Raw genomic sequence first — 220,373 nt, 5'->3', positions numbered from 1 at the left:
TGTGGGTCCAGGTATCCCCCGGCACCAGCGTCGCGCAATGCACCGCCGCGAAGGCCACCGCGATCACCGCAAAGACCACCCGGCCCACCGCGCGCTCACCGCCGCGGTGGATCATGAAGCGCACGCCCCAGGCCAGGAAGATCAGCGGGATCGTCCAGGACCCCTTGCCGATCAGGATGATCAGGGTCGAGGCCAGGGCCGCCCCGAACCGCCCGAACATGTTCTGCGCCGGTTCCTCGGTCGCCACCATCCAGCCCGGGTCCTCGGGCGAATAGCTCCACAGCATCAGCGTGAAGGCAAACGCCACCAAGACCAGAACCAGCCCCAGAAGCTCGCGCCCCCGGCGTTCCAGCATTGCCTGCGTGCCCTGGTCCAGAAGCGGATCGCGCTGCCGTGCCTGATAGGAAGCCATTCGTCCCTCACTTACCCGTAGATACAGTCGCGAAGCAAAGTCAGCCCGCGCTGCGTTTCTTCTTGCGGGGCCACAAGGGCCACGCGGATATATCCCTTGCCGGGGTTTTGCCCTCCGGCATCGCGCGAGAGGTAACCGCCGGGCAGAACCCGCACCCCCGTCTCGCGCCACAATTTGATGGCCGCTGCCTCGCCATCCTCGACCGGCAGCCACAGAAAGAACCCGCCCCCCGGCGCCTGATAGCCCTGCAGCCCGGCGAAGATCCGGTCCGCATCGCGGAACTTCTGCTGATAAAGCGCACGCGACGCCTCGACGTGCGCCTCGTCCTGCCAGCAGGCCTCGGCCACCCGCTGCAAGGGCAGGGGCAGCGGAGCACCCGCAAACGCGCGCAACTGCCGGATGCGCAGCATCGACTCCGGCCCCGCCGCGACGAAGCCCGACCGCAAGCCTGGCAGGTTCGACCGTTTTGACAGCGAATGGAACACCACCGCCCGCTCCGGGTCCGCGCCCTGCTGGGCCGCAACCTGCAACAGGCCGGGGGGAGGCGTCTCGCGCCAGATTTCCGAATAGCACTCGTCCGCCAGCACCCTGAAGTCGTGCTTCTCGGCCAAGGCCAGCAGGTCCGCCAGATATTCCTTCGACGCCACAGCCCCCTGAGGGTTCGCGGGCGAGCAGATATAGGCCAGCGCCACCCGGTTCAGCACCTCGGCGGGCAGGCTGCCATAGTCGGGCAGGAAGTCGGTGGCGGCGGTCGCTGGCACATAGACTGGCTCGGCCCCGACGGTCAGCGCCGCGACTGCATAGACCTGGTAGAACGGGTTCGGCATCAACACGACCGGCTTCTGGCCGTTCTTCGTCTCGGGACACAGCGCGATGCAGGCGTTGAACAACCCCTCCCGCGTGCCGTTCAGCACCATCAGCCGGTCTTCGGCCAGCGTCACGCCATAGCGCCGCCCAACCCAGCCCGAGATGGCCGCCAGCAGCTCCGGCGTCCCGTCGTTCGGCGGGTAGACGGCAAAGCCCGAAAGGTTGGCCGCAAGGATGGCCCCGACGAACTCCGGCATCGCGTGCCGAGGCTCGCCGATGGTCATGGCGATGGGGGTGCCGCCGGGCGCATATGCGTCCAGAAGCTTCCGCAGACGCGGAAACGCATAGTCTGGCAGGTTCGAAAACCGCTCAGGAAACGCCATGACTGCCTCGATCGCGGGGTCTAAGCGCCCCGGTTTCCCGAACGATAGCCAGTCACGCGCGAGAGGTCCACAAAAAACCCTTCGCAGTGAGAGGGTTGAGATCACCTGTGGCTTTTGCGCTTTGACCGGGAAGGTGGGCGAATCGCCCACCCTACCGGGCGGTGCACTTATGCCGACTTGACCAGTTGCACCGTGACAGCGGCATAGAACATTGCGCTCGCCGCCAGGACGCAGAGATGCCAGATCGTGTAGTGAAACGGCAGCCTTTCCCAGACGCAGAACCCGACGCCCACCGTGTAAAGCACCCCACCAAGCGTGATCAGCACCATCACGGGCGGTGACAGCACGGCGAACAGCGCTCCACCCCCGACCAGCCCGGCCCATCCCATCCCCAAGGCCAGCGCGATGGCCGCCAGCTTCAGTCGGTCGGGCGCAAAGGCCCGCATCGCGGCCCCGGTCAGGGCAGCGACCCACAGCCCTACCAGCAGCCCCTCGGCATCGGCCCCCGACAGCAGCACGAACGGAGTGTAGGTCGCCGCGATCAGGCACAGGATCGCGGTATGGTCGAGGCTGCGAAAGATGCGCCGGAGCCTTGGGTGCCTGGTCAGATGAAACAGCGCCGAGAAGACCAGCATGGTCAGCAGGGCCACTCCGTAAACCGCGGTCGCCGCAATCGCGGGGGCATCGCCATGCAAGCTAATCGCCAGGACGATCAGGATCGGCACGCCGATCAGCGCAGCCCCGATCCCCAAGGCATGGACGACCGCGTCGCTGCGGCGCTCGGCGGATGAGTATTCGTGGCGTTGGGTCAAAAGCAGCATCGGGCCAGTATAGCGGATATTCGGGTGCCTTGCCCCCGGGCCTAGCGCAGCGGCACGATTTCGCGCAAGGGATCACCGCCGTCGATGAAAAGCCGTGCGCCGGGCACAAGGGCGGACCGGATGCACTCCAGCGCCCGCCGCTCGATCTCGGGATGCCTCCCGTCCAGGGCACCGACCCGCATCGCGAAAGCAAGGTCGAACGGCGTCTCGCCGTCGTCCAGCGTGAAGTGCTCCACCGCGCAGTGCCTGACCATCATGCTGCCCGCCGCAATCTCGGCGACCGACGCGGCCTTGGCCTGCGCGACGGCGCGCGCCGATCGGTCGATCGCCAGGATCATGCCCGGCACAACCCGCGCAGCTACCAGCCGTGCGGCCACGCCCGGTCCGCAGCCGATCTCCAGCACGCGCAGACCGGGACGCAGCGGCAAGGCCGCGACGAAGTGACGGATCCGGTCCGACGCGCGCATCGTCAGGCACCCGATTTCGGGTCTTCCACATTGGCGCGAAAGGCCACCTCGAATGCGGCCTTCTTCGCCCCATCCGCCTCGGTCTGGTTCTGCGCCACCCAATCGGCATAGGGCATCCCGTAGACCACTTCGCGCGCTTCATCCTTGGTCATCGACAGCCCACGCTCCGCCGCCGCTTCCTGATACCAGCGCGACAGGCAGTTCCGGCAGAACCCGCCAAGGTTCATCAGGTCGATGTTCTGCACATCCGGGCGCTTGACCATCAGGTGATGCACCAGTGCACGGAAGGCGGCGGCTTCAAGCTCGGTTCGGGTCTGCGGGTCCATGGCGGTCTCCTTCACCCCGAATGGTGGGCGGGGCCGTGGGTCAGGTCAAGGGCTCCCGGAGGGGTCGCGGCGACCAGACGATCCTCGCTGCCAGGATCGGTCGGGTAGCGAAACGGACCGGATTGACGATCCAGGGCAGGATCGCCACGTCCCGCTCGCTGCTTTGACGCTGGCCCACCTTACGGCTTCACGCCTCAAGGTCGGCCAGGGCGGCAGTCAGGATCGGCGCCAGCCGTGCAGCCCAGTGGGCCTGCTCGCCGGGCGTTCCGATCAGGTCATTGCGCAGTTCGACCAGCGTGTTGTGCCGCCCCAGACGCAAGGCATGGCGGTCGATTGCATCCCCCGGAAGGTGGCCCGAATAGGGCTCGTTATCTCCGATGCACAGGTCGGTTTCGGCCTGCAATCGCGCGATCAGTGGTCTGGAAAATCTGTCGTCCAGATGGGAATAAAGCACTCCCACGTGCCAGGGACGGGCCGACCGCCCGCGCAGACAGGGCGTGAAGGAATGTACCGCCACGATCACCCGGTCCGGCCGAAGGGCCGCTAACCGGGCGTAAGCGGCGTGATAGGGCCGGTAAAGCCGGTCCAGCCGCTCCTCCACCCCCTCGGCCGTGATGTGCCGGTTCGTCGGGATGATCGTGCCGTCATAAAGCTTCATCACCAGCGTCGGATCGTCCTCGCCCCGGTTCGGGTCGATCACCAGGCGGCTGAAGTCCGACATCAGGACCGGACTGTCCAGCATCCGCCCCAGCTCCGACGCCACTCCCGCCGCCCCGACATCCCAGGCGATGTGGCGCGCCATGTCCTCGGCCGGGATGCCAAGATCGCCGCCGCCCACCCAAGTTGGCACCCGGTTCGACGCATGGTCGCAGGTCACCAGCCAGCGGCCCTTGCGGTCTTCACCCTCGATCCTGAACGCCACGTCGCACTCCTTCTCGCCTGCCGCGCTGTTTTACGGTCGCCGCCCGCCCGATGCCAGCGATGAGCGAGCGGCAGCGACAGGAAGAGTGTTCTGCCCAAAACCGGGCGTTGCGGGACGGCCAGAGTTGCGCCATAAGGCACGCGGCCCACATGAACCGGAATTTATCAGCAGGAGGATGGCGATGCGCCGTCACCGCAACGTGAAGATTGTGGCCACGCTAGGCCCCGCATCTTCGAGCTACGAGATGATCCGCGCCCTGTTCGAGGCCGGGGCCGACGTGTTTCGCCTGAACATGAGCCACGGCGTCCACGAGGACATTGCCAAGCGCCACGCGATCATCCGCCAGGTCGAAAAGGATCTTGGCCGCCCGATCGGCATCCTCGCCGATCTCCAGGGGCCGAAACTCCGCGTCGGCGTCTTTGCCAACGGGTCGGAGGAACTGGTCGAAGGCGCGGCCTTCCGCATGGACCTGTCCACCGCCCCCGGCGACGTCCACCGCGTGAACCTGCCGCACCCGGAAATCTTCGCCGCGCTGGAACCCGGAACGTCGCTGCTGGTCAACGACGGCAAGATCCGCCTGCGCGTCAACGCCTGCGGCAAGGACTTTGCCGATTGTACCGTCGAAGTCGGCGGCACGATCTCGAACCGCAAGGGCGTGAACGTCCCCGACGTCGTGCTGCCCGTGGCCGCGCTGTCGGAAAAGGACCGTGGCGACCTGGAATTCGCCTGCGAGCTTGGGATCGACTGGCTTGCCCTGTCGTTTGTGCAGCGCCCCGAGGACGTGATCGAAGCGCGCGGCCTTGCCAAGGGTCGCGCCGCCATCCTGTCCAAGATCGAAAAGCCCGCCGCGGTGAAGGCCTATGACGCCATCCTCCAGGTGTCGGACGGCATCATGGTGGCCCGTGGCGACCTTGGCGTCGAACTGCCCGTCACATCGGTCCCGCCGATCCAGAAGCGCCTGGTCCGTGGCGCGCGCGCTGCGGCCAAGCCGGTGATCGTCGCGACCCAGATGCTGGAATCGATGATCGAATCGCCGGTGCCCACCCGCGCCGAAGTATCGGACGTCGCCACCGCGATCTACGAAGGCGCGGATGCGATCATGCTGTCCGCGGAATCCGCGGCCGGCAAGTATCCGATCGAAGCCGTCCGGACGATGAACGACGTGGCGCTCAGCGTCGAGAAGGACCCGACCTTCCGCTCGGTCATCGAGGCCAGCCGCCAGGTCCGCCGCGAATCGGTGGCCGACGGCATCGTCGCCGCCGCCCGCGAAATCGCCGAGGCGACGAACATCAAGGCGATCTGCTGCTTCTCCCAGACCGGCACCACCGCCGCGCTGGTGGCCCGAGAACGTCCGCATGTCCCGATCATCGCGCTGACGCCGTTGATGTCCACCGCCCGCCGGATGGCCCTGACCTGGGGCGCGCATTGCGTCATCACCCCGCCGCAGGACCGCTTCAAGGGCGCTGTTCTGGCTGCGGTCAGTGCCGCACGCGCCGATGGTTTCGCGACCGAGGAAGACCAGATCGTCGTCACCGCCGGTGTGCCCTTCAACGTCAAAGGCACCACCAACATCCTGCGCGTGGCACCCTGCGACGAAAGGTTGATCTCGCGGGTCGACCCCGAGTAGCATTCGCCGGCATGGTCCAGACGGCGGGAACATCATGGATACTGATCTCGCGTTGACGGTTGGAATCCTTCTGGTGGTCCTGTCGGTGCCATCGCTGCTTTCTGCATGGGTGGAAAACCGGGCGCCGCGGCTGGGGGCTCTCATGGTCATCGGCGGCGGGGCCCTGACGATCTACGCCTTGATCACCCAGCCCGGCGGTTATGCCTTCCGCGATGTCCCCGGCGTCATGGTCAACGTCCTTGGCAGCTTCTTCAACTGACGTGCCCCCTTGCACCCTGACCGGCCTCCCCCTATAGGGGCGGCTTGATTACCCGCACGGCCGGCCCACGTGGCATGCCGAGTCGTGCCTGAAACCACGGAGATGGAAATGCCCAAGATGAAGACCAAGTCGGCGGCGAAGAAGCGTTTCAGCTTCACGGCCTCCGGTCGGGTGAAGGCCGGTCCCGCCGGCAAGCGCCACGGCATGATCAAACGCTCGGCGAAATTCGTCCGCAACACGTCCGGGACCATGATCCTGAGCGATAGCGACGCGACGATCGTCAAGAAATACATGCCGTACAACCGGTAAGGAGAGCACCCGATGTCCCGCGTCAAATCCGGTGTAGTAACGCACGCCCGCCACAAGAAAGTCATCAAGGCTGCCAAGGGCTACTACGCCGCCCGCAGCACGAACTTTCGCACCGCCACCCAGGCTGTCGACAAGGCCAACCAGTACGCCACCCGCGACCGCAAGGCCCGCAAGCGCCAGTTCCGCGCGCTGTGGATCCAGCGGATCAACGCTGCTGTCCGTCTGTTCGACGCCGAAATGACCTATTCGCGCTTCATCAACGGTCTGGCGAAAGCCGGGATCGAGGTTGACCGCAAGGTCCTCGCCGACCTCGCCGTGCACGAGCCCGAGGCGTTCAACGCCATCGCCGGCCAGGCAAAGGCCGCTCTGGTCTGATCGCCAGATCGATGACTTCCGAAAGGCCCTGCGGAAACGCGGGGCCTTTTGCATTTCAGGGGGTGAGTAGCGCCCACCTGCGGGCAGTAAAGCACATCCGTGGTTGGTGCCACGACCAGGCCCGTTGCACCTTGGCCCGGCCCCAGCGCCAGTGCGCCGACCGGCAGCCGTGACAATGACCAGACGCAGTCTGGGCATCGAAGCATTCCGCCGTTGCACGATCCCGGGGCAACGCCCCGCCGGGAACCGGGGGGCGTCCTGGTCGGTTCAAACCCTACCAATCATGAAGGCCAAGGGTATGGAAGACCACCGCGCATGGGACATCGAGGAAAGCCTGTGGACAGGCGATCCGGCCCAATATCCCAAACTGATCGACCACGAATGCCTGATGGTCGTCCCGGCCGATCCGGCAATCGTCTCCGCCGAGGCGGCGCTTCGCAGCATGTCGAAAGGCCCAAGGTGGAGTCGTGTCGCCTTTACCGACGGCCACATCGCGCGCCCCGAAAAAGGGCTTCTGGTGCTGGCTTACACCGTCCAGGCGGGCAGGGACGACGGGACGAACTACGTCGCCCGCTGCACCTCGACCTGGCGCAGGCACCGGCACGCGGATTGGCGGCTGGTCCAGCACCAGCAGTCACCGCAGGCCTAGCGGTTGAACACCCGCGAAGGGTGCAGCTCGCCGCCCCGGTAGTGACCGACGGCGACGGCCTGTCCGTTCACGCTGGCCCAGCCCTCGGTGCCCCAGTCGGCGTGGCCGATCACCTGTCCGGGGTTGCCGTTCTTCAGCCGAACCGCACCCTCCGGCGTGGCGATGAACTCCGGCAGGTCCTGCAAGCCCAGTTCCAGCGGCAGAAGGTGCGCATCCAGGGCGTCCGTCTTCGCCTCGGCGTCGATGGTGGCCAGCGTAACCCCATCCTCGACCTCGAAGGGCCCCGACCACGTCCGCCGCAGCCATTCCACGTGGCCCAGACACCCCAAAGCGGCACCAAGGTCCCGCGCGATCGACCGGACATAGCCGCCCTTGCCGCAGACCATCTCAAGATCGACGTGGTCCGCATCCGGGCGACCCAGGAAGTCCAGCCGCTCCACCCACAGGGACCGCGCGGCGAGGTCCATCGCCTCGCCCTCGCGCGCCAGATCATAGGCCCGCTCGCCATCGACCTTCACGGCAGAGTACTGCGGCGGGACCTGCATGACATCCCCCCGGAACGCCCCCAGCGCCGCTTCGACCTCGGCATCTGTGGGCCGCAGATCCGACCGCGCGATCACCTGACCCGAGGCATCGTCGGTGTCCGTGGCAGCGCCCAGCACCACCCGGAAGCGGTAGCACTTCAGCGCATCGGTGATGTAGGGGATCGTCTTCGTCGCCTCTCCCAGCGCCACGGCAAGCACGCCCGTCGCATCCGGGTCCAGCGTCCCCGCATGTCCGGCCTTCTGCGCGCCGAACGCCCATTTCACCTTGTTGACCACGGCGGTCGAGTTGACGCCTGCCGGTTTGTCCACGATCAGCCAGCCCGAAATGGCCCGGCCCTTCTTCACCCGTCCCACCGTCTATCCCTTCGGAACCACGGTGCCGACGATCGGCCCCATGGGAAAGCCGCCGTCATGCCGCCCCAGCGACGGTGCATAAAGCCGCGAGATATTGCCGTCGAAGTACAGAGCATCGGGTAAGCCAAGCGCGTCGCGGAAGAACCGCGCGAAGCTGTGGAAATTCACCGCGTCATTGGAAACCGCAAAGACCGCTCGCGCCCCGTCGCCGGAAACCCCCACGCCGTTGCGGACGTACAGGCTGTCACTGCCCGGCAGCAGTTTCGGATGCAGCTCGCCCCCGATCACCAGCATCGGCCCCGACTGCGTGGCAAAGCGGCACGCGGGACTTTCGGCTTTGAAGGTCCGGCTCTCGATCACACGAAACGTGTCGCCGATGCAGAAGACGCCATTCGGCAACAGCCCGAAGTTCCCCGGCCCGTCCCGCGTCACCAGCCGCGAGACCTCCACCCCGTCCTCGACATACAGCCCGACGGGGGCAAGATCGCGGTGATACATGCCGGCGTTCATCGCAAAGCCGAGTGTCTTGCCCTCGGCCTCCAGCGTCTCGTTCAGGCGGCGGAAGCTGCCATAGGCCCCGTCCGGGCCAGACTGGAACAGCCGCAGGTCCTCGCCCAGCGACACCTCGCACAGGGTATAAGACGCACCTTCAAAGCTGGTGTCCCGGCACTCCGACGCCTCTGCCGCCACCGGCGCCAGCAGGAAGGCCAGGGTCAGAAGCCTCATTCCTCGTCGCCCGCCTGGTCAAGATCGGCCGCGCCAAGGTCGCGCAGGACAGCGGGATCGGAAAACAGCCGCCGCGTCTCGTCCAGCCGGTCGAAGGTCTCGTCAGGGCGGAACCGCAGGTCGGGCGCGTATTTCAGCGTCAACCCGTCCACCACGCGGTGCCGAAGCTCGGCCTTGTTGCGCGCCAGTGCCGCAATCGCGCTTTCCACCGGGACGGACCCCATAAGCGGCATGACGTAGACGGTCGCGACCTTCAGGTCATTCGACATCGACACCTCGCCCACCGTGATCGACATGGCGTTCAACTCGGGGTCATGGATCTCGGCCCGGTTCAGCACATCGGCCAGCGTGCGGCGGATCAGTTCCCCCACGCGAAGCTGGCGTTGCGACGGGCCGGACCCGGTATGGCTGCGCTTGTTCGACATTCCGCCCCTTTATGCCGTTTCGCCCCGGCCCGCAACGCCGGGCTTCTCACGCCTGCGGGAACCGGCTAGGGAAGTGCCAAAGGCAGGGGGTGTGGTATGGGCAATGGTCCGGGACTGGTGGTCACAGGCGCCTCGGGGCGGATGGGCCAGACGTTGATCCGTCTGGCGCAGGCCACGGACAAGCTGCATCTCGTCGGATGCGTCGAACGCTCGGGCCACCCCTGGATCGGCCGCGACGTGGGTGACGCGATGGGCGGCGCCCCCATCGGCGTCAAGGTCACCGACGACGCGTTGGAGGCCTTCGCCAAGGCCCAGGCCGTCGTCGACTTCACCTCGCCCGCCGCCTCGGTCGAATTCGCCGCCCTCGCCGCCCAGGCCCGCGCCGTCCACGTCATCGGCACCACCGGCCTCGAACCCGACCACATCGCCCGGATCGACGCCGCCTCGCGCCACGCCACCATCATCCGCACCGGGAACATGTCGCTCGGCCTCAACCTTCTGGTCCGCATGACCCAGAAGGTCGCCGCCGCCCTGGACGCAGACTGGGACGTCGAGATCGTCGAGGCCCACCACCGCATGAAGGTGGACGCCCCCTCCGGCACCGCCCTCATGCTGGGTCAGGCCGCCGCCGACGGTCGGGGCGTCAGCCTCGACGACACCAAGGTCTCCGGCCGCGACGGGATCACCGGCGCGCGGCACAAGGGCGCCATCGGCTTCTCCGCCATCCGCGGCGGCGACATCGTCGGCGAGCACGACGTGATCTTCGCCGGCGAAGGCGAGCGCGTCATCCTCCGCCACGTCGCCACCGACCGAAGCATCTTCGCCCGTGGCGCCCTGCGCGCCGCGCTTTGGGGCCAGGGCCAGAAGCCGGGCCACTACGACATGATGGACGTCCTCGGCATCTGACTGTTGATCCGACTCGGCACTCGTGGCGTATACTCTTCCAGTTGGATCTGGGGAGATGCCATGCTTCGCCTTTTCATAGCGCTTTTGCTCGCGCTGCCGTCTGTTGCCGCTGCGGAAGTGTTCACGCCGGTCAAGGACAAAGGCCGCTTCCTCGACCTCGTCCAGAACCGTGAACTCAGGATCGGCCTCTACAACCTCTCGCTCAATGTCCTGCCCGACGGTCGTATTGCCGGATCGGCGCTTGGCTGGGACATCACGGGCAAGTGGGCGTGGGAGGACGGCTACTTCTGCCGCGAGATGGACTGGAGCGGCATGGAAATCGACTACAACTGCCAGCTGGTCGAGGCCGACGGGGGCGAGAAACTCCGCTTCACCGTGGACCAGGGCAAGGGCGACAGCGCCACGTTCCGCCTGCGCTAGGCACTTGCGCATCGGGGTGTCGCCCCGCATCGCCTGGATGCCGCCACACGGTCTCCTGCGACGAGAAGCGCAGTCGCACGAGGAGCAATTCCGAAACCGTAACCAAAGGTGGTCCCGGCCCGGATTCTTGCTAAGCTTCCCGGAAAGATACCGCAGTCCGGGAGACGCGCATGAAAATCTACCCCGCAGGCCACAGCCCCTCCCGCGCCGGGTCCCCCGACTGGTTTACCGGCCGCGTCCGGACTGACGCGCTTTTCAATCCCGAAGCGCCAGACCGGGTGCAGGGCGTCCTGGTCACCTTTGACCCCGGCGCCCGGACCGCCTGGCACACCCATCCCCTGGGCCAGACCCTCATCGTCACCGCCGGATTGGGTCGCTGCCAGTCCGACGGCGGCCCCGTCCGGCTGATCCGCCCCGGAGACGCGGTGACCTTCGCCCCTGGCGAGCGCCACTGGCACGGCGCCGCCCCCGCTGTCGGCATGTCGCACATCGCCATTCACGAAGTGCAGGACGGCCGCAGCGTCGACTGGCTGGAGCAGGTCAGCGAAGCGGAGTATGGCGCTGATCCGCTGGATGCGACCGGCTGACGCCCCCCGGTCCGCAACCGCCTGATCAAACGGATTCCCACCCATGACCCGTGACGTCCCATGCGAAGGGGACTGTCGGCCTAATGGTTTTCGCTCCCGGACCGAGGGAAGTGCTCCGAAGTTCACACGTACAAGCTTTGCCGATCCAAGACGCTGACCCGCAACCGCTTGAGCGCAATAAATAACGCGAAACTGTCCAGCCTGACAAAGCGACGAGAAGACGCAGTCGCACGAGGAGCCGACCTCCTCAGAAGTCGACCGCCAGCCCCTTCTTCTCCCAGTCGCCGTACCGCACCGGCTCCGGCCCGTCCCGGCCCCCCAGTTCCTTCGGCATCGGTTTCTTCGCCTCGGCCGCCTTCCGGCGCGCCTCGGCCTCGGCCAGCGCCCGCTTGGCGGCGGGTGGCAGATCGTCGTTCATATCCGACCCCTTCCTTGTATGGCCCCCCAACCTGATATAACCCGCACCCCGTGGCATCAAGGGCCCGGACCAGAAAGGGAATCTCAATGGCCGAAGGGGTCGTGGCACGGGCCACCGCAGTGGCAATCCTGGACGGAGTCCTTGGCGAAGGCCGGATGCTGTCGGACTTCTCCGGCGGCGATCTCGCCCCTGCCGACCGCGCCCGCGCGCTGCGTCTGGCCGAGACCGTGCTCCGCCACCTGGAACCCGCCGACAAGCTGCTCGAAAAGCATCTCCGCAAGGCTCCGCCGCTGACCGTCCGCAACACCCTCCGTCTCGCCGTGGTCGAGCGGGCTGAAGGCGCTCCCGCCCACGGCACCGTCAACGCGGCGGTCGAGATCATCCGGCAGGGCGGCAAACGCACCGCCCACCTTGCCGGCCTGGTGAATGCCGTCCTCCGCGCCCTGCCCGAAACCTTCACCCTGACGCCGCAGAAGCTTCCCCGCTGGCTCCGCCAACCCCTCGTCCATACCTGGGGCCGTGACGCCGTGACCGCGATCGAGGCCGTCCAGGCCCAGGAGCCTCCGCTCGATCTCACCCTCCGCCCCGGCTTCCCCGCCCCGGAGGGCGAGCTTCTACCCACCGGCAGCCTGCGCCTCCGCAGCCCCGGCCAGCTCTCCACCCTGCCGGGCTACGCCGAGGGCGGCTGGTGGGTCCAGGACGCCGCCGCCGCTCTGCCCGCCAGACTTCTGCAACCGCAACCCGGCGAACGCGTGCTTGACCTCTGCGCCGCACCTGGCGGCAAGACCCTGCAACTGGCCGCCGCCGGGGCCGAGGTCACCGCCCTCGACATCTCCGGCCCGCGCATGGCGCGGCTGGAAGCCAATCTCGCCCGCACCGGGCTGACCGCCACCCTCGTCATTGCGGACGCGCTCCACTGGCAGCCCGACGCACTTTTCGACGCGATCCTCCTCGACGCCCCCTGTTCCGCGACGGGAACCATTCGTCGCCACCCGGACCTGCCCTTCGTCAAGGACGGCTCGGAACTTCCCGCCCTCACCGCGCTGCAGACGGCCCTCCTCGACCGGGCTCTCGGCTGGCTGAAGCCGGGAGGCCGCCTCGTCTTCTCCACCTGCTCCCTTCTCCCCGAGGAAGGCGAAGCCCAGGTCGCCGCCGCCCTGCACCGTCACCCCGGTCTGACCGTCGACCGTGCGGACCTCCCCGGCATCGACCCGGACTGGCGGACGCCTGACAATGCTCTCCGCCTCCGTCCCGACTACTGGGCGGAGAAGGGCGGACTGGACGGCTTCTTCCTCGCCCGCCTGCGCAAACCGGTCTAGGCGGCAATCCAGCCACTTTCACATTTGCCCAAATATCCTCGGGGGTTTGGGGGTGGAAAACCCCCAACGACCGAGCCGGTTGCGCGTTCTTCACGCGCAATAGGCGAGACCAGGGAAACGCGCGTCAGCGCTCCATCTGAAAGCCGCCAGAGCCGGGAAGCCGCGCGCCGTTGACCAAGCCAGGGCAGCAACGGACAGGGTGAAACCGGAACGGCCACAGATTAGGAAATTCCTAACGCCCAAAGCCAACCCATTGAAAGAATTTGACATAAAAACCTGCCCGCGCGCGGGCAGCTAGCGCAGCGCCTCCAGAACCTCCAGCGACGGATACCCGTCCGGTACCATCCCCCGCGCCTTCTGGAACGCCTTCACCGCCGCCACCGTCTTCGGCCCCATCCGCCCGTCGACCCCGCCCGGATCGAATCCCGCCCGACCCAACCCCTCCTGCAACGCCCGCCGCTCCTCCAGCGTCAGCGCCCGAAATTCTCTCGGCCAGCCCGACTGGATCCCCGCCCGCCCGGCAAGCCGGTCCGACAGCGACCCGATCGCCACCACATAGGCATCGGCCGTGTTGTATTTCTCGATCACCTGGAAGTTCGGCCAGATCAGGAACGCCGCCCCCCGATGTCCCCCCGGGAGAAGGATCGACCCCGGCCCGTGGTCCGGCAGGTCTTCACCCCCGACGGTCCGCACCCCCATCGCCTGCCAGTCGCCGACCGGCTTCACCACCCGCTCGGTCGTCTGTTCATGGTCGAACTCCGCCGGCAGCTTCACCTCCAAGCCCCAGGGCTGACCCTTTGTCCAGCCCCAGTGCCGCAGGTAATTCGCAGTCGAAGCCAGCGCATCCGCCGGATCGTCGCCCCAGAGGTTCCGCTTCCCGTCACCGTCGAAATCGACTGCGAACTTCTCCCAGCTTGACGGCATGAACTGCGTGTGCCCGCTCGCTCCGGCCCAGGATCCGGAGAACCGCTCCACATGCCCGCCCTCGACGATCCGCAGCGCCGAGATCAGCTCCGCTTCGAAAAACGCTCCCCGCCGCCCCTCGTAGGCAAGCGTCGCCAGCGACCCAAGCACCGGCAGGTCACCCCGGTAGGTCCCATAGGCGCTCTCCAGCCCCCAGACGGCCGCCACGACTTCCTTTTCGACGCCGAACTCCGCCTCGATCCGCTCCAAAAGCGCCTGGTTCCTGTCGATCGCCTTCAGCCCCAGCGCGACGCGGTCATCTGACACGGCGGTGTCCAGGTAATCCCAGATGGTCTTCGAAAACTCGTTCTGGTTCCGGTCGCGCTCCACGACCTTGGGGTTGAACTCCACCCCGCGCAGCGCCGCGTCGAAGGTCGCTGCGGACACACCCGCCGCCAGCGCCCTGGTCCGGAATGCCGTAACCCACGCCTCCAACCCGGCCTGAGAGCCCATCTCAACCTCCACCCCCGCCACCGGATCGGGCAGGATCGTCTGCGCCTGCGCCGGAAGCGCCGGCACCACGCCCATCCCAAGTGCGAGCAAAATCCGTTGAAGGGTTCTGCAAGACCTGTCGAAAAGTCCTGCGCCCCTCATCGCCGCTTGCGCACCAGCCGCCGCTTTGCCGCCGCCTGCACCGGCTTGCGGGGATGGTACTTTCCGCTCGTCCGCCGCGGTGGCCGCACCGTCGCGCCCTCCACGGCAATCAGGTCCAGGATCAGCCCGCCGGTCACCGGCACCGCCTCGGCAAGGCGCACGGTGACCTTCTGCCCGATTCCTAGAACCAGCCCGGTCTCGGACCCCATCAGCGTCTGGCTGCCCTCGTCGTAGTTGAAGTACTCCCGCCCAAGCGCCCGCACCGGGATCAACCCGTCCGCGCCCGTCTCGTCCAGCCGAACGAAGAGCCCGAACCGCTGCACACCGGAGATCCGCCCCGCAAGCTCTGCCCCGACCCGATCCGCCAGATAAGCCGCGAGATAGCGGTCGTTGGTGTCCCGTTCCGCCGCCATGCTGCGCCGTTCGGCTTCGGAGATGAGCTTGCCCGTCTCTTCAAGGTTCTCCTGGTCCCACTGCGACAGCCCGTCCTTGCCCCAGCCGTGCGCAGAAATCAGCGCGCGGTGGACGATCAGGTCGGAATAGCGCCGGATCGGGCTGGTGAAGTGGGCGTAGTTCTGCAGGGCCAGTCCGAAATGCCCGAAGTTCTCCGGATGGTAATAGGCCTGGGTCATCGACCGCAGGGTGGACAGGTTGATGAGTTCGTCGAACTCTGTTCCCTGCGCCTGCGAGAGAAGCCGGTTCAGGTGCCGTGTCTGCAGCACCTGCCCCTTGGCCAGCGTCATGCCGGCCCCCTCGGCCACTTCCCGCAAGCCTTCCAGCTTCAGCGGCGAGGGCTCCTCATGCACGCGGAACAACAACGGACGCTTCAGTCGGATCAGCTCCTCCGCCGCGGCCACGTTGGCAAGGATCATGCACTCTTCGATCAGCTTGTGCGCGTCCAGCCGTTCCTTGAAGGCGACAGAGGCGACGCGGCCCTGATCGTCCAACTCGATCTTCCGTTCGGGGAGTTCCAGGTCCAAGGGCTGCCGCACCTCGCGGGCCTGCTTCAGCGCGGCATAGGCGGCGTAAAGCGGCCTCAGCACCGGCTCCAGCAGGGGCGCCGTCTTCTCGTCGGGCTGGCCGTCAACCGCCGCCTGCACCTGCGCATAGTGCAGGGACGCGACCGACCGCATCATTCCGCGCAGGAAGCGGTGGCTGCGCTTGTGGCCGCCTGCATCGATCACCATCCGCACAGCCAGACAGGCCCGGTCCACGCCTTCGTGCAGGGAGCACAGATCACCCGACAGGATGTCCGGCAACATCGGCACCACGCGGTCGGGGAAGTAGGTCGAGTTCCCCCGGCGCCGCGCTTCGCGGTCCAGCGCCGACCCCGGCGTCACGAAATGCGCCACGTCGGCGATGGCAACCCAGATGACATAGCCACCGGGGTTGGCGGGGTCGCTGTCCACCTCGGCCAGAACTGCATCGTCGCGGTCGCGGGCGTCCACCGGGTCGATCGTCAGCAGAGGCAGGTCGCGCAGGTCCTCGCGGCCCTTCATCCCCACCGCTTCGGCCCGATCCGCCTCGGCAATCACCGCGTCGGGGAAGACATCCGGGATGCCGTGCTGGTGAATGGCGATCAGGCTTGCAGCCCGTGGCCCGGCCGGATCGCCCAGCCGCGCCACCACCCGCGCCGCGGGCAGGCCCAGCCGCCGTGCACCGACCGCTTCTGCCTCGACCAGCTCGCCATCCTTGGCACCGCCCGTCATGTCGGCGGCCACCCGCCATTCCTTGTCGCTGCCCTTCTCGATGGGCGTGATGCGGCCGCCCTCGGCATTGGACCGGAATACTCCAAGCACCTTCGTCGGGTTCGAGCCGAGCTTGCGGATCAGCCGCGCTTCGTAGGTGTAATCGTCCAGATCCACCTTTGCCAACCGCGCCAGGATGCGGTCCCCGGCACCCAGGGCCGGATCACCTTTCTTCGCGATGACCAGGATGCGCGGACCTTCCTCCACCCCTTCTTCCAGCGGCTTGGCGTAGAGATCGCCCTGCGCATCGGGGGCCAAGACCTGCAACACGGCAACCGGCGGCAGCACACCCTTTTCCAGGAACCGGCGCGACGATTTCTCCACGACCCCTTCGCCCTCAAGCTCACGCAGGAGGCGCTTCAGCTCGATCCGCGCATCCCCCTTGATCCCGAAGGCCTTGGCAATGTCGCGCTTGGCCGAGAGGCCGGGGTTCTGGGAAATCCACTGACGGATTTCATCTTTCGAAGGCAAAGGTTTCATGCCCCAGACCTAGCACGCTGCCCGCTGCAAGACTACCCGGCAAGCCAATTCACCTTGGCCAAATATCCCCGCCGGAGGCAACCCGAGCCCTTTACGCGTTCTTCACGCGTGAAGGGCGAGACAAAGGACTTGCGCGTCAGCGCTCCGTCAGAAAGCCACCGGTCAGAGGGTGCGGCGCATGTGGCGGTGGGGAATGCCGGCGTCGTCGAACTCCTCGCCCTCTACCGCAAAGCCCAGCTTTTCATAGAAGCCCGTCGCATGCGATTGCGACCCCAGATAGGCCTCGGTCAGCCCCGGTTGGGCCCGGAGCACATCCAGCGCCTTCTTGATCAACGCGGCGCCAAGGCCGGTTCCCCGCGCCTGCGGCAGGACGCAGACCCGGCCGATCTTGCCGGTGCTGCCCTTCACCAAAAGCCGCGCCGTGCCGACCGGGACATCACCGTCCACCGCCAGAAGGTGAATGGCGCTCGTGTCCCGCCCGTCCACCTCGTCAGCCTCGCTGACACCCTGTTCCTCGATGAACACCACCCGGCGCAGGCGCTGGCAGGTGGCAATGTCCTGAGTGACATCGATTTTCAGGGTTGCGGGTGTCATGCGAAATAGTCCCGCAGGATGCGGCCATAGACGGCCTTCAGCTGATCGATCTGGTCTACTGCCACGCGTTCATCGACCTGGTGCATGGTCTTGCCGACCAGCCCGAATTCCACCACCGGGCAGTGCTCCTTGACGAAGCGCGCATCCGAGGTTCCGCCCGAGGTCGAAGCGACGGGCTTGCGCCCCGTTTCGGCCTCGACTGCGCGCGCCACAAGTGCCGACAACTCGCCGGGGGGCGTCAGGAAGGCCTCGCCCGAGACGGAGATCCGCAAGCCGATCTCGGTCTTCGTCGCCTCGGCCAGCGCTTCCGCTTCATGCCGCAGCCAGGACGACAGGGTATCGCCGGAGTGGGTATCGTTGAAACGGATGTTGATCCGCGCCGTGGCCCGTGCCGGGATCACGTTGCCCGCCGGGTTCCCGCAGTCGATGGTGGTGATCGCCAGCGTGGAGGGGTCGAAATGCGGCGTGCCGCGGTCCAGCGGCTCTGCCTCCAGCCGCGTCAGCAGCTTCACCAGCGCCGAAAGCGGGTTCTTCGCCCGGTGGGGATAGGCCGAGTGGCCCTGCACGCCCTCCACGGTGATGTCGCAGGTCAGCGATCCGCGACGGCCGATCTTCATCATCTCGCCCATTTCGTTCGGGCAGGTGGGCTCTCCCACCAGGCAATGCGTCATCCGCTCGCCGTTGAAGGCCATCCAGTCCAGGATGGCAATCGTCCCGTCCTTGCCCTGGCCTTCCTCGTCGCCGGTGATGGTGATGATCACCGCCCCGTCCGGGGGCGTGTCGCGCACGAAGTCCATCGCCGCCGCAACGAAGGCCGCAACCCCCGACTTCATGTCGCAGGCACCGCGGCCATACATGAACCCATCCCGGATCTCGGCGCCGAAGGGATTGAACCGCCAGGCTTCGGCGTCGCCCACAGGCACCACATCGGTATGCCCGTTGAAGCCAAAGGCCCGGTTCGCGCCCTGCTTTCCCCAGCGGGCGTAAAGGTTGGCGATCCCGTTGCGGTCCACGCGCGTGCAGGTGAAACCCGCCTGCGCCAGGAGACCTTCCAAAAGGGTGATCGCTCCACCCTCGGCAGGAGTGACAGAAGGGCAGCGGATCAGCTTTGCAGTCAGTTCCACCGGGTCTACGGGCTCGAAGGGCATCATCAGTTCCAGATTGGGGCGTGCATGATCCGTAGCCGCTTGGGTCGGGGCCTGCAACCGCAAGGCGTTTGGCGCGCAGAGGTGACGGGTGTCAGTCGAAGAACGCGTATCAGTCGAAGATGGGGCGTCAGTCGAAAAACGGCGTGATCTCGGCGACGATGACCGAATTCTCGCGAAGCGCCCGCTCCATCAGGAACTGTTCCTCCTGGTCGATCTCTTCGCCGGACTTCATCCGGTCCTCCAGCGTGCCGAGGCCCTGCACCTCCAGCGGAGCCATCTCGGCTTCTTTCAGAATCGCCACAGTCTCGCGCACCGCCTCCGCCTCGTCCACGCCCGAGGCATAGCACAAAAGTGCCGCGCCGGTGGCTTTGGGGGGGAGGCCGTCGCCCGCTTTGCGGCCCACTTCTACGATCAGCGAATAGACCTGCTGCGGGCGTTTGGGCTTGGCTTCGTCCGACATGGCTTCCTCCGAAAGACCAGCAAGGCATAGCGGAAGCCATCTTGCTTCGCCACCCTTCACTGGGGGCGGCTGAAGTCGATCGTCCGTCAGCATGGCGGGCTTTTGAGGGGCATTGCGCCGCCGAAGCTGTCCTGCATTTCCCTGATCGGCGGGGGGCATCTGATCCAGACAATTTTAGAAATCTTGAAGGGACCCGTTAACCGTTCCTGAGATGTTCCCCGCCAACTTGCATGAAACTTTGCAGAAACGCGAGGAACGCATGCCCGAGGCAAGCGAACTGCCGATCCAGACGAACGTCAGCGCACTGCAGCTGGCCGAGGCGATGTTCGGCACCGGTATCAAGGTCGTCAACGCCACCTACATGGGCGACCCCACATCGGCCGGGATCTACAGCCAGGGTGACACCGTTGCGCCGGACGTCACGCCTGCTGACAGCGGCGTCATCCTGTCGACCGGCCGGGCAACCGATTTCACCAACGCCTCGGGCGACGTCAACCTGTCGTCCGGGACGACAACGGACACCGCCGGGATCGACGGCGATAGCCGCCTGAACGAAATTGCCGGAGCGCCAACTTACGACGGCGCGATTTTCCAGTCCGACTTCATCCCGGTCGGCTCGACGTTGACCATGCAGATCACCTTCTCGTCGGAGGAGTATCTGGAATACGTCGGATCCGGCTTCAACGATGCGGTCGGCATCTGGGTCAACGGGCAAAAGGCCCAGTTGACGGTCGGAGACGGTGACATCTCGATCAACAACATCAACCCGACGACGAACGGAAACCTCTACGTCGACAACACGAATGACATCTACAACACCGAGATGGACGGGTTCACCGTCACCCTGACGTTGAAGGCGCCGGTCATACCCGGTCAGGTGAACTCGATCCGGATCGGAATCGCGGACGGGGGCGACACGGCATATGACAGCAACCTGTTGATCGCAGGGGATTCCATCCAGACCGGGGTGATCGCACAGGCGGATGCCTTCACGGTGGGGCTGAACGACCAGACCACGGTCGACCTGGTCGGAAATGACACCAACACCGCCGGCGGTACGCTCCGTATCACCAAGATCAACGGCATCCCGGTCAAGGCCGGCGACCATGTGATCCTGCCCTCGGGCCTGGAAATCGTGGTCAACGCCGATGGCACTATCACTGCCGTCTCGGAGTGGGACGATCCCCTTGGCGAAACCAGTTTTTCCTATGAGGTGACGAACCAGAACGGCATCACCGATGTTGGTTTCGTCACCGGCGAGGTCGTTCCCTGCTTCGTCGAAGGCACGCGGATCCAGACGATCCGCGGACCTCTGCCGGTTCAGGAGATTGCTGTCGGCGACCTGGTCCTGACGCTGGACCACGGCTTCCAGCCCGTCGCCTGGCACGGCGTGCGGCAGGTGCCGTCGGCCGGTGCGATGGCCGCGGTCCGCATCCCGGCGGGCGCTTTCGGCGACCACGGGGCGGTGGCCGTGTCGCCGCAGCACCGGCTGCATTTTACCGGCTGGCGCGCCCAGCTTTATGCGGGCGAGGAGGAGGTGCTGGTGAAGGCGATCCACCTCGTGCGCGCGGGGCGTCTGGCCCAGGACCACTCCGGGGCTCCGGTGACCTACCACCACCTGCTATTCGCGCGGCACGAGATCATCTCTGCCGAAGGGTTGTGGAGCGAAAGCTACTACCCCGGACCCACCACGCTCTCCGGCCACGACCCGGAGGTGCAGCAGGAACTGCTGACGCTGTTCCCCGAACTGGCGGCGGACCCCGAAAGCTATGGCCCCGCGGCCCGCCCCGAAGTCCGCGCCCATGTCGCGGCGCTTCTGGTGGCGTAGGATTCAGTCGCGCAGAAGCTCGTTGATGCTGGTCTTTGACCGGGTCTGCGCATCTACTTTCTTCACGATGACCGCGCAGTACAGGTTGATCCCGCCCTTCGACGGCATTGACCCGGCGACGACGACCGATCCGCTCGGCACCTCGCCATACATCACTTCGCCGGTTTCGCGGTCGACGATCTTGGTCGACTTGCCGATGAAGACCCCCATCCCCAGGACCGAGCCTTCACGGATGATGCAGCCCTCCACGACCTCGGACCGCGCGCCGATGAAGCAGTTGTCCTCGATGATCGTCGGGCCGGCCTGCATCGGCTCCAGCACACCGCCGATCCCGACGCCGCCCGACAGGTGGACGTTCTTGCCGATCTGCGCGCAGGACCCCACCGTGGCCCAGCCGTCGACCATCGAGCCTTCATCGACGTAAGCCCCGATGTTCACGAAGGACGGCATCAGCACCACGCCCTTGGCGATATAGGCCGACCGCCGGACGATGGACCCCGGCACCGCGCGAAATGCGGCCTTGCGCCAGTCATCCGCGGTCCAGCCCTGCCACTTGGACGGAACCTTGTCCCACCAGTTCGACCCGCCGTTGCTGCCCGAAATCTCGTACATGTCCGTCAGGCGGAACGACAGCAGGACGGCCTTCTTCGCCCACTGGTTCACGTGCCAGTCGTTGCCGCGCTTTTCGGCCACCCGCAACGACCCCGCGTCCAGCGCCGTCAGCGTCGCCTCGATGGCATCGCGCACCTCGCCTTTGGTGGCGGGGCTGATCCCGTCACGAGCGTCCCAGGCGGCTTCGATGGCGGCTTCCAGTGCGGCGTTGGACATGGCTCTCTCCCCTTTTCGTCCCGGCCCTCATATCCAGCGGGGCGGTTGCATGCAATCATTCTGGCCGGTCTGCGAGGCAGCGGTGCAGGGTGCTCAGCATCACCCTGCGCAGCGCTGGGTTGGTGTCGCGGTAGTAGGGGGCGGCCATGACGGCCTTCGAGAAGGCATAGGCCCAGCCCCGCGCCCAGGTGGCGTCATCCACGGCCAGAAGCTGGCGGAACTCTGCCCGACCCGCAGGTTCCAATATCGTCCAGCCGCAGATCAGGTCCAAAGCAGGGTCCCCCGCCCCGAACGCGCCCCAGTCGATCACTGCCGCAAGGGTGCCACCGCGGGTGATCAGGTTCAGCGGATGCAGGTCCGCATGAACAAGGACGGGAGAGTCCGTCCACTCGGGCAAGGCCAGCGCGGACTCCCAGACCCGCGTCACCAGATGCGGGTCCGCTTCATCCCGAAAGTGCCCGATCATCTGCCGCAGGAAGGCGTCCCGTGAGGCGAGGTTCTCCCGCTTGATCGGCACCCCGTCCGGCAACGGTGTTCCCCGCAGTGCCGCCACGAATCCTGCCAGCGCCCGCCCGGCCGCCATGTCATCCACTGGTGCTGCCAGCGCATCCTTTCCGGAAATCCAGCGCATTACCGCCCAGGGGCGGGCATAGCCGCATCCCGGCCTTCCCACTGCCACCACCTCGGGCACCGCAAACGGCACCTTACCCGCCACCCAGGCCAGCCATCGCGTCTCGACTGTCAGAGCCGCTGCGGCCCCGGCCAGTCGCGGGAACCGCAGCACCAGCTCGTCACCCAACCGGATCATCACGTTGTCGCTGCCCGCCACGCCGACGGGACGCAAGCGAAGCCCGGCCCACTGCGGGAAGTGCTCTGCAACCAGCCGGGTGGCGAGGCCCGGCGAAACCGCCGTTTCCCCTTCGTGCATTCATGCAGTCCTCAAACTTCGGGTGGCCCTTATGGTCATGTGCCGGTAAGGCTAAGGTCAACCCAATTGCCAGGCGCGACCCATGAAAGACGAACCCCGCAGCCATCCGTTCCGCGACAGTGTCGAAGACATCGCCGCGACGAAGCGGATTCCCGACACGCCGCAGACCCGTGCCCCGGCCTATCGCCTGGCCTTCGCAGACCGCGATTTCATGACGCGTGATGAACTGCGACCCGTCCGCCTGCAGCTGGAATTGCTGAAACCGCAACTGATCATGGACGAGCGAGGGATCGAATCCACCATCGTGATGTTCGGTGGCGCCCGCATCCCGGCCCCTGAACACCGCGACACCGCGCGCACGAAAACCCTGGCCGACTTGTCGCATTACTACGACGAGGCCCGCCGGTTTGCCCGGATCATGACCGAGCGCAGCCTGGAAACCTACGGGCGCGAAGGCGTGATCTGCACCGGCGGCGGCCCGGGCGTGATGGAGGCGGGCAATCGCGGCGCGGACGAGGCTGGCGGGCAGTCGATCGGCCTGAACATCGTGCTACCCCACGAACAGGCGCCGAACGCCTACGTCACGCCCGACCTCAGCTTCAACTTCCACTACTTTGCCATCCGGAAGATGCACTTCCTGATGCGGGCGAAGGCCGTTTGCGTCTTCCCCGGCGGGTTCGGCACCTTGGACGAAATGTTCGAAAGCCTGACCCTGATCCAGACGGGTCGGATGAAACCGATTCCGTTTCTTCTGTTCGGTCGCGACTGGTGGGAAAGGGTGGTGAACTGGAGCCTTCTTGCCGAGGCAGGAGTGATCAGTCCCGAGGATCTGTCGCTGTTCGCAATGGTCGAGACTGCGGAAGAGGCGGTCAGCGTGATCGATGGGTGGGTTGTCCCCGACAAGTGAAAGGGGGCCGCCTGGCCCCCTTTCCTTTCGTCAGCGCTGAAGATCGTCGTCGCGGTCGTCTTCGATCTCGACCTCGGTCCGGCGCACGGTGTCGGTGATCGTCTCGCGGTGTTCGTCCACCGCTTTCGAGACGTCGATCTCTTCCACCACCCGGGCGGTCTTGGCCACAACCGGTTCTTCGGCTGTTTCCTCGACCTCGATCGTCTGGTCGCGGAACGCGTCGTCGGCGTCGGTGATCGGCCGATCAACGGCGCGGCGGTCGATCTGGACCCGCTCCGAGCGCAGCGAGACGTCGGCGCTTACCGGCTCTTCGATGACATAGGAGCGTACCCGCACCCGACCCAGCGAGACATCGCGCTTGCCAACGGCAAGGCGCTCTTCCGCGCGGCGAATCGTTTCGTGATCCTGTGCGCCACCGAGCCCGACCGTGTCCGCGGCCGCATCACCCATCGTCGCGGTGGTGCCGAAGCCCATCCGGGTCTCCTCAAAGGACCCGGTGCCCGGCGCGGTCCAGCCTTCGCCCTGCCACTGCTGGATCCGGTCCTCCATGTCGACCGCGCCCTCGTCGTCCAGGACGTCCAGGGTCGCGTCGGTCAGATGCGCGGGGACCGTGACGGTCAGCAGGTGGCTGCCACGGGTCAGGCCCTCGGCATAGGTGGTGCGATCGTCATCGGGCATGAACAGATCGGCGAGTGCCTCGAAGAAGCCCATGCTTTCGCGCCGGTCCTCGACCGCCACGCCGGACTGTTCGCCCCGCACCAACCGGATATCCGTGCTGGGAATGCCAAGGCTGAGGAGTGCGCTTCTGGCGCGCTCGGCCGCGTCGATGTCGTCGTAAAGTGCTGCAAGCTCGCGGCGGCTCAGTTCGGTGGTTTGCATCAGTTCTCTCCTGGTTGCGATGAAATTGGGCCCCGCTGCGCCTGATCGGGGGCCGAAGTGCGCGTCACTTCGACCGTCTGGCGCCGAAGCGTGACGGGTGTCGCCACATCTTCGGACAGGGTTGTGGTGGTGATGAGCAGTTCAGCCTTCAGGAAGGACCGGGTTTCGACGACCAGCCGTTCCTCAAGGACCGGGACGATGGTCACCCCATCCACGGTGCGGATCCGGGGCAGTTCCTCGCCCGGGGCAAGCATCCGGTCGACTTCCCGCCGTTCCACCGCCACGTCGGTCCGTGTCAGGCTCGCCGTGACGTTATCCTCGACCGTTTCGGTGCGCAGATCGACGCGGACGACGCCGGTCACGCGTGGAGCGGCGGTGACCGATACCTGCTCGGCCGCCACGGGAAGGGTCACGCCCTGCTTCTCGGGTAGGGGAGGCTTGGAATTGGACACGGGCTGCAAGGACCTATCGACGGGGCTGAGATGAAGCAGACCGTGGCCCACTTACCCACCAACCGGCGATGTCCCCGCTTGTTCCAGCGGCCCGCCTGTTCCTAGTCTCGGCGTAGCGGTTCCCGCGCCCAGCCGTCCAGGAACTCTACCCGCTCGCAGCCGGAGAAGACCGCGAGGCGCGCCAGCTCTGCCTCCAGCTTCGCTTGCCGGGCCTTGGTAAGCTTCACCCCGGGTTCGGGCCAGAACGCCTTGACCCGCAAGCTTCCCGCTTCCCGGAAGGCCTTGACGTCGATCCGCCCGACCAGACTGTCACCTTCCAGCACGGGGAAGACATAATAGCCGTAGATTCGCTTTGGTTCGGGGACGAAGACCTCGATCCGGTAGTGAAAGCCGAACAGGAATTCGGCCCGGTCGCGGTCGCGCAGGGCCGGGTCGAAGGGCGACAGGATGCGCAGGCGGGGCGTCGGTTCGGGCGGCTCTTCCGCCAAGGTGTCGGGGAAGACAAAGACCTTGCGACGTTGGCCAAGGGTCCCCTCAATCTCGGCCTCGATGATCTGGCCCCGTGCCAGCGCGTCGCGGCACCATGCTCTTGCGACCTCGGGACTGATGGCCTTCCAGTAGGCCGCGATCTCGCCGGATGTACCGAACCCCAGGTGCCGCAGTGCGGACCGGCAGGCCCAGTCGCAAACCTGCTCTGCCGGGATCGGAGCGCGATGGATTTCCGGGATCACCCGTTCGGTCAGGTCGTAAATCTTCGCGAACCCCTCGCGCCGGGTGATCGCCAGGCGACCGGTCCGCCAGAGCCATTCCAGCGCGGTCTTCGACGGATGCCAGTCCCACCAGCCCCCTTTGCCGCGGACCTCGCCCTCGCCGACGTCGGCGGTACCCACCGGCCCGTCCCTGGCGATCCGGTTCAGGATGCTGTCGAACTGCGCTTCGTAGCCGTCGCGGAACCAGCTTTTCCAGTTGGCATGCAGCCGCTGTTCGTCGCGCTGGAACCGATGCTGCCAGACCCCATGCAGCCGCGTGGGCAGGATCGAGGCATCATGCGTCCAATGCTCCCACAGGCTGCGGTCCTTCTCGAGGAGCCGCTTGAGTGCCGGGGGGCGGAAGGACTGCCGCCGGGACCAGAGGATCATGTCATGCGCCCGGGCCACGGTGTTGATGCTGTCGACCTGGACGAAGCCGATCCTCTCGATCAGATCGTGCAGGGCCTGACCCGAGGCCGGTCCCGCAGGCGCTTCCGACAGGGCATGGCGCTGAAGAAACAGGCGGCGGGCGCGGGTGTTGGGGATCAGTTCAGGCATCGCCAAGGCCTAACATTTCAAACTGTTTCGGCAAATGGTGCAATTGTTATCGCACCGGCCCGCCCTGCCGGTTGCAATGCCCGAATCAGCCCTTACTATCCCATTGTCTCCTGACACAATTCCCAGAAACGCATTTGGTCGCGCCCGGCTTTGCCGAGTGCACCGGAAAGGTCCATGAAGCATTGCCCCACGAAACGCCCCTGATCACCACCCTCGTTGCCGGCTTCGGCCTCGCGTTCCTGTTCGGCCTTCTGGCGCAACGCCTGAAGCTGCCGCTGATCGCTGGGTATCTGCTGGCGGGTGTGGTCATCGGACCGTTTACGCCGGGCTATGTCGCGGACATGAAGCTTGCCACCGAACTGGCCGAGTTGGGGGTGATCCTGCTGATGTTCGGGGTCGGGCTGCACTTCTCGCCACGGGACCTTATGGCAGTCAGGGCCATCGCCGTACCGGGCGCCTTGGGACAGATTGCCGTAGCCACCGCCTTCGGGACCGCAATGGGATGGGCCATGGGGTGGAGCCTGGGGGCGGGACTGATCTTTGGTCTTGCACTTTCGGTCGCGTCGACCGTGGTGCTGCTGCGCGCGCTGCAGGACCGTGACCTGGTCACCACGGACAAGGGCCGCGTCGCCGTGGGCTGGCTGATCGTCGAGGACCTGGTCATGGTGATCTCCCTGGTGCTGATCCCGCCGCTCGCGGGGCTTCTGGGTGGCACCGCGGTGCCGGTCGCCGAGGAGGCCGAGGCGGTGGCCGAGGTGACCAGCAACATCGGCATCGGGCCGATCGCCGCAACGGTGATGATCACTCTGGCGAAGGCTGCGGCGTTTGTGGCGCTGATGCTGATCGTGGGCCAACGCGTCGTGCCGTGGGTGCTGCACTTCGTGTCGCAAACCCGCTCGCGGGAGCTTTTCCGCCTGTCGGTCCTGGCGATCGCATTGGGGGTTGCCTATGGCGCCACGCACTTCTTCGGCGTTTCTTTCGCGCTTGGTGCCTTCTTTGCCGGTATGGTGATGTCGTCGTCGACGCTGTCACAGCAGGCCATGCGCGAGACCTTGCCCCTGCGCGACGCATTCGCGGTCCTGTTTTTCGTTTCGGTCGGGATGCTGTTCAATCCCGCTATCATCCTTGAAGCACCCCTGGCCCTGGTCGGTACGGTCCTGATCATCATCTTCGTCAAGTCGCTCGCGGCTTATTACATCGTGCGCGCCTTCGGACATGAGCACGACAAGGGCCTGACCATTGCGGCAAGCCTGGCTCAGATCGGGGAGTTTTCGTTCATTCTGATCACGATGGCCGTCACGCTTGACATCGTGCGGCCCGAGGCGAGGGACCTTGTGGTTGCCGGAGCGATGATCTCGATCCTAGCCAACCCGCTTCTCTTCCACATTCTGGACCGCCGCGAGGCGCGGAAGGCGGAGGCTCTTCGTTCGACTTCGTCTCCTCATCGCGAGGACGGCGCGTCTGGTGAGGCCGTCAGCGACGAGCAATCGGCTAGATCTGGCGCCCCGTCAGAAGCTTCGGCAGCTCTCCCGTCAGGCCTGCCGCCTGCCGCATGAAGCCGCGGCGGAGGCCCGGCACGGCGTTCACGATCCCCATGCCAAGGTCGCGCCCCAGGCGCAGGATCGGGTTGTCAGTGGAGAACACCCGATTCACCGTGTCCATCCCAAGGGCCAGAGCCGTCGCATCAAAGCGCCGCCAGCGCTGATACTCCTCCAGCGCAGCGGGGCTGCCCGGCTCTTCGCCGCGGCGGCGGGCAAGGATAAGGACCTCGGCCAAGGCGGCGACGTCGCGAAGCCCAAGGTTCAACCCCTGGCCCGCAATCGGATGCACCCCATGCGCGGCATCCCCGACCAGCGCCACGCGCGGGGCGGTGAAATGCTCGGCCAGCGACAGGGACAGGGGATAGGTGAAGCGCGCACCGGCAAAACTGATCTCGCCCAGGAAATCGCCGAAACGGGGGCGCAAAGCCTCCAGATACTCGGCATCCGGAAGAGCCTGGATCGCGGCGGCATTGGCATCGGTCTCGCTCCAGACGATGCTGGAATGATGGCCGCCCTTCAGCGGCAGGATCGCCAGCGGGCCAGAGGGCATGAAGAACTGCTGTGCGATGCCCTGATGGTCGTGTTCGTGCCGGATCGCGGTAACCAGCGCGGTCTGCCCGTAGCCCCAGCCGACCCGGCGGATGCCAGCACGCTGGGCCGTGCCCGACCCGCGACCGTCGCAACCGATCAGAAGCGCCGCCGCAAGCTTGCGGCCCGACGCGAGTGTCACGGTGACCCCCTCGGTCGTCACGTCCTGCGCCACCACGGTTTCGCCGGACAGGAGGGTGATCCCCGGAGTCTGCTGCATCGCCTGCAGGAAGGCCGCATAAAGGTAGCGGTCCTCCAGCATGTGGCCCACCGGGCCTTCCTCGATCTCGGAAGCGTCGAAGTGCAGGAAGAAGGGGGCGGCCCCTTCGCCCGCGCGGCCGTCCGAGGCCTTGATCTCCAGCATCGGCTGCGCCTTGTCGGCGACGCTGTCCCAGACTTTGATCGCCTGCAAAAGCCGCACGGATGCAATCGCCAAAGCATAGGCGCGCCCGTCGAAGCCGGCCTCGGCCCGGTCCGGCGCGGCACGGGAATCGACTACGGTGACCCTGAAGCCGCCTTGCGCCAGCGCCAGGGCCAGGGCCGGACCGTTCAGTCCGCCACCGGCGATCAGGATATCGGTGTTCCAGGTCATGCCTCTTTCTTGGCCCCCTTGGAACGGATTGTCCATGCGTCGCCAAGCCGCTACCCTTGGTGCAAAACGGGGGGCAGGATGAGCGGAACCTGGGCACATATGACTGCGGCCGAGCTTGGTCGCGAGATCGGGACGGGCCGGATCAATCCGGTCGAGCTGACCGAGTTCTTCCTGGACCGGATCGACAGCCACCCGCTGGCCGGACGCATCTATGCCCGTGCCACGGCGGCTCGGGCACGGGGCGAGGCGATGGCGGCGGCGGCTCGGGCCAAGGCGGGTCTCCGCAAGGGGCTGCTGGACGGGGTGCCGGTCAGCTGGAAGGACCTGTTCGACACGGCGGGCGTGGCAACCGAGGCGGGGTCTGCACTGTTGAAGGGCCGGACGCCGGAGCGCGATGCCGCAGTCCTTGAAACCGCGACGTTGCAGGGCTTGGTCTGTCTGGGCAAGACGCACATGTCGGAACTGGCGTTCTCGGGTCTCGGCTTGAACCCGGTGACGGCCACGCCGCCTTGCCTGAACGACGAGCGGGCGGTGCCCGGCGGATCGTCCTCGGGTGCGGCGGCCTCGGTGGCTTTCGGGCTGGCTCCTGCGGCCATCGGCTCGGATTCCGGGGGTTCGGTGCGGATACCCGCCGCCTGGAATGATCTGGTCGGACTGAAGACGACGGCGGGAAGCTTGTCGCTGCAGGGTGTGGTGCCGCTGTTCGAAACCCTTGATACCGTGGGCCCGCTTGCCCATTCGGTCGAAGACTGCAACCTGCTGCTGGCAGCCCTAAGCGGCAATGCCGCGGCCGATCTTGGCGGGGCAAGCCTGACCGGGGTCCGCCTTGCAGTCCTGGAAACCCTGGCCCTGGACGATGTGCGCGAACGACCCGCCCAGGGGTTTGAAGATGCCATCCGGCGCTTTGCCAAGGCCGGAGCGCAGATCCATCGCATTGCGGCTCCTGAGGCCGCCGAGGCCGTGGCCCTGGCGGGAGTGCTTTGTCCGGCAGAAGCGTACGGGACCTGGAATGAGACAATCGAGGCCGCGCCGGAGAAGATGTTCCCGCGCATCCTCGACCGCTTCCGCACGGGGGGCCAGATCAGTGCGGTGGACTATGTCGCGGCCGCGCGGCGGCTGCAGAAGCTCCGTGCCATCTGGGCCGAGCGCGCGGCCGGCTATGACGCCGTGATTCTGCCGACCTCTCCGATCCTGCCACCCGACGCGAGCCGTCTGATGACGGACGACGCCTACTATGTGGCCGAGAACCTGCTTGCGCTTCGCAACACCCGTATCGGCAACATGCTTGGGCTCTGCGTCCTGACGTTGCCGACGTCGCAGCCCTCTTGCGGTATCAGCCTGATGGCGGCGGCAGGGGAAGACGCGCGATTGCTGCGGCTGGGTGCGGCTGCGGAACGGGCGCTGCTTTAGCGGGATGCTTCTGGTTGGACTGCGGCCTGGTCCCTAGTGGAGCGAAGGACATCACAGGGGGGATGTCTCACACCCGGTGATAGGGCGACCCGGCCAGAATCGTCGCCGCGCGGTAAAGCTGCTCGGCCAGCATCACGCGGACCAGCATGTGCGGCCAGACCATGCGTCCAAGACTGATCGCAAGGTCAGCGCGGCCGCGCAAGGTGGGGTCCACGCCGTCCGCTCCGCCGATGACGAAAGCCGCGTCTTGCCGTCCGCCGTCGCGCCATCCGGCCAGCGCCTGCGCGAATTCGGGGCTGGAGAGCGTCTTGCCCCGTTCGTCCAGCACGACCAGTGCGGCGCCATCGGGGATCACACGCGACAGCAACGCGCCCTCGGCCGCCATGCCGCCGCCCTTCCTGTCCTCGACCTCATGCTCGGTCGCAGGACCCAGGCCCAACGGTCGGCCCGTCCGGTCCAGCCGCTGGAGGTAACCGTCCACCAGTTCCCGCTCCGGTCCCGCCCGCAGGCGGCCCACGGCGCAGAGATGCAGGCGCATCAGGCCTTTGCAGCGAGAGTCGAGCCCGCCGGAAGCCACATCTTTTCAAGCTGGTAGAAGTCGCGCACTTCCGGACGGAAGACGTGGACGATGACATCGCCTGCGTCGATCAGCACCCAGTCGCCGGTCTCCTTGCCTTCCATGCGGACGTTGATCCGCAATTCCTGCTTCAGCCGGTCGGCCAGCTTTTCGGAAATCGAGCCGACCTGCCGGGACGAACGCCCCGAGCAGATGACCATGTAATCGGCCACGTCCGACCGACCGCGAAGGTCGATCTGCACGATCTCCTCGGCCTTGTCGTCATCGACGGACTTCAGAACCAGGGCCAGAACGTCCTCGGAGCTGTAGTCCTGCGAGGCGGCATCAGCGGTTTTCGGGCGCGGACCGACGGGAAGGCCGGTAGCGGGATCAGAATGCGACAGGACCAGGTCCTCCAGGGGAAAGCGCGGACGAAAGGCCCCCGCGCCGGGCCGATTGGTCAAGCCTAGCACCGGGGCGGGCCAATCTCAACCAAAGGCGGGCGGCTACGCCTTATTCCGCCCCTTGGCAAGGCTAGATCATATCGCAACGCGACAGTTCCCCGGGAGTCGGCAAGCGATCGGCAGACAATCTGCAGTCAGTCACGTCTGGGCACAGGTCCGGCGCAGTGCCAAGTGTGGTGGCCGAATGTCACGACAGCAGGCCCGTCGTCATATGCCGCTTGCGTCCGAATCCCGCCTTGCGCGTGACCGAGAACCCCGCCTCGGCCAGCGCCCGGCGGACATGACCGGCGGCGGTATAGGTGGCGAAGGTTCCCCCAGCCGCGGTATGGCGGGCGACCTCCTGCATCAGCTCGGGTGACCAGAGTTCGGGGTTCTTCGCGGGGGAGAAACCGTCCAGAAACCACGCGTCGGCGGCTCCGTCCCAGGTGGCCAGCGTCTCGCGCGCGTCGCCGATATGGATGGTGGCGGTCAGGCCGGGAAATTCCAGCACCGTTGCCCCGGTGGCCCATTGGCGCAGGAAGAGCTTGGCCACCTCGGCGACATCGGGAAAGGCGGTCAGGGCGCGTGCGATGTCCGCCGTTTCCATCGGAAAGGCCTCGAAACTGGCGTAGTGAAGGTGCCCCGGCCCCTGGTGCGACAGCAGCACCGCCATAAGGTTCAGTCCGGTGCCGAAACCCAGTTCCGCGATCCGGAACCCGTCGCGGAACCGTTCCGGCAGGCCGTTCCCGGACAGGAAGACATGCCGCGTCTCGTCCAGCCCGCCCGCCAGCGAGAAGTAAGGGTCGTCGAACCGGCGCGAGACAGGGATGGTCTCGTCGCGCCAGTCAAGCATCGGGGTCTGGTCGGGGCTGGCCATCGGGGATAGTCCTTTGCGCCGAGTGATGGTCTTGGGGCAGCAGAATGGCAAGCGTCGACGTGACGATCCGGGGCGGAGGGATCTTCGGTTTGTCCATCGCCTGGGCCTGCCTTGGGCGCGGTGCGAAGGTCCGGGTGATCGAGACGCGGTCCTGGGGCGCGGGCTCGTCGGGCGGGCTGGTCGGGGCGCTGTCGCCGCATGTGCCGGAAGCCTGGAATGCGAAGAAAGCCTTTCAGCTGGAGAGCCTTCTGATGGCCCAGGACTGGTGGGCAGGGGTAGAGGCAGCCTCGGGGCAGCCCTCGGGCTATGCGCGCCTTGGCAGGCTGCAGCCATTGGCCGATGACAAAGCAGTTCAGGCGGCTCGACGCCGTGAAGGCGATGCCGCGCTTGTCTGGGGCGACAGGGCCGAGTGGCAAGTAATCCCGGCCAGCGGCGCGCCCTGGGAGCCGGCGACGCCCACCGGCTGGCTGGTCCGCGACACGCTCTCCGCCCGGCTTTCGCCCCGGCTGGGCTTGGCGGCGCTGACGGGTGCCCTGAAGGAACTGGGGGCCGAGCTGATCCTTGGCGAGGCAGAGGAGACCGGCGCCGTGGTCCACGCCACGGGCGTTGCGGGACTTCAGGACCTGTCGCGCAGCTTTGGATTGACCGTCGGTTCGGGCGTGAAGGGCCAGGCGCTGTCGCTGCGGTTCGACGCGGGCGATCAGCCGCAGCTCTTCACTGACGGCCTGCACATCGTGCCTCATGTCGACGGGACTGTTGCCATCGGATCGACCTCGGAAACCAGGTGGACCGACGATGGCCCGGACGCCCAATTGGACGCCCTGCATGCGAAGGCCGTCGCTGCGGTGCCCGCCTTGGCCGGTGCTGCGGTTTCCGACCGGTGGGCCGGGATTCGTCCCAAGGTCGCAAGCCGCGCGCCGGTGCTGGGCCACTGGCCGGGCAGGTCGGGGCATTTCGTGGCGAACGGCGGCTTCAAGATCGGCTTCGGAATGGCGCCTAAGGTGGCGGAAGTCATGGCCGATCTGGTGCTGGAGGGCCGTGACGCGATCCCGCCCGAGTTCACGCTGGAAACCCTGCTTCAGAAGGAAACGGCGCGCCGGTAGGTGATCGAGGTGGGCCGGTCAAATCCCGGATCGGCCGTCCGACCAACCTCGACAAAGCCCATCGCCGTGAAGACGCGCTGGTTCTCCACCAGCTCCACCCTAGTCTGCAACTCCAGCGTCGGCAGCCGCAACGCCCGCGCCCGCGCTTCCGCCTGATCGACAAGCCGCCGTGCCAGACCCTTGCCCCGATGATTGGCAGCCACGGCAAGCTTGCCCACATAAAGCGCCTCGGGTCTGGGAGTGAGGAAGACGCATGCGACGGGCTTACCGATAATCCAGATCTCGCCCATCGCGGTTTGCCGGGCCAAGGCCTCGGGCGTCAGGTCGCGCAATGAGGAGGGCGGGTCGATCCGACCTTCCATGGAGGCGAAGGCGTCGGACAGCAGCCTCAGGATTGCTGGCCAGAGAGTGGCCTCGGTGACAAGTTGCGGTGTCATCGTCGCAGAGTGCGGCTGGTCTCGGCAGATCGCAAGAGGCGGCCCGGCGGCTCGCCTTTCCGGATGGGTTCCGCTAAGCCTGCCGCAAAGCGAACCCAGGACCGCCGCATGACCCCCGCCTATCCCCAGATCCGCGACCTTGTGCTGATCGGCGGCGGGCATGCCCATGCTCTGGTCCTGCGGATGTGGGGGATGGACCCCTTGCCTGGGACGCGGCTGACGGTGATCGACCCCAATCCGGTGGCGCCCTACACGGGCATGTTGCCTGGGCTGATCGCGGGACACTACCGGCGTGACGAACTGATGATCGACCTTGTCCGCCTGGCCCGTTTCGCCGGGGCGCGGGTGATTCTGGACCGGGCCACGGGCATCGACCCGGCGACGAAGATGATCCATCTGGCGGGACGCGGGCCCGTGCCTTACGACCTTGCGGCCATCGACGTGGGGATCACCTCGGACCTGCCCTTGCTGCGGGGCGCGCCAGAGAATTCCGTCGCCGCCAAGCCGCTGGCGCGGTATGCCGAGGCATGGGAGACCTTTGTCGCTCTGGCGCCCGCAAAGCCCAAAGTGGTCATCCTGGGCGCGGGTTTGGGCGGCGTTGAACTGGCGTTAGCTTCCGCCCATCGACTGGGCGGGGCCGCGACGGTCACGCTTCTGGACCGGGCGCAGGCGTTCCTGCCCACCCTTGCCCCCGCAGCGCGCCGGGTTCTGGAACAACCGCTGACGGCAGCGGGGGTAGTTCTGCGGCTTGGAACGCAGGTCGCGGAGGTCCGCGCGGCGTCCGTTCTGCTGGAAAACGGGGAAGAGATCGGATCGGACTTCACGCTGACCGCCACGGGCGCGCGGCCCCATGGATGGTTGGCCCAAACGGGATTGCGCGTGCAGGACGGGTTCCTGGTGACGGACGCCACTCTGCGGACCTCCGATCCCTTCGTCTTTGCCAGCGGTGACTGTGCCGGGATAGAGGGCGACCCCAGGCCCAAGGCCGGGGTCTTCGCGGTGCGGGCCGCCAAGGTGCTGCACGCCAACCTGCGGGCGGCATTGACCGGAAAATCCCTGCAGGAGTTCAGGCCGCAGGGGGATTACCTGAAGCTGATCTCGCTGGGCAAGAAAGCGGCGGTCGCCGAGAAATGGGGGGTGGCCCTGTCTGGCGCCCGGTTCTGGGACCTCAAGAACCGGATCGACAGGGACTTCATGGCCAAGTTCGAGGATTACCCGGTGATGGCGCGGCCGACGGCCCCCAAGGTGGCGACCGAGGGGCTGGCGGCGCATCTTGCCGGAAAGCCGCTCTGCGGCGGCTGCGGGGCGAAGCTGGGGCCAGGGGTCTTGTCCTCCTCGCTCGGGTCACTGCCGGCGCCAGTGCGGGGTGATGTGCTGTCGGGTCCGGGCGACGACGCAGCGGTGCTGAAGACGTCGGATGGTTTGCAGGTGCTGACCACCGACCACCTGCGTGCCTTCTGCAACGATCCGCGGCTCATGGCTCGGCTGACCGCGATCCATGCGCTGGGGGATGTCTGGGCGATGGGGGCGTCACCGCAGGTGGCACTGGCGCAAGTGACGCTCCCGCCGCTGGGGCCGGAGTTGCAGGCGCGGATGCTGCGCGAGGTGATGGAGGAAGCCGGCCTGGTCTTCCGCGCCGCGGGCGCGGATGTGGTGGGCGGGCACTCGACCGAGGGCGCGGAGCTGACCATCGGTTACACGGTGACCGGGTTGGCGGACCGGCACATCGGCAAGGGCGGTGCCCAGCCGGGCGACGCGCTGGTGCTGACGAAGCCCCTTGGCTCTGGCACGATCCTTGCCGCCGAGATGGCTCTGGCACGGGTGCCGGGGGTCATGTTGGGCGAAGTCTGGGCCGACTGCATCGCGCAGATGTCGGTCGCACAAGGAACGGCGGCGGCGATCCTGCGCCCGGTGGCGCGGGCAATGACGGATGTGACGGGTTTCGGACTGGCCGGGCACCTTCTGGAGATGCTCGAGGCATCTTCTGTGGCAGCGAAGTTGCGGCTGGACGACGTGCCTGTGCTGGCCGGGGCGGTGGATCTGGCGGCGGCCGGACTGGGGTCCTCGCTGCAACCGGCGAACCTTGCAGCGGTCAGCTGGCGTATGGTTGCGCCACCCGGCCCGAAATCCGCGCTACTGACCGACCCGCAGACCTGTGGCGGGCTGTTGGCCTCGGTCCCGGCAGGGCAGGCGGCGGTGCTGGTTGCCCGTTTGCGGAACGCGGGGCATCAGGCGGCCGTGATCGGTGAGGTGGTCGCAGGGGCGCCTCACCTGACTGTCACCTAGATCAGCCCTTCCTTGCGGAAAAGCGCCTTGAGGTCCGTTTCCGGCCGCGCCCCGAAGTGCGAAATGACCTCGGCCGCAGCGAGGCAACCCATCCGGCCCGAGGTGGCAAGCGACTGGCCGGTGGCAAGGCCGTAAAGGAACCCGGCGGCAAACTGGTCGCCTGCGCCGGTCGCATCGACCGGGACGACGCGGCGGACTGGCACGATGGCCTCTTCCTCGCCGCGCACGACAATCACGTCGTGGCCTGACCGGGTGCAGACCACCAGTCCCGAGTCGCGGGCGGCCTGCTCCAGCGCCGCCGAAAGGTCGGTCTGGTACAGCGAGGCCCACTCGTGTTCGTTGCCGATCACATAATCGAGCGACTTGACCAGCGTGCGGAAGCTGTCGCGGTGGCGGTCGACGCAGAACGGGTCGGAAAGGGCGATCCCGGCCTTGCCGCCCGCCTTGTGGCAAAGGTCCACCGCACGTTCAAAGGCCTGTTTGCCCTTCGGCTTGTCGTAAAGGTAGCCCTCAAGGAACAGGATCTCGGCGCTGCCCGCGACGCTGTCAGATACATCGTCGGGGCCAAGCTCGGAAGAAATCCCGAGGTAGGTGTTCATCGACCGCTCACCATCGGGCGAAACGAAGATCATCGAGCGCGAGGTTGGCAGTTCGCCGCCGGGGACCGGAGGGTTGACGAAGTCGGTGCCCTCCTGCGCCATCGTCTGGGCGTAGAAGCGGCCCAGTGCATCATCGTGGACACGGCCGATGAACGCGGTCGAAAGCCCGAGGTTGCCAAGTCCGGCCAAGGTGTTCGCCACCGACCCGCCCGGTGCCTGCTGCCGGTTGGTCATCGCGCCGTAAAGCAGCTCGCCCCGCTCGCGTTCAACCAGCTGCATGATGCCCTTCTGGATGCCCATCAGGTCCAGAAAGCTGTCGTCAGCCGAGGAGAACACATCGACGATGGCATTGCCGATACCGACGACCTGGTAGGACTTCATGCGGTCTTCTCCGGGTAAAGGCACCAGTCCCGGATCGGGCAGATGCCGCATTTTGGTGTGCGTGCGACGCAGATATACCGGCCATGCAGGATAAGCCAGTGATGCGCGTGGTGCTGATATTCCACCGGCACGTTATCTTCTATGGCGCGCTCCACGGCGGTTTCGTCCTTGCCGGGACAGATGCCGGTGCGGTTGCCGACGCGGAAGATATGGGTGTCCACGGCCTGTGCGGGGTGGTGGAACCACATCGACAGGACCACGTTCGCCGTCTTGCGCCCGACACCCGGCAGGGTGACCAGTGCGGCGCGGGAACTGGGCACCTCACCGCCGAAATTGTCGATCAGCAGGCGCGACAGCTTGATGACGTTCTTCGCCTTGTTGCGGAACAGCCCGATCGTCTTGATGTGCTCGATTAGGGCCACTTCCCCAAGATCCAGCATCTTCTGCGGCGTGTCGGCGATCTGGAACAGCTTGCGGGTCGCCTTGTTCACGCCGACATCCGTCGCCTGCGCCGACAGCGCCACCGCGACCAGAAGCGTGAAGGCGTTCACATGCTCCAGTTCACCCTTCGGTTCGGCTTCGATCTCGGCAAAGCGCGCGAAGACCTGTTTCAGGGCGGAGTAGGGGAGTTGTGGCGTCATGCTTCCTTGCACCACGAAACCGGGCTTGCGACAAGCGCAGGAAACGGGTCGCGAAGACGGGCCGGGGCAGCTAGACCAGTGGAAAGCTCGTCGACCCCTTCGTCACTTCTGGGAAAATCCTCCGGCAGGATGGCGACGTGGCACGAAGAGACATCCCGAGGGCGCGACAATGACCGACCAATCCCCCGCCTACCATTATCAGGTGATCGCCCGCGCGCTGGAGGTGATCGACGCGACTGGTCCGGCGCTGACCCTGGAAGACCTCGCGGCACGCATGACGATGAGCCCGGCGCATTTCCAGCGCGTCTTCAGTCAGTGGGTCGGGGTCAGCCCGAAGCGCTATCAGCAATACCTCACGCTTGGCCATGCGCGGCGGCTTCTGGCGGAACGGCACACTCTGCTTGGCACCGCGCTGGAGGCCGGACTGTCCGGCACCGGTCGGCTGCACGACCTGTTCCTGACCTGGGAGGCAATGTCCCCGGGAGAGTATGCCCGGGGTGGAGACGGGTTGGAAATCCGCTGGGGCTGGTTCGACAGCCCCTTCGGCCCTGCTCTGGTCATGGCCACCCAGAAGGGCATCTGCGGTATCGGTTTCGCCGACGAAGTGGGCGCCGAGGCCGCATTGGAAGACCTTGTCCGCCGCTGGCCCCGTGCCACCTACACCGAGGACCCGCTGGCGATACGGTCAATGGTCGATGCGGCCTTTGGCGGCGGGGCCGCCAGCCTGCACCTGATCGGCGCACCGTTCCAGATCAAGGTCTGGGAGGCGCTGCTGGCGATCCCGACCGGCCATGTGACCACCTATGCCGACATCGCCGGGGCCATCGGCCACCCCCAGGCGCATCGGGCGGTGGGCACGGCGGTCGGGCGCAATCCGATCAGCTTCCTGATCCCCTGCCACCGTGCGCTCCGACGGGACGGCGGCCTGGGCGGCTATCACTGGGGACTGCCCCGCAAGCGCGCGATGCTGGCCTGGGAGGCGGCTCGCACAGATTTGTGATGCGCGGAACCCTGCCGAAGCCAGCGGGAACCGCCTGCCTCTCGACGCCGTTGGTGTATTGTGGCACGGGTCTGTGCAAAGGCCCACCAATGGGCGAACACTTGAGGCGAGAGCAAAAATGATGATGAAGACCCCCCTGATCCTGGCTGTGGCCGGCACTCTGTCCCTGACTGCCTGCGTCGACCCGAATGCCTTCCCGGACGATCCGAATGCGCGTCAGCGCCAGGGCGCGATCATCGGTGGCCTGACCGGCGCCGTGGCTGGTGTCGCCGTTGCCGGCGACGGCGACGAGCTGAAGGGTGCGATCATCGGCGGCGCTTTGGGCGCGGGAACCGGTGCCATCATCGGCGCCGACCTTGACCGTCAGGCGGCCGAACTGCGCGGCTCGCTGAACTCGAACATCTCGGTCACGAACACCGGCGAATACCTGATCGTGAACATGCCGCAGGACCTGCTGTTCGCCACCGACAGCGCCTCGGTCCGTCCGGACCTGCGCGCCGACCTGAATACCGTGGCGGCCAGCCTCCTGCGCTACCCGAACAGCCGGATCGAGGTGATCGGCCACACCGACAACACCGGCAGCGCCGCCTATAACCAGGACCTGTCGCAGCGCCGCGCCGTGTCGGTCGCCAGCGTGCTGCGTGAGGGCGGCGTGCCCGGCAGCCGTGTCGCGGCCTTTGGTCGGGGCGAGGATCAGCCCGTCGCGTCGAACCTGACGCCGGACGGCCGCGCCAAGAACCGCCGGGTCGAGATCATCATCCGTCCGACCCGCTGATCGCGGCGTATCTAAGACAAAAGGGGTCAGCTTGGGCTGGCCCCTTTTCCATTGTGATTCCGGCTGAATCGGTCATATTTCCGGACCAAAACCAGGGTCCGCCATGCCATTCCTGAAAGTTACGCCCGAGAAGCTGTCGAGCACGGTCGTCCGCCAGATCGAGCAACTGATCCTGCGCGGCATCCTGCGCCCGGGCGAACGCCTGCCATCGGAACGCGATCTCGCCGACAAGATGGGTGTCTCGCGCCCGTCGCTGCGCGATGCCATCGCCGACCTCGCCGAGCGCGGGCTTCTGGTCAGCCGGGCGGGGTCAGGCATCTTCGTGGCCGAGGTCCTGGGGTCGGCCTTCTCTCCGGCGCTGACCCAGCTTTTCTCGACCCATGAGGAAGCGGTCTTCGATTACATCAGCTTTCGCCGCGACATGGAGGGACTTGCCGCGGAACGGGCGGCGACGTTCGGCTCCGAAACCGACCTGAAGCTGATCGACACCATCTATCGCAAGATGGAGGTCGCTCACCAGAAGCGAGATCCTTCGGACGAGGCGCAACTGGATGCCGAGTTCCACATGGCCATCATCGAGGCCAGCCACAACGTCATCATGCTGCACATGTTGCGGTCGATGTTCGATCTCTTGCGGCAAGGCGTCTTCTACAATCGCCAGGTGATGTTCAAGAACCGCATGACCCGGGACCAGCTGCTGGATCAGCACCGGGCGATCAACGCCGCGATCCAGGCCCGGGACCCTGCGGCGGCGCGAACGGCGATTGCCGCCCATATGGCCTATGTCGAGCAGGCGTTCCACGACCAGATGCGCGCCGAGAAGCACGAATCCATCGCCCGCCAGCGTCTGGAACATGAAGCCAGCCGGTGACTGCATAGTGGGGCCAGGCGACGACGAAGCAACCCCGGATCAGGCGTGCGCCCGGTGTGCGCAGCCACGACGATCGCGCGGCGTCTAAAGCTTGATGACGACGAGTACGTGGCGCTGTCTGGACTTACACTGATCTACAGCGGCGCGAGCGTCTTGGCGGGCAGCCCGGTTCTTACCTTGCATATGGGTCAGCCAGCGCCGGGAGTACCTTCCCCACGCAGTCGCCGAACCCGATCATGTACCCGTCCCCCCGACACCCTCCGCGCAAGGAAAGGGTGTCATTGTCTTCGATAAAAGTCCGCGTTCCACCAGCGATGGCGATGGGCTCCTTGCCGCCCCAGGATAGTTCCAGAAGGCTGCCGCGGCTGTCCTTCGTGGGCCCGGAAATCGTCCCCGATCCCAGCAGATCCCCCGTATTCATCGGGCAGCCGCTGGTGGTGTGATGCGCCAGCTGCTGCGCGGCGGAATAGTACATCTCGGCATAATTCGTCCGCGCGATCACGGCCTCGACCCCACATTCCGGCTGCAGGGCCACCTCTAGCGCGATGTCATACAGCATCGGCCCCGGCTCCTGCAGATGTGGCAGCAGCGGCACTTCGCGGGGCGGGGTGGAACAGCGGAACGGCTCCAGCGCTGCCTTCATGACGATCCAGGGGCTGATCGTGGTGGCTGTCGCCTTGGCCTGGAACGGACCCAGCGGTTGATACTCCCAAGCCTGGATGTCGCGCGCCGACCAATCGTTCAAAAGCACATAGCCAAAGATCATCGCATCCGCCTCGGCCACGGTCACTGGCCCGTCCGAGGGAGTGCCCACGACTGCCCCCAGCTCAAGCTCGATGTCAAACCGACGCGAGGGCTGGAAGGCCGGGGCCGCATGGTCCGGCCCTTTGACCTGCCCCCAGGGTCTGCGGACAGGCGTGCCCGACACGACAACAGACGACGCCCGCCCGTTATACCCGATCGGAATATGCAACCAGTTCGGCGGCAGTGCATTCTCCGCCCCCCGGAACATCGTGCCCACATTGGTCGCATGGTGCCGCCCGGCATAGAAATCGGTGTATTCGCTGACCAGAAAGGGCATGTGCAGCACGACCTCAGCCCGCGGCACCAGATGCGGTTCCACCACCGCCCTGTCGTCAGCGCCCTCGGCCAGCACTTCGGTTAACCGGTTCCGCAAGGCCGCCCAGGCCTGCGGACCCGCCTCCATCAGCTCGTTCCAGAACGGCACATCAAGCAGCGGGCCGCCCGGAAGGGACAGCCCACCCGTCTCCTCCAGACTGCTTACGTCCAGCACATAGTCGCCGATCGCCACGCCACAGCGCGGCTCCTCCCCGGTTGTCGAGAAAACCCCGCAGGGCAGGTTGTTGAGCGGAAACGGATGGTCCGGCGCATTCGCGCTCTCGATCCATGAGCGAAGCAGCATCCCGCATCCTTCCTTCTGCAAAAACCTTGAGGGGTGAAGCCCTCGGTCCGCCACTGTCACTTGACGCCCGGCGTCCCGTCGAACTTCTTCTCCAGGCTTGCCCAGCAGTCGATGTAATCGTCCTGCAACGGAGCCGCCTTCGCCGCCCATTCCGTCAGATGCTGCGGGAAGCGCGTCTCGAACATGAAGCTCATCGTCTCGTCCAGCTTCTCCGGCTTCAGCGCAGCATTCGACGCGCCCTCAAAGGCATTCCGGTCCGGTCCGTGCGGCAACATGCAGTTGTGCAGGGACATGCCACCCGGCACGAACCCCTTCGGTTTCGCGTCGTAGATGCCGTAGATGTTGCCCATCAGCTCGGACATGACGTTCTTGTGGTACCAGGGCGGCCGGAAGCTGTTTTCCGCCACCAGCCAACGTTCGCGGAACAGCACGAAGTCGATGTTCGCCGTCCCCTCCCACCCGCTGGGCGCGGTCAATACGGTGAAGATCGACGGGTCTGGATGGTCGAACAGGATCGCCCCGACCGGCGAATAGGTCCGCAGATCATATTTCCACGGCGCGTAATTCCCGTGCCAGGCCACCACGTCCAGCGGGCTGTGATCGATGCGCGTCCGGTGGAACCGGCCGCACCACTTCATCACCACGACGGACGTGGCGTCGCGGTCCTCGAAGGCTGCGACGGGCGTCTTGAAATCCCGCGGGTTGGCGAGGCAGTTCGCCCCGATGGGTCCCCGATTGGGCAGCGTGAAGGGCACGCCGTAGTTCTCGCAGACAAAGCCCCGCGCTGGGCCGTCCAGCACCTCCACCCGGTAGACCAGCCCCCGTGGCAGCAGGACGATCTCCTTGGGCTCCACGTCGATGATCCCCAATTCGGTGCAGAACCGAAGCCGACCTTCCTGCGGGACGACCAGCAACTCGCCATCGGCCGAATGGAAATACTCATCCTCCATCGACTTGGTCACAAGGTAGACGTGCGAGGCCATCCCCGTCTGAGTGTTCACATCCCCCGCGGTGGTTACCGTTCGCATCCCGGTGATCCAGGTCAGGTCTTCAGAAGCGTGCGGGACCGGATCCCAGCGATACTGGCCCAGCGAAATCACATCGGGCAGGATATGCGGTGCGGATTTCCACAGCGGCAAGTCGATCTTCTCGAACCGCGTGGTGTGTTTCACGCTTGGCCGGATGCGATAGCACCATGTCCGCTCGGGGTGCGGCTTGGTGAACGCCGAGCCGGAAAGCTGTTCGGCATAAAGCCCGTAAGCGCATTTCTGCGGGCTGTTCTGTCCCTGCGGCAGTGCTCCCGGCAGCGCCTCGGTTTCGAAATCATTTCCGAAGCCTGGCATATACCCCGCATGGGGACCAATAGACGACACGGCGCGGATCATTCCCGCGGGCAAGTTGTGGCTGGTCATGGGGTCCTCCTGCCTCTGGGCGCGGCCACCCGAAGGGCCTTCGCTTACCTCACGATAATAGTTGCACATGCAACCAAGTCAAGATAATCCTGACCTTCAGCTCTCCCTTGCCGAAGGCCGATCCCATGCAGGACAGCATCCTTCTTCACGATTACTGGCGTTCCTCCTCGGCCTACCGCGTGCGCATTGCCCTGAATTTGCTAGGACTTGAGTACGCTACGCGAGCCATCGACCTCGGAACGGGCGACCAGCGCAGCACTGACCATCTTGCAGTCAACCCCCAAGGCCTGGTTCCGGTGCTGGAAATCGACGGCCTCCGTCTCACCCAGTCCCTTGCCATCCTGGAATACCTCGACGAGACACGTGCCGCCGGCTTCCTGCCCAAGCAGCCTGCCGCCCGAGCCAGGGCTCGCGCACTGGCCCATGCCATCGCGATGGAGACGCAGCCGGTCTGCAACCTCCGCGTGGCACGCCATGCCGTCTCCCTCGGCGGTTCCGCCACGATGGAGGGCTGGATGCTCCATTTCATCGCCCTCGGCCTTGAAGGGTTCGAAGGTCTCCTCTCCCAGGGTCCTGCCCTGTCCTTCTGCCACGGCGAGGCGCCAGGCCTGGCCGACATCTGTCTCATTCCGCAACTTTACAACGCCCGGCGCTGGGGTGTGGACCTGTCCCCGTATCCCCGACTGGCTGCTGTCGCGGAACGGGCAGTGGCGCTGACGGCCTTCGCCGCCGCCCATCCCGACCGTGTGAAACCGCAAACGTGACTTGCCCACACCTGTGCCACGGTCCGACGACGCCAAGGATGACGCCATGCCAGACCCCGCGGATTTCGACCTTGAACGCTTCCTCCCCTACCTCCTCAATCAGGCGGCCGAGGCCACGTCACGGTCCTTCCAGGCCAGCTACAAGGCAGCTTACGGCCTGACGCGCACGCAGTGGCGGGTGCTGGCCAATCTGGGCAAGTTCGGTGCCATGACCGCTCGCGACATCTGCACTGTCACCCATACTGAAAAGACCAAGGTCAGTCGTGCCGTGGCCGCACTTGAGGCTGAAGGCCTGCTTCTCCGTAGCGTCAGCCCGACAGATCGGCGCGCTGAAATCCTGTCACTCACGGGTCGTGGTGCGGAGGTCTTCAGCGACCTGGGCAAGCGCGCCCTGGCCTACGATAGCGCCCTGCGGTCCGAACTTGGGATGGACCTCGCCCGACAACTGGACGGCCTGCTGCGTCGCCTGATCGGTCAGCCTGACACGTCCTACAGCAACGACGAATGATCCCACGACGGCACCGGTCTCCGCCCTCGTGCCCTTGACCGCGCACTCAAATCTTGCCGAGTTGCATCAGCCCATTGCCGCGGGCATATAGAGGCGGTCCCGAAAAGGAAGCGCCATGCAGTATCTCGACTTTGAAAAGCCTCTCGCCGACATCGAAGGCAAGGCCGAAGAGCTTCGCGCGATGGCGAAGACCAGTCCGGGAATGGATGTGTCCAAAGAGGCCGAAGCGCTGGACCGCAAGGCGGACACTGCGCTGCGCGATCTCTACAAGAACCTGACTGCGTGGCAGAAGTGCCAGGTGGCGCGTCACCCGGACCGGCCGCATTGCCAGGACTACATCGAGCAGCTTTTCACCGAGTTCACCAGTCTGGCCGGCGATCGGGCCTTTGCCGACGATCATGCGGTCATCGGGGGCCTTGCGCGGTTCAACGACCAGCCCGTGATGATCATCGGGCATGAAAAGGGCAATGACACCAAATCCCGCATCCAGCGCAATTTCGGCATGGCTCGGCCCGAGGGCTATCGCAAGGCGATCCGCCTGATGGACCTGGCCGACCGGTTCCGCATCCCGGTGATCACGCTGATCGACACCGCCGGCGCCTATCCCGGCAAAGGGGCCGAGGAACGTGGACAGGCCGAGGCCATCGCACGCTCGACCGAAAAGTGCCTTGCCATCGGCGTGCCGCTTATCTCGGTGGTGATCGGCGAGGGTGGCTCGGGCGGCGCGGTGGCCTTTGCCACGGCGAACCGGGTCGCGATGCTGGAGCATTCGGTCTATTCGGTGATCTCGCCCGAGGGCTGCGCCTCGATCCTCTGGAAGGATGCCGAGAAGATGCGCGAAGCAGCCGAGGCCTTGCGGCTGACGGCGCAGGATCTGCAGAAGCTGGGGATCATCGACCGCATCGTGAAGGAGCCCCTGGGCGGGGCTCAGCGTGCGCCGAAAGACACGGTGGACGCGGTTGGCAAGGCGATCGAGGCGATGCTGGGCGAGCTGACCGGCAAGAAGCGCGAGGCTTTGGTCAAGGACCGGCGGCAGAAGTTCGTCGAGATGGGCTCGAAAGGGCTCGCGGCTTGAATCCCTGGATTATCGTCGTCATCGCCGGGCTGATGGAGACGTGCTGGGCGCTGGGTTTGAAGTACTCGGACGGGTTCACGAAGCTGGTTCCGTCGGTGGTCACGATCGTGCTGGCGCTCGGGTCGTTTTACCTGTTGTCCGTGGCGATGAAGACACTGCCGGTGGGGACGGCCTATGCGGTCTGGGTCGGAATCGGGGCCGTGGGCACGGCCATCGCGGCGGTGTTCCTGTTCAATGAACCGGTCAACCTGATGCGGGTGACGGGGGTGATGCTGATCCTTGCCGGGATCGCCGCGCTGAAGTTCGCATGATCCGGTGGCTGCTGCTGGCGGCCCTGCTGGCAGCTCCGGCTGCGGGCGGCGCGCTGGACGGGCGGCTGGTCACCTTCAACGTGGAAACCTGGGACCTGCGGGAGACGCCTCTGCTGGTCGCGCGGGGGCGGACGGTGACGGTCGGGCAGGGGACCGAGTTCGGGCTGGGACCGGAGGGATTCACCGGGGGGCTGGATGTCGTGCCGGTGGCGGTGGAGATCGGGCCGACGCGGATCGAGCTGAGCTATCCGAAGGGGATCGGGCGGTTCTACGGGGCTCGGTTCAATGGGTACGTGCTGCGGTTCGAGACGGACTGCGCCCTGTTCGAGAAGGTGGCGGTCGATCCGGCGGGGACGACGATGAAGGTCACCGAAGTCTGGGCCGAAACGGGGGCCTTGTATATCAACGTCTCTGGGTTGGGATACGGGCCGGAGGCGACGCTGGCGCTGGATGTCGAGGTGGCGGACTGCCCGCTGAGTTGATCTGCGCCACGCGTGGGCGCTTATCCCGACTTAATGATTTCAATAGTTTGTCCGTAGGCGTTCAGGATCTGTTAACCGCTGCGGTGCTGCTCGTCGTGCGTCTTCGACTTCTCCTCGCAGGTGGGTGACGTGCCTGTGAGACTTCGTCTTCTCGTCGCGGGCCGGTCAGCGATGAGGGACGAAGTCCCCGAAGAGCGGTTTCACCACATCGTCAGGGCGGCCCGGCCCGGCCAGTCGGCGTCGTAGGCCTTGCCATCGATCCCCCCTTCGCTGATCTCGCGCAGCATGTCTCCGACCGTGGGCAGTCCTTGGCTCTGGTCGCCGGAGGTCCAGAGGGCCGAGCGGATCAGCGCGCGGGCGCATTGGGAGTAGACCTCGGCAATGCGGATCACGATGACGGTGCGGGGCTGCTTGCCGTCGCGCTGGAACCGGCTGCGAAGATCAGCGCCTGCGGTCAGGCGGGCGGTGCCGTCCACCCGGAGCGCGTTGTTCGCGCCGGGAATCAGGAACATCAGGCTGACGCGACCGTCGCGGAGGATGTTGCGCAGGCTGTCGATGCGGTTGTTGCCGTGCCAGTCGGGCAGCGCCAGCGTCTGCGGGTCGAGAACCGTCACGACGGGGCCGTCGTCGCCCCGCGGTGAGCCGTCGGTGCCTTCGGGTCCCACGGTCGTCAGGACGCAGAAGCGGGAGCGGTCGAGCCAGGCGCGGTAGGCCGGGGTGAGATGCGGCGTGACCTTGAGTGTCGCGGCCTCGGCCGGGTGGCCGTAGTGGCTGTGGAGGTCGTCGAGGGTGCTGATCCAATTCATATCGTGTCGCCTTTGGCTGGCCCCGGAGGGTTTCACACCCTCCGGACCTCCCGTGGGATATTTGGGCAAATGTGAAAGGGCTGGTGCGTCAAGGCTTGGGTCGCTTCGGCTTTGGATCGGGCAGGTCGGTTGCGATGGCCCTGAGTGCGAGGACGACCCGCTCGGGATCATCCAGCGCGTCGGTGACAAGAAGATGAAGCTTTGCGCCGGGATAGGGGTGGCCCGCAGGGCAATCCGGCAGTGCGGTCTGCGCGCTCGGGGTGGGCTTCAGGAAGAGCTGGTCATCGCAGACCAGGGCGACAACCTTGCCGTCGAGGTAAAGCGCGTATTCGCCGAACATCTTGCGGGTCGACAGGGGCAGCGGAGCAAGGGCGTCGAGGAGGTGGGCGATGGTCTGGGCCTTGCTGCCCATCAGGCGCGGAACCCGGCTTCCGCCATCAGGCGATTGGAGTGGGTTTCGATCTCGGTTTCCAGGCGGGCCATGAACTCCTGCACTTTCACGCCCGGCGCGATGGGGTCGAGGAATTCGACCACGGCGAGGCCGGGTTTGCGCAGGATGCCGCGCTTGGGCCAGAAGAGGCCGACATTGGCGGCGACCGGGACGCAAGGCTGGCCAAGCTGTTCGTAGAGAAGGCCGGTGCCGACCTTGTACGGGAGGGTCGCGCCGGGTGCGACGCGGGTGCCTTGCGGGTAGATGATGAGCTGGCCGGGTTCGGCCGCCCCGGCGGCGACGTCGGCCTTCATCTTGGTGATCGCAGCGCCGCGCTTGCCGCGGTTGACCGGGACGCAGCCGATCTTCAACGCGTACTGGCCAAGGAAGGGGGTGTAGATCAGTTCCCGCTTCATGATGAACTTGCCGGCAGGGACGGCGTTGAAGATCAGGATGATGTCGAGAAAGCTTTGGTGCTTGGCGGCGATGACGGCCTCGCCGGTCGGGGGTGTGCCCCGGACCTCGCAGCGGGTGCCGCAGAGGAGGCGGAGCGTGAAGATCACCCAGCGGCAGTAGGTCTTGCAGGCGGCGCGCGCGCCGGTGCGGGAGAAGAGCGCCCAAGGCGCGAAGACGACGGCGATCACGGCCATCGCGAGATACATCTGCACGACGAAGACCGGCGAGAGGAGCCAGCGGATCGGGGTCATGTCAGCTCTCTCAGCTTCTGGAAGGCGGCGCGGCGGGTGGCGAGGAAAGCCAGGATAGCGGCCAGCGGCGGGAGCGCCAAGGGCCAGAGCCAGCCCCAGCCGATGAAGCCAAGGCCGGTCAGGAAGCCACCGGCGGCGTCGGCGGCGGGCAGGGCGGCGACACCCAGAAGGCCAAGCGCGGCACCGATCGCGGCCCCGCCCAGGGTGCGGAGGGTGAAGCGGCGGACGAAGGCGCGGGCGATGTAGCTGTCCTTGGCGCCGACAAGGCGCAGGACGCGGATCTCTTGCGCGTTGGTGGCCAGTGCGGCGCGGGCCGCAAGGGTGATCATCGCCGCCATCGTCACCCCGATCAGCACGATGGAGAGGACACCGAGGAGGCGGATCCGGCTGGCAGCCTCGGCCAGCGGACGGCGCCAGCGGGTGTGGTCGTCAAGGACTGCGCCGGGGGCCTCGGCCGTCAGGCGCTGGCGCAGGCCCTCGGAATCATAGGGCGGATCGGCTTCCACGACCTCGATCAGGCGGGGGATCGGCAGGGCCTCGACGGGCAGGCCGGGGCCGAACCAGGGTTCAAGGAGTTGGCGCGTCTCGTCGTCGTCGATCAGGCGGTAGCTGGCGATGCCGGGGGTGGTGGCCAGGGTGGCGAGGATCGCATCGGTCTGGATCTGGACCTGTTCCTCGGGCGCGGAGAGGCGGATGGTGGCGGTCTTGGCCAGCGCCTCGGACCAGCGGGTCGCGAGGCGGCCGGAGGCGAGCGAGAGGGCGAGGGCGAAGACGCAGAGGAAGGTCATCGCGCCGGCGGTGAAGGTCGTGAGCCAGGCGGTGGGGCCGGAGGGCGGGACGACTTCAAGGGCGCGGGTGGCGGGGGAGGCGGGTTTGGCGGTCGGGAACCTCACAGATCGGCCCCCGCAAGCTGGACGCGGTGCTTGGCGATGCGCAGGACGCGGGCCTGGATCTGGGCCTTGGCCTGGCGGATCAGGTTCAGGTCGTGGGTGGCGACAAGGATGGTCTTGCCCATCTTGTTCAGTTCCACAAGGAGCGTGAGGATGCGGAGCGACATCTCCCAGTCGACGTTGCCGGTGGGTTCGTCGGCCAGGATCACGTCGGGGTCGACGATGACGGCGCGGGCGAGGGCGGCGCGCTGGCGTTCGCCTCCGGACAGCTGCGGGGGCAGGGCGTCGGCGAGATGCTTGAGGCCGACCCAGCCGAGAAGGTCCTCCATGTCCTGCGGGTCGCTTTCCCGGTCGGAGACGGTGAAGGGCAGGGCCATGTTGGCGGCCAGCGTCATGTGGTCGAGGAACTTGCAGTCCTGGTGCACGATGCCGATGCGGCGGCGGGTGCGGGCCACGTCGTCGCGCGAAAGTCTGGTCACGTCGTTGTCGAACAGGGTGACGCGGCCCGTGGTGGGCCTGAGTTCGGCATAGGCGAGTTTGAGGAAGGTGGACTTGCCCGCGCCCGAGGGGCCGGTCAGGAAATGGAACGACCCGGGGGCCAGTTTCAGCGAGACGTCCGACAGAAGTTCGCCCCCGCCATAGCTGTAGGCCACGTTCTCGAAGCTGATCACGGTTGTCCCCTGCTGCCCGCTGCGTCCGCAAAAAGCGGCATCCGTGCCGCTGCCTGTGCGCTTTCCATCGCACAGGGGGAAACGATTGCACAAGGGCAAGCGACAAACCCTTGGAATGACAGGAATTAGCGATTACAACGTTTACGGCAGCCGGGAAAAACAGGCTTGAGGGACGATGATGCGGTTGGTTTGTCCGAACTGTGAGGCCAAGTACGAGGTCCCGGAAGATGCGATCCCGGAAACGGGGCGCGATGTGCAATGCGCGAACTGCGGGCATTCCTGGTACCAGATGCGAGCCCGCGCGGCAGCGGTCGAGGCGGCACCTGCGGTGGTTCCAGCGGTAGCGGCGGCTCCCGCTGTGGCGGAGCCGGTCGCGGTGGAGGAGGTCGAGGCTGCGGTAGAGACTGCGGTCGGGCCAGATCCGGTGCCGGAGGCTGCAGAGCCTGAGCTTGAGGCGCCCGATCCGGTGGCCGGGGGCGAGCCGGAGACGGTTCCCGACACGGTGAGCGCGCCGGTTTCGGTTGCTGATCCCGAGCCGGAGATCGCGGTGGAGCCGGTGGTGGACTTTGCGCCTACCCCTGATCCGGTGTCGGAGGACGTGGCGGAGGTTTCGCCGGTCGCCGCGCCGGCGGAGGCTGTCGAGGACACGGTGGCCGAGGAGGTCGAGGCCGCGCAAGAGGTGCCGGTTGGGGCTGCGGCTGCGGCCTATGCGGTCGACGACTCGGTTCTGGCGATCCTGCGCGAGGAGGCGGACCGGGAAGCCCGGGCCCGCCATGCCGAGGCGGCCCGCGCGATCGAAACCCAGACCGAACTTGGCATCGAGCAGGTCATGCCGGTGGCAAGCAAGGCCCCCGAAGTGGTGGCCGAGGATCCGGCCCTGGTGGCCCGCCGTGCGCGGTTGCCGGATGTCGAGGAAATCAATTCGACCCTGCGACCTTCGGAGGTCGTATCGGACGACGGTGCGCAGAACATGGAGACGATGGAGGAGGGCCGCAGCAGCTTCCGCAGCGGGTTCCTCATGGTCATGACTTTGGCGATCCTGGGTGCCGCCGTCTATGGCAGCGCGGATGCCATTGCCGACGCGGTTCCGTCGCTTGCCGGTGTGCTGAAAGGTTATGTCGGCTTCGTCGACAGTATGCGGTTGCAGCTGGATGGCCTGATGCAAAGCGCGACCGTCGCGATCAACGGGACCTGACGCCGCCAATTCGGCTTGCTCCGGATCGGGTGGGCCTTTATCCCTTGCGCCAAGCCATTTCCCGCAAGGAGACGTCATGTCCACCAACACCCGTTTCGACAAGTCGAAGCTTCCCAGCCGCCACGTGACCGAAGGTCCGGCGCGCGCCCCGCACCGCAGCTATTTCTATGCGATGGGGATCACGGAAGAAGAGATTCACCAGCCCTGGGTGGGCGTGGCGACCTGCTGGAACGAAGCGGCCCCCTGCAACATCGCGCTGAACCGTCAGGCGCAGATCGTGAAGCATGGCGTCAAGAAGGGTGGCGGCACCCCGCGTGAGTTCACGACGATCACCGTGACCGACGGGATAGCGATGGGACACGAGGGGATGCGGTCCTCGCTCGCGTCACGCGATGCCATCGCCGACACCGTGGAACTGACGATGCGCGGGCACTGCTACGACGCGATCGTGGGGCTTGCGGGCTGCGACAAATCGCTGCCGGGGATGATGATGGCGATGATCCGGCTGAACGTGCCGTCGGTCTTCATCTACGGCGGATCGATCCTGCCTGGCCGCTACAAGGGCCAGGACATCACCGTGCAGGACATGTTCGAGGCCGTGGGCAAGCACCAGGCCGGGAACCTGTCGGATGCGGAACTGGAGATCATGGAGCGGGTGGCCTGCCCGTCCAGCGGTGCCTGTGGCGCGCAGTATACTGCGAACACGATGGCCTGCGTCTCGGAGGCCATCGGCCTGGCTTTGCTGAACTCGTCCTCGGCCCCCGCGCCCTATGAGAGCCGCGACCAGTATGGCGAGGCGTCGGGCGTGGCGGTCATGAACCTGATCGAGAAGAACATCCGCGCCCGTGATATCGTGACACGGAAAGCCTTGGAGAACGCGGCGCGGGTGGTGGGCTGCACGGGCGGTTCCACCAATGCGGCGCTGCACCTGCCGGCGATGGCGCACGAGGCGGGGATCGATTTCGACCTTTTCGACGTGGCGTCCTACATGAAGGACACGCCCTATTTCGTCGACCTGCGGCCGGGCGGCAAATACGTCGCCAAGGACCTGCACGAGGTTGGCGGCGTGGCCGTGGTGATGAAGGAGCTGGCCAAGGAGGGCCTCCTTCACCTGGATTGCATGACGGCTTCGGGCAAGACCCTGGGCGAAAGCCTGGATGAAATCCGTGGCGAGGCGGATGGCCGGGTGATCTATCACATCGGCTCGCCCATCACCAAGACGGGCGGCGTCGTGGCGCTGAAGGGCAATCTTGCGCCCGATGGTGCCATCGTCAAGGTCGCGGGGATGACCGAGGCCGAGCAGGTCTTTACCGGCCCGGCACGCGTCTTCGAGTGCGAGGAAGAGGCCTTCGAAGCGGTCAAGCAGCGTGGGTACGAAGAAGGCGAAGTCATCGTCATCCGCAACGAAGGTCCCGCGGGCGGGCCGGGAATGCGCGAGATGCTGTCGACGACGGCAGCCCTGTCCGGTCAGGGCATGGGCAAGAAGGTGGCACTGATCACCGATGGCCGCTTCAGCGGTGCGACGCGGGGCTTCTGCGTCGGCCATGTCGGCCCGGAAGCAGCGCATGGTGGCCCGATTGCGCTGTTGAAGAACGGCGATATCATCACCCTCAACGCGGTCACGGGCGAGATTTCGGTTGCGGTGTCGGATGCCGAGATGGCGCAGCGCAAGACCGAATGGAAAGGCCCGCGCAAGACGGCCTATACCAGCGGCGCGATCTACAAGTTCACCAGACTTGTCGGTGGCGCGCGGTGGGGTGCCGTGACTCATCCGGGGGCGAAGGGCGAAAGCCACGTCTACATGGACCAGTAAGGGCCGATGGCCGGTCGCATCACGCAGTTTCTGGAGGGCTGGCACCAGCGCCGGACCGAAGAGCGGTGGACGCGGCTGGCCGAGGCGGCGCCGGATCTGGCAGGCTACGAGCTGCGGTCGCTGCGCGCCGAAGCGCGCGGCATGCGGCGGCAGCTGGACCGGATGCTGCAGGCGGCCGATGCTCGGCTTGCCGTGCCGGGACTTCACACCGGACTGCCACAGATGCCGCTGGGGACCGACTGGTGCCAGCGGCCCGGTCTGTGGTGTGGCGCCCTGGCCGATCCCGGAGCGGTCTGTACCGCGGACCGCACGCCGCTGGGCGATGGCGTGGCGCTTTACCACGATTGCCCGCTGGGCGAGATCGTGGTGCGGCAGGTCCGGAACGACAAGCCCGAGGACCGCGCGCCTTACGGGCTTGCCGTGGATGTCTTCGGTTTCAAGGGCAGCTTCCTGTCGCTGGCGCTGAACCTGCCCGCCGCGGCGGTCGAGGGTCTGAAGTCACGGCATCTGGTCCGGGCCGAGATGGTGGTCGACAGCGACGGCCCGGTAAAGGCCTATGCCCGGCTGAACATCAAGCATGGCCCGAACCTTGCTCAGCCGGTGAGTGCCTTGCCTGAGCAGGGTCGCGACAAGGTGGCGGAGTTCGACCTGGCCTATTCCGACCTGAACGACAAGCGGATCGAGCGGGCCTGGGTCGACCTTATCCTGAACGGGGCGGCGATGTCCCGGATCGTGATCCGCGATCTGGTGGTCAGCCGCCGGCCCAGGGCCGAGTTGTAAGGGGTGTGGGATGAAGCTGGAACCGGGCAGGATTTCGGGCGGGGTCTGGGAGGCTGAAGTCTCGGCGGCCGAGGCCCCGGTCATCGCGGCGATGCAGGGCGGTCGGGCGGTCGAGGGGGTAACGGTCGTGCCGGTGCCGGGCGCGGTGGGGCGCTTTGCGGTGCGGGTGCCGATCCCGGCCTGGGCGCTGAACGAGGGTGTGCAGACGATCCTGGTGCAGTCGGGCGGTGCCACGGTGGCGACGGTGACTCTGGTGGCCGGTGAGCCGCTGGAGGGGGACATCCGGGCGGAACTTGATCTGGTGCGCGCAGAACTGGACCTGTTGAAGCGGGCCTTCCAGCGGCACGTGCGGGAAGGGTAAACCTTGTCGTTCGACTTCGTCTTCTCCTCGGGGGCGGACCCGCGAGGAGCGACGAAGTCGACGACGAGCAGTGGCTCAGAGTTGCGCCAGCAGGTATTCGCCCGCCGAGATCTCGCATCCGGCGCCGACTTCCGGGAAGAATTTGGTGACGACGCCATCCTCGGCCAGCAGAGAATAGCGCTTGGAGCGGGCGAAGAAGCCCAGATGCGGGACGTCGAAGGTCTGGCCGATGGCCTTGGAGAAGCTGGCGTCGGCGTCGCCCAGCATGGTGATCCCGGCAGACGTGGCCCCGGTCGCCTCGCCCCAGGCTTTCATGACGAAGGGGTCGTTGACGGAGACACAGATGATCTCGTCGATGCCCTTGTCGGCGAATTTCGTCGCGGTGCGGATGAAGCTGGGGACGTGGGCCGTGGAACAGGTGCCGGTGTAGGCGCCGGGCAGGCCGAAGATCACGACCTTGCGGCCCTTGAGCTTGTCGGAAAGCTTCACCGCCTCGGCCCCGGCGTCGCCCATGTGCAGAAGCGTGGCGTCGGGGAGGCTCATACCTTCGGCAATCGTCATTTTCAGTTCCTCATGGTCGCGGCGCGTTGCACCTGTTGCGCCTTGGGTTATAGGGTCCGGCGCGGAACATGCCAGAGGGGGATGCGCGATGCGGGTGGTGATCGTCGGGGCCGGACAGGCGGGTGCAGCTTTGGCTGCGAAGCTGCGGTCCTTGGGCCACCAGGGCGAGATCGTCATGCTGGGCGACGAGCCCGCGCCGCCCTACCAGCGCCCGCCTTTGTCGAAGGCTTACCTGCTGGGCGAGATGGAGGAAGACCGGCTTTGGCTGCGGTCGCCCGAGTTCTGGGCCGAGAACGGGGTGGAGTTGCGGCTGGGGCAGGCGGTCACCGACCTGGACCCTGTGGCGAAGACGGTGACCGTGGGCGGCGAGGTGCTGGAGTATGACCATCTGGCGCTGACCACGGGGTCGACTCCCCGGCGGCTTCCGGCGGCGATCGGCGGGTCGCTTGAGGGGGTTTATACCGTCCGGACGCTGGCCGATGTCGATGCGATGCGGGGCGAGTTCCGGCCAAGCCGCAAGGTCATCATCGTCGGCGGCGGCTATATCGGGCTGGAGGCCGCGGCGGTGGCATCGAAGCTGGGGTTGGACGTGACCGTGCTGGAAATGGCGCCGCGCATCCTGCAACGCGTCGCCTCGCCCGAGACGTCGGATTATGTCCGTGCGCTGCACCAGTCGCATGGAGTGAAGGTGCTGGAGTCCACCGGGTTGAACCGGCTGATCGGCGACGATCGGGTCGAAGGCGCGCTCTTGACCGACGGGCGTCAGCTGCCGGCGGATTTCGTGATCGTGGGCGTCGGGATCACGCCGAACACCCATCTGGCCGAGAATGCCGGGTTGGCCATCGACAACGGCATTGCCACGGACGAGCTGGGTCGGACTTCGGACATGTCGGTCTGGTCGGCAGGAGATTGCGCCTCCTTCCCGTGGAAGGGCGGCCGCATCCGGCTGGAATCGGTGGGCAATGCCATCGATCAGGCCGAGGCGGTGGCGGCGAATATTCTAGGGGCCGGTGCGCCCTATGAGGCGAAGCCGTGGTTCTGGTCGGACCAGTATGACCTGAAGCTGCAGATCGCGGGGCTGAACACCGGCTATGACCACATCGTCACCCGCAAGGGCGACGGCGACGTGGCAAGCTTCTGGTACTATCGCGGTGCGGACCTTCTGGCGGTGGATGCGATGAACGACAGCCGGGCCTACATGGTGGGCAAGCGGCTGATCGAGATGGGCAAGTCTCCTGCACCCGAGGTCATCGTCTCGACCCCTGACCTGAAGGCTTTGCTCAAGGCCTGACCCTTTCCCCGGATTACAGGGGAGTTTCCGGAGACCAGATGCGGATCATTGGCGGCAACCGACGTGGCCTGAAGCTTGCCGAGGTGGGCGAGGGCGACGCGGCAGCGCATCTGCGCCCGACCTCGGACCGGGTGCGGGAGGCGATCTTCAACCTTCTGATCAACGCCCACGGCAACCCGGTCACGGGCGCGCGAGTGCTGGACCTCTTTGCAGGGACCGGCGCGCTTGGGCTTGAGGCGCTAAGCCGGGGGGCCTTGCAGGCGACCTTCGTGGACGATGGCGCAAAGGCGCTGGCGCTGATCCGCGCGAACATCGCCAAGATGCGGGCGGAGGCGGAGACCCGGGTGATCCGGCAGGATGCCCGGCGGCTGGGGCCGAACGCCGGGTCGGGGTATGGGCTGGTGTTCCTGGACCCCCCCTATGGAAAGGGGCTGGGGGAAGCGGTTTTGGCGGCGGTGCTGGCCGAGGGCTGGCTTGCGCCGGGGGCGATGGTTGTGTGGGAGGAAGGGTCGCCGCCGGTGGTGCCGGAGGGGTTCGAACAGGTCGATCAGCGGAAGTACGGGGATACAGTGGTGACGTTGCTGCGGGTGGCGGAATGACGCGCCCCGAGGCCGTGCTGTTCGACTGTGACGGGGTGGTCGTGGACAGCGAGGGGCCAACGCTGGCGCTGTTCGTCGAGGAGTTGGCAGCGCATGGGTTGCCGCTGACGCTGGAGGCCTTCGAGGCAGATTATCTGGGCCAGACGGTCGAGATGGTGGCCCGGCAGGCGACCGAGGCTGGGGCACGGTTGCCGGAAGGCTGGGTGGCGCATTTCTATGGGCGGATGAATGAGCTGCTGATCGCGGGGGTGCCTCTGGTGCCTGGTGTCGTGGCGGTGCTAGACCGGCTGGACGCGGCGGGGGTTCCCTTCGCGATGGGGTCGAACGGATCGCTGGCGAAGATGAAGATCACGCTGGGACAGCACGGACTTGAAGGACGGTTCCGGGCGGTGCTGTCGGGACAGGCGCTGGGCGCGCCGAAGCCTGCGCCGGATGTGTATCTGGCGGCGGCGGCGGCCTGCGGGGTGCGGCCCGAGGCTTGCGTGGTGATCGAGGACAGCGCGATGGGAGCGCGGGCGGCGCTGGCGGCGGGAATGCGCTGCTTTGGCTATGCGGCGCACGGGCCGGGAACGGCGACGGCACGGTCGGTGGCGGCGCTTGGGGTGCCGCTCTTTCACCGGATGGAGGAGTTGCCGGGGTTGTTGGGGCTATAGCGGACGCCTCCTCGCGCGACTTCGTCTTCTCGTCGGGACGCTTACCGCGCAGCGAGGAGTGACGAAGTCATCGACGAGCGGGGGTCAGAGCTTGCGCCTTGCCCGCAGTGCCGCGCCGATGGTGCCGTCGTCGAGGTAGTCCAACTCGCCGCCGATGGGCACCCCTTGCGCAAGGGTGGTGATCTGCGCATCGGTGCCGGAGAGGGCGTCGGCGATGTAATGCGCGGTGGTCTGGCCGTCGACGGTGGCGTTGAGCGCGAGGATCACTTCGCTGGCGCCCTCATCGGCCACGCGCGCGACGAGGCGGGGGATGCCAAGTTCATCCGGGCCGATGGCGTCGAGGGCGGAGAGGGTGCCGCCAAGGACATGGTAGCGGCCCTTGAACACCTGGCCGCGTTCCATTGCCCAGAGGTCGGCCACGTCTTCCACCACGCAGATTTCACCCGTGGCGCGGGCGGGGTTGGCGCAGATGCCGCAGACCTCGGTGGTGGAGATGTTGCCGCAGGTCCGGCATTCCTTGGCGGCGAGGGCCACCTCGGCCAGGGATTGGGCGAGGGGGGCCATGAGTTGCGCGCGCTTCTTCAGCAGGACCAGGACGGCGCGGCGGGCGGACCTTGGCCCAAGGCCGGGAAGGCGGGCCATCAGTTCGATCAGCGCCTCGATGCCGGTCTCGTCCCTGCTCATCAGAACGGCAGCTTCATTCCGGGTGGGACGCCCATCGCCTCGGCCAGGCGGGACATCTCCTGTTCGCTGCGCGCCTTGGCTTTCAGTTGCGCATCATGGATGGCGGCAAGGATCAGGTCCTCGACGACCTCTTTCTCGGACGCGACCAGAATCGAGGGGTCGATGTCGAGGCCCGTCACCTCGCCCTTTGCCGTGGCGCGGGCTTTCACGAGGCCGGCCCCGGCTTCGCCCACCACGACGATGCGGGCGAGGTCTTCCTGCATCTCGGCCAGCTTGCCCTGCATTTCCGTCGCGGCTTTCATCATCTTGGCCATGTCGCCAAGCCCGCCCAGACCTTTCAGCATGTCGTTCTCCGTCTGTTTCCTATGAGATACGGGCTGCGGGGGCGGGGTGCAAGGTCAGGGCGTCGCGTGAAAGAGCATTCGGCGCGGGGTAAAGCCGTTGGCGCGGAAGAAGGCTTGGGCGTCGGTGTTGGCGTCCCAGGTGTCCAGCATGATTTCGTCGGCCTGCAGGTCGCGGGCGAGGTGCCGGGCGGCCTGCAGGAGCGCGCGGCCCTGGCCCTGGCGGCGGGCGTCGGGGGCGACGGCGATGTGGTCGATCATCAGGCGGCGGTAGCCGGGGGAGAAGATCGACGGCTCGCGGGTGTGAAGCTGGCAGAGGGCGTAAGCCGTGGCGGGGTCGCCGGTCAGGAAGGCGGTGCAGGCGGGGTCTGACAGGCGTTCGGCGAAGTACGCGGTCAGGGCCTGGGGGTCGGGGTCGGGGAAGAACGCCTCGGGGTAGTGGGCGGCGTGCCAGGATTGGACGTGGGTATTCAGGCGGGCCAGTGTTGCGGCGTCGTCGTGGGTGGCACGGCGGGGGGTCATTGCCGGAGCACCGATTTCCCTTCGGAAAGCGGTCTGGAAATCAGAGGATTTCCGGGGGCGTGCGTCATTCCTCGAACGGGTCCCAGTCTTCGTCAAGCTCGGGGTCGGCCTGGGGCAGGGCGGCTTCGGCGGCCTGGGCGGTGATCGCCTCGGGCGAGCGAACCTCGGTGATCTTCGCGCCGGGGAAGGCAGTGAGGATGGCCTGGACGAGAGGGTTCTGGGCGGCTTCGGCGCGGACTTGCTGAAGCTCGGCGTTGCGGGATTCGGCGATGGTGGAGGCACCGCCGGAGGAGACGACCGAGACGCCCCAGCGCGCGCCGGTCCAGCCTTGCAGGCGCTGGCCAAGGCGCGAGGCGAGGTCGGGTTTCGCACCGGGGGCGGGTTCGAATTCGATCCGGCCGGGGGCGTAGCGGGCGAGGCGGAGGCCGGTCTCGACCTCGTTCAGGAGAAGCATGTCGCGCTTCTGGCGGATCAGTTCGACCACCTGGTCGAAAGTGGCGTAAACCTGAAGCTGCTCTTCGGCGAAGGCCGGGGCGGTGGCGGTCATCGTCGGGCCCCGGGTCGGGGCGGAGTGGACGGGGGCCATGCGGGGGGAGTGGACGGTGGAGCCGCCAGCAGGGGCTCCGCCCTGTAGGCCGCCACCTCCGCCGCCGGTGGGCGGGCGGGGCTGGTCGGAGAGCTTTCTTACCAGCGTTTCGGGGTCGGGCAGGTCGGCGACATGGGTCAGGCGGATCACGGCCATCTCGGCGGCCATCATGGCGTTGGGGGCCAACGCCACCTCTTCGATGGCTTTGAGCAGCATCTGCCACATCCGGGTCAGCGCCCGCATCGGTAGGCGGGCGGCCATGTCCTGACCGCGCGACTGTTCGTCGGGCGGCGTGGTCGGGTCATCGGCCGCGGCCGGGTTGATCTTGATGACCGAGATCCAGTGCGTGATCTCGGCCAGGTCGCGCAGGACGGCCATCGGGTCGGCGCCGTCGGCGTATTGGCCGCTGAGTTCCGAGAGCGCGGTGGCGGCGTCGCCCTTCATGATCAGGTCAAAAAGATCCAGCGTGCGGCCCCGGTCGGCGAGACCCAGCATGGCGCGGACCTGTTCGCCCGACGTCTCGCCTGCGCCGTGGGCAATGGCCTGGTCCATCAGGCTCATCGCGTCGCGGACGGAACCTTCCGCGGCGCGGGTGATGAGGGCAAAGGCGTCCTGCGCCAGTTTAGCGCCTTCGAGATCGGCCACCTTGGACAGGTGCACCATCATGACTTCGGGTTCGATCCGCTTCAGGTCGAAGCGCTGGCAGCGCGACAGCACCGTCACCGGGACCTTGCGGATTTCGGTGGTGGCGAAGATGAATTTGACGTGGGCCGGGGGTTCCTCGAGCGTCTTCAGAAGCGCGTTGAAGGCAGCGGTCGACAGCATGTGCACTTCGTCGATGATGTAGACCTTGAAGCGCGCGGAGGCGGCCCGGTAGTGGACCGAGTCGATGATCTCGCGGATGTCGCCGACCCCGGTGCGGGAGGCCGCGTCCATCTCCATCACGTCGACGTGGCGGCCTTCGGCGATGGCGATGCAGGGTTCACAGGCGCCGCAGGGTTCCGTGGTCGGGCCGCCTTTTCCGTCGGGGCCGATGCAGTTCAGGCCCTTGGCGATGATCCGCGCCGTGGTGGTCTTGCCGACCCCGCGAACGCCGGTCATCACGAAGGCATGGGCGATCCGGTCCGCCGCGAAGGCGTTCTTCAGGGTGCGCACCATCGCCTCTTGCCCGATGAGGTCGGCAAAGGTCTGCGGGCGGTACTTGCGGGCAAGGACCTGATAGGCTTTCTCGTCGGACATGGGACCCTCGTGACTCACGGGGGAGATTAGGGCGCGGGGGGCGGAAGGTCCACCGGGAAGGGAGCGCGCGTGGCATTGGTGATCGCAGAGCTGAAGGTGGGCGGCGGCGTGCTGGGGATCGGGCCGATGCCCGGGCGCGGCGGGGCCTACGATGCCGACCTGGCGGACCTGCTAGCTTGGGGGCCGGGACTGGCCCTGACGATGACGACGGCCGAGGAACTGGCTTCCAAGGGGGCGGACCGGATGCCGCGCGACCTTGGGGCGGCGGGGGTGGATTGGCTGCATCTGCCGATCAGCGACTACGGCGCCCCAACCGGCGAGACGCTTGCCGCCTGGCCGGACGCTTCGGCCCGCGCGCGCGATGTCCTGGCGGGGGGTGGCCGGGTCTGGGTGCATTGCAAGGGCGGCTGCGGGCGGTCGGGCACGGCGGCGCTGCGGCTGATGGTCGAGGCGGGAGAGGAGCCATCGGCTGCGCTGGAGCGGTTGCGGGCCGGGCGGCCCTGTGCGGTCGAGACGCCGGAGCAGTTTCAGTGGGCCGCCGCGGGTGCTGGTGCGCTGTAGCGCACCCTATGATTTGGCGCCGTAAAGCCGGTTCGGGAGGTTGCGCAACACGTCCGACTTGCGGCGGGTGCGGGCGAGGGTCCAGCTGCCCTGGAAGCCGATGATGAAGGTCTCGGCGGCGTCGTGGGCGGCTTCGGCGGTCATACCAAGTGCCTGACCATGGCGGGCTGCGGCGGCGATGATGCGGTCGAAGGATTGCTCGGCCTGGGTGCGGAAGCGGTCGTGGTCTGGGCCTTCGAACAAGAGGCCGAAGATCGGGCAGGCGTCGGCGCTTTCCAGGATGTCGAAAAGCTTGGCCATCTTGTAGCAGAAGGTCGTGATGCCGTGCCGCCAGTCGGGCGCGGCGCGGAAGCTGTCGTCGATCACGCGGATGATCTCGGAGGCGGTCCAGTCGGCGGCGGCGCAGGCCAGGTCGGCCTTGCCTTCCGGGAAGTGGTGGTAAAGCGAACCTTTGGGAACCCCGGCCTCGGTCAGGATCTCGGTCAGGCCGGTGCCGTCATAGCCGCGCTGGCGGAAAAGGCGCGTGGCGGCCTGAACGAGGCGGTCGCGGGTGGAGGGTTCTTCGGTCATCGGGTCAACATAGTGGGTCGGGCGGGAAAACACTAGACCGATCGGTCCAGTCGTGCTACTAGACCAATCGGTCTAATGGCGAGGCTTGCGATGCTGGATGCGACAATCCCGGTGGGAAGTGGTGAGGACCTGGATATCCGCAGCGACGGCGCTGTGCTGCGTGGACGGATTGTGCGGCCCAAGGGCGCGCCGCGCGCGGCGCTGGTGGTGCATGGGGCGACGGGGGCACCGGCGGGGTTCTACCGGGGCTTTGCGGAATGGGCGGCGCGGGAGCGGGATCTGGCGGTGCTGACCTATGACTACCGGGATTTCGGGGCGTCCTTGCGGCGGCCGATGCGGGGGTCGAAGGCGACTCTGGCGGACTGGGGGCGGTTGGATCAGGGGGCCGCACTGGCGACGCTGGTGCGGATGTTTCCCGAGACACCCTTGTGGGTGCTGGGGCATTCTGTGGGCGGCCTCTGGATGGGCTGGCATGAGGCGATGGGGCGGGTCAGCCGGGCGATCACCATTGGTTCCGGGCTGACGCATGTGTCTGACCACCCGTGGCGCTATCAGTGGAAGGCGCGGGTGTTCTGGTCGCCGCCGGTCCGGGCGCTGGCGGCGACGGCGGGGTATCTGCCGGGCAAGCTGGTGGGGTTGGGCGCGGACTTGCCGCGCGGGGTTTACGAGGATTGGCGGCGCTGGTGCATGACCCGGGGCTGGCATCTGTCGGATGTGGGGCGGACCTTGCCGCTGCCCGATCCGGCACGGGTGACGGCGCGGCTGCGGATGATCGCGGTTTCGGACGACGATCTTGTGCCACCCGCTGCCGTGTGGCGGGCGCGGGCGTTGTATCCTGAAGCGGTGAAGGAGCAGAAGGTGCTGAGGCCTGCGGACTTCGGACTACAAGGCATCGGTCACATCCCGCCCTTCACCCGGCGCAACGCGGTCTTGTGGCCTGCGATTCTGGACTAGCGCATCAGGCCTGCTTCGGACCAGCCAAGCAGGGCCATGTCTTCGGCGCGGGCGGCGTGATCGTCGCCCACGATGAACTCGTCCAGCTGAGGTGGCTTGGTCGGGGTGGCCGAGAGCATCCCGTGGACCTGGCCGCGGTGGTGGGTCTGGTGCTGGAAGAGGTGGGACAGCACGTCGTCGCGCCGGTCGTGCTGGACCCTTGCGCCACGGTCGATGGTGATGACCTGGGCCAGCGTCCCGGGCGACTGGTCTTCGACATGGGCCAGGAGGGCAAGGTCGCACTCGGCCTGCCAGGCCGCAAGGGTGGCAAGGTCGGGGCAGAAGGTGGCCTCGTCCAGCGCGGCGCGGTCCAGGGGCCGGCCCATGAGCGCCCCAAGGTAGAAGCGATCGACCATCAGGACATGGTTCAGGGTCTTCTGGATCGAGCCGAAGAAGGCCGGGCGCGGTGCGGTCACCTCGGTTAGGTCCAGCGTTGCGCAGGCCCGGTGGAGGCGGGCATTGGCCAGACGGTTGGCCTGGGCAAGCTTGCGGAAGGTGCGGAGGAGGTCTGACATTGCGGCCCTTTGAACGGACGGGGAGGCCCGGCTTTTGAAGCAGAGTGATCCAGACCCACGGGATGCACAAGACGCTGAACCGGAGCTTCGGCCAGCCAACGGGCATCCCGTGTGTCGCCGTCCCGGTCGCGGCTGTTCGGATTGAACCCCCGTGCCCCGCGGTTGGGGACACGGGGGTCCTGCATCAGCCCACCGGCACGTCGGCGGCTGCCGCGCCGCTGCGCACGAGGACCAGAGAGGCCAGAGCGGCCAGCGCGGCGACCACGGCGGCACCGAGGAAGGCCGTCTGGTAACCTGCCAGCATCGCCTCGGGTTCGCCTTGCATCGAAGCGGCGAGCGAAACCATCACCGCAAGGCCAAGGGCCGAGCCGACCTGGTAGGTCGTGTTGATGAGGCCCGAGGCGAGACCGGTGTCCTGCGGCGCGGCTCCGCCCATGCCGGTCATGGTGACCGGGATATAGGCCAGCGACATGCCGATGGCCGCCAGGATCGACGCCGGAAGCACGTTGGCAGCAAAGGTCCCGTCCGCGGGCAGGCCGGCGAAGAACGCCAGCGACACGGCCAAGGCCAGAAGGCCGGTGACCATCACGGGCTTGATGCCGAAGCGGCCGATCAGCGGGCCGGTCACGCGCACCATCATCAGCATGATGACCAGCGTCATCGGCAAGAGCGCGAGGCCAGAGCCGAAGGCCGAGAGGTCGAGGATCGTCTGCAGGTAGAGATTCAGGAAGAACCACAGCGGAATCCAGGCCGCACCAAGAAGTGCCATCACCAGATTGCCTGCGGCAAGGCCGGGCGCACGGAAGATGCGCAGCGGCAGAAGCGGGCTTCTGGACGCGCCTTGCAGGATCAGGAACAGCACCAGCATTCCGATTGCCAGCCCCAGCAGTCCCAGGGTCTGGGGCACCAGCCAGCCGACATGTTCACCCGTCACGATGGCATAGACGGCAGCAACGATTGCCCCGGTGACGAGGGCCGAGTCGATCACGCCGATCTTGCCCTGCGTACCGGGGATGGCGCGCAGGATCGACGGAACGGCGGCCAGGACCGCAAGACCGAGCGGCAGGTTGATCAGGAAGGTCCAGGACCAGCTCATCCATTCGGTGATGACACCGCCGAGGAAGACGCCCGCGGTGCCGCCGGCGGCTGCCGAAGCGCCCCAGAAGCCGAAGGCCTTGCCCAGTTCGGCGGGTTGCCCGCCGAAGAGACGCATCAGGATGGTCAGTGCCGCCGGGGCGATCAAGGCCGCGCCGACGCCCTGCAGGGCGCGTCCGGTCAGCAGGACCGCCTGGTTGTCGGCCAGTCCGGCAAGTGCCGAGGCGGCGGTCAGGATCGCGAAGCCCCACAGGAAGATGCGGCGTGCGCCGAAGACGTCGGCCAGTTTGCCACCAAGGAGCAGCAGGCCGCCGAAGGCGATGACATAGGCGTTGAAGATCCAGCTCAGGCCTTCGTCGGTGAAGCCGAGGTCGGCCTGGATCGCGGGCAGGGCCACGCCGATGATCGAAGTGTCGAGGATGACGATGAACTGCGCGGCGCACAGCAGCGCCAGCGCTTTCCACCTCTTGGGGTCTGGAAGTGACATGGGAGGACGTCCTTTTTCTAGGGTTCCCGCAGTGATTCGTGCGGATACCCTGCTTCCTCCGGCCTCCCATGATGTCAGGGTCAACGCACCTCCCAGCGTGGCAGGGTGCGATTTCGGCGGTCTGTTCTGTGGACGATCAATCCCGGTTGACCCTCCCACTTTGGGAGGCTGCAAAAGGCGATTCGTTGCCATGTCAGCCGTTAAGGAGGCCTCAGATGACACAGACATTGGACAGACCTGCGCAGGGGTCCCTTCTGGGACATTTCCTGCAAATGCTTAGAAGCGCCACGCTGGAACGGATGGTGCTGCCGGACTTGGATGGCGAGGAAATCGACGAGTGCATCTTGCTTGAGTCGCACCTTGTCCGGATACCTCCGGCCCTTTTCGCTGCGCAGAAACCGCCGTTCTTGTGATGAATGAGGACGGGAACCAAAGCCCTGCATTCGGTCTTGACCCTCCCATGACGGGAGGGTGCAGAAGGGAAGCATAGCCCCCCGCGCCTTAGATGAAGGGAACCAGATCATGAATATCGGTGACGCCTCGAAAGCGACCGGCATCTCGGTAAAGATGCTGCGCTATTATGAAGAAATCGGCCTTGTCCGTCCGGCCCTGCGCGCCAATTCGGGGTACCGGGTCTATTCCGACAAGAACATCTCCACGTTGCGCTTCGTGCGCCGGGCCCGCGACCTTGGCTTCCAGGTCAAGCAGATCGCCTCGCTTCTGGACCTTTGGCAGAACGGCAGCCGTGCCAGCGCCGACGTCAAGTCGCTGGCGACTGCGCATGTGCAGGAGCTGGAACAGCGCCGGCGCGAACTGGACGAGATGATCGCCACGCTGGAACATCTTGCACATCATTGCCACGGCGATCATCGCCCGGACTGCCCAATCCTGCAAAACCTTGGCGAAGAGGATGCGCCGCCCCGGAAGCCGGTCCGCAAGAGCGGAGCGCGCCCGACCTTTGCCGTCGTCTGATTGACACTCGACTTTCCATTGCGCGCCGGAGGTCAGGAGACCCCCGGCGCCTGCTTGCTTTCGCAAGTGGGTCTCAGGTCAGGTTCTGGCCAGATCTTCGGCCTGACTGCGCCCAAGTGTCCGGGCTTCCCCGAGCCACGCCACCTTCGCGTCGGTGACTGGCACCGCGCGGCAGGCGAGTATCAGTCCGGCCTCGCGTTCCTCGGCGGTGAGGGCGAAGCGCGTGTGGTCCAGGTGATCGACTTGGCCGCCCAAGAGGCGTGACTTGCATCTCCCGCAGCGACCGGACTTGCAGCCGTGCGGGTAGTCGATCCCGGCGTCCAGCGCCGCCGACAGGATGGTCTGTCCATCCGGGACGGCGATGGTCCGGCCAATGTCGAGAAGGGTAACGTCAGGCATTTTGAGTACTCCGATGTTGAGGCGGAAGGCTTCAGAGCGGCCCAAACCCGGTGACTTTCAGCCGGGCTTCGATCCTGGGTTTCTGGTCCTCGAAGGAGCCGTAGGTGAACCAGTCGCCGATCTGGGTGATGGGCGCGACGCGGACGCCGAAGCGGCGCTTGGCCTCGTCCATGACGGCCTCGTCGGTGAGGTCGCGCTCGGTGAATGGGACGCCAATCCGGCTGAGCCAAGCCTTGAGGCTGCGGCAATCGGGGCAGGTGGGGGTGGAATAGACGGTAACGGACATGGGAAATCTCCTTGGCTGTGGTGCGCGTCCCCGGTTTGGATCGGGGACGCGGGTGTGTCAGGCGGTTGTGCGGACGCCTTCGGCCATCGGCGCACGGAAACGGCGGAGCCGCAGCGCGTTGCCAAGGACGAAGACCGAGGACAGCGCCATCGCTCCGGCCGCGAAGACCGGGGAGAGAAGGACACCGGAGACCGGCCAAAGCGCACCAGCAGCCACCGGGATCAGGGCTGCGTTGTAGGCGAAGGCCCAGAACAGGTTCTGCCGGATGTTCCGCATCGTCGCCCGCGACAGGGCGATGGCATTCGGCACACCCTTCAGGCTACCCGACATCAGCACGACGTCTGCCGCCTCGATGGCCACGTCGGTGCCGGTGCCGATGGCAAGACCCACGTCGGCCTCGGCCAGCGCCGGAGCGTCGTTGATGCCGTCGCCGACGAAAGCCACCGGCCCCAACGCCTTCAGCCGCTTGATCGCAGCGACTTTGCCGTCGGGCAGCACCTCGGCCACGACCTCGTCGATGTTCAGCCGCCGGGCAATCGCCTCGGCCGTGCGCCGGTTGTCGCCGGTGATCATCGCGACCTTGAGCCCAAGCGCATGCAGTGCCCGGATCGCCTCGGGCGTCGTCTCCTTGATCGGGTCCGCAACCGCGATGATGGCCGCCAGACGCCCGCCAATCGCGGCGTAAAGCGGTGACTTGCCTTCATCGGCCAGGCGTTCGGCGGTTGCGGCAAACGTGCTGACGTCGTGGCCGAGCCTGGTCATGAAACGGTCGGCCCCAATCTCGACGCGCTGGCCGCCAACCTGGGCAGTTACACCAAACCCGGTGACGCTTTCGAAGGCGGCAAGCGGGGGCAGGTCCAGGCCTTCCGCCAACGCCGCCTCCACGATGGCGCGGGCGATCGGATGCTCGGACTTCGCCTCCACCGCGGCGACGCGGGCAAGGACATCGGCGCGGTCGAAGCCGGGGGCAAGGTCAAGGTCGGTCAGCGTCGGCCTGCCCTCGGTGAGCGTGCCGGTCTTGTCCAGCGCCACGACCTTGGCGTCCTGCAGGCCCTGCAGCGCGTCGCCCTTGCGGAAGAGAACGCCCAGTTCCGCCCCGCGCCCGGTGCCGACCATGATCGAGGTCGGGGTGGCAAGGCCCATCGCGCAGGGGCAGGCGATGATCAGGACGGCAACCGCGTTCACGAGGCCGAAAGTCAGCGCCGGGTCGGGGCCGAAGAAGAACCAGACGCCGAAGGTCAGGGCGGCGAGGGCCATGACGGCCGGGACGAACCACATCGTGATCTTGTCCACCAGACCCTGGATCGGCAGTTTGGACCCCTGAGCCTCTTCCACCATGCGGATGATCTGGGCCAGCATCGTGTCACCGCCCACCGCGGTCGCGCGGAAAGCGAAGGCGCCGGTCTGGTTGACGGTGCCACCGGTCACGGTGCGGCCGGCGGACTTGGAAACCGGAAGGGGTTCGCCGGTGATCATCGACTCGTCGATCCAGCTTTCGCCCTCGACGACCTCGCCATCGACGGGGACCCGTTCGCCGGGGCGCACCTCGACGATGTCGCCGGGGGCGACGACCGACGCATCGATCTCCACCACCTCGGTGCCGCGGCGGACGCGGGCGGTCTTGGCCTGCAGCCCGACGAGTCGCTTGATCGCCTCGGACGTCCGGCCCTTGGCGCGCGCCTCAAGCACGCGGCCCAGCAGGATCAGCGCGACGATGACCGCCGCCGCCTCGTAATAGACGTTCACCGTTCCGGCGGGCAAAAGCGCGGGGGCGAAGGTGGCGACCAGCGAATAGAGGTAAGCTGCCAGCGTGCCGACGGCGACGAGGCTGTTCATGTCCGGCGCAGCGCGCAAAAGCGCGGGGATGCCCTTGCGGTAGAAGCGGAGGCCGGGGAAGGCGAGGACAAGCGTGGTCAACGCGAACTGGATCAGCCAGCTTGTCGTCATGCCGATGGTCGAGGCGATCAGGTGGTGCATGCCGGGAATGACATGGCTGCCCATTTCCAGGACAAAGACCGGCAAGGTCAGGCCCGTGGCGATAATCAGATCGCGCGACAGGACGCGGAGCTCTTGTGCCTTGGCGGCCTCGGCTTCGGCATTTGCGGCGCGGCTGCGTTCGACGGGGCGGGCGGCGTAACCGACATCCTGAACCGCCCGGATCAGGGTGGCTGCATCGGCGCTGCCTTTCACGGTGGCACGTTCGGTCGCGAGGTTGACCGAGGCGTCCGAGACACCCGGAACGGCGCGCAACGCACGCTCGACCCGCCCGACGCAAGAGGCGCAGGTCATGCCGTCGATGGACAGCTCTACCGTCGCGGCGGTCACCGCATAGCCCACGTTCTCGACGGCGCGGATCAGGTCCGACCGCGTGACCGGCGAGGACAAGCGCAGCTCGGCGCGTTCGGTGGCGAGATTGACGCTGGCTTCGGCAACGCCTGCGATACCCTTCAGCGCCCGCTCGACGCGCCCGACGCAGGAGGCGCAGGTCATCCCCTCGATGGGAAGAAAGATGGTCTCGGGATTGAAACTGGTTCGCGCATTCATGGCTGATTCCCTTCGGATAAGGCGTGATGCACAAGGACATGGGGTCTCCCATCTTGGGAGGGTCAAGAGGTTCCGGGGATTTTCGAAGGGCATCTGGACGGGGAAGAAAAAGCCGCTGCCATCCTCTTGACCCTCCAACACTGGGAGCGCCCATCTGTCCTTTCGCCAAACAAACTCAGGAGGCGAACATGCAATTCCACATCCAGAACATGACCTGCTTCGGCTGCGCCCGCAGCGTGACTGCGGCGATCCAGTCGGTCGACCGGGACGCGGTGGTGAAGGCCGATCCGGACAGCCGCAAGGTCGAGGTCGAGACCTCGGCCACGCGCGCAAAGATCGAGGCTGTCCTTGCCGAAGCGGGTTACCCCGCCGCGGTCCAAGCCGCGTAGAGGCCGACGATGTCGCGTCTGTCCTTCGGCTTTCTCGCCACCGCGGTGGTGATCGCGCTGTCCCTGGCTTCGGTCCAGGTGCAGCTGGTTCAGGCCGGCTCGGTCCCCTCCGCGCCGACCGAAACCAAACCCGTGGTCGCAGCGGGCGGTGATGCCCACGCGGGCCACTAAGACATGGCAAGGTGGGCCGCTCCTGTCGGGGTGGCCCACCTACATCTACAATTTGCAGCCCGAGGGCAGGCTTGGAGTTCAGCTTCCTGCCACGGGCCGAGACGCCCGCTGGCCGACCCAGATCGAGGCCAGAACCGCGACTGCGCCCAGCACCTGAACGGGGCCGAGGGCTTGCCCGAGAAACTGCCAGCCAAGGGCTACGGCAACGACAGGACTCAGCATTCCCAGCAGGGAAACGGTCTGCGGTTCCAGCCGCGCGATGCCGCGCAACCAGAGCCCGTAGGTCAGCGCGGCCCCGATCAGCCCGAGCCACAGAAAGCCCGCGATATGGGGAAGCGTGAGGTCAGGAAGCGGCGGTTCGAACAGAAGGGCGAGGACCGTCAGCACCAGTCCGCCCGCGGTCAACTGCCAGGCGGTGAAGGCCAGGATCGGAACGTCGGGTTGCCATTTCCGGCTGAGGACGGTGCCTGCGGACATGGAGACCGTGGCCGCCGCCGCCGCCGCAACGCCAAGGGGATCATAGGCGGTATCGGGGCCGACCAGCATCAGCGCCACGCCCGCCGCCCCGGCAAGCGCCGCCGCCACGGCCATCGGCCGCAGGGATTGGCCCAGCAGACCCCACGCGAAGGCCATGACGATCAGCGGTTGCAGCGCGCCGATGGTGGCAGCCGCGCCACCGGGCAGCCGGTAGGCCGCCACGAAGAGAAGTCCCCAGAAGATGGTGAAGTTGAGCGTTCCCAGCACGAAGACGCGGCCGATCCAGTCCTTCGCCGGAAACTTGCGGATGACCAGCAGAAGGAGCAGCCCCGCGGGCAAGGCCCGAAGGGCAGCGACGGTCAGCGGATACCCTTCGGGCAGCCATTCCGTCGTCACCAGATAGGTGGTGCCCCAGACCGCCGGGGCCATGGCAGTCAGCGCCAGGTCTGCCGCGCGTCTCATCTTCTGCCCCCTAGATGATCGGGTTCAGGCAGATGCGAACGGCCCGCCCGGCGGGATAGTCCAGCCCGATGTCACGCGCGATATGCGGGCCTACCTTGAGGGCAAGTGCGTCTGCTGCGGCCACGGCCCGGCGGGTCCGCATGGCACGAAGATACCTGCGAAGCATGGTGGGTTCCTTTCTGGTTGGAAACTCAGGCGGCGGCGCGCAGGGCGGCACCGGCGGAAAGCTTTGCGGCGATCTCGGCGACATGCGCCCCAAGGAAGCGCGCGCCCTGAAGCTCGACCTCGTTGGGAACGAGCGAGCCGTCGCCGCCGGCGATGGTGCCTGCGCCATAGGGTGCGCCGCCGATGATGCGCTCGGACGTGGTCTGGCCGGCAAAGCTGTAGGGCAGCCCGGCGATCAGCATCCCGAAGTGCTGGAGCGGGATCTGCGTCGACAGAAGCGTCGCCTCGTGCCCGCCGTGCTGCGATCCGGTCGAGGCGAAGACCGCGCCGACCTTGCCGACCAGGGCGTTTCGGGCCCAGAGGCCGCCTGCTTGGTCGAGGAACTGCTTCATCTGCCCCGCCATCAGGCCGAACCGCGTCGGGGTGCCGAAGACGATGCCGTCGTACTCGGCAAGGTCCGACGGCAGTGCTTCGATGGTGTCGTCGTCGATGAAGCCCGAGGCTTTGCGCACGGCTTCCGGGACGGTTTCCGGCACGCGTTTCACGTCGACGATGGCGCCGGGGACAGTGGCTGCGCCATCGGCCACGGCCTGCGCCATCGCGCGGACATGGCCGTAGCTGGAATAGTAGAGAACTAGAATGCGGGGCATGATTTCCTCTGGGGCAGGTGTTTCGCTGTCCCAGAGATCGGTCATCGACGGCCGCGGAAAAATCCGCCCTGCGGCAAATCAGTCTTTACGCAGGATCAGGAATGGCAAGCGCCAGCGCCTGCAGGAAGGCGGCAATCCGGGCGTCCTGCCGCGAGCCGCCGGGAAGCACCGCCCAGACAAAGCGGACCGGAAGCTCGTGATCGGGCAGCACGCGGACCAGCTGGCCCGCTTTCTCGGCTGGGTGGGAGATGAAGTCAGGAAGGGTGCCGAGGCCCATCCCGGCGGCCAGAAGATCCAGCAAGGCAAAGCTGTTGCCGACCCTGACCTTCGGGTCGACCGCCACCGAGACTGCCCCTGTTGGTCCGGTCAGGTCCCAGGTCTCCAGATGCTCGGACAAGAGATAGCCGCAGGTCTGGTGGTGGCGAATGTCATCGGGCGCAGCGGGGGTTCCGTTGCGTGCCAGATAGTCGGGTGAGGCGAAGATGCCCACGCGCACCTCGCCCAGCTTGCGGGCACGAAGGGTTGAATCCTTGAGGCTGGACCGGATTCTGAGCGTCAGGTCGAAGCCGCCCTCGACCATGTCGAGCACCCTGTCATCCAGGGTCAGGCTGACGCGGAGATCGGGATACTGTCGGCAGAACCCCGGCAACATCGGCGCGACGACGACCTGTCCGAACGAGGATGGCGCGTTCACTTTCAGGTGGCCGGTGACCACCCCGGACGTCTGGCGGATCCGGTCTTCGAAGCTGCCGACGGCCTGCAGGATAGCCTGCGCTTCATCGTAGTAGCTGCGGCCGGCCTCGGTCAGGGTCATCCGCCGCGTGGAGCGGCTGAGAAGGGCGATGCCAAGGCTGGCCTCCAACCGGCTGATCTCGCGGCTGAGAAGCGCGGCAGAGACACCCAGATCCTCGGCGGCGCGGGTGAAGCTTCCACGCTCGACGATCCGGCAGTAGGCCTGCATGGCGGAAAGCTTGTCCATATCCCCGACCTGGCTTGGATGGACCGGATCATGGCGCGTCTTGGGGCCGCCTTGCAACTGTCGGCTACCCGGGTGGGCGCGCCCACCAGAACGCCGCCGCGGGCACGAATATCCACTGCAGGACGGGCGTCAGACCGGTGCCAAGCCAAGGCAGGCGAGGCATCAGGTCGCGGTATGCCCAGGCGGCGCGCACTTCGACGTTCAGCCATTCCGAGAAGACGGTGTAACTGACGGCGAAGAGGATCATTGTGAGCGCGACGGCACCGTAGGCGCGGGCAGGCCAGCCCGTCCGACCGAACAGGGCCAAAGCAAGCCCAAGCGAGGTGGCCGCGATCAGCACGTCCCCTGCCGTGCAGTGCACCACCGCATAGGCGATTTCGGCGCCGCTTCCGCTGAGCCAGATGGTGTAAAGTGGGACATGCGCGATCTCCCACAGCAGGTTTCCCACCGCCACGACCAGAAGGAAGCGCCAGAATGTGCGCCATTTCAGGGCAGGGGCGGTGGGTATGGTCATTCAGGTGCCTTTCAGGCTGCGACCACGAACTCGGTCATCATGCCGGTCGACAGGTGCGGCATGTGGTGGCAGTGCAGCATCCAGCGGGCGGCTTCCCCCGCGTCGAGCGCAACCGTCACCATGCTCATGGGCGGTATGTGCACGGTGTCCCGCATCGCTCCGCGGAGGGGGGAGCCGTTCAGGGCGACGACCTGGAAGTGGTGCCCGTGCAGGTGCATCGGATGCGCCATCATGGACATGTTGTGGAAGGTCAGCCCCACGCGTTCGCCGGACCGCGCCTCGATTGCCCGATGGGTTCCCCAGCTTTGCCCGTCGATGGTCCAGAGGTAGGGCATCATCGATCCGCCCAGCATCAGGGCGTCGCTGCGATCAAAGGGACGATCCGCAAGTGGTATCAGCGCCTGAAAGCCCGATTCCTGCTCCAGGTCGGCTGAAAACGCTGGATGCGCTTCGTCCGATACGCCTGAAATCTTCCCCACGGCCGCGCCAGAGGTCGCAAGGATGATCCCGGTCCTTTCCAACGCACCCTCGCGCAACGCGAGGATCGGGAAAGCACCACCTTCCGCGGGAACTTCCAGTTCGATGTCGAGCCGCTGGCCCATCGCAAGGCCGAACCGCGCGCCGGGCACCGGCTGGATCGGGTTGCCGTCGGTCGCGACTGCCCGGCCCAGGAGGCTGTCGGTGTCGATCCAGAACACCGTCGCCGCCGAGCCGTTGATGACGCGCAGAAGGATCCGGCCGCCCTTCTCCACCCGCACCACCTCGGGGTCGTCCAGCGTGCGGTCGTTGGCAAGATAGGCGTCGAAATCGAAGTCGTTGAGGTCCATTCCCCCCATTGCGCCCATCGCGCCGTGGTCCATGCCGGACATCCCGCCCATCATGCCCCCCATACCGCCGCCCTGGCCCTGCGCCCCGTGGCCTGCGCCGTGGTCCATTCCGGCCATCGCGCCGCCGGTGATTTCGGCCAGAACCTCCTCTGCCGGGCGGAAGCTGAGGTCGTGCAAGAGGATCGTCACCTCTTGCCGGTCGGCTGCCAGATCCTCGGTCCGGCGGACGATCAGCGGTGCGGCGAGAAGCTCCATTTCCTGCACCGGAATATGCGAGTGCATCCAGTGCGTGCCGGGATAGGCCGCGAAATCGAAGCTGCGCATTTCGCCCGGCTGCAATGCTGGCTGCGGCGCGCCGGGAACGCCATCCTGGGCGTTCGGGGGCACCTGGCCGTGCCAGTGGATGCTGGTCTCGGTGGCAAGGTCGTTGACGAGATCGACGCGGAAAGGCTGGGCAGGGTCGAGGACCAGCCCGCTGAGCCCCTGCGGGTCGAGAAGACCTTTCACGGTTACGGCCCGCCCCGCGATGTCGAGCGTCCTCGTCGTGGCGCGAAGGGTGAGGGCGGGCGGTGAGGCAAAAGCCCGGGCTGGCAGGAAAAGCGGGGCGGCTGCGGCCGCTGTGGCAGCAAGAAAGCCGCGACGGGAAAGATGGGTCATGGGATCGCTCCGAATTGGGCGCATCTGGCGCCGATGATCTGAAAGGGGGTAGCGGTTCAGATCAGGGGTCGGGGCGGGCGTTCAAAGGGGTTGGGCCCGATGGATCGGATTGGACTGCCGTCCGGCACCGGCACCCGGACTTCGGGTCGCAGGACCTGCACGGTGGATGTACCCGACAGCAACACGGCAATCGTTCCGCAAACCATCTTGCACACGCCGGCCATTGCAGCGTGATCCCCGTCCGTCGCCGTCGGATTGGCGTGAAGCGGGCCGTGCTGGACCTGCGCGGCATGCATCGAGCCCTGGCACCTTCCGAAATCCTCGGCACCGGCCCTGACGGCGAAACTCACCGTCAGGAGGAGCATAAGGATGCCGAGGAGCCGCGCCATTGTCCGAACCGTCCTTGCTGTCTGTCCAACACTCTATCGGTCGTGCCTGGTTGGGAATGACCTGGATCAATGGGTGCCGCTGCGGGTCGGCAGCCTTTGCCGACCCGATCTGTCAGGCCGGCGCAAAGCCTGCCTCTGCCAGTGCCTCCCGCAGCTGCGCTTCGGGCGCCACGGATTTGACCGCCACGGTGCGACCCTGCAGATCAGGTTCGACCTGGGCCGAGGCATCGACCTGGAGGATTGCAGCCGCCACACCACGCGCGCAGCCGCCGCAGTTCATGTTGGGGATTTGAAGCATGATCATGGTGAACTCCTTTGGCCGGGCGGATTGGCCCGGCAAGGGAGAGATGGGGCTTCCCACCATGGGAAGGTCAAGACCGGCCGCCGAGATTTTTTTGCCGACCCGACATTGCGAAGTTCCGTTGACAGGCGTCGACCAGTTAGACGCAGCGGAGAGGCAAGTTGTGGGGCATACCCTTCGTCAGGGCGATCAGCACAGAAAACCAGGCCCGATCTCTGAGAGCGTCGGGGAAACCAAGATTTGCGGGAAAACTACCACCTCTGGAACTTTCCTGGTCTTCAAGCGCTCTATCTTCAGTGGCTTGGAAGGATTATTTGGAGCGGCTGGCAGTTTGATGTCGTGTCGAGCATCGTGGCTCTCACAAACTTGTCCACCTGGGAACTTGCATGTGCATGGGCGCGGCTCGCGTCTCGGATTGACCGAAGCCCTGGAACTGGTTGCAGGGAACGCCGTCCCCGACGAAGCGCGTCAACTCAGGTTGTGAGGCGCGATCGGTCCGAGCATGGAAGGCCACGATGGTTCACATGTGTGACCCCGAAGCGGATCACTTCTCACCGTGTTCGATAACCGCGCGCAAGCCTTCGAGCGTCGTATTGTAGTGATCCGCAAGAAGCCGACACGCGCGATCGGCGTCCCGGTCGATGACTGCGTTCAAAAGTGCCTGATGTTCGGCCGCGGCACCCTCGCGACGCAGGAGACTGGGATGCACGTTCATTGATAGGCTGCGATAGCGGACCGCCTGGTCCATCATGGTCGAGCAGAAGCCGAGAAGCCAGCTGGACCCGCAGCGGTCTAGCAGCAGCATGTGAAATTCCTTGTGACGCTGTTCCCATTCTTCTGAAATCTCGCGGCCTGCCTCGGCGGGCATGCGGCGGTTGGTGCGCGCCAGACGGTGATAGGCGAGCACCAGCTGCTCTTCCCAGGCTTCGGTCGCGTTCTGGATCGCTTCGCGCAGGGCGAGTGTTTCCAGCCAGATCCGGGTCTTGACCAATTCTTCGAGCGAAGTCATCGAAATTTCAGCGACGAAGAAGCCGCGCTGGCTTTTGCGTTCGACCAGCCCTTCCGAGGACAGGCGGTTCAGCGCTTCGCGCACGGGCGCGATGCCGATCCCGTAGCGGTCGGAAATCGCCTCGATCTGCAGCTTTTCGCCGGGAAACAGCTCGCCATTCAAAATGTCGCGCCGGATACGCTCGTGCGCCTGTTCCGACAGGTTGCGCGTATCGTTCAATGCCTTGTCAGGGGCATTCATTAGCCAACTCCACCCGGCCGGTCGGCCTTGTTCCAGAACACCAGCCGTCTTTGCACCCAAGCGACAAGGAAGAAAAGCGCTAGACCCAGCAGACTAAGATAAAGGATCAATGAGAAAACCCGAGGCGTGTCAAGCATGCTGGCAGATTCGCGGATGAGGGCGCCGAACCCCTTGCCGCCACCGAGGAACTCGCCCGTGATGGCGCCGGCCATGACGCCGACGGAGGCGATCTTCAAGCCCGTGAAGATATAGGGCAGGCCAGTGGGCAGTTTCAGGCGGATCAGGGTCTGCCAGCGGCTGGCCCCCATCGCCTTGAAGAGCATCCGCTCGTTCTCGGACGCTGCATAGAAGCCGGCGGCGGTCGAGACGATGATCGGGAAAGTGGCGATGAAGGCAGCAAGCGCGACCTTCGAGGCGATGTCGAAGCCCAGCCAAGCGATGAAGAGGGGCGCAAAGGCCACCTTGGGCATGGTGTCGATCGCGACGAGATAAGGCATCACGGCCCGTTCGCCGAACTTCGTCTCGCCGACCAGGACGCCCAGCGAGAAGCCGACGCTGGCGGCTATCAGGAATGCCCAGAAGACAGTGCGGGTCGTGGTCCAGAGCGCGTCCAGCATGTAGCCGCCGGTGACAAGGTTCTTGCCGACGAAGATCAGGTCATCCAGCGTCTCGCCGGGGCTCGGCAGGATGATGGGCGAGACCCAGTTCATCCGGGCGGTCGCAAGGTCCCAGATGCCGATGACGATGACGGCCAGCGCCAGCATCGCCAGCCAGCGCGGGATGCGGTCGATCAGAGCGACATGTTCGACCCATACGGTGTCCTTGTTCGGATCGCCCATCAATTCTGGTTTGGCGGTCATTGGAAGGCCTCCTTGCCCAGAAGGTCGCGGATATGGGCGACGATCTGGCCGAAGCGGGGGGTGTTGATCATTTCCAGCGTGCGGGGGCGGGGCAGGTCGATCACGATTTCCTCGACGATACGACCGGGGCGCGGCTTCATCACCAGGATGCGGTCCGAAAGGATCACAGCCTCGGCCAAGGAGTGCGTAACGAGGAAGGCGGTGGACTGCTGTTCGGCGCAGATGCGCTGCAGCTCCATGTTCATGAAGTCGCGGGTCAACTCGTCCAGCGCCGAAAAGGGTTCGTCCAGCAGGAGAACGGCGGGGTTGGCGATCAACATCCGGCAGATCGAGGCGCGCTGTGCCATCCCGCCGGACAGCTCACCCGGATAGACATTGGCAAAGTCGCCAAGGCCAACGAGTTTCAAAAGTTCAAGTGCGCGGGGATGTGCGGCTTTCGCGGCAGCACGTCCCTCGCGGATCTCGATCGGCAGGACGATGTTTTCCACTGTGGTCTTCCACGGCAGAAGTGTCGCCTGCTGGAACATCATCCCGATATCGGCCCGTGGGCCGGTAACGGGCTTGCCTTCCAGCACGACACGTCCTGTGGTGGGCGGCATGAGCCCCGCCATGATCTTGAGAAGTGTCGATTTCCCGCAGCCGGAGGAGCCCACGACCGACACGAATTCGCCCTTGTGGAGGGTCAGGTTCACATCGGTCAGCGCAGTCAGCATATTCCGGGCGTAGGTCTTCGACAGCCTCGCGATCTCGTAGACCGGTCGCGTTGGCGCGGCCGGACTGGCGGTCAGGGGACGGGGCTCAGCCATGGTCATCAGGCTTTCCAGCCTGCCACGAACTCGTTCGTGTAGACAGCCGCCAGGTCGGGCAGCGGAGCCTCCAGCGCGCCTGAGGCGACGGCGCTGTCGTGGATCGCCTGCCAGTGTTCCGGCGGCTGGTAGCCGTAGCCCTGGCCGATGAAGGCGTCGGTCGGGGTCATCCGGTTGACGACGCCATCATAGAGCGACGGCGCATAATCCTGCTCGCCTTCCTGTGGGTTGCCGGCCGCGCAATGCGCAAGTGCCTTTTCCTTGTTCGCGGGGTCCGAGGCGAAACGCGTGCCCCTGACCAACGCCCGACCGAACTTCGGGGCAAGGTCAGGCGTTGCCGCCATCTGGCTTTCCAACATCGCGATGCCGTTGCCAAAGAAGCCGAGGTAGGCTTCCGGCGTGATCTCGCGCAGGGTCAGACCGCGCGAAGCCAGGATCGCGGCATCCGAGACGGCGCCGGCATAGGAACCGACCTCGTCGCGCAGGAAGGCGACCGCTGCCGTGCCGCCGTCACCGACCGGCAGGAAGGTGTAATCGGTGCCTTCTGTCATTCCGAGGTCGGTCATGATCGCCTTGCTGAACGACACTTCCGCCCCGTCCGCCGTGCCGACGCCGATGATTGTGCCCTTGAGGTCGGCGGGTGTCTGGTAGGGGCTTTCATCCTTGACCAGAATGCCGAAGACCGACTTGGGATACAGGTTGTAAAGGAACTTCACGTCGACCCCGCGCGACCGCGCGCCCAAGGTCGGCCCCGGTCCCGGCGCGCCGATCTGCGCCTGACCTGCCGACATTGCTTGCAGGACCGCCGACGATCCGTCGATCGCCTCCAGCCGCAGGTCAAGGCCCTCTTCCGCGAAGTAGCCCTCGCCAACCGCCACCCAATAGGGAAGCCAGGTCAGCGCCGAGGGGTTGGGCACGGCAAAGGTCACCGCCGTCTGCGCCCGGACAATGGCCGGGGCCCCAAGGACAAGGCTTGCCGCCCCGCCCGCCGTCAGAAGTCCGAAGCTCCGACGACTCAGTCTGGTCATGTTCTTCATCTGGTTTCCTCCCGATAACCGCAGGCCGCCCGCCCGTTTCCCGTCGCGTGGCCGGTCCCTCTCAGCAGGCTATATGATTCGTCACAGAATGCAAAAAAATATATGAAACTTGTAAAATCAGCATTTCGTATCTTGATCTGCGGGCCGAAGCGGGAAATCCTGCCGCCACCGTGACTCGGCAATCCCGCGGCGCTTGCCCGGCTGAACAGGAGTTTTTCATCGTGGCCTTTGCACTGACCCCGCCCGCGCAGGCGCATCTCGACATCACCGGCACGGACGAGAAGTATCCGGTCCGGCGGATCTACTGCATCGGCAAGAACTATGTCGCCCACATCATCGAGATGAACGCTGACGAACGCGATCCGCCGGTGATCTTCATGAAGCCGACGGATGCCATCGTGAAGAACGGGGGAGAGATCCCCTATCCGGTCTTTACCACCAACTTCCACTACGAGTGCGAACTGGTGGTGGCGCTGAAATCCGGTGGTTACAACATCCCGGTGTCCGAGGCTTCCAGCCACATCTACGGCTATGCCATCGGCCTGGACATGACGCGTCGCGACCATCAGGCGGCAGCCCTGGCAAAGGGCCTGCCCTGGGAAGTGACCAAGGGTTTCGACCACTCCGCCCCCATTGGCCCGATCACACGTGCCAGCGACTGCGGTATCCTGACCTCGGGACATGTGCGCTTGAAGGTGAACGGCGCGGTCAAGCAGGACGCCGACATTTCGCTGATGATCTGGAAGGTGGACGAGATCATCTCGAAGCTGTCCGAGCAGCACCGGCTGATGCCCGGCGACATCATCATGACCGGCACGCCTGCGGGCGTGGGCGCGGTGGTCACGGGAGATGAGCTGGATTGCAGCATGGATGGCGTCCAGCCGATGCAGGTGCGCATCGGCCCCAAGGCCGCGTGAGCCCGCCGGACCTTCTGGCACTTGGCACGGCCACGGTCGGCGAGGCATGGCCGGCCGCTCGGCTGGTCTTGGCACCGATCCGGCCGCTGGCACTGGGAATGACCCTGGCGGGGACGGCGCTTCCCGTCCGGTGTCGACCCGGTGACAACCTCGCGCTGCATCTTGCGATAGCCGTGGCCCGGCCGGGCGACGTGCTGGTGGTCGACTATGGCGGCAGTCTGGACAGCGGCCCCTTCGGTGAGATCATGGCGCTAGCTTGCCAGATGCGTGGGATCGCCGGCCTGGTCATCGACGGCGCCGTGCGGGACAGCGCGCAGATTGCGGACCTGGGATTCCCGGTCTTTGCGCGCGGCGTGAACATCCGCGGCACGGTAAAGCAGGATGCCGGTCGGATCGGGATGCCGGTCATACTGGGCGGGGTCGAGATTGCGGCGGGCGACCTTGTCCTTGCCGACGCCGACGCCATCCTTGTCCTTTCGGCCGGGGACCTTGCCCCGGCGCTGGACGCAGCCCGAACTCGCGCCGAGCGCGAAGCCCGGATCATGGGGCGATTGCGTAAGGGCGAGACGACGCTTTCGATCCTTGGACTGTCAGGAAAGGCAACATCATGACCGTTGCAATCGGGATTGCGGGGACCGGCCGGATGGGCACCGCCTTCACCCGCCGACTGATCGAGACGGGCAACAAGGTCCAGGTCTGGAACCGCAACGCAGCGCGGACAGCCGCGGCCGTGTCGGCGGGGGCCGAGGCGGTGGATCTGGCGCACCTGGCAGAGTGCGACGTGATCCTCCTGTCGCTGACCGATGCCGCCGCATCGCAATCGGTCCTGCGCAGCCTGACCATTGCCGGTCTGCAGGGGCGGATGGTCATAGAGATGTCCACGCTTCTGCCCGACGAGGCCGAGGGTCTGGCGGCAATGGCGCAGGTGGCCGGGGCCGACTTCGTGCATTGTCCGGTGGGCGGCACGGTCGCGCCGGCACTGAAGGGCCAGCTTTTGGGTATGGCCGGCGGGACTGCGACGTCCTTTGACCGGGCAAAGCCTGTGCTGGGCCAGTTGTGCCGCCGCGTCGAGCATCTAGGGACGGTCGGGGCGGCGGCGCGGATGAAGCTGGCGGTGAACCTGCCGCTGGCGATCTACTGGCAAGTGCTAGGCGAAAGCCTTGCGCTTCTTCGCGGTGCAGGAGTGCCGGACGATCTGGCGATCAGCCTGATCGCCGACAGTTCCGCCGGTCCCACAGTGCTGAAGAACCGCGCACAGATCGTGGTCGACTCCCTGGCCGGGACCGACCAGCCCGGAACCTTCGATATCGCCGGGCTGGCCAAGGACCTGGGACTTGCCCTGCGACTCGGCGAGTCCGAGGGCGCAGAGATGCCCCTGTCCCGATCAGTCCAGTCCCGCTATGCGGCGGCGCTTTCCGCCGGACTTGGCGGCTTCGATGGCGCCAGCCTGACGCGGCGGGCGGCGGGGAAGTGACCGATATTCTGGACCCCGCGACACTTCTTCCCTTGATTGCCGCGCTCGCGGTGGCCGGGGCGCTGATCGGTTTTCTGGCCGGTCTTTTCGGCATCGGAGGCGGGGCGATCTCGGTCCCCGTATTCTACGAGGTCTTCCAGTCGCTTGGCCACGCGCCGGAAGTGGCGATGCCTATGGCTGTCGGCACTTCGCTGGCGGTGATCATTCCGACGTCCATCCAGTCCTCGCGCGGGCATTTCCTGCGCGGGACGGTGGACATGGACTTGTTGCGGGCTTGGGTGCTGCCAGTGCTGCTGGGCGTGGCCGTCGGCTCGGTCATCGCCCGCTATGCCGAGCCGCAGGTCTTCCAACTGGTCTTTGCCGCCGTGGCTGCCGTGAATGCGGCGAAACTTCTCTCGGGTGGATCGGGTTGGCGGCTGAGCGACAGCCTGCCCGCAAAACCAGTCCTGCGGACCTATGGCGTTGGTGTGGGTTTGGTCTCGGCGCTCATGGGCATCGGTGGCGGTGCAGTGTCGAACCTTATCCTCACCTTGCACAACGTGCCAATCCATCGGGCCGTCTCGACATCCGCCGGAGTGGGCGTGCTGATCGCCATCCCGGGCACATTGGGATACATGGCCGCAGGTTGGGGCCGTGCGGACCTTCCATCGGATGCGATAGGCTTTGTTTCACTGGCGACGTTTGCTCTGACTATCCCGACATCGCTCCTGACCACGCGTTTTGGCGTGGCGCTTGCGCACCGGCTGAGCCGCCGAAATCTGGAACTGATGTTTGGCCTTTTTCTGGCAGCGGTGTGCCTCCGCTTCCTGGTGGCGATTTTCGAGGTCTAGTTTCTCATGGCGCGCCACAGTCGGATGGTCCCGGAGCGTGACTCTTCTTCGGTCAAGTTCGGACGCAGTCTGCCTTAACGATCCGCCATGTTGGACCACAGCCCAGTGAAGATCAGTCACTCGTTCGCGGTTGGTCGGGGTAGAGCGTGATCACGAAGCTGCTGCGACGACCAGTCAGGAGATGATCCTCACCGCGAAAAGCCCTCGGGTCTGCTCCGGCTCACTTTCCGAAGAGAAAGCCAATAGCTGACGCCAAATCGGCTTCCATGTAAGGTTTCTGGATTACGCCCAGGTTTTCGCTGGCCTCAACCCTATGCCCGGAGGCAACAATTATCCTTAGCTTGGGTTGCTGCTCGCGCAGCTGATGCGCGAAGTCCAGTCCGTTGCCGTCCGGCAGACCTACGTCGACGAGAACTAGATCGATCGACTTGGATGCAACAACAACCCGAGCCTGTGCGAGGTTCATCGCCTGTTCGACCTCGTGGCCCAAGTCCATCAGCATGTCGACCGTCGACATCAGGATCAAGGCATCGTCCTCTACCACGAGGATCCGCAGCTTGACTGGCGTGTTCGGCACGGGAGATGCCGCTTCCCCAAGCATCGACCGGACCTTCCAGGCGAGGGCGTCGCTGGAATAGGGCTTGCTCAACAGTTCGACGTCACGGTCCAGTTTCCCGCCGTGGACGATCGCGTTCTGGGTGTAGCCGGATGTGAAGAGCACCTTGATCCCGGGAAGCCGTACCCTTGCCAGCCGCGCAAGTTCGGGACTGCGCAACTTTCCGGGCATGACGACGTCTGTGAAGAGCAGGTCAATGTGTATCCCGCTTTCCAGGACAGTCAGGGCCGCATCCGCACTCCGCGCCTTGACGACGCTGTAGCCAAGATCCGTCAGCATCGCGACAGCCGTGGCGGCAACCTCGTCATCATCGTCCACGACCAGGATGGTTTCGGTCCCGCCAACCGGGGGCTTGTCAGACCTGGTGGGGAGTGCGGCCTCCTGCTCGCCCGAGCGGGGCAGGTAGATGCGTATGGTCGTGCCTTCGCCTTGCTCGGTGTAAATCTTGATGTGCCCGCCCGATTGCTTGACGAAGCCATACACCATGCTCAGGCCCAGGCCTGTGCCTTGCCCCTCGGGCTTGGTGGTGAAGAAGGGCTCAAACGCCTTCTCCTGCACTTCGAGGGTCATGCCGGGACCGGTATCGGTGACAGCGATCACCACATACTGTCCTGGCAGGACATCCACATGTTCTCGGCAATAAGAGTCATCGAGATGTGCGTTGCCGGCCTCGATGGTGAGCTTGCCCTGGCCGTCCATCGCGTCGCGGGCATTGATCGCGAGGTTCAGCAAGGCGCTCTCAAGTTGCGTCGCGTCGATGGCGGTCGCCCACAAACCGCCCGCGATCACGCACTCAAGCTCCACGGCCTCACCAAGAGTGCTGCGAAGCATTTCGTTCATGCCACGGATCAACCTGCCGGCGTTCAGGACCAGGGGCTGGAGCGGCTGCCGCCTTGCGAAGGACAGAAGCTGCGAGGCGAGCCGCCCGCCGCGCACCACGCCGGCGCGTGCCGCCTCGACCCGGGCCGTCGCGCGCTCATCTCCACGGACCATCCGCGCGAGGAGGTCAAGGTTCCCGGAAACGACCTGCAGAAGGTTGTTGAAGTCATGCGCGATCCCGCCGGTCAGGTTGCCGATAGCTTCCATCTTCTGCGACTGGATGAGCTGCCGGGTCAGCGCCTCCCGCTCCGCCACGGCAAGGCTGACCTGTTCGGCCAGCTCTTCGTTGAAGGCCTTCGCCCTGGCCTCGGCCCGGAGCTCCTCGGCGATGTCGCGCGCCTCGATGACGGTGCCCACCGGGCGGCCGCTGGCATCAAGGATCGGACTTGCGGTGAAGCCCACATTGTAGAAATGCCCGTCCTTGTGGACGAAGACCTCACGGCCCTGCATCTGCATCCGCTCTGGCAAGGCACGGTCGATGGCGCAGTCCTCGATGGGAAACGCCGTGCCATCGGGGTGGGTGTGGTGCACGACGTCGTGCAACGGGCGTCCCACCGTCTCCGCCAGCGTGTATCCGGTCAGCTGTTCGGCTGCCCGGTTCATGAAAACGCAATGCTGCCGTTCATCCATCAGGAAGACGGCCATCGTGGTGTTTGCCAGAATCGCATTCAGGCGCTGGGAGGTTTCCCGCAGCTCGTTCTCGGCAACCATGCGGTCGGAAATGTCGAGCACCGAGGCATAGAACAGCGGCTCATCCCCGGCGATCAACTGCAGCCGGATGGCGCAGCCGTAGGTCGTCCCGTCCTTGCGCCGATGCAAGGTCTCGAAGTCAATGTGGCCCACGGCCCCAGTGACAACGGGCTCAACCAGAGCGCGAAACGTCTCCTCGGTGAACAGCGGCTTGATGTCGAGGGGGCTCATTTCGAGGAGCTCTTTGGCAGAGTACCCGAGGTTTTCCTGCGCCCCGCGGTTCATGAAGACAAAGCGGAAGTCATCATGCCGGAAGATGAAAATCTCGCCTGTCGAATCCTCGATGATCTTGACCAGACGGTCATGATGCATGCCGTAGTGGCCGATATCTTCCATTTTGCCACTCTCCAGACCTGATCACGGCTACGATAGTCGAAACTTCTGGTCGGAGCCACGGCTGCTTGGAGATGCCTCACGCTACGTCATCGATTTGACTGATGGGCAACCTTCCGAAGGGCGATCAGTTCCGTGGTTTCGATGATCTAATAGGGCTATTCGGTCGGTCGCATGACTTACTTACTGGAGTGCGTCAGAGCGTTTGGGCGACGCGTATGAGTGAGGTGTCAGGACCAAGTCCGGAAGCGAAGTCCTGGGAAATCCGGCTGACCACGATGGGGTGCGTCCTGCCCCAGCCGGTTGCGGAAGCCTGAACCTTCCACTCCCGGTTCAGTCAGGGGCCGTTAGCAGCCCTTGGCTGACATTGTGAGTTGCTCAACGCCAAATACGAACAGCAGTTGGGGCGTTGCCCTGCTTTGCGGCAGGGATCATGGAGCAGAGGAGTCCATCATCCGCAGCTTGCATCGGCTGTGCAGCCGATTTGGATCAGGACCATTCCAATTCCTGTCGGCTTTCCGTCATCGCTAGGCCGTGAGTCTGGGTGTGTAGGGTATATTGTCGAGACTTACCAATTGGCTAGACCTTGCACTTTCCTGGGCCGCCTGTCCCATTGCGACGGCCCACCAACCATCGTTCAGCGAAACCTCGGGTTCCTGCATCCCTATAGCTGCCCGTTGAAAGCCCTGATGCTGGAAGAAGGTAGATCCGTTGTGGTCACCGGCTGCCAACAAAGCGGGATCAACGGGGATATCCAGCTCCACGGGTCCGGCGGGGCTGCGCGGACTAACGATGACCTTGGGCACCGGGGGGGCGCCCAGATGGGCGGGCCAGAACCGTCCCGGGCCCGGCACGAGGCACTCGATCTTGCCCTTGGGTCCCACAGCCGAGATTTCCTCCTGATAGCGGCTACCTTCGGCGAACATGCACAGTTCCAGCATCGCCCGCATGCCGTTTTCGAAGTCGACGATCACATAGGCATGGTCCCAGATGTCGGATCGCTGTCCGGCGTAGACCTCGTCCACGTGGTTTACTGCCTGCCCACCGCTGGCCATGACGCTGACCGGGTTGCAACCTGCAACAAGGCGCATGAGGTCGAAGAAGTGGCAGCATTTTTCGACCAGAGTGCCACCGGTATTCCGGTTGAACCGGTTCCAGTCACCGACCTTTTGCAGGAAGGGAAAGCGGTGTTCGCGGATGGTCAGCATCTTCACCCCGCCCGTCGCGGCCCGCGCCTCGCGCAGAAGATGGGCGACGGGGGGCATGTAGCGGTACTCCATCGCTACCCAGATCGGCGCGGGGTAGGCGGCGCGCAGGGCGGCAAGGCGCGGGGCATCGGCGGGATTGGTGAAGAGCGGCTTTTCGCACAGGACCGGCAGCGGGCGGATGCGCGCGATCTCCTCCACCTGGCCAAGATGGAGGTGGTTGGGGCTGGCGATCAGCAGGCAGTTGACCTCCGGCACAGCCAGAACTTCGGCCACCGAACCCACCATCCGCGCGCCAGGCATCAAGGCGGCGGCGGCGGCGCGCATGCCGGCGTCGGGTTCAAAGATCGCGGCGACCGAGGCGTCTTCCAGAAGGGCAATGTTGCGCAGGTGTTCCTGCCCCATCATCCCGCAACCGATGATCCCGTAGTGCAGCATTTGGTTCGTCCTATTTCAGGCGCGCGACATAGCGCACGGTTGCGGGGTCATACCAGGTCAGCGAGGCCTCGACCGAACGGCCGTCCTGCGCCCAGCTGACGCGGGTGATCAGCGGCAGGGCCGTGCCCGGCGGGTGGGGAAATTCGGATGGGGCCCAAGAGGGCAGGGGGCCCTGGCCGATGCTGTCTTCGGCGCGCGAGATCCAGATCCCGAGGCGCTGGCGGTAGTAAAGGTAGAGCGACTCGGACAGGTCTCCGGGGGCGATCCGGTCCACCTCGGCCCCGTCGAGCCAGATCTCCTCGACCGCGGCGACCCGGCCGGACAGGAAGCGCAGGCGTCTGATGCGGTGGCCTTCGGTGCTGGTGCCGAACGCAGGCAGGGCGGGGTTCTTGGTGCAGCGGTCCACCGACAGCACGCGCGCGGTGGGCAAGCCGCCGCCTTCCACCCGCTCCAGCCGGAACAGCGCATAGACCGAAGCTGCGTCCGCCTTGGCCCGGATATAGTTGCCCGACCCCTGTACCCGGTCCAGAAGACCCTTTTCCGTCAATGACTTCAGCGCCTGCCGCAGCGTTCCGACCGCGATCCCAAGGTTTGCCGCCATGTCCCGTTCTGGCGCCAATCGCTCGCCATCGATCAAACGACCGGCCGCGATGTCGCGGATCAGAAGTTCGGCGATCTGCTGATACAGCGGCAGCGATCCAGGGTGAGCCATTCCGTCGCATCCATAATTGATACATGATTGATCTACATCAATGCCAGTGCTACGCAAGAGGAAAGCCGCAGCCGGAGACAGAGAATCATGTCGGTCGTCCCGATCACCTCGCCTGACCTGGACGCCTGCGAGGTCAGCTGGTTTGCTGCTTTGTGTTCGGACGACTACCAGTTCCTCGGCGTGCCGGACGGTGACCTGCGCTCAAGCTGGGCGCATTGCTCGTCGATCGTGAAGCGGGCTGAAGGCCACGGGTTCCGCAACATCCTTTGCCCGTCCTCGTATCAGGTGGGGCAGGATACGCTGTCCTTCGTCGCGGGCTGCGCGCCGATCACCGACCGCATCAACTTTCTCGCCGCCATCCGCTGCGGCGAGATGCAGCCCGTGATGCTGGCCCGCACGGTCGCCACGCTGGACCACATGCTGCAGGGGCGCCTAACGTTGAACGTGATTTCATCAGATTTCCCGGGAGAGGTCGCCGACAGCGCCTATCGTTACAAGCGCAGCCACGAGGTTGTGGAGATCCTGCGTCAGGCTTGGACGCGCGACCACATCGAGTATGCGGGCGACGTCTACCAGATTTCCAAGATCACCACAGACCCCGCTCGGCCCTACCAGCAGAACGGCGGGCCGCTTCTGTATTTCGGCGGCTATTCCCCTGACGCGCTGGAGCTTTGCGGTGCGCAATGCGACGTCTATCTGATGTGGCCGGAGCCCAAGGAGATGCTCGCCAAGCGGATGCAGGACGTTCACGCCCGCGCCGCCGCGCATGGCCGGACGCTGGATTACGGGCTGCGCGTCCACATGATCGTGCGCGACACCGAAGCCGAGGCACGGGACTATGCCGACTACATCGTGTCCAAGCTGGACGACGAATATGGGCGCATGATCCGCGACCGGGCGCATGACTCGATCAGCCTTGGCGTCGCGCATCAGTCCCAGGCGCGGGAACTGGCGGACCAGTTCGGCTACGTCGAGCCCCACCTCTGGACCGGGATCGGGCGGGCGCGGTCGGGCTGCGGGGCGGCGCTTGTCGGATCGGTCGATCAGGTTATGTCCAAACTGGAAGAGTATAGGGCAATGGGTATCCGGGCCTTCATCTTCTCGGGCTATCCGCATCTGGACGAGTGCGACCATTTCGGCACCAAAGTGATGCCCGGCCTCAAGACCTGCTCCTTGCCTCATGCCTATGGCCGGGTCCCGTCGTCGCCCCCCGCCACCCCCCTTGGAACCGGAGTGCGCCGTTGATGACGATGGAACGTGTCACCCTGGGGCAGATCACGATGTCCCGCCTAGTATACGGCATGTGGCGCCTGGGCGATGATCCCGATACGTCGCCGGGCCATGTGCAGGCCAAGGTCGAGGCTTGCCTGGCGCAGGGCATCACCACGATGGACCAGGCTGATATCTACGGGGGCTACACCGCCGAGACGCTGCTGGGCGCGGCGCTGCGGGCCGCTCCGGGTCTGCGCGACCGGATCGAGATCGTCACCAAATGCGACATCGTCGCGCCGGTGGGTCGCCACTCGGCCGCGCGGGTGAAGTACTACGACACTACGGCTGCGCATATCACGGCGTCGGTTGAAGCGTCGTTGCGCGAGATGGCGACGGACCGGATCGACCTGCTGCTGATCCACCGCCCCGACCCCTTGATGGACCACCACGAGACGGGCCGCACGCTGGATGCCCTTGTCGCCAGCGGGAAGGTGCGGGCCGTCGGCGTGTCGAACTTCCGACCGTGGGATGTCTCGCTGTTGCAATCGGCCATGTCGCAGCCCTTGGTGACCAACCAGATCGAACTGTCGCTGAACTGCCGTGACCCCTTTACCAACGGCGATCTCGCTTTCCTGCAGGAACGCGGGATTGCCCCGATGGCCTGGAGCCCGCTGGCCGGTGGCCACCTACGCGCCGAGGCGAATGACGGTCTCAGCGCCCGGCTGGACGCAATCGGCAAGGCGGCAGGCACCGATTGGACCGCCGTCGCCGTGGCCTGGCTTCTGCATCATCCGGCAAGGATCATTCCCGTCCTCGGCACCAACACCTTGTCGCGCATAGCCACGATCTCGGACGCGCAGCGCGTGCCGATGGACCGCCAGACCTGGTTCGAGCTTCTGACGCTCGCCCAGGGGCATGAGGTGGCCTGATGGCGGATGGCGGCATCTACACGACAGAGATCGTGCCCGACGCCGCCAACGCGCGGGTCTTCCGCGATGCGCTGGGGCGCTTTGCCACCGGAGTGACGGTGGTCACGATTATGGGGCCGGACGGTCCGATGGGCTTCACGGCCAACAGTTTCGCCAGCCTGTCACTGGACCCCGCCCTGGTGTTGTGGTCGCCGGCCAAGGCCTCGCAGCGCTATCCGTTCTTTGTGGCAGCACGGCATTACGCCATCCACGTTCTGGGGCAGCACCAGGCCGAGTTGCCTGCCCGGTTGTCCCGGGGCGGCCTGGGCTTCGAAGGGCTTGATTGGCAGGTGAACGCCGAGGGGGTGCCGACCTTGGCCGGTGCCCTTGCCCGCTTCGACTGCGCCCAGCACGCGACGCATGACGGCGGCGACCATCTGATCATCGTGGGACAGGTCCTGCGGCTGGCCCTGGAGGAGGGCGAGCCGCTGGTTTTCGCGAAAGGCAGGTTCGGAGGCTTTGCCGGCTGAAACACCCCCAGGGAGAGGGGGCGAAGGGAGGAGACGTGACCGCACTTCTGGCCATCTGCAACGGCCTGGGCCTGATCAACGGCGCGTTTCTGGCGCTTGGCCGCTGGGTCGGCGCTGTCTGCCTTGGCCTGATGGTCGTGGTGATCCTGGCGCAAGTCTTCTTCCGTTACGTCCTGAACAACGCCCTGCCCTGGCCCGAAGAAGCCTCGCGGTTCCTGATGATGTGGTCCACCGCCCTGATGGCCCCGACCGCCTTCCGGCGCGGCGGTTTCGTTGCCATCGACATGGTGATCCGCCTTCTGCCGCGCCTTGTCGCAACCGGGCTGTCGGTCTTCCTGATGGCCGTGACGATCCTGGTCCTTTGGATCGCTCTTGGCATCGGCTGGTCCGAGGTCACGGGCCTTGGCGGTCGGTTCGAGACGGACTCGCTTCGCGTGCCGGTCAGCCTGGACCTTGGCGTCTGGATGAAGGTTCCGAAGTCCTGGATGATGGCCTCGCTTCTGGTCGGCGTGGCGCTTCTGCTGCTGGTCGCGGTCGAGCTGACCTTGCGCAACCTTTACGCCCTGGTCTGGGGGCCGGAGCCACTGCGCGCGATTGCCGGGACGATCACTCTGGGATCGGGGGCGGAATAGATGCTCAGCTTCTTCCTTCCCCTGTTCCTGGTTTTCCTGATGCTGGGCCTGCCGGTGGTCTTTGGCCTTCTGGCGGCCCCCGCGATCCTTCTGTGGCTGAACGGGCAGGAACGCGACATCACGCTTCTCTACCGCAACGTCTATGAAGGGATGAACTCGTTCCCGCTGATGGCGATCCCGTTCTTCATGCTGGCCGGAGAGTTGATGAACCGCGGCGGCATCTCGGCCAGGATCGTCGGGTTTGCCCAGGCGATGGTCGGCCACTTCCGGGGCGGGCTGGCGCAGGTGAACGTGGTCGACTCGATGCTCTTTGCGGGGATCTCGGGCTCGGCGGTGGCCGATGTCTCGGCGCTGGGGTCGATCATCATCCCGCAGATGGAAAAGAAGGGCTATCCCAAGCCCTTCGCCGCCGCGATTACCGCCGCAAGCGCGATCATCGGCCCGATCATCCCGCCGTCGGGCATCATGATCATCTACGCCTACGTGATGGGCGAAAGCGTCGCGGCGCTTTTTCTGGCCGGGATCGTGCCGGGTGTGCTGATCGGCATCGCGCTGATGATCACGATCAAGCTTATGGCCGACCGCTACAAGCTGCCCGCCGCCCAGCCTCGTGCAACCTGGGTCGATGCGGCCCGCGCCGGTGCCGCCGCCTTCTGGCCCCTGATGACCCCGATCCTCCTGATGGGGGGCATCCTGTCGGGCGTCTTCACCCCGACCGAGGCGGCTGCGGTCGCAGTGGGTTACAGCTTCATCATCTCGATCTTCGTCCTGAAGACCCTGACCTGGCGTGACATCCCGGGTGTGCTGACCCGCGCGGGCATCACCAGTTCGGTCGTCATGCTGCTGGTCGGCGCGGCGATGGCCTTCAAGACCGTGGCAGCGCTGGCACACACGCCGGAACTCTTGGCCTCGACGCTGCTCAGCATCACCGAGAATCCGCTTTTGCTGCTGCTGCTGGTGAACCTCCTCTTGTTCGTCGTCGGCATGTTCCTGGACGCCGGGCCTGCGATCATCATCCTCGGTCCGATCCTGGGTCCGATCTTTGCGTCGATGGGTGTCGACCCGGTGCACTTCGCCATCGTGATGGTGGTGAACCTGACCGTCGGCCTTTTGACCCCCCCGATGGGACTGGTTCTGTTTGCCACCTCGGCCGTCTCGGGCCTGAGGGTGGAAACCATCGCCCGCGCCGTCATGCCGTTTCTGGCTGTGGAGTTCCTGGTGATCCTTCTCATCACCTACATCCCGGCCATTTCCCTGACCCTGCCCCGACTTCTGGGGTTCGTGGACTGACCTTTCAACGCCGACAAGAAACCAAAAGGAGGAACCATGTTTAAATCATCCCTGAAATCCCTTGCGCTGGCGGCGCTTCTGGCGGGCACCGCCGGGGCGGCCCTGGCGCAGGACATCATGCTGCGCGCCACCGCAAATTCGAACGAACAGGACGAGGATTACGACGGTCTCGTCGTGTTCAAGAACTATGTCGAGAACGCCTCGAACGGTGCCATCGGTGTGGAAATCTTCATGGGCACCCAGATCTGCGCCAAGGGCGACGAGTGCTTGGCGGGCGTGGCCGATGGCACGATCGACATCTACATCTCCACCTCGGGCGGCGCGGCTGGTCTGTTCCCCTATATCCAGGTCCTTGATCTGCCCTACCTGATGTCGGATGACCGCGTGGCCGAAGAGGTGCTGACCGGTACCGACTTCACCGCCAAGCTGCGCGCAATGGCGCTGGCAGACTCGGGCGACAAGATCCGGCTGATGACCATCGGCAACACCGGCGGCTGGCGGAACTACGCCAACACCAAGAAGCGGATTGCAGCCCCAGGTGATCTGGCCGGGCTGAAGATGCGCACGGTCCCCGCTGACCTGCCGCAGACGCTGGCCACGACGCTGGGCGCATCGCCCACGCCGATCCCGTGGCCGGAACTGTTCACTTCGCTGCAGACCGGGGTCGTGGAAGGCACCGCAAACGGGATAACCGACATCATGTCGATGAAGTTCACCGACGCCGGCATCAAGTATCTGACGCTCGACGGCCACAGCTACATGGGCGCCTTCTGGTGGATGGGCAACGATCGCTTCAAGGCGCTGACACCGGAACAGCAGCAGATCGTCGTCGATGGCTTTGCTGCTCTGCAACAGGCGACCTTCGCCAGCCCCAAGCGCAAGGAAATCCAGGCCTATGCCGATTTCCGCGCAGCTGGCGGTGAGATCTACGTGCCGACCGCCGAGGAGAAGGCCGCCTTTAAGTCCGCGGTGGAGCCGGTCTTCGAATGGTTCAAGGCGAACGTAAAAGGAGGATCAGAAGTGCTGGACGCATTCACAGCGGCCGTAGCATCTGCAGAAACAGCTGTCGCTGCTGACCGCGCAGCCGAGGTGAACTAAGAAGTTCGCTGCAGGCAAGCATTGCTTGCCTGCAGCCTTGGCGCTGGCACAAAATGCGCACCGTGACGAACCCGCCGGTCGAACGAAGAGCCGGGTATCGACGCGCGCCGACCTCAATCTACGCAGCTCTATGCCGGGCAGAATACTGAGGATCATCAGTCCGCTGCTTCGGGCGGGCGCCACCGACAATGAGCGTGCGTGGCTCGCGATCATCCGGGATGCGTCGTCAGAGCGCGACCCGGCGCCCTGCGTATGTGGCATAACCCCCTGTCTGCAGAAGTTTCTGAAAATTGAACGACGTGAAGGGGGAAAGGTGAGAGGCTGGACAACGACCCAAGCGGGGCTCGTTACGGCTGCTTCCTTCCGGACCTGACCGGGTTGGCGAGGTGCCTGCCCGCGCCAACCTCTCGAGGCTCATATAGGCCGGGGTTGCGGGATTCGCAAGAAGGTCTGGCGTAGCTGCCGGTTGCCTCGTCGTTCACTTCGTGTCCTCCTCCGGATACGCGCGAGGAGTGCACGGAGTGCTCGACGAGCAGGGCCGGGGGATGCGATCCTGCGAGCCTGAACCCGGGGGGAATTCAAGATGACGCGACTGCAACGCCTGGACTGGCCGGACCACGGAACGCCGGACCTGCCGCCGCCTTTCACGCTTGCGGAGGCCGAGGCGCGGCTTCTTGCGGTCAGGGCGGCGATGTCGGCGGCGGGCTATGCGGCGCTGGTGGTCTATGGTGACCGGGAGCATGCGGCGAACCTGCATTGGCTGACCGGGTTTGACCCGCGCTTCGAAGAGGCGGTGCTGGTCGTGACCGAGGGTGATGCCCTGCTGATCGCGGGGAACGAGTGCCTGGCCTACACGGTGGTCTCGCCATTGGTCGCAGCCGGGCAGGTGCGGACCGGGCTTTGCGCCTCGTTGTCGTTGCCCAGCCAGCCGCGAGGGTCGCGTCGGCTTTGGGAATGGCTGGACGAGCTGGTTCCAGCGGGAGCGAAGGTCGGGGCAGTGGGATGGAAATGGTATGGCTCGGACGAGCTTGCCCCCGGCCAGGACCCGGCGCTGGCGCTGGACATCCCGGCTTTCCTGGCCGATCCGCTGCGCCAGCGTGCCGGGCGGGTCGAGAATGCCACTGCAATTTTCATGCATCCCGCCCATGGGCTGCGGGCCCGGGTGACCGCGAACGAGATCGCGCGGCTGGAGTTTTCGAACCACATGGCCGCGGCGGCCTTGCGCCGGATGGTCTTCGCCTTCCGGGAAGGAATGACCGACTTCGCGGCCGTCGAGGCGGCGCGGGTGGGAGGCCTGCCGTTGGGCTGTCATTCGACCTTCGCGATGGGCGACACGCCGGGCCTGTCCGGGCCGGTTGGCGACCGGATCAGGCGGGGCGTTCCTGCCAGCTTCAATATCGCGCATTGGGGATCGAACATCTGCCGCGCGGGCTGGATGGCGCGGGGGGCAGAAGACCTGCCGGCATCGGCGGCGGGATACCTGGAGGAATTCGTCTATCCTTACACGCAAGCGATGTCGGACTGGTGCGGGATGATGCGGCCGGGCGTGGCCGGGGGCGCGGTCTGGGCGATGATCCATGACCGTTTGCCGGCCGATTTCGGCATCACGCTGAACCCCGGCCACCTGATCGGCCTCGACGAATGGATGTCCTCGCCCATCATGCCGGAGTCGGGCATCCCCCTTGCCTCGGGCATGGCGATGCAGATGGACGTGATCCCGGCGCATCCACGCTGGGGCTCGACCCGGATGGAGGACGGCTATGTCATCGCGGACGAGGGCCTGCGGGAGGAATTGGCCCAAAAGCACCCGAACGCGGCGCGGCGCTGTGCCTTGCGGGCCGAGTTCATGCGTCGGGTGATCGGAATGGATGTGCCGAATAGCCTGCTGCCCCTGGCCGACACTTGCGGCATCATCGCGCCCTGGCTTCTGGACCCCGCGCAGGTGGTGGTCCTGTGACGCGGCGTTCGTGGTGACGTCTCTCGCGGGTTTCGCCATTCTCCGCCCGCAAGGGAGACCCATATGACCGACTATCCGCACCTTCTGTCGCCGATCACCCTTGGCGGAGTGACACTGAGGAACCGCAGCCTGATGGGCTCGATGCACACGGGGCTGGAAGAGACCGGGGATTGGGGTCGGGTCGCCGCCTTCTACGCGGCGCGGGCGAAGGGTGGCGCGGGGCTGATCGTGACGGGCGGCATGGCTCCGAACCGGGAAGGCGGGGTGTTTCCGGGAGCGGCGGGGCTGTTCACCGATCAGGACATCGTCAATCACCGGCGGGTGACGGACGCCGTCCATGCCGAGGGCGGGCTGATCGCGATGCAGATCCTGCACGCGGGGCGCTACGCCTATGGCAAGGAATGTGTGGCACCTTCGGCAGTGAAGTCGCCGATCTCGCCCTTCCCGCCGCGCGAGCTGGACGAGGATGGGATCGAGAAGCAGATCGCCGACATCGCAACGGCAGCAGCGCGAGCCATCGAGGCCGGGTATGACGGGGTCGAGGTGATGGGGTCGGAAGGGTACTTTCTGAACCAGTTCCTGGTCACCCACACCAACCGCCGCACGGACGCATGGGGCGGGGCTTACGAGAACCGGATGCGGCTACCGGTCGAGGTTGTCCGGCGGGTGCGCGCGGCGATGGGTCCGGGGGCCGTTCTGGTCTATCGCATTTCGTTGATCGACCTAGTGCCGGAGGGGTCCACCTGGGACGAGGTGGTCCAGTTGGCAAAGGCGGTCGAGGCGGCCGGGGCTTCGGTGCTGAACACCGGCATCGGCTGGCACGAGGCACGGGTGCCCACGATTGCGACATCGGTTCCCCGGGCGGGGTTCGCGCATCTGACGGCGCGGCTGCGGCCGGAGGTTTCGATTCCCGTGATTACCTCAAACCGGATCAATACGCCGGAGGTGGCCGAGGGGCTCCTGGCCTCTGGTGCGGCGGACATGGTGTCGATGGCCCGGCCCTGGCTGGCGGATCAGGATTTCATCGCCAAGGCCGCGTCGGGCCGCGCCGCCGAAATAGCGCCCTGCATCGCCTGCAACCAGGCCTGCCTCGACCATACCTTCAGCGGCAAGCTGACATCTTGTCTGGTGAACCCGCGGGCCTGCCATGAGACGGAGCTTGCCTATACGCCCGCCGAGGTGGCGAAACGGGTGGCTGTCGTGGGGGCCGGTCCGGCCGGTATGATGACGGCCATCGTCGCGAGCCAGCGCGGACACCAGGTCACGCTGTTCGACAAGGCCGAACAGGTTGGCGGCCAGTTGAACCTGGCGCGTCAGGTGCCGGGCAAGGAAGAGTTCCACGGGCTGGTCGACTGGTTCGCCACCATGCTGCGCGGGCCGGGGATCGAATTGCGGCTGGGCCGTGAGGCTGGGGCAGAGGATCTGGAAGGCTTCGACGAGGTGGTGATCGCCACCGGCGTGACCCCGCGTGATCCGGGCATCGTGGTGGAGGCCGGGGCGAAGGTCCTGTCCTACATCGACGTGCTGAAGGGTGCCCCCGTGGGGCGCCGGGTGGCCGTGGTGGGTGCGGGCGGGATCGGTTTCGATGTGGCCGAGACGCTGGTGCAGGATGGGGTGAGCCCGACGCTGGACCCAGGCCTTTGGCGCGCCGAATGGGGCGTCTCGGCACCGTGGGAGGATCGTGGCGGGCTGGAGCCGGCGGGACCGCAACCGCATCCTCCGGCGCGCGAGGTGTATCTGCTGCAACGCAAGGCGGAAAAGCCGGGTCGGCACCTGGGCAAGACGACGGGATGGATCCACCGCGCCAGCCTGGCGATGAAGCGGGTGAAGATGCAGGGCGGCGTGAACTATGAACGGATCACGGCTGACGGGCTGGTGATCAGCCACGGGCCGAACCGCGAAGGGGAAGAACTGCTTGCGGTCGACGCGGTGGTTCTCTGTGCAGGACAGGAACCCGAGCGAGGGCTGTCGGCCGAGCTGGAGCGGCGCGGCATCCGCCATCACCGGATCGGCGGGGCGGATGTCGCGTCTGAACTGGATGCCAAGCGCGCCATTGATCAGGCGGCGCGCCTGGCGGCAAGGCTTTAACGAAAGCCTCCTCGTTCGACGTCATCTCCCTCGTCGGACATCAGTGAGGAGAGACGACGTCCTCGACGGGCGGTTGCGTCAGCCGCCCGAGGCTTCGCCCGGCGCCGGGATGACGCCACCGTCGAGCGCGGCCTGAAGCTCGGTTGCATCGACTGCACCATCGGCGCTGGTGTCGATGGTCTTGAAGGTCTCTTCCGTCAGATCCGTCCAGACCGCCTGAAGCTCGACCAGCGACCAGTTGCCGTTGGAGTCGGTGTCGGGCACGTCCGGCAGGGTCTGCGCGAAAGCGGCCGAAGCGAGGGCAAGCGGTGCAAGTGCGATTGCAAAGCGTTTCATGGAAGTCTCTTTTTTCTATCCACGATTGCGCGGCGCGAAGGTTCCCGCCGCCGGGCCGAGCTATCTGCCTGCGGAAGGACATTCCATAGCCTGAGGACAATTCAGCAAATCCGCTGCGAATCGCCGCCATTTCGTGAACAGTCTTGGAACGATTTCCCCCGACCGACAGACTCCCTTCCTGCGCCGCCTAGTTTCTTGCCGCTTTCCGGCAAGGTGCTGCCGAGGGTGGAGAGGCCTGCAGCGTTTCGCTGCCATCAACGATCCCTCACAATACCCCGGATCGGACGCCTGATCGCCGCCTTCCTGCCCGATTTGGCGGCGAAACCTGTTCTTAACAAAATGTGCGTGTCTGCTCCCGAAGAGGACAATATGGATCGACTGACAGAGATGGAGGCCTTTGCCACGGTAGTGGACCAGGGCGGCTTCACCGATGCAGCCAAGAAGATGGGGATTTCCAAATCCGCTGTCTCCAAACACGTATCCGCGCTGGAGGCCCGACTCGGCGCCCGGTTGCTGAACAGAACCACCCGCCGCGTGTCGCCCACCGAGATCGGCCTGGCCTACTACGACCGCGCCCGCCGCGTGCTGAACGACGCTGGCGAGGCGGATGCCCTCGTGACGTCGATGCAATCAGCGCCCTCGGGCCTGCTGCGTGTGTCGGTCGCAACGGATTTCGGCGTGAACCTTCTGTCGCCGATCCTGGGGGACTTCCTGCTGGAATACCCGGACATCACCGTGAACATGGTGCTGAACAACCGTTACGTCGAACTGATCAGCGAAGGCTTCGACATGGCGATCCGCGTCGGAGAGCTGGAAGACAGTTCGCTGCGGGCCCGCAAGCTGACCGAAACGACCAAGCGCATGATCGGGGCGCCGAGCTATTTCCAAAAGTTCGGCCGGCCGCAGAAGATCGATGATCTGAACGACCACAAGCTTCTGCATTATTCCAACCAGGCCAACGGCAACGTCTGGAAGATCACCGCGCCCTCGGGCGAGAAGCGGCAGGTTCGCTCGGTGGGCTGGCTGACGGTGAACGACGGACAAAGCCTTCTGAACGCGGCTGTCTCGGGCCTTGGCATCGCCTACCTGCCCTCGTTCCTTTACGCCGACGCGATGCGGCAGCGGCTGGTGGAAGAGGCGATCCCCGGCCTGCCGGTCGAAACGCTGGGCATCTATGCGGTCTATCCGCCGGGGCGGTTCACCCAGCCCAAGGTGCGGGCCTTCATCGACTTCCTCGCACGGCGCTATGCCGACAAGGGTCCTGACAACTGGTGACGTCCCTCCCCCCTCAAGGAGCGTCCACTAGCGGGTCGAAGTGACAATCACTTCGACCCGTCGGTTTTTCTGGCGGCCTTCCTCGGTCTGGTTGGTGGCGCGCGGGGAGAGGAACCCGACGCCCTCGGCCGTGATACGGGCGGAATCGGCCCCATAGGTCTGGATCAGCGCCTCGGCCACCGCTTCGGCCCTGCGTTCGGACAAGGCGAGGTTCGCAGCAAGGCTTCCCGAAGCATCGGTATGGCCGACAAGGGCAACCGTGCCTTCGGGATTGGCCGCCAGCCAGGCCGCGACGGCGGCGAGCGAAGGGTAGTTCCCGTCGGTCAGCGCAGCGGCGCCACTGGCGAAGACCAGATCTTCCAGGACCGCCAACCCGACCGCATCAAGTGCGGCGCCGATGGCATCGGTCGATGCGGGTTGTTCGACGGTGCTGGGAATTTCCGGATATTCAAGGTCCACCACTGTCCGGTTGGCCGGATCGGTCACCGGCGCCGCACTGACCCGGGTGATCTGGACATAGGCAGCCCCCGAGCTGCGGCTGACCAGGATGGAAACCGCCTCGGCCCCCTTCCGCGCCGACAGGAACCGGAAATCCCCAAGGTCGACGTGCATGTCGGGTTCCGGCATCACATCGGTGTTGAACCGGAAATCGAAGCCGCCGCAGGACTTTCCGTCGCATTCGAAGACGATGTCGTAGCCTGCGCTGCGCACCTGGTCGCGCAACGGGTCAAGGATCGCGAGCGTGGTCATGCCGTCGGCTTCCAGCCGGTAGGCGCGCTGGTCCAACGCGCCCTCGACTGGCTGAGCGGGAACGATTGATCCGTCGAAGGGTGCGGTTGGAAGGTCGTAACTGCCGGGAATCTGACTGCGGGTTTCCTCGCCCAGCACGCGGGCGGGCAGGTTCAGGGTCAGAGCGTTGGCGGAATTGGCCAGAACGGCACAAAGCAGGAGGGGAAGGTAAGCCTTGGGCACTGCCGGGGGTCGCTTTCCGCGATCATTTCATTCGGTAATGGTACTCTCCCACAACTTCCATGCCAAGGCGAGCATAGAGCGCGCGCGCGGCGGCGTTCTGCCGGGTCACGACCAGCGACAGCCGCCTGGCCTGCTGCGCGGCCGCCCAGTTGGCCGCGGCATGAAGCAAGTTTTTCCCCAGGCCCAGTCGACGATGGCTCTGCCGCACCTCAAGGGCGTGCAGCATCGCCTCGTCCCCGTGGCAGGCGACGAAGGCCACGCCAGCGGATCGATCGTCGATCCGACCAAGGAGGGCCGCCTTTGGTGCCTGAACCCGCTCCATCACCGCGATGCGGGCTGGCCCGATACCGCCCTCGGCCCAGACCGAGCGGGCAATTTCAAGTGGGGGCCAGTGTGGGAAGGCAGTGAGCCGCGGAAGATCGGCGGCCAGTCGGTCGACCGGCGCGGCATAGGCCACGACCGGGTCGACGATCTGCCAGCCACGGGCGTCAAGTGCTGCGTCAAGCGCGGTCTCTCCGGCGCGGACCAGCATCAGGGGCGCAGGCATCGCGGCTTCCAGCGCATCGAGATCGGCCTTGGTGAACGATCCATCCAGACTGGCAGCAGAGACGCGCTTGCCGCCACCCGCCCCGTCCCGAAGGGTAAAGGGGCCGAACTGCCAGCTGCTGGCGGGGGGCCAGGTCGCCTCCATCACCTCGGCCAGCAGTGCCGGCGTCATCCGAACAGCCTAGTCAGCTTGACCATTGCTGCGTCGAGCTGCCCTGGATCGGTGCCCCGCACCACCAGGTTGGTGCCATGCGCCCCGTTCTGGATGAAGGGATACGACCCCATCGACAGTTCCGGGAACTCGGATGCCAGCGCACCGAAGGGACCCGCGATCTCGCCCTCGCCCCGGTTTACGCGAAGGGACTGAGAAAGAAGCGGCGGGCCGCCGGTCAGGTTCGGCAGGACCGACGCGACCATCGCCTGAAAGATGTTCGGCACCCCGGCCATCACGTGCACATTCCCGATGGTAAAGCCGGGCGCGGTGGAGACTGGGTTGTCGATCAGCGTCGCCCCGTCCGGGATGCGTGCCATCCGCTGCCGGGCTTCGTTGAACGGCAGGCCCGAGCGGTCGTAATGCGCCTGCAAGAGCGCCATCGCGTCGGCGCGGTGGCTGATCGGCGCGCCCATCGCCTCGGCCACGGCGTCGGCAGTGATGTCGTCATGGGTCGGACCGATCCCGCCCGAGGTGAAGACATGCGTGTATTTCGACGACAAGGTGCGCACGGCATCGACGATTTCAGAATGGATGTCGGCCACCATCCGCGCCTCGCGCAGGGTGATGCCGATACGGGTCAGCTCTTCGGCCAGAAAATGCATGTTCGAATCGCGGGTGCGGCCCGAAAGGATTTCGTCGCCGATCACCAGAATTGCGGCTGTCGGGTTGGTCATGGCCTGTCTCCTCGCGGTCTTTCGGTCGGGTATAGCCTTCGCGGGCGGGCTTTCAAACCCCGACCTCTGGCCAATTCCGCGCGAGGCAACTATGTAGGGGCCAAGGAGACTGCCTGTGGACGACCTGCGAGCCCGCATCACCAAGGACGGCATCCGCATCTACGAGGATGCGGACTTTGCCGGTATGCGCGCAGCCGGTCGCGTGGCGGCGGAAATCCTGGACGCGGTGGCCCCTCTGGTCGTGCCGGGAACGACCACGGCGGTCATCGACGACTTCATCACCGACGAAATCAGGCGGCGCGGGGTCACCTCGGCCACCATCGGCTACAAGGGCTACAAGCACGCGTCTTGCATCAGCGTGAACCATGTGGTCTGCCACGGGATTCCCGGCCAGAAACTTCTGATGGATGGCGACATTTTGAATGTCGACGTCACGGTGATCGTCGATGGCTGGTATGGCGACACCAGCCGGATGTATGTGGCGGGCCAGTTGGCTCGGAAGGCCGAGCGATTGATCGAGGTCACGCATGAGGGCCTGATGCGCGGGATCGCCGCGGTTAAGCCGGGCAATACCTTCGGGGATATCGGTTACGCGATCCAGGCTTACGTCGAGGCGCAGCGGATGAGTGTCGTGCGCGACTTCTGCGGTCACGGGCTTGGCCGGGTGTTCCACGCGCCGCCGAACGTTCTGCACTACGGTCGTGCGGGGGCCGGCCCGGTCCTGGAGGAAGGCATGTTCTTCACCATCGAACCGATGGTGAACCTTGGCCGTCCCGAGACGAAGGTTCTGGCCGATGACTGGACCGCGGTGACCCGCGACAAGTCGCTTTCGGCGCAGTTCGAACATTCGGTCGGCGTCACGGCCACGGGCTGCGAGATCTTCACCCAGTCCCCGGCCGGCAAGTTCCACCCGACCTGGGGGTGAGCCTGCGGAAAACCTCCTCGTGCGACTTTTTCTTCTCGTCGGAGGGCAGGCCGACAAGCGAGGAATGACGAAGTCATCAACGAGCGCCCCGTCAGATCCCCGCGTACCATTCATAGCCCCGGTCGGCCCAGTAGCTGCCCTTCCCGGAGCCCAGGTCCACCAGACTGTCCGTCAGTTCGATGGTGTGGACGTACTTCGCCATCTTGTATCCAAGCTGCCGTTCCACCCGAAGGCGCAAGGGCGCACCGTTGGCGACCGGCAAGGCGGCGCCGTTCATCGCATAGGCCAGGATCGTCTGGGGATGGTAAGCGTCGATGAGGTCGATGGATTCGTAATAGAACACCTCGCCCGACAAGCTTCGCTCGATCGCGTCGAAGCAGTGAAAGACAGCATAGCGCGCCATGAGTTTGGGCCGCGCCTGGTCCAGCACCGTGCCCAGCGGCACACCCTGCCATTTGGCAATGCAGCTCCAGCCCTCGACGCAGTCGTGCCGCGTGATCTGGGTCCGCGAGGGCAGCAAGGTCAGGTCGGCCAGCGACAGGCTTTGCGGGTGGTCGACCAGGCCCGCGACGGTCAGGCGATAGTCCTGAAATCCTGAGCCGGCCATCCGGCGATAGTCGGCACTGTCGGGGTCGGTCGATCCGTTCGGCCGCTGCCCCTGGCGGATGTCGGCCTCGGAAAACTCGGGCGCAAGCCGGTCGCCCATCACCGCGCGCTGGGCGCTGCGGGTCAGGCTTTCGTGGCCGGCAAAGAGCGCGCGCAGGCGGCTGTCCGGCTCGGTCGCGCTGTCGAACACCTTGCATCCGGACAGCGCCAGCGCCGCCCCGCCAAGCAGAAGCCTGCGTCGATCAAGCATGGTCGTCTCCATCGGTGCGATACCAGCCGGTCAGGATCGACCGCATTTCGTTCAAGGGACCCGCCAGGAGGATCATCGCCATGTGGACAACAAAGAAGCCCAGTAGACCCAGCATGGTCAGGAAGTGGATCGTCCGCGCTGTCTGGCGACCCTGGAACAGGTCCAGAAGCCAGGGTGCTGCCGCATTGAAGCCGGGGGACATCGAAAGGCCCGTCAGGATCATCAGCGGCAGGGCCAGAAACAGGACCGAGGCGTAGGCCAGCTTCTGCAGCACGTTGTAGCCGGCGGTGTGGTGAATGCGCAGCCTTGCATGATCTGCGAGGTCCCGTGGCAGAGCCTTGAGGTCGGCGAATGTCGGAACAAGCTGGCTGAGGTGCCCGTTCACGGCCGAAGCCAGCAACCAGACGCCCAGGGTCCCCACCAGAACCCAGGCGAAGAAGAAATGGATCAGCCGTCCGGTGGCAAGGCTGGTCCGGGATGGAATGGTAAGGGCTGCGGGAAAGGCCCGGATTTCGCCGCCCGAGACACCAAGAACGCCGGTCGTATCGAACTCGGTGCCAAGGATGCGGGTCACGCCCTGCAGGCCTGACCCTGTCTCGCGCGCGCCGATGGCCAGAATGGCATTGTCATAGTCAAAGCCGGACTCCTGCCCGATGTGCAGGCTGGGAAACGCGTTGAAGATCTGCAGGCCAGTCAGCATCAGGAAGAAGAGGCTGACCGCCCAAAGCCAATGCGCCAAGCGGGTAGCCAGCTTCTGGCGGTAGACAACGGGACCCTGGGGCATGGCGAACCTCTGGCTGCAACACCGAAGGAACGAGAGCAGGACGCGCAAAGTTTCACAGGGCGTGGCGGATCACCGCTGATTGCATTTCGCCGCCCCGCGGCTTATTTCGGAGGCTGACCGAAGGGGCAGCAGGCACCGCATGAACTGGATCACCAACTACGTCCGTCCGAAGATCAACTCGCTTTTCTCGCGCCGCGAGGTGCCCGAAAATCTTTGGACGAAGTGCCCGGAGTGCGGGACGATGTTGTTCCACCGGGAACTCGCGGCCAACATCAACGTCTGCACCAATTGTGAACACCACGTGGCGATCAGCCCGCGCGAACGCTTTGGCGCGCTGTTCGACGGCGGAATCTTCACCGAGGTGAAGGTGCCCGAGCCCGTGGTCGACCCGCTGCATTTCCGCGACCAGAAGAAATACACCGACCGGATCAAGGCCGCCCAGAAGGCGAGCGGAGAGAAGGACGCGATGCTGGTCGCCGAGGGCGAGATCAACCGCACCCCCATCGTCGCCGCCGCGCAGGACTTCAGCTTCATGGCCGGGTCGATGGGCATGTATGTCGGCAACGCGATCATCGCGGCGGCCGAGCGCGCGGTCAAACTCAAGCGGCCGCTGATCCTGTTCAGCGCCTCGGGCGGGGCGCGGATGCAGGAGGGAATGCTGTCCTTGATGCAGATGCCGCGGACCACGGTCGCCGTGCAGCTGCTGAAAGAGGCGGGGCTGCCCTATATCGTCGTCCTGACCCACCCCACGACGGGCGGCGTTACCGCCAGCTATGCCATGCTGGGTGACGTGCAGATCGCCGAGCCGAATGCACAGATCGGCTTCGCCGGAGCCCGGGTCATCGAACAGACCATCCGCGAAAAGCTGCCCGAAGGCTTCCAGCGCGCCGAATACCTTCTGGACCACGGGATGCTGGACCGCGTCATCCACCGGAAGGCAATGAAGGACGAACTGGTCACGCTGGTCCGGATGCTGACGGGCCAGCCCCCGGCGATCAAGGGCGACCTGCCTGCTCCCACCGAAGCGCCGGCTGTGGGCAAAGTCGAAGCGAGCGCCTGATCCATGACACAAGGCTCTGACGTCATCCTGGAGCGGATGATGACGCTGCACCCCAAGGTCATCGACCTGACGCTGGCGCGCGTCGACCGGCTGCTTCTGGCCCTGGGGAACCCCGAAAAGTCGATCCCGCCGGTGATCCACATCGCAGGGACGAATGGCAAGGGCTCGACCCAGGCGATGATCCGGGCGGGGCTGGAGGCGGGGGACGAGACGGTCCACGCGTATACCTCGCCGCACCTTGCGCGGTTCCATGAACGCATCCGGCTGGCGGGTGAGTTGATCTCGGAGCCCGCGCTGACAGCACTTCTGGACGAATGCGTCCGGGTGAACGGGCCGGACGAGATCACCTTTTTCGAGATCACCACCTGCGCGGCCTTTCTGGCTTTTGCGCGGACAAAGGCGGACTGGACGCTTCTAGAGGTCGGTCTTGGCGGACGGCTGGATGCGACCAACGTGGTCGAAAAACCCCGGCTGACGATCATCACGCCGGTGTCGATGGATCACGAAGCCTTTCTTGGCGATACCATTGCGAAGATCGCAGGTGAAAAGGCCGGGATCATCAAGCGCGGCGTGCCTTGCATCGTTGGGCCGCAGCACCCCGACGGGCTGGCGGTGATCGAGGCGAAGGCGGCCGCCGTGGGGGCACCGCTCTGGGTTTATGGCCAGCACTGGAACGTGTGGGAGGAACGCGGGCGGCTGATCTATCAGGACGAGAACGGACTTCTGGACCTGCCTTTGCCGAACCTGCCGGGGCCACACCAGGTGCAGAACGCGGGGGCTGCCATTGCGGCGCTGCGACTGCTGGGCAAGGGGGAAGCGGCCTGCGAAGCAGCCGTCACCCATGCCGCATGGCCCGCCCGGATGCAGCGCTTGCGGCAGGGTCCGCTGGTGGAGATCGCGCCGCAGGTGGAACTCTGGCTCGACGGTGGGCACAACCCGGCGGGGGGCGAGGCGGTGGCGGCGACGCTGGCGCGGATGCCACAGCGCGAGACGCATCTGATCTGCGGGATGCTGAACACCAAGGATGTGACCGGCTACATGCGCCCCCTGGCCCCGCAGGTGACGCGCCTGCATGCAGTGTCAATCCCGGGCGAGAAAAACACGCTTCCCGCCGAGGTTACCCGCGATGCGGCCCTGTCGGTCGGGATTGATGCTGTCGCGGCCGGATCGGTCGCCGAAGCACTGGCAGCCATCGCCGCGACGTTGCCGGAAGCCCGGGCGCTGATCTGCGGGTCGCTGTATCTGGCCGGATCAGTGCTGCGGGAGAATGGCTAGGCGCCCAAATTCCTTATGCAAGGAATTTGCCAAAATTCTTGCTCAAGAAGTTTGGGTCTGGGCGATCCCGTAGCGCGCCAGGAACATGTCCACGGCGCCATGCACTGACCGGTGCGCCAGTTCTGGCGTGATCGTTTCGGTCATCCCGAAGATCAGCTTTTCGTGGATCGTCGCCTTGCACAGCTGCGCGAACTGGTCGGCGGCAAGGTCCAGGTCGGCGATACTCAGCTGCCCGCTTTCGACATAGGAGCCCAGGTGATGCACCAGCCTCTGGTGGATGAGGCCCGGCCCGAAATCATAGAACTGGCGGCCAAGGCCCGGAAAACGCTCACCCTCGCCGACCACGATGCGGAACATGCGCTGACCGAAGTCCGACAGCTGGAAGGCCACGATCCGTTCGGCCGCGATGGTCAGCGCCACCCGGACCGGGGCGTCGCCTTCGACCATCGCTTCTGCCTCTTCGGTTTGGCGGTGGCATTCGCAGCGCGCTACTTCCAGGAACAGGAGCTGCTTGTCCGGGAAATAAGCGTAGATCGTCGCCTTCGAGACCCCAGCCTCACGCGCGATGTCGTCGACCGAGGCGCGCTCGAACCCGTCCCGCATGAAGATCGTCCGGGCGCCTTCCAGCACCTGGTCGAACTTCCGGCCGCGCCGGACCTCGTGATCGTGGATGGCGTTCATCGGACCCCCTGGCGGGGACCATAGACCATCGCGATCCGGCGCGGCAACCCGGACGGTCACTCGGCCAGTTGGCAGGTCGTCGGCGTCGCAGGCGCAGCGCAGCCCTTGGTCGAGGTGGTCACGGTGGTGTCGGGGAAGGTGAGCGTCGGCAGAAGGACCGCCAGAGAATCCGCCGCGACCGGGGTTGCGATGGGGGCGACAAGGGCAAGGCTGGCAGCAAGGGCAAGGGCGAAGCGGGTCATCGTGATCTCCATTCTGAACTCTACGGTTCAGATTCCTATCTAAACCGAAGAGTTCAGTTTCGCAAGAAAAAATGAACCGTAAAGTTCAGAATCTGTCATTGCAGCGGCGGGCGTGCGAGATAGATTAGAATCATTCCAATCTAAGGTGCACGCCGTGCTGTCTGCCCTGACCTTTCGCCGCCGTTTCAGCGACCTCTCGGAACAGGAGGTGCTCGCCCTCGCAATCTCCTCCGAGGAGGACGATGCCCGCATCTACCGCACCTTCGCCGAGCGACTCAGGGCCGATTATCCCTCATCGGCGGCGGTCTTTGACGGGATGGCGGTCGAGGAGGACGGCCACCGCCAGCGCCTGATCGACCTGCACCGCGGGCGCTTCGGCGATGTCATCCCCCTGCTCCGCCGCGAGCATGTGGCCGGTTTCTACGCCCGACGCCCCATCTGGCTGTCGCAGAACCTGTCGCTGGACGTGATGCGCGGTGAGGCGGCGACGATGGAGAAGACCGCCCATGACTTCTACCTGCGGGCGGCCGCACGGACTCAGGACGCTGCTACCCGGAAGCTGCTGGGTGATCTGGCTGCGGCCGAGGCCGGGCACGAACGCCATGCGCAACGGTTGGAGGAAACGCACCTGCCGCAGGATGCGCGGGACGAGGAAAACCAGACCGCCAAGCGCCAGTTCATCCTGACCTGGGTGCAGCCGGGTCTGGCAGGGCTGATGGACGGCTCGGTATCGACCCTGGCGCCGATCTTCGCGACGGCCTTCGCCACGCAGGACACCTGGACGACCTTCCTTGTCGGTACGGCCGCTTCGGTCGGCGCGGGCATCTCGATGGGCTTCACCGAGGCCGCGCATGATGACGGAGTTCTGTCGGGCCGCGGCTCTCCGTTCAAACGCGGCCTTGCCTCAGGCGTTATGACCACCATCGGCGGGCTTGGCCACGCACTGCCCTACCTGATCCCGGACTTCTGGACCGCCACCACCATCGCCATGATCGTCGTCTTCGTCGAGCTTTGGGCCATCGCATGGATCCAGAACCGTTACATGGAGACTCCCTTCCTGCGCGCGGCCTTGCAGGTCGTGCTAGGCGGTGCTTTGGTCTTTGCCGCAGGGGTCTTGATCGGAGGCGGCTGATGTATCGCAAGGGTGAGGTGAGCTATCAGCCGCTGCCGTTGCCCGACCGGGTGCAGCTGGACGAGGACGCCTCGCTTGCGGCGGCCGAACGGTTCCGGGACTATATGCGCAAGCGCCACTCGGTGCGGGACTATTCCTCGCGGCCCGTGCCCGAGGCGGTGATTGCAGCCTGCATTGCGGCAGCGGGGACGGCGCCCTCGGGGGCGAACCATCAACCCTGGCACTTCGCGGCAATCAGCGATCCCACAATGAAGGCCCGCATCCGCCAGGGTGCCGAGGAGGAGGAGCGGGCGTTCTATCAGGGCGGGGCAGGGGATGAGTGGCTGTCGGCGCTGGAGCCGATCGGGACAGGTGTCTCGAAACCGCATCTGACCGATGCACCCTGGCTGATCGTGGTTTTCGCGCAGCGTTACGGGCTGACCGAGGACGGCACGCGTTACAAGAACTACTACGTGCCCGAAAGCGTCGGGATCGCGACCGGGATGCTGATCTCGGCGATCCATCATGCCGGCCTCGTCTGCCTGGAGCACACCCCCAACCCGATGAAATTCCTGGGTCCGCTGTGCGGGCGGCCCGAGCATGAAAAGCCGGTGATGATCCTGCCGGTAGGCTATCCCGCCGACCGGGCGACCGTTCCGGCCGTGGCCAAGCGGAAAAAACCGCTGGACCAGATCATGAGCGTTTTCCGCTAGCGCCTAGCCAAGGGCCGCGAAGCGGCGCGGGACCACGGGCGAGGGTGCGTCCTGATCCGCCTCTTCCGCCGCAGGCTCGACCCTCTGGTCAGGTTCGGACTCCGGCACGACAAGCTGCAACGGTTCCGCCACGGGAAGCGGCACCAGCACCGGCTCGGGTGCCACGGTGGTCAGGCCGCGCGGCCGGGTGGTGACGGCCATCGCCTCACGCATCGGGCGGTCGGGCATCGGCCGGACGGACGCATCATTGACCTTGATCACCGTGAAGCTGATGTTGTCCTGATCCGGGTCGTCCAGACGCATCAGCTCTTCCAGTAGCCGTTCGGCGATTTCGGTCGAGCGAACCTTGCGGTACCGCGTCAGCACCTTTTCGATCTGGGCATTGGTCAGGTACTGCAGGCCGTCCGAGGCACAGACGACGATGTCGCCCGCCTTCAGTTCGAACGGTTGGGCCGGACAGTCGATCCGCGCAACCTTCGACCCCATCAGCACCGAAATCAGACAATTGCGGTCGGGGTGCGTGGCGGCGGTTTGGGCGTCCAGCAGTCCGGCCTGCACCATCAGGTCAATCTGCGGTGCCATCGAATGATCTTCGTTCAGTTGGTGAAGCTTGCCGTTGCGGAACAGAAACAGCGGCGAGTCCCCGACCGAGATCCACCAGAGCCGGTTCTCGACCAGCGCGGGAACCACCAGGGTGGCCCCCATGCCATTGGTTTCCGGATGGATGCGGGAATGATGGCGCAACGTGTCGTTGGCATGGCTTGCCACGCCGCGCAGAATCTCTGGCGCGTTGGCTTCGAACGACGCAACGTTGGCGAACTGGAATTTCAGCTCGGAGTAGACTTCGGTCAGCACGATCTTCGAGGCGACGTCACCAGCAGCATGGCCGCCCATCCCGTCGGCAAGCACCACGAAACCGGCTTCGGCCCCGACCGGAAAGTCAGCCGTTATCGCGTCTTCCTGATAGTCACGCGCGCCCTGGCTGATTCCCGAGGCGACGTCGTAACGCGGTTCACGCGATCGCCATATCATGCCCGTCTCCTTCCGCCTCGAACGACGACCAGTTGAACTCGGGCGAACAAAGGACTTTCAACACGAGGGTCGTTTCGCCGATCTGGATCTCGTCCCCGTCGGCGGCGGTTTCGGTTGCCAGGAGCGGACGGCCGTTCAGCCGGACGAGGTTGGACTTGCCGCCGTGCCCCACGTGGAATTCATGCGTGGCGGCATCGTAGGCGATGGCGGCATGGTTCTGGCGCGAGATCGCCATGTCGCCGAAATCCAGTGAAATAGTCTGGTCCACGGCGCGACCGATCTGCGAGACGCCCTGGCTCAACGCAAACGAGGCACCCTTGCCGGGGCCGTCCTTGACCACCAGCCAACCGGCGGGGAACATCACGTAACCCTTGCCCTGGGCCGGTGCAGCCGGAACGATTGCCGCGGACTCGATGCCGTCGAACAGGGGGACCACAGCGGTCGGCTGGGCCTCGAAGCCAAGGACGCGGGTCTTGGCGCGCGTCGGACGGCGCGGCGCGTCGCCGTAGGCCGGCGCAGCGACCGGCGCTGCGGGCGGGGCGTCGTCCTCAAGATCCCAGATACCCCGGGTGGATGTGCTGACGCCTTCCGGCAGCGGGGCTTTCACCTTCACGACCCGGCTGGGACGCGCCACGCTGGCAGGAGAGCTAATCTCGGGTTCCGGTTCCGGAGCGGGTGCCGGAGACGCGGCGGCCAGCGCCTCGCGCAGGCGCTTCACTTCAAGCTCGGCAAGGGCGGCCATCACGGGGTCGGGACCTGCGTCAACCTGGCCACCGGCAGGCCCGGTTTCACCATTCTCGCCAAAGATCGTGCGAAGAAACTTCAAGGCTTTCTCTCCCTGTCATCGTGTTCCGGCTAAGGCAGCTAGCCCGCTACCCCAAGCCGAAACTCGGCTTCCAGTGTACTGTCACCACGGCGAATAACAAAACTGTAAGTTGTAATACCGCTTGCAAACTCGCGCTGAAGTATCTCGCGAAGCGCGGTGGCGGTGCCCAGGGTTTCCCCCGTCGGGGCATAGACCAGCAGGATGTCCCCGACCTGGATCGACCCTTGAACGTCGGCCGGAAGTTCCGAGACCACGGTCTGCGTCGCGTTTGGCGTTTCGATCACTTCGAAGGTATAGCCGCCGGGCAGGCGCAGGACGTTGGTGACGGGCAGAAGCTCCTGGATCGTGGGCGCTGCAGCGGTTGCGGTGGGAACGGCCGGAACCAAGACGTCCGCCGAAGCGGTTCCGGCTGTGGCGGTCGGGGCCAGTGCCTGCGGTTCCCGGCTCAAGAGGCCCGGCAAGGACAGCAGTCCGACAAGCAGCAGGACGGCCGCCGTCGACGATATCAGGAAGTCGCGTGGACCGCGGGGGGCCTGGATCACCAGCAGCGGTGCCGGGGACGGCGCAGAGGCGGCCGCGAACTCCGGTTGTGCCGGAACGCTGGGCGCCTTGGCTTCCGCTTGCACCGGGGACGCAGGCGGCGGGGCCGAAACCGTCCGCGCCACCGATGCGGCGGGCACCACGGTTTCCGACACCGGCCGAGCCGCATCGCCCGTCAGCATCAGGCGCCAATCCTCGACCGACTGCAGACGGTCGCGCGGGAAGATCGCCATGGCCTTGTCGATCGCGTCCAGAAAGCCGCGGGGATAGGTCTTGAACCGGCCTGCCAGCGGGCGCAGCGGGTCGCCTTCGCGCCCGGCAATGGCCGACAGACGCTCTTGCGAGGTCTTCGGCGTCTCGCCGGTGATCAGGTGGTAGAAACTGGCGGCCAGAGCATAAAGGTCGCTGCACGGTGCCTGCTTGCTGCCGCTGACGTAGAACTCTTGCGGGGAATAGCCGTCCTTGACCACGCGCAGGCCCGACACCGCGCGGCTTTTCCGGGTGACCTCTTTCCGCGAGGCACCGAAGTCGATCAGGATCGGCTGGCCGGTGGCGTTGTTCAGGATCATGTTGTCAGGCGAGATGTCGCGGTGCAGAAGGCCCCGGTCGTGCACATGACCCAGCGCGTCCAGCATCGTGTGCAGGAACGAGACGATCTCTTTCGGGGTCAGCGGACGCGCCGTGCCCTCGACCGTTTGCAGCAGATCCGGGCCGTCGATGTAGTCCATCGCCATATAGGCGGTCTCGTTGTCCTCGAAGACGTGGTGGACCTTGATGATGTTGGGATGGTCCAGTTGCGACAGCGTCACCGCTTCCTGCATGAAGCTTTTCACCGCAGCCCGGAACTCGTCCTGCTGGGCCCTGGAGCGTGCGCCGACGGTCGTGCCGATCCGGCGGCAGAAGGTCGAGGGGAAGCATTCCTTGATGACCACCTGCCGATCAAGCGAGTCCCGCGCGATGTAGACGATCCCGAAGCCGCCGCTGTTGACGAAGGATTCGATGGTGAACTGCCCGTACAGCAGTCTGGTCCCGGTCGGCAGCTCGTCGGCTGTGCTTCCCAGGTCGACGGAGTCAAACTTGCGCGCGGCAGCGGTCATCATTAATCACCCATACCCGCGTCCTTCTTGCCCCCATGAAGGACTTGCGGTTCTTCACGTGTAGCCAATGAGTTGGGCCAAAACGTGAAGGCTTTCCGATCGTTTTTCGCCACAATCCCTTGCGACCGCTGGTTGCGACTGATGCGGAGCAATCGTGAAATAGGGGAAAATCTGCGCCTCGCGACGCTGATTGCCACTATATCAAGAAACAACTGGCCTTAGCGGCCCCCACCTTCGGGGTAAGGGTTTGCCCTGCTTTTGCCACATCGCGCCGGCTGAATGTTTCTTGATCTCGGGATAGTGCGCCCCCGGACCCCCCGATTCCCTGCCCCGCAGACTTGCCCTTTCGGCCCACCCGTGACACGACGGCCCCATGCTGGCGATCTTTCTGAAAACCCTGCCGTTCTTTGCGCTCATCGGCGTCGGCTACCTTGCCGGGCGGACCCGGTTCTTCTCCGAGGAGGCGACAGCCTACCTCACACGCTTCGTCTTCTACTTCGCGCTGTCGGCCATGCTTTTCGGTTTTGCCGCGAATCTGGACGTCTCCGCGATCTTCAGTTGGCCCTTCGTCTTCGCCTATCTTCTTGCCACCACGGTCGTCTGGCTGGTCGTGGCTGCCGTCGCCCTGGGCCGCCGGGTCAGCCGCGAAGAGGCGGTGTTCGAGGCGCATACCGGCGTCATCGGCAATGTGGGCTTCCTGGGCATTCCGATGCTGGCGCTTCTCTTGGGACCAGAGGCGGTCGGTCCCGTCCTTCTGGTGCTGGCGGTCGACCTGATCGTGTTTTCGTCGATCCTGACGATGGTGATCACCGGACTTCGGGCGGGCCGGGTCAGCGCGCAAACCTTCGGCATCCTTGGCATGGGCCTGGTGAAGAACCCGATGATCGTGTCGGTCGGACTTGGCATCCTTTGGGGATCGACCGGACTGGAGTTGCCGGTGCCGGTGAACGAATTCCTGACGCTGCTGGGGGCCGCCGCCACGCCTTGCGCCCTCTTCGCCATCGGTGCTTCGCTGGCCGGTCGGTCTGCGGAACGGGTCGAGGTCGCCGCCTGGCTGTCGTTCTCGAAGCTGATCCTGCACCCGCTGGCGGTCGCGGGGGCCTGCTGGCTGTTCGGCGTCACGGGGTATCAGGCCGGCGTGATGATTGCCGCCGCGGCCTTGCCGGTGGCGGGCAACGTCTTCATTCTTGCGCAACACTACGGCGTTGCACCACAACGCGTTTCCACCGCGATCCTTCTGTCCACCGCCGGGTCGGTGCTGACTGTGACAGCGGTGATCGCGCTGATCAGCCAGGGAGGCTACACATGAAAACCGTTTCCGAGAACCGGGCCTTTGGCGGAGTGCAGGGCGTCTACACGCACGCCTCCCAATCCACGGGCTGCGACATGACGTTCGGCCTTTTCCTGCCGCAGCAGGCCGAGGAAGGGGCGGTGCCGCTGTTGTGGTTTCTGTCGGGCCTGACCTGCACGCATGAGAACGCGATGATCAAGGCGGGGGCGCAGCGTTGGGCCGCCGAGGCCGGGATCGCGCTGTGCTTTCCTGATACCTCTCCGCGCGGTGAGGGCGTCGCAAACGACCCTGACTTCGCCTTGGGCCAAGGGGCGGGCTTCTATCTGAATGCCACGCAAAAGCCGTGGGAGCGCCATTTCCAGATGTGGGACTACATGACCGAGGAATTGCCTCGCGTCCTTTTCAACGCCTTCCCGCTGGCGGAAGAGGTTCAGGGGATCACGGGGCATTCGATGGGCGGCCACGGCGCGCTGACCATCGCGATGAGCTTTCCGGGCCGCTTCCAGTCGGTCTCCGCCTTCGCTCCGATCTGCAACCCCACGGCGAGCGATTGGGGCCGTCCGCAATTTTCTGCCTATCTCGGACCCGACGAGTCGTCATGGGCCGCACATGATGCGACCTTGCTGATGCGGCGCCGGGGATTCGACGGGCCGATGCTGATCGACCAGGGGACGGCCGACCAGTTTATCGACAAACTCCGCCCTGAAGCGCTGGCCGAAGCGATGGCGCAGGCGCGGCAGGGTGGCACGTTCCGGATGCAGAAGGGCTATGACCACAGCTATTTCTTCGTGTCGACCTTCATGGAAGACCATGTGTCCTTCCACGCCCAGGCTTTCCTGGGCTAAGGCCCTCTTGATTGCCATTGCCGTCGCGGGATCTCCCGCTGCGGCGGTCAGCCCGGCCGAGACGGTGCTATCGGCGGTCAACTCCGCCCGCGCCAAGGCAGGGTGCCAGCCTCTGCGGCTGAATGCCCGGCTGACGGCGGCGGCGAATGCTCACGCCGCTGCGATGGCCGAGCAGAATTTCTTCGGGCATGCAGGCAAGGACGGCAGCAGGTTCGCCTCCCGGATCAAGCGGCAGGGCTACAGTTACCGCAGCGCAGCCGAGAACATCGCGGCAGGGCAGAGGACCGCTTTGCAGGCAGTTCAGGGCTGGCTGAAAAGTGCAGGCCACCGCCGGAACATGCTGAACTGCCGGATGACCGAGACCGGGATCGCCGTGGTCTACCAGGCGGACGACCGGCCGATCCGGGGCAACTCCGCCCCTTTGCGGTACTACTGGGTCCAGGTCTTCGCGGCACCTGGCTGACGCTGCCCCTGTGGCGCTTTCGATTGTAGGCACAGACAAAGGCTTGTTCGTGGACATGCGGACCGATTTCCGCTGCAGGGTTGTGCGGCGGGGCGGGTTGCAGGTAGCGTCGGCGCAAACACGGGGGGTGTGACGATGCGGAATTTGCTGACGATGGTGCTGGTCGTGGTGGCGGCGATCCTGGGCTTCTTCGCCTACCAGTCCAGCCAGAAGGGCAATGCCCTAAGTGCGGACCTTGCCGCAACGACCGAGGCGGTCACCGCGCTGGAGGCAGAGAAGGCGACGCTGACCGCAGAGCTTGCCGCGCTGAAGGCCGAGGGCGAGGCGGCGGTGAAGGCGGCCTCCGATGCTGCGGCAACGGTTCAGGCCGATGCAGCAGCCATGCTGGAGAAGGTCAGCACCCTGGAAGCCGAAAAGGCGGACCTCGCCGCGAAGGTTGCGGCACTTGAGGCGGACGCCACCAAGGCCGCCGAAACCGCGCAGGCCGAGCTTGTCGCGCTAACCGACAGGATCACCGGCCTTGAAGCCGAAAAGGCCGCCCTCCAGGCGCAGGTTGATGCGCTTGCGGTGGCAGCGCCCGCCAACCCCTGACCTCGCTGCCTTGCCCGCCCGCGACATCGCTTGACGCGGGCGGGACAGACGGAACCCGGTGCCACGGGTCACCTGCCCAGATGGCACGCTCTCAAGCCCTGACCGGCATCCTTTTCGCCATCGGTGGCACGCTGATCTTTTCGGTCAACGACGTCTCGATCAAGTTCCTCTCGGACGGCTACGCGCTGCACCAGGTGATCCTGATCCGGGCCTTCGTGGCGATGGCCTTCATCCTGGCGGTGATCGGCTTCTCGCAGCGCGGCTTTGCGCAACTGGTCACCGGGCGGCCAAGGATGCACCTTTTGCGGGTCATCATCGTGATGATCTCGAACGTGACCTACTTCGTCGGGCTTGCCACTCTGCCTTTGGCCGACGCCGTGGCGGTGGCCTATGTCAGCCCGATCATCATCACTCTTCTGTCCATCGTGTTCCTGCGCGAGAAGGTCGGCCCGCGCCGCTGGGCGGCGGTCATCATCGGCATGGTCGGCGTCATAGTCATGCTGCGCCCCGGTGCCGGAGTGATCCAGCCCGCAGCGCTTCTCGTCCTGATCTCGGCGGTCATGTACGCCGCCGGCAACCTTCTGGTGCGGCACATGGGCGGCACCGAAAGCGCGATGACGCTGTCCTTCTACGTGCAGGCGGGCTTCATCGTGGTCAGCCTCTGCATGGGCCTTTGGGTCGGCGACGGACACCTTGCGACGGACGAGGGGCTTTGGGCCTTCCTGTTCCGCCCCTGGATCTGGCCGCCGCTGCACGACTGGCCGGTCTTCCTGGCCACCGGCCTGTCGGTGGGCATCGGGGGGATGATGGTGACGCAAGCCTACCGCACCACGGAAGCGGGCCTGATCGCGCCGTTCGAATATGTCGGGATGCCTCTGGCAATCCTTTGGGGGCTTGTGGTCTTCGGAACTTTCCCCGACGCCGTATCATGGGTGGGGATTGCGCTGATCTGCGGCTCGGGCCTTTATGTGATCTGGCGCGAAACGGTGCGGAAACGGAGCGGCGATGCAGCCTGAGGCGGTGATCTTCGACATCGGCAACGTGTTGACGCGGTGGCAGCCCGAAGCCTTCTACGACCGCGTCCTCGGCGAAGACCGCCGCCGCGCCCTGTTCGACGCCGTGGACCTGCACGGGATGAACGCGCTTGTCGACGACGGCGCACTGTTCCGCGAAACGATCTACGACTGGGCCGACCGCCACCCGGACTGGGCCCCGGAAATCCGCCTGTGGTATGACCGCTGGATCGACCTTGCCAGCCCCCGGATCGAAGGCTCCATCGCCTTGCTGCGGGCCTTGCGGGTGAAGGGCGTGCCGGTCTTCTGCCTGACCAATTTCGGCAGCTATTCCTACGAGGAGGCCCGCGACAAGCTGGACTTCCTGGGCGAGTTCGACCGCGAATATGTCTCGGGCCGGTTGAAGGTGTCGAAACCCGACCCCCGCATCTATCAGGCGGTGGAAGACGATTGCGCCCTTCCGCCCGACCGCCTCCTGTTCGCCGATGACAAGGCCGAGAACATCACCGCCGCCGCCCGCCGTGGCTGGCGCACACATCAGTTCGAAAGCTGGGAGGGCTGGGCCGAACGGCTGGTGGCCGAAGGGCTTTTGACCCGGAAGGAAGCAGGGATATGACCGTCGAAACTATCGCACAGGACGCGGAGCGTTTTCTGGACTGGCAGGGCCTGACCCGGGCGCTCGAGGCCGGGCACCGTATGCCCAAGGCAGAAATCAAGGATATCTTCCTGTACCGCCGTGACGACACCCTGCTGGACCGGGCGGCCTGGATCGACGGGCTGGGCTCGCTCGTCAAGATCGGCACCATCGTTCCCGGCAACACGGCGAGGGGCGTGCCCACCATCAACGGCATCGTCAACCTCTTCGATGACGTGACAGGCGAACTCATAGCGCTGATCGATTTCCACTTGGTGACCAAGTGGAAGACCGCGGGGGACAGTCTTCTGTCGGCCAGCCGCCTGGCGCGGAAGGACAGCCGCAACATCCTGCTGGTCGGCGCCGGCGTCGTTGCCCAGAACATGGTGCAGGCCTATTCCAGCATCTTCCCAGAGGCCCGCTTCACCACCTGGAGCCGGACCCGCGCGACGGCCGAAGCTATGGGTCTGCCCGTCGCCGATGATCTTGAAACCGCGGTGCGTGCGGCCGACATTATCTGCTGTGCAACGATGGCAAAAGCGCCGCTGATCAAGGGTGACTGGCTGCAGCCGGGCCAGCACCTCGACCTGATCGGTGCCTATACGCCCGCCATGCGCGAGGTCGACGATACCGCGATGGCCCGCGCCCGCATCTTCGTGGACGCCCGCGCCACCACGATTCACCACATCGGTGAGCTGATGGACCCCATCGCCTCGGGCGCGATCACCGAGGCGGATGTCATCGCCGATTTTTACGACGACCCCGCGCTCTACGCCCGCCGGTCCGACGACGAGATCACCATCGCCAAGAACGGAGGCGGGGCGCATCTGGACCTGATGACGGCGACCTACATCGCGGACCGCTGGCGCAATCGCGCGGTCTGACGGCGGGAGTGTCCGCACAGCAAAGCGGCACGGCGGTAGGTTCAGAACAGGCATTTCGATCGGAATGGGCCCAACTGGGTCAAGGCTGCGCAAGACGCTCCACAATGCTTGACTCGCGGCCTTGAAACCCGGTTCAATAATAAACAAATCTATATGTATCTGCGTTCGGGCATTGGGTCCCGGACAAGCTCCGGCAGGTGAAAGTTTTCGGCGATCTTTGGTTTGATACGGAGGACGCATTTGCAGCCGGGGTCAGAGGACAGGATACAGTTCAATCTCCTTGGCAGCCTTTCCATTAAAGGCCCGGGGAATTCGTCCCTGGCCCTGGGGAAGAAAGCTTCGGCTCTTTTGGCAATTCTGGCGGTCGCGCCCGGTGGTTCGGTCGCCCGCGACCAGATTGCGGGCCTGTTGTGGAGCACGACGGACGATGCCTTGGCCAAAAGCAGCCTGCGTCAGGCGCTTGCGCTGATCCGCCGCGCATTCCGGGACGAGTCGGACAATTTCCTCCAGATCGGCCGCAACGAGATTGGGCTTAAACGTACCGGGATATGGTGCGATGCGGCGCAATTCCGCGATCATATCGCCGCCGGCCAGTTTCGCGAAGCCGTGGGACTTTACCGGGGGCCCTTTCTGGACGGCACCTCCATTCGGGACACCTGTTTCGAAGACTGGTCGTCGGCAGAACGGCGTGCGCTGCAGGACCTTTACACCCAGGCGCTTGAAACTCTGGCCCCGCAGACATTCGGGAAAGAGCGGGTTTCATTGGCCCGGCGCTGGGTTGCTGCTGATCCCTACCGGGAAGAGGCCCACCAGTTTCTGATGGAAGCATTGACGGAAACCGGCGCGCGAGACGAAGCCTTGCGGCAATTCCGGACGCTGCAGGAAGTCTACAGGGGCGAACTTGGCATCGAGGTGTCGCCGGAAACCACCGCCCTTGCCCGGGCCATCGAGCGGCCCCAGACCAGGGTCGCGACCTCTGCCGCGACGATGGAAGCACGAAGCCCCGCCTCGCCGGTTCTTGCCGTGCATCCGCTGGTCTGCCTTTCGGACAGCCGGGAAAACCTGCTTCTGGCCTCCTCGCTTTCGGGCAGCCTGGTGACCACCTTGTCAAAACTCCCCTATCTACGCGTCGTCGCGATGGGAACCGCTGGCAGAAGCAGCAAGCATCCGGACGATCTTGTCGCCTTGGATCGCGCATCGGCGGCCGACTACATGCTGGAGGGGCAGCTTACGGCGGCCGACGGGCGGGTGCGCGTCAACGTTCATCTTGTGGCGTGCAGGGCCGGGGAATACCTCTTTTCCCACCGGCATGACGTCAACCTGGCGGACGGATTTGCGGCTCAGGACGAAATCACGCTGAAAGTCGCGGTGGCGATCAACGTGGCGCTGCTGCAAGGCGACCAGGCTTTGTCCAAGCTGAACAAATCCAATCAGCTGGAGCCGTGGGAACTTGTGCTTCAAGCCTCCACACTCATCTCAAGTCACGACCGCATTTGCTCGCCCGCCGCGCTGCGTTGCATCTCGGAGGCGATCCGGCTTGATCCAACCTATGCCGCGGCGCACACCCTTCTGGGGTGGTGGCATTGGGGACAGGCGTTCTGCGGGTGGAGCGTCACCCCGGAGGCTTCTGTGGCCGCGGCACTGGAAGCGGCAGCGCGGGGCAGCGCACTTGATCCGGACAATCCAGAGCCGCATGTGGTCATGGGAATTGCCCATATGCAGAACCGGGACTTCACCGCCGCCGAGCTTTGTCTTGGCGAAGCGATGCGGCTGGGCCGCAATCATGCGATGGTCTATGCGGTGGCCGCCAATGTCGCGAATTTCTCGGGTCAACCGGAAGCGGCCCTTCGGCTGACGGAACGCGCCATGCACCTCTGTCCGGTTTATCCGCCGTGGTATGCCGGTGACTTAGCGCAGGCGCATCTGCAGCTTGGCCAGCTCTCGCAATCTCTGATCTGGTCCAAGGCCGCAATCGACCGCAGCGCGGGCTATATCCACGCGCACCTGTTCCGGGTGATCGCGCTTCATGAACTGAGCCGGAAAGACGAGGCGGAAGAGGCGGCAAACCGGGTGATGAAACTGGACCCTGCCTTCAATTCCGCTGCTTGGGCAAAGGGCCAGCCGTTCCTTGACCCGGCTTTGAATAACCGGTTCCTGTCCGCCCTTGTCGCTGCCGGTCTTCCCTAAGGAAACAATCGCGGCCCGAAATGGCCTCGACGGCGCAAATTCACGGTTTGGACAGCCGAATTCACGCCGAAATAACGCTTCCTGGCCGGGGACCGGGGGCCGACAAGCGATTTGCACACGGTCGGACTGCTAGCCTGCCTGATGGCCGCACGCTTATTGCAGCGAACTGCGGTGGCAGGAGATCCCGATGGAGCAGACTGGCGGCAGCGCCTCCACCACAACCGGCATCGCGCAGGTGATGCTGGCCGCCGGACTGTGGGGAACGGTGGGGGTGTCCACCAAACTGGTCACGTCGGCGGGCATGGTTCCGCAGGAGATGCTCAGCCTCGCACGACTGGCCGTCGGTGGTCCGGCCCTGCTGCTTCTTGTCCTTGTCATCGCACGCAGTTCGCTCTCAGCCGTCTTCGCACTTGATCCGGCGCGCCTCGTGGCCTTTGTCCTTGGCTGCACCGTGTTTCAGCTATGTCTCTTCCAGGCGTTCGTTCTGCTGGAGGTGACAACGACGGTCTTCATCACCGTCTGCCTGCCGCCTTTGATTGCGACGGCGGTTTCGCTGGCAAAAGCAGATCGAACCGTGACTCCGGGCGGGCTCTTTGCTTTGGGCCTCGGGACCCTCGGTCTTGCCGCCTTCACCCTCGACGGTCTTTCATCTGGGTTCGACCGCTCGCGCCTGCTTGGACTTGCCCTTGCGGTCCTGGCCGCGGCGGCGTTCGTCCTGATGACCTCGGCCGCCCGCCATCTCAGCCGGACAAGCAGCCCGATGCTTGTGGCGGGGACGGGCCTGACCCTGTCGGCCCTTCTCATGTGCCTGCTGCTGCCATTCAGCAGCTTTGATGCCGGTGCGTCGGGGCAAAGCATCCCGTGGGAGCTGACCGGCTTCATCCTTTATCTGGGCCTTGGCCCGACGGCTTTGGCCTACGTGCTGTATTGTTCGGGAATGGCGCGGTGCCGGTCCACCAATGTGGGTCTGGTCGCGTCCATGATCGAGCCTGCATTTGCGGCGCTTTTGGCCTGGGCGGTGCTGAACGAACGGCTGTCCACCACCGAGCTGGCAGGTTGTGGGCTCGTAATGCTGGCCATGCTGACACTTTGCGAAGCCGAGCGCGGCCGTCGGCCTGCGGTGTTGCTCAGTGTGGAAGAGGTGAAGCCGTGACGCTGTGGAATGTGCTCAAGGGCAGGGTTGGCGCCGTGAGGGCTTCCGGGCACCGGGTGTGCAAGGGCAGCCCGCAGCGCCGTGCCTTCCACGCGCTGGCCCTGCTTGCGCTGACGGCACTGCCCACCCCGTCCGTCGCCCGGTGCGCCGATCTTGCTCTGGTCCTGGCCATCGACGCGTCGGGAAGCATCGGGGAGGCCGAGTTCAAGATCCAGCTTCAGGGCTATGCAGCCGCCTTCCGGTCGCATGACGTGCAGCAGGCCATCCGGTCGGTTGGGGATGTCGACGTGGCCGTGGTGCTTTGGGCAGATGGCGAGATGGCAGCGCAGGTCCAGCCGTTTCGCGATGTCAGTTCCGTTGCAGCGGCCCTGGATCTGGCCGACCGGATCCTGCGGATCCAGCGGACTGTCACGGGGAACACCGGCATCGGACGCGGGTTGTGGACGGCGCTTGACCTGATCGAGTACGACCGCCCCTGCGCGCATCGCCGCGTCGTGAACGTTTCCGGCGATGGAAAGGAAAGCAAGGCCCCAAGATCACGAAGCCAGGTCACGCTTGCCGCGGCCCGGGCGCGTGCCGAACTGCTGGATGTGACGGTCAACGCGCTCGCGATTCAGTCCGAGATCAAGGACCTTGCCGACTGGTACAGCAAGCATCTTCTCACCGGCTCCGGGGCTTTCGTGATGGGGATCGCGGACCTGTCGTCCTTTGCCGCGTCCATCGAACGCAAGCTGGTCCGTGAAATCGCCCATCCGATGCTTGCCGGAACGGAGGTGGGCGATTTTCCCCCTCGCGCCCCGAACCTCGGCTCATCGCGGCATTGATTACTGCCCTGGGGCTGCTTTCGCGGGATCAGAGCCCCGCCGCCGCGCGGTCGACGAAGCGCCTGACACGCTCCGGCTCCACCGGGTTCCACCAGACTCCGCCGACCTTCAACGACGACGCGACGATGACGCCGTTCGTGCGCGACAGGATGTCCGCGATGTTGTCCTCGGTGACGCCTGATCCGACCAGGATCGGCAGGTGCGTCGCGGCGGCAATCTCGTCGATCTCCTCGGGACTTGCCGAATGGCCGGTGCGCTGGCCGGTCGCAATGACGCAATCGGCGTCGAAGAACGCAAGGTCGCGGGTCAGTTCGGTGACGGAGCGGTCGGCGACAATGGCATGGCTGCCGTGCTTCACATGCGCGTCCGCGAAGATGCGCACGTTCTCAGCCCGAAGAAGCGAACGATACCGCAGCGCCTCACCGGCGCGGCCTTCCATGAAGCCTTCGTTGGCCACGTAGGCGTTGGCCCACTGGTTCACCCGCACGAAGTCAGCCCCGCCCGCAACTGCGGTGGCAATCGCGGGCAAGGGGGCGTTTGCGAGGACGTTGATCCCCACCGGCACCCCAGTGGCGCGGCGCACCCGGTCGGTGACGACCGACAGGAAGGCTGGGGTCTCTGGCCCGATATCCTCGGGCTTGGAAAACGGAATGTCGCCGTGGTTCTCGACGATCAGCCCGTGCATCCCACCCGCAATCAACGCCTCGGCATCGCGCAGGCAGGCGTCGTAAAGACTTTCCATAGTCGCACCCCGATAGCGGGGCGACCCTGGAAAGGGCGGGCAATGGATCATCCCGATCAGGACTTTTTCGCGCCCAAAGATTTCGCCTATCGCGCCAGAGCTGCGGTTGGATATGGTCTGCATCGGAAGTCCCTCAGGTGGAAAGCGGCAACGACATGCGCGCCTTCGTGATTGGCAACGTGGCACTGGATGAGGCGGTAACGGTGGCGGAACCGCCCACCTTCGGCGCATCGATCCATGCCGAGGCGGGGGCGATCGACCTGGGCGGCAAGGGCGCAAACCAGGCGATCGTCTTGGGCCGGGCGGGGCTGCCCTGCCGATTTTGCGCCGCCGTGGGGGAAGACAGTCGCGCCGACGACATTCTGCTACGGCTGGTGGCTGAACCGATTGAAACGGACCTTGTCCGCGTGGCGGGGGTGGCCAGCGATTTCTCGATCATCCTACGAACGACCGCGGGTGAAAATGCGGTCATCACCACCAATGCGGCAGCGTCGGGGATGACGGGGGAGGCGGCGTGCGCCGCTTTTGCCGGCGCGGTGCCGGGCGATCTTTTGGTGCTACAAGGCAACCTGTCGGCAGCAACCACCGGCGCTGCACTTCGGCAAGCTCGTGCGATGGGCATGCAGACCGCGCTGAACCCTTCGCCGCTGCGTGAGTTCTTTGCCGATCTCTGGCCGCTCGTCGACATCGCCTTCGTCAACGAAAGCGAGGCCGCCGCGTTAGGCGGGACCGAGGCGCTGATGGCCGCTGGCGTCGCCCAAGTGGTTCTGACGTTGGGAGCGAAGGGCGCGCGGTTGGTCACGGCGACGGCGGATGTCCACGTCTCCGCGCAGCCCTGCGAGGTTGTCGACACCACCGGGGCAGGCGATTGCTTCATGGCGATCGCCCTGGCCTCCGCGGCCCTGCGGTGTGTTGCCCTTGATGCGCGCGCCCTGCGCCACGCGGCGGCGGCGGCGGCAATCACCGTATCGCGCCCGGGCACAGGGGCCGCCTTCCCGACCAAGGCTGAACTGGCGGACATCCTGCGCCAGCCCTGACGGCCATCAGTCCGGGTCATGCGCCAGCCAACCGAGGAGGTTCTTCCACAGCCGCCCATAGCCCTCCCAAGCGCAGAACGCCGGTGACAGCCAGTGCGGGCCGATGTCCGAGGTCCAAGCCGCTGTGCGCCCCTTGCCGTAGCCACCCAGAACCAGCAGCGGATGCCCGCCCTGATCTTCCGGTATCCGCGCCAGAACCTGGGCGCCGTCCCGCACCTCGACCTCGTTGACGCCGAGGACGAAGGGCCAGGCGCCGTCCAGCCCCTCCATGACCGGATGGTTGGGTTGCATCACCTCGGCCACCGCGCCTTCGGGCATTTCGACCCGGTCGTCCCAGGGGTGGCAGGTGACGGGCAACACATCCTCGACCGGGGTCTTACGCCACCGCGCCTTGCCGTCGATGCCCTGAAAGCTGAAGTACCCGCCCACCATCAGAAGCCCGCCGCCGCGTTCGACCCAGGCCTTGATCAGCCGCAGCCGGTTCGGCACGGTCTGCGAGCGCAGCCATACGGCGGGCGGTAGGAGGAAGGAATTGGCCCCGATGTCGGACAGGATGATGACGTCGTAGGCGTCCAGCCCCTCCATCTCGAAGGGGAATGCCTCGACCGCCTCATGCGCGGGCATATAGGTCAGCTCGAACTCGGACCCCTTCAGCGCCGCCACCAAGGGTTCCGCGCCCAGATGGAAGGTCACACTGCCGAACTGATCGAAGCCCTTGTAATGGGTGGCCGAGGAAACCCAGCTTTCACCGACCAGAAGCACCTTGGTTGTCATGCCGCCCTCATGCAATGGACGCGTCGAACACGCGCCGGGGGTTGGTTTTCATCAGCATATCACGCGAAGCTGCGTCCATCCCGTGCCGTGCCAGCCGCGGCAGGAAATGCCGTTGCACGAAGGCATAGCCGTTCCCGCCATAGCGCGTCAGCATCATCTTGATGAACACGTCCTGCGACAGGAGGACCCTGTCCAGATGCCCCGCGTCGGCCAGCCGCAGGATCGCCCGCGCGACCTCGTCATCGCTGGGGCACTGAACCTGCTGGTCGGCGTAGAAGTAGTCCATGCCGATCATGTCGAATTCGATGAAGGCTCCCCGCTCTGCGACGGTGCGCTGGTAGTCCCAGTCGTCATGCGAGGGGTTCATGTGGCACAGGACGGTGTGATGGAGGTCCGCGCCCTCCTCCTCGACAATGTCCAGAACGCGGTGACCCAGGCGGAACCACCCCGGCAGATGCACCATGAGCGGCAGTTTGGTCCGCACCTGTGCACGCGCCGCGCCGCGAAGGGATTTCTCCTCCTCGGCGGTGAAGTCGGACGACACCCCGATCTCGCCGATGAGCCCGATCTTTGCATCAGTGCCGTCGGTGCCGTGCAACGCCTCGGCCACAATCTGATCGGCGATGTCATCGATGGACAGGCGCGCCACCTCTTCGGGCATCGAGGACGCGAGGTAATACCCCGCCCCCATCACGATGTTCAGCCCGCTTTCCGCCGCGATCCGCCGGAGCTTCGTGGGGTCACGCCCGATGCCGCGACAGGTCGGGTCCACGATGGTCCGGCCGCCAGCTTGCGCAAACGCCCCGACCTCCTCGATGCACAGGTCCAGCTCGTCCAGCGCGATGTTGTGCTTGTTGACGAAGGGGTCTTGCCGCAGCTCGGACAGAATCTCGATCCGCACCGGACCATCGACCAGATACTGCCGGGCAGGGTCCTTCGGCGGGTGCCACCAGCAGGAACAGTCGTTCTGCAGATGCTCGTGCATCAGTGTCACACCCAGATCGGCGCTTTTGATCGGGCCGTTCACGGTCATCACCAGACCCGACCCGATGTGGGCCTCAGACAGTTCCGTCATTTCGGTTTCCTTCCAAGCCTGAAGCCACCGCTGAAAAGCTTTGTGTTCATCCAGATCGCCAGCAGGATGATCGTCCCCGTCACGATCTGCGTGAAGAAGGGCGAGATGTGGACCAGGATCAGCCCGTTGCCGATCACGGCGATGGTCATCGTGCCCAGGACGGTGCCCAGCATGCTGGCCTTTCCGCCCATCAGTGACGTGCCGCCCAGGACCACGGCGGCGATGACCTGCAATTCAAACCCCACCGCCGCGTTGGAGGACCCCGAGCCGAGCCGGGCCGCGATCAGAAGGCCGGCAATCGCACAGGCCACACCCGAGACGAGGTAGACCGACGCCACCGTCCAGCGTGCAGGCATGCCGACCCGCCGCGCCGCCTCCATGTTGGACCCCACGGCGACCACCTGCCGACCGTAACGCGTGCGCAGCATGACGACGAAGCCAAGGATCGCCACCAGGATCGAGATCAGCGCAGGGACCGGGAACCCGCCAAGTGTCCCGCGCCCAAGCCAGAAGAAGCCGGGCACGTCCTTGATCGGGATCGAATAGCCCTCGGTCAGATACAGCGCATAGCCGCGCAGGATCGACAGGCCCGCCAGCGTCACGATGAAGGCGGGGATTCCTTGATAGGCGATGAACCAGCCCTGAACCGCGCCGATCAGTCCGCCGAGGACCAGCATCAGCACCACGACCACAGGCCAGTCCAGTCCTGCCGCAAGTGCAATGGCGGCCACGGCGTTCACAAGGGCCACGGTTGAGCCGACCGAAAGGTCGATCCCCGCCGTGGTGATCACCAGCGTCATTGCCACTGCCACGATCAGCACGGGTGCGGCCTGGCGCACGATGTTCAGAAGGTTGCCAGCGGTCAGGAAGGTTGGCGTCAGCACGGCGAAAAGCAGCATGCAGGCCAAAAAGAACACTGCAATCGAAAGGACCTGCGCATTCTCGGCCACGAAATCAGCCAGCGGAGACCCCTTGGCGCGTTCGGAATAAGCGGACATCAGTGCGACCCCTTTCCGACGATCAGATCGACCAGTTCCTGCAGGTTCGTCTCGCCGATCCGGCGTTCGGCCACCTTGGTGCCTTCATACATCACGGCGATCCGGTCGCAGACGCGGAACAGGTCCTGCAGGCGGTGCGTGATCAGGACCACACCCACGCCCTTCGCCTTGACCCGGTTGATCAGCGCCAGCACTGCCTCCACTTCGGCCACGGCAAGGGCCGAGGTCGGCTCGTCCATGATCAGGACCTTGGGCTGGAAACTGGCAGCCCGCGCGATGGCGATGGCCTGGCGCTGGCCACCGGACAGCTTTTCCACCTTGGCTGTCAGGCGCGGGATGCGAATCTCCAGCGCGTCCAGCATCTGCCGCCCCTCGGCCAGCATCCGCTTTTGATCGAGGAACGGACCGCGCGTCAACTCGCGCCCGAGGAAGAGGTTGCCGACGACATCGACGTGGTCGCAAAGGCTAAGGTCCTGAAACACCATCTCGATGGCCCTCGCCCGCGCATCGGAGGGGCCGGAAAAGCGGACAGGCTGACCCTCGATACTGATGGTGCCTTCATCCGGGATGTAGGTGCCCGACATCACCTTCGACAGTGTGGATTTCCCCGCCGCATTGTCGCCGATCAGGCCCAGACATTCGCCCGGCATTACGTCCAGATCGACGCCGCGCAAGGCCTGGTGCGACCCGAAGGTCAGCGAAATCCCCCGCAACGACACCAGCGGCACGATGTGCGGAAGGGGGCGACCCCCTCCCGCATCGGACGCTTCGGGATGAAGCGCCGTTTCGGTCATTCGAACATCGACCGGAAGTCGTCGACGTTCGCCTTGGTGACGATGGTCACGGGAACCGAGATGTTCCGTTCGACCGTGCCGCCTTCGCTGAGCGTTTTCAGGGCGTCGACCGCCGCACCACCCATGCCTGCGGGGTCCTGCTGGATGACGGCCTCGACGTAGCCTGCGTCGATCCCCGCGATGGCCGAGGCGGTCAGGTCCCAGCCGAACACCTTGACGTCAGCCTGGCGTCCCTGGCTTTCCACGGCCGCAACTGCGCCCAGGAGTGCAGGCTCGCCCGTCGCATAGATCGCCGTCATGTCGGGGTTCGCGGTCATCAGGTTTTCCGCAGCCGCCAGCGCGGTATCCTGCACGTTCTGGCCATCAACCGTACCGGCGATGGTGACGCCTTCGACGCCGTTCAGCACGCCGGTAAAGCCGTCCATCCGAAGGTTCTGGATGAACGAGTTCAGCGCACCGACGACGCCCAGCTTGGCCCCACCGGCACCCTTGGCATATTCCACGAAGTAGGCGCCAAGGTCGGCCCCGGCCTTGCCGTTGTCCACTCCGATCACCGCCGACTGCTTGCCGTCCTCGGGCAGGATCGCGTCGATGGCGACGACCGGGATACCCGCTGCCGCCGCCTGATCGACCGCCGGCATGATGCCGTTCACGTCGATGGCGACGATGGCGATGCCGTCCACGCCTTCCTGGATGTAGGTCTCAATGGCACTGTTCTGCGCGGCCGGGTCATTGTTGGCGTTGAAGATCACCAGCTCGACCCCGGCCGCATCCGCCGCCTTCTGCGCGCCTTCGTTCATCTGATTGAAGAACAGCGCCTGCTGGTTGATCTGCACCAGCGCGAACTTCTTCTTGTCCTGGGCCATCCCCGGCACTGCAGTCAGGATCAAAGCCGTGCCAAGCAGCACTCCAAGTCCCCGGCGCGAAAGGGCAGTCATTTTCATGGTGTTCATTTTAAGATCCCTGTGTTGGCCGTTGCAGTTCATGACCTGATCACCGGCGCAACGGAGTTCCGGGTGATCAGAGTGACAGGCATGATCTCCTCTGGCGGGAGCTTGGTCGGATCGGTCCAGTCGGTATCCAGAAGCAGGGACAGGGCCCGGATACCCAAGGCCCGGACCGGCTGCCGCACCGCTGTCACAGCCGGTGCGAAAAGATGCAGCGGGCCGACATCGTCGAACCCGACAAGGGAAAGGTCTTTCGGCACGCGGATGCCGGCGGCATTCAGCACCTCAAGGACCCCCGTGGTGATCTCGTCCGAGGTCGCAAAGACGGCGGTGACGTCCAGCCGCGCCTCCAGCATGCGCTTGGCCGCAGACCTGCCAAACCCGATCGAATATTCGCCCTCGTAACGCTCGATCTTGGCATCGGCCCCCCAGATCTCGGTCATGGCGCGCTGGAAACCGCCGAAGCGCCGCGCGCCGCTCAGCATGGCGTCGACCCCGCCAATGAACAGCGTACGTCGATGGCCGGCCTCGGCCAGATGCCGCCCGGCCATGTACCCGCCCTGCTCGTTGTCGCAGAAGAGCTTCGGGACCGACGTTCCCACCACGTCTTCGTCCAGTACGACGACCTGACCACTCACGTTGATCGCATGGGCCAGGGTCCCGTCGTCGGGATGATTGGTGACGAAGATCAACCCGTCCACCTGGTTGCGCCGCACCGCCTGCAGGTATGACAACTCCCGCTCGCCCCGGTTCAACGTGGCATGCAGGGTCAGCCCCAGCCCGCGCCGGTCCGCCTCGGCCTCGACCGCCGCGACAAGGGTGGCGAAGAACGGGGTGGCGATGTCGGGAATGACCAGACCGATGGTATCGGACCGGCCGCGACTTAGCCTTCGGGCATGGGGGTTGGGTTGGTAGTTCAGCTGATGGATCGCCGCCTCGACCGCGGTCCGCGTGCGGTCCGGCAGGTCGAGCGTGCCGTTCAGGAAGCGCGAGACGGTTGTGACCGACACGCCCGCCGCCTGCGCCACATCCCTTAGGCTTGCCACTGACATCGGTGATCCCGTCTAGTGAATCGCTTTACTAAACCGCTTTACAAGGACAGCACAGGGACTTGCCGCGAGTCAACGGTAGCTCTGGTGGGGACGGCCGAAAGGGAAATCCAGACGGCGCGTCGCGAAACACCGACAGGAAAATGAATCCTTCTCTGCTTGACCATCCCCGCCGCTGCCGCCACTTTGGCCGCCCCGATCCGTCAGCCTAGAAATGGATGCACCGCATGTCCGACCGCTTTGCCAGATACCCCAGCCTTGCCGGAAAGGTCGTGTACGTCACGGGTGGTGCCTCGGGCATCGGGGCCGAGATCGTCGCGGCCTTCGCCGATCAGGGCGCGATGGTCGGCTTTGTCGATCTGGACGCCGACGGCAGCACCGCGCTTTGTGCGGCGCATCCGAACGTCACGCATGAGATTTGCGACCTGCGCGACATCGAAAGCCTGCGCACCGCATTCGCCGCTCTCAAAGCGCGGATCGGTCCGGCCGATGTTCTGGTCAACAACGCCGCCCGCGACGACCGACACGCCTGGACCGACGTGACACCCGAATACTGGGACGAGCGGATGGAGACCAACCTGCGCCACCAGTTCTTCGCCATGCAAGCCGTGGCCCCGGACATGATCGAACGCGGCGGCGGGTCGATCATCAACATGGGCTCGAACAGCTGGTTCGAAGCGGGCGGGGGTTTTCCGGCCTATGCAACCGCCAAGGCCGCCGTGCATGGCCTGACCCGCACGATGGCCCGCGATCTGGGCAAGCACCGCATCCGCGTCAACGCCGTGGTTCCCGGTTGGATCATGACCGAGCGGCAGAAGACCCTCTGGGCCAAACCGGACGCCCTCGCCGCGCACCAGGCCCGGCAGTGCCTGCCCGACCTGATCGAACCGGTCTACGTCGCGCGGATGGTCCTTTTCCTCGCCTCCGACGACGCCGCGATGTGCACGGCCAGCAGCTACATGGTGGAGGCAGGGTCGATCTGACCGGCCCCAACGACCGATCCCGGTTTTTCACCGGGATCGGCAACCGCCACGACAGCGTGGCAAAGCGCCTTCAGGCCGGAGTCAGGATCTTGTGGGCGGGCGAGGGTGCATAGCCACCCAGCCGGGATGTCCGCAGGCCAAGACCCACCATGGCCTCGGCCAGCCGCACGGCGCAGGACACACCGTCCAGCACACGCAGCCCATGCTCCGCCGCCAGATCACTGGCAAGATCGGCCATGCCAGCGCAGCCAAGGACGATGGCCTCGGCCCGATCCTCAACAACAGCGCGGCCGATTTCGGCACTGATCTTGCGGTCCGCTCGGCACCATGGTGCTGCATGAAATCGTTAGGTCTGCTTGTCCGAAAGAGAGAAAAACCGCTAGTGCCTCTTCTACAAAGCGTGACGAGCACACCCAGGTGCCAACCGTCCGAACGGCGGGAACGGTTGTGACCTTGCGCGTTTAATGCTTAGACACGGTCAAGGAGTATCGATGTTCAACACATGGCAAAAGGAAAAGGCGACGGAAGCACTGGTCGGTGAAGCGCAGGCGGTGGCCGACAGGCTTGCAGCGGCCAAACCGCATGTTGTCGACAGCTACGCCGCGACGGCGTGGTTTTGGGCGGCCTCCCTGCAGGTTGAAGGTAATGACCTCTATGCAATCGCAAGCTGGCCTGCCGCTGCCGTGGTTCGTTTCGTGACTAAGACGCAGACCCGCATTGCCGTCCTGCGCAAGACGCGCGATTATGACCTGAGCGACGGTCTGGCCGTCTGGCTGCACACCGCCCGCGCGGTGACGGAACCCCGCATTGCCCGCCCCGTGCAGGACATCTGGCAGTTGATTCTGAATGCCGGGCCGAATGCTGACACGATGGCGACCGAACGGATGGTCGAAGCAGGGCTTCCTGCCATGCTGGTCCGTCAGGCGCCCGCTGGCTTTGCTCCCGACCCCATGAACGGGGGCTGACCCTGTGCTGTGGGATATCCGCACCCGCATGAAACCCGCGCTGCAGGTGATCGATCTGATCCCCAACGTGCACCGCACGCCGGCGCTGGCCGCCCTGCGCCGCGCGGTGCTGGAAGGTCGGCCCGCCACGATGCGCCTTTCCGACGAGGATCGCGAACTGGCCTTCCATGACGCGCATGTGCAGCTGACCTCGCCTATCGGGGCGCGTATCCTGAAGATGCTGCATGACGGCGGCCATCTGAAGCTAAAGAAACCGCCCACTCGCTCGCTTCCGGCGTTGGAATCATATATCTCAACCGAAGCTGCCTTTCGTGCCGAGGTTGCAGCGATCCTCGCGACGGATGCCGCTAAGCGGGAGCGTTTGGCCGAGATTATCGCCGATCCTGTCCGCGCGCGGCCAACTGAATTGACCGCCTATCTGGTGGACAAGGTCTTTGACGCCCATCTGGGCCACTCCGCGACCGGAACGCTCACGATCGCTGGCCTCCTGTGCCACCGCAACCACAGCAGCGTGCCCGCAGCCGATGTGGGACGCCGGCGCGACGAAGGTCGTTTGTGCTGCTGGTGGATCGACAGCGAGGGGAACCGCCAGGGCGACCTGACGGAGTGACAGCAGCCATAGCCGACTAGAGCCTTAAGCCGGTCAGTGCCTCGCTTCTCTCAGCCATGTCAGTGTCCCCTTCGGCTGACGTGCGTCTAGGGTCCGTCACTTGGTGCTGGCTGTGGCGAAGTAAAGGCCGAGACAGGGTCCTGAGGTCGGGAAAGGCGTTCCGGATGCGTGGAGTCCTATCCGACCCCCACTCGGACTTCTCCTGGCGGGTCAGGGGTGTGAAGTCATATGGGTTTAGCTTGTTCATGCTTTGGTGTTGCTGCGCGGATGCTGTGGCCGACTGCTCACTTTCCAACAGCAATTTGGTCCGCATAGCTGACACCTGCACCTCTACTGAGCGACCCAGACGCACCGCGGCAGACTGAAACCACTTGTCGGGTGGCGAACACTAGCGAACGCAAGCTCGCGCAGGTGTGCCGCCATGTCCTGAAGATACTCCTCCGCGTCGGAGTCGTCGGGACGGTTCTCATCCGGCGTGCATCAGAGATTCCTTGACCGGGCCTCGACGGCCAGCATCAGACGTGATCCGGATGGCCTGGAGATCTCCATGTGTGGAAGCACACGATCACCTTGTTGCTGAAGCGATCAACAATACGATGATCGAAGATCAGCGCTACGGCTCACCACGACTCATCGTCGATATGCGACGAATAAGCGATGCGCCCAAGTGTTCCGGAGTCCTGCACGTCCCGTTACCGACGGTGACTGCGCAGGCCCGAGCAAGTGCTGCCCGGGCAATGACCAGGTTCTCGGTCGCACAGCCTCTCCGGGAGGTAAGCCATATGACCGCCACATGAGGGTCGAGATGACAAACCCATACCAGACACCGCGACCGCAAAGCTGATCGCTGACCGCCTCCCGCGACCTCTATCACCGAAAAAGACAGGCGGAGATTTCCAGCGAGGCAGGTTTTCCCAACTCATGCGTCTGGCGCCAGGCTGTCGGCGCGACTGCCGCCGCAGCTTGAATTTTGCTAAAGCGTGCGGTCCAGAAGTGTCAGCCAGTTGGCATAGGCCAGCTTTTCCAACAGCGGCCGATCATAACCATGGTCGGAAAGCGCTTGGATAAGCTTTGGGAGCCCAGTCACATCGTCAATAACGTCCGGAGTCGTGCAGCCGTCGTAGTCCGACCCGAAGCCAAGATGGTCTTCGCCGAGCCGTTCAAGCAGATAGTCCATCTGGCGCAGAATCGGCTCCCATCCGCATTCCGCTTGCTGGCGGCCGTCCGGGCGCAGGAAGGATACCGAGAAGTTCAGGCCCACCATGCCGCCGCTGTCGCGGATCATCGCCAGCTGCCGATCGGTCAGGTTCCGCGACGATGGACAAAGCGCGTGGGCGTTCGAATGGGTGGCGACCAGCGGCGCGTCGGACAGTCGGGCGACGTCGTTGAAGCCAGCCTCGTTCATATGGCTGAGGTCCAGCATGATCCGCAGACGATTGCATTCCTTGACCAGCCGTTTGCCTACCTCGGTCAGCCCCGGCCCGGTATCGGGGGTGGCCGGGAACGCAAAGGGCACGCCGTGGCCGAAGATCGTCGGCCGCGACCAGACCGGCCCCAGGGACCGCAGGCCCATGGCGTGGGAGAGGTGGAGCGCGTCGAGGCTTTCGTCGATCGCCTCGGCGCCTTCCATGTGCATGATCGCGGCTATGGTGCCTTGCGCCAGACAGGCCCGGACCTCTGGGCCCGTGCGGCAGATCTTCAGCGCGCCCGCAGAGGCGCGTTCCATCCACAAAAGGTGTCCGGCCGCAGCGACAGCCGGCGTCACCGCCTCGCCAAAGGGGATCAGATCGGGCAGGGGCAGACGATAGGGCGGGTTTTGCATCATCGCCCGGTAGTCCGGATCATCATGCGCGACGGGCGAGGGCAGGTAGATCGCGAAGAACCCACCGGCAAAGCCGGACGCCTGCATCCGGGGCAGGTCGAGATGGCCCTTCCCCTCGCCCGTCAGAAAGATCTGCTCGCGCCGCTCCGGATCAAGGAGCAGACGCAGCAATAGGTCGTTGTGGCCGTCAAAGACAGGGATCATGGCGCAGTCTCCGTCGTGCCGCCCAGCATCCGGTCGGCGCTGGCGTCGAACAGGCTGCGGGCATAGGCGGTGGTCATCCTTGCACCGGCGAGGTCTTCGCGATGGATCTCTTCCACCGTGCGGCCGTGCTGCAGGACCATGATCCGGTCGCACATGTGGTCGATCACGGCCAGGTCATGCGACACCATCAGGAAGGTCAGCCCCTGTTCGGCGCGCAAGCGGTTCAGCAGATTCAGGACCTCGGCCTGGACCGAGGCATCCAGAGCGCTGGTCGGTTCGTCCAGAAGCAGGATCTTCGGCCGCAGCATCAGGGCACGCGCGATGGCGACGCGCTGGCGCTGGCCGCCCGACAGCTGGTGCGGATAGCGGAAGCGGAAGGCGGGGGGCAGGCCGACATCGGTCAGCGCCTGCACGACGCGGGCATCGCGGTCTGGCATTCCGTGGATCGCCAGCGGTTCCGATAGGGTGCGGTCGATGGTGTGGCGGGGATGGAGGCTCGCGTAGGGGTCCTGGAAGACCATCTGCACTTCGGTGGAAAACGCCCGCCCGCGCGGGGTGGGCAGGGGCTGCCCGCCGATCCGGATCGTGCCACCAGTGACCGGCGCCATGCCGCAGATCGCCCTCAGGATCGTGGACTTCCCCGATCCGCTTTCGCCCACAAGACCATAGCTTTCCCGCGCGCCCACCGACAGGCTCACGCCTTCCACCGCGCGCACTTCCCGCCCCTTGGAGCGGAAGGTGACCGTCAGGTTCTCGATTTCGATCAGGGTCATGGTCAGATCCCGGCCCGGTCCAGAACCGGCAGCGGCCCCCGCGGGCCGCCGATCCGGGGCAGGCAGTTCAGCAGGCCCTTGGTATAGGGGTGCTTTGCGTCGAGAAGCCGGGAAGCCGCGATCTCCTCCACCACCAGCCCCTTGTGCATGACAAGGACCCGGTCACAGAACCGGGCCACCAGCCGCAGGTCGTGGCTGATGAAGATCAGGCCCATGCCGCGGTCGCGGACCAGCCGGTCAAGGATCGACAGCACCTCGGCCTGAACCGTCACATCCAACGCACTTGTGGGTTCGTCGGCGATCAGAAGCTCGGGCTCCGGGATCAGCATCATCGCGATCATCACGCGCTGGCCCATCCCGCCCGACAGTTCGTGCGGGTAGGCATCCATCACCCGACCCGGGTCGCGGATCTGCACGGCTTCCAGTGCGGCGATGGCCTTGGCGGTGGCGTCGGCCCGGCCCAGCCCGTCGCGCAGGCGCAGGCCTTCGGTCAGCTGGCGGCCCACGGTCATCACCGGGTTCAGCGAGTATTTCGGGTCCTGCATCACCATGCCGATGCGCTTGCCGCGCAGGGCGCGCATCTCGCGTTCCGAGGCATGCAGGATGTCCTGGCCGTCGAAGGTCATTGCATCGGCCTCGATCCGGCCGGGCGGGCGGATCAACCGCAGCACGGCCCGGCCGGTCATCGTCTTCCCCGAACCGGATTCGCCCACGATCCCAAGCCGTTCATGGCCCAGCGAAAACGACACGCCGCGGACCGCCTGCACCAGGCCGGTCTCGGTGTCGAAGGTGACACGCAGGTTCCTGACCTCAAGAAGGCTCATCGCGACGCACTCCGCGGGTCCAGGACGTCACGCAGGCCGTCCCCCAACAGGTTGAAGCCAAGGCTGACGATGAAGATCGCAAGGCCCGGCATCGTGGCGACCCACCATTGTTCAAAGAGGTATTTCCGGCCGGACGAGATCATCAGGCCCCATTCGGGTGTGGGCGGCAGGACGCCGAGGCCAAGAAAACCAAGACCGGCGGCGATCAGGATGACGCCGGCCATGTCCAGCGTGACCCGGATGATGACCGACGGCAGGCACATCGGCACCACGTGGCCCGCGATGATACGGGGCGCGCCGGCCCCCTGCAGTCGGATCGCGGCGATGTAGTCCGAGGAGCGGACCGTCAAAGTCTCGGCTCTTGCGACGCGGGCATAGGGCGGCCAGGCGGTCAGCGCGATGGCGAGGACGGCGTTCTCGATGCCGGGGCCAAGGACGGCGACAAGGGCAAGTGCCAGGATCAGCCGGGGAAAGGCCAGGAAGATGTCCGTCACGCGCATCAGGATGGCGTCGATCCAGCCACCGAAGTATCCCGCGACGGTGCCGATCAGCAGGCCAAGGACCGGGGCAGTCACGGCCACCAGCGCGATGATGTATAGGGTAATCCGCGCGCCATAGATGATGCGCGACAGGATATCCCGGCCGAAGTCGTCGGTTCCAAGCAGGTTGCCGGGCGTGCCGGGCGGTAGCAACCGGCGCGTCAGGTCCTGGGTCAGGGGATCATGCGGGGCGATCAGCGGGGCAAAGGCCGCGACCAGAAGCAGGATCGCAACGATGATCAGCCCCGCCATCGCCAGCCGGTTACGCTGGATGCGCTGCCAGGCGAGCCAGGCTTGCCCCAGCCGCGCCTGCCGCCGCGAGGCGGGGTTCGGGTCACTCAGCCAGGCGCGAAGTGCCGTCATGTCCGCGCCCTCGGATCGACCAGCCGGTACAGGATGTCCGACGCCATGTTCAGCGTAACGAAGACCACGCCGACGACCACGGTGCCGCCCAGGACTGCTGGCATGTCGGCCGAGAAAAGCGCATCGGTGATATAGCTGCCAAGGCCGGGCCAAGCGAAGATCGTCTCGGTCAGGACCGACCCTTCCAGAAGGTAGGCGTAGGACAGGGCGATGACGGTGATCAGCGGCACAGCCACGTTCTTCATCGCATGCACCCAGACCACCCGCCATTCCGGCATTCCCTTGACCCGGGCGGTGGTGATGTATTCCTGGCCAAGCTCGTTCATCATGAAGCTGCGGGTCATCCGGCTGATGTAGGCCATCGAGACATAGCCCAGCAGGCCCGCGGGCAGGATGATGTGGCTGACCGCGTTGCCGAACACGTCCCAGGCGCCGTTCAGCGCGCTGTCGATCAGGATCATGCCGGTGTAACTGGTCAGGGTGAATTCCATCATCATGTCATAGGTCGGGTCCAGCCGCCCAGGCCCGGACACCCAGTCCAACTGGCCGTAGAACACCAGCAAGCCAATCAGGCCCAGCCAGAACACCGGCATCGAATAGCCCATCAGGCCGACAACCCGGACGATCTGGTCGGCAATGCTGCCGGGCCGGGTCGCGGCGAGCACGCCTGCGGGCACACCGACCAGCGTGCCGAAGATCGTGCCCAGCGTCGCAAGCTCCAGCGTGGCGGGGAAATAGCGCGCGATTTCCGAGGCGACGGGCGCCCCGGTCTTGATCGAAGTGCCAAGATCGCCGCGCATCGCATCCCAGACGTAGATGAAGAACTGCTGCCACAGCGGCAGGTCGAGACCCAGCTTCTCGCGGATCGCGGCGATCTGCGCCTCGGTCGCGCGCTCGCCGACGATCGACAGCACCGGGTCGGTCGGCACGACACGGGCAATGACGAAGGTGATTAGCAACAGCCCCAGAAGGGTGATGGCCAGGGTGCCAAGCCCAAGCAGGATCTGCGTCACGACGGGAAGCAGACGGTTGCGCGGCGGCGGGGCGGGAGTGGAGGTCATGCGGTAATCGGGCCGCCGCCGGGTGGGGCGGCGGCCCGGTCGCTTACTTGGTGACGGTCCAGTAGGACGCCGAGTCGGTCGCCCCACCGGCATAGAAACCCGCCACATTGGCGCGCACCGCGTCTTGGCGGGCTTGCTGGAACATCATCACGAAGGCCGAGTTGTCGCGATGCTTGCGCTGGATTTCCTCATACATCGCCTTGCGCTTCTCGGTGTCCTTCTCGACCACGGCCGCTTCGGTCATCGCATGCAGCTCCCCCGGCTCCCAGGCCGTGCGCCATGCGAGGTAACCGGTGTTTCCGGCCTCGTCCGAGTTGTCGGGGTTCATCGCGAAGGTCGAAGCGTTGGTGTGGGGATCGGGGTAATCCGGCCCCCAGGTCTGCAAGGTGATCTCGTGCGTGCGACCACGGTAGACTTCCAGCCCCTGCGCGCCGTCACCGACGTCGAGGACAAGGTTGACGCCGATTTGCGCAAAGGTGTTCTGCAGCGAGGTGGCGATGTCCAGCCGTTCCTGGTTGTTGCGGACGGTGAACTTCACCTCCAGCGGCAGGGTGACGCCCGATTCCGCCATCAGCGCCTTGGCCTTTTCCACGTCCAGGCTATAGGGCGTCTCGGTCAGAGCACCCAGGAAGCCCTGCGGCAGGAAGGCCTGGTGGACGACCCACTGGCCCTTCAGGATGCTGTCGGTCATGCCGACATAGTCGACCGCCCAACGCATTGCTTCCTGAACCTTGGGGTTGGCCAGCTCGGCCTTCTTTTGGTTCAGCGCCAGATAGTAGACCTGGCCGCCCACGTCGTTCTGCACCTTGATGTCGGCGTTGCCCTCGAACCCGGCGATGTCCGTCGGGGTCAGCTCCCGGCCGATGTCGATGTCGCCCTTTTCCAGCAGCAGGCGCTGGGTCGCACCTTCCGGGACGTGCTGCATGAACACGTTCTTGATCTTCGCGTCGCCGCGCCAGTGCCCCGTGCGAGCCTCAAGCACATAGCCCTCGTTCGGCTTGAACGACCGCAGCACATAGGCTCCGGTCCCGGCGCTGTTCGCCTTGAGCCAGGCATTGCCCATGTCGCCTTCGGCCTCGTTCGCCATGACGGTCTTCATGTCGACGATGTTCGCCACCCCGGCGGTAAGGCAGTTGTAGACGAAGGACGGCGCATAGGCCTTGTCCGTCTTGAGGGTGACGGTGTCGCCCTCGAAGGTGATCATCTGGTCGACGTTTTCCGGAGTCAGGCCGAACTGGGTCAGGATGAAGGCCGGCGTCTTGTTCAGCTTGACCACGCGGCGCAGCGATCCCGCCGCGTCTTCCGCCGTCAGCGGGTTGCCGGACGAGAAGGTGATGCCCGACTTGATCTTGAAGGTATAGGTCATGCCGTCGTCCGCCACCGACCAGCTTTCGGCCAGTCCTGGGACCAGTTCGCCGGGCTTGGTCGGGTCCAGCTCGATCAGGGTATCATAGGTGTTGTTGTTCAGGTCCACGCCCGAGAATTCGAACGCTTCATGCGGGTCGATCGACACGATGTCGTCGATGGCATCGGCCACCACCAGCGTGTCCGCCGGGGTTTCGGCCATAAGTGCCATGGGTGCAGTCCCGGCCATCAGCGCAGCAAGGGCTGCTGCACGGCCAAATCCATGCTTCAGGTGCATCGTCTATCTCCCTGTGTTCGATAGTTGAGGCGGCGCCAAGCGCCAGACTCTGTGCCGATTGGATGAAAGCGGGTGACTGGAGTCAATGCCTAACGGATGGCAACCGCAAGAGAACTTTCAAACACTGCCTCCTCCATGCAAGGCACTGACCGAGGTCCGGGCCGAACTGTCGACGATCGAAAGGAAGCTTCGCTCCGTTTGAGTCATGCGGATACGTCCGATGCTTTGCGCAACGCGTTCAGCCCGCGGCGCTCGGTCTCGGTTGCGGGAATTACGAAGATAATGGTATCGCCGATATGCGACTACCCTGATTGGCATGCGTCTGCGACGTGCGACGCGACACCATCAACTTGTTTTGGTTGAAGGCAGACAGAACCACCCGAGCGCGCATGATCCGGAGGGAACCGATGCGCGGATTCGGGCTCTGCTGCTGCTTCCCGACACAAGTGAAATGTGACTGAGGAACTGTCAGCCGTCCCCAGGCGAAGAATCAGGTCGGACGAGTGGTAAGCGCACGCTCGTTCAATCTTGGGTGCATCTCGACATAGGCCGACCGTCTGCTGAAAAGGTCCGCGCGAGCAGTCCGGGAAACTGTTCCTGACGCGCAAACTCACTTTGTGTAATTATTTGATTTTTCGGGATTTTTAGATTTGGTCGGAGCGAGAGGATTCGAACCTCCGACCCCCTGCTCCCGAAGCAGGTGCGCTACCAGACTGCGCTACGCTCCGACCGTGGCGGGGGGTTACCCCGTCCGCCGCGCTTTGGCAAGAGGCCTCAGGCCTGATCGCCGCCGCGATCGAACCGCTTCAGCCAGCTGGAAATCCGGGGCAGGGTGCCGATCTCCAGGCGGGTGCGGTTTTCCAGCACCGGGCGGTTCTGGCTGACCTGCGGCGTATCCTCGCGCAGGACGATGTAGATGCCCGAAGCGATGATCACCGACGACCCGATGGCCGTGTAGAAGTCCACGCGCTCGTCGAAGAACAGCCAGCCGTACAGCACGGCCCAGATGATCTGGGAATACTGCATCGGCGCCACAATGATCGCCGCCGCGATGCGGTAGGCGGCAATGCTGGCAAGCGCGCCGATCATGCCCAGGAAGGCCATCACCGCAGTCAGCGCCAGATCCTCGACCGGCATCGGCTGGTAGACGAAGGGCATCGTCGCGCCGGTTGCCACGAAGGTCAGCACCATCGGGTACAGCATCAGCACGACCGACCGTTCATCCCGGCCGATCTTGCGCACGATGATCGAACTCAGCGATCCCGTGGTCGCCGCGCCCAGCGCGGCAAGGTGGCCCAGCGAAAAGCCGTCCCCGCTGCCGGGCCGCAGGACGATCAGCACGCCCAGAAGACCCACCATGACAGCGATGCCGCGGCGCATGCCGACCTTCTCGCCCAGCATGGGAATGGCCATCAGGGTGATGAACAGCGGCATCGCGAAGAAGATCGCGTAGCAGGTCGCCATCGGCAGGACCGAAAAGGCATAGAACCCCATCACCTCGGTCACGACGGCGCTGACCGTGCGGATCGCCGTCCACCAGATGTGCTTGGGGATCAGTGTCCCGTCCCGCCGGTCGCTCAGGAGAAGCACGGTGACCAGAGGAAAGCCCATCAGCCCGGCGAAGAACATGGTCTGGAAGGCGGAATAGGTGCCGCCCAGATACTTCACCACGACATCGTGGGTGGCATAAGCGGCAAAGGCGGCCAGCGACAGAAGCGCACCGCGAAGCGAAGGAGACATACGAAAAATCCGGAGCTGTGGCGCGTTCGGTACGCCGCGTTAGCGGAAACACTGTTGCGCCATTCCCGCTGTGGATGCAAGGCCGGGTGGGGCTCAAGCTAGGGTCTTTTGCCGCTCCTGCCGCCAGACCACAAGGATGCCCGCCGCGGCGATGATGACCATGCCGAAGGCCGTGCTGGCCGTCATCGGCTCGGCAAAGAACAAGGCTCCAAAGGCCGCGGCCCAGGCGATCTGCGAATACTGCGTGGGTGCCACGACCACCGGCGGCGCGATGCGGTAGGCCGCGAACATCGCCAGCGTCCCGGCCATGCCAAAGACCGAAATGCTTGCCAAGGTGGCGATGTCGTGCAGGGGCATCGGCTGATACCGCGAGGGCAAGAGCAGGAAGGCCGCGATGGATTGCCCCAGCACCGGATAAAGCAGCATGGCGACGGAGGACTCCGCGCTGCCCGTCCGGCGGATGATCAGGTAGTGCACCGCCGCCATCAGCATCGCCAGGACGGCGGCAAGATGGCCGACCCCAAAGTCGATCCGGCCCGGATTCAGCGCCACGATCACGCCGAGCAGCCCCAGCAGAACCGCCGCGCCGCTTAGCGCATCGACCCGGTCTCCCAGCACCGGCCAGGCCAGCAGCGTCAAAACCAGGGGCATCGTGAAGAAGATCGCATAGGCTTCGGCCAGCGGCATGGAGGTGAAGGCATAGGTCACCATCAGCGCGTTGATGATCAACGCGACGGTCCGGATTGCCATCAGCCAGGGATGCACCGGATGCAAGCGCGCCCTTGTCTTCAGCCACAGAAGCCCGACCAGCGGCAGGGTGAAGAGGCTTGCAAAAGCCACGATTTGCACCGGGTGGTAGGTGCCGCCGAGGAACTTGATCGTGCCATCGGCCACCGAGAATAACCCGAAGCCCGCCAGCCCGAGAAGCACGCCCCGGACATTCGCAGTAAGGATGGGCATGTTGGGCTACGGTTCCTGACGGCGTCGTGCGACGCTGGTTCTTGCAACTCTGTCGCGACGCATAACAAGCTCGGGCTTCGGCGTCACCGTATAAACGGTACTGTGTGACGACCGCGTCAGAAGGCAGGCCGCTCCCGCGCCCTTGGTGCCCTGATCGCCGCATGCAGCGCAAGGCCGAAGCCAAGCAGGACCAGCACCGGCGTCAGCGGCACGCCGAAAAGCCAAAGGGGGATCGCTGCGGTGGGCATGCAGGCGGCAACCAGAATCAGGCTGCACCGCCGCCACGGCACCCCGGGGGTCTCCTCGGACTGGTTGCAGAGCAAAAGCAGCGCGGCTGCGGCAATCGCATAGTCGTAGGTCAGCCAGTAGGGCACCGCGACCAGGGTGGTCTTGATCGTCAGCGCAGCGCGCAGCCCGGCATCCGGGCAACGCCACAGCGCCCATCCGGCGATCCCGATGGCCGGAACCGCGACCGCCGCATGGACGGCCGCCGCGACCTGCGGATCAACCTCAAGCATGCGCAGAGCACCGAAGACGGACGGCATCATGCCCAGGAAGATCCCGGTGAAATCAGTCACGACCCGCGACTGATAGGCCAAGGTCTGCGTCAGATAGCCGTTCCAGCTTTCCCAGCCGAATAGCACACCGGACAAGACGACCAGCCCCGCCGTTGTCAGAGAGGCCGAAGCTATCACCAGCCAGCGCTTCTCGACCAACAAAAGCAACGGCAACAGCGCGCCAAGCTGCGGCTTGATCGTCAGGCAGCCAATCAGGACACCGGCGAGGACAGGTCGCTTCATGCGCAGCGCAAGCCCTCCCAGTAGCAGGGACGCCGACAGAAATCCGTTCTGCGCATGATAGATGTTGTCGAAGACCGCGGGCAGCACAATCGCTGTCGCCAATGCCAGGCTTATGGTGGTCGGCCCGACAAAGGCCCGCAGCGCCCAAAGGTAGGCCACCAGCGTCACGCCCAGGAACCCTGCCATGGCGGTGCCATAGCCAAAGAACCCAAGCGGCCAGATTGCCAGCAGGTAATGCGGCGGATAGCTCCAGGCCCGCCAATTCGTGTCCGGCCCAAACCGATCAGTGAGATGCCGGAAGTAGGTGGCGTGATCGGCAAAAAGATCCAGAACCTGTCCGTTCAGCAACAGCTGCGCTGCCGTCCAGTAGTTCGCGAAGTCCTTGTCGATCAGCCATGCTTCCATGCAGTTACAGGCTCGCGTCCAGTGCTGCGATGACGGCGTCGCCCATCTGCGCGGTCGAGACGGGCGTTCCACCCTCCGGCCCCATCAGGTCGGCGGTCCGCACGCCGTCTGCCAGGACCTTTTCGACCGCCTTCTCGACCCGCGTGGCGTCTTCGCCAAGGTCGAAGGAATAGCGCAGCGCCATTGCGAAGGACAGGATGCAGGCGATCGGATTGGCCTTGCCCTGACCGGTGATGTCGGGAGCCGACCCGTGCACTGGCTCATACAGCGCCTTCGGGCGGCCATTGGCCATCGGCAGACCAAGCGAGGCCGAGGGCAGCATCCCCAGCGAACCGGTCAGCATCGCGGCCATGTCCGACAGCACGTCGCCAAAGAGGTTGTCGGTCACGATCACATCGAACTGCTTCGGCCAGCGGCACAGCTGCATCGCTCCGTTGTCGGCATACATGTGGGTCAGCGCGACATCCGGGTAATCGCGGTCGTGCACTTCCTGCACCACCTCGCGCCACAGGATGCCAGATTCCATCACATTGGCCTTCTCCATCGAGCAGACCTTGTTGTTGCGCTTGCGGGCGAGTTCAAAGGCCGACCGGGCGACGCGGGCAATCTCGGACTCGGTGTAGCGCTGGGTGTTGATCCCGACCCGCTCGTTGCCTTCCTTGAAGATCCCGCGCGGCTCGCCGAAGTAGACGCCGCTGGTCAATTCGCGGACGATGACGATGTCCAGACCCGCAACAACTTCCTTCTTCAGCGACGAGAAATCGGCCAGCGCGTCAAAGCACTGCGCCGGGCGCAGGTTGGAAAAAAGGTCCATCTCCTTGCGCAGCCGCAGAAGGCCGCGCTCCGGTTTGACGGAAAAGTCCAGGCTGTCGTATTTCGGCCCGCCCACGGCACCCAGAAGCACCGCGTCCACCGCCTGCGCCTTGGCCATCGTGGCATCGGTCAGCGGGGTGCCATGCGCGTCATAGGCGCAACCGCCCACCAGGTCCTCGGACACGTCGAAGTGGACGCCGCGCTTGGCCCCCATCCAGCCGATGATCTTCTTCACCTCGGCCATGACTTCCGGGCCGATGCCGTCGCCGGCGAGGATAAGGAGGGAAGGATTTGCCACGCGCGTGCTCCTGCGAAAAGTGTCGGGGTCCGCCTAGCCCTTCAGCCCGAAAACTTCAAGCGGGGAAGGCTGCGGCCAGCGCGTCCCACACCCGTCGCAAGCGCGGCGACTGGCGCAGGCGCGGCGCGGCGGTCAGCCAGACCGGCAGGCTGGGCAGGTCCGGTATCAGGTCGATCCGTTCCAGAACCGGGTCCGGATCACCAATCGCCCGCAGGATGCCTCCGACCCCGCAGCCCGCCCGGACCAGTTCGACATAGGTCAGGGGGTCATCGCAGCGGACCGGAAAGAAGCTGCGGCTGACGTCCAACCCCAGCATTCGCATCACCCGGATGATCTGGTCCATCCGGTCCTGCCCGATGAAGTCATGCGCCATCAACGCGTCTGGCGATATCGGCCTGCCCCTGCGGTCAAGGTAGCTGCGCGCCGCATAAAGCCCCAGCGGCAGCGCGCCGATCTGCCGGGCCACCAGGTCGGGTTGCGTTGGGCGGTACATGCGCAGCGCAATGTCCGCTTCGCCGAAAAGCAGGTTCTCCGTCGTGTCCGAGGGGACAAGTTCGATCTGGATGCCCGGCTCCGTTGCCCGCAACCGGGCCAGCACGGGCGGCAGAACGTGATGCGACACGACGCGGCTTGCGGTGATCCGCACCGTTCCGTTGATACCCGAGGCCTGTCCCCTGGCGGACAGTGCAAGCTCGGCCGCCGCTGCCTGCATCGCCCGCGCCGACGGCAGCAGCGCCTGGGCCGCCGCGGTCATCGCCTGGCCATGTGCAGTCCGCGTGAAAAGCGTGACCTCCAGCGCCGTCTCGATCGCCTGGATGTGGCGTCCAAGTGTGGGCTGGCTGATCCCGGTCGCGCGGGCGGCCGCGGACAGCGACCCGGCTTCGGCCACGGCAAGGAAGGATCGGATCAGCGACCAGTCAGGCAACTCCATTCATCGATGAATATCCCCTGCACGTTTTCATGCAATTCCTTTTGCGCACGGCCCGCGCCATATCTACTGCAAAGGGAGATCATCATGGCAAAGACAGCACTGGTCCTTGGCGCTTCGGGGGGCTTCGGCGGGCAGGTGGCACAGGCCTTGCAGGGCGCGGGCTGGACCGTCCGTCGCTATACCCGTGGCACCGACATGGTGGCAGCCGCAACTGGCGCGGACCTGATCGTCAACGGCCTGAACCCGCCCGCCTATCACGCCTGGGACCAGCTGATCCCCCAGATCACCGCCCAGGTCCTTGCGGCAGGCAAGGCCTCGGGCGCGACGCTTCTCATCCCCGGCAACGTCTATCCCTACGGCATCGAACCCGGCCCCTGGAACGCCGACACGCCGCACCGCCCCGTCAGCCGCAAGGGCCGCATCCGGTCCGAGATGGAGGCGCGCTACCGTGCGGCGGCGGATCAGGGCCAGCGCACGATCCTGCTCCGCGGCGGGGATTTTCTGCTCCCGGAGGCCCCGCAGATGGTGATGAACCGGCTGATCCTCGGTGAGGTGGCGAAGGGGAAGGTCACCACGCTGGGCGACCCGGATGCTCTGCACGCCTATGCCTACCTGCCCGACATGGCCCGCGCGGCGGTGGCGCTGGTGGCCCTGGGTCAGGCGCTGCCCGCCTATGCCGACATCCCATTCGGCGGCCATGCCTTTACCAATTCCGAACTCGCGGCCCGGATTTCCCGCCTGTCCGGTCGCCCGATGCGCATCAAACGCTTCCCGCGCTGGATCTTCACCCTTGCCAGCCCGGTCTGGGAACTGGCCCGCGAACTGCGCGAGATGCTGTATCTCTACGACCACCCGCACCGGTTGGACCCAGCACCCCTGCGGCACTGGCTGACGGACTGGCAGGACACCGACCTCGACACGGTGATCGCCCGCCACCTTCAGGGCAGGCTGATGTCGACCCAGACCGGAAAGTGATGCGAGGCGGCGGTCAGGTCCGGCAAAAGCGGATCGTCCGGTGCAGGCCAGAGGACCCCCGCCGCCGCCACGTTCAGGTCCGCTGACGGCAGCACATAGTCCAGCCGCAGCCCGCCAAGGTCGTCGTAGATCACCGTATCCAGCGCCGGGTCGCCGGCCTGGTCCGGTTCGCGTCTTCCATGACTGCCGCCGGGTCCGGGGTCCTGCAGGGCAGGGTGGGCAAGAAGCCCCCCGATCCCCTCGCGCCGGCCGTCGCCGTCGGCAGGATCAAGGTTACCGTCGCCCAATAGCACGAAGGGCGCGTCGGCGGGTTGCATCGGCAGCGCACCCTCCAGGAACAGCCGCCAGAAAGTTGCCTCGTCATGGTTGCGGCGGCCATTGCGGTCCTCGGGCCCATCGAAGACCGGCGGGGTCGCGTGCCAGGCCAGAAGGTGCAAGGGACCAAGGGCGGTTTCGACCGGCACGTCCCAGAAGCCCGTCGTGGCAAGGCGCTGCACCGACGCCAGTTCTGGCGGGTCGTCGGACAACCCGTCCGGCAGGTCGCGCCAGAGAAAGTCCGAAAAGTCGCGCGCCCCTCCTTCGTCGATGGGCAGCCGCGATAGCACCGCCATCCCGGCATGGCCGGAAAACAGCCCGAACCCCTGCGTGTCGCGGGGGTCACCAATCCTGCCGTTGCCGTCAAGATCATGGCCGGTCTGCAGTCCGGTGTTCGGCCGAAAGGCGAAATGGTGGGGATAGTCCAGCCCGGCGGCGCGAAGCTGGTCGGCCAAGAGCCCCAGCGCCACCCCGCCGCGGTCATAATCGACCGAGGTCAGCAGCACCACATCCGCTTGCAAGGCGACCAGCACCCGGACCACCGCCTGCCCCTGCGGCGCCTTCTCGGCAAGGTCCTTGACCAGAAGCCCGGGGCCCTGGCGGTCCAGCGATACGTTCCAGGTGGCGATCCGCAACGTCTCGGCCGCTGCGGGCTGGGCGAACAGCCAGGCGACCAGGAAAAGACGGCTAAAGATCGTCGTCCTCGTCATCCTTGTGGCGGTCCAGCTTCGACGGCTCGATCGCACCCAGGACCGCCAGCTTTGCCGCGCGCTTGATGCGGATCATGTCGGCGATCCGCGCCATCGCGACCGCCCGCATGATCAGCGCCGCCGGCAGGTAGGCCCAAAGCGCCATCGCCCAGATCAGCGTCTGCGGCGAGGTCAGCGTCTCGGCCGGAATGCCGGTGGTCAGCAGCGCCACCAGCGCCGGGATGACGAAGGGCAGAAGGAAGCCCACCGCCAGGTTCATGTGCGAATCGCGCACCAGGCGGTCGACCACGTCACCCCCGGCCGTCGGCTCGAAGGTGGGCAGGTTGACCCAGACGTTGAACGCCGCCTTGGTCGAGGGCCAGCCCACCAGTTTCAGCACGATGACGAACAGGGCCAGCGAAAAGAGCGAGATCAGGTAAGCCGTGCCGGCCGCGATCTTGACCTGGGCGATCTGGCCGGCGGTGGCGTCGGCTTCCAGCATGTAGCTGACCAGCCGGACCGGAGAATACGGAAAGTCGAGCGAGGCGCCGATCAACAGCCCCACGGCATGGAAGAAGCGGGACATGGTGGTCGAATGCTCGATGTCGGCGACGATCGCCGACAGGATCACCACGATCGTCAGCATCATCAGAAAGCGGATGCGGTTGTAGGGTGCTCCGTCGCGGAATTCGACCAGGCTGGGGTAGACCGCATTGTATTCGAAGAACACCAGCGCGCCACCGAAGAGGGCGACAAGCGCCACGATCTGCTTGGTATCGGTGCCGATCCCCGGCAGGATCACCGAAGGCACCACGATCAGGATCATCACCAGAAAGGCGCGCACCGCCGCGGCCGTCGCCCGTGACAGCCAGGTCCGCGCCCAGCCATCGGTCGACACGACCGCCGTCAGACGCAGCTTGCTGCGCAACCCTTCAATCAATGCGGTTCCGCTTGCCACAATTCCGCCCAATTCCACACCGCTTCCGGCCGACTCGTTCTGGTTGTACGCATCTAGACCAAGCTTTGTGGCCATTTCAGGGTCAGTCCAAGCAGAAAGGCCGAAGTCGTGCAGTTTCGCCGCATAATCTTTTGCGGCTGTGGCGTCATCAACTCTCGCGGAAGGCACGGCCCAGGTAGTCGGTGAAGGGCTTGACCAGATAGGCCAAGGGCGTGCGGCGCCCGGTCTGCAGGAAGACCTCGACCGGCATCCCGGGCAGCAGCACCTGATTGCCAAGCCGGGACAGTTCCCCGGCATCAAGCTCAAGTTCCGCGCGGTAGTGCGGCGCCCCGGTTGCCGGGTCGTGCAGCGCGTCAGCCGAGATCAGGACCACCGTGCCGCGCAGATGCGGCGTCACCCGCGACGAAAAAGCGGGAAACACCAGTTCCGCCGCCTGACCCACCGCCACTTCGTCGATGTAAAGCGGAGCGATGCGGGCGCTGATCACCAGGGGACGGTCCTGCGGCACCAGGTAAAGCACCGGCTCGGCGGGCCGCAGAACCGCGCGCGGCGTCGTCACCTGCAGGTCCAGGACCACACCGGACACCGGGGCGCGCAGGTCCAGCCGGGCGATGCGTTCGTCCAGCGCACGCTTCTGTTCCGCCAGTTCCAGAAGCAGCGCGTCGATGTCGCGAAGGTCGGCGGTCGCCTGCTCGCGGCGCATGGCCTCCAGCCCGGACAACTCGATCTCGGTCTCGATGATCTGTCCCGCGCTGCGTGCCCTTTCGACCTCCAGCGCACCCAGTTGCCCCGCCAGACGCGCCTGTTCCCGCTCCAGGGCAAGAACCGTTCCGGCCTGAACAAGGCCCTTGGCACGCAGGCCGCGCTGGACCGTCAGCTCCTGTCCGATCAGGTCAAGCTGGGTCTGCAGCGCCGTGCCGCTGGCCGCCAATCCTTTCGCCTGCGCATGGATCTGGTCGATCCGCCGCAAAAGCAGCCGTCGCGCGTCCTCCCGCGTGGCGCGGCGGGCAGTGAAGAGGCGACGCTGGCCGTCCAGCTGAGCCGCAACCGTGGGCGAGGTCGCGGCTTGTGACAGAAGATCATCGGGGAAGGTCACGACCGCAGCCCCGTCCCGCTCGGCCCGCAGTCTTGCGGCCTGGCCCGCAAGCTCGCTCAGCCGGCCGTCGATGATGGCGCCTTCCGAGCGGAGCGCCGAACCTTCCAGGCGCACGAGCGGGTCCCCCGCCGCGACGCGGTCGCCTTCGGCGACCAGGATCGCCTCGACCACCCCGCCTTCGGGATGCTGGACGATCTGGCGGTCCCGCTCCACCTCGATCTGGCCCGGGGCAATGATCGCGCCGGCAATCCGTGCGGTCGTGGCCCAAAGCCCGAAGCCGAGGACCAGCACAAGGCTGGCCGCGAGGCCCAGGATCACCGGCCCCCGGATCGTAAGCGCGCGGTTCATGCGACACCCGCCGCAGCCGGGGCGCGCCCGATGTCGCCCGCGTTCCTGACCATCTGGCGCAGCACCGCATCGCGCGGACCGAGGGCCGCCGACGCGCCATCCTGCAGGACCAGCAGCAGATCGCAGTCCTGCAGGGCGGCCGGGCGATGCGCCATGATCAGGACCGCGGCACCCGCCGCCTTTGCAGCCCGGACCGCCTGCGCCAAAGCCTGTCCGCCCTCGTTGTCCAGGCTGGAATTCGGCTCGTCCAGGATCAGAAGCACGGGATCCCCGTACAGCGCCCGCGCCAGACCGATGCGCTGGATCTGGCCACCCGAAAGCCGGCTGCCGATACTGGCGACCTGAGTGTCGTAGCCCTCGGGAAGTCGAAGGATCATGTCGTGCGCCGCTGCGGCCTGCGCCGCCGCGATGATCCGGTCCGGATCGGTGCCGGTCTGCAGCCGCGCGATGTTCTCGGCGATGGTGCCGTCGAACAGCCCGACCCGTTGCGGCAGATAGCCGATCAGACCGCCCAGGACGTCCGGATCGTACTGGTCCAGCGCGGCCCCGCCCAGTCTGATCTGTCCCGCGTCGGGTCGCCAGACCCCGATCAGCGCCCGCGCCAGCGAGGATTTGCCCGAGGCCGAAGCCCCGATCACCCCCAGGGCCTGACCCGGTAACAGCCGGAAGTCCAGATTGCGCAGGACCGGGGCCGCGCCACCCGGCGGGACCACGGTCAGCCCCCGCACTTCCAGCATCGCCTGCGGTCGCGGCAGGGGCGTCCGCGGCGGCTCGGGTGGTGCGGCGGACAACAGACCGGCAAGACGCAGCCAGGCCTGCCGTGCCCGGGTCACGACCGGCCACTGCCCGACCGCCTGCTCCACCGGCTGCAAGGCGCGACCCATCAGGATCGACGACGCGATCATCGCGCCCGCCGAAAGCTCTTGCCGCAGGACAAGCCAGGCCGCGAGCCCCAGCATCGCCGATTGCAGGAAAAGCCGGAAGGTCCGGATCGCCACGGTGTAGCCGCCCGTGGCGTCCGACGCCGTCAGCCCGGCGGTCAGCGCCTGGTCCCGCCAGTTCTGCAACCGCGCAAAGGCCGCCCGGGTCATCCCCAGCGCCCGGATCACCTCGGACTCGGCCTTCAGGTTCTCGGCCTGGCGGTCGGCGGCCAGGGCGGCAAGGTTGCCGGTCTGCGACGGCACCTCGCTACTGCGCTGGTTCAGCCAGCTCAGCCCCACGATCACCAGACCACCGCCCAGGGCCAGCACCCCCAACCAGGGATGGAAGACGAAGATCGCCGCGGCGAAAAGCGGAGCCCAGGGCGCATCAAGCACCGCAAGCATCACGGGCGACGCCCAGAATCGCGCAATCGCATCGACATCGCGTTGCCCCGCCACCGCGGCCACATCTTGCGGCGCGACCGCCAGCCGGCGGAAGGACGCAGAGAGGACGCGCTGGTCAAGGCCGGCCTGCAACCGCGCGCCCACCCGCGCCATGATTCGGCCGCGCGCGTGGTCGAGCACCGCCATGACCAGAAACAGGAAGGCCATCAGCAGCGACAGGGCCAGCAACGTCTCTTCCGATCGCGACACCAGCACGCGGTCATAGACCTGCAGCATGTAAAGCGGAGCGGTCAGCAAAAGAAGGTTGACCAGCGCCGAGAACAGGAAGGCCACGACCACCGCCCGGCGCGAGGCTGCACGGGCGGCGGCAAGCTCGGCCAGGCCGGGCGTAAGGTCGGGCGAAGGGGTCACGGGCCTAGCCATTGCCTTGTCCTTGGCGTGTTCCTGCCAGCCGCGACGTTCGGGCAACGCTTCACCGTTGTGTTGGACAAGTCACGGACTTATGCCTTGCCAACGCCGGCGCAAGACTATGCTTAGCGGCGTAATGGCCGCACAGTAGGATCATGGATCTGAACATTTCCTTTATTTCCGGGCACGTCCTTCGGACGACGCTTGCCATTGCCACGGTCGCACTGCTTGCGGCCTGCGGCGGCGCGCCGTCGGGCGACGGATTCAATGACCCGTTCGAGCCGACGAATCGCAAGGTCCACACCTTCAACAAGGGCGTCGACCGCGCACTGGTCGGCCCGGCCTCGAAAGGCTTCGGCGGTGTCCCCGAACCGCTGAAGCGCGCCGTGGGCAACATGGCCGACACGCTGGACCTTCCCGGCGACATCGCGAACAACCTTCTGCAACTCCGCCTTGTCGCCGCGGCCGAGAACACGCTGCGGCTTGGCGCGAACCTGACCTTCGGGCTGGGCGGCACCATCGACATCGCCTCCGAGCTTGGCCTGCCGGAAAACCCCACCGATTTCGGCGAGACGCTGCATGTCTGGGGCGTGGGCGAGGGGCCTTACGTCGAACTTCCGCTCGCCGGGCCCTCGACGGTTCGTGACACCGTCGGCGCGGTGGTCGATGTCGCGCTGAATCCGGTGCGGCTGGCGCTTCCGGAAAAGGAAGCCACCGCGGCGACCGTGCTGAAGCTCTTCTCACGCCTTGGTGATCGGGATCGCTTCTCGGACACGGTGGATTCGCTCCTATATGACAGTGCGGACAGCTATGCTCAGGCGCGGCTCCTCTATCTCCAGAACCGGCGCTTCGAGCTGGGCAGTGGGCGCGGGGCCACGGATGACAGCCAAAGTGACGACGGCTTCATCGATCCCTACGCGGACGCACCCAGCAACGAGACCAGCGACGCGCCCAGCGACGATGGCTTCATCGACCCCTACGAGGACCCCTAATGCCAAGTGACATGACCCTGACGCGCCGCGGCTTCGCGGCTGGCATCGCCGCCGCTGCGGCTTTGGCCGTGCTGCCGCTGCCCGCGCGGGCGCTGACCGCGGAAGCCGCCAAAGGCCTCGTGGACAAGACCGTGGCGGACATCAATTCGATCATCAACTCCGGCAAGTCCGAAGGGGCGATGCTGCGGGACTTCGAAAAGCTGTTCACCCGCTACGCCGACGTGCCGACCATCGCGCGCTCGGTCCTTGGCACCGCCGCCCGCTCGGCCTCCAAAGGCCAGCTGTCGGCCTACACCAAGTCCTTCCAGGGCTACATCAGCCGCAAATACGGCCGCCGCTTCCGCGAATTCCAGGGCGGCCAGATCGAAGTGGCCGAGGCCCGCGCGGTGAAAAGCTACTACGAGGTGATCTCGACCGCCCGCCTGCAGGGCGAATCCCCGTTCGAGGTGCGCTGGCATGTGTCGGACAAGTCCGGCAAGAGCCTGTTCTTCAACATCATCATCGAGGGTGTGAACATGCTCGCCTCGGAACGCACCGAGATGGGCGCGCTTCTCGACCAGCGCGGCGGCGACCTTGACCGGCTGATCGCCGACCTCAAGACGCTCTGACCGCGGCTCCTCGTTCGGCTTCGTCTCCTCGTCGCACAGTGGCGTGACGAGGGACGTAGCAGTGCCTGGCGCGACACTGACCCCAGCCTTTAACCAAGCTCCCGCAACGTGGCACCGCATAGGTTGCTTGCACTCGCGGGCCGGGGTTTGACGTCGCGAAGCCCGACAACTTGGGCAGTTTCGAGCGACAGGACTCAGTTGCCCAGCACGTCGTCCAGCAACTGTTCCACCAGGTCGCCGCCTGCGCCCTCGACCGGACCTTCCATCACCGCGCCCTCGGGTGGCGGGCCGTCGATCACCGGCACGTCCTCGGGCAGGGGGGCGGTATAGGCGTCGGGCAGCGGCTCCTGATAGCCCTCGCCGTCGAAGATCGGCGCATTCGGGTCCTCGAAATAGGGCACGTCTTCGGCTGAAATGGCGCCGTCGCTGCCGCCCACCGGGGCGTAGGTCGAATCGGGGATGTTCTTCACCAGCGGTTTCGCTTCGACGCCCTCGTTGATCCGCACCATCACTTCGTGCCAGATCTCGGCCGGAAGGCCCCCGCCGGTGACGCCGGTCAGCGGGCGGTTGTCGTCGTACCCCATCCAGACGCCTACCACGTAGTCCGCGGTGAAGCCCACGAACCAGGCATCCCGCGCGCTTTGCGTGGTGCCGGTCTTGCCCGCCGCCTCGCGGTCGTCCAGCCGCGCGCGTGCCCCGGTGCCGGAATTCAGCACCTCGGTCATCATGTAGGTCAGCGCATGGGCCGCACCTTCCGAGATCACCCGCTCGCCGATGCCGCCACCCGCGCCGAACAGGGGTTCGTCCATCCCCTTCAGCTTCAGCGAGTCGAACCCATAAGGCGCGACCGAAGAGCCCCCGTTCAGGATGCCGGCAAAGGCCCCGGTCATGTCGATCAGCGTCGATTCCGACACCCCCAGCGCCAGCGCCGGGCCGTCGGCGAAGTTCTGCGCCAGGCCGAAGTCGGTCGCCACCTGCTTGACAAGGTCACGCCCCACCGCCTCGGACACGCGGACCGCCGGGATGTTCCGACTTTCAGCCAGCGCCTGGGTCAAGGTGATCTGGCCCTTGAATTCCTTGTCATAGTTCTGCGGACACCAGTCGCCCGACCCGGCCGTGTAGATGCACATCGGCGTGTCCTCGACAAAGTCCATCGGGCTGTAGCCCAGATCCATCGCCACGGCATAGATGAAGGGCTTGAACGTCGACCCCGTCTGCCGCAGCGCCTGCGTCGCCCGGTTGAAGTCCCCCGCGTTGGGCGTGTTCCGCCCCCCCACCATCGCGCGGACCGCACCATCCGCGCTCATCACCACGATGGCGGCCTGGGCTTCCGATCCCGGTTTGACCTTGTTCTCGAAGATCCAGACCAGCGCCTCCTCGGCCTTCTTCTGCATCTCCTGATCCAGCGTCGTCTCGATGATGACGTCTTCGGTCGTGTCGCGCGCCAGATAGTCCGGAGTCGTCTCCATCACCCAGTCGGCGAAATAGCCCCCGGCCTTCTGCTTTGCCGCCTTCGACAGCACCGCCGGATTGGCCCGCGCCTCGTCCGCCTCGGCCTTGGTCAGATAGCCCTGCTCTTCCATCAGCCCGATCACCACCGCCGCACGGTTCTGCGCCCGCTCCAGACTGGCCGTCGGCGCAAAGGTGGACGGTGCCTTCAAAAGCCCCGCCAGCATCGCGGCCTCGGCCGTGGTGACCTCCTTGGCCGACTTGCCGAAATAGCGCTGCGCTGCGGCCTCGAAGCCGCGCGCCCCCGCGCCCAGATAGGCCCGGTTCAGGTAGATCGTCAGGATGTCTTCCTTGGAATACTTGGCCTCCATCGCCATCGCGAAGGGCACTTCCTTGATCTTCCGCCACATCCCGCCCTGGCGGCAGTCCTTTTCGTAATCGGCTTCGGACTTCCACTTCGTCGGGTCCCACTGCACCCCAAGGCACAGAAGCTTGGCCGTCTGCTGGGTGATCGTGGACCCGCCGTTGCCCTCGAACGCGCCGCGCCCTTCCGAAAGGTTGATCCGGATCGCGCTGGCGATGCCGCGCGGGCTGATCCCGAAGTGCCAGTAGAATCGCCGGTCCTCGGTCGCGACCACCGCATCGTGCAGATCGGGTGACACGCTGTCCGCGGAAACCATGCCGCCGAACGTCTCGCCGCGCCAGGCAAAGACCTCGCCCTCGCGGTCCAGCATCGTGACCGACCCGCGCGCGCGGCCGTCGACCAGCGATTCCAGCTCCGGCAGTTGCGCATGGTAATACCAGACGAAGCCACCCAGGATCAGCGCGCCGATCGCCGAGCCGCGCCAGGCTATGCCCCAGACCACGCGCCAGATCGCCAGGATCAGGCCCATGATCATCCCGTGCTGTCGCCGAGGCCGTGCAGCCCGCATCCGCTTGCGCGGCTGGCGTGGCGGCTCTTTCGGCGGCGCAGGCTTCCGCGGCCCGCCGCCCGAAGAGGCGGCGCGCGAGGACGAATACCGTTTGTCTGCGACAAGGGGGCCGCGCCCCCGATTTCCAATTGCCATGCCTGCTCTGCCACTCGTGACATGGGCCGTTTTGGCCCCATTGGCTCTGACCTTATCCCGGATTTGCCGGAAAGCGAAGTCAGGCAGGCCACGATTCGCGTTGCTTTGCTGCCCAAGAAATAGGCGTTGCCCGGAAATAGTGCAAAAAATTTGCACGAAGCCCCCCGGTTTGCCTGTCTTTGCGCCGCGCTTTCTTGTGCAGGCGCAGCAATCCCCCGCCTCATGAGGTCCGAAGGTCCACGCTCCTTCGGACCGCCAGAAAGAGGGGAAACACGTGAAGCTCATCATCGCAGCAATCAAGCCGTTCAAGCTCGAGGAGGTCCGCGAGGCGCTGACCGCGATCGGCGTACGCGGCATGATGGTGACCGAGATCAAGGGGTTCGGCAGCCAGTCGGGCCACACCGAGATCTACCGGGGCGCCGAATATGCCGTGAACTTCGTGCCGAAAGTCCGGCTCGAGATCGTCGTCTCGGATGCGCTGTCCGACCAGGTCGTCGCGACCATCCAGAAAACGGCCAAGACCGACAAGATCGGCGACGGGAAGATTTTCGTCCTGGACGTAGAACACGCCGTGCGGGTCCGCACCGGCGAAACCGATGACGATGCGCTGTGAAAGCGTGGGGAAGGGGTAACCACTGACATGAGCAACCATATGAAACTTGCTGGCCTTGGCGCGCTGGGCGCGTCCTTGTTCGCCAGCCTGCCCGCCTGGGCGCAAGAGGCGACGACCGAAACCGCCGAGGCCGCGACCGAAACCGCGACCGCGGCGGCCGAGCTTGTGCCCTACGTCTACGAAAAGACCGTGCACGGCGGCGACATCGCCTGGATGAGCATCTCGACCGTCCTCGTCCTTCTGATGACGGTCCCCGGCCTCGCGCTGTTCTACGGCGGCCTCGTGCGGACCAAGAACATGCTGTCGATGCTGACCCAGGTCTTCGCGATCTCGGCTGTCGTCTGCATCATCTGGGTCGTCTACGGCTATTCCCTCGCCTTCTCCTACGGCGGCTCGATGGACACCTATGTCGGCGGCTTCTCCAAGATGTTCCTCGCCGGTGTCGACGCGACCACGATGGTCCCGACCTTCACCAACGGGATCTGGCTGCCGGAATACACCTTCATCGCCTTCCAGATGACCTTCGCGATGATCACGCCCGCGCTGATCGTCGGAGCCTTTGCGGAGCGCTTCAAGTTCTCGTCGCTCCTTGTCTTCTCGGTTCTCTGGGTGACCTTCATCTACTTCCCGATGGCCCACATGGTCTGGTGGTGGGGCGGCCCGGACTTCCTGGCCGAACAGCAGACCGCGCTTCTGATCGCCGAAGCTGCCGGTGACGCCGCCGCCGCCGAACTGGCTGCCGCGAACCTGGCTGCAAACGGTCTGATCTGGAACTGGGGCGCCCTGGACTTTGCCGGCGGCACCGTTGTCCACATCAACGCCGGGATCGCGGGCCTTGTCGGCTGCATCATCCTGGGCAAGCGCATCGGCTACGGCAAGGAATCGATGGCACCGCACTCGCTGACCATGACGATGATCGGTGGCGCGCTTCTCTGGGTCGGCTGGTTCGGCTTCAACGCCGGCTCCAACCTGGAAGCCAACTCGATCACCTCGCTGGCCATCGTCAACACCTTCGTCGCCACCGCTGGCGCCGGCGTGTCCTGGATGTTCGCCGAATGGCTGCTTAAAGGTCGCCCCTCGCTTCTGGGCCTCGTCTCCGGCGTGGTGACCGGCCTGGTCGCCGTGACCCCGGCCGCGGGCTTTGCCGGTCCGATGGGCGCACTTGTCCTCGGGATCGTCGCCGGAGCGGCCTGCTTCTTCTTCGTGGCCTACGTGAAGAACATGTTCCAGCTGGACGACAGCCTTGACGTGTTCGGCATCCACGGTCTCGGCGGGATCATCGGCGCCATCGCCACCGGGATCCTGGTGAACCCGGCCCTCGGCGGCGCTGGCGTGCCGGACTACCTGTCCGTCCCCGGCACCCTGCAGGTCGCGGCCTACGACGGCGCCTTCATGATCACGGCGCAGATCAAGGCGGTCCTCTTCACCGTGGCCTTCTCTGGCATCGGCTCCTTCATCCTCTTCAAGCTGGTCGACCTGACGATGGGCCTGCGCGTGAAGGAAGAGATCGAGCGTGAAGGCCTCGATGTCGCCGAACATGGCGAGCGTGCCTACAACATGTGATCGAACGACCCCGCGGCAGGCCACCTCCTCCCGGTCTGCCGCCGCAACCAGACGGCCCGTGGGTCCTCCCCCCGCGGGCCGTTTCCTTTTGCGGGCCTCCTCCGCTGCACTCGGTGCCCGCTAGGAGCCAAGCCTCTGTTCAGTCGATGAAGATGTAACTGGGACGCTTGGATTGACCTGCAATCACAGCACTGTCGTCAGTCTTCTGCTTCTCGCAGGCAAATCTATGCAGTTCCTCGGCGCTCAGTGCGCTGACCGCATTTCCACCCTGATAGTTCGCTTGCTTTCCGTACTTTGCACAATGCTTGATGGCTATGTCACGAGCCTCTGAAGTCAGGGTTGGTACCGAGTCGTATGCACTGTACCGCAGTGTGATCGAGTTTTCGGAGGCATAATCTTGAACCGGTGCGGTCGGAGATACGCATCCCGTCAGAACTACGAACAGGATTCCGCATTGGATTCTTTTCATTATCTACCTGCAACTTGTGTCTGCTATGGAACGCTAGAATGCGGATAACCATCGTGTGAGTCTACCGGAGACTTTCTGGCCGACCCAATATGAGCAGCCCTGTCGCCTCCGACTAAACCGTTGAAAATGATGCAGTGTCTTTCCTACCTGCGCGTGGACAAGAGGGTCGCTTCGTCGGCACGGACACATCGGTGACCGACCCTTCCCCTTGCGCGCCGACCCGTCTAGGGTCCCGTCCGGAAGGACTCCCGCATGCATCCCGAAGGCAAACCCCTGAAAGGCGTGGTCATGGTTCTGGCCGCGACGCTCCTCTTCGCGGGCGGCGACACGCTCGGCAAGCACCTCTCCATGCTCTACGCCGCGACCCTGGTCCTTTCGGCCCGCTACCTGATCAACCTCGTCCTCGTCCTCGTCACCATGTGGCCCCGCCACCGCAGCGAGGTCTGGCGCACGCAGCGCACCGGCCTGGTCCTCCTGCGCGGACTGCTCCTGGCAGTGGCGACCATAACCATGCTCCTCGCCCTCAGGGTGATGCCTGTGGCCGAGACGGTGGCGATCATCTACATCACCCCCGTCCTCCTGATGCTGGCCTCAGGCCCGATCCTGAACGAGAAGGTCAGCCTCCTCGGCTGGGTCTGCGCCACGCTTGGCTTCGCCGGGGTCCTGCTCATCGCCCGCCCCGGCAGCGGTCTCGACACCTGGGGCGTGGTTCTCTGCCTCCTCAACGCGGTCCTCGGCACCGGCTACCACCTCCTGACCCGCATCCTGACCCGGACCGAGACGACGATGGCGCTGCTTTTCCACACCGCGCTGGTGGGGTCGGTCCTGTCCGTCGGTCTGACCCTGATCGTCGGAGTGGACACCCTGCCGACCCTGCCCGACATCGGGATGATCCTCGTCTACGGCACCTTCGCGACCGTCGGCCACCTCCTCCTGACCTCGGCCTACCGCGAGGCCCCGGCCTCGACCCTGGCCCCGATCAACTACATGCACATCGCCTTTGCCACGCTCCTGGGCTGGCTGGTCTTCCAGCAACTGCCCGACGCGCTCGGCTTCGTCGGCATGGCGCTGATCGCGGTGGCAGGTCTGATGGCCGCCTGGCGCGCCAGCCGGTGACGATGCGGCTGGACGAGGCCCTTGTCCGGTTTCATCTCTCCGATCCAGAGCGGCTGGCCCAAACCGCAACCAGCATCGTCTGGAAGGTTCGCCAGTCTGATGGCAATGCCGCGATCCTGAAACTCCTGCATCCCGGCGAGACCGAGGAGTTGCGCGGTTTTGACTACCTCCAGCGGCTCGGTGGACTGGGGGCAGTGCAGGCCCTCGCTCGTGAGGGATCGGCGCTCCTGATGGAGCATTGCCCCGGCCCCTCGCTCGGGGATCTCGCCCGCGCGGGACGGGATGGCGAGGCGACCGAGGCCCTCTCCACCGTGATCCAGACCCTGCACGCCACCCGCGCCGATCCCCGAAACCTGCAACCTCTGGTCCAGCGTTTCGCGCCTCTCACCACCGCTCATCTGAAGGGCCCTCTTGCGCAAGCCGCCCGCATCGCGCGGACCTCCTGTCCGATCCGGTCCTACCGGTCGCGCTGCACGGCGACCTTCACCACGACAACGTTCTGTCCAGCCCGCGCGGCTGGCTGGCCATCGACCCCAAGGGTGTCTGCGGCGATCCGGCCTACGAACCCGCCAACGCCTTCCGCAACCCAGACGGGCTGGGCGACCGCCTGTTCGACCCCGATCGCATCCAGAACCTGACGTACCGCCTTTCCCACCGCCTCGGCCTAGCCCCAAGCCGTCTTCTCGGCTGGGCCGCCGCCCACTGTGCCCTGTCCACCCGCTGGTCAGAGGAGGCCGGCCAGGACACAACAGGCGACCTCCGTCTCCTGCCGCTCCTCCTTGCCGCGTACGCTGCAAGCTAGGGTCTGCGCTTCACCCTTTCACATTTGCCCAAATATCCCCGCCGGAGGCGCGACGGGGTTTGCGCCACTGGTTCGAGCAAACCATGTCGCGGCCGAGCCATTTTGCGTCCTTCACGCAAAGTGGCGAGATAAAAAGATTGCGCCGAAAGGCGCTCAATTTGAAAACCGTCCGCACTCGCGACGCGTTAAGAAATCCTGAACGCCCGCAGCCAAGCCCTTGATTTCATGGCGTACCAAAATCCGCCACGCGTGGGCACCCCTCAGAAGAAGCCCCGCGGGATCAGCCGGTGCTCGTAAGCATCCCGCTCCAGCTCCTCCCGGAAATCCGGGTGCGCGATCGAAATCAACGCCCGCGCCCGCTCGGCAATCGACCGCCCCTTCAGGTTCACCATCCCATACTCGGTCACCACGTACATCATGTCCGTCCGCGGCGTCGTCACCACGTTGCCCCGGGTCAGCGCCGTCACGATCCGACTCCGCCGCTCCCCCTTCCTCTCGTAGGTCGAGGCGAGGCACATGAAGCTTTTCCCGCCCTTCGACCCATAGGCTCCCCGCACGAACTGGAGCTGCCCTCCCGTCCCCGAGATATGCCGGAACCCATCCGTCTCGGACGCCGCCTGCCCCTGCAGGTCGATCTGGGTGGTGTTGTTGATCGACACCACCCGGTCGTTCCGCATGATGTTGTGCGGCAGGTTGGTGTAGTCGACGGGGTGGAATTCCACCTCCGGGTTCCGGTCGATGAAATCGTACAGATACTGCGCCCCCAGCGCGAAGGTGCAGACCATGCGGCCGGGATTGAGTTGCTTTCTCGCCCCCGTCACCCGCCCCGCGCGGTAGAGGTCGACGATCCCGTCCGTCATCATCTCGGTGTGGATGCCAAGGTCCGAAACCGGGCTTTCCGCCAACAGCGAGCAGACCGCGTTTGGCATCCCCCCGATCCCGATCTGCAGGCAGGAGCCATCCTCCACCTCTGCCGCGATCAGGCGGGCGACGGCCTTGTCGACCTCGGTCGCGGGGGACTTCGGCAGTTCGGCCATCGGGCGGTCGAAGCCGGGGATGATGTAGTCCACCTCGGACACATGCACCGCGGTCCCCTCGCCCATGACGTAAGGCAGCGTCGTCGTCTCCTCGACGATCACCACCTTCCCCCGCTCCACCAGCGCCCGCATCCACAGGGTGTTCGGGCCGAAGTTGAAGAAGCCCTGCGCGTCCATCGGCGCGGTCTTGAAGACGACGATGTCCGGCGGGTCAATGAAGCGGCGGTAGTAGTCGGGCACTTCCCCAAGGTTCACCGGCAGGTAATGCGCCATCCCGGCGTCGTGCTTCCGGCGGTCGTAGCCAGAGAAATGGGTGGAGAACCAGTGAACATGTTTCGTCTCGGGGTCGGCCTCCAGGACGGCCCGGGGGCGGGCGGTCAGGACCGAGCGGAAGCGAAGGTTCGTGACGTCCCCCAGCCGCTTGGCAAGCGCCTCGTCGAAAGCGTCGGGCTGGCCGAGGACCGCGCCATAGTCCAGCCACATGCCAGACTGCACAAGCCCCGCCGCTTCGTCGGCCGTGATCCTTTTCGCCGCCTTCGCCATCGTGTCCCCCCGGATGTCCGCGGCAGTCAAGCACGCGGGCCGGGGGTCTGCCAAGCCTCAGGTGGTCGCGCTGATAAGCGCTGTTCCCACCACAGCCAGCACCGCGCCGACCCAGGCCAGCGGCCCGGGAATGCGCCGGTAGGCGACCCAGACCATCGGCAGGATCAGGATCGGGGTGGTTGAGGACAGCGTTGTCACGATGCCGACGTCGCCGCGCGCGAGGGCGGCCATCAGGAAGGACATGCCGACGACCATCCCGGCCAACGCCGCAAAGCCGATGTGCCGGATCTCCGACCGCGAGGGCAGCTCGGCGGGGCGGAAGGCGGGCAGGGCGAGGAGCAGGATGAAGAACAGCGCACCCGTCCCCGACCGCACCGCCATCGCGGCCACCGGATCGGCACCGGCCAGCATCGCCGGGCGGGCAAGAAGGCTGCCCAATGCCTGCGCGAAAGCGGTGATGAGGCCCAGCCCGATCCCGATCCACAGGGGCTTGGGGTTCCGTGCGCCCTCGTCCCGACTTGGCCCCATGACCGCAAGCGCGATCCCGGCGACAATCAGCCCGACGCCAGCGGCCTGGATCAGGCTGACGGTCTCGCCCCGGAAGCCGAAGCCCAAGGCCAGCGCGAAGGGCGAGGCGGTGGTGAACAAAAGCGCCGAGATGCGCGGCCCGGTGTACTGGATCGTCGCGATATAGGTCAGTGAGCCGACCATGATTCCCGAGGCGGAGGAGGCCGTCAGCCAGAGGACCATCGTCAGGTCCAGGCTCTGCCAACCGCCCGTCAGCGCGACGATGGCAGCGGTCATCAGGAACGCGAGGCTCATCTGCCAGCGCGACAGTTGCAGCGGGCCGACCCGGCCCGAGACGCTGTCGATGAACATGGCCGAAGCCGCAAAGGCCGCCGCCGCTGCAAGGGACAGGGCGACGGCCAGCATGGTTGTCAGATCACCTGCGCAATGGCGGCGGCAAGGATCGGGACGGTCTTCGCGTTCAGGCCCGCGATGTTGATCCGGCTGTCACCGACCATGTAGATGCCGTGTTCCTCCCGCAAGCGGTTCACCTGGGCTTCGGCCAGACCCAGACGGCTGAACATGCCGCGATGGTGGGCAACGAAGTCGAAGCGGTCGGAGTTGGTCGCGCGGCGGAGTTCATCTGACAGCGACTTGCGCAAGGACAGCATGTTCTGGCGGACTTCTTCCAGTTCCTGCTTCCACTCGGCGGTCAGGGCCTGATCTTCCAGAATCATCGTCACCAGCCGCGCGCCGTGGTCTGGCGGGAAGCTGTAGTTCTGACGGTTCAGGAAGTTCAGGTTGCCCTGAACCACCGCCTTGCGGTCGGGGGAGGTCAGGGCGACAAGGATGCCCGTCCGCTCCCGGTAGATGCCGAAGTTCTTCGAGCAGCTTGCAGCGATCAGCACTTCGGGGAAAGCGTCGGCGATCTTGCGGGTCGCGGCGGCATCCTCTTCCAACCCGTCGCCAAAGCCCTGGTAGGCGAGGTCGACGAAGGGCACGGCGCCCTTGCGTTGCAGAAGGGCAATCACCTGGTCCCACTGGTCGGAGGAGAGGTTCGCGCCCGTCGGGTTGTGGCAGCAGCCGTGCAACAGGACCGCATCACCGGCCGCAACGCCATCCAGATCGGCCAGCAGCCCCGCGAAGTCGATGCCCGAGGTGGCGACGTCGAAGTAACGGTACTCCACCCCCGTCATGCCAAGGTATTTGACGATGGACGGATGGTTGGGCCAGGTCGGCGCGGACATCCAGACCCGGGCCTTGGGGTTCGCCATCTTGATCAGTTCCAGCGCCTGCCGGATCGCGCCCGTGCCACCGGGGGTCGCGACCGAAGCGGCGCGGTCGGCGTAGCCCTCGCCAAGGATCATCGAGACAAGGGCCGCGTTATACGCGGGTTCGCCGGCCAGTCCGGTATAGGTCTTGGTCTTTTCCGTCTCCCACAGCTGCTTCTCGGCCGCCTTGACTGCACGCATCACCGGGGTCAGGCCGGTCGCATCCTTGTAGACGCCGACACCAAGGTCGATCTTGGTGGTCCGGGGGTCGTCCCGGTACATGGCGATAAGCGCCAGGATCTTGTCTTGCGGCTGTGGATTCAGGGTTTCAAGCATGGGATTTCCCGCGGTTTGATGGGCAAACGCCCAGTGCCACAAGGCGCGCGGGACGGCAAGCGCGGTCAGGCGCCCGTCGCGACCCGCAGATCGTCATACATGCCCCATTCAGCCCAAGAGCCATCGTAAAGCGCGTGGTTCCGGTGGCCCATCCGCTCCAGCGCGAGGCTTAGAACCGCTGCCGTCACGCCCGAGCCGCAGGTGGTGATGGCAGGTTTCTTCAGGTCGATCCCGGCAGATTCGAAAACCTGCTTCAACTCGGGCGGTGACTTCATCGTGCCGTCGGGGTTCAGCACATCGGCAAAGGGCAGGTTCTTCGACCCCGGGATATGGCCCGAGCGCAGACCGGCGCGCGGTTCCGGTGCCTCGCCCCGGAAGCGGGGGGCCGCGCGGGCGTCGATGATCTCCGCCTCGCCCAGCTTTGCGGCATGGGCGACCTGCGTGACGTCCTTCACCAGATGGTTCTGGCGGCTCACGGTCATGTGCCGGTCACGCACGACGGGAGGCATGTCCTCGACCTCGCGGCCCTCGGCTTGCCATTTCGGGAAGCCGCCATCCAGCACGGCCACGTCGGTCTTGCCCATCAGCCGGAATATCCACCAGACCCGGGCGGCGCTGAAGATGCCCGCGCCGTCGTAGATCACCACCTGATGCCCGTCACCCACCCCCATCGCCCGCATCCGGGAGATGAACTTTTCCGGCGGGGGGGCCATGTGCGGCAGGCTGGACCGCTGGTCGGAAATCTCGTCGATGTCGAAGAACCGCGCGCCAGGGATGTGGGCAGCGGCGTATTCCGCCTTGGCGTCGCGGTTCATCGCCGGAAGATACCAGCTGGCGTCCAGCACCCGCAGGTCGGGGTCGCGCAGGTGCTTTGCCAGCCAGTCGGTCGAGACCAGCGTCTTGGGGTCGTCCTGCGGCGATGGGGTCATGCGGGCCTCCCGGGGGGTTTCCCGGATATATCCACGGGAGCATGAGCCGCGCAAGCGGTGCGGGGGCAGGTCCGCCTCCGCACCGGCGTTGTTTACTTCACCAGGGCCTTCTTCAGCATCCCTGCAATGGCCGTCAGGATCGCTCCACCGACGCCGCCGCCGGCAACCGACTGGACCAGCGCGCCGATGTCGAGGCCCGCCGCCGCATCTGCCGCCGCCGCCGGATCACCGCCCAGCATGCCCATGAGAAGGCCACCAAGCCCGCCCCCGACCGCGCCGACAACCGAGTTCCCCGCCGTCCCGAGGCTGAGGTTCTTGAGCCCCGCACCAGCAGCATTGCCGCCCACAAGACCCGCTATGATCTGGATGATAAGTTCCATTACCCGTAACTCCCACTGTCTGCCGGTTCCCGTACCGGGTTTGCCCGGCTTATGCCCCGGACGTGCTGTCCGGTATGGGAAAATCTGACAGGTTGCCGCAGGTCGGGCAAGAAATGTTCGGAAAGTGAAATTCAGCCGCGACTGTTCTGCTTCATCAGACGCGCCTTGTCGCGGTCCCAGTCGCGCTTGGCCGAGGTTTCGCGCTTGTCGGCCAGCTTCTTTCCCTTGGCGATCCCAAGCTTCAGTTTCACGATGCCACGGTCGTTGAAGTACATCTTCATCGGCACGATGGTCATGCCTTCGCGACCGACGGCCGACCACAGGCGCGAAAGCTCCTTCTTCGACACCAGAAGCTTGCGACGCCGCCGTTCGTCATGCCCGAAGGTCTTGGCCTGCAGGTAGGGTGCGATGTAGCCGTTGATCAGCCACAACTCTCCGCCCTCGACCGAGGCATAGCTTTCCGCGATGTTCGATCCGCCTTGGCGCAGGCTTTTCACCTCGGAGCCGAACAGCATGATCCCGGCCTCGAGATCGCTCTCGATGCTGTAGTCAAAGCGCGCGCGCCGGTTTTCGGCGATGAGCTTGGAGTTGGGATCGGACTTGGCCACCATGATGTTCGTCAGATAAGGTCTGGGGAAAGGTTAGTCCAGAAGGCACACCATGTTACTGCAAATCGCGCTGGGGTCGGGGCTGCTGGTCCTGAACGTACTGGTGATGGCGGTGGCCGCCCTGCTGCTGGAAAGCGCCTTCCGGGTGGCGCATCCTTGGCTGATCCGTCCGCCGCAGCGGTTGAAGCTGGTTCTCCTGCTGGTGGCCGTGGGGGTCTGGGTGCTGCTGGTGCTGACAGTGAACATCTGGATCTGGGCCTACGTGCTGTTCGAGATCGGCGTCTTCAAGTCGATGGAGGAGGCGCTTTACTACGCGATCGAGGCTTTCTCGACGCTGGGCCTTGGGGATGTCGTGCCGAAGCAGGAATGGCGCATCTTCGCGGCGATGGCGGCTGTGAATGGCCTCCTGAGCTTCGGCCTGCTGACTGCGCTTCTGGTCGAGGCGCTGCGCCAGGTCAGGCTGGCGCAACTGGAGATGCGACACAAGGGCTAGCCCTTAAGCTCATCCGTGATCCGGACCGGTCCCACCGCGCCCTTCAGTTTGGCCCGGTAGATCACCACGCCTTCGGCCACGCGCATCACATAGGTGCGCGTTTCGGCGAAAGGGATCGTCTCGATCCAGTCGATGACGTCCACATCCGACCGCCGCGGATCGCCGAACTCGCCGATCCAGCGGCGCGGGCGACCTGGACCTGCGTTGTAGCCCGAGGCGATCAAGGCGATGGAGGGGCCGAATTCCTCGGCCATCTCGGCCAGGTAGGCCGAACCCATCGTGACGTTGTAGGCCGGGTCCGAGATCAGCTTCGAGGCATCAAAGGACTTGCCCAACTTGCCCGCCATCAACTTTGCCGTACCAGGCAGAACCTGCATCAAACCGCGGGCATCGGCGGACGACCGGGCAGTGGGGTCGAACTCGCTTTCCCGCCGCGCGATGGACAGGGCCAGCGCCCGGCTGACCTTCAGCCCATCCGGCACGAAGTCGGGCACCGGGTAATAGGCGTGCGGCAGGATCAGCCCGCGCTCAGCGGCCTGCTTGGAGACAAGAACGGCCAGATGCGGCTCGCCCCAGGCAACGGTCATGTCGGCAAGCTGGGCAATCCCGGTATCGTCCAGGCCTTCGCCCAGATGCAGCAGGAACCGCTTGCCCTGCGTATCGTCCCCCGCCTTGAACAGCAGCTGGGCGGCTGCAAGGACCGATGACTGAGTAAACCCGGCGCTTTGCCAGTCCGGGGTCGCGGGCCTGGACAGAAGACCCGCGTCCAGCGTCAGCCCCAGCCGTTCGGCGGCCAGCAGACCGTAGAAAGCCGTCTGGTGCGCTGCCGCAGCCCTGTAGCTGGCGGTTCCGTCCTGACCCGCCGCCTCTTGCGCGCGTCCGATCCAGTAATGCGCCCGCGCCAGGCTGATCGGCGTGGAAACCCCGGCCAGGAGGTGCTGGAAGTGCGTCAACGCCGTGGTTGGGTCGCTCAGTCGCCGAAGCGCGATGAAACCTGCCAGAAACTCCAGATCCGCATAGGCAGAAGCACCGTTGTCGACCGCGATATGGTGATTTGCGGCAATCCGGTAGGCTTCCTTTGCCCGACCGTTTCGCATCAGGTAGCGGGCCAGGATGGCGCGGCGCTCGGCCCAGGCTTCGGGTCGGCCAAGCGTCTCGGCGGATTCGGACCGCTCAAGGATCAACTCGGCCGCCTCGTCGTAAAGGTCCCTCTTCATGCGCCAGATGAACCGGTCGTAGGCTAGGCCGGGGTCGGAAGCCCGCGCCTTTGGAACAGCCTCGATAAGTCCGGTTACACCTTTGCCCTCGGTCTGCAGCGCCAGCCGCGCCCGGGCCAGAGCCTGCAGGTCGTCGGGCACCCGTTTCATCAGCCGCTCGGCCTCACGCGTGCGACCTTCCCACAGCAAGGTGGTCAGCCGCAGTTCATGCACAAAGCCGACGGCTTCCGGCATCAGCGCGATCAACGCCACTTCCTGATCCGGTGCAAAGGGCAGCGTGGACCAGGCCCGCATCGCCTCGGTCTCGGCATCGGCGACCCGGCCTGCGGCAATGAGGGCGCGGACATAAGCAAGCGCGCCCGCCCCGGTGTCGGGCGGCCCGGCCTCGAACCAGGCGATGACTCGTGCGGGGTCGTCGGACCGGGCAACAGCCTCCTCACCCTTTTCCCGCATCAGCGGCAGTCCCGGCCAATCGGGGCGGCGCTGCAGGAATTCCTCGTATTCCCCCAGCCGCCCGTCGCCCGCCCGCAGGCGCTGCCATTCGATGACGTCGCGCCCGACCCCCGAAGGTGCCACCGCCAGCGCGCCGTTCCAATCCTTGCCCGCGGCCAGCTCCAGCGCCGTCCGCATCGCCTGTGTCGTGTCTGCCCCTGCCGGAAGCGTCTGGAGGCCCAAGGCCAGGACCAGCGCCCGGATCATGTTTTTGCTGCTCATGCGACTGAATCTGCCTGACAGGCCGCCTCTGGACAACCCACGAGTGCGTTAGTGCGCAAGACTTGGCATCAGCCCTGCCAGCCGCTATGAGAAGCGCGCTTACGGGCAATATCGCCCTTATAGGAGAAGCGTCATGATCAGAGGGTCCCTTCCTGCCCTGGTGACGCCGTTCAAGAACGGCGAGCTGGATCTGGTGACGCTGAAGAAACTTGTGGATTGGCACATCGCCGAAGGCAGCCATGGGATCGTTCCGGTGGGCACGACCGGCGAAAGCCCGACGCTCAGCCACGCCGAGCACCAGAAGGTGATCGAGGAAGTCGTGGCCGCCGTCGCGGGCCGCATCCCGGTCATCGCGGGGGCAGGGTCGAACAACACGGTGGAAGGCATCAGCCTGATGCGCCACGCCGAAAAGGTCGGTGCGACCGCCGCGCTGGTGGTGACGCCCTACTACAACAAGCCGACGCAGGCGGGCCTTGTCGCGCATTACACCGCGCTGCACGACTGCTGCCAGCTGCCGATCGTGATCTACAACATCCCCGGCCGGTCGGTGGTCGACATGCTGCCCGACACGATGGGGACCCTCGCCAAGCTGCCCCGGATCATCGGGGTCAAGGACGCCACCGGCAAGATCGAACGCGTCTCGATGCAGCGCGCCTCCTGCGGGGCGGATTTCATCCAGCTGTCGGGCGAGGACGCGACGGCGCTGGGCTTCAACGCGCATGGCGGTGTCGGCTGCATTTCGGTGACCGCGAACGTGGCCCCGCGTCTGTGTGCCGAGTTCCAGGAAGCCACCCTGCGCGGTGACTACGCCAAGGCGCTGGAATACCAGGACAAGCTGATGCCGCTGCATGAAGCGATCTTCATCGAGCCGGGTCTGGTTGGCGCCAAGTACGCACTGTCGGTCCTGGGACTGTGCTCCGAGGAAGTGCGCCTGCCGCTGGTCGGATTGACCGACGGGACCAAGGCGAAGATCATGGCCGCGATGAAACACGCCGGTCTGATCTAAGCCGAAATTCTTCCGCAGGAATGGAAAGCCCTCAGCCTTAAGGCGGGGCGCTTGCCATTCCTGCCCCGCCCGATCAGGGTCCAGCCATGCAATCCTGCCTGCACCTCCGCGTCAGCTTCGCCCAAGCCTCGGGCGACATGAAGGATGTCGGCGGGGTCGCCTCTCCTCCGATCACGATGCGGTTGGCCCTTTGCAGTCCACAGTGCCGTGAGCTGACCACATGCCACTGACCGACAACCGGCGCGGCGCGCTTTACATGACCGCCTCGATGGCGGGCTTCGCGGTCGAAGATGTTTTCGTGAAGGCCGCCGCACAGGGGCTGCCACTGGGCCAGGTCCTGCTGACGATAGGCCTTGTCGGCATGCTGATCTTCATGGGCATGGCCGCGCGCCAGGGCGAGCCGCTGTTGCCGCCCGCTTTCCTGTCACGCCCGATGCTGATCCGCTGCGGGTTCGAGATCACGGGCCGCCTGTTCTACGGCCTGTCGATCACGCTTACCGCGCTCTCCACCACCTCGGCCATCCTGCAGGCGACTCCTCTGGTCGTCGTCGCCGGGGCCGCGCTGGTCTTTGGCGAGAAGGTCAGCCTCCAACGCTGGCTCGCCGTGCTGGTGGGGTTCCTGGGCGTGCTGGTCATCCTGCGGCCGGGAGCGGACTTCTCCGCCCTGTCTTTGTTGGCAGTCGTGGGACTGCTCGGCTTTGCGGGCCGTGACCTCGCGACCCGCGCCGCGCCAAAGGGGCTGTCAAACCGGCAACTCGGCGCACTCGGGTTTGCCATGCTGACAGCGGCGGGCGTGATCCTGCTGGCGACGACGGGGGGAGCCAAGGTGCCCACCGGAGTCGAAATGGCCAACCTTGCCGGAGGCACAGTCTTCGGGGTGCTGGGCTACCACGCCCTGACCTATGCGATGCGGACGGGTGAGGTCTCGGCCGTCACGCCGTTCCGCTACACCCGGCTGATCTTTGCGATGGTGCTGGCAATGGCGCTGTTCGGCGAACGTCCTGACCTGGCGACCTGGATCGGCGCCGCGTTGGTCGTGGGCTCCGGCATCTACGCGCTGACCCGAAAGTAGGGTGGGCGATACCGCCCGCCCCACGTTTGCGCCTCAGGCCCCGATCAGTTCCGCCTGCCGCACGATCACCTCGGCCTGCCGCATGGACGCTATGTCCACCAGCCGACCCTTGTAGACCGCCGCGCCCTGGCCAGCGGCCTTTGCCGCCTCCATCGCCGCCAGGATCTCGCGCGCTTCGGTCACTGCCGCCTCGGACGGTGTGAAGACCTCATTCGCCAGCGCCACCTGCTTGGGGTGGATCGCCCACTTGCCGACCATCCCCAGCGTTGCCGACCGCCGTGCCTGCGCCTTGAACCCCTCCTCGTCCGAGAAATCGCCAAACGGCCCGTCCACGGGCAGGACTCCATACGTCCGGCAGGCTGCCACGATCGCTGCCTGTGCCCAGTGCCAGGGATCGGACCAGTACTTCGCGCCGTCACGGTGCATGTAGTAGTTCTCTTGCGTCCCCCCGATCCCGGTTGTCTGCATCCCCATCGAGGCCGCGAAGTCCGCCGCCCCCAGACTCATTGCCTGCAAACGAGGGCTACTGGCCGCAATCTCCTCGACATGCGCGATGCCTGCCGCCGTTTCGATGATGACCTCCAGAGCGATGCGCTTCTTGCGCCCCGCTGCCGCCTCACAGGCCGTGACCAGCGCGTCGACTGCATAGACATCCGCGGCGCAACCGACCTTGGGGATCATGATCTGGTCCAGCCTTGGACCAGCCTGTTCCAAGAGGTCCACGACGTCGCGGTACCAGAATGGAGTATCCAGCCCGTTGATCCGCACCGACAGCGTCTTGCGGCCCCAGTCGATCTCGCTGATCGCCTTGATGATGTTCGCCCGTGCCTGCGGCTTGTCCGCCGGGGCGACCGAGTCCTCCAGGTCCAGGTTGATCACATCCGCTGCGGACGCCGCCATCTTCGCGAAAAGCTCGGGCCGCGATCCGGGGGCGAAAAGCTGGCAACGGTTCGGTCGGGCCGGGCCGGGGGGTTGCAGGCGGAAGCTCATCTTGCAAGTCCTTCGGTAATCAAGTGTCGTATCTGCTATGATCTGCGATATAATCTTGCGCACTCTACCGCAAGCATGATTTCGCACTTGCAGCATTCGGCTGCGAAATCCGGACTTGCGCCGAGTCCTGTCCGCGGGCCACAAAAGCCCATGCTGACCATTACCGAAGACCGCTTCCGCCTCGCCCAGACCTTCACCATCAGCCGCGGATCGAAGACCGAAGCCCGGGTGCTTACGGTCAGGATCTCTCGTGCCGGGCAGACGGGATGGGGCGAATGCGTGCCCTATGCCCGCTATGGCGAGACGCTGGACAGCGTCCGCGCCCAGATCGACGCCCTTGCGGCAGATGTGACCCGGGCGGACCTTCAGACCATTCTTCCGCCTGGCGCTGCCCGCAACGCTGTCGACTGCGCGTTGTGGGACCTGGAGGCGAAACTGGCAGAGCAACGGGTCTGGGACCTTGCGGGACTGCCAAGGCCTACGGCGCTGGACACGGCCTACACGCTGTCCCTGGCATCGCCGGACGAGATGCGGGCGGCGGCGGCGCTGAACGCCCACCGACCCATCCTGAAGATCAAGCTGGGGACGCCGGACGACATGCCTCGGCTGGAGGCTGTTCGTGCGGGAGCGCCCCGTGCGATGCTGATCATCGACGCCAACGAAGGCTGGAGCGCGGAGGTCTACACCGACCTCGCGCCACACCTCCTTGGCCTTGGGGTGGCGTTGGTCGAGCAGCCATTGCCGGCCGGCCAGGACGACATGCTGGCAGAGATCGCCCGCCCCATCCCGGTCTGCGCCGATGAAAGCTGTTTTGACCGGGCCTCGCTGGCCGGGTTGCGGGGCAAGTATGACGTGGTGAACCTGAAGCTCGACAAAACGGGCGGGCTGACCGAGGGGCTGCTGACCCGCGACCTTGCGCGGCAGATGGGGTTCCGGGTCATGGTCGGCTGCATGCTCGGATCGTCGCTTGCGATGGCCCCGGCGGTGCTGCTGGCGCAGGGAGCGGATTGGACGGACCTTGACGGGCCGCTCCTTCTGGCCGAAGACCGGTCGCATCCTCTCTGGTATGACGCCGAAGGGGTCCACCCGTCCGATGCCAATCTTTGGGGATGATCGAAATGACCCGCACCGTCTATGTGAATGGAGACTACCTGCCCGAGGGCGAGGCGAAGGTCTCGATCTTCGACCGCGGGTTCCTGATGGCCGACGGGGTCTATGAGGTGACGTCGGTTCTGGACGGCAAGCTGATCGACTTTGACGGCCACATCCGGCGGCTGGAGCGGTCGCTGCAGGAGCTGGAGATGTCCTGCCCGGTCAGCTCGGAGGAACTGCTGGCGATGCACCGCGAGCTGGTCCGGTTGAACGGGATCGATCAGGGGATGATCTACCTGCAGGTCACGCGGGGCAATCCGGGGGACCGGTCCTTCCTGTTCCCGCCCGCCGACTTGGCCGGCACGGTGGTGGCCTTCACCCAGAATATCCCGAACCTTGCGGACGCTCCGGCGGCGAAGACGGGGTTCAAGATCATCACGATCCCCGACCTGCGCTGGTCTCGGGTCGATATCAAGACGGTGCAGCTCTTGTATCCGTCGATGGGGAAGATGGCGGCGAAGAAGGCGGGGGTGGATGACAGCTGGTTCACCGATGAGGATGGGGCGGTGACAGAGGGGACCTCGAACAACGCCTACATCGTGAAGGGGAACCGGATCATCACCCGGGCCCTGGGCAACGATATCCTGCACGGGATCACCCGGGCTGCCGTCCTTCGTTTCGCGGCGGAGGCTCAGTTCGAGGTGGAGGAGCGGGCCTTCACGGCGGCGGAGGCTCAGGGGGCGGACGAGGCTTTCAGTACCGCGGCGTCGATCTTCGTGATGCCGGTCGTCGAGGTGGATGGCAAGCCCGTCGGGTCGGGCAAACCGGGGCCGGTGGCGACGCGGCTGCGGGAGATCTATCTGGACGAGATGCGGAAGGCGGCGATCTGAGGTGCCCGCGCGCGGCGCTTTTTGGGGTCCTTTGGAATCAAGGGCTTGGCTGCGGGCGTTCAGGAAATCTTAATGTCTGACCACAGCCGCGTGGAGGCCGCATGACCATCTACATCGACGCCGATGCCTGCCCGGTGAAGGGGGAGGCCGAGACGGTCGCCACCCGGCACAAGGTGCGGATGGTGGTGGTGTCGAATGGGGGCATTCGTCCCTCACAGAACCCTTTGGTCGAAAGCGTCTTCGTGTCCAGCGGTCCGGACGAGGCGGACAAGTTCATCGCCGAGGCTTGCGGGCCGGGGGATGTGGTCGTCACCGGGGACATTCCCCTGGCCGCGAAATGCGTGGCGGCGGGCGCGCGGGTGGTCAAGCACAACGGCGAGGAGCTGACGGCGGCCAATGTGGGCATGGCGCTGGCGACGCGGGACCTGATGCAGGACCTGCGCTCGGCCGATCCGTTCCGGCAGGGGGGTGGCAAGATGTTCTCGAAGGCCGACCGGAGCCGGTTTCTGGACGTGCTGGACCGGGTGGTGCGCCAGGCGGCGCGGGGGGCGTGAGGGTGGAGTCGGTCTGAAGCCCGACCTGCGGAGCTAGGCGGCGGCGCATGGGTTGGTGGAAACGGATGGTGCGCTGTAGCGCACCCTACGATGGGGATGCGGTGGCGTTTCGAGGGCAGAGGGTTAGGCGGGTAACGAGGTGGAGAGTCGGTCTGAAGCCCGACCTGCCGGCGTCGCAATGACACGCGCGTTGTTTTCTGCGGACGGCTTCCGGCGCGGGGCGCGGGATGGGGTGCCGCTGGCGGTGTCGATCTTTGCCTATGGCGTGGGCTTCGGGCTGGTCGCGGCGCAAGCCGGGTTTGGCGTCGGCCGCGCGGTGGCGACAAGTGCCGCGATCTATTCCGGCTCGGCGCAGCTGGCGGCCGTCAATCTGCTGCAGAGCGGCGAGGCGACGTTGTGGGCGCTGTTTGCCGCGATCCTGGTGATCAACGCGCGCTACCTTCTGTTCGGAGCGACCTTGCAGCCGTGGCTGTGGTCTGCGGGGCCGGTCCGGGCCTATGCGAGCCTGCTCCTTCTGGGCGATGCCAACTGGATGATGACGATGCGGGCGATCCGTGCGGGCGAGGAGGACCGGGCCTATCTGGCCGGGACCGGCGCGCCCGTGGCAGTGGGCTGGCTGTCCGGGACCGCCCTGGGGGCGGCGGCGGTAAGCGTGCTGCCCCGGCCTGAGGCGCTGGGCTTCGACCTGATGCTGGCCTGCTTTGCCGCCGCGATGATGACGGCGATGGTCAAGTCCCGTCTGGACCTGCTGCCGGTCGTGGTTGGGGCGGGTACGGCGCTGGGCATCTTCCAGTGGTTCGGTCCGGCCCCGGCGATCATCGGGGCGGGTCTGGCGGGCGCGGTGGCGGCGGCGCTTCTGCATCGGGGGGAGCCATGATGGAAAGCTTTCCCGTCCTCCTGGCCGTGATGGCTGCGGCGGCCTTCCTGTGCCGGGTCGCGGGCTTCACGCTGATGCGGCTTGTGCCCGTCTCGCCCCGCATGGAGGCCGCACTGCGCGCCACACCGCTGGCGGTGATGGCCGGGATCACGGCACTGGCGGTGCAGGCGGGCGGGTTGGCGGAGGGGCTGGCGCTGGCCTCGGTCGTGGGGCTGACCCTGGTGCTGCGCAGCGATGTGGCGGCGGCCTTGCTGGGGGTTGTCGTGGTGGCAGTCCTGCGCTGGGCGGGGCTTTGAGTTTCCTGTCATATGCTTTCCTGTGCTGGATCAACAATGTCCAACGGCCGCATAGCTTAAATATCGATGCGCAATAGGTTGCATTCTGCACCCTCCTGAATTGGCCAAAATGTGTCGTTTGGATATTGGAGTGTCTTTCGATTGGTTGACTTAAACAACTTAACCGAACGATGTTTTATTAACTGAAACAAACGGTAATATAGGCAATGAACCAGATCACTATTCCCACCTACGTAATGGTAATCTGCGTAGCGTTAAGCGGCTGTGCAACAATTACACGAGGGTCCGACGATGTGCTTCAGATCCGGACCGATCCGGCCGGTGCGCAGGTCCAGACATCTAATGGATTGAGTTGTGGAAGCACTCCCTGCGCATTGAAAATGCCACGCCGGTCTGAACTCGTTGTGCGTATCCAGAAAAAGGGATGCAAACCAGTTGATGTGAATATCACGCATGAAACAGCAGATTCTGGCGCGGCCGGTGTGGCTGGAAATGTGCTGTTCGGCGGGATAGTCGGGCTTGCTGTGGACGCTGGGACGGGCGCCAGCCAAGATCTTGTCCCAAATCCGGTTGATGTCAAAATGGAATGTCGCAGATAGTCGGGACATCGAGAGAGTGATGTCTGGGTAGACGGCACTTTGGACTTCGCTATCCAGTTGGCGATGCAAGGCGCGATGCAGCGAAACTCGCACGTTGCTGGCGGCGAATTGCCAAAAAGCAAAACCGGCGGCCCTTGCGGGACCGCCGGTTCGCGTTTCTTGACCAGAACGGCTTAGTGCAGCCGGGCTTCAACCTGGGCGATGGCGTCGTCGATCGAGGCCGAAGCCGCGTCGGCGGTCATCTGCTTCGACAGAACCTCACCCGCGACGGCAACGGCCACCGAGATGGCCTGTTCGCGCACCTTGCGGATCGCCGCAGCTTCCGCCGAAGCGATCTGTTCGGTTGCGGACGCCAGACGGCGGGCAATCGAAGCCTTGAGGTCGGCTTTCGCCTGGGCGGCGGCGGCAAGCGCCTCTTCCCGGGCGGCGCTGACGATGCGGTCGGCCTGTTCCTGGACTTCCTTCTGACGACGCTCGTAGGTCGCGAGGATCGACTTGGCCTCCTCCCGGAGGGCGCGGGCCTCGTCAAGCTCGGCCTTGATGGTCGCGGCGCGGGCATCAAGCATCCCGGTCAGCTTCGCCGGAACCTTCATGTAGACCAGAAGCGCGATGAAGGCGATGAAGCCCAGCAGAACCACGAAGTTGGTGTTCTGCAGGGAGAAGAACGGACCCGTTGCCGCCATTGCCGGCGAGGCGAGAAGGGTGAGGAGGATGGAGAGCTTCTTCATCGCTTACCCTTTCAGCCGCGAGGTGACGGCCGCAGTGACCGTCGCCGCATCGGCCTTGCCACCCAAAGCCACGACAAGTGCGTCGGCGACGTCGCGTGCCACTTCCGAGACGGCAGCAGCGGCGCCGTCGCGGATCACGGCGATGGACTTTTCCGATTCCGCCGCGCGGGCGGCGATCTCGGCATCGGCCTGTGCCGTGGCCGCGTCGAGGTCCTTCTGGATCTCGGCCTTGGCCTGGGCGACGATCTTGGCCGCTTCGGTCCGGGCGTTCGCCAGGGCGTCGTTATAGGCCTTTTCGGCGGACACGGCCTTTTGCTTCAGCTCTTCGGCTGCGGCAAGGTCGTTGGTGATCGTGCTTTTCCGATCCGCCAGCACCGCGCCGATGCGCGGGAGGGCGATCTTCGACAGCACGAAGTAGATCACGACCAGCGTGACCAGAAGCCAGAAGATCTGGTTTGGCCAGGTCGAGAAATCAAGCTGGGGCATGCCCACAGCCTTTCCCGCCTCGCCCGTTGCTTCGGTTGCCATGTCGTCTCTCCTAAACCTTTGGAACCAGGGCCAGTCCGTGGACTGGCCCCAAAGTCAGGTTCGAAAGATCAGACGGCGAACATCAGCAGGAGCGCGATCAGGAACGAGAAGATCCCGAGCGCTTCGGCGAAGGCGATGCCGACGAAGAGGTTGGCCATCTGGCCGGGAGCCGCCGACGGGTTGCGCAGGGCGCCCGCCAGGAAGTTGCCGGCAATGTGGCCCACGCCGATGCCAGCGCCGCCCAGACCCATCGTTGCCAGACCGGCGCCGATGAACTTGCCCATTTCTGCGATATCGCCTTCCATGATGTCTCTCCTATGGATTGCTTGAGGTTGGTTGTCCGGACCTTAGTGGTGCCCGTTTCTAGTGATGAGCGTCGCCGACGGCGTCGCGCAGGTACACGCAGGTCAGAATGGTGAAGACGTAGGCCTGGACGCTGGCGACCAGCAGTTCGAGGCCGTAGATCGCGACGATGGCGGCGATCGGGACGACCGAGGCCACGCCCATCGCGCCGGCAAAGCCCGCGAAGACCTTGATCACGGCGTGACCGGCCATCAGGTTGCCGCCAAGACGGATGGAGTGCGAGAGCGGACGCACGAAGTAGGAGATCAGCTCGATGACCGCGAGGATCGGGCGCAGGGCCAGCGGGGCCGAGGAGACCCAGAACATCGACAGGAAGCCGACGCCCTTGCGGTAGAAGCCCACGATCGTGACAGTCAGGAACACCAGGAGCGCCAGGACCGCCGTGACGGCGATGTGCGAGGTGGTGGTGAAGGACATCGGGATCAGGCCCAGGATGTTCGACAGGAAGACGAACATGAAAAGGGTCATGATGTAGGGGAAGAACTTCAGGCCTTCGTGGCCGGCGACGTCCTCGACCATCTTGTGGATGAAGCCGTAGAGCATCTCGGCGACCGACTGCCCGCGCGAGGGAACGATGGCGCGGCGGCGGGTGGACAGGACCAGAAGGGCCACCATCGCAAGGATGGCGATGCCCATCCAGAGGGTGACGTTGGTGGGGGTGTACCATTCAATGGGGCCGTCGCCGAACAGCGGCTTGACCACGAACTGATCCATCGGGTGGATCTGCAGGCCGCTGCCGTGTTCTTCCGTCGCCATCGTCAGTTCCCTTCGTCCTTGGCGGCGTCTTCTGCCGCTTTCCGTGCCAGTTGCCGCGCCGAGCCGAGCATCGTCTTGACGCCCGCGGCGAAGCCGAAGAGCGAGAAGATGATCAGGAAGATCGGCAAGGTGCCAAACAGCACATCAAGCCCGTAACCGATGGCCATCCCGAGAAGCATCCCGGTCACCAGCTCGATCACCATCCTCCAGGCCACCTCGCCCTGCGAGAAACCCTTGACCGTGTTGGTCCGCTCTGGCTCGGCCTTTCCCTTCACCTGTTGGAGCCGCTTTTCCAGCGCCTTCAGACGGTCGGGATCGGGTTCGGACGCCATCGGCATAGTCCTTTCACGGTCGCCGCGGTTCTACGGAGCGGGGGGTGCAGAGTCAAGCAGGCAGATCGCACCGCAAGCCATTGAAAGATCGTCGTTTTGCCGCACGAGTTGCGCCGTCCGGGCGACATTCAGGGGCTTTTCCATATTCAACCCGAAGGTTGACGATTGCGAATGCCCAAAGGATAACCCCTGCATGACCCAGCGCCTTGATGCCGTCTTTGCCGCCCTCGCCGACCCGACGCGGCGGGCGATCCTGGCCATGCTGCTGGAGGATGATATGGCGGTCACCGATGTGGCTGAACCCTTCTCGATGAGTCTGGCCGCGATCTCGAAGCACCTTGCTGTCCTGTCCGAGGCGGGCTTGATCAGCCGGGAAAGGCGCGGCCGCGTGATCTGGTGCAAGCTGGAGCCCGAGGCGATGCGCGAGGCGACGGTGTGGATGCGCGCCTTCGGGCAGATCGATCCGCTGGACCTGGACGCCTTCGAGCGGTTCTTGGAGCAAGAGCTGTCCGAGAAGGACTAGTGCTTTCGCCGCCAGCGATGCGCCAGGATGCGGCCCTTGCGGCGCGCCCGGATGATCAAGGCCGAGATCGGCCCGCGCAGGACCGGCAGATCGACGGCGAGCAGCAGAAACCCCAGCGGCAGCATCCAGACGCCGAGGAACGGCAGGAACGAGAATACGCCCCCCGCGATCAGAAGCAGCGCGACGGGGAAGCGGATGGGAAACCAGCTGTCCTTGCGAAGGGTGGACATCGGACCGCGAAGCGGCGGGGCAAGTCGCCCCAGCGCGTCGAACTGTCGTTGGAACCTGCGTTCCCGTCTTTGTTTGGCAGCCATCGTGCAGAGATGGGTGTCGCGGGTCGCGCTTCAAGTCAAGGCGCACCGGCAAGGCCGCAATCCGCTTGATCGCCGGACCGGAGCCTTTGCGGGCCCCGGTCCAATTCTTGCGAGAGCGGTCAGCCGTCGATGCGGATGCGCGCGTTCGAGGGGTCGAAGGGGCTGTCCTCGGTGACGACGGCGTCCCATTCCTGAAGCTGGATCTTCACTTTCAGCTTCTGGCCCGGTTCCGCCAATGCGGCGGGGACGTAGCCCATGCCGATCTGCTTGCCGAAGGCCACGGAATATCCGCCCGAGGTCAGGCGACCGACCTTGATGCCGTCATGGATCAGCGCCTCCTTGCCCCAGGGGTCGGTGTCGGACGGCCCGTCGATCAGAAGGGTGACGCATTTGGAGCGGATGCCGGTGGCCAGCATCTTCTCCTTGCCGCGGAAGTCTTTGGTCAGGTCGACGAAGCGGTCGAGTGCTGCTTCCAGCGGGGTTGCGTCGCGGCCAAGCTCGTTGCCGAAGGCGCGGTAGGATTTTTCCTGCCGCAGCCAGTTCTGCGCGCGGGCGCCGACCCCTTTGAGGCCGTGTTTTTCACCCACCGACCAAAGGAGGTCCCAGAGGTAGCGGCCGAATTCGATCGGGTAGTGGAGTTCCCAGCCGAGTTCCCCGGTGTAGGCGACGCGGACGGCGCGGACCGGGCACATGCCAAGCTCGATGTCGCGGTAGGAGAGCCAAGGGAAGCGTTTGTTCGACAGAACGGTTTCCGGGTCGGCGTCCTTGACGATGTCCTTCAGAAGCGCGCGGGCGTTGGGACCGGCCAGGGCATAGACGCCCCATTGGGTGGTGACGTCGTGGATGTCGATGGCGCCTTTGCCCGCCGCCATCCAGTCGTCAGCGGCTTTCTGCATGAAGTCGTAGTCATAGGCCGTCCAGGCGCCGGCAGAGATCAGGTAGTATTCATCCTGCTTGAGGCGGACGATGGTATATTCGGTCCGGGTCGTGCCGTGGTCGGTCAGGGCATAGGTCAGGTTGATCCGGCCCACGTTCGGCAGCTTGTTGCAGGTGAAGTGGTCGAGGAAGGCCGTGGCACCGGGGCCGCGCACCAGGTGCTTGGTGAAGGCGCTGGCGTCGATGATGCCGACGGTGTTGCGGACGGCTTCGGCCTCGGCCTTGGCGTACTGCCACCAGTCACCGCGCCGGAAGCTGCGCGAGTTGTGGTCGAAGTCGGCGGGAGCGTCCTTGGGGCCGTAGTAGTTCGGGCGTTCCCAGCCGTTCACCTGGCCGAACTGCGCGCCCATCTCTTTCTGCCGGTCATAGGCGGGGGCGGTGCGGAGCGGACGGCAGCTTTCACGCTCTTCATCCGGGTGGTGCAGGATGAAGACGTGGTCGTAGCACTCTTCATTCTTCCGACTGGCGTATTCGGTGGTCATCCAGTTGCCGAAGCGCTTGGGGTCGAGCGAGGCCATGTCGATCTCGGCCTCGCCCTGCGTCATCAACTGGGCGAGGTAGTAGCCGGTGCCGCCAGCGGCGGTGATGCCGAAGGAGAAGCCTTCCGCCAGCCACATGTTGCGCAGGCCGGGGGCGGGGCCGACCAGCGGGTTGCCGTCGGGGGTGTAGCAGATCGGGCCGTTGTAATCGTCCTTGAGACCCACGGTTTCCGAGGAGGGAATCCGGTGGATGAAGGACATGTATTCCTGCTCGATCCGTTCGAGGTCGAGCGGGAAGAGGTCGGCGCGGAAACTTTCCGGAACGCCGTACTGGAAGCGCGCGGGGGCGTTCTTTTCGTAAGGCCCAAGGATCCAGCCGCCGCGTTCTTCGCGGACGTACCACTTGGCGTCTGCGTCACGCAGGACCGGGTGCTGCGGGTTGGTCTTGCGCCATTCGACGAGGGCCGGGTCGGGCTCGGTCACGATGTACTGGTGTTCGACGACGACGGCGGGGGTCTTGATGCCGAGGAGTTTCGCGGTCCGCTGGGCGTGGTTGCCGGTGGCGGTGACGACGTGTTCGGCGGTGATCTCAAAACGGTCGTCGGTGGCGACGAGGTTGCCGCCCTTTTCCTCAAGCCGCGTGCAGGAGACGATCCATTCGGACCCGGTCCAGCGGTAGCCGTCGACCTGGATCTTGCGCTCGATCGTGGCACCCAGCTGGCGGGCGCCCTTGGCCATCGCCTGGGTCACGTCGGCCGGGTTGATGTAGCCGTCCTGCGGGTGGTAGAGCGCGCCGATCAGATCCTCGGTCCGGACCAGCGGCCAGCGGTCCTTGATTTCATTGGGTTTCAGGAACTCATGGTAGACCCCGGCGGTCTCGGCCACCGAGGAATAGAGCATGTATTCGTCCATGCGCTGCTGGTGCTGCGCCATGCGCAGGTTGCCGACGACGTAGAAGCCGGGGTTCAGGCCCGTCTCGGCCTCCAGTCCCTTGTAGAAGTCGACGGAGTACTTGTGGATGTGGGTCGTCGCGTAGGACATGTTGAACAGGGGCAACAGACCCGCCGCGTGCCAGGTCGACCCGGCGGTCAGCTCGTCGCGTTCGACCAGCATGGTGTCCCAGCCGGCTTTCGCCAGGTGGTAGGCGACGCCGGTGCCGACTGCGCCGCCGCCGACGACGAGGGCCTTGACGTGGGTTTTCATGGAAGGGACTCCCGCATTAGGTTTGCCCCTATCTGCCAGAGCCGGGGGAATGCGGGCAAGTCCACCCGACCTTTGGCGTCAGAAAACGACATGGGGTCGGTATTGACCCTAAGCGGTGCGGTGTCAGACCGGACGGCATGGCGAGGAGCAAGGGCTTTCCACCGCTTTGCCGCAGTGTTGCCCGTTTCTTGGATTTGAACACGACCTATGGAATCGACAGAATCGTTCACGGTTGAGCATCCCAGGTCCGCCCGCCCCGCGCTGGTGGCGCTGGCGGCTATCGTGCTGTCCTGGGTGGCCGAGTACGCGGCACAGGTCGGGGCCTTCGGGCCGGGGGGCGAGCTTTCGCTTTGGGGCGTTCAGGTGGCCGTGGCGCAAAGCGCGGTGGTGGTCACAGGCCTGGTGATCGGGTTGGCACTGGTGGGGCGGATGGACCTGCTGGCGCGGATGGTGACGCTGCTGTTCGTGCTGGTCGCCGTGCTGAACCTTGCGCTTTGGACGCTGTTCCGCGAGGCGCCGCAGCTTTACGAAACCGAGGCCGGGGTCAGCCTGATCCGCAACCTGTCGCATCTGGTGCAGATTGCCCTTCTGGTCTGGCTTCTGCGGGCTCCGCTGCGGCAGTGGCTGCGGGCGGGGCTGGTGATGGCGGTGGTGTTCCTGGGCACCAAGGATGTCGCCCTGCGCTGGTTCAGCGTCGAGGAGTTTTACGTCTTCCCGCTTGCGGCATCTTCCGACGAATACATCGTCGTCGATGTCGAAGGTCTCTACGCCGCTCAGGACCGGCTGATGGCCGAACAGGTGGCGGGCCTTGCGCCGCAGGTGTCGGGACAGACGGACGTATTTGCGTTGGCCCTGGGCGGGACCGAGGATCAGTCTGTCTTCCTGACGGAGGTGGAGAATGTCTCGGCGATCCTTGATGCGCACTACGGCTCGGGCAAAAGGACGCTGAAGCTTGCGAACAGCCACGACCACCCCACGCGCTATCCGATGGCCAGCCGGGCGAACCTTGCGCGGGCGCTGAAGGAGATCGGGGCGCGGCAGGGGGCGGAGGATCTGGCCTTCCTGTTCCTGACCTCGCACGGGAAGGAGGACCTCTTTTCGCTGGACTTCCATGCGGCCGGGACCACCGACCTGACAGCGGACGAGTTCAAGGCGATGCTCGACGACAGCGGGATCGGCCCGGCGGTGATCGTGGTGTCGGCCTGCCATTCGGGGTCGTTCATCGACGAGATTGCGGCTCCTGACCGGCTGGTGATCACCGCGGCGCGGGGGGACCGGACGTCCTTTGGCTGCCGTGACGGGGCGGAGTGGACGGAGTTCGGCGAGTCGTTCTTCGACCGCGCGCTGCGGTCCGAGGCCGATCCGCGCAAGGCGTTCCCGGTGGCGGCGGAGGATGTCGCGCGGAAGGAAGCGGTGGACGGGTTGACGCCAAGCCTGCCGCAGATGGTGGAGGGAGTCGGGATCGGCGCGGTGCTGGACCGGGTCCTGACGCGCTGAACGGGGACGCTCGTCGATGACTTCGTCACTCCTCGCTGGGGCGCGCTGCCGACGAGGAGACGAAGTCGAACGAGGAGGGGTCCCTTGCCGTTCCGGCGGTTCTGCGCGAGTTTGGTGCGGATCATGAGGAGCGCCACAGGATGAGCCGTTTCAACCAACCCCTCGGTGGCAACGAGATGCCGCGTTTCGGCGGACCGGCGACAATGATGCGCCTACCCTTTGCCGCCAGCGCCAAGGGGCTGGACGTGGGCTTCATCGGGATACCGATGGACCACGGGACCTCGAACCGCCCGGGTACCCGGCTTGGCCCGCGGCAGATAAGGGACGAGAGCCGGATGATCCGGCCCTACAACATGGCGACGGGGGCAGCACCTTTCGACCATCTGCAGGTCGCCGACCTGGGCGATGTGGCGATCAACACCTTCGATCTGAAGAAGACGGTGGGCATCATCACCGCGCATTACCGGGGGGTGCTGGCCGAAGGGGTGATCCCCCTCACGCTGGGCGGTGACCACACGCTGACCTGGCCGATCCTGCGCGCGATCAAGGAGCGCCACGGCCCCGTGGCGCTGATCCACATCGACGCCCATGCCGACGTCAACGACACCATGTTCGGCGAGAAGGTCGCTCACGGCTGCCCCTTCCGCCGCGCCTGGGAGGATGGCTGTCTGCAAAACGACAAGGTGTTCCAGATCGGGCTGCGCGCCACCGGCTATGCGGCCGACGACTTCAACTGGGGCCGTGACAAGGGCTGGACCGTGGTGCAGGCCGAGGAGTGCTGGCACAAGTCGCTGACCCCCCTCATGCAGATCATCCGCGACCGGATCGGCGACGCGCCGGTCTATCTGAGCTATGACATCGACAGCCTGGATTCGGCCTTTGCGCCGGGGACCGGAACGGTCGAACCCGGCGGCCTGACGACCTGGCAGGGGCTGGAGATCATCCGGGGTTGTGCGGGGCTGAATCTGGTCGGCGGCGATCTGGTCGAGGTGTCGCCGCCCTATGATCCGACGGGCAACACCGCGCTGATTGCAGCGAATTACCTTTACGAGATGCTGTGCGTGCTGCCGGGCGTGCCGCAGAACCCGTCACGGTTTTCAGGCCTGACGTTCTGAACGGAAAAGCGCCCGGCGGGGCCGCAGGTCAGGTCATCACAGGCCGTCCCACCGGCGCAGGCTGGCTTTCCAGCCGCCGGTGCAGGTCCTTCGCCACGCGGGCGTAGTTGCCGGGCTTGACCGGCATCTGCCATTCCATGAACCGCTGCACCGGCCCGATCGACAGGTCCATGTCGGCAAGCAGCTCGTCGATCTGGTGCATCGAGAAGGGGATGATGTTGGTTCCCCGAGCGTGCTTGCCTTCGGTGCGCTCTTCCATCCAGCGCAGGCGGCGGTCGGTTGCAGCCAGCTGCTCGGCGTCCGGCGGCAGGTCAAGCGCGTTTGCCAGATGGGCCGCGATCCACAGCGCGCCCATTTCTGCCGAAAGCGGTGAAAAGAAGGATGAGTTGTAGCCGTTGAAGGCCAGGTTGCGCACACCCGTGGGCAGGATGCAGCGGAAAAGCCGGAAGTTGCCGCGCGGGTCCATGATCCGCGCCTGCAGGTCGGCGTCAAGGAAGGGGACCTCCTGCCGCCAGCCGGTGCCACAGATCACGATGTCAGCCGGGATCTTCTCGCCGGTCTTCAGCAGCGCAAAGCGCCGTCCGCCCTCGACGATCAGCTGTTCGATGGCGGTATCGCGCTTGAGGGCGATGCGACCCTTGGCCACCAGATCGAAGAACCCGTCGGTGACGAGCGACACGGTGGACCGGGCGATCCGCTCGAAGGAACCGCGGGGCAGGGCGCCAAGCTTGCGCAGCTTGAGCTGGCGGGTGATGACGCCCTGGACGGACCCCAGCATTGAGTTGCGGACGGGCCGTCCCGCGCCGTGCAGGAACTTCTCGACACCTTTCAGGGTGATGTAGGGAAAGAGGCCCTCGCCCATGCGGGTCAGGAAGAGGTACTTGTAGTTCAGCACTCCGGCCAGTTTCTTCGGCATTTTCCAGATCAGTTCCCGCGCAACGATGGTCATCGAGGCGGCCGCATCGACCAGTCCCACCGCGACATCGCAGGAGGATTTGCCGTAGCCGATCACCATCACATGCTTGCCGCGCGCGGCGTCGAGGTCGAGAAACTCGGACGAATGGCAGATCGTGCCGCCCGCGGCTTTGAACGGCTCGGCGCCGGGGAAGTCGGGGACCGCGGGGGCGGAGAAGATGCCGTTGGAGATGACCAGGAAATCGAAGCTGTCGCTTTCTTCCGGGTTGTCGCCGGTCCGGGTGGACACGGTCCAGCGACCGTCGGGGCCTTGCTGCGCATGGGTGACGAGGGTGGAAAGGCGGATCAGCGGCTTCAGATTGAACTGGTCGGCGTAGGCATTCAGGTAGGCCTGCACTTGTTGGCCGGAGGGCCATTCCGGATAGTCCCGTGGCATCGGGAAATCCGACAGGCAGTAGGTGTCCTTGCCGTTCTGGGTGGACACGCCGGGATAGAGGCGCGTCGTGCTCCAGACCCCGCCGACGTCGTGGACCTTTTCGAAGACGGTCACGTCATGGCCGAAATCGCGCAGGTGGCGGGCGGTCGTGAGGCCGGCGAAGCCTGCTCCGATGATGGCGATCTTCATGGTTGTTCCCCGTTGGTTGAAAGGCTGGACCCCGGTTCGGACGCCGGTCGGCAGGCTCAGGACATCAGAAGTGGAATGGCAGGCTCGGCGCGTTCGGGGCCCATGGCGGAATAGCCGCCGTCGACCCGGATATCGGTGCCGGTGATGAAGCCGGCATCGTCCGAGCAGAGAAACAGGACGGCGGAGGCAACCTCGGCAGGGTCGGCGACCCGGCCCAGAAGGTGGAACGGTGCCGCGACACTGTCGGTCTTGGCGCGGTTGCCGTTGGTCAGCTGGTCCATGATGTTTGACCAGGTCCAGCCGGGACTGACCGCGTTCACCCGGATGCCCTTGGGCGCAAGGTCCATCGCCTGATTGCGCGTCAGTTGCAGGATCGCGGCCTTCGACACCGGATAAAGCCAGCGTCCGGTCTGCGCCACGCGCGAGGAGATGGAGCCGAAGTTGACGATGGCACCGCGGTTCCTTTCCAACTCGGGGAGGGCGGCCTGCATCAGCACGACCGAGCCGACGACATTCACGTTCAGACTTTCCAGCCATTCCGACCGGGTCGAGGCCGCGCCGTTGTCGAGATAGGAGCAGGCGACGTTGACCAGAAAGTCGATCCGGCCGAAACGGTCCTGCGTGGCGCGGACCAGATCGGCAATCTGCGCATCCTCGCGCAGGTCACAGGGTTGGAAGGCGACCCCGTCTGGAAAGCCGCCGCCCTCGGCAATGTCCGCGACCATTACCTGCGTTCCGGCCGCCACGAACGCATCGACCACGGCACGGCCGATCTTGGTGCAGCCGCCCGGCACGATGGCCACCTTGCCCGATAGTCCGCGCATCCCAGCCTCCTCGATCTTTTGAACCTGAAGGAAGTCTGGCCGACCCGGTGCAGGGGTCTATCCGCTGGACATTGCGATTATCCGGAAAACGAAAAAAACGGCGGCGCGCCGCGCAAGATTGCCGCAGCCCGTGCTAGGATCGGTGCGGAACAAGGGGTCGAGAGATGGCAGCCGCGCTGCTTGGACACCATGCGCTATTCCGGTCGCGCGACCTTGACGAGGCGCGCGAGAAGGTTGCGGCGATCTTTTGCCCGCACCGGCTGGAGACGCTTGGCGCGCGCAGCCTGTTCGATGCCTGCCACCACCACCTGTCGGGCCAGCGCCTGTCGCTGAATTACATCGAGTATGGCGCCAAGACCCTGATCGCCCCCGGAGAGCTTGGCGAGTTCTACCTCTTGCAGATCCCGATCGAGGGCGGGGCCGAGATCACCAACGGCGCGCGGACCTATCTGTCAACGCCGCAACAGGCCGCGATCCTGAACCCGCACCTGCCCACCCGCATGACCTGGGAGGAAGGCACAAGGCAGGTCCTCGTCCAGGTGTCGCGGCGGGCTTTGCAGGATTACCTGGCCGTCCAGCTTGGCGGGCCATCCGATCGACCGCTGACGTTCGATGGCCCGCTGGATGTCTCCACCGGCCCGGGTGCGGCCTTGCGGCGGCTGGTGATGTGGCTGGTGTCCGAAGTCGATGCAGGTCACCCCCCCATCGGTCCCGGCCTGATGGCACGGCAGATCGAAAGCTCGGTCCTGTCAGGCCTGCTTGAGGCATCGCACGATCACCGGGCGCAACTGGCGCGGACCCGCGCTGCCCCGCGTCCCCGCCACCTGCGGCAAGCCGAAAGCTATATCGAGGCGCATCTGGACCAGCAGATCACCCTGGAAGACCTGGCCCAGGCGGCAGGCATCTCGCCGCGGGGTCTGCAACTGGCGTTCCGCGAATACCGCAGCACCACCCCCTTGGGCTATTGGCGCGAGGCGCGGTTGGCGCGCGCGCATGCCGACCTTCTGGCCGCGCCGCGCGGAACGCGGGTCACTGACATCGCGATGCGCTGGGGCTTCACCCACTTCGGCCGGTTCTCCGAGCTTTACCGCGCCCGCTATGGCCTGTCCCCCCGCGACACGCTGAAAGGCTAGCGCCGCGCCTTAGCTGCGGCGATGCGTGGCCGCCACGCGCGAAATCTCTTCGTAGATCCCCGACAGAAGGTTCAGCGTCCGGGTCGCCTCGGCCAGCCGGTCGGAAAAGCCGGGCAGGTTGGCGACGGCCTGGATCAGCAGACGCCGCCGCACTGCGCCGTAGTCGTCGGTGACGCGGCGGCCTTCGTCGGTGACTTCGTAGGTCACCCCCGACCGCCCGGCGCCCTTGCGCAGGATCAGGCCCGCCCCCAGCAGCTTGCGCAGCGAATACTGGATGTTCGGCACGTCATCGCGGTTGGTCAGGCGCGCGAGGTCCTTGATGGTCTTAGGCCGGTCGTTCATCCGGATGATGTGCAACAGCGCGTTTTCCGGCCCCGTCGCGGCCAGATCGCAGACCGAGGCCAGACATTCCGACTGCCAGCGTCCGAATCCCTCGAACGTGCGCATCAGCGCGAATTCCAGTTCGGTCGCGTCGACCTCGACCGGACCCTCCGCAAGGTGCCAGTGCCAATCGAGCCCGCGCAGCGGGCCATCATTTTGAGTTTGAACCTTTTTTCCCGCCATGCCGTTCCCCCTGCGCCCGGCCGAGTCTGGTCGCAGCCGACCGTTGACGCAAATGGAATTTACGATAGACTTTCAAGCATAAAATACCATCAAAACTGGAACAGGGAAGACCGACATGCCACACCACCCGATGCTCTCGGGCGATCGCTTTCGCCTGGGCACTTTCTCGACCAACTGCTCGTCCGGGATGACCCCCACCAAGGCGCCGGAGCGCTGGGTCAACAGCTGGGACAACAACCTGAAACTCGCCAAGATGCTGGATGAGGCCGGGATCGACTTCATGCTGCCGATTGCCCGCTGGATCGGCTATGGCGGCGAGACGGATTTCCACGGCGGCGTGCTGGAGACGATGACCTGGGCCGCAGGGCTGCTGGCGGCGACGAAGAACATCGCGGTCTTTGCCACGATCCACACGGCGGCCAACCATCCGGTGGTGGTGGCCAAGCAGATGGCGACCATCGACCAGATCGGTCACGGCCGCGCGGGGCTGAACATCGTGGCAGGCTGGAACAAGCCGGAATACGAGGCGCTGGGCCTGTCGCTGCCCGACGATCACGAGACGCGCTACGCCTATGCGCAGGAGTGGTACGACCTGATCCAGAAGCTTTGGACCTCGGACAGTCATTTTGATTGGGAGGGAAAGTATTTCAAGGCCGCGAAGGTGAAGGGCGACCCGAAGCCGATCCGCGGCACGGTGCCGATCATCAACGCGGCAGGCTCGCCCCAGGGTCGGGAGTTCGCAACGGACAACGCCAATTTCCTGTTCACGCCGGCCATCGACCTAGAGCGGTCGAAGGTCGAGATTTCGGAACTGAAGGCGCAGGCCAAGGCCAAGGGGCGGGATGTCAACGTGCTGACCTTCAGCCACGTCATCTGCCGCCCGACCGAGGCGGAGGCGAAGGCCTATGCCGATTACACGGCGGTCGAGAGCGCCGATACCGATGCGGTGGACAACCTTGTGCGCTTGCAGTTCGCCCATGCCCACAGCTTTCCGCATGACCTGCTGGCGCAGATCAAGCACCTCTTTGCGCTGGGCCACGGCGGATTCCCGCTGATCGGTACGCCGGATCAGGTGGCTGAGGGGATCCTGAAGCTGCACGCGACGGGCTTTGCGGGGACGACGCTATCGTTCGTCGACTATGTCGAGGAGTTCCCCTATTTCCGCGATACGGTGCTGCCGAAGCTGGCAGCTGCCGGGATCAGGTAAGGGAAGACGATGGCCGAAGAACCGAACGGGAAAGAGTTTCGCGATGCGATGCGGGCCTTCGTGGGCAATTGCAGCATCCTGACCGTGGGCGACGGGGAGGAAGCCTCGGGTCTGGTGGTGACTTCGGCCATCTCGCTGTCGGCGGACCCGCCCCTGTTGTTGGCCTGCGTGAACCGGACCGCCTCGGCGCATCCCTTGCTGGTGAAGTATGGCCGGTTCGGCTGGTCCTCGCTGGGGGCCGCGCATCAGGCGGTGGCGGAGCGGTTCTCGGGCTTCGGCGGGGTGAAGGGTGCGGCCCGGTATGACGGGGCCGAGTGGGAAACCGCGGTCACCGGCGCGCGGCTGCTGACGGGCGCTCCGGCGGCGTTCGACTGCACGGTGGAGGAGATGATCGACCGGGCGACCCATTCGATCCTGATCGGGCGGGTGCGGGCGGTCCGGACCACGCCGGGTGCCGGGGCGCTGGTCTACTGGAACGGCGGGTATCGCGCGCTGGCGGAGTAGCCACCGGGATCTGAAATGGGGGGCGGGAACGCCCCCTTCTTCGTTCAGGCGAAACTGTCGATGGTGCGGATCGCGCCGTCCAGAGCCTTGCCCTCTTCGTCCAGAAGGGCCGCCTCGCGCAGGCGGCGGCACCAGTCGGCGGCGTCCTCGCGGTGGGCGATGCGGGCGGTGGCGGCAAGGACGCGGTCGAACTTCGCATAGCCTCGGACATGGGTGTCGGAGTAGCCCTTGATCAGGCGGCGGCAGCGGATCAGTTCCACCGCAAGGTCGTAGTTGCGGGTGGTCTGGGCGAGCGCGGTGTCCAGCCAGTGTGTCAGATGCGCCTGTTCCTGGGCGTGGCGCAGGGTGCGGCGACGCCAGCCTTTCATCCCGCCAAGGATATGGAGCGTCACGAAGGCGGGCAGGCTGTCGGTCCGCAACCGGCGGCCCTTGTCGAACCAGCGGGTCAGGCGGGCCATCCACTTCGGGTCAGCAACTACCTTCGCGCCAAGGCGGGCGGGGAACATACCGACGATCTCTTCGGCGCGGGGGTGGAAGAATTCGGTCAGGTGGAGGACATTGGCGTCCTTCACCCGCATTTCGGCGCGGATGCGGTCGAAGCGGCGGGCGCGGGTTTTCAGGTCGGCGACGCGGATGATATCGTCGTAGGCCAGCGCGTTGGCGATGTACTTGGCGGCCTCGCGTGACAGGACCCAACCGTGCGCGGCGTCGTCGCGGGAAAGGACCGTACCAAGGCGGTCGAGGTATTCCGCGCCGTAGCGGAGGTCCTGGAAGTCCACGACCTTGCGCAGGCCGGGGAGTGCCAGTTCGGCGACCGGCGCCGGCAGGGCGGCGACGCGGGCGGCAAGCCTGTCCCATTCGGCCATCAGCCGGGCGGGGCCTTGGACTTTCGATTCGGGCTTGACCGCGGCGACAGGTGCTACTTCGGGCGTCGGGTTCGCCGCGACCTCGTAGGCCGCCGCAAAAGCGCGGAGCGAGCCGTCGATACCTTTTCCCCCGGACCTGATCGCGGCTTCGAAGGCCTCACGCGGGAAGGGGAGGACGCCCGCACCGGCCAATGCGCCGAAGAGGGAGGCGGAAATGACCGAGCCGTTGCGGATCGCCAAAGCGTCAAAGTCGGCGGCGATGACTCGCCGGGCGGCGATTTCGGCGGCGGCCATCACCTCGTCGGAGGAGGCGATGCCGTCGCCGGGGACCATCTTTTCCGACACCGCCAGCGCGCGGTGGGTCGAGGTGATGAGGACGGTCCGGTCCGGCGTGACGAAGCCCCGGATGATCGAGCGGCCGGCTTCCATCATTTCGGCGGTGATCATGATGTCGACGTCGCCGGGGGCAGGCATGAGGGAGAAGACCGGGACGGGTTCGCCGGGCTTTTGCGGGGCCATTTCCACATAGTAGACCGTGGCCCCGGTGCGCTGCGAGACACCCGCCACGCTGGTCGCCTGCGCGGCATAGCCTTGCGCGCGGGCAAGGTCTTCGATCCAGCCGGTCAGGACGCCGCCGCCCTGGCCACCGACGGCAAGGATTGCCAGCTTGATGATCCCGGACAGGCGCGGGTCGGCTTGGCGAGACTCGGTCTCGGCCCCGATGGTTTCGTGCAAGGTCATGCCGTGCCCCCGAAGTCCAGCCGTCGCGCGGCGCGGCGGGATTGCAGCCAGCCGATGACCTTCGTCCGGAAAGCGGCCATCTTCGCCTCCCATTTCGACGGGTTGTGGACCACGTCGGCGCGGTAGAAGGATGGGCAGAGGACGGCGGCATCGGCCACTTCGCCGCAATTGCCGCAGCCGACGCAGCTTTGGTCGATGCTGGCCACGGGGTCGTCGCGCAGCGGGTCGTCCAGCTTCTTCAAGGACAGCGACGGGCAACCCGACAGGCGGATGCAGGCGTGGTCGCCGGTGCAGACGTCTTCATCGACGCCGAAGCGGGGCGCCTCCACCCGGCGGCCCTCCTTGATCGCCTGCTGGGCCAGCGGCTTTTCGCGGCGCTGCTTGTTCAGCATGCATTCGGACGAGGCGACGATGACCTTGGGGCCGGGGGTGTCGGTGGTTAGCGCCTCACGCAACACGTCGCGCATCTTGCCCACGTCATAGGTCCGGTCCACCTGCCGCACCCATTCGATCCCGATGCCTTTCAGCGCCTTGGTGATCGGGTGCTTCGTCGCCTTGGTCGGGTTGTCAGCGCGCGAGGACATGATGTCCTGCCCGCCTGTCGCGGCGGAGTAGTAGTTGTCGACGATCACCGCCACGCCGTCGGACTTGTTGAAGGCCATGTTGGTGAAGCTGGAGCTCAGCCCGTTATGCCAGAACCCGCCGTCGCCAATGATCGACAGCGGGCGGCGTTCGCCACCGCCGTCGAAAGCCGCGTTGGCAGCGGGACCAAGGCCGTACCCCATCGTCGCGCCGCCGATCTCGAACGGGGGAAGTGAGCCGAAGAGGTGGCAGCCGATGTCCGCAGAAATCTGCAGCCTGCCGGTTTCCTTCTGCACCAGTTTTATCGCGGCGAAGATCGGGCGTTCGGGGCAGCCGGTGCAGAAACCGGGGGGTCGGATCGGGACGGTCTTGGTCAGGTCCGGGATCTGCGGCTTGTCCTCGTTCGGGGCGCGGATCAACGCGGGGAGCATATGCGGCGCGGCTTCCTTCAGGAAGGCCGCGATCCCGTCCAGCATCACCTGCCCGGTATATTCCCCGGCCATCGGCAGGATGCCCTTGCCGCGCAGTTTGACGCTTGACCCGGCGCGGTAGAGGAAGGTGGAAAGCTGCTGCTCGATGAACTCGGGCTGGCCTTCCTCGATCACCAGGACCTGATCCTTGCCTTCGCAGAACTCCAGGAACTCGGAGGAGAGGAGGGGGTAGGTGACGTTCAGCACGTAAAGCGGAACCTGGCTGTTGCCCCAGATATCGGCGAGGCCCAAGCGCTGCAGCGCGCGGATGACTCCGTTGTACATGCCGCCCTGCAGGACGAGACCGACGGGGGCGGTCTTCGGGCCGAAGACCTCGTTCAACTGGCGCTCGCGGATGAACTTTTCGGCGGCGGGCCAGCGGTTCTTGATCTTGTCCTGTTCGTGGGCAAAGGACATCGGCGGCAGGACGACGCGTGCGAAGTCGGACTGCGGGTTCGACAGGGCGTCCTTGACCGACAGTTTCGGGCGCTGGTTGTCGCGGGTCTGGAAGCTGCCGGTGACATGGCAGGACCGGATGCGGACCATCAGCATGACGGGGGTGTTCGACGCCTCGGAAAGTTCGAAGCTGTCCTTCACCGCCTGGGTGATGCAGGGCAGGTTGGGGCGAGGGTCCAGAAGCCAGAACTGCGACTTCATCGCGAAGGCGTGGCTGCGTTCCTGCATGATGGAGGAGCCTTCGCCGTAATCCTCGCCCACGATGATGAGGGCGCCGCCGTTCACGCCGCTGGAGGCCAGGTTCGCAAGGGCGTCCGAAGCGACGTTGACCCCGACAGAGCCCTTGAACGTCACCGCACCGCGGATCGGGTAGTGGACCGAGGCCGCCAGCATCGCCGCCGCCGCCGCCTCGTTCGCGTTGGCCTCGAAGCGGATGCCAAGCTCGGCCATCAGATCTTCGGCATCGGCGAGGACATCCATCAGGTGGCTGATCGGCGCGCCCTGGTAGCCGCCAACGTAGCCGACGCCGTTTTCCAGAAGCGCCTTGGTGATCGCAAGGATGCCTTCGCCGGTGAAGGTATCGCCCGCGCCCTTGCGCAGGTGTTCGACTTCGGCCTTGAAGGAACGTTCGGCCATGTCTCAGATCTCGTGCTTGCGGATGTTGGTCAGCATCTTTTGCAACGTGCCGACGAAGGCGCGGCGCTCGTTTGCCGGGATGCCGCGGAACATGCGTTCCTGGGCTTCGGCCATGCGGGGCCAGAGGGTTTCGAAATGCGCGCGGCCCGCTTCGGTAATGGTGACCCGGGTGGCGCGGCTGTCCGAGGCGTCGGATTCGCGGCGGATCAACCCGTCGGCGGCCAGCTGGTCCAGCGCGCGCGAGAGCGTGGACTGTTCGACCACGGAGTAGACCGCAAGCTCGCGGATCAGCGGGCCTTCGATGACCGAAAGGACGGCCAGCGCCCGCATCTTCGGTGTGGTCAGGCCCAGGCCCGCCATCTCGTCGCGCAAACTGGCGTTGTAGCGGCCCATGATGCGGTTCATCAGGTAGGGCGCGTAGTTGGTCAGGCCGATCTCGCCCAGGCGGGGCAGGGTTTCGGGCGGCTTCTCCGGAGGGGACTGGTCGGTCATGCGCCCAGCCTTTTCGCCGCAAGGAAGCCCGAGCCGCCGCCAAGGCCGGGGCCGGGGTGGGTCGATGCGCCGATGTGATGGAAGCCGCGCACCAAGTTGGTGCCGTTCGTCGAATGGGCGTAGGGGCGGAAGATGAAGAACTGGTCGATGGTGCAAAGCCCGCCATAGGGGTCGCCGCCGACGAGGTTGATGTTCATCTTTTCCAGGTCCGCAGGCGAGTAGGCGCGGCGGGCGAGCTTGATCGTGTCGAAGTCCTTGATGTGGCGTTTCAGGATGGCTTCGATCCGGTCGGCGAAGGCCTCGCGGGTGGCTTCGGACCAGGTGCCGTCGGTGGCGATTTCGCTTGCGGCGTCGCCTTTCACCTGGCGAGGTGCGTCGGGGATCTGGAGCCAGAGGATCGCTTTGCCCGCAGGCACACGCGAGGGGTCCAGGCGGTGCGGCTGGCCGAGGCAGATCGTGGGGGTGGTGGGAAGCATCCCGCGTTCGGCCTCGTTCGAGGCCTTGGAGACAGAGTCGATGCCGTCGGCCAGATGGATCAGCGCCACCTCGTCGAGGCCGGGGGTCAGCCATTCCGGGTGCCGGTTCAGCGCGTAGTGCAGCTGGAAGTTGCCGCGTCCGTGGCGGAACGTTTTCGCCGCCGCCTTGTCCTCGGGCAGGTTCACGTCGCGCAGAAGGCGGTCCTGCAACTGGCCCGGCGCGACAGAGGCGAGGACGGAAGCGCAGGCGATTTCCTCTCCACCCGCCAGCGCCACGCCACGGACCCGGCCGTCCTTCACAAGGATGCGGTCCACGTCGGCGTTGCAGCGGATTTCACCGCCCTTTTCCTCGATCAGCGCCTTGAAGGCCGCCACCCCGGCGCCCGATCCGCCCTTGACGATGGGGGCACCGGCGGCCTCCAGCGCGAAGGCGATGACCTTGCCCATCTGGCCGGAGTAGGTGCTTTCCGGAGTGAGGCCGGTGTGCAGCACCCAAGGGGCGTAAAGCGCCTGGACGGTGGGCGAGGTGTAGGTCGTCTCCAACCAGCCCCGCGCAGGAACGAGGGCGCGGCCGAACCACGAGGCGAGGCCCCGCAACCCGCGTTTGCGGACCTGGCCCCAGAGGAGTTTTGCGGTGGGCCAGGACCAGAGCGAGCCACCCAGCAACGCGAACAGGAACGGCGCGTCGGCTTCAATGCCGCCCGCGTCGCGGGCATGCGCGTCGCCGTCGCCGGCTGACAGCGTGTTGAACGTGGCGATGTTCTTCGCCCGGTCGGTGGTCAGCACCAGGGCCTCGCCGTTCGGGCGCAGGACCGCCGTGGGGTGCGGCGTGTGGCAGTAGTCGAAGCCGTGGCGCGCAAGGTGGGGGCCAAGCGCGGCCCCCGCCGGTGAGGTCATGAACAGAACCCAGGTCGCGGCCATCACGTCATGGCGGAAACCGGGGAGAGTGATCTCCTCGGTCTTGAGGCAGCCGCCGGGGACCGCCTCCCGCTCCAGCAGCAGGACGCGGTCGCCTTTCAGGGCAAGCATTGCCCCGGCGACCAGCGCGTTGATCCCGCTGCCGATGATGACGTGATCGGGACGCATCTTACGACTTCGGCACCAGCGCCAGAGCGCGGATGGGCGAGCCGGTGCCCTGCTTGATCTTCAGCGGCGCGGCAATCAGGATCGCGCCCTTGGCCGGAAGCTTGTCCAGATTGGCGAGGCTGGCCAGACCGAAGCAGTTGTTCTTGTGCAGAAGGTTGTGCGCCGGGAAGGGCGGGGTCATGCCGCCCGCCTGGCCCGCGTCGGTGCCGATACACTGGCTGCCCCAGCCGACAATGCCCTTCGAGAGAAGATACTCTATCACCTCGGCGGTTGGGCCGGGGGTGTGGGGGCCGGTCTCGTTGGCATTCAGAAAAAGGTTTTCATCATGCGCGCGCTGGTCCCAATCCGACCGCAGCACGACCCATTCGCCGGCGTTGATCGCGCCATGCTGGGCCTCCCACGCCTTCACGTGGTCGATGGTCAGAAGGAAGTCGGGGTTCGCGCCACATTCGGCGCTGAAGTCCAGCACGTTGACCGGAGCCACCAGCCGCTGCACGTCCAGCGTGTCGGTATAGCCGTCGGCATAATCCTTGCCGGTGATCCAGTGGTGCGGCGCGTCGAAGTGGGTGCCGGAGTGTTCGCCCAGTTCCAGCCAGTTCCAGGCCCAGAACGGCCCGTCCTTGTCATATTCGCTGATCCGGTGGATCTTGATCGGCGGGGTGTCCTTGGCGAAATCCGGCGGCAGTTTCAGAAGCGGCGTCTCGGGCCCAAGCACGCCCGAGCAGTCCACCACCGTAATCCCGCCCGAGGCGAGCATTCCCGCCAAGGATTGCAGCACGTTTGCTGAAGTCATCATTCTCTCCCTGTTGGCCGGACCCGTCCGGCAAGGCCAAAGCCGGGCGTATCCCGGTCGTCTTGGAATCATGCTAGACAGATTTAAATGCATTTGCAAATATCCCTGCGTCAATCTGGCGGGGAGCGCATGGCCGACACCTTCGATGCAGTCCTGATCGGGGCGGGGCACAACACCCTTGCCGCCGCGCTGCATCTGGCCGCGAAGGGCTGGCGCGTTGGCGTCTTCGAACAGGCCGCCACGGCGGGTGGCGCGGTGAAGACCGGCGAGTATACACTTCCGGGCTTCCGCCACGACTGGGCCGCGATGAACCTGTCCCTGTTTGCTGGAAGCCCGTTTTTCAAGGCCTATGGCGGGGAACTCGCCCGCCACGGCTGCGAGTTCGTGCCGGTGGATCGGCCGTTCTGCTCCTCCTTCCCGGACGGAGAATGGGCGGGTGTCTCGACCGTTGGCGACGAGACGATGGACGCCTTTCGCGCCCTGTCGCCGGGGGACGCCGCGGTCTGGCAAGAGCTGACCAGCCGATTCGGGGCGGAGGCCCCGCATCTCTTCGGCCTTCTGGGATCGGAGATGAAACTCCGTGCGCTTGCATATTTCATGTTCAAAACGTTGCGCGCCAAGGGGATGACCGGGACGCTGGACATGGGACGGTTCCTCTTGTCCTCTCCCCGCGCCTGGCTGGAGGAAACCTTCGCGCATCCCCATATCCGCGCGCTGCTGGGGGCCTGGGGGATGCACCTGGACTTTGCCCCGGATGTCGCCGGGGGCGCGATGTTTCCCTACCTGGAGGGGATGGCGGGTCAGGCGTTCGGCATGGTGATCGGCAAGGGCGGTGCGGATACCATCGTGAAGGCGCTGGTCGCGGCGATCACCGCGCGGGGCGGGGTGGTCGAGACCGGGGCCAGCGTAACCCGCATCCTGCGTGAGGGTGGACGTGCCACGGGGATCGAGATGGCCGGCGGCCGCCGGATCACCGCCAGCCGCGCGGTCATCGCGGGCACTTCTCCGAAAGGGTTGCGGAGGCTGACTGGCGATACCGCCCCCGCCTTCGACCGCGCGATGGACAGCTTCCGCCACGCGCCGGGGACGATGATGATCCATCTGGCGATGGATGGTTTGCCGGACTGGCGCGCGGGGACGCAGTTGCAACGCTTTGCCTATGTCCATCTGGCGCCCAGTCTGGACCAGATGGCGCGGACCTATGCCCAGGCGCAGGCGGGACTGCTGCCGGACGAGCCGATCCTGGTGGTGGGGCAACCGACGGCCTTCGACCCCTCCCGCGCGCCGGAGGGCAAGCACACGCTTTGGGTCCAGGTCCGCATGGCGCCGGGTTCCATCGCCGGTGATGCGAAGGGCGAGATTGCGGCGAGGGACTGGACCCAGGCCGCCGAACCCTTCGCGGACCGCGCGCTGTCGATCCTGGAGGCCCATGCCCCCGGCACGCGGGCGAAGATCCTGGGCCGCCGCATCGTGATTCCGCTGGAGCTGGAGGCGGACAACCCCAACCTTGTTGGCGGAGATCAGGTCTGTGGCAGCCACCATCTGTCGCAGCATTTCCTGTTCCGCCCCGCGCGGGGCCATGCTGATGGCAGCACGCCCGTTGCCAACCTGCACCTTACCGGCGCGGCCGTCTGGCCCGGAGCGGGTACGGGGGCGGGACCGGGATACCTACTGGCGCGGAAACTCGCCGGGAAATGACGACCACCAAAACAAAGACCAACAACAGGGATACGACCATGAACCTCAACCGCCGGAGTCTTCTCAAGCTCTCTGCCGCCACGATGGCCGCGGGCAGCATCGGCCTGCCGTCCTTTGCGCAACAGATCGACGAGCTGGTCATCGCCTACAACGTCAACCTGCCCTCCTGGGACCCGACCGTCGGCCCCAGCGCGGTGAACCCGACGATCCAGGGCCTGTATCAGTCGGTTTTCGACCAGTACATCCTGCAGCAGCCCGACCTGTCGCCCGCGCCCGGCCTTCTGACCGAATGGGGCTGGAGTGACGACAAGAAGCAGGTGTGGATGACCGTCCGCGAAGGCGTCACCTGGCACGACGGGTCGCCCTTCACTGCCGAGGACGTGGCCTGGTCGCTGGCCCGCGCCGCCAATCCCGACACCGGCAACCCGATCCAGTTCGTCTGGGGCACGCTGGCCAACCACCGGGTCGAAGGCAACAAGGTCATCGCCGACGTGGCCCAGTTCGACCCGACGGTCTTCAAGTGGATGTATTTCCTGACCGGCTACGTCCTGCCCAAGGCCTATTTCGAGAAGGTGGGCGCGGAAGGCTTCGAGGCCGCCCCCATCGGCACCGGCCCCTATATGGTCGAGAAGTTCGAGCGCAACGCCTTCGTGCGGCTGAAGGCCAACGCGAATTACTGGGGCGGCAAGCCCGACTTCGACACCGTGACGATCAAGTTCGTCCCCGACGCCGCCGCCCGGGTGGCCGAGGTGGAATCCGGCAACTCCCACGTCACGCTGGAGATGCCGTATGAGGAATACGACCGCCTGAAAGGTGGCCCGCTGGCGGGGGTCTCGGCGCCGATCAGCGACATCGGGATGATCTTCCTGAACGACATCGAGGTGATGACCGACCCCAATGTCCGCATGGCTGCCGCGCATGCCATCGACAAGCAGGCGATCATCGACCGCCTGCTGTCCGGCTATGGCGTCAAGATCGACACGCTGCAGACGCCGGAATACGACGCCTATGACGCGTCCATCGTGGTGCCCTACGACGAGGCGAAGGCGATCGAACTGCTGGCGGCCTCTGGTTTCGGGCCGGACAATCCGGTCAAGTTCAAGATCCAGACCACCAAGGGCTTCAAGCCCAAGGACTATGAGATGGTGCAGGCCATCGTGGGCCTGTGGCGCAAGGTCGGGATCGAGGCCGAGATCGAGGTCTACGAGATCGCCAAGCACTACGAGCTGCGCGCCGCCGACCAGCTGGCCCCGGCCGCGTTCTACAACTGGGGCAACTCGGTGGCTGACCCGACGACCTCGACCGGGTTCGCGATGTTCGGACCCAGCCCGCACAGCGTGTGGGATGGCGAGGACCTGATCGGCATGATTGGCCCACTATGGGGCGAGGCGGACGAGGCCAAGCGGATCGAGGGCTGGAAGGCGGTGGACAAGTACATCGCCGAGAACGCGCTGGTGATCCCGCTTCTGCAGTATGTCCAGCCGATCCTGCATGCCCCGGGCGTGGTGGTGACGCCGCATGCCTCGGGCTCGCTCTTGCCGCATCTGATGAAGCGGGCCTGACGTCGCGCTTGCGGATACCCCGGGGGGTTTCACACCCCCCGGACCCCCCCGTGGGATATTTTTGGACAGATGAAAAAGGGGCGGTCTGCCCCATCCGGGGCTCATGCCGTTTCTTCGCATCCTGTTAGTGCGTCTTCTGACCACCGCCATCACCCTGGCCGGGGTGGCGGTGATCGTGTTCTTCGTGATCCGGGTCGTGCCCGGCAATCCCATCGCCATGATGCTGCCCCCCGGCGCGACCGAGGACGACATCGCCCGACTTTCGGCGCTGTACGGGTTGGACAAGCCCCTGCTGACGCAGTTCGGCATCTGGGTCGCGGGCGTCATGCAGGGCGATTTCGGCACCTCGATCACCACGCGCCAGCCGGTGCTGGATCTGGTGCTGGGCCGCTTGCCCGCGACGCTGGAGCTGTCGATCATGGCGCTGGTGATGGCGATGATCCTGGGCGGGGCGGCGGCGCTGACCGGCACGCGCTTTCGCGGTGGGCGGACCGAGGGCGCCATCGACGTGGCCAATGGCATGGCGCTGTCGGTGCCGGACTTCCTGTGGGGGCTGGTGCTGATCCTGCTGTTCGGGGTGCTGATGCCGGTGTTTCACATCTCGGGCCGGGTGACGCCCAGCCTGGAGCTGCCTTTCACCACCAACTTCTACCTTTTCGAAAGCCTGATCCGGCTGCGCTTTGACCTTTGGGCCGACCTCGTCGCGCATATGTTCATGCCTGCGCTGGCGCTGGCGATCCCCTTGGCGGCGATCATCGGGCAGCTTCTGAAGCAATCGCTTAAAGAGACGATGAACCTCGACTACGTCACCCTGGCCCGCACCAAGGGCTATGGCGAAACCCGCGTCATCCTGCGCGAGGCGCTGCGCAACGCCGCCCTGCCGACGCTGACGCTGGTGGGGGTGCAGTTCACCTTCCTGATCGGCGGGACGGTGATCATCGAGCGGCTGTTCAGCTACGAGGGGCTGGGTAACATGGCCATCGATGCGGTGATCAACCGTGACCTGCCGCTGATCCAGGGCATCGTGATCCTGTTCGCGGTGATCTTCACCGGGGTGAACCTGATCGTGGACCTCCTCTACACCGTTCTGAACCCGAGGCTCCGTCATGGCTGAGGCGAGGGCCATTGACGGCCGTTCGATGGTCCGCCGAAAGGCGGGGCTGCGGTTGTGGCTTTCGGCCGGGTGGCTGGGGCTGCTTTGCGTCGTGGCGCTTTTCGCGCCGTGGATCGCGCCGAAGGACCCCCTGGCGCAGGACCTGTTCCTGGGTCGCCTGCCGCCGTTCTGGATGGAGGGGGCCGAGCCGGGGTACTGGCTGGGGACCGATAGCCTGGGCCGCGATGTGCTGAGCCGGATCATCCACGGCGCCCGGGTGGCCTTGGCCGTGGCGCTGATCGCGGGGACGATCACCTGTCTGGTGGGCGCGACTCTGGGTCTTCTCGCCGGGTTCCTGCGCGGCTGGGTGGATCTGGTCATCAGTCGGCTCATCGACATCTGGATGGCGTTTCCGCCGGTCCTCTTTTCCATCCTCCTGATCGCGGTCCTGGGGCCGGGCCTTGTGTCGATCATCATCGCGATCGTCGTCATCGACTGGACCCGCTTTGCCCGCGTCGTCCGGGCCGAGGCGATGGCGCAGGGGGCGATGGACTATGTCGCCTCGGCGCGCGTCGCGGGGCGTGGGCGTCTGGGGACGATGATGCGGGAAATCCTGCCGAACGTGCTGCCAACCATCGTGGTCCTGCTGACGCTGGAGATGGGCATCGCCGTGATTGTCGAGGCGATTCTGTCCTTCGTGAATCTGTCGATCTCGACCGATGATCCGACCTGGGGCGGGATGATCTCGGAAGGGCGGACCAGCGTCCATCAGGCCTGGTGGGTGCTGGTCTTCCCGCTGGTGACGCTGTTCCTGACCGTCCTTGCCTTCTCGCAACTGGGCGAGGGGTTGAAGGACCGCTTCGATCCGGTGCTGCGATGAGTTTCCTTCAGGTCCGCAACCTTTCGGTCCGGCTGAAGAAGGGGCCGCCGCTCCTCCGCCGCGTGTCGCTGGACGTCGCGGCGGGCGAGGTACGGGGGCTGGTCGGCGAATCCGGCGCGGGCAAGTCGATGATCGGCAAGGCGGTGCTGGGCATCCTGCCGCCGTCAATCGAGGTGACGGAGGGTGAGATCCTGCTGGACGGAGTGGACCTGCTGCGCCTGCCTTTGGCGCAGCGGCGGCGGCGCATCGGCGCGCTCTGCGCCTTGATCCCGCAGGACCCGCTGACGGCGCTGAACCCCAGCCACCGGATCGGGCCGCAGATCACCGACCGGCTGGTCGACATCCTGGGCTGGACCCGCGCTGATGCCGACCGGCGCGCGGGGGAATTGCTGGCTGAAGTGCAGATCCCCGACCCCGACCGGGTGCTGCGGTCCTACCCGCATGAGCTGTCGGGCGGCATGCGGCAACGCATCCTGATCGCCAGCGCCTTCGCGGCCGAGCCGAAGCTGATCGTCGCGGACGAGCCCACGACGGCGCTGGATGTGACGGTGCAAAAGCAGATCCTGAAGCTGATCGCCGGGATGCAGGCCCGCCACGGGACGGCGCTGCTGTTCGTCACGCATGACCTGGGTGTCGTGTCCAAGGTCTGCCAGCGCCTGTCGGTCCTTTATGCCGGGATGGTGGTCGAGGATACCTCGGTCGCGGATTTCTTTGCCGCACCGCGCCATGCGTATTCGGCGGCCCTTCTCGCCGCGACGCCGAAATACACCGACCCTTCGGCCGGGCTGATCCCGGTTCCCGAGGCCGTGATCTCTGCCGTGCAGGCCGAAGTGGCCGCCTTCGACCGGAGCGTTGCGCATGGCTGACCTTTACCAGATCGAAGACCTGCGCCTGTCGCTGGCGGACATGACCGCAAAGCCGCTGTTCGGTGCGGCACCGCATATCGAGATCCTGCGGGGGCTGAGTTTCACCATCCCCAAGGGCGCGGTGGTCGGCATCGTCGGCGGTTCCGGCTCTGGCAAGTCGACGCTGGGCCGGGCGCTGGTGCGGCTGCTGGAGCCTTCGGGGGGTCATATCCGTTTCGACGGGACCGACATCACCCATCTGCCGGAGGCGGCGCTGCGCCCGCTGCGGCGGCGGTTCCAGATGATCTTCCAGGACCCGATGTCGTCCCTGAACCCGCGCCACCGGGTCGGCACCATCATCGCCGAACCCCTGCGGTTGCACGGCTTTGATGCGATCCCGGACCGCGTTGCGAAGGCGCTGGATCAGGTCGGCCTCGCCCGCAGCTTCGCCATCCGCTACCCGCACGAATTGTCCGGCGGCCAGCGCCAGCGCGTCGGCATCGCGCGTGCCATCGCGCTGGAGCCGGATTTCATCCTGGCCGATGAGATCGTCTCGGGCCTTGACGTCTCGTCCCAGGCGCAGGTGCTGAACCTCCTGGAACGGCTGGTGCGAGAGCTTGGACTGACGCTGGCGTTCATCAGCCACGACCTGAGCGTGATCCGGCGTCTGTGCCAGCGGACCATCGTCCTGCATCGGGGCGTCATCGTCGAGGACCGGCCCACCGCTGACCTGTTCGCGGAGCCTGAGGCCGCCTACACGCGTGAGCTTCTTGAGGCGATCCCGCTGCCCGATCCGGCGCAAGTCTGGGTCTGATCTGGCAGATCCGCTGATGCGGACCTTAGGCCGCTGGTTGGCGTCAGAGTGCGCCCTGGCGTCAGTCCCCGGCGTTTTCGACCGAGCAGGACTTTACCCCGCCCTTTTCAGTGCAGTTGCCGATCCCGACCTTGATCTTGGTCTTTGACCCAGAAGAACCGGCCGTCAGCGCAAAGCCACCCCCGGACGACCCCGAGGGCGCGGCCGCCTTCATCTCGGTCTTGCCAAGCTCTTCCGCGATGGCTCCATACAAGGCGCCGGCGTGCAAAGCCGCCGCGGCGGCATCACCGGACTTGGTCGCTTCGATCAGCGCCGCCTCGTGGTGCCTCCGGTCTTCTACAGACAGGCCTGCCTCTTCCTTGCCGAAAAGCGATTCGAGACCACTGAAGAGAGATCCGATGCCTGCAGCCGTCGAGCCCTCAGCGGTCGCGACGCCTGCTTCCTGGGCCTCGGCCTCGGCCTTTGCCGCGTCCCGCGCAGCGTCCTGCCGCATGGCCTCTTCGGCTGCCCGGGCAGCAACGTCGGAAAGATAGGCCTCGCGACCTGCATCATCGAGGGCAGAGGCCACCACGATCACCGGCACGTCGCCCAGGCCTTCGACCTTTTCGATCACCCCGGCATTCAGCGCCTTGACGTGCAGGGTCTCGAAGAAGGGCACCAGGTCCTGGTCGGTCATGCGCTTCGGGGCGAGCACGCGCAGGTGGATCTGCGCCCCGAAATCCGCAAGGAAATAGCGGCCACGGAAGCCTTCCGGCAATAGGTCCTCGGTGACGTCCAGACCGCGGACGGTCATGAACTCGGTGCCGCGAAACTGGGCTGTCGTTGCCTGCAGTTCCGACCGCTGTTCCATCGAGGCAAAGCTGGTGAAGATGACATTGGGGTAGCGGACCGCCTTGATCACAACCTTGCGGTCGCCTTTTTCGTAAGTCAGCGCTGCAACCTCTGTGCCCGAGTCCGCGTCAGTCTTGCCCATCTGGCTGACGGCCGCGACGGCCTTCTTGTCGGCCTTCTTTGACGACTTCGGCAGGAAACCCTCGACATCGGCGGCTTCGGTCAGACGGACGGTCCAGCCCTCGGGCGGCTTCGGCAACATGTCGGCAAGACGTGTCGGCATCCCGGCGGCCGCGGCGGAACCGGTGAGCCCCGCCAGGCGACCGGAGATACCCGACACATATTCGGTGAAGGTCAGCCCTTCGGCTTCCTCGCGTCCGGACCATTTGGCGGACATCTTGTAGTCGAAATACACGGCGCCCCCCGCAGTGGCGGAGAACATCACGAAAAAGCCGATCAAACGCAGCACGGGGTCAGTCCTTGTCCTGGTTCAGGCCTGATAGACCCGAATTTTGGCAAGCTTCGGGCAGGATCAAAGTTTTTTCGTCAGGCCCGCCGCAACACGGTGCTGATCGCGAACAGGGCCGCTGCGACGACGATGATCGATGGGCCGGTCGGAGTGTCCTGCCAAAGCGAAAGGCCAAGCCCGCCAAGCCCCGAGGCGGCACCGACCACGACGGCGGCGGCGGCCATTGCCTCGGGTGTGCGGGCGAGGCTGCGGGCGGCGGCGGCAGGGATGATCAGCATCGCGGCGATCAGAAGCGCCCCGACGATCTTCAGCGCCACGGCGACGACAAGAGCCAGTGCGATGACCAGGACCAGACGCTCGCGGTCGGGGTCGATCCCGGCGGCATGGGCCAGGTCCTCGGACAGGGTCGCGGTCAGAAGCCGCTGCCAGCGCCAGACGAGAAGGGCCAGGACGGCTAGTGAGCCAAGCCAGACCAGCGCCAGCTCGGGGCGGGACACCGCAAGGATGTCGCCGAAGAGATAGCTGGACAGGTCGGTGCGAACGTTCGGGAAAAAGCTGACCGCGACCAGTCCGAAGGCAAGCGCGGAATGGGCAAGGACGCCCAGCGTGGTGTCCATCGCCCATCCCCGCGCCGACAGCCCGGCGACGGTGACGGCCATCGCCAGCGCGACGGTCAGGGTCCCAAGGCCGATGGGCAGGTCCGTCGCCAGCGCCAGCGCCACGCCAAGGACGGCGGCGTGGGCCGTCGCGTCGCCGAAATAGGCCATGCGCCGCCAGACGACGAAGGCACCAAGCGGGCCGGTTGCCAAGGACAGACCGACGGCGGCAAGACCCGCGCGCACCAGAAAGTCGTCAAGCATGGTCGTGCTCATGGTCGTGGTGGTGGTCGTGATGATGATGGTGCGGGTGGCCGTCGTCATGCGCGTGGTCGTGTTCGTGGCGGTAGAGCGCCAGCGCGCCCTGAGTGCCCAAGCCGAACAGCGCGCGGTATTCCGGCGCGTTCGACACGACCCGCGGCGTGCCTTCGCAGCAGATATGGCCGTTGAGGCAGATCACCCGGTCGCTGGCGGCCATGACGACATGCAGATCATGGCTGATCATCAGGACAGCAGCACCGGTCTGGTGCCGGACCTCTTCGATCAGGCGGTAGAAGGCGGCCTCGCCGGGCTGGTCAAGGCCCGAGGTCGGCTCGTCCAGCATCAGAATCTGCGGATTGCCCAAGAGCGCCCGGGCCAGCAGCACGCGCTGGAGCTGGCCGCCCGACAGCGTCGTCATCTGCTCGGCCCCTTCGCCCGCCATGCCGACCCGTGCCAGCGCCGCTTCTGCGGCCTGGTCGGTCACGCGGGTGGGCAGGGACAGGAAGCGGCGGACGGTGATCGGCATCGTGCGGTCGATGGTGAGCTTTTGCGGGACATAGCCGATCCGCAGGTCCGGCTGCCGCGAAAGGCGGCCCTCGGCCACCGGCACGATGCCCAGAAGCGCGCGCAGGAGGGTGGACTTGCCCGAACCATTCGGCCCGAGGATGGTGACGATCTCGCCCGGGTCGACCTTCAGGCTGATGTCGTGCAGCACCTCGTCGCTTCCGAAGCGGACGCAGATATGGTCGGCAGAGAGAAGTGACGTGGCGGTGGGGGACATGGTTGCGAGAGATGTCGTGCCAAGGTTCATGACTGCCCCCGGCAATTCGGGCACAGGCCAAGCGCCTCGATGGTGGAGCGTTCGACCTGGAAGCCGGCCTTTGCGGCCTCGGCCTCAAGCGACTGGCGGGCGGCGGTGGCTTCCGCTTCGGCGACGGTGTGACAGGTCCGGCAGATGAGGAAGGCCGGAGCATGATCCTTGCCCGGATGAACACACGCCGTAAAGGCGTTCAGGCGCTGGATGCGGTGGGCAAGACCCTGTTCCACAAGGAATTCCAGCGCGCGGTAGGCAACCGGCGGCTGGTTGCCGAAGCCTTCGGTCGCCAGTCGCGCCAGAACATCATAGGCACCAAGAGCCTTGTGTTCTTCCAGCAGGATTTCCAGCACCCGGCGGCGGACCGGGGTCATCCTTGCCCCAGTGGCCGCCGTCACCGCCTCGGCCCGCGCCAGCGCGTCATGGGCGCAATGCGCGTGGTCATGCGCTGCGAAGGCAAGATCGGGATCGGGCATTGGGGGCTCTTGACGTGTTATGATATTACATACATAGAACGGGGCGACGGAAGAAGGAAGCCACTTGATGCGTTATATCATTACTCTTGTCGCGACCGCCACCCCCGCCCTGGCCGAGGTGCCAAGGGTGGTCACTGACATTCCTCCGGTCCATGCGCTGGTCGCGCAGGTGATGGGGGACCTCGGTCAGCCGGAACTCTTGCTGGCCAAAGGGGCGGACGAGCATGACTTCCAGCTGAAACCAAGCCAGGCCGGGGCGGTGGCGGATTCGGATCTGGTGATCTGGATCGGACCCGAGCTGACGCCCTGGCTGGACGGCGCGATGGACAGTCGCTCAGAAGGTGCGGCGGCGCTGGCGCTGCTGGATGCCGAGGGGACCCAGCGGCGGGCCTATGGCGATGCAAAGACCGACGCGCATGGGCATGGGGAAGACCACGCCGAAGAAGCGGGGCATTCCGAACACGAGGGTCATGCCGACGAGGCGGGCCATTCCGAATCGGAGCATACCGAGGAGGCCGGTCATGAAGAGGGCCACGATCACGGGTCCGAGGACCCGCATGCCTGGCTCGACCCCGCCAATGCACAGGTCTGGCTGGGCCTGATCGCAGCCGAGCTTGGGCGGCTTGATCCGGAGAATGGGGCGACCTATGCCGCCAACGCGGTGGCTGCGGGCGAGCGGATTGCGGCACTGGACGGCGAGCTGGTGGCCCTGCTTGCGCCAGTGAAGGACAAACCGATCGTCACGTTCCACGACGCCTATGGATACTTCGTCGACCACTACGGGCTGACCGTCGCGGGCAGCATCGCGCTGGGGGACGCCTCGTCGCCCGGTGCGGCGCGGCTGGCCGAGTTGCGGGGCGAACTGGAGGCCGGGGGCGTGGTCTGCATCTTCCCCGAGGTGCAGCACGACCCGGCGCTGGTCGAGCAGATCACCGAGGGGACCGGGGTGAAGATCGGCGGGGCGCTGGATCCCGTCGGCTCGTCGCTGGACGCGGGGCCGGACGCCTATGCGGCGCTGCTGCGTGGCATGGCGCAGACCATCGCGGACTGCGCGGGCGGCTAAGCTGTCCAGGCGGCGGGTTGGTGCTGCGACCAGCGATCAGCCCTGGGCGTCAAGGACGTAGGGTGGGTGATATCGCCCACCCTACTTTCGGGCAAGATCCAGAAGCCGGGCGCAGTCGACATGCGTTGCAAGATGCTCGGCAAGCGCGTCCAGAGTTTCCTCGACCGTCTGGTCATAGCTGACCACTCCCGGCGAAGCGCCAAGACTGGCGAGGAACGCGCGCCGGAACGCGTCCTCGGTGAACATGCCGTGGATGTAGCTTCCCATGACCCGGCCATCCCCCCGTTGTGCGCCTTCCGGCTGGCCGTCCACGGTGAACATCGGGCGCGCCCGGTCCGGGCCGTCCGTGTGGCCAAGGTGGATTTCATAGCCTTTGACCCTTGTCCCCGAAGCGGGGTGCATGGCCGCAGTCTCGGTCACCCGCTTGTCCACCGTCATGACGGTGGACAGGTCCAGAAGCCCAAGGCCGGGGACTGATCCGGGCCGACCCTCGATGCCCTCCGGATCGGTGATGTCCTTCCCTAGCATCTGATACCCCCCGCAGAGGCCAAGGACCCTCGCGCCGCGCCTCAGCGCGGCGAAAAGGTCGATGTCCCAGCCTTGCGCGCGAAAATGGACAAGGTCGGCGATGGTGGCCTTGCTGCCGGGCAGGATGATCAGGTCGGCTTCCACGGGCAGGGGCTGGCCGGGCTTGATGATCTTCAGCGTGACGCCAGGTTCCTGCGCAAGCGGGTCGAGGTCGTCGAAGTTGGCGATGCGGTTGAGGTGTGGAACGGCGATCAGGAATTCTCCGTCGCCGCGTGTGCCGCCAAGGTCCGCCGCATCCTCGGCTGGAAGCCGGTGGGCCTGCGGGAACCACGGGACGACACCAAGCCCCTGCCAGCCGGTACGCTGTTCGATCAGGTGGTAGCCGTCATCGAAAAGCCGGGGGTCGCCGCGGAACTTGTTGATCAGGAACCCGCGGATCATCGCGGCATCCTCCGCGTCGAGGACGGCTTGAGTTCCGACAAGCTGGGCGATGACGCCACCGCGGTCGATGTCTCCGGTCAGGATCACCGGGACATCGGCGGCGCGGGCGAAGCCCATGTTGGCGATGTCGCCGGCGCGCAGGTTGACCTCGGCCGGGCTGCCCGCCCCTTCGACGATCACGAGGTCGGCCTCGGTTTGCAGGCGGCGGAAGCTGTCCAGCACCGGGGCCATCAGTTGCGGCTTCAAGGCGGCGTAATCCCTGGCACGAACGGTGGTCAGGCGCTGGCCCTGAACGATGACCTGCGCTCCGGTTTCCGACTCTGGCTTCAAGAGAACCGGGTTCATGTCGACATGCGGCTGCACCCCGCAGGCCCGGGCCTGCAGAGCCTGCGCGCGGCCGATCTCGCCGCCCGTGGCCACGGCGGCGTTGTTCGACATGTTCTGCGGCTTGAACGGGCGCACCGTCAGGCCCTGCCGGGTGAAATGACGGCAGAGACCCGCGACCAGCATCGACTTGCCGACGTTGGACCCGGCGCCCTGGATCATGATCCTCATGATCTGCGGGCCATCAGCCAAAGGAAGAAGACCCCGCCGACGAGGCCGGTGACGACGCCGATCGGCATGTCCTCGGGCGCCATGACGATGCGGGCGACAGTATCGGCGGCGACCAGGAAGATCGCTCCGGCCAGCGCGGAAAAGGGCAGGACGCGCGCGTTGTCGCCGCCCACGGCAAAACGGACAAGATGCGGCATCATCAGCCCGACGAAGCCGATAAGGCCCGAGAATGCGACCATGACGCCGGTGATCAGCGCCCCGGCGACAAAGACCGTCAGGCGGAAGCGGGCGACCGGAATGCCCAGCGAGGCGGCGGTTTCGTCCCCGAGGCTCATGGCGTTAAGCGCAGGAGCCTGGGACCAGAGCCAGAGGCCCGCAGGCAGCAGGACGGCGAGCGGGTAGATCAGGTGCGACCACTGCGCGAGGCCAAGGCCGCCGAGCATCCAGAAGACCACGGTGTGGGTCGCCTTCGGGTCACCGAGGAAGATCAGCACATTGGCCCCGGCCATGATGATGAAGCTGACAGCGACCCCCGCCAGGACCAGACGGTCGGCCGAGGTGGCCCCGGTCAGCCGCGCCACGGCAAGGACAAGAAGGGTCGCCGCCAGCGCCCCGCCAAAGGCCATGAGCGGGACGGTCAAAAGGCCGAGGAAGAGACCGGTGTGCAAAAGCGCCGCGATCGCGCCGAACGCCCCGCCCGAAGAGATGCCAAGAAGGTGCGGGTCGGCAAGGGGATTTCGCGTCACCGACTGCAAGGCCGCACCCACGATCCCGAGGCCCGCGCCGACGAGCGCTGCCAGAAGGGCGCGGGGGAAGCGGATGTCCCAGACGATGGCCTCGCGGCCGTCCGTCCAGTCAGGGGTGACCAGGCCCGGCAGCATGTGGTTCGCGAGCACGCCCCAGACCGTCGCCAGCGGGACCGCCACGGCCCCGACCGAGACGGCAACAAGAATGGCAAGAAGCAGGACCCCGCAGCCGCCCAGCACCACACCGGCCCGGCGCGTCAGGCGCAGGGTGGGCGAGGCCGGGCTGGCAATCGGGGTTTCGGTCATCCGGCCTGCTCCATGACGGTGCGGGCCGCGGCCTGGCCGGACAGGAACGCCCCATGCGCGGTGCCGGGGTGGTCGGACGACGAGGCCTCTCCGGCAAAGACCAGACGGCCGTCCCAGTCGGCCCCGGCCAGCGCGCGGCGCGTGGCAGGAGAGGAGCCGACAGCGTGGAACGAGTAGGAGCCAAGCGCGAACGGGTCCTGCGACCAGCGGGTCACCTGCGCGGCCACAGGCGTCGGGAACGCGGTGCCGAACATAGCCTTCAGAGCCTCATGCGCCCCGGACAGCGTGGCGTCGTCGTCCAGGTCCTCCAGAGCGCGGGCCTGCGCGCCGGCGTGAAAGGCAAGCAGGACGGGGGCCTGCAGCGCCCTGCCCAGGCTCACCCATTGCGACCACTGGCCGTCCTTTGGCCCAAGCCATTCGATCCAGTCGACATCCGCGTCCCAGGCGATACGGTCAAAGCGCAGCCAGCATTTGTTCAAAAGACCCATGCCAAGGCTTGCGATGGCCTCTTGTCGGGCCGGGGCAAGCGGTTCGGCGAAGCTGACGCTGCCGGATTTCAGCACGCCAAGCGGAAGCGTCACGACGGCGTGGTCGAATGTCAGGGTCGGGCCATCGGCGAGCGTCACCGCCACGCCCCCGGTCACCGGGGCAAGCGCCGTCACCCTCTGACCCATCCGGACAGAGGTCCCGTCCGCCAGATGCGCGACGATCTGGTCATAGCCGCCGGGAAAGAGGACGTCTGGCCCGTCGAACGCCTTGCCCGCGTCGATATTCCAGGCGGAGACCTCCGCCCAGTCGCCCGCGTATTCCTGCTCGAAGCTCGCGTTCACGTAGTGGCGGACCAGGCGGCGGGTTTCCCCATCGGCCTTGCCCCAGGCAGGAGAGGACTGAATGGCCACGGCCAGAGAAAGATCGGTCTCGACGCCGTCGGCAGCGTCACGCGCGGTGGCGACAAGGGTCTCGGCCATGTCCATGGCGGGGGTCAGGTCAGTTTCGCTGCCATCCGGCCCAAGTGCCAGGCTCCGGTCGTAAGAGGTAACGACCCGCGCGGCCCCGGCCTGATCGGCCAGCGCGGTGATCGGGTTGCCCTTCGCCCCATGGATCCAGCTTGCGCCAAGGTCCATCGGCAGGTCAGGCCACTGGCGGGACGTGTGGATGCGGCCCCCGATCCGGGTGCGGGCTTCGATCACCATGACCTCATGCCCGGCCGCCCGCAGGTCGCGTGCAGCCGCAAGCCCCGCGAGGCCCGCGCCGATCACCACGATCCGGCGCGGCGCCCGCGCGCGCGCCCGCCGCGCCAGAAGCGCAGCGGGGATCAGGGTCAGGGCGGCGCGGCGGTCCATCGGCTGTCAGTTCCCCCAGAAGCCCGCGACCAGCTTTTCCACCGCGCGGATGTTGCGGGGGCCTGGGGTGGCCTCGACGTATTCCAGCACGACATAGCGGTCGTTCTTCACCGCGTCGATGCCCGCGAACGCGGGGTTGGTTTCCAGGAAGGCGATCTTCTGCTCGGCCGTCACGTCGCCGTAGTTGACGATCACGATTACTTCGGGGTTGCGTTCCACCACCGGCTCCCAGGCGACGGTGGCCCAGCTTTTGTCGAGGTCGTCCATGATGTTGCGCCCCCCGGCCGCCTCGATCAGGGCGGTGGGGATGGCATAGGCCCCGGCGGTGAAGGGGGCTTCATCGCCCGAGTCGTAGACGAAGACGCGAAGCGGAGCGGTGCTGTCGACACTGGCGGTGATCTCGGCCAGGCGCGCCTTATACCCTTCAACCAGCGTGGTCGCCCTCTCCCCGACCCCGAAGATCGTGCCCAGGTTCAGCAGGTCGTCGTACATGTCCTGCATCGACGCCTTCGCTTTGGGACCGACGAAGATGCAGCTTTCGGTCAGCTCGTAGGTCTTGATGCCAAGCGGTTCCAGCGTCTCGGGCGTGACTTCGCCGCCGACCTTCATGCCGTAGTTCCAGCCGGCGAAGAAGAAGTCGGGTTCGGCATCCAGCAGCACTTCACGCGTCGGGTACTTGGCGGAAAGCTCCGGCAGTTCGGCGATTCCGGCGCGGAGTTCCGCGTCCAGGGTCTTCCAGCCCGAAACGCCGGTATAGCCGACCATCCGGTCCTGCAGGCCCAGGGCCAGCATCATCTCGACCAGGTTCACGTCATTGGCGATCGCGCGGGTGGGCGCGGCGTCGAAGGTGATCTCGCGGTTGCAGCTTTGCACCGTGACCGGGAAGGCCAGTGCGGGGGTGGACAGAAGGAGAAGGGCGAGGAGTGAGGTTTTCATCTAGTGGTCCAACTGAAAGGAGAAACGGGGAGACGTGCCGGATCGGTCGATCCGTGTCGCGACCTGGAAGGCGCGGGCGATGGTGGCTTCGGTCAGCGCCTGATCCGGGGCGGCGTCGGCAATCACGCGGCCCTGGTCCAGGATCAGCACGCGGTCGGCAAATTCGGCGGCAAGGGTCAGGTCGTGCAGCGTGCAGACCACCGCCAGGCCAAGCCCGCGCAGCAGGCGGAGGAGTTCCAGCTGATGCCGGATGTCGAGGTGGTTGGTGGGCTCGTCCAGCACCAGGATGCGGGGTTCCTGCGCCAGGGCACGCGCGACCATGACCCGCTGACGCTCGCCGCCCGAAAGCGTGCCGAACCGGCGGTCGGCCAGGTGCGACAGGTCCATCCTGACCAGTGCGGCCTCGGAGATCGCGGTGTCCCGCACCCCCGGCCCCATCCCCTGCCGGTGCGGCAGACGGCCAAGCAGGACGATGTCGCGCGTGGTCAGCGCAAAGTCCGTCGGCTGTTCCTGCAGGACGGCCGCCACGATCCGCGCCGCTTCCCGTGCCGGGCGATGCCACAGATCGCGGCCCTCGACGATGATCGAGCCGGAAAGCGGCACCTGGTGGCGATAGAGCAGTCGCAAGAGCGAGGACTTCCCCGCCCCGTTCGCCCCGCAGATCGCCAGGACCTCGCCCTCCGCCAGCCGGAACGAGATGTCGTGCAGGATTGCCGGGGCGCGCTTCGGACCCCAGGTGACGTTGCGCAGTTCAAGCACGGTCACTGGATCGCCCCTTCCTGCGTGACGATCATCGCGGCCGGGATGCGCGCCAGGGTCGTGTCGCAAAGCCGCGTCGGCAGGTCGCGGCCGGTCATCCAGCCGTCCTTCAGCGCGGCATAGCTGCGGGCGAAGGCGACCAGGTCGTCCAGCGGCTGGTCGGGGTCAATGTCGCCGAACAGCCAGGTCGCCTTGCCGGTCGCGCGCCAACCGACAACGCAGGGCTCGCCGTGATCGGGCACGCAGCCCGCCAGACAGGCCGTGCCCGAGACCTCGAACGCCTCGCCAAGCCCCGCCGCCGAAATCGCGTCTCGCAGCTTTCTCAGCAGAGCGAAGCCGGGCTTGCAGACATCGCCCTTGTGCTTGCAGGCCTTGCAGACCAGCACCTGATGCGGCGCGGATTGCGCCACCGAATACGTCCGGGGCCGGGACCCCTGGGGAAGTTCGTCCATCGAAATCTCCTTCCGGGGCACCCCGCCCGGTGGGTTACATTTTCGATGGCAGGTCTCCTGACTTCGCGGGTCGCCGCTTCCCCTTGCCTTCCCGGCCCGCCGTTCGAACGGCAGACCAGTGGCATGAGAGGGGTCGCTCGCCGCTTACAGTTGCGGGGGCAGTCGGGGATTCGGCGGCTGTTGCCTACACCTCACCCCGTTCCCTTTTCACCCGGCCGCGCGTGGTTTGGCCGGGAACCATCCCCCTCTGTCTGCGCCGGAATTCCGGACGGTTCAAGATCGAAAACGACCCTGTTCCGCCAGGTCCCGTCAGCCTTTCACATTTGCACAAATATCCTCTGGGGGTTTGGGGGGCGAAGCGTCCCCGACGGCCGAGCGCTTTCGCGTCCTTCACGCGAAAGCGCGAGACAAAAGGCATGCGCGAAGCGCTCGATTCAGGAACCGCCCCGATCCTGGGGCAGCCGGTCCAGCACCGCCGCGACCAGAGCGGGCAGGTCCAGCGCGATGTCCACGGTGATCGCCTCCTCCGGGCCGGGAGGCTCCAGCGCCGCAAACTGGCTGTCCAGCAGCGTGGTCGGCATGTAATGCCCGGTCCGCGCGCCCATGCGCGCCGCGATCAACGCGCGACTTCCCGCAAGGTGGACGAAGGTCACCGGCCCAGCCGCGCCCTCCCGGATGCGGTCGCGGTAGGCCCGCTTCAGGGCCGAGCAGCCGATGATCACCGGGGCCTTGTCCCGCAGCACCGCGGCCACCCGGTCCAGCCAGGGCCAGCGGTCGGCATCGGTCAAGGCAATCCCGTCGCGCATCCTGGCCACGGCGTCGGGAGTGTGCAGGTCGTCGCCGTCGAAATAGGGGATGCCCAACCGGGCCGACAGCGCCTCACCGACCGAGGATTTGCCGCAGCCCGAGACGCCCATGATCACCAGCCGCCTCACAGCGACGCCGTGATGCCGCCGTCGACATAAAGGATATGGCCGTTGACGAAGCTGGCCGCGTCCGAGGCCAGGAAGATGCAGGCACCCTGCAGCTCCTCGACCTTCCCCCAGCGACCTGCGGGGGTCCGTTTCTTCAGCCAGGCATCGAACTCCGCGTCCGCCATCAGGGCGGCGTTCAGCGGGGTCTCGAAATATCCCGGCGCGATGGCGTTGCAGGTCAGCCCGTGCCGCGCCCAGTCGGTCGCCATGCCCTTGGTCAGGTTGCCCACGGCCCCCTTCGTCGCCGTATAGGGCGCGATGCCGGGCCGGGCGAGTGCGGTCTGGACCGAAGCGATGTTGATGATCCGCCCCCGCCCCCGTGCGATCATATGGCGCGCGACGGCCTGGCCTACATGGAAGACCGAAGCCACGTTGGTCTGCAACAAACGCTCGAAGGCCTCGGCCGGGAAATCCTGCAACGGGGCGCGGTGCTGGATGCCGGCGTTGTTCACCAGAATGTCGATCGGCTTGCCTGCCGCCTCGAACCCGTCCACGGCAGCGCGCGCTGCCTCGTGATCGGTGACGTCGAAGACCAGCACCTCGGCCCCCGGAATGCCCGCCGCCGCGGCCTCGGCGCGGGCCCTGTCCCGCCCGTTGATCACCACCTGCGCGCCCGCTTCCGCAAGCCCCCGCGCCAGGGCATGGCCGATCCCCTGCGAGGCCCCGGTCACCAGCGCCCGGCGGCCGGTCAGATCGAACATGGGATGCGACATCGGTCCCTCCACGTCTTGTGCGCCCGCGTCGGCTGCGCGAAGGTGAGCGCTAACGGAGGTGACCCATGTCCGCAAGCGCTTCGTGCTTCGAGATCCATGATCCGGCCTTTGCCGCCCATGTCCTGCACAATGCACCCCTGAAGAAGCTGGCGGAAGGCTTCGACTGGGCCGAGGGTCCGGTCTGGTTCGGCGACCAGCAGTGCCTGCTTTTCTCCGACATCCCCAACGACCGCATCCTGCGCTGGTCCGAGGCGGGACTGACCACCTTCCGGCAGCCGGCCAACTATTCCAACGGGCATACCCGCGACCGGCAGGGTCGGCTGGTCAGTTGCGAGCATGGCACGCGGCGGGTGACGCGCACCGAGTGGGACGGGACCTTGACGGTGATCGCGGACAGCTACCGGGGCAAGCGGCTGAACAGCCCCAACGATGTCGTGGTCAGCCGCGACGGCGCGATCTGGTTCACCGATCCGCACTACGGCATCATCAGCGATTACGAGGGCTTCAAGGCCGAAGCCGAACTTCCCTGTTCGGTCTACCGCGTCGACCCGGACGGGACGATCGAGGCGGTGATCACCGACATGGCCTGCCCGAACGGCCTGGCCTTCAGCCCCGACGAAAACCGCCTTTACGTTGCCGATACCGGGCGGGCGTTCCACAGCGATCCCCAGCATATCCTGGCCTTCGACATGGGAACCGGGCGGCCCGCCAAGGGTTCCCTGTTCCACAGGATCGCGCCGGGCTGTGCAGATGGAATCCGGGTGGATGACGAGGGCAACCTCTGGTCCTCGGCCGGGGACGGGGTTCACTGCATCGCGCCGGACGGGCATCTGATGGGCAAGGTCCTGGTGCCCGAGGTGGTCTCGAACCTCTGCTTCGGGGGGCGGGCGAAGCATCGGCTATTCATCACTGCGACGACGGGTCTTTACTCGGTCGTCCTGAACCGGAAGGGCGCGCAATGGCCGTGACGAAACCGCAGGTCGGTCTGGTGGGACTGGGCACGATGGGCGCGGCGCTGGCGCTGAACATCGCCGAGAAGGGCTTTCCGATCGCCGTCTGGAACCGCACGGCATCGGTCACCCAGGACTTCCATGCCGGGGCGGGCACGCTTGCGCCCCGGGTGGTGGCGACCGAGACGCTTGCCGATCTTGTGGCGGCGATGTCTCCGCCCCGGTCGATCATCCTGATGGTTCCGGCGGGCAAGGCGGTGGACGACATGCTGGCCCAGCTGGCACCGCATCTTCAGCCCGACGACTTGGTGATTGACGCGGGCAATGCCAACTTCCACGACACCAACCGCCGCGCCGCCTCCGGGCTGCCGTTCCGCTTCATGGGCATAGGGGTCTCGGGCGGCGAGGAGGGCGCGCGGCACGGCCCCGCGATCATGGCGGGCGGCCAGCGCGAAGACTGGAGCCGGATGGCAGGCGTCTTCCGTGCCATCGCCGCGAAGGCCGACGACGGCACCCCTTGCGCCGACCACATGGGCGAGGCGGGGGCGGGGCATTTCGTCAAGGCGGTCCACAACGGCATCGAATATGCCGACATGCAGATGATTTCGGAAGTCTACGGCGTGATGCGCGACGGGCTGGGTATGTCCGCGTCGCAGATCGCCCCAGTTTTCGCCCGCTGGAACGAGGGCGTGCTGCGGTCCTACCTGGTCGAAATCTCGGCGGCGGTGGCGGGGGCCGTTGATCCGGTCACCGGCGGGCCGTTGCTGGATGTCATCGTCGATGCGGCAGGCCAGAAGGGTACCGGGCGCTGGACGGCCATCGAGGCGCAGAACCTTGGCACCCCGATCCCGGTGATCGAAGCGGCGGTGATGGCGCGCAACGTGTCGTCCCGGCGGGGCGAACGCGCCGCGGGCGAGGCGCTTTACGGCCCTGCGCCGCAGCGGGTGGACCTGGAACTGGATGACCTGGAACAGGCGCTGATCGCCGGCAAGATCCTGTGCTACGCGCAGGGCTTCGCGATGATGACGGCGGCGGCAGGGGAATTCGGCTGGGCGCTGGATATGCCCGCCATCGCGCGGGTCTGGCGGGCGGGCTGCATCATCCGCTCGGCGATGCTGAACGACATGGCCGAGGCGCTGAGCCAGGACCCGACCCGAAACCTGATGCTGGCGCCCTTCTTCGCCGACCTTCTGCGCGAGACGACCCCCGCGCTCCGCCGCGTGGTGGCCGCTGGGGCGCTGCATGGTCTGGGGCTGCCCGCCCTGTCAGGGGGTCTTGCCTGGTTCGACCTGATGCGGACCGCGCGCGGGACGGCCAACATGATCCAGGGCCAGCGCGATTTCTTCGGTCTGCACGGCTTCCAGCGGCTCGACGGCCTTGACCACCCGCACGGCCCCTGGGCTGCCGGCTGAACGGTCGACCTGTAGCTTGACAGCCTTCCTGGGGCAGGGTGGACTGCGACGGCAGGACAGGCGCAGTGCTGACTTACGGGGGCCCGATGATCTTTGACACGCACCTGCATCTGATCGACCGCTCCCGGCTGAGCTATCCTTGGCTGGCAAGTCTTCCGCCACTGGACCGCGACTGGGACTTCGCAAGCTACTGCGCCACGGCGGCGCGTCTTGGCATCACCGATGTCCTGCACATGGAAGTAGACGTTGCCGAAGCGGACATCGATGCCGAGACCGCCTGGATCGCGGATCTCATGGCGCAGCCGGGCAGCCTGCTCCGGGGCGCGATCAGCGCGGCCCGCCCGGAAAGTCCGGGCTTTGCGGACTGGCTGGACCGTCTGGACCGCAGGGTCGTCAAGGGCATCCGCCGGGTGTTGCATGTGGTGCCGGACGAGGTGTCACAGACCGCGCTCTTTCGCGAAAACGTCCGTCGGCTGGGGACCGCAGGATTGCCCTTCGACATCTGCATGCTGCAACGCCAGCTTCCGCTGGCCACCGATCTGGTGGACGCCTGTCCGGACACGACCTTCATCCTCGATCACTGCGGGGTGCCGGATATCGTGGGAGGCAATTTCGACGGCTGGGCCGCCCGCATCACCAACCTGGCGCGGCGGGACAACCTGCACGTCAAGCTGTCGGGAATTACCGCCTATGGCCCCGCCGACTGGACCGCCGATACGCTACGTCCCTATGTGCAGCACGTGATCGAAACTTTCGGCCCCGCGCGTGTCGTTTGGGGTTCGGACAGCCCGGTCTGCACGCTGCACTCCTCGCTGGCCGAATGGGTGGCCCTGACGCAGCTTCTTCTGGCCGGACAGACGGCCGAGGACCGCAGTGCCATCCTGCAAGGAAACGCCCGACGCCTCTGGCTGTGACATGTGCAGCATTTCGCGGACCTCGACGGCCCGAAATCTGCACACAGAAAGAGGAGAAGTGGTGGCGAGGGGGGGACTCGAACCCCCGACCCCGCGATTATGAGTCGCGTGCTCTAACCAGCTGAGCTACCTAGCCACAGTCGGGCGAATTAAGGGGGCGGGGGGGCAAGGTCAAGGGTGAATCGGCTCGCCAGTGCCTCGTCGTTCGACTTCGTCTCCTCGTCGGAGGAAACCCTGCGACGAGAAGCCGAAGGCGCACGAGGAGCGTTCTTAATGCGCCACCCTCGGCCGCCCTGACGCCGTTGCCGTGATGCGGGCCTCGATGAACATCATCCGGCCTTCGATCTCGACCTCCTTCACGTCACGGTCCACCGTCACCCGCAGATCGACGGCACCCGCCTCCTTCGCGCGGGCCGAAGCATCGGCGACCAGCCCGGCCTCCAGCGCAGCCAGCGCTTCCGCGGACGACGAAAAGACCTGAAGACCCTCGGCCAAGTGTGCCACGAACCGGCCCTCGGCGGGTGAGGACACCGTGCCCGTCGCCCGCTGACTGACCTGGCCCGCCACCGCGCCGATGGCATTCGCCACCCCGGCATGTTCCGGCAGGATCATCGGGCAATGCAGCCGTTCCCCCACCGCGCCGTAGTAGGACGGGGCCGAGGCACCAAGGCCGATCACCGGCACGCCCAGCTTGACCGCAACCTCGATGACGCCGCGATGCTGGCCAAGGCCTGCCTTGGTCAGCGCGTGGCGGGCCAGCGTCTCGGGGACCTCGCCGGCAAAGCCCTGGTCCTCGCCGAAAGCGGCTTCCAGAAGGCAATCCACCGTCTGCTGCGTCAGTTGGTCCACCACGGCCTGGGCGAAGACCTGTGGTCCCGTGGCAAAGCGTTCGCCCGCCCCGGTGCGCCGCTTGGCGATCAGCCGCAGGGACTTTTCCGCCGCCGCCGCATCCCAGCTGTCCAGTCGGCCCAGTACATGCGACGCATCCGAAGGCGTCACACCCGACATCATCACCAGCCCGCGCGCGACCAGCCGCTCCAGCGCCGCAACCTCCAGCCGCGAGGTCAGGGCGGCCGCCATCGGCATGGGCTTGGTGATCCGGTCCAGCACGGCAATTTCGCGCGTGTTCAACCCGCCGCGCTGGCCGGACATCGGCACGACGAAGCGGCCGTCCATCTCGGACACGGCCTCGCTGGACAGCCAGCGGTCAAGCGCGGCATGGACAATCAGCCCATGGTCCACCGCCAGCAGGGATACCGGCATCAGGCGGCGGGGGCCAAGGCGCAGACCGCCGGTCAGCCCCTCGGTCACCAAGTGCACCTCGCTGTCGCCGCCAAGGCCCGTGGTGCGCATCGCCACCGCCTCGACCATCGTCCGGAAGCCGCCGACGCGCGCCCCTTGCGGGTCGATCTCGGGCAGCCCGCCCCGCAGGAGGGCGACGTCAGTGGTCGTGCCGCCGATGTCGGAGACCAGTGCATCCGACGCGCCGGTCAGCCAGCGCGCGCCGACGATGCTGGCGGCGGGGCCGGAGAGGATCGTCTCGATCGGCCGTTCGCGCACCATCGCGGCGGAAATCAGCGCGCCGTCGCCGCGGACGACCATCAGGGGCGCATCGATGCCCACGACGGCCAGATGGCGTTCGCAGGCGGCGACAAGGCGGTCGATCATCCCGATCAGCCGGGCATTCAGGACCGCGGTCAGCGCGCGTTTGGGGCCGTTGAGGTTTGCCGACAACTCGTGGCTGCAGGTCACCGGGCGACCCGTCACGCGGCGGATCAGGTCGCGGGCGGCAATCTCGTG

General features: G+C 65.8%; 231 protein-coding genes, 2 tRNA genes, 1 other RNA gene, 1 pseudogene and 1 riboswitch (2 of these 236 cut by a window edge). Of the genes and pseudogenes, 101 read left to right on the top strand and 134 right to left on the bottom strand.

Translation table 11 applies throughout. The annotated features are described in order from the left end of the window. The 6 genes from Q0C42_RS02310 to Q0C42_RS02285 form a co-directional block, all read right to left on the bottom strand. Positions 1-412, bottom strand: partial view of a DNA translocase FtsK gene (locus Q0C42_RS02310; RefSeq protein WP_295071381.1) — the beginning only. It extends 2,534 nt beyond the left edge of the window; only the first 412 of its 2,946 coding nucleotides appear in the window; its start codon is at positions 410-412; its stop codon lies off the left edge, out of view. An 11-nt stretch (positions 413-423) separates the two neighbouring features. Further along, positions 424-1,602 carry an aminotransferase class I/II-fold pyridoxal phosphate-dependent enzyme gene (locus Q0C42_RS02305; RefSeq protein WP_295071378.1) on the bottom strand — a complete coding sequence of 393 codons (1,179 nt, stop codon included), beginning with the start codon at positions 1,600-1,602 and terminating at the stop codon, positions 424-426. A gap of 167 nt (positions 1,603-1,769) precedes the next feature. After that, positions 1,770-2,423, bottom strand: coding sequence for a hemolysin III family protein (locus Q0C42_RS02300; RefSeq protein WP_295071376.1), 654 nt, complete (start codon positions 2,421-2,423; stop codon positions 1,770-1,772). A 41-nt stretch (positions 2,424-2,464) separates the two neighbouring features. Beyond that, positions 2,465-2,890: a cyclopropane-fatty-acyl-phospholipid synthase family protein gene (locus Q0C42_RS02295; protein ID WP_295071373.1), complete on the bottom strand. Its 426-nt coding sequence runs from the start codon at positions 2,888-2,890 to the stop codon at positions 2,465-2,467. A gap of 2 nt (positions 2,891-2,892) precedes the next feature. Further along, on the bottom strand, positions 2,893-3,216 hold the full coding sequence (locus Q0C42_RS02290; protein WP_295071370.1) for a DUF1244 domain-containing protein: 324 nt from the start codon (positions 3,214-3,216) through the stop codon (positions 2,893-2,895). Positions 3,217-3,403: 187 nt separating this feature from the next. Next, positions 3,404-4,138, bottom strand: a complete 735-nt coding sequence (locus Q0C42_RS02285; protein ID WP_295071367.1) for an N-formylglutamate amidohydrolase — start codon at positions 4,136-4,138, stop codon at positions 3,404-3,406. A gap of 181 nt (positions 4,139-4,319) precedes the next feature. Here Q0C42_RS02285 and pyk point away from each other — a divergent pair, with 181 nt between their 5' ends. From pyk to Q0C42_RS02260, 5 genes are all read left to right on the top strand, one after another. Further along, complete coding sequence (gene pyk / locus Q0C42_RS02280; protein WP_295071364.1) at positions 4,320-5,765, top strand: pyruvate kinase; 1,446 nt, start codon at positions 4,320-4,322, stop codon at positions 5,763-5,765. A 34-nt stretch (positions 5,766-5,799) separates the two neighbouring features. Next, positions 5,800-6,024, top strand: a complete 225-nt coding sequence (locus Q0C42_RS02275; RefSeq protein ID WP_295071362.1) for a hypothetical protein — start codon at positions 5,800-5,802, stop codon at positions 6,022-6,024. 108 nt (positions 6,025-6,132) lie between these two features. Further along, complete coding sequence (gene rpmI, locus Q0C42_RS02270; protein WP_295071359.1) at positions 6,133-6,333, top strand: 50S ribosomal protein L35; 201 nt, start codon at positions 6,133-6,135, stop codon at positions 6,331-6,333. A 12-nt stretch (positions 6,334-6,345) separates the two neighbouring features. Continuing rightward, positions 6,346-6,708, top strand: coding sequence for a 50S ribosomal protein L20 (rplT, locus tag Q0C42_RS02265; RefSeq protein ID WP_295071356.1), 363 nt, complete (start codon positions 6,346-6,348; stop codon positions 6,706-6,708). 283 nt (positions 6,709-6,991) lie between these two features. Then, a complete protein-coding gene (locus tag Q0C42_RS02260; protein WP_295071354.1) occupies positions 6,992-7,357 on the top strand; it encodes a DUF4440 domain-containing protein in 366 nt (121 codons plus the stop codon). Here the strand turns inward: Q0C42_RS02260 and truB are convergent. The 3 genes from truB to rbfA are packed head-to-tail and all read right to left on the bottom strand — an operon-like array spanning position 7,354 to position 9,407. Further along, positions 7,354-8,256 carry a tRNA pseudouridine(55) synthase TruB gene (gene truB / locus Q0C42_RS02255; RefSeq protein WP_295071351.1) on the bottom strand — a complete coding sequence of 301 codons (903 nt, stop codon included), beginning with the start codon at positions 8,254-8,256 and terminating at the stop codon, positions 7,354-7,356. The two genes, Q0C42_RS02260 and truB, sit on opposite strands and share 4 nt — an antisense overlap. A gap of 3 nt (positions 8,257-8,259) precedes the next feature. Next, the gene (locus Q0C42_RS02250) at positions 8,260-8,982 is read right to left on the bottom strand and encodes a phosphodiester glycosidase family protein (RefSeq protein WP_295071348.1); all 723 of its coding nucleotides are present in this window, start codon (positions 8,980-8,982) and stop codon (positions 8,260-8,262) included. After that, positions 8,979-9,407: a 30S ribosome-binding factor RbfA gene (gene rbfA / locus Q0C42_RS02245; protein WP_295071345.1), complete on the bottom strand. Its 429-nt coding sequence runs from the start codon at positions 9,405-9,407 to the stop codon at positions 8,979-8,981. The genes Q0C42_RS02250 and rbfA overlap by 4 nt, the downstream gene beginning before the upstream one ends. A 96-nt stretch (positions 9,408-9,503) precedes the next feature. Here rbfA and dapB point away from each other — a divergent pair, with 96 nt between their 5' ends. The 3 genes from dapB to Q0C42_RS02230 all read left to right on the top strand — a co-directional run bounded on the left by dapB (position 9,504) and on the right by Q0C42_RS02230 (position 11,320). After that, positions 9,504-10,313 (top strand): 4-hydroxy-tetrahydrodipicolinate reductase, encoded by an 810-nt coding sequence (dapB, locus tag Q0C42_RS02240; RefSeq protein WP_295071342.1) that lies wholly within the window; start codon positions 9,504-9,506, stop codon positions 10,311-10,313. Between the two features lie 60 nt (positions 10,314-10,373). After that, positions 10,374-10,733, top strand: a complete 360-nt coding sequence (locus Q0C42_RS02235) for a dihydrodipicolinate reductase (RefSeq protein WP_295071341.1) — start codon at positions 10,374-10,376, stop codon at positions 10,731-10,733. A gap of 170 nt (positions 10,734-10,903) precedes the next feature. Next, a complete protein-coding gene (locus tag Q0C42_RS02230) occupies positions 10,904-11,320 on the top strand; it encodes a cupin domain-containing protein (RefSeq protein WP_295071339.1) in 417 nt (138 codons plus the stop codon). Between the two features lie 247 nt (positions 11,321-11,567). On the opposite strand, the gene Q0C42_RS02225 is transcribed toward Q0C42_RS02230, so the two are convergent. Beyond that, complete coding sequence (locus Q0C42_RS02225; protein WP_295071336.1) at positions 11,568-11,738, bottom strand: DUF1674 domain-containing protein; 171 nt, start codon at positions 11,736-11,738, stop codon at positions 11,568-11,570. Between the two features lie 86 nt (positions 11,739-11,824). Between Q0C42_RS02225 and Q0C42_RS02220 the strand changes: the two genes are divergently transcribed. Then, positions 11,825-13,057: a transcription antitermination factor NusB gene (locus Q0C42_RS02220; RefSeq protein WP_295071333.1), complete on the top strand. Its 1,233-nt coding sequence runs from the start codon at positions 11,825-11,827 to the stop codon at positions 13,055-13,057. A 294-nt stretch (positions 13,058-13,351) separates the two neighbouring features. Here the strand turns inward: Q0C42_RS02220 and Q0C42_RS02215 are convergent, their stop codons facing one another. The 5 genes from Q0C42_RS02215 to Q0C42_RS02195 all read right to left on the bottom strand — a co-directional run bounded on the left by Q0C42_RS02215 (position 13,352) and on the right by Q0C42_RS02195 (position 19,044). Further along, positions 13,352-14,563 carry a lytic murein transglycosylase gene (locus Q0C42_RS02215; protein ID WP_295071330.1) on the bottom strand — a complete coding sequence of 404 codons (1,212 nt, stop codon included), beginning with the start codon at positions 14,561-14,563 and terminating at the stop codon, positions 13,352-13,354. A 47-nt stretch (positions 14,564-14,610) separates the two neighbouring features. Further along, positions 14,611-16,842 carry a ribonuclease R gene (rnr, locus tag Q0C42_RS02210; RefSeq protein WP_295071327.1) on the bottom strand — a complete coding sequence of 744 codons (2,232 nt, stop codon included), beginning with the start codon at positions 16,840-16,842 and terminating at the stop codon, positions 14,611-14,613. Positions 16,843-17,004: 162 nt separating this feature from the next. Further along, positions 17,005-17,436, bottom strand: a complete 432-nt coding sequence (locus Q0C42_RS02205) for a GNAT family N-acetyltransferase (protein WP_295071325.1) — start codon at positions 17,434-17,436, stop codon at positions 17,005-17,007. After that, a complete protein-coding gene (gene dapE, locus Q0C42_RS02200; RefSeq protein WP_295071322.1) occupies positions 17,433-18,584 on the bottom strand; it encodes a succinyl-diaminopimelate desuccinylase in 1,152 nt (383 codons plus the stop codon). Before dapE ends, Q0C42_RS02205 begins: the two co-directional genes overlap by 4 nt. Positions 18,585-18,711: 127 nt before the next feature. Beyond that, a complete protein-coding gene (locus Q0C42_RS02195; RefSeq protein WP_295071319.1) occupies positions 18,712-19,044 on the bottom strand; it encodes a hypothetical protein in 333 nt (110 codons plus the stop codon). A gap of 259 nt (positions 19,045-19,303) precedes the next feature. Between Q0C42_RS02195 and Q0C42_RS02190 the strand changes: the two genes are divergently transcribed. After that, positions 19,304-20,872: a choice-of-anchor L domain-containing protein gene (locus Q0C42_RS02190; RefSeq protein WP_295071316.1), complete on the top strand. Its 1,569-nt coding sequence runs from the start codon at positions 19,304-19,306 to the stop codon at positions 20,870-20,872. A gap of 3 nt (positions 20,873-20,875) precedes the next feature. Here Q0C42_RS02190 and dapD read toward each other — a convergent pair whose 3' ends face one another. Together dapD and Q0C42_RS02180 are read right to left on the bottom strand one after the other, a co-directional pair. Further along, the gene (dapD, locus tag Q0C42_RS02185) at positions 20,876-21,700 is read right to left on the bottom strand and encodes a 2,3,4,5-tetrahydropyridine-2,6-dicarboxylate N-succinyltransferase (RefSeq protein WP_295071313.1); all 825 of its coding nucleotides are present in this window, start codon (positions 21,698-21,700) and stop codon (positions 20,876-20,878) included. A gap of 55 nt (positions 21,701-21,755) precedes the next feature. Then, positions 21,756-22,628, bottom strand: a complete 873-nt coding sequence (locus Q0C42_RS02180; RefSeq protein ID WP_295071310.1) for an aminoglycoside phosphotransferase family protein — start codon at positions 22,626-22,628, stop codon at positions 21,756-21,758. Between the two features lie 82 nt (positions 22,629-22,710). Between Q0C42_RS02180 and Q0C42_RS02175 the strand changes: the two genes are divergently transcribed. Next, the gene (locus tag Q0C42_RS02175; RefSeq protein WP_295071306.1) at positions 22,711-23,535 is read left to right on the top strand and encodes an LOG family protein; all 825 of its coding nucleotides are present in this window, start codon (positions 22,711-22,713) and stop codon (positions 23,533-23,535) included. 30 nt (positions 23,536-23,565) lie between these two features. Here Q0C42_RS02175 and Q0C42_RS02170 read toward each other — a convergent pair whose 3' ends face one another. The 3 genes from Q0C42_RS02170 to Q0C42_RS02160 form a co-directional block, all read right to left on the bottom strand. Continuing rightward, positions 23,566-24,414: a YsnF/AvaK domain-containing protein gene (locus Q0C42_RS02170; RefSeq protein WP_295071302.1), complete on the bottom strand. Its 849-nt coding sequence runs from the start codon at positions 24,412-24,414 to the stop codon at positions 23,566-23,568. Next, the gene (locus Q0C42_RS02165; protein ID WP_295071299.1) at positions 24,414-24,827 is read right to left on the bottom strand and encodes a DUF2382 domain-containing protein; all 414 of its coding nucleotides are present in this window, start codon (positions 24,825-24,827) and stop codon (positions 24,414-24,416) included. Before Q0C42_RS02165 ends, Q0C42_RS02170 begins: the two co-directional genes overlap by 1 nt. A 140-nt stretch (positions 24,828-24,967) precedes the next feature. Then, positions 24,968-26,173: a crosslink repair DNA glycosylase YcaQ family protein gene (locus Q0C42_RS02160; protein ID WP_295071295.1), complete on the bottom strand. Its 1,206-nt coding sequence runs from the start codon at positions 26,171-26,173 to the stop codon at positions 24,968-24,970. Between the two features lie 182 nt (positions 26,174-26,355). Between Q0C42_RS02160 and Q0C42_RS02155 the strand changes: the two genes are divergently transcribed. Beyond that, a complete protein-coding gene (locus tag Q0C42_RS02155) occupies positions 26,356-27,729 on the top strand; it encodes a cation:proton antiporter (protein WP_295071292.1) in 1,374 nt (457 codons plus the stop codon). On the opposite strand, the gene Q0C42_RS02150 is transcribed toward Q0C42_RS02155, so the two are convergent. Next, complete coding sequence (locus tag Q0C42_RS02150) at positions 27,665-28,894, bottom strand: UbiH/UbiF/VisC/COQ6 family ubiquinone biosynthesis hydroxylase (RefSeq protein WP_295071289.1); 1,230 nt, start codon at positions 28,892-28,894, stop codon at positions 27,665-27,667. The genes Q0C42_RS02155 and Q0C42_RS02150 overlap by 65 nt on opposite strands. Before the next feature lie 78 nt (positions 28,895-28,972). On the opposite strand from Q0C42_RS02150, the gene Q0C42_RS02145 reads away from it, so the two are divergent. Continuing rightward, positions 28,973-30,304 (top strand): amidase, encoded by a 1,332-nt coding sequence (locus tag Q0C42_RS02145; protein ID WP_295071285.1) that lies wholly within the window; start codon positions 28,973-28,975, stop codon positions 30,302-30,304. A gap of 67 nt (positions 30,305-30,371) precedes the next feature. Here Q0C42_RS02145 and rlmH read toward each other — a convergent pair whose 3' ends face one another. The 3 genes from rlmH to mnmD form a co-directional block, all read right to left on the bottom strand. Beyond that, a complete protein-coding gene (gene rlmH, locus Q0C42_RS02140) occupies positions 30,372-30,842 on the bottom strand; it encodes a 23S rRNA (pseudouridine(1915)-N(3))-methyltransferase RlmH (protein WP_295071282.1) in 471 nt (156 codons plus the stop codon). Then, entirely contained in the window at positions 30,842-31,171 is a 330-nt protein-coding gene (gene rsfS / locus Q0C42_RS02135) for a ribosome silencing factor (protein ID WP_295072805.1), read from the bottom strand. The genes rlmH and rsfS overlap by 1 nt, the downstream gene beginning before the upstream one ends. Before the next feature lie 340 nt (positions 31,172-31,511). Next, positions 31,512-32,180 carry a tRNA (5-methylaminomethyl-2-thiouridine)(34)-methyltransferase MnmD gene (gene mnmD, locus Q0C42_RS02130; RefSeq protein ID WP_295071279.1) on the bottom strand — a complete coding sequence of 223 codons (669 nt, stop codon included), beginning with the start codon at positions 32,178-32,180 and terminating at the stop codon, positions 31,512-31,514. A gap of 44 nt (positions 32,181-32,224) precedes the next feature. On the opposite strand from mnmD, the gene Q0C42_RS02125 reads away from it, so the two are divergent. Continuing rightward, on the top strand, positions 32,225-33,283 hold the full coding sequence (locus Q0C42_RS02125; protein WP_295071276.1) for an FAD-binding oxidoreductase: 1,059 nt from the start codon (positions 32,225-32,227) through the stop codon (positions 33,281-33,283). On the opposite strand, the gene Q0C42_RS02120 is transcribed toward Q0C42_RS02125, so the two are convergent. After that, positions 33,259-33,720, bottom strand: a complete 462-nt coding sequence (locus tag Q0C42_RS02120) for a GNAT family N-acetyltransferase (protein WP_295071273.1) — start codon at positions 33,718-33,720, stop codon at positions 33,259-33,261. The genes Q0C42_RS02125 and Q0C42_RS02120 overlap by 25 nt on opposite strands. A gap of 108 nt (positions 33,721-33,828) precedes the next feature. On the opposite strand from Q0C42_RS02120, the gene selD reads away from it, so the two are divergent. Next, positions 33,829-36,006, top strand: coding sequence for a selenide, water dikinase SelD (gene selD, locus Q0C42_RS02115; RefSeq protein WP_295071271.1), 2,178 nt, complete (start codon positions 33,829-33,831; stop codon positions 36,004-36,006). Here selD and Q0C42_RS02110 read toward each other — a convergent pair. Together Q0C42_RS02110 and nth are read right to left on the bottom strand one after the other, a co-directional pair. Beyond that, entirely contained in the window at positions 36,003-36,986 is a 984-nt protein-coding gene (locus Q0C42_RS02110; RefSeq protein WP_295071268.1) for an adenosine kinase, read from the bottom strand. The two genes, selD and Q0C42_RS02110, sit on opposite strands and share 4 nt — an antisense overlap. Then, positions 36,983-37,627 (bottom strand): endonuclease III, encoded by a 645-nt coding sequence (nth, locus tag Q0C42_RS02105; protein WP_295071264.1) that lies wholly within the window; start codon positions 37,625-37,627, stop codon positions 36,983-36,985. The genes Q0C42_RS02110 and nth overlap by 4 nt, the downstream gene beginning before the upstream one ends. 169 nt (positions 37,628-37,796) lie before the next feature. On the opposite strand from nth, the gene Q0C42_RS02100 reads away from it, so the two are divergent. The 3 genes from Q0C42_RS02100 to Q0C42_RS02090 all read left to right on the top strand — a co-directional run bounded on the left by Q0C42_RS02100 (position 37,797) and on the right by Q0C42_RS02090 (position 40,273). After that, positions 37,797-38,627 carry a methylated-DNA--[protein]-cysteine S-methyltransferase gene (locus Q0C42_RS02100; RefSeq protein WP_295071261.1) on the top strand — a complete coding sequence of 277 codons (831 nt, stop codon included), beginning with the start codon at positions 37,797-37,799 and terminating at the stop codon, positions 38,625-38,627. Between the two features lie 118 nt (positions 38,628-38,745). Further along, positions 38,746-39,402: an OmpA family protein gene (locus Q0C42_RS02095; RefSeq protein WP_295071258.1), complete on the top strand. Its 657-nt coding sequence runs from the start codon at positions 38,746-38,748 to the stop codon at positions 39,400-39,402. A 103-nt stretch (positions 39,403-39,505) separates the two neighbouring features. After that, complete coding sequence (locus tag Q0C42_RS02090; protein WP_295071255.1) at positions 39,506-40,273, top strand: FadR/GntR family transcriptional regulator; 768 nt, start codon at positions 39,506-39,508, stop codon at positions 40,271-40,273. Positions 40,274-40,445: 172 nt separating this feature from the next. Here Q0C42_RS02090 and fahA read toward each other — a convergent pair whose 3' ends face one another. Continuing rightward, positions 40,446-41,696 carry a fumarylacetoacetase gene (fahA, locus tag Q0C42_RS02085; protein ID WP_295071252.1) on the bottom strand — a complete coding sequence of 417 codons (1,251 nt, stop codon included), beginning with the start codon at positions 41,694-41,696 and terminating at the stop codon, positions 40,446-40,448. A 56-nt stretch (positions 41,697-41,752) separates the two neighbouring features. After that, positions 41,753-43,108 carry a homogentisate 1,2-dioxygenase gene (gene hmgA, locus Q0C42_RS02080; RefSeq protein ID WP_295071249.1) on the bottom strand — a complete coding sequence of 452 codons (1,356 nt, stop codon included), beginning with the start codon at positions 43,106-43,108 and terminating at the stop codon, positions 41,753-41,755. Positions 43,109-43,233: 125 nt separating this feature from the next. Between hmgA and maiA the strand changes: the two genes are divergently transcribed. The 5 genes from maiA to Q0C42_RS02055 all read left to right on the top strand — a co-directional run bounded on the left by maiA (position 43,234) and on the right by Q0C42_RS02055 (position 46,248). Next, complete coding sequence (gene maiA, locus Q0C42_RS02075) at positions 43,234-43,872, top strand: maleylacetoacetate isomerase (protein WP_295071246.1); 639 nt, start codon at positions 43,234-43,236, stop codon at positions 43,870-43,872. A 46-nt stretch (positions 43,873-43,918) separates the two neighbouring features. After that, positions 43,919-44,380 carry a MarR family winged helix-turn-helix transcriptional regulator gene (locus Q0C42_RS02070; RefSeq protein WP_295071243.1) on the top strand — a complete coding sequence of 154 codons (462 nt, stop codon included), beginning with the start codon at positions 43,919-43,921 and terminating at the stop codon, positions 44,378-44,380. Between the two features lie 115 nt (positions 44,381-44,495). Further along, on the top strand, positions 44,496-45,455 hold the full coding sequence (locus Q0C42_RS02065; protein ID WP_295071240.1) for an acetyl-CoA carboxylase carboxyltransferase subunit alpha: 960 nt from the start codon (positions 44,496-44,498) through the stop codon (positions 45,453-45,455). After that, complete coding sequence (locus Q0C42_RS02060; RefSeq protein WP_295071237.1) at positions 45,452-45,766, top strand: multidrug efflux SMR transporter; 315 nt, start codon at positions 45,452-45,454, stop codon at positions 45,764-45,766. The genes Q0C42_RS02065 and Q0C42_RS02060 overlap by 4 nt, the downstream gene beginning before the upstream one ends. Continuing rightward, entirely contained in the window at positions 45,763-46,248 is a 486-nt protein-coding gene (locus Q0C42_RS02055; RefSeq protein ID WP_295071234.1) for a hypothetical protein, read from the top strand. Before Q0C42_RS02060 ends, Q0C42_RS02055 begins: the two co-directional genes overlap by 4 nt. Positions 46,249-46,448: 200 nt before the next feature. Here the strand turns inward: Q0C42_RS02055 and Q0C42_RS02050 are convergent, their stop codons facing one another. The 5 genes from Q0C42_RS02050 to Q0C42_RS02030 form a co-directional block, all read right to left on the bottom strand. Next, complete coding sequence (locus Q0C42_RS02050; protein ID WP_295071232.1) at positions 46,449-47,054, bottom strand: pyridoxamine 5'-phosphate oxidase family protein; 606 nt, start codon at positions 47,052-47,054, stop codon at positions 46,449-46,451. Positions 47,055-47,142: 88 nt separating this feature from the next. Then, positions 47,143-47,466 carry a TfoX/Sxy family protein gene (locus Q0C42_RS02045; protein WP_295071229.1) on the bottom strand — a complete coding sequence of 108 codons (324 nt, stop codon included), beginning with the start codon at positions 47,464-47,466 and terminating at the stop codon, positions 47,143-47,145. Further along, the gene (locus Q0C42_RS02040; RefSeq protein WP_295071226.1) at positions 47,466-48,191 is read right to left on the bottom strand and encodes a 1-acyl-sn-glycerol-3-phosphate acyltransferase; all 726 of its coding nucleotides are present in this window, start codon (positions 48,189-48,191) and stop codon (positions 47,466-47,468) included. Before Q0C42_RS02040 ends, Q0C42_RS02045 begins: the two co-directional genes overlap by 1 nt. After that, positions 48,188-49,084, bottom strand: coding sequence for an FtsX-like permease family protein (locus Q0C42_RS02035; protein ID WP_295071224.1), 897 nt, complete (start codon positions 49,082-49,084; stop codon positions 48,188-48,190). The genes Q0C42_RS02040 and Q0C42_RS02035 overlap by 4 nt, the downstream gene beginning before the upstream one ends. Then, positions 49,081-49,752 carry a cell division ATP-binding protein FtsE gene (locus tag Q0C42_RS02030; protein ID WP_295071222.1) on the bottom strand — a complete coding sequence of 224 codons (672 nt, stop codon included), beginning with the start codon at positions 49,750-49,752 and terminating at the stop codon, positions 49,081-49,083. Before Q0C42_RS02030 ends, Q0C42_RS02035 begins: the two co-directional genes overlap by 4 nt. A 175-nt stretch (positions 49,753-49,927) precedes the next feature. Between Q0C42_RS02030 and Q0C42_RS02025 the strand changes: the two genes are divergently transcribed. The 4 genes from Q0C42_RS02025 (at position 49,928) to Q0C42_RS02010 (ending at position 53,901) form a co-directional block, all read left to right on the top strand. Next, positions 49,928-50,947, top strand: coding sequence for a zinc-ribbon domain-containing protein (locus Q0C42_RS02025; protein ID WP_295071219.1), 1,020 nt, complete (start codon positions 49,928-49,930; stop codon positions 50,945-50,947). 76 nt (positions 50,948-51,023) lie between these two features. Then, entirely contained in the window at positions 51,024-52,760 is a 1,737-nt protein-coding gene (gene ilvD, locus Q0C42_RS02020; protein ID WP_295071217.1) for a dihydroxy-acid dehydratase, read from the top strand. A 6-nt stretch (positions 52,761-52,766) separates the two neighbouring features. Next, positions 52,767-53,540 carry a DUF6478 family protein gene (locus Q0C42_RS02015; protein WP_295071214.1) on the top strand — a complete coding sequence of 258 codons (774 nt, stop codon included), beginning with the start codon at positions 52,767-52,769 and terminating at the stop codon, positions 53,538-53,540. A gap of 10 nt (positions 53,541-53,550) precedes the next feature. Then, complete coding sequence (locus Q0C42_RS02010; RefSeq protein WP_295071211.1) at positions 53,551-53,901, top strand: hypothetical protein; 351 nt, start codon at positions 53,551-53,553, stop codon at positions 53,899-53,901. 75 nt (positions 53,902-53,976) lie between these two features. Here the strand turns inward: Q0C42_RS02010 and Q0C42_RS02005 are convergent, their stop codons facing one another. Further along, positions 53,977-54,462, bottom strand: coding sequence for a peroxiredoxin (locus Q0C42_RS02005; RefSeq protein WP_295071208.1), 486 nt, complete (start codon positions 54,460-54,462; stop codon positions 53,977-53,979). An 88-nt stretch (positions 54,463-54,550) separates the two neighbouring features. Between Q0C42_RS02005 and Q0C42_RS02000 the strand changes: the two genes are divergently transcribed. From Q0C42_RS02000 to Q0C42_RS01990, 3 genes are read left to right on the top strand one after another with little or no spacing between them, the layout of a single operon-like run. Next, on the top strand, positions 54,551-55,753 hold the full coding sequence (locus Q0C42_RS02000; RefSeq protein ID WP_295071205.1) for an FAD-dependent oxidoreductase: 1,203 nt from the start codon (positions 54,551-54,553) through the stop codon (positions 55,751-55,753). A gap of 38 nt (positions 55,754-55,791) precedes the next feature. Next, positions 55,792-56,352 carry a 16S rRNA (guanine(966)-N(2))-methyltransferase RsmD gene (rsmD, locus tag Q0C42_RS01995; RefSeq protein WP_295071202.1) on the top strand — a complete coding sequence of 187 codons (561 nt, stop codon included), beginning with the start codon at positions 55,792-55,794 and terminating at the stop codon, positions 56,350-56,352. Continuing rightward, positions 56,349-57,005, top strand: a complete 657-nt coding sequence (locus tag Q0C42_RS01990; RefSeq protein WP_295071199.1) for an HAD family phosphatase — start codon at positions 56,349-56,351, stop codon at positions 57,003-57,005. The genes rsmD and Q0C42_RS01990 overlap by 4 nt, the downstream gene beginning before the upstream one ends. Positions 57,006-57,089: 84 nt before the next feature. Here the strand turns inward: Q0C42_RS01990 and recR are convergent, their stop codons facing one another. The 4 genes from recR to Q0C42_RS01970 all read right to left on the bottom strand — a co-directional run bounded on the left by recR (position 57,090) and on the right by Q0C42_RS01970 (position 60,377). After that, positions 57,090-57,689, bottom strand: a complete 600-nt coding sequence (gene recR / locus Q0C42_RS01985; protein ID WP_295071197.1) for a recombination mediator RecR — start codon at positions 57,687-57,689, stop codon at positions 57,090-57,092. Then, positions 57,689-58,033, bottom strand: coding sequence for a YbaB/EbfC family nucleoid-associated protein (locus Q0C42_RS01980; protein ID WP_295071194.1), 345 nt, complete (start codon positions 58,031-58,033; stop codon positions 57,689-57,691). Before Q0C42_RS01980 ends, recR begins: the two co-directional genes overlap by 1 nt. Before the next feature lie 54 nt (positions 58,034-58,087). Continuing rightward, complete coding sequence (locus tag Q0C42_RS01975; protein ID WP_295071191.1) at positions 58,088-58,552, bottom strand: N-acetyltransferase; 465 nt, start codon at positions 58,550-58,552, stop codon at positions 58,088-58,090. 64 nt (positions 58,553-58,616) lie between these two features. Further along, entirely contained in the window at positions 58,617-60,377 is a 1,761-nt protein-coding gene (locus tag Q0C42_RS01970; protein WP_295071189.1) for a DNA polymerase III subunit gamma/tau, read from the bottom strand. A gap of 69 nt (positions 60,378-60,446) precedes the next feature. On the opposite strand from Q0C42_RS01970, the gene Q0C42_RS01965 reads away from it, so the two are divergent. Then, complete coding sequence (locus Q0C42_RS01965; protein ID WP_295071187.1) at positions 60,447-60,938, top strand: protein-tyrosine phosphatase family protein; 492 nt, start codon at positions 60,447-60,449, stop codon at positions 60,936-60,938. A 6-nt stretch (positions 60,939-60,944) separates the two neighbouring features. Here the strand turns inward: Q0C42_RS01965 and Q0C42_RS01960 are convergent, their stop codons facing one another. Beyond that, positions 60,945-61,508: a TetR/AcrR family transcriptional regulator gene (locus tag Q0C42_RS01960; RefSeq protein WP_295071185.1), complete on the bottom strand. Its 564-nt coding sequence runs from the start codon at positions 61,506-61,508 to the stop codon at positions 60,945-60,947. A gap of 90 nt (positions 61,509-61,598) precedes the next feature. Between Q0C42_RS01960 and Q0C42_RS01955 the strand changes: the two genes are divergently transcribed. Next, complete coding sequence (locus Q0C42_RS01955; protein ID WP_295071183.1) at positions 61,599-62,462, top strand: alpha/beta hydrolase; 864 nt, start codon at positions 61,599-61,601, stop codon at positions 62,460-62,462. Here Q0C42_RS01955 and Q0C42_RS01950 read toward each other — a convergent pair. Together Q0C42_RS01950 and Q0C42_RS01945 are read right to left on the bottom strand one after the other, a co-directional pair. Next, a complete protein-coding gene (locus Q0C42_RS01950) occupies positions 62,459-63,016 on the bottom strand; it encodes a DinB family protein (RefSeq protein ID WP_295071182.1) in 558 nt (185 codons plus the stop codon). The two genes, Q0C42_RS01955 and Q0C42_RS01950, sit on opposite strands and share 4 nt — an antisense overlap. 184 nt (positions 63,017-63,200) lie before the next feature. Next, positions 63,201-64,598, bottom strand: a complete 1,398-nt coding sequence (locus Q0C42_RS01945; RefSeq protein ID WP_295071180.1) for an MFS transporter — start codon at positions 64,596-64,598, stop codon at positions 63,201-63,203. Between the two features lie 522 nt (positions 64,599-65,120). Here Q0C42_RS01945 and cueR point away from each other — a divergent pair. Next, positions 65,121-65,570 carry a Cu(I)-responsive transcriptional regulator gene (gene cueR, locus Q0C42_RS01940; protein ID WP_295071178.1) on the top strand — a complete coding sequence of 150 codons (450 nt, stop codon included), beginning with the start codon at positions 65,121-65,123 and terminating at the stop codon, positions 65,568-65,570. A gap of 78 nt (positions 65,571-65,648) precedes the next feature. On the opposite strand, the gene Q0C42_RS01935 is transcribed toward cueR, so the two are convergent. From Q0C42_RS01935 to Q0C42_RS01925, 3 genes are read right to left on the bottom strand one after another with little or no spacing between them, the layout of a single operon-like run. After that, the gene (locus Q0C42_RS01935; RefSeq protein ID WP_295071176.1) at positions 65,649-65,969 is read right to left on the bottom strand and encodes a 2Fe-2S iron-sulfur cluster-binding protein; all 321 of its coding nucleotides are present in this window, start codon (positions 65,967-65,969) and stop codon (positions 65,649-65,651) included. Between the two features lie 31 nt (positions 65,970-66,000). Continuing rightward, positions 66,001-66,255 (bottom strand): glutaredoxin, encoded by a 255-nt coding sequence (locus Q0C42_RS01930; RefSeq protein ID WP_295071174.1) that lies wholly within the window; start codon positions 66,253-66,255, stop codon positions 66,001-66,003. Between the two features lie 57 nt (positions 66,256-66,312). Beyond that, entirely contained in the window at positions 66,313-68,799 is a 2,487-nt protein-coding gene (locus tag Q0C42_RS01925; RefSeq protein WP_295071172.1) for a heavy metal translocating P-type ATPase, read from the bottom strand. Positions 68,800-68,987: 188 nt separating this feature from the next. Between Q0C42_RS01925 and Q0C42_RS01920 the strand changes: the two genes are divergently transcribed. Both Q0C42_RS01920 and Q0C42_RS01915 read left to right on the top strand, forming a co-directional pair. Then, complete coding sequence (locus Q0C42_RS01920; protein WP_295071169.1) at positions 68,988-69,188, top strand: heavy-metal-associated domain-containing protein; 201 nt, start codon at positions 68,988-68,990, stop codon at positions 69,186-69,188. A gap of 9 nt (positions 69,189-69,197) precedes the next feature. Further along, positions 69,198-69,359, top strand: a complete 162-nt coding sequence (locus Q0C42_RS01915) for a hypothetical protein (RefSeq protein ID WP_295071166.1) — start codon at positions 69,198-69,200, stop codon at positions 69,357-69,359. Positions 69,360-69,437: 78 nt separating this feature from the next. On the opposite strand, the gene Q0C42_RS01910 is transcribed toward Q0C42_RS01915, so the two are convergent. From Q0C42_RS01910 to Q0C42_RS01855, 12 genes are all read right to left on the bottom strand, one after another. Further along, positions 69,438-70,298, bottom strand: a complete 861-nt coding sequence (locus tag Q0C42_RS01910) for an EamA family transporter (RefSeq protein WP_295071163.1) — start codon at positions 70,296-70,298, stop codon at positions 69,438-69,440. Between the two features lie 10 nt (positions 70,299-70,308). Continuing rightward, entirely contained in the window at positions 70,309-70,464 is a 156-nt protein-coding gene (locus Q0C42_RS01905) for a hypothetical protein (RefSeq protein WP_295071161.1), read from the bottom strand. Positions 70,465-70,489: 25 nt separating this feature from the next. Next, positions 70,490-71,158, bottom strand: a complete 669-nt coding sequence (wrbA, locus tag Q0C42_RS01900; RefSeq protein ID WP_367115710.1) for an NAD(P)H:quinone oxidoreductase — start codon at positions 71,156-71,158, stop codon at positions 70,490-70,492. A gap of 40 nt (positions 71,159-71,198) precedes the next feature. Continuing rightward, positions 71,199-72,092, bottom strand: a complete 894-nt coding sequence (locus tag Q0C42_RS01895; protein ID WP_295071158.1) for a LysR family transcriptional regulator — start codon at positions 72,090-72,092, stop codon at positions 71,199-71,201. Positions 72,093-72,156: 64 nt separating this feature from the next. Beyond that, positions 72,157-72,606, bottom strand: coding sequence for a hypothetical protein (locus tag Q0C42_RS01890; protein WP_295071155.1), 450 nt, complete (start codon positions 72,604-72,606; stop codon positions 72,157-72,159). An 11-nt stretch (positions 72,607-72,617) separates the two neighbouring features. Next, positions 72,618-74,090 carry a multicopper oxidase family protein gene (locus Q0C42_RS01885; RefSeq protein ID WP_295071152.1) on the bottom strand — a complete coding sequence of 491 codons (1,473 nt, stop codon included), beginning with the start codon at positions 74,088-74,090 and terminating at the stop codon, positions 72,618-72,620. Between the two features lie 56 nt (positions 74,091-74,146). After that, positions 74,147-74,479: a hypothetical protein gene (locus tag Q0C42_RS01880; RefSeq protein WP_295071150.1), complete on the bottom strand. Its 333-nt coding sequence runs from the start codon at positions 74,477-74,479 to the stop codon at positions 74,147-74,149. 112 nt (positions 74,480-74,591) lie between these two features. Next, complete coding sequence (locus Q0C42_RS01875) at positions 74,592-74,783, bottom strand: heavy-metal-associated domain-containing protein (protein WP_295071147.1); 192 nt, start codon at positions 74,781-74,783, stop codon at positions 74,592-74,594. Between the two features lie 541 nt (positions 74,784-75,324). Continuing rightward, positions 75,325-76,089 (bottom strand): GntR family transcriptional regulator, encoded by a 765-nt coding sequence (locus Q0C42_RS01870; RefSeq protein WP_295071145.1) that lies wholly within the window; start codon positions 76,087-76,089, stop codon positions 75,325-75,327. Then, a complete protein-coding gene (locus Q0C42_RS01865) occupies positions 76,029-76,889 on the bottom strand; it encodes an ABC transporter permease (protein WP_295071142.1) in 861 nt (286 codons plus the stop codon). The genes Q0C42_RS01870 and Q0C42_RS01865 overlap by 61 nt, the downstream gene beginning before the upstream one ends. Further along, on the bottom strand, positions 76,886-77,701 hold the full coding sequence (locus Q0C42_RS01860) for an ABC transporter ATP-binding protein (protein ID WP_295071141.1): 816 nt from the start codon (positions 77,699-77,701) through the stop codon (positions 76,886-76,888). Before Q0C42_RS01860 ends, Q0C42_RS01865 begins: the two co-directional genes overlap by 4 nt. After that, a complete protein-coding gene (locus Q0C42_RS01855; RefSeq protein ID WP_367115709.1) occupies positions 77,701-78,732 on the bottom strand; it encodes an ABC transporter substrate-binding protein in 1,032 nt (343 codons plus the stop codon). Before Q0C42_RS01855 ends, Q0C42_RS01860 begins: the two co-directional genes overlap by 1 nt. A gap of 218 nt (positions 78,733-78,950) precedes the next feature. On the opposite strand from Q0C42_RS01855, the gene Q0C42_RS01850 reads away from it, so the two are divergent. From Q0C42_RS01850 to Q0C42_RS01835, 4 genes are read left to right on the top strand one after another with little or no spacing between them, the layout of a single operon-like run. Further along, the gene (locus Q0C42_RS01850) at positions 78,951-79,649 is read left to right on the top strand and encodes a fumarylacetoacetate hydrolase family protein (RefSeq protein ID WP_295072801.1); all 699 of its coding nucleotides are present in this window, start codon (positions 78,951-78,953) and stop codon (positions 79,647-79,649) included. Further along, positions 79,646-80,260, top strand: a complete 615-nt coding sequence (locus tag Q0C42_RS01845; protein WP_295071136.1) for an RraA family protein — start codon at positions 79,646-79,648, stop codon at positions 80,258-80,260. Before Q0C42_RS01850 ends, Q0C42_RS01845 begins: the two co-directional genes overlap by 4 nt. Then, a complete protein-coding gene (locus tag Q0C42_RS01840; RefSeq protein ID WP_295071133.1) occupies positions 80,257-81,123 on the top strand; it encodes an NAD(P)-dependent oxidoreductase in 867 nt (288 codons plus the stop codon). The genes Q0C42_RS01845 and Q0C42_RS01840 overlap by 4 nt, the downstream gene beginning before the upstream one ends. Then, on the top strand, positions 81,120-81,953 hold the full coding sequence (locus Q0C42_RS01835; RefSeq protein ID WP_295071131.1) for a sulfite exporter TauE/SafE family protein: 834 nt from the start codon (positions 81,120-81,122) through the stop codon (positions 81,951-81,953). Before Q0C42_RS01840 ends, Q0C42_RS01835 begins: the two co-directional genes overlap by 4 nt. Before the next feature lie 220 nt (positions 81,954-82,173). On the opposite strand, the gene Q0C42_RS01830 is transcribed toward Q0C42_RS01835, so the two are convergent. The 3 genes from Q0C42_RS01830 to Q0C42_RS01820 form a co-directional block, all read right to left on the bottom strand. Further along, the gene (locus tag Q0C42_RS01830) at positions 82,174-84,534 is read right to left on the bottom strand and encodes a PAS domain S-box protein (RefSeq protein ID WP_295071128.1); all 2,361 of its coding nucleotides are present in this window, start codon (positions 84,532-84,534) and stop codon (positions 82,174-82,176) included. 524 nt (positions 84,535-85,058) lie between these two features. Further along, a complete protein-coding gene (locus tag Q0C42_RS01825) occupies positions 85,059-86,174 on the bottom strand; it encodes a Gfo/Idh/MocA family oxidoreductase (protein WP_295071125.1) in 1,116 nt (371 codons plus the stop codon). A gap of 10 nt (positions 86,175-86,184) precedes the next feature. After that, entirely contained in the window at positions 86,185-86,886 is a 702-nt protein-coding gene (locus Q0C42_RS01820) for a GntR family transcriptional regulator (RefSeq protein ID WP_295071123.1), read from the bottom strand. Between the two features lie 87 nt (positions 86,887-86,973). On the opposite strand from Q0C42_RS01820, the gene Q0C42_RS01815 reads away from it, so the two are divergent. The 6 genes from Q0C42_RS01815 to dctP are packed head-to-tail and all read left to right on the top strand — an operon-like array spanning position 86,974 to position 92,556. Next, positions 86,974-88,131, top strand: a complete 1,158-nt coding sequence (locus Q0C42_RS01815) for an LLM class flavin-dependent oxidoreductase (RefSeq protein WP_295071120.1) — start codon at positions 86,974-86,976, stop codon at positions 88,129-88,131. A gap of 5 nt (positions 88,132-88,136) precedes the next feature. Then, a complete protein-coding gene (locus tag Q0C42_RS01810) occupies positions 88,137-89,027 on the top strand; it encodes an aldo/keto reductase family oxidoreductase (RefSeq protein WP_295072798.1) in 891 nt (296 codons plus the stop codon). After that, positions 89,027-89,536, top strand: a complete 510-nt coding sequence (locus tag Q0C42_RS01805; protein WP_295071117.1) for a flavin reductase family protein — start codon at positions 89,027-89,029, stop codon at positions 89,534-89,536. The genes Q0C42_RS01810 and Q0C42_RS01805 overlap by 1 nt, the downstream gene beginning before the upstream one ends. 35 nt (positions 89,537-89,571) lie before the next feature. Then, entirely contained in the window at positions 89,572-90,168 is a 597-nt protein-coding gene (locus Q0C42_RS01800; RefSeq protein ID WP_295071116.1) for a TRAP transporter small permease, read from the top strand. Next, a complete protein-coding gene (locus tag Q0C42_RS01795; protein WP_295071113.1) occupies positions 90,169-91,458 on the top strand; it encodes a TRAP transporter large permease in 1,290 nt (429 codons plus the stop codon). A gap of 36 nt (positions 91,459-91,494) precedes the next feature. Continuing rightward, positions 91,495-92,556 carry a TRAP transporter substrate-binding protein DctP gene (gene dctP, locus Q0C42_RS01790; RefSeq protein WP_295071110.1) on the top strand — a complete coding sequence of 354 codons (1,062 nt, stop codon included), beginning with the start codon at positions 91,495-91,497 and terminating at the stop codon, positions 92,554-92,556. A gap of 311 nt (positions 92,557-92,867) precedes the next feature. On the opposite strand, the gene ffs is transcribed toward dctP, so the two are convergent. After that, an RNA gene (gene ffs, locus Q0C42_RS01785) (signal recognition particle sRNA small type) lies at positions 92,868-92,966 on the bottom strand. 173 nt (positions 92,967-93,139) lie between these two features. On the opposite strand from ffs, the gene Q0C42_RS01780 reads away from it, so the two are divergent. Together Q0C42_RS01780 and Q0C42_RS01775 are read left to right on the top strand one after the other, a co-directional pair. Beyond that, entirely contained in the window at positions 93,140-94,513 is a 1,374-nt protein-coding gene (locus Q0C42_RS01780; RefSeq protein ID WP_295071108.1) for a hypothetical protein, read from the top strand. Between the two features lie 63 nt (positions 94,514-94,576). Continuing rightward, a complete protein-coding gene (locus Q0C42_RS01775; protein WP_295071106.1) occupies positions 94,577-96,601 on the top strand; it encodes an NADPH-dependent 2,4-dienoyl-CoA reductase in 2,025 nt (674 codons plus the stop codon). 78 nt (positions 96,602-96,679) lie between these two features. On the opposite strand, the gene Q0C42_RS01770 is transcribed toward Q0C42_RS01775, so the two are convergent. Continuing rightward, positions 96,680-96,937, bottom strand: coding sequence for an EF-hand domain-containing protein (locus Q0C42_RS01770; RefSeq protein WP_295071105.1), 258 nt, complete (start codon positions 96,935-96,937; stop codon positions 96,680-96,682). A gap of 369 nt (positions 96,938-97,306) precedes the next feature. On the opposite strand from Q0C42_RS01770, the gene Q0C42_RS01765 reads away from it, so the two are divergent. Next, positions 97,307-98,212, top strand: a complete 906-nt coding sequence (locus Q0C42_RS01765; protein ID WP_295071103.1) for a LysR family transcriptional regulator — start codon at positions 97,307-97,309, stop codon at positions 98,210-98,212. Positions 98,213-98,239: 27 nt separating this feature from the next. Here the strand turns inward: Q0C42_RS01765 and Q0C42_RS01760 are convergent, their stop codons facing one another. The 3 genes from Q0C42_RS01760 to Q0C42_RS01750 are packed head-to-tail and all read right to left on the bottom strand — an operon-like array spanning position 98,240 to position 100,618. Continuing rightward, a complete protein-coding gene (locus tag Q0C42_RS01760) occupies positions 98,240-99,184 on the bottom strand; it encodes an OmpA family protein (protein ID WP_295071101.1) in 945 nt (314 codons plus the stop codon). Positions 99,185-99,206: 22 nt separating this feature from the next. After that, positions 99,207-99,902: a GNAT family N-acetyltransferase gene (locus Q0C42_RS01755; protein WP_295071097.1), complete on the bottom strand. Its 696-nt coding sequence runs from the start codon at positions 99,900-99,902 to the stop codon at positions 99,207-99,209. Further along, positions 99,899-100,618 carry a molybdopterin-binding protein gene (locus Q0C42_RS01750; protein WP_295071095.1) on the bottom strand — a complete coding sequence of 240 codons (720 nt, stop codon included), beginning with the start codon at positions 100,616-100,618 and terminating at the stop codon, positions 99,899-99,901. The genes Q0C42_RS01755 and Q0C42_RS01750 overlap by 4 nt, the downstream gene beginning before the upstream one ends. Before the next feature lie 115 nt (positions 100,619-100,733). On the opposite strand from Q0C42_RS01750, the gene map reads away from it, so the two are divergent. Beyond that, a complete protein-coding gene (map, locus tag Q0C42_RS01745; RefSeq protein WP_295071092.1) occupies positions 100,734-101,543 on the top strand; it encodes a type I methionyl aminopeptidase in 810 nt (269 codons plus the stop codon). A gap of 91 nt (positions 101,544-101,634) precedes the next feature. On the opposite strand, the gene Q0C42_RS01740 is transcribed toward map, so the two are convergent. Together Q0C42_RS01740 and Q0C42_RS01735 are read right to left on the bottom strand one after the other, a co-directional pair. Further along, the gene (locus tag Q0C42_RS01740) at positions 101,635-102,399 is read right to left on the bottom strand and encodes a molybdopterin-dependent oxidoreductase (RefSeq protein ID WP_295071090.1); all 765 of its coding nucleotides are present in this window, start codon (positions 102,397-102,399) and stop codon (positions 101,635-101,637) included. Further along, positions 102,392-103,183, bottom strand: a complete 792-nt coding sequence (locus Q0C42_RS01735; RefSeq protein WP_295071087.1) for a cytochrome b/b6 domain-containing protein — start codon at positions 103,181-103,183, stop codon at positions 102,392-102,394. Before Q0C42_RS01735 ends, Q0C42_RS01740 begins: the two co-directional genes overlap by 8 nt. Positions 103,184-103,322: 139 nt before the next feature. Here Q0C42_RS01735 and accD point away from each other — a divergent pair, with 139 nt between their 5' ends. After that, complete coding sequence (gene accD / locus Q0C42_RS01730) at positions 103,323-104,243, top strand: acetyl-CoA carboxylase, carboxyltransferase subunit beta (RefSeq protein WP_295071084.1); 921 nt, start codon at positions 103,323-103,325, stop codon at positions 104,241-104,243. A gap of 3 nt (positions 104,244-104,246) precedes the next feature. Further along, entirely contained in the window at positions 104,247-105,518 is a 1,272-nt protein-coding gene (locus Q0C42_RS01725) for a folylpolyglutamate synthase/dihydrofolate synthase family protein (protein WP_295071082.1), read from the top strand. Between the two features lie 42 nt (positions 105,519-105,560). Here Q0C42_RS01725 and Q0C42_RS01720 read toward each other — a convergent pair whose 3' ends face one another. Next, on the bottom strand, positions 105,561-106,199 hold the full coding sequence (locus Q0C42_RS01720) for a TetR/AcrR family transcriptional regulator (protein ID WP_295071080.1): 639 nt from the start codon (positions 106,197-106,199) through the stop codon (positions 105,561-105,563). Between the two features lie 56 nt (positions 106,200-106,255). Further along, positions 106,256-106,441: a hypothetical protein gene (locus tag Q0C42_RS01715; RefSeq protein WP_295071077.1), complete on the bottom strand. Its 186-nt coding sequence runs from the start codon at positions 106,439-106,441 to the stop codon at positions 106,256-106,258. A gap of 154 nt (positions 106,442-106,595) precedes the next feature. Here Q0C42_RS01715 and mbfA point away from each other — a divergent pair, with 154 nt between their 5' ends. Further along, on the top strand, positions 106,596-107,573 hold the full coding sequence (gene mbfA / locus Q0C42_RS01710) for an iron exporter MbfA (RefSeq protein ID WP_295071075.1): 978 nt from the start codon (positions 106,596-106,598) through the stop codon (positions 107,571-107,573). After that, a complete protein-coding gene (locus tag Q0C42_RS01705) occupies positions 107,573-108,265 on the top strand; it encodes a nitroreductase family protein (RefSeq protein WP_295071072.1) in 693 nt (230 codons plus the stop codon). The genes mbfA and Q0C42_RS01705 overlap by 1 nt, the downstream gene beginning before the upstream one ends. 3 nt (positions 108,266-108,268) lie before the next feature. On the opposite strand, the gene Q0C42_RS01700 is transcribed toward Q0C42_RS01705, so the two are convergent. Genes Q0C42_RS01700 through Q0C42_RS01690 form a run of 3 tightly spaced genes read right to left on the bottom strand, consistent with a single transcriptional unit; the run spans position 108,269 to position 111,760 of the window. After that, entirely contained in the window at positions 108,269-109,297 is a 1,029-nt protein-coding gene (locus Q0C42_RS01700) for a protein phosphatase 2C domain-containing protein (protein ID WP_295071069.1), read from the bottom strand. Continuing rightward, positions 109,278-110,123 (bottom strand): FHA domain-containing protein, encoded by an 846-nt coding sequence (locus Q0C42_RS01695; RefSeq protein ID WP_295071066.1) that lies wholly within the window; start codon positions 110,121-110,123, stop codon positions 109,278-109,280. The genes Q0C42_RS01700 and Q0C42_RS01695 overlap by 20 nt, the downstream gene beginning before the upstream one ends. A gap of 38 nt (positions 110,124-110,161) precedes the next feature. Beyond that, complete coding sequence (locus Q0C42_RS01690; RefSeq protein ID WP_295071064.1) at positions 110,162-111,760, bottom strand: serine/threonine-protein kinase; 1,599 nt, start codon at positions 111,758-111,760, stop codon at positions 110,162-110,164. Between the two features lie 373 nt (positions 111,761-112,133). Between Q0C42_RS01690 and Q0C42_RS01685 the strand changes: the two genes are divergently transcribed. From Q0C42_RS01685 to Q0C42_RS01640, 10 genes are all read left to right on the top strand, one after another. Further along, on the top strand, positions 112,134-113,069 hold the full coding sequence (locus Q0C42_RS01685; RefSeq protein ID WP_295071061.1) for an AEC family transporter: 936 nt from the start codon (positions 112,134-112,136) through the stop codon (positions 113,067-113,069). Further along, complete coding sequence (gene fghA, locus Q0C42_RS01680; protein ID WP_295071058.1) at positions 113,066-113,896, top strand: S-formylglutathione hydrolase; 831 nt, start codon at positions 113,066-113,068, stop codon at positions 113,894-113,896. The genes Q0C42_RS01685 and fghA overlap by 4 nt, the downstream gene beginning before the upstream one ends. 7 nt (positions 113,897-113,903) lie before the next feature. Next, a complete protein-coding gene (locus tag Q0C42_RS01675; RefSeq protein ID WP_295071055.1) occupies positions 113,904-114,359 on the top strand; it encodes a CAP domain-containing protein in 456 nt (151 codons plus the stop codon). Between the two features lie 135 nt (positions 114,360-114,494). Further along, positions 114,495-114,950, top strand: coding sequence for a hypothetical protein (locus Q0C42_RS01670; RefSeq protein WP_295071052.1), 456 nt, complete (start codon positions 114,495-114,497; stop codon positions 114,948-114,950). Between the two features lie 80 nt (positions 114,951-115,030). Beyond that, on the top strand, positions 115,031-115,966 hold the full coding sequence (locus Q0C42_RS01665; protein WP_295071049.1) for a DMT family transporter: 936 nt from the start codon (positions 115,031-115,033) through the stop codon (positions 115,964-115,966). Continuing rightward, positions 115,956-116,579, top strand: coding sequence for an HAD family phosphatase (locus Q0C42_RS01660; RefSeq protein WP_295071046.1), 624 nt, complete (start codon positions 115,956-115,958; stop codon positions 116,577-116,579). The genes Q0C42_RS01665 and Q0C42_RS01660 overlap by 11 nt, the downstream gene beginning before the upstream one ends. Beyond that, entirely contained in the window at positions 116,576-117,481 is a 906-nt protein-coding gene (locus tag Q0C42_RS01655; protein ID WP_295071044.1) for an ornithine cyclodeaminase, read from the top strand. Before Q0C42_RS01660 ends, Q0C42_RS01655 begins: the two co-directional genes overlap by 4 nt. Positions 117,482-117,829: 348 nt before the next feature. Then, positions 117,830-119,668, top strand: coding sequence for a BTAD domain-containing putative transcriptional regulator (locus Q0C42_RS01650; RefSeq protein WP_295071042.1), 1,839 nt, complete (start codon positions 117,830-117,832; stop codon positions 119,666-119,668). 187 nt (positions 119,669-119,855) lie between these two features. Further along, on the top strand, positions 119,856-120,821 hold the full coding sequence (locus tag Q0C42_RS01645) for an EamA family transporter (protein ID WP_295071039.1): 966 nt from the start codon (positions 119,856-119,858) through the stop codon (positions 120,819-120,821). A gap of 35 nt (positions 120,822-120,856) precedes the next feature. Continuing rightward, positions 120,857-121,645, top strand: coding sequence for a DUF1194 domain-containing protein (locus tag Q0C42_RS01640; protein ID WP_295071036.1), 789 nt, complete (start codon positions 120,857-120,859; stop codon positions 121,643-121,645). Positions 121,646-121,673: 28 nt separating this feature from the next. Here the strand turns inward: Q0C42_RS01640 and Q0C42_RS01635 are convergent, their stop codons facing one another. Continuing rightward, a complete protein-coding gene (locus Q0C42_RS01635; protein WP_295071034.1) occupies positions 121,674-122,510 on the bottom strand; it encodes a BtpA/SgcQ family protein in 837 nt (278 codons plus the stop codon). 14 nt (positions 122,511-122,524) lie between these two features. On the opposite strand from Q0C42_RS01635, the gene Q0C42_RS01630 reads away from it, so the two are divergent. Beyond that, positions 122,525-123,424, top strand: a complete 900-nt coding sequence (locus Q0C42_RS01630; RefSeq protein WP_295071031.1) for a PfkB family carbohydrate kinase — start codon at positions 122,525-122,527, stop codon at positions 123,422-123,424. 6 nt (positions 123,425-123,430) lie between these two features. On the opposite strand, the gene Q0C42_RS01625 is transcribed toward Q0C42_RS01630, so the two are convergent. From Q0C42_RS01625 to Q0C42_RS01600, 6 genes are read right to left on the bottom strand one after another with little or no spacing between them, the layout of a single operon-like run. After that, complete coding sequence (locus tag Q0C42_RS01625) at positions 123,431-124,198, bottom strand: glutamine amidotransferase (protein WP_295071028.1); 768 nt, start codon at positions 124,196-124,198, stop codon at positions 123,431-123,433. A gap of 7 nt (positions 124,199-124,205) precedes the next feature. Continuing rightward, complete coding sequence (locus Q0C42_RS01620; protein WP_295071025.1) at positions 124,206-125,273, bottom strand: phosphotriesterase-related protein; 1,068 nt, start codon at positions 125,271-125,273, stop codon at positions 124,206-124,208. Continuing rightward, complete coding sequence (locus Q0C42_RS01615; protein WP_295071022.1) at positions 125,270-126,271, bottom strand: ABC transporter permease; 1,002 nt, start codon at positions 126,269-126,271, stop codon at positions 125,270-125,272. The genes Q0C42_RS01620 and Q0C42_RS01615 overlap by 4 nt, the downstream gene beginning before the upstream one ends. Continuing rightward, the gene (locus Q0C42_RS01610) at positions 126,271-127,065 is read right to left on the bottom strand and encodes an ATP-binding cassette domain-containing protein (RefSeq protein WP_295071019.1); all 795 of its coding nucleotides are present in this window, start codon (positions 127,063-127,065) and stop codon (positions 126,271-126,273) included. The genes Q0C42_RS01615 and Q0C42_RS01610 overlap by 1 nt, the downstream gene beginning before the upstream one ends. Then, a complete protein-coding gene (locus tag Q0C42_RS01605) occupies positions 127,062-128,018 on the bottom strand; it encodes a substrate-binding domain-containing protein (protein ID WP_295071016.1) in 957 nt (318 codons plus the stop codon). Before Q0C42_RS01605 ends, Q0C42_RS01610 begins: the two co-directional genes overlap by 4 nt. Before the next feature lie 29 nt (positions 128,019-128,047). After that, complete coding sequence (locus Q0C42_RS01600) at positions 128,048-129,064, bottom strand: LacI family DNA-binding transcriptional regulator (protein ID WP_295071012.1); 1,017 nt, start codon at positions 129,062-129,064, stop codon at positions 128,048-128,050. Between the two features lie 224 nt (positions 129,065-129,288). On the opposite strand from Q0C42_RS01600, the gene Q0C42_RS01595 reads away from it, so the two are divergent. Beyond that, positions 129,289-130,044 carry an SDR family NAD(P)-dependent oxidoreductase gene (locus Q0C42_RS01595; RefSeq protein WP_295071009.1) on the top strand — a complete coding sequence of 252 codons (756 nt, stop codon included), beginning with the start codon at positions 129,289-129,291 and terminating at the stop codon, positions 130,042-130,044. Positions 130,045-130,114: 70 nt separating this feature from the next. Here Q0C42_RS01595 and Q0C42_RS01590 read toward each other — a convergent pair whose 3' ends face one another. Next, positions 130,115-130,351, bottom strand: coding sequence for an aspartate/glutamate racemase family protein (locus tag Q0C42_RS01590; protein ID WP_295072795.1), 237 nt, complete (start codon positions 130,349-130,351; stop codon positions 130,115-130,117). Positions 130,352-130,535: 184 nt separating this feature from the next. On the opposite strand from Q0C42_RS01590, the gene Q0C42_RS01585 reads away from it, so the two are divergent. Then, on the top strand, positions 130,536-131,009 hold the full coding sequence (locus tag Q0C42_RS01585; protein ID WP_295071006.1) for a hypothetical protein: 474 nt from the start codon (positions 130,536-130,538) through the stop codon (positions 131,007-131,009). Positions 131,010-131,037: 28 nt separating this feature from the next. Continuing rightward, the gene (locus Q0C42_RS01580) at positions 131,038-131,619 is read left to right on the top strand and encodes a hypothetical protein (protein WP_295071003.1); all 582 of its coding nucleotides are present in this window, start codon (positions 131,038-131,040) and stop codon (positions 131,617-131,619) included. Positions 131,620-132,592: 973 nt separating this feature from the next. Here the strand turns inward: Q0C42_RS01580 and Q0C42_RS01575 are convergent. The 12 genes from Q0C42_RS01575 to Q0C42_RS01520 all read right to left on the bottom strand — a co-directional run bounded on the left by Q0C42_RS01575 (position 132,593) and on the right by Q0C42_RS01520 (position 144,794). After that, entirely contained in the window at positions 132,593-133,645 is a 1,053-nt protein-coding gene (locus Q0C42_RS01575; protein WP_295071000.1) for a dipeptidase, read from the bottom strand. Then, a complete protein-coding gene (locus tag Q0C42_RS01570; protein ID WP_295070998.1) occupies positions 133,642-134,418 on the bottom strand; it encodes an ABC transporter ATP-binding protein in 777 nt (258 codons plus the stop codon). Before Q0C42_RS01570 ends, Q0C42_RS01575 begins: the two co-directional genes overlap by 4 nt. A gap of 2 nt (positions 134,419-134,420) precedes the next feature. Further along, entirely contained in the window at positions 134,421-135,242 is an 822-nt protein-coding gene (locus tag Q0C42_RS01565; RefSeq protein ID WP_295070995.1) for an ABC transporter ATP-binding protein, read from the bottom strand. Then, positions 135,239-136,144, bottom strand: a complete 906-nt coding sequence (locus Q0C42_RS01560; protein ID WP_295070992.1) for an ABC transporter permease — start codon at positions 136,142-136,144, stop codon at positions 135,239-135,241. The genes Q0C42_RS01565 and Q0C42_RS01560 overlap by 4 nt, the downstream gene beginning before the upstream one ends. Continuing rightward, complete coding sequence (locus Q0C42_RS01555; protein ID WP_295070989.1) at positions 136,141-137,205, bottom strand: ABC transporter permease; 1,065 nt, start codon at positions 137,203-137,205, stop codon at positions 136,141-136,143. Before Q0C42_RS01555 ends, Q0C42_RS01560 begins: the two co-directional genes overlap by 4 nt. Positions 137,206-137,248: 43 nt before the next feature. Then, positions 137,249-138,847, bottom strand: coding sequence for an ABC transporter substrate-binding protein (locus Q0C42_RS01550; RefSeq protein ID WP_295070985.1), 1,599 nt, complete (start codon positions 138,845-138,847; stop codon positions 137,249-137,251). A gap of 651 nt (positions 138,848-139,498) precedes the next feature. Beyond that, positions 139,499-139,575 (bottom strand) — tRNA-Pro (locus tag Q0C42_RS01545). A 46-nt stretch (positions 139,576-139,621) separates the two neighbouring features. Next, a complete protein-coding gene (locus Q0C42_RS01540) occupies positions 139,622-140,587 on the bottom strand; it encodes a DMT family transporter (RefSeq protein ID WP_295070982.1) in 966 nt (321 codons plus the stop codon). Positions 140,588-140,680: 93 nt separating this feature from the next. Beyond that, entirely contained in the window at positions 140,681-141,547 is an 867-nt protein-coding gene (locus Q0C42_RS01535; RefSeq protein ID WP_295070979.1) for a DMT family transporter, read from the bottom strand. 116 nt (positions 141,548-141,663) lie between these two features. Continuing rightward, positions 141,664-142,752 carry a glycosyltransferase family 87 protein gene (locus Q0C42_RS01530; protein WP_295070976.1) on the bottom strand — a complete coding sequence of 363 codons (1,089 nt, stop codon included), beginning with the start codon at positions 142,750-142,752 and terminating at the stop codon, positions 141,664-141,666. Between the two features lie 4 nt (positions 142,753-142,756). Continuing rightward, the gene (gene leuB, locus Q0C42_RS01525; protein WP_295070973.1) at positions 142,757-143,863 is read right to left on the bottom strand and encodes a 3-isopropylmalate dehydrogenase; all 1,107 of its coding nucleotides are present in this window, start codon (positions 143,861-143,863) and stop codon (positions 142,757-142,759) included. Positions 143,864-143,918: 55 nt separating this feature from the next. Then, positions 143,919-144,794, bottom strand: coding sequence for a LysR family transcriptional regulator (locus Q0C42_RS01520; protein ID WP_295070971.1), 876 nt, complete (start codon positions 144,792-144,794; stop codon positions 143,919-143,921). A gap of 84 nt (positions 144,795-144,878) precedes the next feature. Here Q0C42_RS01520 and Q0C42_RS01515 point away from each other — a divergent pair, with 84 nt between their 5' ends. Then, positions 144,879-145,769 (top strand): epimerase, encoded by an 891-nt coding sequence (locus Q0C42_RS01515; protein ID WP_295070969.1) that lies wholly within the window; start codon positions 144,879-144,881, stop codon positions 145,767-145,769. On the opposite strand, the gene Q0C42_RS01510 is transcribed toward Q0C42_RS01515, so the two are convergent. The 4 genes from Q0C42_RS01510 to Q0C42_RS01495 form a co-directional block, all read right to left on the bottom strand. Then, entirely contained in the window at positions 145,733-146,794 is a 1,062-nt protein-coding gene (locus Q0C42_RS01510) for an endonuclease/exonuclease/phosphatase family protein (protein ID WP_295070966.1), read from the bottom strand. The two genes, Q0C42_RS01515 and Q0C42_RS01510, sit on opposite strands and share 37 nt — an antisense overlap. Beyond that, positions 146,772-147,701: a hypothetical protein gene (locus Q0C42_RS01505; RefSeq protein WP_295070963.1), complete on the bottom strand. Its 930-nt coding sequence runs from the start codon at positions 147,699-147,701 to the stop codon at positions 146,772-146,774. Before Q0C42_RS01505 ends, Q0C42_RS01510 begins: the two co-directional genes overlap by 23 nt. Before the next feature lie 178 nt (positions 147,702-147,879). After that, the gene (locus tag Q0C42_RS01500; RefSeq protein WP_295070960.1) at positions 147,880-149,175 is read right to left on the bottom strand and encodes an HlyD family type I secretion periplasmic adaptor subunit; all 1,296 of its coding nucleotides are present in this window, start codon (positions 149,173-149,175) and stop codon (positions 147,880-147,882) included. Continuing rightward, on the bottom strand, positions 149,172-150,923 hold the full coding sequence (locus tag Q0C42_RS01495; RefSeq protein ID WP_295070958.1) for a type I secretion system permease/ATPase: 1,752 nt from the start codon (positions 150,921-150,923) through the stop codon (positions 149,172-149,174). The genes Q0C42_RS01500 and Q0C42_RS01495 overlap by 4 nt, the downstream gene beginning before the upstream one ends. A 140-nt stretch (positions 150,924-151,063) precedes the next feature. Between Q0C42_RS01495 and Q0C42_RS01490 the strand changes: the two genes are divergently transcribed. Further along, positions 151,064-151,900, top strand: a complete 837-nt coding sequence (locus Q0C42_RS01490) for a VacJ family lipoprotein (RefSeq protein WP_295070955.1) — start codon at positions 151,064-151,066, stop codon at positions 151,898-151,900. Then, positions 151,900-152,508 (top strand): phospholipid-binding protein MlaC, encoded by a 609-nt coding sequence (locus tag Q0C42_RS01485; RefSeq protein WP_295070953.1) that lies wholly within the window; start codon positions 151,900-151,902, stop codon positions 152,506-152,508. Before Q0C42_RS01490 ends, Q0C42_RS01485 begins: the two co-directional genes overlap by 1 nt. Positions 152,509-152,702: 194 nt before the next feature. On the opposite strand, the gene Q0C42_RS01480 is transcribed toward Q0C42_RS01485, so the two are convergent. Beyond that, the gene (locus Q0C42_RS01480) at positions 152,703-155,024 is read right to left on the bottom strand and encodes a transglycosylase domain-containing protein (protein ID WP_295070950.1); all 2,322 of its coding nucleotides are present in this window, start codon (positions 155,022-155,024) and stop codon (positions 152,703-152,705) included. 274 nt (positions 155,025-155,298) lie between these two features. Here Q0C42_RS01480 and Q0C42_RS01475 point away from each other — a divergent pair, with 274 nt between their 5' ends. From Q0C42_RS01475 to Q0C42_RS21600, 5 genes and pseudogenes are all read left to right on the top strand, one after another. Beyond that, positions 155,299-155,637, top strand: a complete 339-nt coding sequence (locus Q0C42_RS01475; protein ID WP_137111689.1) for a P-II family nitrogen regulator — start codon at positions 155,299-155,301, stop codon at positions 155,635-155,637. A 39-nt stretch (positions 155,638-155,676) separates the two neighbouring features. After that, positions 155,677-157,200 carry an ammonium transporter gene (locus tag Q0C42_RS01470; protein WP_295070945.1) on the top strand — a complete coding sequence of 508 codons (1,524 nt, stop codon included), beginning with the start codon at positions 155,677-155,679 and terminating at the stop codon, positions 157,198-157,200. 721 nt (positions 157,201-157,921) lie between these two features. Further along, positions 157,922-158,785 carry a DMT family transporter gene (locus Q0C42_RS01465; RefSeq protein WP_295070942.1) on the top strand — a complete coding sequence of 288 codons (864 nt, stop codon included), beginning with the start codon at positions 157,922-157,924 and terminating at the stop codon, positions 158,783-158,785. Between the two features lie 2 nt (positions 158,786-158,787). Then, positions 158,788-159,171 (top strand): annotated as a pseudogene (locus Q0C42_RS21605) (aminoglycoside phosphotransferase family protein); the annotation flags it as partial. Positions 159,172-159,227: 56 nt separating this feature from the next. Beyond that, positions 159,228-159,587 carry an aminoglycoside phosphotransferase family protein gene (locus Q0C42_RS21600; RefSeq protein WP_367115715.1) on the top strand — a complete coding sequence of 120 codons (360 nt, stop codon included), beginning with the start codon at positions 159,228-159,230 and terminating at the stop codon, positions 159,585-159,587. Between the two features lie 260 nt (positions 159,588-159,847). Here the strand turns inward: Q0C42_RS21600 and Q0C42_RS01455 are convergent, their stop codons facing one another. From Q0C42_RS01455 to smpB, 6 genes are all read right to left on the bottom strand, one after another. Continuing rightward, entirely contained in the window at positions 159,848-161,197 is a 1,350-nt protein-coding gene (locus Q0C42_RS01455; protein ID WP_295070936.1) for an acetyl-CoA hydrolase/transferase C-terminal domain-containing protein, read from the bottom strand. Positions 161,198-161,224: 27 nt separating this feature from the next. Further along, positions 161,225-162,100, bottom strand: a complete 876-nt coding sequence (locus Q0C42_RS01450) for a DMT family transporter (protein ID WP_295070933.1) — start codon at positions 162,098-162,100, stop codon at positions 161,225-161,227. 5 nt (positions 162,101-162,105) lie between these two features. Beyond that, on the bottom strand, positions 162,106-163,281 hold the full coding sequence (locus Q0C42_RS01445; protein ID WP_295070931.1) for an amino acid aminotransferase: 1,176 nt from the start codon (positions 163,279-163,281) through the stop codon (positions 162,106-162,108). A gap of 65 nt (positions 163,282-163,346) precedes the next feature. Then, positions 163,347-164,210 (bottom strand): 3-mercaptopyruvate sulfurtransferase, encoded by an 864-nt coding sequence (gene sseA, locus Q0C42_RS01440; RefSeq protein ID WP_295070929.1) that lies wholly within the window; start codon positions 164,208-164,210, stop codon positions 163,347-163,349. A 92-nt stretch (positions 164,211-164,302) separates the two neighbouring features. Further along, positions 164,303-164,590 carry a hypothetical protein gene (locus Q0C42_RS01435; protein WP_295070926.1) on the bottom strand — a complete coding sequence of 96 codons (288 nt, stop codon included), beginning with the start codon at positions 164,588-164,590 and terminating at the stop codon, positions 164,303-164,305. Between the two features lie 131 nt (positions 164,591-164,721). Further along, positions 164,722-165,201: an SsrA-binding protein SmpB gene (gene smpB, locus Q0C42_RS01430; RefSeq protein WP_295070924.1), complete on the bottom strand. Its 480-nt coding sequence runs from the start codon at positions 165,199-165,201 to the stop codon at positions 164,722-164,724. Between the two features lie 49 nt (positions 165,202-165,250). On the opposite strand from smpB, the gene Q0C42_RS01425 reads away from it, so the two are divergent. Beyond that, positions 165,251-165,691, top strand: a complete 441-nt coding sequence (locus Q0C42_RS01425) for a potassium channel family protein (RefSeq protein ID WP_295070923.1) — start codon at positions 165,251-165,253, stop codon at positions 165,689-165,691. On the opposite strand, the gene Q0C42_RS01420 is transcribed toward Q0C42_RS01425, so the two are convergent. Next, positions 165,688-167,622: a lytic transglycosylase domain-containing protein gene (locus tag Q0C42_RS01420; protein ID WP_295070921.1), complete on the bottom strand. Its 1,935-nt coding sequence runs from the start codon at positions 167,620-167,622 to the stop codon at positions 165,688-165,690. The genes Q0C42_RS01425 and Q0C42_RS01420 overlap by 4 nt on opposite strands. Positions 167,623-167,755: 133 nt before the next feature. Here Q0C42_RS01420 and dapA point away from each other — a divergent pair, with 133 nt between their 5' ends. The 3 genes from dapA (at position 167,756) to Q0C42_RS01405 (ending at position 169,700) form a co-directional block, all read left to right on the top strand. Continuing rightward, entirely contained in the window at positions 167,756-168,628 is an 873-nt protein-coding gene (dapA, locus tag Q0C42_RS01415; protein ID WP_295070918.1) for a 4-hydroxy-tetrahydrodipicolinate synthase, read from the top strand. A gap of 86 nt (positions 168,629-168,714) precedes the next feature. After that, positions 168,715-168,858, top strand: coding sequence for a hypothetical protein (locus Q0C42_RS01410; RefSeq protein ID WP_295070915.1), 144 nt, complete (start codon positions 168,715-168,717; stop codon positions 168,856-168,858). Next, positions 168,849-169,700 (top strand): DMT family transporter, encoded by an 852-nt coding sequence (locus Q0C42_RS01405; RefSeq protein WP_295070913.1) that lies wholly within the window; start codon positions 168,849-168,851, stop codon positions 169,698-169,700. Before Q0C42_RS01410 ends, Q0C42_RS01405 begins: the two co-directional genes overlap by 10 nt. A 33-nt stretch (positions 169,701-169,733) precedes the next feature. Here the strand turns inward: Q0C42_RS01405 and Q0C42_RS01400 are convergent, their stop codons facing one another. Further along, positions 169,734-170,690, bottom strand: a complete 957-nt coding sequence (locus Q0C42_RS01400) for an L-malyl-CoA/beta-methylmalyl-CoA lyase (protein ID WP_295070910.1) — start codon at positions 170,688-170,690, stop codon at positions 169,734-169,736. A gap of 150 nt (positions 170,691-170,840) precedes the next feature. On the opposite strand from Q0C42_RS01400, the gene dgcA reads away from it, so the two are divergent. From dgcA to Q0C42_RS01370, 6 genes are all read left to right on the top strand, one after another. Continuing rightward, positions 170,841-171,803 (top strand): N-acetyl-D-Glu racemase DgcA, encoded by a 963-nt coding sequence (gene dgcA, locus Q0C42_RS01395; protein WP_295070907.1) that lies wholly within the window; start codon positions 170,841-170,843, stop codon positions 171,801-171,803. A 5-nt stretch (positions 171,804-171,808) separates the two neighbouring features. Further along, the gene (locus tag Q0C42_RS01390; RefSeq protein WP_295070904.1) at positions 171,809-172,672 is read left to right on the top strand and encodes a D-amino-acid transaminase; all 864 of its coding nucleotides are present in this window, start codon (positions 171,809-171,811) and stop codon (positions 172,670-172,672) included. Between the two features lie 101 nt (positions 172,673-172,773). After that, positions 172,774-173,226, top strand: a complete 453-nt coding sequence (locus Q0C42_RS01385) for a YaiI/YqxD family protein (RefSeq protein ID WP_295070901.1) — start codon at positions 172,774-172,776, stop codon at positions 173,224-173,226. 178 nt (positions 173,227-173,404) lie between these two features. Then, complete coding sequence (locus Q0C42_RS01380) at positions 173,405-174,103, top strand: AzlC family ABC transporter permease (RefSeq protein WP_295070897.1); 699 nt, start codon at positions 173,405-173,407, stop codon at positions 174,101-174,103. Further along, positions 174,103-174,399, top strand: a complete 297-nt coding sequence (locus Q0C42_RS01375; protein ID WP_295070895.1) for an AzlD domain-containing protein — start codon at positions 174,103-174,105, stop codon at positions 174,397-174,399. Before Q0C42_RS01380 ends, Q0C42_RS01375 begins: the two co-directional genes overlap by 1 nt. Before the next feature lie 206 nt (positions 174,400-174,605). Then, positions 174,606-174,998, top strand: coding sequence for a translation initiation factor 2 (locus Q0C42_RS01370; RefSeq protein WP_295070892.1), 393 nt, complete (start codon positions 174,606-174,608; stop codon positions 174,996-174,998). 173 nt (positions 174,999-175,171) lie between these two features. Here the strand turns inward: Q0C42_RS01370 and Q0C42_RS01365 are convergent, their stop codons facing one another. The 5 genes from Q0C42_RS01365 to Q0C42_RS01345 form a co-directional block, all read right to left on the bottom strand. After that, positions 175,172-175,726, bottom strand: a complete 555-nt coding sequence (locus Q0C42_RS01365; RefSeq protein WP_295070889.1) for a F0F1 ATP synthase subunit B — start codon at positions 175,724-175,726, stop codon at positions 175,172-175,174. A 3-nt stretch (positions 175,727-175,729) separates the two neighbouring features. Continuing rightward, entirely contained in the window at positions 175,730-176,254 is a 525-nt protein-coding gene (locus tag Q0C42_RS01360; protein WP_295070886.1) for a F0F1 ATP synthase subunit B', read from the bottom strand. 68 nt (positions 176,255-176,322) lie between these two features. Then, entirely contained in the window at positions 176,323-176,559 is a 237-nt protein-coding gene (locus tag Q0C42_RS01355; protein WP_125325857.1) for a F0F1 ATP synthase subunit C, read from the bottom strand. A gap of 58 nt (positions 176,560-176,617) precedes the next feature. Beyond that, positions 176,618-177,373, bottom strand: coding sequence for a F0F1 ATP synthase subunit A (locus Q0C42_RS01350; RefSeq protein ID WP_295070879.1), 756 nt, complete (start codon positions 177,371-177,373; stop codon positions 176,618-176,620). Between the two features lie 2 nt (positions 177,374-177,375). After that, complete coding sequence (locus Q0C42_RS01345) at positions 177,376-177,705, bottom strand: AtpZ/AtpI family protein (protein WP_295070876.1); 330 nt, start codon at positions 177,703-177,705, stop codon at positions 177,376-177,378. 193 nt (positions 177,706-177,898) lie between these two features. On the opposite strand from Q0C42_RS01345, the gene Q0C42_RS01340 reads away from it, so the two are divergent. Then, the gene (locus Q0C42_RS01340; RefSeq protein ID WP_295070873.1) at positions 177,899-178,228 is read left to right on the top strand and encodes a metalloregulator ArsR/SmtB family transcription factor; all 330 of its coding nucleotides are present in this window, start codon (positions 177,899-177,901) and stop codon (positions 178,226-178,228) included. Here the strand turns inward: Q0C42_RS01340 and Q0C42_RS01335 are convergent. Beyond that, the gene (locus Q0C42_RS01335; protein ID WP_295070869.1) at positions 178,225-178,458 is read right to left on the bottom strand and encodes a hypothetical protein; all 234 of its coding nucleotides are present in this window, start codon (positions 178,456-178,458) and stop codon (positions 178,225-178,227) included. The two genes, Q0C42_RS01340 and Q0C42_RS01335, sit on opposite strands and share 4 nt — an antisense overlap. Before the next feature lie 203 nt (positions 178,459-178,661). After that, positions 178,662-181,160, bottom strand: a complete 2,499-nt coding sequence (locus tag Q0C42_RS01330; RefSeq protein WP_295070866.1) for an FAD-dependent oxidoreductase — start codon at positions 181,158-181,160, stop codon at positions 178,662-178,664. Positions 181,161-181,367: 207 nt separating this feature from the next. On the opposite strand from Q0C42_RS01330, the gene Q0C42_RS01325 reads away from it, so the two are divergent. Both Q0C42_RS01325 and speB read left to right on the top strand, forming a co-directional pair. Then, positions 181,368-182,657, top strand: coding sequence for a C13 family peptidase (locus tag Q0C42_RS01325; protein WP_295070865.1), 1,290 nt, complete (start codon positions 181,368-181,370; stop codon positions 182,655-182,657). Between the two features lie 140 nt (positions 182,658-182,797). Beyond that, positions 182,798-183,772 carry an agmatinase gene (speB, locus tag Q0C42_RS01320; protein ID WP_295070862.1) on the top strand — a complete coding sequence of 325 codons (975 nt, stop codon included), beginning with the start codon at positions 182,798-182,800 and terminating at the stop codon, positions 183,770-183,772. Positions 183,773-183,800: 28 nt separating this feature from the next. Here speB and Q0C42_RS01315 read toward each other — a convergent pair whose 3' ends face one another. Then, positions 183,801-185,312 carry an NAD(P)/FAD-dependent oxidoreductase gene (locus Q0C42_RS01315; RefSeq protein WP_295070859.1) on the bottom strand — a complete coding sequence of 504 codons (1,512 nt, stop codon included), beginning with the start codon at positions 185,310-185,312 and terminating at the stop codon, positions 183,801-183,803. Between the two features lie 56 nt (positions 185,313-185,368). Beyond that, on the bottom strand, positions 185,369-186,136 hold the full coding sequence (locus tag Q0C42_RS01310) for an SDR family oxidoreductase (protein ID WP_295070858.1): 768 nt from the start codon (positions 186,134-186,136) through the stop codon (positions 185,369-185,371). 164 nt (positions 186,137-186,300) lie between these two features. Between Q0C42_RS01310 and Q0C42_RS01305 the strand changes: the two genes are divergently transcribed. After that, positions 186,301-187,269 (top strand): AraC family transcriptional regulator, encoded by a 969-nt coding sequence (locus tag Q0C42_RS01305; RefSeq protein WP_295070855.1) that lies wholly within the window; start codon positions 186,301-186,303, stop codon positions 187,267-187,269. A gap of 9 nt (positions 187,270-187,278) precedes the next feature. On the opposite strand, the gene Q0C42_RS01300 is transcribed toward Q0C42_RS01305, so the two are convergent. Further along, the gene (locus Q0C42_RS01300; protein WP_295070852.1) at positions 187,279-187,833 is read right to left on the bottom strand and encodes a winged helix DNA-binding protein; all 555 of its coding nucleotides are present in this window, start codon (positions 187,831-187,833) and stop codon (positions 187,279-187,281) included. A gap of 115 nt (positions 187,834-187,948) precedes the next feature. Between Q0C42_RS01300 and Q0C42_RS01295 the strand changes: the two genes are divergently transcribed. Both Q0C42_RS01295 and Q0C42_RS01290 read left to right on the top strand, forming a co-directional pair. Beyond that, positions 187,949-189,040 (top strand): LLM class flavin-dependent oxidoreductase, encoded by a 1,092-nt coding sequence (locus Q0C42_RS01295; protein ID WP_295070849.1) that lies wholly within the window; start codon positions 187,949-187,951, stop codon positions 189,038-189,040. Positions 189,041-189,049: 9 nt separating this feature from the next. After that, the gene (locus Q0C42_RS01290; RefSeq protein ID WP_295070846.1) at positions 189,050-189,544 is read left to right on the top strand and encodes a flavin reductase family protein; all 495 of its coding nucleotides are present in this window, start codon (positions 189,050-189,052) and stop codon (positions 189,542-189,544) included. 44 nt (positions 189,545-189,588) lie between these two features. Here the strand turns inward: Q0C42_RS01290 and Q0C42_RS01285 are convergent, their stop codons facing one another. The 5 genes from Q0C42_RS01285 to Q0C42_RS01265 are packed head-to-tail and all read right to left on the bottom strand — an operon-like array spanning position 189,589 to position 196,142. Further along, complete coding sequence (locus Q0C42_RS01285) at positions 189,589-191,151, bottom strand: indolepyruvate oxidoreductase subunit beta family protein (protein WP_295070843.1); 1,563 nt, start codon at positions 191,149-191,151, stop codon at positions 189,589-189,591. After that, on the bottom strand, positions 191,148-193,295 hold the full coding sequence (locus tag Q0C42_RS01280) for an indolepyruvate ferredoxin oxidoreductase subunit alpha (protein WP_295070840.1): 2,148 nt from the start codon (positions 193,293-193,295) through the stop codon (positions 191,148-191,150). The genes Q0C42_RS01285 and Q0C42_RS01280 overlap by 4 nt, the downstream gene beginning before the upstream one ends. 3 nt (positions 193,296-193,298) lie before the next feature. Continuing rightward, complete coding sequence (locus Q0C42_RS01275; protein ID WP_295070837.1) at positions 193,299-193,787, bottom strand: MarR family winged helix-turn-helix transcriptional regulator; 489 nt, start codon at positions 193,785-193,787, stop codon at positions 193,299-193,301. After that, complete coding sequence (locus Q0C42_RS01270; protein ID WP_295070834.1) at positions 193,784-195,349, bottom strand: NAD(P)/FAD-dependent oxidoreductase; 1,566 nt, start codon at positions 195,347-195,349, stop codon at positions 193,784-193,786. Before Q0C42_RS01270 ends, Q0C42_RS01275 begins: the two co-directional genes overlap by 4 nt. A gap of 1 nt (position 195,350) precedes the next feature. Then, positions 195,351-196,142: a cyclase family protein gene (locus Q0C42_RS01265; RefSeq protein WP_295070831.1), complete on the bottom strand. Its 792-nt coding sequence runs from the start codon at positions 196,140-196,142 to the stop codon at positions 195,351-195,353. Between the two features lie 129 nt (positions 196,143-196,271). On the opposite strand from Q0C42_RS01265, the gene Q0C42_RS01260 reads away from it, so the two are divergent. From Q0C42_RS01260 to Q0C42_RS01235, 6 genes are all read left to right on the top strand, one after another. Next, positions 196,272-197,840, top strand: a complete 1,569-nt coding sequence (locus tag Q0C42_RS01260; protein ID WP_295070828.1) for an NAD(P)/FAD-dependent oxidoreductase — start codon at positions 196,272-196,274, stop codon at positions 197,838-197,840. Positions 197,841-197,878: 38 nt separating this feature from the next. Continuing rightward, positions 197,879-199,402 carry an ABC transporter substrate-binding protein gene (locus Q0C42_RS01255; protein ID WP_295070825.1) on the top strand — a complete coding sequence of 508 codons (1,524 nt, stop codon included), beginning with the start codon at positions 197,879-197,881 and terminating at the stop codon, positions 199,400-199,402. 103 nt (positions 199,403-199,505) lie between these two features. Then, a complete protein-coding gene (locus Q0C42_RS01250) occupies positions 199,506-200,516 on the top strand; it encodes an ABC transporter permease (RefSeq protein WP_295070822.1) in 1,011 nt (336 codons plus the stop codon). Further along, a complete protein-coding gene (locus tag Q0C42_RS01245; RefSeq protein ID WP_295070819.1) occupies positions 200,509-201,375 on the top strand; it encodes an ABC transporter permease in 867 nt (288 codons plus the stop codon). Before Q0C42_RS01250 ends, Q0C42_RS01245 begins: the two co-directional genes overlap by 8 nt. Continuing rightward, the gene (locus tag Q0C42_RS01240; protein WP_295070816.1) at positions 201,372-202,241 is read left to right on the top strand and encodes an ABC transporter ATP-binding protein; all 870 of its coding nucleotides are present in this window, start codon (positions 201,372-201,374) and stop codon (positions 202,239-202,241) included. Before Q0C42_RS01245 ends, Q0C42_RS01240 begins: the two co-directional genes overlap by 4 nt. Continuing rightward, positions 202,234-203,034 (top strand): ATP-binding cassette domain-containing protein, encoded by an 801-nt coding sequence (locus Q0C42_RS01235; RefSeq protein ID WP_295070813.1) that lies wholly within the window; start codon positions 202,234-202,236, stop codon positions 203,032-203,034. Before Q0C42_RS01240 ends, Q0C42_RS01235 begins: the two co-directional genes overlap by 8 nt. A 61-nt stretch (positions 203,035-203,095) precedes the next feature. Here the strand turns inward: Q0C42_RS01235 and Q0C42_RS01230 are convergent, their stop codons facing one another. From Q0C42_RS01230 to Q0C42_RS01215, 4 genes are all read right to left on the bottom strand, one after another. Further along, a complete protein-coding gene (locus tag Q0C42_RS01230) occupies positions 203,096-204,334 on the bottom strand; it encodes a hypothetical protein (RefSeq protein ID WP_295070811.1) in 1,239 nt (412 codons plus the stop codon). Positions 204,335-204,411: 77 nt separating this feature from the next. Beyond that, entirely contained in the window at positions 204,412-205,194 is a 783-nt protein-coding gene (locus tag Q0C42_RS01225) for a metal ABC transporter permease (RefSeq protein ID WP_295072792.1), read from the bottom strand. After that, positions 205,187-205,972, bottom strand: a complete 786-nt coding sequence (locus Q0C42_RS01220; protein WP_295070808.1) for a metal ABC transporter ATP-binding protein — start codon at positions 205,970-205,972, stop codon at positions 205,187-205,189. Before Q0C42_RS01220 ends, Q0C42_RS01225 begins: the two co-directional genes overlap by 8 nt. A 26-nt stretch (positions 205,973-205,998) precedes the next feature. Continuing rightward, complete coding sequence (locus Q0C42_RS01215) at positions 205,999-206,481, bottom strand: Fur family transcriptional regulator (protein WP_295070805.1); 483 nt, start codon at positions 206,479-206,481, stop codon at positions 205,999-206,001. A 67-nt stretch (positions 206,482-206,548) separates the two neighbouring features. On the opposite strand from Q0C42_RS01215, the gene Q0C42_RS01210 reads away from it, so the two are divergent. Further along, a complete protein-coding gene (locus Q0C42_RS01210; protein ID WP_295070802.1) occupies positions 206,549-207,544 on the top strand; it encodes a zinc ABC transporter substrate-binding protein in 996 nt (331 codons plus the stop codon). An 81-nt stretch (positions 207,545-207,625) separates the two neighbouring features. Here Q0C42_RS01210 and Q0C42_RS01205 read toward each other — a convergent pair whose 3' ends face one another. The 8 genes from Q0C42_RS01205 to Q0C42_RS01170 form a co-directional block, all read right to left on the bottom strand. Further along, complete coding sequence (locus Q0C42_RS01205; protein ID WP_295072789.1) at positions 207,626-209,071, bottom strand: cobyric acid synthase; 1,446 nt, start codon at positions 209,069-209,071, stop codon at positions 207,626-207,628. Further along, a complete protein-coding gene (locus Q0C42_RS01200) occupies positions 209,065-210,120 on the bottom strand; it encodes an iron ABC transporter permease (protein ID WP_295070799.1) in 1,056 nt (351 codons plus the stop codon). Before Q0C42_RS01200 ends, Q0C42_RS01205 begins: the two co-directional genes overlap by 7 nt. Then, positions 210,117-211,463, bottom strand: coding sequence for an FAD-dependent oxidoreductase (locus tag Q0C42_RS01195; RefSeq protein ID WP_295070796.1), 1,347 nt, complete (start codon positions 211,461-211,463; stop codon positions 210,117-210,119). Before Q0C42_RS01195 ends, Q0C42_RS01200 begins: the two co-directional genes overlap by 4 nt. Positions 211,464-211,469: 6 nt before the next feature. Continuing rightward, a complete protein-coding gene (locus Q0C42_RS01190; protein WP_295070793.1) occupies positions 211,470-212,399 on the bottom strand; it encodes an ABC transporter substrate-binding protein in 930 nt (309 codons plus the stop codon). Next, complete coding sequence (locus Q0C42_RS01185; RefSeq protein WP_295070791.1) at positions 212,400-213,164, bottom strand: ABC transporter ATP-binding protein; 765 nt, start codon at positions 213,162-213,164, stop codon at positions 212,400-212,402. Next, positions 213,161-213,610, bottom strand: coding sequence for a DUF1636 domain-containing protein (locus Q0C42_RS01180; RefSeq protein WP_295070788.1), 450 nt, complete (start codon positions 213,608-213,610; stop codon positions 213,161-213,163). Before Q0C42_RS01180 ends, Q0C42_RS01185 begins: the two co-directional genes overlap by 4 nt. Positions 213,611-213,639: 29 nt before the next feature. Continuing rightward, positions 213,640-213,867: riboswitch (cobalamin riboswitch) on the bottom strand. Positions 213,868-214,044: 177 nt separating this feature from the next. Further along, positions 214,045-214,545 carry a gluconokinase gene (locus tag Q0C42_RS01175; protein WP_295070786.1) on the bottom strand — a complete coding sequence of 167 codons (501 nt, stop codon included), beginning with the start codon at positions 214,543-214,545 and terminating at the stop codon, positions 214,045-214,047. Further along, a complete protein-coding gene (locus Q0C42_RS01170; protein ID WP_295070783.1) occupies positions 214,542-215,297 on the bottom strand; it encodes an SDR family oxidoreductase in 756 nt (251 codons plus the stop codon). The genes Q0C42_RS01175 and Q0C42_RS01170 overlap by 4 nt, the downstream gene beginning before the upstream one ends. A gap of 65 nt (positions 215,298-215,362) precedes the next feature. Between Q0C42_RS01170 and Q0C42_RS01165 the strand changes: the two genes are divergently transcribed. The 3 genes from Q0C42_RS01165 (at position 215,363) to Q0C42_RS01155 (ending at position 218,573) form a co-directional block, all read left to right on the top strand. Continuing rightward, positions 215,363-216,265 carry an SMP-30/gluconolactonase/LRE family protein gene (locus Q0C42_RS01165; RefSeq protein WP_295070780.1) on the top strand — a complete coding sequence of 301 codons (903 nt, stop codon included), beginning with the start codon at positions 215,363-215,365 and terminating at the stop codon, positions 216,263-216,265. Continuing rightward, entirely contained in the window at positions 216,262-217,659 is a 1,398-nt protein-coding gene (gene gndA / locus Q0C42_RS01160; protein ID WP_295072786.1) for an NADP-dependent phosphogluconate dehydrogenase, read from the top strand. The genes Q0C42_RS01165 and gndA overlap by 4 nt, the downstream gene beginning before the upstream one ends. A gap of 86 nt (positions 217,660-217,745) precedes the next feature. Further along, a complete protein-coding gene (locus Q0C42_RS01155; protein ID WP_295070777.1) occupies positions 217,746-218,573 on the top strand; it encodes an amidohydrolase in 828 nt (275 codons plus the stop codon). Between the two features lie 59 nt (positions 218,574-218,632). Here the strand turns inward: Q0C42_RS01155 and Q0C42_RS01150 are convergent. Together Q0C42_RS01150 and Q0C42_RS01145 are read right to left on the bottom strand one after the other, a co-directional pair. Further along, positions 218,633-218,709: transfer RNA gene (locus Q0C42_RS01150), tRNA-Met, on the bottom strand. 134 nt (positions 218,710-218,843) lie between these two features. Beyond that, positions 218,844-220,373 carry the 3' portion of a hydantoinase/oxoprolinase family protein gene (locus Q0C42_RS01145; RefSeq protein ID WP_295070774.1) on the bottom strand. Its footprint extends 471 nt past the window's final position, so the window shows 1,530 of its 2,001 coding nt (coding positions 472-2,001); its start codon lies beyond the right edge, outside the window — the gene reads right to left on this strand; its stop codon occupies positions 218,844-218,846.

This window comes from Tabrizicola sp. (genome assembly GCF_022842145.1).
Classification (GTDB): Bacteria; Pseudomonadota; Alphaproteobacteria; order Rhodobacterales; family Rhodobacteraceae; genus Tabrizicola.
This window is presented reverse-complemented; position numbering and strand designations above follow the sequence as displayed.

Bases quoted from the DNA above. Each gene is read 5' to 3' on its own strand.
- Q0C42_RS02305 (WP_295071378.1), bottom strand. From the start codon at position 1,602: ATGGCGTTTCCTGAGCGGTTTTCGAACCTGCCAGACTATGCGTTTCCG.
- Q0C42_RS02300 (WP_295071376.1), bottom strand. From the start codon at position 2,423: ATGCTGCTTTTGACCCAACGCCACGAATACTCATCCGCCGAGCGCCGC.
- Q0C42_RS02295 (WP_295071373.1), bottom strand. From the start codon at position 2,890: ATGCGCGCGTCGGACCGGATCCGTCACTTCGTCGCGGCCTTGCCGCTG.
- Q0C42_RS02290 (WP_295071370.1), bottom strand. From the start codon at position 3,216: ATGGACCCGCAGACCCGAACCGAGCTTGAAGCCGCCGCCTTCCGTGCA.
- pyk (WP_295071364.1), top strand. From the start codon at position 4,320: ATGCGCCGTCACCGCAACGTGAAGATTGTGGCCACGCTAGGCCCCGCA.
- Q0C42_RS02275 (WP_295071362.1), top strand. From the start codon at position 5,800: ATGGATACTGATCTCGCGTTGACGGTTGGAATCCTTCTGGTGGTCCTG.
- rpmI (WP_295071359.1), top strand. From the start codon at position 6,133: ATGCCCAAGATGAAGACCAAGTCGGCGGCGAAGAAGCGTTTCAGCTTC.
- rplT (WP_295071356.1), top strand. From the start codon at position 6,346: ATGTCCCGCGTCAAATCCGGTGTAGTAACGCACGCCCGCCACAAGAAA.
- Q0C42_RS02260 (WP_295071354.1), top strand. From the start codon at position 6,992: ATGAAGGCCAAGGGTATGGAAGACCACCGCGCATGGGACATCGAGGAA.
- Q0C42_RS02250 (WP_295071348.1), bottom strand. From the start codon at position 8,982: ATGAGGCTTCTGACCCTGGCCTTCCTGCTGGCGCCGGTGGCGGCAGAG.
- rbfA (WP_295071345.1), bottom strand. From the start codon at position 9,407: ATGTCGAACAAGCGCAGCCATACCGGGTCCGGCCCGTCGCAACGCCAG.
- dapB (WP_295071342.1), top strand. From the start codon at position 9,504: ATGGGCAATGGTCCGGGACTGGTGGTCACAGGCGCCTCGGGGCGGATG.
- Q0C42_RS02235 (WP_295071341.1), top strand. From the start codon at position 10,374: ATGCTTCGCCTTTTCATAGCGCTTTTGCTCGCGCTGCCGTCTGTTGCC.
- Q0C42_RS02230 (WP_295071339.1), top strand. From the start codon at position 10,904: ATGAAAATCTACCCCGCAGGCCACAGCCCCTCCCGCGCCGGGTCCCCC.
- Q0C42_RS02225 (WP_295071336.1), bottom strand. From the start codon at position 11,738: ATGAACGACGATCTGCCACCCGCCGCCAAGCGGGCGCTGGCCGAGGCC.
- Q0C42_RS02220 (WP_295071333.1), top strand. From the start codon at position 11,825: ATGGCCGAAGGGGTCGTGGCACGGGCCACCGCAGTGGCAATCCTGGAC.
- rnr (WP_295071327.1), bottom strand. From the start codon at position 16,842: ATGAAACCTTTGCCTTCGAAAGATGAAATCCGTCAGTGGATTTCCCAG.
- Q0C42_RS02205 (WP_295071325.1), bottom strand. From the start codon at position 17,436: ATGACACCCGCAACCCTGAAAATCGATGTCACTCAGGACATTGCCACC.
- dapE (WP_295071322.1), bottom strand. From the start codon at position 18,584: ATGCCCTTCGAGCCCGTAGACCCGGTGGAACTGACTGCAAAGCTGATC.
- Q0C42_RS02195 (WP_295071319.1), bottom strand. From the start codon at position 19,044: ATGTCGGACGAAGCCAAGCCCAAACGCCCGCAGCAGGTCTATTCGCTG.
- Q0C42_RS02190 (WP_295071316.1), top strand. From the start codon at position 19,304: ATGCCCGAGGCAAGCGAACTGCCGATCCAGACGAACGTCAGCGCACTG.
- dapD (WP_295071313.1), bottom strand. From the start codon at position 21,700: ATGTCCAACGCCGCACTGGAAGCCGCCATCGAAGCCGCCTGGGACGCT.
- Q0C42_RS02180 (WP_295071310.1), bottom strand. From the start codon at position 22,628: ATGCACGAAGGGGAAACGGCGGTTTCGCCGGGCCTCGCCACCCGGCTG.
- Q0C42_RS02175 (WP_295071306.1), top strand. From the start codon at position 22,711: ATGAAAGACGAACCCCGCAGCCATCCGTTCCGCGACAGTGTCGAAGAC.
- Q0C42_RS02170 (WP_295071302.1), bottom strand. From the start codon at position 24,414: ATGCAAACCACCGAACTGAGCCGCCGCGAGCTTGCAGCACTTTACGAC.
- Q0C42_RS02160 (WP_295071295.1), bottom strand. From the start codon at position 26,173: ATGCCTGAACTGATCCCCAACACCCGCGCCCGCCGCCTGTTTCTTCAG.
- Q0C42_RS02150 (WP_295071289.1), bottom strand. From the start codon at position 28,894: ATGACCTGGAACACCGATATCCTGATCGCCGGTGGCGGACTGAACGGT.
- Q0C42_RS02145 (WP_295071285.1), top strand. From the start codon at position 28,973: ATGAGCGGAACCTGGGCACATATGACTGCGGCCGAGCTTGGTCGCGAG.
- rlmH (WP_295071282.1), bottom strand. From the start codon at position 30,842: ATGCGCCTGCATCTCTGCGCCGTGGGCCGCCTGCGGGCGGGACCGGAG.
- mnmD (WP_295071279.1), bottom strand. From the start codon at position 32,180: ATGGCCAGCCCCGACCAGACCCCGATGCTTGACTGGCGCGACGAGACC.
- Q0C42_RS02125 (WP_295071276.1), top strand. From the start codon at position 32,225: ATGGCAAGCGTCGACGTGACGATCCGGGGCGGAGGGATCTTCGGTTTG.
- Q0C42_RS02120 (WP_295071273.1), bottom strand. From the start codon at position 33,720: ATGACACCGCAACTTGTCACCGAGGCCACTCTCTGGCCAGCAATCCTG.
- selD (WP_295071271.1), top strand. From the start codon at position 33,829: ATGACCCCCGCCTATCCCCAGATCCGCGACCTTGTGCTGATCGGCGGC.
- Q0C42_RS02110 (WP_295071268.1), bottom strand. From the start codon at position 36,986: ATGAAGTCCTACCAGGTCGTCGGTATCGGCAATGCCATCGTCGATGTG.
- nth (WP_295071264.1), bottom strand. From the start codon at position 37,627: ATGACGCCACAACTCCCCTACTCCGCCCTGAAACAGGTCTTCGCGCGC.
- Q0C42_RS02100 (WP_295071261.1), top strand. From the start codon at position 37,797: ATGACCGACCAATCCCCCGCCTACCATTATCAGGTGATCGCCCGCGCG.
- Q0C42_RS02095 (WP_295071258.1), top strand. From the start codon at position 38,746: ATGATGATGAAGACCCCCCTGATCCTGGCTGTGGCCGGCACTCTGTCC.
- Q0C42_RS02090 (WP_295071255.1), top strand. From the start codon at position 39,506: ATGCCATTCCTGAAAGTTACGCCCGAGAAGCTGTCGAGCACGGTCGTC.
- fahA (WP_295071252.1), bottom strand. From the start codon at position 41,696: ATGCTGCTTCGCTCATGGATCGAGAGCGCGAATGCGCCGGACCATCCG.
- hmgA (WP_295071249.1), bottom strand. From the start codon at position 43,108: ATGACCAGCCACAACTTGCCCGCGGGAATGATCCGCGCCGTGTCGTCT.
- maiA (WP_295071246.1), top strand. From the start codon at position 43,234: ATGCAGGACAGCATCCTTCTTCACGATTACTGGCGTTCCTCCTCGGCC.
- Q0C42_RS02070 (WP_295071243.1), top strand. From the start codon at position 43,919: ATGCCAGACCCCGCGGATTTCGACCTTGAACGCTTCCTCCCCTACCTC.
- Q0C42_RS02065 (WP_295071240.1), top strand. From the start codon at position 44,496: ATGCAGTATCTCGACTTTGAAAAGCCTCTCGCCGACATCGAAGGCAAG.
- Q0C42_RS02055 (WP_295071234.1), top strand. From the start codon at position 45,763: ATGATCCGGTGGCTGCTGCTGGCGGCCCTGCTGGCAGCTCCGGCTGCG.
- Q0C42_RS02050 (WP_295071232.1), bottom strand. From the start codon at position 47,054: ATGAATTGGATCAGCACCCTCGACGACCTCCACAGCCACTACGGCCAC.
- Q0C42_RS02045 (WP_295071229.1), bottom strand. From the start codon at position 47,466: ATGGGCAGCAAGGCCCAGACCATCGCCCACCTCCTCGACGCCCTTGCT.
- Q0C42_RS02040 (WP_295071226.1), bottom strand. From the start codon at position 48,191: ATGACCCCGATCCGCTGGCTCCTCTCGCCGGTCTTCGTCGTGCAGATG.
- Q0C42_RS02025 (WP_295071219.1), top strand. From the start codon at position 49,928: ATGATGCGGTTGGTTTGTCCGAACTGTGAGGCCAAGTACGAGGTCCCG.
- ilvD (WP_295071217.1), top strand. From the start codon at position 51,024: ATGTCCACCAACACCCGTTTCGACAAGTCGAAGCTTCCCAGCCGCCAC.
- Q0C42_RS02015 (WP_295071214.1), top strand. From the start codon at position 52,767: ATGGCCGGTCGCATCACGCAGTTTCTGGAGGGCTGGCACCAGCGCCGG.
- Q0C42_RS02010 (WP_295071211.1), top strand. From the start codon at position 53,551: ATGAAGCTGGAACCGGGCAGGATTTCGGGCGGGGTCTGGGAGGCTGAA.
- Q0C42_RS02005 (WP_295071208.1), bottom strand. From the start codon at position 54,462: ATGACGATTGCCGAAGGTATGAGCCTCCCCGACGCCACGCTTCTGCAC.
- Q0C42_RS02000 (WP_295071205.1), top strand. From the start codon at position 54,551: ATGCGGGTGGTGATCGTCGGGGCCGGACAGGCGGGTGCAGCTTTGGCT.
- rsmD (WP_295071202.1), top strand. From the start codon at position 55,792: ATGCGGATCATTGGCGGCAACCGACGTGGCCTGAAGCTTGCCGAGGTG.
- Q0C42_RS01990 (WP_295071199.1), top strand. From the start codon at position 56,349: ATGACGCGCCCCGAGGCCGTGCTGTTCGACTGTGACGGGGTGGTCGTG.
- recR (WP_295071197.1), bottom strand. From the start codon at position 57,689: ATGAGCAGGGACGAGACCGGCATCGAGGCGCTGATCGAACTGATGGCC.
- Q0C42_RS01980 (WP_295071194.1), bottom strand. From the start codon at position 58,033: ATGCTGAAAGGTCTGGGCGGGCTTGGCGACATGGCCAAGATGATGAAA.
- Q0C42_RS01975 (WP_295071191.1), bottom strand. From the start codon at position 58,552: ATGACCCCCCGCCGTGCCACCCACGACGACGCCGCAACACTGGCCCGC.
- Q0C42_RS01970 (WP_295071189.1), bottom strand. From the start codon at position 60,377: ATGTCCGACGAGAAAGCCTATCAGGTCCTTGCCCGCAAGTACCGCCCG.
- Q0C42_RS01960 (WP_295071185.1), bottom strand. From the start codon at position 61,508: ATGACCGAAGAACCCTCCACCCGCGACCGCCTCGTTCAGGCCGCCACG.
- Q0C42_RS01955 (WP_295071183.1), top strand. From the start codon at position 61,599: ATGCTGGATGCGACAATCCCGGTGGGAAGTGGTGAGGACCTGGATATC.
- Q0C42_RS01950 (WP_295071182.1), bottom strand. From the start codon at position 63,016: ATGTCAGACCTCCTCCGCACCTTCCGCAAGCTTGCCCAGGCCAACCGT.
- Q0C42_RS01945 (WP_295071180.1), bottom strand. From the start codon at position 64,598: ATGTCACTTCCAGACCCCAAGAGGTGGAAAGCGCTGGCGCTGCTGTGC.
- cueR (WP_295071178.1), top strand. From the start codon at position 65,121: ATGAATATCGGTGACGCCTCGAAAGCGACCGGCATCTCGGTAAAGATG.
- Q0C42_RS01935 (WP_295071176.1), bottom strand. From the start codon at position 65,969: ATGCCTGACGTTACCCTTCTCGACATTGGCCGGACCATCGCCGTCCCG.
- Q0C42_RS01930 (WP_295071174.1), bottom strand. From the start codon at position 66,255: ATGTCCGTTACCGTCTATTCCACCCCCACCTGCCCCGATTGCCGCAGC.
- Q0C42_RS01925 (WP_295071172.1), bottom strand. From the start codon at position 68,799: ATGAATGCGCGAACCAGTTTCAATCCCGAGACCATCTTTCTTCCCATC.
- Q0C42_RS01920 (WP_295071169.1), top strand. From the start codon at position 68,988: ATGCAATTCCACATCCAGAACATGACCTGCTTCGGCTGCGCCCGCAGC.
- Q0C42_RS01915 (WP_295071166.1), top strand. From the start codon at position 69,198: ATGTCGCGTCTGTCCTTCGGCTTTCTCGCCACCGCGGTGGTGATCGCG.
- Q0C42_RS01910 (WP_295071163.1), bottom strand. From the start codon at position 70,298: ATGAGACGCGCGGCAGACCTGGCGCTGACTGCCATGGCCCCGGCGGTC.
- Q0C42_RS01905 (WP_295071161.1), bottom strand. From the start codon at position 70,464: ATGCTTCGCAGGTATCTTCGTGCCATGCGGACCCGCCGGGCCGTGGCC.
- wrbA (WP_367115710.1), bottom strand. From the start codon at position 71,158: ATGACCGATCTCTGGGACAGCGAAACACCTGCCCCAGAGGAAATCATG.
- Q0C42_RS01895 (WP_295071158.1), bottom strand. From the start codon at position 72,092: ATGGACAAGCTTTCCGCCATGCAGGCCTACTGCCGGATCGTCGAGCGT.
- Q0C42_RS01890 (WP_295071155.1), bottom strand. From the start codon at position 72,606: ATGACCATACCCACCGCCCCTGCCCTGAAATGGCGCACATTCTGGCGC.
- Q0C42_RS01885 (WP_295071152.1), bottom strand. From the start codon at position 74,090: ATGACCCATCTTTCCCGTCGCGGCTTTCTTGCTGCCACAGCGGCCGCA.
- Q0C42_RS01880 (WP_295071150.1), bottom strand. From the start codon at position 74,479: ATGGCGCGGCTCCTCGGCATCCTTATGCTCCTCCTGACGGTGAGTTTC.
- Q0C42_RS01875 (WP_295071147.1), bottom strand. From the start codon at position 74,783: ATGATCATGCTTCAAATCCCCAACATGAACTGCGGCGGCTGCGCGCGT.
- Q0C42_RS01865 (WP_295071142.1), bottom strand. From the start codon at position 76,889: ATGACCGCCAAACCAGAATTGATGGGCGATCCGAACAAGGACACCGTA.
- Q0C42_RS01860 (WP_295071141.1), bottom strand. From the start codon at position 77,701: ATGACCATGGCTGAGCCCCGTCCCCTGACCGCCAGTCCGGCCGCGCCA.
- Q0C42_RS01855 (WP_367115709.1), bottom strand. From the start codon at position 78,732: ATGAAGAACATGACCAGACTGAGTCGTCGGAGCTTCGGACTTCTGACG.
- Q0C42_RS01840 (WP_295071133.1), top strand. From the start codon at position 80,257: ATGACCGTTGCAATCGGGATTGCGGGGACCGGCCGGATGGGCACCGCC.
- Q0C42_RS01830 (WP_295071128.1), bottom strand. From the start codon at position 84,534: ATGGAAGATATCGGCCACTACGGCATGCATCATGACCGTCTGGTCAAG.
- Q0C42_RS01825 (WP_295071125.1), bottom strand. From the start codon at position 86,174: ATGCTGCACTACGGGATCATCGGTTGCGGGATGATGGGGCAGGAACAC.
- Q0C42_RS01820 (WP_295071123.1), bottom strand. From the start codon at position 86,886: ATGGCTCACCCTGGATCGCTGCCGCTGTATCAGCAGATCGCCGAACTT.
- Q0C42_RS01815 (WP_295071120.1), top strand. From the start codon at position 86,974: ATGTCGGTCGTCCCGATCACCTCGCCTGACCTGGACGCCTGCGAGGTC.
- Q0C42_RS01810 (WP_295072798.1), top strand. From the start codon at position 88,137: ATGGAACGTGTCACCCTGGGGCAGATCACGATGTCCCGCCTAGTATAC.
- Q0C42_RS01805 (WP_295071117.1), top strand. From the start codon at position 89,027: ATGGCGGATGGCGGCATCTACACGACAGAGATCGTGCCCGACGCCGCC.
- Q0C42_RS01795 (WP_295071113.1), top strand. From the start codon at position 90,169: ATGCTCAGCTTCTTCCTTCCCCTGTTCCTGGTTTTCCTGATGCTGGGC.
- dctP (WP_295071110.1), top strand. From the start codon at position 91,495: ATGTTTAAATCATCCCTGAAATCCCTTGCGCTGGCGGCGCTTCTGGCG.
- Q0C42_RS01780 (WP_295071108.1), top strand. From the start codon at position 93,140: ATGACGCGACTGCAACGCCTGGACTGGCCGGACCACGGAACGCCGGAC.
- Q0C42_RS01775 (WP_295071106.1), top strand. From the start codon at position 94,577: ATGACCGACTATCCGCACCTTCTGTCGCCGATCACCCTTGGCGGAGTG.
- Q0C42_RS01770 (WP_295071105.1), bottom strand. From the start codon at position 96,937: ATGAAACGCTTTGCAATCGCACTTGCACCGCTTGCCCTCGCTTCGGCC.
- Q0C42_RS01765 (WP_295071103.1), top strand. From the start codon at position 97,307: ATGGATCGACTGACAGAGATGGAGGCCTTTGCCACGGTAGTGGACCAG.
- Q0C42_RS01755 (WP_295071097.1), bottom strand. From the start codon at position 99,902: ATGACGCCGGCACTGCTGGCCGAGGTGATGGAGGCGACCTGGCCCCCC.
- Q0C42_RS01750 (WP_295071095.1), bottom strand. From the start codon at position 100,618: ATGACCAACCCGACAGCCGCAATTCTGGTGATCGGCGACGAAATCCTT.
- Q0C42_RS01740 (WP_295071090.1), bottom strand. From the start codon at position 102,399: ATGCTTGATCGACGCAGGCTTCTGCTTGGCGGGGCGGCGCTGGCGCTG.
- Q0C42_RS01735 (WP_295071087.1), bottom strand. From the start codon at position 103,183: ATGCCCCAGGGTCCCGTTGTCTACCGCCAGAAGCTGGCTACCCGCTTG.
- accD (WP_295071084.1), top strand. From the start codon at position 103,323: ATGAACTGGATCACCAACTACGTCCGTCCGAAGATCAACTCGCTTTTC.
- Q0C42_RS01725 (WP_295071082.1), top strand. From the start codon at position 104,247: ATGACACAAGGCTCTGACGTCATCCTGGAGCGGATGATGACGCTGCAC.
- Q0C42_RS01720 (WP_295071080.1), bottom strand. From the start codon at position 106,199: ATGAACGCCATCCACGATCACGAGGTCCGGCGCGGCCGGAAGTTCGAC.
- Q0C42_RS01715 (WP_295071077.1), bottom strand. From the start codon at position 106,441: ATGACCCGCTTCGCCCTTGCCCTTGCTGCCAGCCTTGCCCTTGTCGCC.
- Q0C42_RS01705 (WP_295071072.1), top strand. From the start codon at position 107,573: ATGTATCGCAAGGGTGAGGTGAGCTATCAGCCGCTGCCGTTGCCCGAC.
- Q0C42_RS01700 (WP_295071069.1), bottom strand. From the start codon at position 109,297: ATGATATGGCGATCGCGTGAACCGCGTTACGACGTCGCCTCGGGAATC.
- Q0C42_RS01690 (WP_295071064.1), bottom strand. From the start codon at position 111,760: ATGACCGCTGCCGCGCGCAAGTTTGACTCCGTCGACCTGGGAAGCACA.
- Q0C42_RS01685 (WP_295071061.1), top strand. From the start codon at position 112,134: ATGCTGGCGATCTTTCTGAAAACCCTGCCGTTCTTTGCGCTCATCGGC.
- fghA (WP_295071058.1), top strand. From the start codon at position 113,066: ATGAAAACCGTTTCCGAGAACCGGGCCTTTGGCGGAGTGCAGGGCGTC.
- Q0C42_RS01670 (WP_295071052.1), top strand. From the start codon at position 114,495: ATGCGGAATTTGCTGACGATGGTGCTGGTCGTGGTGGCGGCGATCCTG.
- Q0C42_RS01665 (WP_295071049.1), top strand. From the start codon at position 115,031: ATGGCACGCTCTCAAGCCCTGACCGGCATCCTTTTCGCCATCGGTGGC.
- Q0C42_RS01660 (WP_295071046.1), top strand. From the start codon at position 115,956: ATGCAGCCTGAGGCGGTGATCTTCGACATCGGCAACGTGTTGACGCGG.
- Q0C42_RS01655 (WP_295071044.1), top strand. From the start codon at position 116,576: ATGACCGTCGAAACTATCGCACAGGACGCGGAGCGTTTTCTGGACTGG.
- Q0C42_RS01645 (WP_295071039.1), top strand. From the start codon at position 119,856: ATGGAGCAGACTGGCGGCAGCGCCTCCACCACAACCGGCATCGCGCAG.
- Q0C42_RS01635 (WP_295071034.1), bottom strand. From the start codon at position 122,510: ATGCAGACCATATCCAACCGCAGCTCTGGCGCGATAGGCGAAATCTTT.
- Q0C42_RS01625 (WP_295071028.1), bottom strand. From the start codon at position 124,198: ATGACAACCAAGGTGCTTCTGGTCGGTGAAAGCTGGGTTTCCTCGGCC.
- Q0C42_RS01620 (WP_295071025.1), bottom strand. From the start codon at position 125,273: ATGACGGAACTGTCTGAGGCCCACATCGGGTCGGGTCTGGTGATGACC.
- Q0C42_RS01615 (WP_295071022.1), bottom strand. From the start codon at position 126,271: ATGTCCGCTTATTCCGAACGCGCCAAGGGGTCTCCGCTGGCTGATTTC.
- Q0C42_RS01610 (WP_295071019.1), bottom strand. From the start codon at position 127,065: ATGACCGAAACGGCGCTTCATCCCGAAGCGTCCGATGCGGGAGGGGGT.
- Q0C42_RS01605 (WP_295071016.1), bottom strand. From the start codon at position 128,018: ATGAACACCATGAAAATGACTGCCCTTTCGCGCCGGGGACTTGGAGTG.
- Q0C42_RS01600 (WP_295071012.1), bottom strand. From the start codon at position 129,064: ATGTCAGTGGCAAGCCTAAGGGATGTGGCGCAGGCGGCGGGCGTGTCG.
- Q0C42_RS01595 (WP_295071009.1), top strand. From the start codon at position 129,289: ATGTCCGACCGCTTTGCCAGATACCCCAGCCTTGCCGGAAAGGTCGTG.
- Q0C42_RS01585 (WP_295071006.1), top strand. From the start codon at position 130,536: ATGTTCAACACATGGCAAAAGGAAAAGGCGACGGAAGCACTGGTCGGT.
- Q0C42_RS01580 (WP_295071003.1), top strand. From the start codon at position 131,038: ATGAAACCCGCGCTGCAGGTGATCGATCTGATCCCCAACGTGCACCGC.
- Q0C42_RS01575 (WP_295071000.1), bottom strand. From the start codon at position 133,645: ATGATCCCTGTCTTTGACGGCCACAACGACCTATTGCTGCGTCTGCTC.
- Q0C42_RS01570 (WP_295070998.1), bottom strand. From the start codon at position 134,418: ATGACCCTGATCGAAATCGAGAACCTGACGGTCACCTTCCGCTCCAAG.
- Q0C42_RS01565 (WP_295070995.1), bottom strand. From the start codon at position 135,242: ATGAGCCTTCTTGAGGTCAGGAACCTGCGTGTCACCTTCGACACCGAG.
- Q0C42_RS01560 (WP_295070992.1), bottom strand. From the start codon at position 136,144: ATGACGGCACTTCGCGCCTGGCTGAGTGACCCGAACCCCGCCTCGCGG.
- Q0C42_RS01555 (WP_295070989.1), bottom strand. From the start codon at position 137,205: ATGACCTCCACTCCCGCCCCGCCGCCGCGCAACCGTCTGCTTCCCGTC.
- Q0C42_RS01550 (WP_295070985.1), bottom strand. From the start codon at position 138,847: ATGCACCTGAAGCATGGATTTGGCCGTGCAGCAGCCCTTGCTGCGCTG.
- Q0C42_RS01540 (WP_295070982.1), bottom strand. From the start codon at position 140,587: ATGTCTCCTTCGCTTCGCGGTGCGCTTCTGTCGCTGGCCGCCTTTGCC.
- Q0C42_RS01535 (WP_295070979.1), bottom strand. From the start codon at position 141,547: ATGCCCATCCTTACTGCGAATGTCCGGGGCGTGCTTCTCGGGCTGGCG.
- Q0C42_RS01530 (WP_295070976.1), bottom strand. From the start codon at position 142,752: ATGGAAGCATGGCTGATCGACAAGGACTTCGCGAACTACTGGACGGCA.
- Q0C42_RS01520 (WP_295070971.1), bottom strand. From the start codon at position 144,794: ATGGAGTTGCCTGACTGGTCGCTGATCCGATCCTTCCTTGCCGTGGCC.
- Q0C42_RS01515 (WP_295070969.1), top strand. From the start codon at position 144,879: ATGGCAAAGACAGCACTGGTCCTTGGCGCTTCGGGGGGCTTCGGCGGG.
- Q0C42_RS01510 (WP_295070966.1), bottom strand. From the start codon at position 146,794: ATGACGAGGACGACGATCTTTAGCCGTCTTTTCCTGGTCGCCTGGCTG.
- Q0C42_RS01500 (WP_295070960.1), bottom strand. From the start codon at position 149,175: ATGAACCGCGCGCTTACGATCCGGGGGCCGGTGATCCTGGGCCTCGCG.
- Q0C42_RS01495 (WP_295070958.1), bottom strand. From the start codon at position 150,923: ATGGCTAGGCCCGTGACCCCTTCGCCCGACCTTACGCCCGGCCTGGCC.
- Q0C42_RS01490 (WP_295070955.1), top strand. From the start codon at position 151,064: ATGGATCTGAACATTTCCTTTATTTCCGGGCACGTCCTTCGGACGACG.
- Q0C42_RS01485 (WP_295070953.1), top strand. From the start codon at position 151,900: ATGCCAAGTGACATGACCCTGACGCGCCGCGGCTTCGCGGCTGGCATC.
- Q0C42_RS01480 (WP_295070950.1), bottom strand. From the start codon at position 155,024: ATGGCAATTGGAAATCGGGGGCGCGGCCCCCTTGTCGCAGACAAACGG.
- Q0C42_RS01470 (WP_295070945.1), top strand. From the start codon at position 155,677: ATGAAACTTGCTGGCCTTGGCGCGCTGGGCGCGTCCTTGTTCGCCAGC.
- Q0C42_RS01465 (WP_295070942.1), top strand. From the start codon at position 157,922: ATGCATCCCGAAGGCAAACCCCTGAAAGGCGTGGTCATGGTTCTGGCC.
- Q0C42_RS01450 (WP_295070933.1), bottom strand. From the start codon at position 162,100: ATGCTGGCCGTCGCCCTGTCCCTTGCAGCGGCGGCGGCCTTTGCGGCT.
- Q0C42_RS01445 (WP_295070931.1), bottom strand. From the start codon at position 163,281: ATGCTTGAAACCCTGAATCCACAGCCGCAAGACAAGATCCTGGCGCTT.
- sseA (WP_295070929.1), bottom strand. From the start codon at position 164,210: ATGACCCCATCGCCGCAGGACGACCCCAAGACGCTGGTCTCGACCGAC.
- Q0C42_RS01435 (WP_295070926.1), bottom strand. From the start codon at position 164,590: ATGGAACTTATCATCCAGATCATAGCGGGTCTTGTGGGCGGCAATGCT.
- smpB (WP_295070924.1), bottom strand. From the start codon at position 165,201: ATGGTGGCCAAGTCCGATCCCAACTCCAAGCTCATCGCCGAAAACCGG.
- Q0C42_RS01425 (WP_295070923.1), top strand. From the start codon at position 165,251: ATGTTACTGCAAATCGCGCTGGGGTCGGGGCTGCTGGTCCTGAACGTA.
- Q0C42_RS01420 (WP_295070921.1), bottom strand. From the start codon at position 167,622: ATGAGCAGCAAAAACATGATCCGGGCGCTGGTCCTGGCCTTGGGCCTC.
- dapA (WP_295070918.1), top strand. From the start codon at position 167,756: ATGATCAGAGGGTCCCTTCCTGCCCTGGTGACGCCGTTCAAGAACGGC.
- Q0C42_RS01410 (WP_295070915.1), top strand. From the start codon at position 168,715: ATGCAATCCTGCCTGCACCTCCGCGTCAGCTTCGCCCAAGCCTCGGGC.
- Q0C42_RS01405 (WP_295070913.1), top strand. From the start codon at position 168,849: ATGCCACTGACCGACAACCGGCGCGGCGCGCTTTACATGACCGCCTCG.
- Q0C42_RS01400 (WP_295070910.1), bottom strand. From the start codon at position 170,690: ATGAGCTTCCGCCTGCAACCCCCCGGCCCGGCCCGACCGAACCGTTGC.
- dgcA (WP_295070907.1), top strand. From the start codon at position 170,841: ATGCTGACCATTACCGAAGACCGCTTCCGCCTCGCCCAGACCTTCACC.
- Q0C42_RS01390 (WP_295070904.1), top strand. From the start codon at position 171,809: ATGACCCGCACCGTCTATGTGAATGGAGACTACCTGCCCGAGGGCGAG.
- Q0C42_RS01385 (WP_295070901.1), top strand. From the start codon at position 172,774: ATGACCATCTACATCGACGCCGATGCCTGCCCGGTGAAGGGGGAGGCC.
- Q0C42_RS01380 (WP_295070897.1), top strand. From the start codon at position 173,405: ATGACACGCGCGTTGTTTTCTGCGGACGGCTTCCGGCGCGGGGCGCGG.
- Q0C42_RS01375 (WP_295070895.1), top strand. From the start codon at position 174,103: ATGGAAAGCTTTCCCGTCCTCCTGGCCGTGATGGCTGCGGCGGCCTTC.
- Q0C42_RS01370 (WP_295070892.1), top strand. From the start codon at position 174,606: ATGAACCAGATCACTATTCCCACCTACGTAATGGTAATCTGCGTAGCG.
- Q0C42_RS01365 (WP_295070889.1), bottom strand. From the start codon at position 175,726: ATGAAGAAGCTCTCCATCCTCCTCACCCTTCTCGCCTCGCCGGCAATG.
- Q0C42_RS01360 (WP_295070886.1), bottom strand. From the start codon at position 176,254: ATGGCAACCGAAGCAACGGGCGAGGCGGGAAAGGCTGTGGGCATGCCC.
- Q0C42_RS01355 (WP_125325857.1), bottom strand. From the start codon at position 176,559: ATGGAAGGCGATATCGCAGAAATGGGCAAGTTCATCGGCGCCGGTCTG.
- Q0C42_RS01350 (WP_295070879.1), bottom strand. From the start codon at position 177,373: ATGGCGACGGAAGAACACGGCAGCGGCCTGCAGATCCACCCGATGGAT.
- Q0C42_RS01345 (WP_295070876.1), bottom strand. From the start codon at position 177,705: ATGGCGTCCGAACCCGATCCCGACCGTCTGAAGGCGCTGGAAAAGCGG.
- Q0C42_RS01340 (WP_295070873.1), top strand. From the start codon at position 177,899: ATGACCCAGCGCCTTGATGCCGTCTTTGCCGCCCTCGCCGACCCGACG.
- Q0C42_RS01335 (WP_295070869.1), bottom strand. From the start codon at position 178,458: ATGTCCACCCTTCGCAAGGACAGCTGGTTTCCCATCCGCTTCCCCGTC.
- Q0C42_RS01330 (WP_295070866.1), bottom strand. From the start codon at position 181,160: ATGAAAACCCACGTCAAGGCCCTCGTCGTCGGCGGCGGCGCAGTCGGC.
- Q0C42_RS01325 (WP_295070865.1), top strand. From the start codon at position 181,368: ATGGAATCGACAGAATCGTTCACGGTTGAGCATCCCAGGTCCGCCCGC.
- speB (WP_295070862.1), top strand. From the start codon at position 182,798: ATGAGCCGTTTCAACCAACCCCTCGGTGGCAACGAGATGCCGCGTTTC.
- Q0C42_RS01315 (WP_295070859.1), bottom strand. From the start codon at position 185,312: ATGAAGATCGCCATCATCGGAGCAGGCTTCGCCGGCCTCACGACCGCC.
- Q0C42_RS01310 (WP_295070858.1), bottom strand. From the start codon at position 186,136: ATGCGCGGACTATCGGGCAAGGTGGCCATCGTGCCGGGCGGCTGCACC.
- Q0C42_RS01305 (WP_295070855.1), top strand. From the start codon at position 186,301: ATGGCAGCCGCGCTGCTTGGACACCATGCGCTATTCCGGTCGCGCGAC.
- Q0C42_RS01300 (WP_295070852.1), bottom strand. From the start codon at position 187,833: ATGGCGGGAAAAAAGGTTCAAACTCAAAATGATGGCCCGCTGCGCGGG.
- Q0C42_RS01295 (WP_295070849.1), top strand. From the start codon at position 187,949: ATGCCACACCACCCGATGCTCTCGGGCGATCGCTTTCGCCTGGGCACT.
- Q0C42_RS01290 (WP_295070846.1), top strand. From the start codon at position 189,050: ATGGCCGAAGAACCGAACGGGAAAGAGTTTCGCGATGCGATGCGGGCC.
- Q0C42_RS01285 (WP_295070843.1), bottom strand. From the start codon at position 191,151: ATGACCTTGCACGAAACCATCGGGGCCGAGACCGAGTCTCGCCAAGCC.
- Q0C42_RS01280 (WP_295070840.1), bottom strand. From the start codon at position 193,295: ATGGCCGAACGTTCCTTCAAGGCCGAAGTCGAACACCTGCGCAAGGGC.
- Q0C42_RS01275 (WP_295070837.1), bottom strand. From the start codon at position 193,787: ATGACCGACCAGTCCCCTCCGGAGAAGCCGCCCGAAACCCTGCCCCGC.
- Q0C42_RS01270 (WP_295070834.1), bottom strand. From the start codon at position 195,349: ATGCGTCCCGATCACGTCATCATCGGCAGCGGGATCAACGCGCTGGTC.
- Q0C42_RS01265 (WP_295070831.1), bottom strand. From the start codon at position 196,142: ATGACTTCAGCAAACGTGCTGCAATCCTTGGCGGGAATGCTCGCCTCG.
- Q0C42_RS01260 (WP_295070828.1), top strand. From the start codon at position 196,272: ATGGCCGACACCTTCGATGCAGTCCTGATCGGGGCGGGGCACAACACC.
- Q0C42_RS01255 (WP_295070825.1), top strand. From the start codon at position 197,879: ATGAACCTCAACCGCCGGAGTCTTCTCAAGCTCTCTGCCGCCACGATG.
- Q0C42_RS01250 (WP_295070822.1), top strand. From the start codon at position 199,506: ATGCCGTTTCTTCGCATCCTGTTAGTGCGTCTTCTGACCACCGCCATC.
- Q0C42_RS01245 (WP_295070819.1), top strand. From the start codon at position 200,509: ATGGCTGAGGCGAGGGCCATTGACGGCCGTTCGATGGTCCGCCGAAAG.
- Q0C42_RS01240 (WP_295070816.1), top strand. From the start codon at position 201,372: ATGAGTTTCCTTCAGGTCCGCAACCTTTCGGTCCGGCTGAAGAAGGGG.
- Q0C42_RS01235 (WP_295070813.1), top strand. From the start codon at position 202,234: ATGGCTGACCTTTACCAGATCGAAGACCTGCGCCTGTCGCTGGCGGAC.
- Q0C42_RS01225 (WP_295072792.1), bottom strand. From the start codon at position 205,194: ATGCTTGACGACTTTCTGGTGCGCGCGGGTCTTGCCGCCGTCGGTCTG.
- Q0C42_RS01220 (WP_295070808.1), bottom strand. From the start codon at position 205,972: ATGTCCCCCACCGCCACGTCACTTCTCTCTGCCGACCATATCTGCGTC.
- Q0C42_RS01215 (WP_295070805.1), bottom strand. From the start codon at position 206,481: ATGCCCGATCCCGATCTTGCCTTCGCAGCGCATGACCACGCGCATTGC.
- Q0C42_RS01210 (WP_295070802.1), top strand. From the start codon at position 206,549: ATGCGTTATATCATTACTCTTGTCGCGACCGCCACCCCCGCCCTGGCC.
- Q0C42_RS01200 (WP_295070799.1), bottom strand. From the start codon at position 210,120: ATGACCGAAACCCCGATTGCCAGCCCGGCCTCGCCCACCCTGCGCCTG.
- Q0C42_RS01195 (WP_295070796.1), bottom strand. From the start codon at position 211,463: ATGGACCGCCGCGCCGCCCTGACCCTGATCCCCGCTGCGCTTCTGGCG.
- Q0C42_RS01190 (WP_295070793.1), bottom strand. From the start codon at position 212,399: ATGAAAACCTCACTCCTCGCCCTTCTCCTTCTGTCCACCCCCGCACTG.
- Q0C42_RS01180 (WP_295070788.1), bottom strand. From the start codon at position 213,610: ATGGACGAACTTCCCCAGGGGTCCCGGCCCCGGACGTATTCGGTGGCG.
- Q0C42_RS01170 (WP_295070783.1), bottom strand. From the start codon at position 215,297: ATGTCGCATCCCATGTTCGATCTGACCGGCCGCCGGGCGCTGGTGACC.
- Q0C42_RS01165 (WP_295070780.1), top strand. From the start codon at position 215,363: ATGTCCGCAAGCGCTTCGTGCTTCGAGATCCATGATCCGGCCTTTGCC.
- Q0C42_RS01155 (WP_295070777.1), top strand. From the start codon at position 217,746: ATGATCTTTGACACGCACCTGCATCTGATCGACCGCTCCCGGCTGAGC.